This is a genomic window from Neorhizobium sp. DAR64862/K0K3 (assembly GCF_050500185.1).
GTDB lineage: Bacteria > Pseudomonadota > Alphaproteobacteria > Rhizobiales > Rhizobiaceae > Neorhizobium > Neorhizobium soli.
Genome location: NZ_CP191449.1, coordinates 618,812 through 841,669 on the forward strand (window position 1 = coordinate 618,812; position 222,858 = coordinate 841,669).

Consider the following 222,858-nt stretch of genomic DNA (forward strand, 5'->3'; position numbering starts at 1 on the left):
AATGCCCTGCTGTCCTGACGAGCAGCCAGTAAAAACGCCTGATTGCAGCAAGGCATGTCCTTTGGCGTTGATCTGCTCAACCAACTTGCTTTGCAACTTCGGCACCACTTTAAGCTGGGCTGTTCCTGCCGAAGGGAGCAGCTCAATCTTCTTCATACCTGAGGAAGGCCAGCTACGTTCCGCTATGACCGAACCTCCTGCGCGACCTCCTAAGGTCTGATCTCACCTGTTTTTCCTAAATCGGCTTCTGTGTGATCGGAGGCTTTTCAGGTTTGTTGAGCCACGCCGTGCGTAGGCTCAGGTGAGTATGTGATGAATCTGCTTTCTTCTGCCATGCGGCACTTGGCTGCCATCGCCGCCCTATGTGTTCCTGTCGCCACCTATGCTGGCTCCGGGGATTATCAGCTACAGCTCCTCCAAACAGCGGTTGCTCAAGGGCCGGAGGCTGTTGTCGCCGTTCGACTGATGGACAAACGCACGGGCGCTTCTGTCCCCGACGCTGTGATCTTCGCGACACGCCTGGACATGGCACCGGAAGGAATGGAGGCTATGACAACCCGTGTTGAGCCACTTCCTGCGCGGGAGCCTGGCGTTTATCGATTTAAGACAAACCTCTCGATGGAAGGCGGATGGCGACTGAAGCTGGCGATGAAGGTTCAAGGCGAGCTTGAGACCGTCCAGGGCGAACTCGTGCTGCAGGCGACGCCATGAAGGCGGGTACACTGCTTTTCGCCACGACGGCACTCTCAGTAGCCGCCGTAGTGGGCTACACAGCGGGTAGCTTCGGATATGGGAAAGAACATGTCGCCATGGCTTTGTCGGTTGCAGGTCTCTCCACTGTCGAACAACCACCGGCAACCGACAACATCATCTACTACCAGCACCCCGACGGACTGCCGGAGTATTCTGCAGCGCCGAAGCGAACGTCTGATGGGAGACCCTTCCGGGATGTGCGGCAGAGCAAGGATGTTAGCTTCGAGCCTGTCGTGCCTTTGCAGGCACAGTCCGATCCAGAAACGGAACGGAAAGTTCTCTATTACCGCAACCCGATGGGCCTTCCTGACACGTCCCCGATCCCGAAGAAGGACTCCATGGGCATGAATTACCTGCCCGTTTATGAAGGGGATCAGCCCCGGGCGGGCGAGTTGCGGGTTCCACTTGGGAAGCTTCAGCGGATCGGTGTCAGGACGGCCACAGTCCTGACGCAACCTGTTCATCAAAAAATCAGGGTGCCCGGCGTCGTCCAGTTCGACGAGCGACGTATCCAGGTGGTCTCGATGCGGACCGACGCCTTCATCGATGAAGTCGCTAAGGTTACGACGGGCGACACGATCCGGAAGGGCGAAAAGCTATTTTCGTTCTATTCGGGAGATATAGCCCGAGCGGCCGCCGAGTTTGCTGCTTCCTTGCGAGCGGGCGGTGGTGGCGACCTCAACAGCGGCGTTGGTTTGCAGCTGCGTAACCTCGGCCTGCCGGATGAAACCATCCGTGACATCGCCAAAGAAAAGTCAGTCCCCAGGTCGCTGCAGTACGTATCGCCGATTGACGGGGTCGTTCTTGAGCGACTGGCGATACCTGGCATGATGGCTGAAGCTGGAGACACCCTTTTCAGAATGGTCGACAACTCAGTCGTCTGGGTCGTCGCGGATGTTCCCGAATTCGATCTTCCGTCGGTGCGGAAGGGCCAGCCAGTCATGATCAGGTTTAGCAATCTTCCGGGGCAGGAGTATCTTGGGACTGTTGGGCTGATCTACCCTGACCTGCAACCACAGACGAGGACGGCCAGAGTTCGGGTAGAAGTACCTAACCCAAACGGCAGTCTGCTCGCAAATATGTTCGCCGAGGTCGAGATCGAGAGTGGCGATGCTGCTCCGGTCGTTGCCGTCCCGAACTCCGCTATCATTGATACTGGTAGCCGCCGGATGGTCTTCGTCGACAAAGGTGACGGCCGATTTGAGGCGCGGGACGTGGAAATCGGCATACGTGGAGGCGACTTGGTTGAAGTGCGCAATGGTCTCGCGGCTGGAGAGGTAGTCGTCACCTCCGCAAATTTCTTGCTGGATGCCGAGAGCAATCTGACCTCGGCCCTTAGTGCCATTGCTCCACAGGAGCGCACGCCATGATCTCATATGTTATCGCGTGGTCCGCCAGGAACCTGGTCCTGGTCTTCGTCGGCGCAGCCTTGGTCATAGCAGCGGGCGTCTACTCACTCAGGACGCTTCCACTGGATGCAATCCCTGATCTCTCCGATGTCCAAGTGATCGTCTACACGGAATATCCGGGCCAAGCGCCACAGGTGGTTGAGGATCAGGTTACCTATCCTCTCACGACGTCGATGTTGACCGTTCCACGTTCCAAGGTCGTTCGCGGCTTCTCCTTCTTCGGAGTGTCGTTCGTCTACGTCATCTTCGATGACGGAACTGATCCGTATTGGGCTCGCAGCCGCGTACTGGAGTACCTGAATGCAGCCGCCAGCCGTCTACCTGAAGGTGTCACGCCAACTTTAGGCCCCGACGCGACGGGTGTCGGCTGGATATACCAGTACGCCTTGATCGCGAAGGAGCTTTCGTTGGCCGAACTTCGGTCTCTTCAGGATTGGGTTGTCCGCTTTGGCTTGGCGAAGGTAGATGGCGTCTCCGAAGTGGCGAGCGTTGGCGGCTTCGTGAAGCAGTATTCGATTGTCGTCGATCCAATCCGGCTTCGCGCTCAGAACATCACGATCAAGCAAATTGCTGACGCCGTTCGAGCCAGCAACCGTGACGTCGGAGGCCGCACTGTCGAGCTGTCGGAGTTCGAGTTCATGGTGAGAGGGAAGGGGTATTTAAGCGGCATCCCGGACATCGAAAACATTGTCCTCATGTCTGAGCGGGGTGTCCCGCTTCGGCTTCGGGATGTAGCTCGGGTGGAAGCAGTTCCAGACGAGCGACGCGGTATCACCGAACTCAACGGCGACGGTGAGGTAGCCAGCGGCATCGTATTGCAGCGCTTCGGGTCCAACGCCCTGACGGTGATAGATGGGGTGAAGGAGAGTCTTGCAAGCATCAGCAAAACTCTGCCTGAGGGCACTGAGATTGTCCCTGTCTACGACCGGTCACAGCTGATCGAGGCCGCCATCGAAACTCTAAAAGGGACGCTTATTGAAGAGTCCATCGTCGTGGCCTTGGTGACGGTCGCCTTCTTGCTGCATGTCCGAAGCGCACTGGTCGCGATCATCATGTTGCCCATTGGAATCCTGCTGGCCTTCGTAGCCATGCGGTCCCTGACCATCGGCGCAAACATCATGAGCCTCGGCGGAATTGCCATCGCCATCGGCGCGATGATCGATGCTGCTATCGTCATGATAGAAAACGCGCACAAGCATCTTGAACGTGCGCCCCCGGATAAGAGCAGATCAGAAGTCTTGATCGAGGCGGCCACCGAGGTTGGTCCGGCACTATTCTTCAGCCTGCTTATAATCACGGTTTCGTTTCTGCCGATTTTTACACTGGAGTCCCAGGAGGGGCGGCTGTTTGGGCCGCTCGCCTTCACCAAGACGTTCGCGATGGCGGCTGCCGCGCTGCTGTCAGTAACTCTCGTCCCAGCTCTCATGATATTGTTCGTAAGGGGCAAGATCGTACCGGAGCACCGCAACCCGTTGAACCGGTTCCTGATTTGGTCATACCGTCCGATCATCAAGTTGGTCCTGCGGGCGAAGATTCTAACGATCCTCCTCGCTCTAGTGGTGTTGGCAGCGACAGTCTGGCCTGCACGGCAGCTGGGAACCGAGTTCATGCCGAGCATGAACGAAGGCACTCTCATGTACATGCCGACAACATTGCCGGGCCTGTCCGTGACCAAAGCGGCGGAACTGATGCAAACGCAGGACAGGATCATCAAATCCTTCCCGGAGGTGCTTACCGTTTTTGGAAAGGCCGGAAGGGCGTTGACAGCAACCGACCCAGCGCCCATGGAAATGTTCGAAACCATTATCACCCTCAAGCCTGAAGCCGAATGGCGAGAAGGGCTGACGATTGACAGCCTGAAGCAGGAGATGGACGCTGCACTGCAGTTTCCTGGTGTTTCGAATGCATGGACGATGCCTATCCGCGCTCGCATCGACATGCTTTCGACGGGCATCCGAACGCCGGTCGGGGTGAAGGTCTTTGGAACAGACCTCAAGGAGATCGAGCGCGTGGCCCGCGATGTCGAGAAGGTTTTGAAGGCAGTCCCGGGCACATCCAGCGCCTATGCCGAGCGGGTCATTGGTGGCTATTACCTCGACATCGTCCCCGACCGCATTGCGCTTGGTCGCTACGGCCTGTCTGTCGATGATGTGCAGGACGTAGTTGGCATGGCGCTTGGATCGGAAGTCATCACGTCCACGGTGGAAGGCCGTGAGCGATATGGGGTTGCGTTGCGTTATCCGCGAGCCTTCAGGAGCGATCCCCAGGCTATTGCTCGCGACGTCGAGGTGGCAATCCCCGGAGGAGGGTCCGTTCCACTAGGGCAGGTTGCCCATGTCGGGCTCAGCCGGGGCGCAACCAGCATCCGCACCGAAAACGGTCAGCTGGCCGTCTATGTCTTCGTCGACATCGCAGGGCGGGACCTGGGCGGCTACGTGGCAGAAGCACGCGCCGCAGTTGAGAAGAGCGTGAAGATGCCATCCAGCTATTTGGTGGAATGGAGCGGCCAGTTTGAATACCTTGAGCGGGCCAAGGCGCGGCTTTCTGTTGTAGTTCCCCTGACGCTCGCTCTAATCTTCCTGCTTCTATTCCTAAACTTCCGGGCGCTGACAGAGACGTTCATCGTGATGTTGTCGCTGCCATTCGCACTGGTTGGCGGAATCTGGCTCATGTGGTGGCTTGGGTTCAACGCATCCGTTGCTGTGGCGGTCGGCTTCATAGCGCTCGCTGGCGTGGCCGCTGAAACCGGCGTGATCATGCTGATCTATCTCGATCACGCTCTTAAGGAGCGACGGAACCTTTGCAACGCAGAGGGGCGGCAGCTGAATAAGGATGACTTACGGGACGCTATCATGGTCGGCGCTGTTGAGCGGGTGAGGCCGAAGATGATGACCGTTGTAGCCATCATGGTGGGGTTAATCCCGATCCTCTGGAGCACAGGAGCAGGCTCCGAGATTATGCAGCGCATCGCCGTCCCGATGATCGGCGGGATGGTCTCGTCGACGGTCCTGACGCTCGTCGTCATTCCCGCCGTCTATGCACTGGTAAAAGGCTGGGGTCTCCCGGCACTAGGCGCTAAGTTACCACACCACCATTTGGCACCAGATCAAAAAGGAGTTTTCGCATGAACAGGAGACAGTTTATCTGCGCGGCAGCGGCATGCTTTGCGGTTGGCTACGCACCCTCGGCGCATGCATCGCAGCCAACAATGACCGTTTATAAAGACCCGACCTGCGGCTGTTGCGGCGCTTGGGCAAGCGCCATCGGAGAAGCCGACATTGCGGTCGACGTCCAGGAGGTTGAAGACATCAACACGATCAAACGGAAGCACAGAGTACCGAAAACCTTGGAAGGCTGCCACACGGCCGTGATCGGTAGTTACTTTATCGAAGGTCACGTTCCGCTTGAAGCGGTTCAGCAACTTTTGAATGAATCACCTGCCATTGCGGGGCTTGCGGTGGCCGGTATGCCGGTCGGGTCGCTTGGCATGGGTGATAATCCGAAGGTGGCATCCTACGATGTCTGGAGCGTTGGCCAGAGTGGTGACACCGCGATCTACATGAGCGTTCGGCCTAGAAAGAGCTGATGGTAAAGCCGCCTAGCAGAGAATGACGAAGGACCAGGCCGCATTCCTTCTGCTCCCTGCCGCTTGCTGATGTCCAGTGGGATTTCTAGTTCGTCAATCAGCTGCGCCACCCGATCTGATCGGCTTGCGCACCGCTCCCAAGCGCCAGTATTTCGTTCTGCCCAATGAGATGCGTGGTGTCGACATTGAAAGGATATTGCGCCATCTCCTAATCGACCCCATTGTCGCCATTTTGCGAGCTGATCGGGGTCGACATGCTCGTTCTAATTTGCAAGCGATGAACAGTCCTCTTCTCAGACTTCAGATGCTTGAGTTCCAGGTCCATCGTGTACGGTAGCTCGACGCCGTAAGCTCTAGCCCTTTCGACGACCTCTTCGCCGCTGATACCGAGTCGAACGACGACAGTTCGGAGGCTTAAAGCTCCCAGCGACCACCCGTCGATGATTGTTCGCTCATAGTCTGGATGGCCCGGCTGAAACCGCCGGTGGTCACCGGTCCGATACGCGACTACAGCTTTTGAAATGCACGAGGTCGCCTCTTCGTCTGTAAGGTATCCAGGCTCAAAACCTGTCACCGCCACTGGCCAAGGTTCTTCATACCACTACCGTGGCGAGCGGGTGCCGGTCTCATTTCCGCCCAGTTCAAACCGCCAGTAGGTGCCACGAGCACGAAAGTAGAAGTACCTACCATCGACGTTGGCTTCGGCCTGGACTGGGGTCCAACCTGACAGATGGTAAAGCTCGAAGCCCTCTAGGGTCTCAAAGCTGGTTCGGGTTTCCGGCGCGAGGTTTAAACGTTGGAGGTTGGAAGGAGCATCATCTGCCTTGGATCGTATCTCAGCTTTAAGCCTATCCGCGACAACGCCTGCGAAAATTTCATCATTGCCGGGCCGCGCTTTGGAGGCGTCCAGAATGTTCCGGATCGCAAGTAGCCCGCTTGGTCTGCTAGCCGATTAATTTGATGATAATCGTAGATTGCGGCACTAGGATAGGTGACTTTGAACGTGAGGCTGCCGTTTTGCCAGATCGGCTCCATCCGAAGAATGTTTGCGTCTGTTAGGCTCATTCACGCCTCCAGCTCAGATGTCGATAACTAAATTTTGGACGAACCCAGTATGACCTCGCTCGCGCCAGTAGCCGCGCGGGTTGCACAGCACCCGGGTGACCCCTTCGTAATAATCGAGGTGATGATGTACATGTCCATGCACCCAGAGATCGGGCTTGCCTTGATGGATGAGCGCTGTCAGGTCAGACGCGAATGCACCGTTGCTAGGATGTCCTAGAAATTCCGGATGCAGTGATCTGGGCGAAGGTGCATGATGTGATAATACAATGGTCTTTCCATGGAAGGGCTTGGCCAATTCACCTGAAATGAAATCTCGGCTTTCTACATGGCGGGCAATCAGTTCCTTTGCTGTCAGTAAGCCAGGCATTCCGTCATCGAACCGGGCCGAGCGATAGATCGCCTGGAAATCCATCATGTATCTCTTGCAGATGTTGATGGAGAGTGCCTTGCGTTCGCTTAGGGGAAGCTCGTCGACGTCGCTACCGTGTTCGATTTCGAAATCAGTCCACAATGTCGCGCCCACAATGCGAGTGTCGCCGAGGACGACGGTCTCGTTTTCCAGGATCGTGAGATTCTCACTTACGCTTTGTTTTGCGCTCTCTAGTACATGATCAATGGTCGAGCCATAGTAGTCATGATTGCCCAAGCATGTAACCACAGGCATCCAAGGAACGATGTGGCGCTGCAGAAACTCAACGGAAAACTCGACGATCCCAGAGATATCCCCAGCGCAGATGCAAACTTCTGCTTCAGGCACGTCCAGGCGATCAAGTTGAGAAAGCGTGATGCTCGTGGCGTGGATGTCGCTGATAATCCAAGCTTTCACGGTGAAGTCCTTAATCTAAAAGAGGGGCAGCAAGCGAGCGACAGCGCGTCACTGGGACGTCAGCGCAGCTATTAGTGGCCGGGGAGAGGGCGTTATGCAGTCGGATGAATTTCGTGGGTACCGAGTGCGCCAGCGCTTCGTGAGGAGCCCTCGTCTAGGGGTATCAGGAGCTTCTCCAACCGATCACCAGCTAGGCGGCCTTCGAATTTCAGCGCCTTTGCAACTGCAAGAACCACATTTTGGTAAAGTTGCAACGATGTTCTGGCACGTTCGTATTCTGACTAAAGCAGAAAATCGACTTCTCGTTGGAGGTTTGGAAACTGTTCAAAAATGGTCGCATCGGCTGCATCGATGACGTTTTCAGGAAACACATGGAGGGCGCGGCCAAACCCGTACCTCCCAATCATTCTTATTGCCTGGCTCGTTGCACCGGCGAGGTCACTCTCACTTGCCCCGCCGGACACCGTTGACCTGTCGCCTATATGCAATTCTTCCGCGACCATTCCGCCCAATGACATAGCAATTTCATCACGCATGGAAGTCTCGCTTTCCAGCTGATGATTGGGTCTTGCAACCACGACCCGACCGTGTGCGTCGTCAAAGTTGCTATCGGGGAAATTATGACTGATTGCGACCTCAACGAATTCGATTGTGCCGATGCCATACAGCTTCGCTAGCACCGCGTGACCGGCTTCATGAACACAAATGCGCCAGAAATCCTTCTCGTCCAGCAAAGGCTCCGGTGGCAGTTCGCTGATTATGTCCGCCGCTGAAAAGGCACGATACTCCAGTCTAGCCCGCTGTTTGACCATCCGGCTAAACTGTTCAAGGTCGGCTCCGGTTGTGCTTTTAAGCCGACGGGCGGCAATCTGAATAGCGTCCTGGTCGGCCCCAGGAAGATAAAAGGCTAGTATTCTCGCGCGGTCCTTCACATTAGGACGGGCGAGTTTGAAATGTTTTTCGAGCCTGCCCGGCCTCAACAGAGCGGCGTCGACTTTTTCCGGATAGTTGGACGCACCAATGACGATGACGCCTTCGCGCCCCAAAGACCCGTCAATTGCTTCCAGAAGTGCATTCACCACTTCAGTGCAGTAATGGCTGTTGTCTCCTGAGAATTTCCTCCGGTCGCCGACTGAATCGAGTTCGTCGATGAGCAATATTGATGGTGGATTGCTCCGCGCCTGATTGAAATCCGCGTACATCATTCGCAGCAGGTCGCCCAGATGCCCGGCGCTTTGCCACTGAGCGAGAGACGCGGCAACAAGGGGGATGCCAAGAAAAGCTGCCAGCGATACCGCGAACGATGTCTTTCCCGTTCCTGGTGGGCCGTAGACAAGAACACCCTTGTCAACGTCCTGCCATCGCAGGCGACCTTCCCGCCAAGCAATCAGGTCAAGTTGAAGGCGCTGTGCCCACTGACCGGCCTCACCGAATGCTTCGATAGGCAGCGCTTTGCTAGACGCTCCCGCCTTGGCCACAATTTTGCGTAAACGCTGGATGGCAGGTATGGGGGAGCGCCCGTGTCTAAATACTGCATCGACGGATGTTGATGGCTGCTCCCGCAGGAAATCATTGTCTTCCGATGAGATGAGGCCGGTTCCCAAGAGCCGCCCGAGCGCCTTCAAGTCCTTGTCAGTTGATGGCGCGAGATGAAGAATAATATCCGCCGCCACTTCCACCTCGGGATGCAGTTCCGAGCCGCTTTTTGCGAAGATCAGTACCTTAGGATAGCCAAGTTGGACCTGTGCAGTGAAATCCCACTGCCGCTTTTTATTGCGCTCGGTTGGATGGCAGAAAGAGTTGAAGTAGAGGGGCTTCTTGCTTTCCTCACCAAAACAAACCTCCGAGAGGTACTGCATGTCGTCCAAAAGCCATGTCCTCGGAACGACAACGACGACGATGGAACTCGGTCTCGCCACGAACTCTGGATACGTCTTTAAGGCACGGGTAAGCGCACAATAGGCAAGAAAGAGGCGTGGAGCCTTTTCGAGAACGGCACGGCCTGAGTGACGATTCAACGTAAAGGCGGTATTCGTGACTGTCTTCCGGAATTCCTGCGTCGCGCGATAGAGCTTCTCCGCCGCCTCTCGGAGCTTCGTTTTGCGGTCGCGCGGGTTCATTGGCGTGTTCCGGGAATAGGGGTCACCGGATCGACGAGCCGATACCATCGGTTGTGAGAACGTGCTAGCCGCTGCTCCAAGTTCCAAAGCAACAGCCTGGTCGAGATACCAACGTTGCCGTCTTTGATCGTGGGGTGCCGCTGCATCGTGCCCGAGAGCGCCGGGACCGTGCGGCGAGCTACTGCCCAACCCGAGATCGTGGTCTCCACTTCAACGGAAGCAATACCAAAGTCCACGTAAAGCTCTAGGTCGTCGGCGAGCCGTTTGTATGAGGTTATCATCTTCCGGACTGAAAGCGGCGACATTTCGGGCAGAATTTCAGACATCGAAGCCTCGGTGTGTTTGGACGGCGGGAATCCGGTATTCCACTTCACGGACCAATCTGGTGCCTAAATCCGGTACCACCGGTTCATCGTTCGAGCGAGACCAAGGTCTTCATCGAAATAAAACAGCTCGCTGGTGATGCCGGAGCTGTGATTTTGAATAGTAGGGTGGCCAACCATTCTCCCGAACAAGCATGGCACAGCCCTGCGTGTGATGGCCCATTCTTCGATTTTCACGGGAGCTTCTAAAAACGAGATTTGCTTACTCGCAGCGATACGTTCCAGGTCAGACGTCAGCGCCTTTAAGCGACCAATTAAGTGAAGGGGCTCTTCTCCCAACCATTCAAGCGACATCCTGCAGCTCCGATTCGTGTGAATTTCCTTGCTGTAATTCAGCACGCACCGCATTAGGAGTCAACATACTGCATATTAAGTCTCTAAAAAGCATAGCAAGTCGTAATGTTGACATTTTATGGTCTCGGCGGTTTGTCGCAGCTATGGAGCTTGGTGCCGGGACCTTCAGAGCTGCGCGATCTCTGCTTGATTTGAAGCAAGCTGAGGTAGCTGCTCGTGCCGACGTTTCTCGCAGTCTTGTCCTTAGAATGGAGGCTGGGGACGTTAAGAACTCCCTGCATTCTGACATTCCAAAACTAAAGCGCACCGTGCACCCCGACGCTGTTAAGCTGAAGAATTTCTACGAAACGCACGGTATCGAGTTCCTGGAGCCTATGGATCAACGTGGCCCTGGCGTTCGTTGGGATGTGGCGATGGGCGACGGTGTAGTGGACCGTGCTTATTTGCGAGCGGGCAGGGCCCTCGCGGGAATCCGACAATCGGTTTTAGCAGAGAACGCAAAAGTTGGTCAGAGCCTGATCAGCCGGTTCGAAAGCGGGGAGACGAAATCGATACCTACTGCAGCATTTGACGCTATAGTGTCGGGTTTGCGCATGGCCGGTATCGAACTTCTGAAAAGCAGCAAAGGAAAAGCTGGCGTCTGCTTACGTCTAAGCGACAGGTCCTGACGGAGCCATCCGCAGTCGCGGCGTGAGCAAAGCCAGGTTACCGATATTCTGCCACACCCGCTGAACGAATTGCTTTTTTCAGACGCGCTGTGCCTTATTAGGGAAGCATCCTGAGACAGTCAGTGATTGTCCGCGCGATTGATCTGTCGAAGCGGTTGATTTAAAAAATCCTCATCCAGATTTCGCGTAGCTGCGTTAACTGCCCAGCGGGCGAACTTCTCCAGCAGGGCATCGCGAACCGCTTCAAGTTCTAGGACCTTCCGTTCAAGCTCCACAATCCGTTGTTGTGCACCAGACAAAGGCTTGGAAGCTGCCGAACGTCGCGGCTTCTTCTGGTAGGCGGCGTATGCTGCTTTGATCTCGATGTAGTTATTTAGGGCTTGCCTGGTGTAAAGATTGCCGGTTTGAACCGCGATACTGTTGCAGAGGCCGTTCCAGGTCAAACGACCCTTCCATGCGGTCATGATTGAGAGGATTTCGGTAATGCGGACTGCATCAAGCGGAGGTGCCCTGCGTCTTGAGGATCGTTTTTTGAGTACCTTGCGCTTTGCCATCATGAGTTCCCGTAAGGCAAGGCTGACTCACCTAAACCATGAGGCAAGACCAGGTCTGCGTCTCGGGTCAGCCCCTGATCGTGCATCGCTTGCTCAACCGCTGAAAATCGTCCCGATTTTGACAAACGGATGACAGAGCCATCCGGAATTTCCGGGTCGCAGAGCAGGGCGTGCAACTGTTCGAGGCGTCTGATGATCTCGGTGTGAGCTTCGTACCATTCAGCAGCTCCCTCATACTCGTTCGCCATCCCGGCTTCCGCCGCCTTCATGCTCTTGCGGGCATGCTCTAACGCCATCGCCACTCGTTCCAAATGTCTCGGATCATGACCTTTTACGCAAACGTGCTTCGTGCACTGCAGACACTCCATGAACATATTGCAGGGGGAGGATGCGAAGTCATGTTCGCAAAAGCCTAGATCGGTCGCATGGCCGTGGCCGATTATCGATGCTGCTTGCGTGCGGCTGACCGGCGCATTGATGCTAATTTTGCCTGCTCCGTTTGCGGGCAGCTGCTTTTCTCTGATGCGTATAGAGGCGAGGATTTCCCCAGGCGACCGTTGGTCGTAGACGGCGTTTTGGCGAATATCCTTGCGTCCGCTCCAAGCCGCAATTTCGACTTCTGATAACCCACCACGCTGGGCGAGCGTATTGAGGTAGTGGCGGAGCTGATGTGTCCGGATCGTTATCGGATCGTCGCGTGTAGACAAGCCGAGCCGAGAAAAGATGTTCGGATAGGCATGGTGAAAGTTATTTTGGACATTGTTGTAGCCAAGGAGTGAGATCATACAACGCCATCGGCCTTTACCTTCGTCCCCGAACTCGTTGCGCCGAACGACTGTTAAAGACTGACTGACTTTAAGTCCTGTTGCTCTGTCAGCAATCGGGAAGTCGCGCGGGAGTAGCGCGACTATCTCCCGCTCAACATCCTTGAATCGAAGAAGATTAAGTCTTCGACCTTTTGAGTCGTGACCAAAGACTGGAACGATCTTCCGGCTACGCACCCAGTCTCCCGCGCTGTCAGTCGCGGTGTAGCCGATGATCTGCGCGAGGTCGCGGTACGACAGCATCTGACCTCGTAGATGGCTGCAGTCGGGGGGCAGGTACAGCTTGTTTGGATTTGATTCATACCACAACGCAATCTCACGGGCTTCAGTCGTTGCGGCCCTGATTCTTTCGATGGCACGTTGTGCCAAATCGGTCATAACCTCAGGGATCGCCTTTGCGAAGTCATGGTACCCTTTCGAGCCCGCCCAACGGAGCATGTACCCTTCCTCGCCCTCTACAAGAGGCTTTATCTCGCAATCCTCTGGTAGGGCGAAAATTTCGTTCACTCGGCTTGGTGCGCATGCGAGGAGGGCTACGACCGACGACAGGATAATATCGCCCGGCTCTTTCGCGAGAAGGAAGGCTTCTGGTAAAGCGTCGAGCGCCTCCTGAGACGGTAGTGATGCGCCACGTCTTTCATCAGACTTCGCACCAATTCCTCGAACTTGAGTCTTCCACGGGCGGCCGTGTTTCCAGTCTATCGGAGCATGGACAGCAAGCTTCTTGTCACGGAGGAACTTTGCAAGTGGACGTAGCAGAGTACCTATTGTCGAGGCGTAGTTGCCTGATTTCCTGGAACTTGCCATTGCCACAGCATTGTCCAAAATATGGGCATCAATCGTACACAAATCTGCGACCATATTCTTGCCTTCGAAAGCCCGGAGTAGTTCCCGAAAGGCCATAATGGTGTTTTGGGGAGGGCCTGCATTGACATTCGCCGCAGCTTTATACCGAATGTAGGCTCTACACTGACTAGCGAAAGGCTCGGGAAATGGCTCACCCAGAAAACCGTTAGAAGGGCTGAGCTTCGTGAAGTTCAGCAGGATTCTTCCTGAGTGACCTCGACGCTGGAAACGTTCGCTGACGTCCCAGGTTACGGCATCAAACTCCAGCTGGGTACCGAACACTGTAAGTTGGTTTCGGCTGAAGGAGATGAAGTCAATCATGTTCTTGGAGGCAGAGCGATCTGCTTTTGGGATAAAGGGGATCAAGTCATTCACTCAACCATCTCCCGCCCATTCATTCGGCACAGCCTGACAACTTCGGCGCAAGCAACTATTGTATCGTCAAGGGATTGAGCAACGATAGCAGAGCCTTCGACCGCCATTCTTGTGCGGCGTGCGAGAAGGCTTTCCAAAATCTCTTCATGGGGACCATCAGTCCAGGGATGAAATAATCGGCACGTATAACAGGCTAGCGGTTTTCCAAGCCCACAGAAGCCGAACTTGCCACATCCACCGATATCGGTAGGGGCTCCGCCATCGCCAGCGCCGAACACATGCTTCTGAATGCTTTGGTCCTGGCTGTCACTTTTAACGCGGACTGACCCAACGAAGCGCTGAGCCAGAGGCGCAAGTAGGATCGCAACCTTTTTGTCAATGTTCTGGAGGGTTTTCGAACTCACTTCAATGTAGTTGCGAGCAGCTGTCAGAGATGAATGATCAAGCAGTTGGGCAATCTGTTCAAGCGTACGGCCTTCTTGAGCTGCCCGGGTCCCTAACGTCCGACGTGCTCGTCTGGCATTAACGTTGATGACTTTTCCGGTCCTTTCCGATTTAACCTCCAGAGCCTCCATGACGTTAATGATGCGCATTCCGATGGACGCACGTGTTGGAGCCGCAGGTGTACCGCTGTCGGAGTAGAATGTGCTATTTACGTGCTGAGCCGGAAAGAGCGGGGCTTGATCTGGGTCATCCATACCGGAAGCTTCGGCCTGTCTGCGCACGATACGTGCCTGGGCTAGCAAAACGATGCCAATGTCTTCTATAAGTGGCCGATCCGTAAATTGGGAGCGATACGCCGTCCCTCCCTGCTTCGCGCGGGGCACACTCAGTAGATACGTGGTCACGCCATTGTTCTCGCGTATCCTGAGGTCGCACAGCCGAAGACTCGCGATCTGAACTGGGCGAGGTGCTAACGCGGCGCTCAGCAGGCATATGCCGTAGTTGCTAAGGGAGAGCGATCCTGTTGCAAACGCCGCGTGCAGAGCCTTGTGCAGACCATCGAATTCGAGGTTTGTATAGGCTCCCAGTTCAGGGTCTAGCAGGCGAACAGCGAGTCCCCGCTTCGGCGCGTCGGAAGGCATTTCGGTAGCCGTCACGAACGCTGCCTGCGAAACACCAGGAATACCCAATTGAGCCCAAAGCCGAACAATGTAATTCACTGTTGTGGAACGGTAGAGCTGTTTTTGCGCCCGTGAGCCTCGGAAATTCAGCAGGTGCGCTGGCATGATTTCTTTTGAGGAGCTATCATAACCTCCAATATGCAGCAAAAAGTACCTGAGGGTTTGGAAGGTTGTATAGGCTGATATAGGGTTCTCTGATAGTAGAAGAGATGCGGCAAAACGCTTACAGCAGGTAATCAGTTCTGCTGACACATGAAGATCATGGAAGCGGAAATGTTTTCTTCCAGTTGCGGTCACAATGATCCAGTGGTCTAAACGGGGTAAGTAGGAAAAGCCATCAAGTGTGATTGCCTCGTCGGGCAATTCATCTTCGATATTCTCGGTGGCCAGTCTGCCAGACGACGTCTTAAGCAAAGTAGTATCCTCGAAATTATCAACCGCAGCGCCTTACCCTCGCGGCAGGGCGTCACTGGTGGATTCACTGCGTCTCTAGTTCTTCGTCATGCATCATCAGACGTTCTTGCATCTGACGACTGTGCTCGTCTGCTTTCGCCTTCGTCCTCCGTTTTAGATAGTGACCGGGCATAGTAGAGTTCGCAGACCACCCCATTAGCCAAGCCCTTTCCCTCAATTCATCCTCGGGCTTCATCCCAATGAGATCGGCGTAGGCAGAGAAATTCTCGTTCCATTGATGGCGAAGAACATGAGCGCTCGCTTCAGCTAGTTCAGGAAACTTCTTGCGCAAAGTTGCGAACAGTTCAGTCACGGCGCTTCCAGAAAGGGGCTTCCCATCCTTCGCAACAAAGAGATAGCCGTGCTTTCGTGCGGCCTCGATCTTGGAGCGAGCCTTCAAGTAGTCTTCACCTAGCTCCGCTAGGATCGCGTTGAGAGGCGCGAGCCGTTCAAGGGTTTTTGCTGCTGGCTGCCTGCGACGAGGGTCTCGTTTGTCGTCATGTCTACGGCGAATTTCGCAGTAGGACTGTCCTCGATTGAAATCTTTAACCAGAAGGCCGAGCAGTTCACCCTTTCGCATACCTGTGCCCAGGAGCCATTTTACAATTGTCCAATTCCGGAGGCGCACAAATGGGTCGCTCCAAGGATTTTCGAGGCTTGACGGCTCAGCAACGGCTAACAGTCGGGCCTGAGCAGCAGGATCAAGAGTTTGCCTACCATTCGGGCTTACAGAAGGCTCTCTCTGCTTTATTTGATTTAAGACTTCAGCCAAGCGTGCTCCGTAATCGTGCGCACGGGAAAACGCGCTCTCGCCGCCTTCATAGCCGAAGCGGCTGTTTTGTCGCTCACCAAGCCAGCGCAGATAGCTGCGCAGATAATGCAGTCTTATCAGAGTGGTCTGCGAACTTACCGTTCGGACCCGCTTTGCAGCTGGTAAACGCCGAACCAGCGCCGCGCGGTTTGCGCTGTCATCGGTCCGCGCTCGGCGTCTGGATTTCTTGGCAAGTGGCTTCCGTAGGCTTTCGAAGGGCTGGTGAGCATCTGTGACGAGAGCCTCCAGCTCACCTAAGCTAAAGAACACTCCGTCTCTCACACGCTGAACCAAATCTATCCCAGAACGCTCGCAAAAGAGATGCAGCAGCATAGCGCCTCGAAGCGCTTGCTCTACCGTAGATGCGCTCTTGTGGCGGTAGCTCGTGAGCGTCCATACAGTCGCGTCGAAAAATGGAACCCCCATCCCATCAAGGAGCAACGGGCAACGCTCTCCATCGGAGAACACGATGACTTCGATCCTTGGCTGAGTGGGCGTGAGGCTTCTGACCAGCCGCCCAGTCATTTCTGAATCATCTCCTTCTAAAATAACTTGTAAACATAACGAATCATACTGTAGTTTCATCGCATTAAGCCGTCTAGTTTACAAGAAGATGAGTTCCTGTGCCTTAGAACTTGTTGTAGGAAATGCCGGCCGATGCGTTGAGGCCCGTCACCTGCTTGATCTTGGCCCGGATCTCCAGCGCAATCTCGGTGGCGATCTCCATGCCCTTCAGGTTCTCGGTGACGTCGAGATAGGCCTCATCAAGCGACAGCGGTTCGATCAGCGGCGTATATTCCGCAAAGATCTCCCGGATCTGCTGGGATACCGATTTGTAGACCTCGAATCGCGGCGGCACGAAGATCAGGTCCGGACATTTGCGCTTGGCCGTGACGGAGGGCATGGCGGAGTGAACGCCGAAGGCGCGCGCCTCGTAGCTTGCGGCCGCCACCACACCGCGCGCCGCAGATCCGCCGACCGCCAGCGGCTTGCCGCGCAGGTCAGGATTGTCGCGCTGCTCGACGGAGGCATAGAACGCATCCATGTCGACATGGATGATCTTGCGGGTGGATATGGGAACCGGGACATTCATGCTGGCGTGCGGATTTGCTGGAAGATAGAAACAAAAAGAGAACATAGCAGTCTTGCGACAAATATCCAAGCTCTCTGCCCAGCTTCCTGTGCATGAGGGAAACAAGCGGGCTTTGAAGGCGTTTGCTTCTGGTGATCATCAACAGGAGACAGTTTCATGGCTGACGACAGCACGACAACCATTCGAGCGACTTTCGACACCCGTGCGGCCGCAGACCTTGCGGTCGAACATCTGGTTCAGCAGCACGGTATCTCGCGTCCGGATATCTTCATCCAGTCCGTCGGTGCCGACAACACGGTCGGATCCGCGCCGTCGGGTGGCGATGCGTCGCATGATGGCGGAGAGCGCACCGATGGCCCGCTGGAGGGCGAGATCGAGGTTTCTGCCGATATCACTGAGAGCAAGATGGCGGCGGTGCAGAAGAGTTTTGGCGAAGCAGGCGCGATACGGGTCACCGGCCGCTGATTTCAGCGAACCAAGGGGCCGGCTCTCAGCCGGCTCCGTAGGGCGGTGAGCTCAGAGGTTTGCTGCAATCGAATCGGCGACGAGCAGCGCATGTTCCGCAACCTGCGGAAATCCCATCAACTCGCCAAAATGTCCGCGTGCCAGCGGGCCGGCGATGAAGAGCCTTGGTTCGGGCTTGCCATCCGCGTCTATCGCGTTGGACTGCTCGTTGCAGGAAAGACCAAGCCCCGTCGGATCGAGGTGCAGAAAGCCGTGATCGCCGAGTTGCCGCAGCCATTGCTGGCTCTGCAGCACGTTGCCGTGGGCCGGGCCGGTCGTGACCGCGACGGCATCGAACTGGCGGACTTCGACACCATTCTTCCCGCGCCGCTTGATGGTGACATCGATGATGTCTCCGTCGGTGCTGACGTCGACGATGCCTGCGGCGAGGATGTCGAGCCTGCCGGCTGCCGCCTCCGCGTCGAGCACGTCTTCCACCTGCGGCGCAATCCGGAAGCGGTGGACGTCCCAATAGGGACGCAGGTGTCGCACGATCCGGCGGCGTGCCTCGAGCGGCAGATGCTTCCAGATGCCGCCGCCTTGCGAGCGCAACTGGTCGAGAACCGCATGCCAGGTCTGACCCTCCGCCTGCGCTTCCCTGATCGCGGCCCGCACGCGGTACAGGATCTCGGATGCGCTTGTGGCGGGATGGTCGAGAAAGTCGCCGAACGGCTCTTGCGCAAAGGTGGCGTGTCCGCGCGAGCGCAGGCCACGGCGCGAAAGGGCAGTAATGCTGCCGCTATGCCCGCAACGCTTCAACGAGGCGATGACATCCGCGGAGGTCAGCCCGTTGCCGACGACGAGGACCCGATCGTCGGCCCGGATCGGCGCCAATGCGTTCGGCGCTGTCGGGTCCGCGACATAGCGCGGATGCTCGGCCAGTCGTCTCAAGGAGCGTGGGGCAACCGGAGCAGGGTGGGTGGCAGCGATCACCAGGATATCGGCAACCAGCGTCTGCCCGGTGGTATCGGTGACATGCCATTGGTCGTGCCGCTTTTCGACGCCGGTCACCGCGGCGCAGATATGGCGGACGGCTCCGGATGCCAAAAGAGGTTGAAGGTTGGACAGGACATAGTTTCCGAAGATGCCCCGGCGCGGAAACACGTTGCCATCGGCGCGAAATGCCGCCTCATCGTCCGCAACGGAGCCGATCGTTTCCATCCATCTCGAAAAATGCTCGGGATCGCCAGGAAGTATGCTCATTCGCGTTGCCGGGACGTTGATCCGGTGCACCGGGTCCCGCGTATCGTACGCGAGGCCCCTGCCGATTTCGGCACGCGGCTCGAAAATGGTGATGTCGACGGCGTCCGCCTTGTGGCCCGTCGCGAGATGGAAAGCGACCGCTGCCCCGGTCACGCCGCCGCCGATAATGGCGATTGAAGATCGTGTTGGTTCAGGCCGTTCAGACGTCTTCGATGCTGTCACTGTCAGTCACTTCGGTTAGACGCGGCCGCTCTCTTAAATTCGCACGGCACGTCGTTGGATCAAAAATCGATAGGCGCTGCGCTTGCAAAAACGGGCTTTTTCCAAGACATCGGAAACGGAGCACGTTTATCCCTTCGCGCGGCAAAATTTAGTCCAGGGTTCTCGCAGGCAATATTGTTCACGACTCCCTCTGACGCGACATTACACATCAAAGATCGGGAAGGAATGGAGAGCGTGATGATTGGTGGCGGCTTTTCGATATTTGGGATCGATCTGTTCGGATCGACAAGGCAGTTGGCCGGTGACCGAAAAGAAGAAGCCGCGGCATTGCCACGGCTCAAGACGCAGAAGGTCGAGGAGACTGATGCCGATCGACTGACGGATACCGACCAGCAGGACATTTTTCTTTGGAGTACGTCTCTCGCCTACTGAGACATGACGCGGAAGCCGGTCTCAGCCGGGCCTTCGTCATGTCTCAACCGTCCGGATGACGGGAATCGCAAGCATTTTCATCAGTTGGAAGTTCGGGCGCCCGCAGTGGAGCGCCCGAAACCATTAATCGAGAAGTTCGGCAGGCACCTTGCCGCCGTTTTCGGACAGCTTCTTCAGCAGCGCCTTGTGCAGCCACATGTTCATCGTGGCGGAATCGCTCTGGTCGCCGGTGTAGCCGAGTTCGTCGGCCAGTTCCTTGCGCTCCGAAAGGCTCGCGTCCATGCCGAGGGCCTTCATCAGGTCGACGATCGAATGCTTCCAGTCGAGCTTCTGGCCGCTCTTCTTGACGGCTGCGTCGAGGACCGGTGCGATATCGACGGTCTGCATCGTGGCAGAGGTCGAGCCTGGAGTTGCGACTGGCGGTGCGCCTGCAGTCTTCGGAGCAGCCTGGGCTGTTCCGCCGACCGGCGGGGCTGTGGTCGCAGCAGGTTCTGGCGTTGCCATGGACGTCGGTGTCGGCTCGGCGCCTGTTGGCGAAGCCGGTGCTGCTGCTGCAGGATGACCGAAGATGGCGTCCTTGATCTTGCTGAATATGCTCATGGATAGTTCCTCCGTTGGTTTATGCCATACATGGTACGAGATCGCGTCGATGACGGATCACTTTAGTTCTGCGGGACGACGACGCGATCGCCGCGTGAGCCGCGGTCTGAACGGTCCGGTCCGCCACGACCGCTGGAACGGTCACGGCCATCGCGACCACCCCGATCATTGCGGCCGTCGCGGTCGTTGCGGATGTAGCCGGGGCGCTCCGGGCGGTCGCCACGGTTCCAGTCCCGATGCGGGCGATCGTTGTCACGGTCGGGCCGGCGGCCGTCGTGACGGCCGTGGTGGCGATCGCGGTCGCGGTGATGACGGTAACGGTAGTTCGGACCGTCGTAACGGTTGAACCGGTCGTAGCGATCGGACGAACGGTACTCGGTGTAGGTGCCGCCTTCGCTGACGCAGCCCGCCAGCATCAGGCAGGCAAGACCGACAGCGGTCACCGCCTTCAATGCTCTGAATTTCATGTGATTGCCCCTGTTACCATTTTATCGAGTGCTAAACAGGAGAAGGGGCCAAGAAGTTCCTCATATACCTCTTCGGGCGTGCGTGGCGCTGCAACAGTTTTTGATGTCGTAATCTGAGGTGACCTGTCGCGTCTGTCCCTCTAGTATCGCGGCTTCACTCGGTTGGGGCATGCAATGGCAGAATTTCCGCAAAAGGCTAAGGTCGTCATCATCGGGCTCGGTGGCATCGTCGGTGCGTCGATCGCGCATCACCTTGTCGAGCGCGGCTGGGACGACATCGTCGGCATCGACAAGTCTGGGGTCCCGACCGATATCGGGTCGACCGCGCATGCCTCGGACTTCTGCTACACGACCAGCCATGACTACCTGTCGGTCTGGACCACCCAGTATTCGGTGGATTTCTACGAGAAGATGGGGCACTACGCCCGCATCGGCGGTCTCGAAGTCGCGCGCACCGGCGACGATGCCTGGATGGAAGAGATCAAGCGCAAGCTGACCTCTGCCAAGGCCTTCGGCACCCGGGCGCATTACGTCTCGCCGTCCGAGATCAAGGCGATGTTCCCGCTGATCGAGGAAGATCAGGTGCAGGGCGGTCTGTTTGATCCAGATGCCGGTCTCGTCATTCCGCGCTCGCAGACAGTCGCCGGCAAGCTGGTGGACGCCGCCGAAAAAGCCGGAAAGCTCAAGGTATTCGGCAATACGGCGGCGCAGTCTCTGATTATCGAGGGCGGCCGCATCAAGGGCGTCGTCACCCACCGCGGCACGATCATGGCCGACCATGTCGTCGTCTGCGCCGGCATCTGGGGCCGGCTGATTGCCGAGATGGCGGGCGAGGATCTGCCGGTCATGCCGGTCGATCATCCGCTGACCTTCTTCGGGCCCTATAACGAGTTCGAAGGCACCGGCAAGGAAATCGGCTATCCGCTTTTGCGCGACCAGGGCAATTCGGCCTATATGCGCGACACCGGCGATCCGAAGACGACCGAGGGTGGTCAGATCGAGTGGGGTTACTACGAGACCACCCATCCGCGCCTCTGTCATCCCCGCGACATTCTTGAAAAGCACGAAGCGCGGCTGTCGCCGTCGCAGCGCGATCTCGACATGGAACAGATCATCGAGCCGCTGGAAAAGGCGATCGAGCTGACGCCGATCCTCGGCGAACTCGGCTATAACGAAGGGCATTCGTTCAACGGCCTCTTGCAGGTGTCGGCCGGCGGCGGTGCCTCCTGCGGCGAAAGCCAGAAGGTGCGCGGGCTCTGGTACTGCGTTGCCATCTGGGTCAAGGACGGCCCGGCCTATGGCAAGCTGATCGCCGACTGGATGACCGACGGTCGCACCGAGATCGACCACAACTCGATCGATTACGCGCGCTTCTATCCCCATCAGTTGACCGAAGAGTTCATCGAGGGCCGCACCTTCGAGGCTGCCCAGAAGATCTATTTCCCGGCCGTCCACCCGCGCGAACCCTACGCGACGGGCCGTGGCGCAAAGCGCTCGCCGTTCCACGACCGCGAAAAGGAATTGGGCGGTTACTTCATGGAACTCGGCGGCTGGGAGCGTGCCCACGGTTACGCCGCCAACGAGCATCTTCTCGAGAAATACGGCGACCGGGTGCCGAAGCGCGAAAACGAGTGGGACAGCCGCCACTTCTGGCGCGTGTCGAACGCCGAGCATCTGGCGATGAGCGAGGATTGCGGCATCGTCAACCTGTCGCATTTCCACATGGTCGATATCGAGGGGCCCGACCATGTCGAGCTGCTCGAATGGCTGTGTGCGGCCAAGATCGGTGGCGACGGCAATATCGGCAAGGGTATCTACACCCACTTCCTCGACGACGAGGGCATGGTGCGGGCAGATTTCACCGTCTTCCGTCTGGCTGACCGCGGCCGTCTCGTCAACGGCGCCGATGCCGGCCCGCGGGACCTGCTCTACATGAAGCGTGTCGCGCAGGATCGTGGCCTCGACGTCACAATCACCGATGTCTCGGAACAGTTCATCACCATCGGCATCTGGGGCCCGAACGCGCGCGAGACGCTGAAGAAGGTCGTGGCCGACCCCGATGGTCTCAATGTCGAGAACTTCGCCTTTGCCGCGATCAAGCCTATCGAGATCGCCGGCAAGCATGTCACGGCGTTCCGCATCTCCTACGTCGGCGAGCAGGGCTGGGAACTGCATATGAAATACGAGGACGGCGTTGCCGTCTGGGACGCGCTGCGCGCCACCGGCGTGATGGCCTTCGGCGTCGAGACCTATGCCAACTCACGCCGCATGGAAAAGAGCCTGCGCCTGCAGAACGGCGATCTCCTGACCCAGTACAACCTGATTGAGGCAGATCTTGCCCGTCCGAAGGTGAAGGAAGCGGATTTCTGCGGCAAGGCGAAACATCTCGAATACAAGGCCCGCGACCATCAGCCGGCGATGCTCTGCACGCTTGTCATGACCGACAATGTCGATGCGTCCGGCGTCGCCCGCTATCCGGTCGGCTCGCTGCCGGTGATGGATCCTGACACGGGCGAAGTTCTGATCGATGAACTCGGACGCCGTTCCTACACGACCTCGATCGCCTATGGCCCGACGATTGGCAAAAACATCGCGCTCGCCTATCTGCCCTGGTCGCATTGCCAGGTCGGCCGGAAACTGACGGTGGACTATTTCAACGAGGCCTTCCCGGTGGAAGTCGCAGCGGTCGGTTACAAGCCGCTCTACGACCCTGAAAATCTCAAGCCGAGAAGCTGATCGGCTTCGGGTCTGACAAACAAAAAACGCTCCGCGGATGTCCACGGAGCGTTTTTTTTATTAGCTGAGACTGATCTTAGTACTGCGCAGTCGGGGATGAAGAGCCCTGCTGGTTGCCGTTGAGGCCGGTTGCGACGACCGACACGCGGAACTTGCCGTCGAGGTTCTTGTCGAAGATGGCGCCGACGACGATGTCGGCCTCGGCTTCGACTTCGTCACGGATGCGGCTCGCAGCTTCATCGACTTCGAACAGTGTCATGTCGGTACCGCCTGAGATCGAGATGAGCACGCCCTTGGCGCCCTTCATCGAGATGTCGTCGAGCAGCGGATTGGCGATTGCGGCTTCGGCGGCGATCAGCGCGCGGCCATCGCCGGATGCTTCGCCGGTTCCCATCATCGCACGACCCATGCCCTTCATCACCGATTTCACGTCGGCGAAGTCGAGGTTGATCAGGCCTTCCTTGACGATCAGGTCGGTGATGCAGCTGACGCCCGAAAACAGCACGCGGTCTGCGATCATGAAGGCGTCGGCGAAGCTGGTTTTGGCGTCGGCAATGCGAAACAGGTTCTGGTTCGGAATGACGATGACCGTATCGGCGGCTTCACGCAGGGCTTCGATGCCTTCGTTTGCCGTCTTCATGCGGCGATGTCCTTCGAACGAGAAGGGTTTTGTGACGACCGCAACCGTCAGGATGCCGGCAGAGCGTGCTGCGCGTGCAATCGCTGGCGCGGCACCGGTTCCGGTTCCACCACCCATGCCGGCGGTGACGAAACACATGTGCGAGCCGGCGAGATGATCCATGATCTCGTCGATCGATTCTTCGGCGGCCGCGCGGCCGATATCCGGCAGTGAGCCAGCACCGAGACCTTCGGTCACCTGCGCACCCAGTTGGATGCGGCGCGACGCCTTGGATGTCGCCAGAACCTGGGCATCCGTATTGGCGGCGATGAATTCCACGCCGTGGAGATTTTCCGTGATCATGTTGTTGATCGCGTTACCGCCACCGCCTCCGACACCGATCACGGTTATCTGCGGTTTCAATTCGGTCAAGCCGCTCTTAATATCCGTCATCTTCGTCTCCTTCAGCTCCTTCCGGTCGTCCCATACCAGAAGGACGGCGAATCGCCCCGCAGGCTATCTGTCCGCAAGGTCATAGACCAGAGCGCTGTCAGGCCAAAGAGGCAGGAGTAGGGTGAGGGCGATGTCTTCGCGATTTAATGTACAGCATCCCTGAATTGAACGCCTGACAATGGTCGCGACCTATCCAAAATAGACCGTTGCGTAAAGCGGTATGTTATACTATTACACTCGACAACGGCAGAGATCGCGCGGGGATCGCTCTGGACAAGCATCGGTGTGTTCCCTATCAGTTGGGGCGCTACGGTTCTGCAATCGCAGATGAAAAGGGAATGCGGTGAAGCTTTCGGGCCCACTCCGCGACTGCCCTCGCAACTGTAAGCGGCGAGCCAGCCATCGATACCACTGATCATCCGATCGGGAAGGCGATGGAAGGCGTTCGAGCCGCAAGTCAGGAGACCTGCCGTGGCATGGACAACCAACACCGGACGAGGGGTTCCGGCAGGGAGATGATTATGACGCAAGCAATGCGCTCGTGCGCCATTTTGACGTCGAGCCGCGATGCGGCTTCAAGTCGTCCTGCCCTTTTTTCCGATCATTAAAGGACAGGACATGAAATCAGGGCTTATCGCCGCCGTAGTTGCGGCACTTCCCACATTCGCCTTTGCCGCACCGACCAGCTACCCGCTGACGATCGAGAATTGCGGTCGCCCCGTCACGTTCGACAAGGCGCCCGAGAAGATCGTCTCGATCGGTCAGGGCATGACCGAAGTGCTTTATTCGCTCGGGTTGGCCGACAAGGTGGCGGGCACCGCGGTCTGGGTCGGGCCGGTGCTTTCGCACTATGCCGGAGTTGATGCGAAGATCAAACGGCTTGCTGACAACGACCCGAGCTTTGAATCGGTCGTCAGTCTCGAACCGGATCTGGTCGCTGCCGAGTTCGAGTGGCATGTCGGGCCGATGGGGTCCGTCGGCAAGCGCGAGCAGTTTTCCGATCTCGGCATCAACACCTATGTCTCGCCCGCCGATTGCGTCGCCAAGACCAATGTCGATGGCGGGGACGGCGTTCGCAACGAACTGTTCAAGATGGACCTGATCTACCGCGAGATTACCGAGCTCTCGAAGATCTTCGACGTCGAGGACAAGGGCACGGCCCTGATCGCAGACTTGAAACAGCGCGAAGCCGCAGCCGTCGCATCGATCAAGGGCGTTGAGCTAAAGAACCTGCCGATCGTCTTCTGGTATTCCAGCAAGGAAACCAAGGGCGATGCCTTTATCGCCGGCAAGAACAGCGCACCGGCCTACATCCTTCAAACGATCGGCGCCCGCAATGTGGTGACGACGGAAGAAGAATGGCCGCTGGTGGGCTGGGAAACGATTGCTGAGGCCAACCCCTCCGTCATCGTCGTCGCCACCATGGACCGTCGCCGCTATGCCGCGGATGATCCGGCCGTGAAGATCAAGTTCCTCGAAACCGATCCCGTCGTCAGCCAGCTGGACGCTGTGAAAAACAGACGTTTCGTGATGATGGACGCCCAGTCGATGAACCCGACGATCCGCACGATCGAGGGCATCGAGACACTCGCCCGGTGCATCCAGTCCTTCGGCCTTGCGAACTAGGGTGCGGCGGGAGATGATATCTTTCCCTGTTTCCGCCATCGTCGATGAGGCGAATTTGCCCGACCTGCCCAGGCGCCCCAAGTGACGCGATCCCGTATCGGACGTTGGGCGCTAGGTGCCGCAGGCGTGTTCCTGGTGCTCTTAGCGCTCCTCGTCGCCATCGTTGCCGGGGTGGCGATCGGTGAGATGACCATTCCCATGGAGACGACGATTGCGGCGGTGACGAACCGGCTCGGTCTGACCGCCATGGCACTGCCGCGCATCCAGGAAGCGGTGATCTGGGATTATCGCCTGTCACGGTCGCTGGTCGCGGCATTTTGCGGCGCCGGGCTGGCGCTGTCGGGGGCGATCCTGCAGTCGCTCCTGCGGAACTCGCTTGCCGAACCCTATGTTCTCGGCATTTCGGCCGGAGCCTCGACGGGTGCTGTCAGCGTCATGCTGCTTGGGTTTGGGGCGGGCGCAATCTCGCTTTCCGCCGGAGCTTTTGCCGGCGCGCTGATCGCCTTTATCTTCGTGGTGATGCTGTCGAGCGGACGCCAGACGGCGGACCGGACGATTCTGGCCGGCGTTGCCGCCTCGCAATTGTTCAATGCGCTGACCTCCTACATCGTCTCGACGTCTGCCAATGCCGAACAGGCGCGCAGCGTGATGTTCTGGCTGCTCGGCAGCTTGGCAGGAGTCCGCTGGCCGGAGGTGACGCTGGCCGCATCGGTCGTCACCATCGGCCTCATCGTCTGCATCTGGCATGCGCGGGCGCTCGACGCGTTTACCTTCGGCGAGGATGCGGCGCGGTCGCTCGGCATCGCGGTCCGACGGGTCCGCGTGGTGCTGCTGCTCGTCACGGCGCTGATGACAGCGACGATCGTCAGCATGGTGGGTGCGATCGGCTTTGTCGGGCTCGTCATTCCGCATGCGGCCCGGTTTATCGTCGGTCCCGGCCATATCCGGCTTCTGCCTGCCTGTGCGCTGATCGGTGCGTTGTTCATGGTGCTCGCCGATATCGTCTCGCGCATCGTCATCGCACCGCAGATCCTGCCGATCGGGGTGGTGACGGCGCTGGTCGGCGTTCCCTTCTTCTGCGTCATTCTCTATCGGGCAAGGAGGGTCGCATGACATCTGACCCCGTGTCCGCCCCGGTCTTGGCCGCCAGTGCGGTTCGCTGGCTCGCCGGGCGCAAGGTCATCGTCGATGGCGTCACCGTGTCGGTCGATGAGGGCTGGACGCTCGGGCTGATCGGGCCCAATGGTTCCGGCAAGTCGTCACTGATCCGCCTGCTTGCGGGTCTGCGGCCACCCGCCGCCGGCAAGGTCACGCTCGATGGCAAGCCGATGAGCGGTTTCGGACGGCGCGAGCTCGCCCGCCGGGTTTCCGTGGTCGAACAGCATTCGGCAACCGAGGCGAATGTCACCGTCATCGACGTGGTCCGGCTTGGACGCACACCATACCGGTCGGCGCTGTCGCCATGGACGCAAGAGGACGACCGGATCGTGACCGAGGCGCTGGTCCGCGTCGGGCTGGACGACCGCCGCGAGCAGTTCTGGCACACGCTGTCGGGGGGCGAGCGTCAGCGCGTGCAGCTGGCCCGGGCGCTGGCGCAGTCCCCGTCGGTGCTGATCCTCGACGAACCGACCAACCATCTCGATATCCAGCACCAGATCGACATTCTGCGGCTGGTCTCCGAGCTGCCGCTGACCACGGTCGTCGCGATCCACGATCTCAACCTCGCCGCACGGTTCTGCGATGTGATCGCCGTGCTTTCCGAAGGACGACTGGTCGCCTGCGGTTCGCCCACCGACATTCTGACCGAGCAGATGATCGCCGACGTGTTCGGCGTTGAAGCCCATGTCGCGACCTCGCCGCATCACGGCCGGCTGCATATCCAGTTCCTGATGTGAAACGCTCTAGGCGGCGGCGATCTGTAGCAGGTTGCGCAAGAGCATCGCACGCGTGAGCGCGCCAACCGAACCGTGCGGCGGTGTCACCCAGCCTGCGACATCAGCGACATCGGCGGCCACATCCGAGATCATCGAGCCGTCAGTGCCGTAGCTGATGCCGACGCCGACGACGGCGGCACCGGGCTTGACCATGTCTGCGGTGACAAAACCGGGTTGGCCAAGGGCGGCGATGACGATATCGGCGCGCCTGACGTCCTCGGCGATATCCCGAGAGCCGCTATGCAGCAGGGTCACCGTCGCATCGATTCCCCGAGCCGAAAGAAGCATGGCAAGCGGGCGACCGACGAGCTGGCCGCGGCCGATGATGGCGACCCGCCGGCCGGCGAGCGGAACGGCATTGTCCCGCAAAAGCGCAAGGATGGCGGCTGGCGTGCAGGGCAGGAGGCCCGGCTTTCCCGCCAGAAGGAGGCCGAGGTTTTGCGGATGCAGGCCGTCGATATCCTTGGCCGGCGACACGGCGGTCATCACCTTCGTCTCGTCGATGTCAGGCGGCAGCGGCAGTTGCACCATCTGCCCGTAAATGGCGGGGTCCGCATTGACGGCGGCAATCCGTTCGAGCAGGGCTTCGGTGGTCGTATCCGAGGGAAGGCGCAGGTCGATCGCTTCGATACCGACTTCGGCGCAGTCTGCGTGCTTGCGACCGATATAGGTGGCGCTGGCCGGATCGTCTCCCACCAGCACCGTCACCATCTTCGGCGCAATGCCGCGCGCGCGAAGACCGGCAACCTCGGCTGTCATCTCGCGCCGCAGCCGGGCGGCAAGGGCTTCGCCATCCAGCAGTGTTGCGGTCATTCTCTGCAGGGTCGCGCTCATTTCAGACCGATCGAGGGATCGATGAAGCGGTTGGTGACGACCTGATCCGGCTTCACATCCGGATCGGCGCGCTCGTCGAAACGGGGCTTCACCAGTTTCAGCATCTCGGCGACACGGTCCATGTCGAAATCGCCGATCGTCGCGTTGGGGCCGTTGCCGATAATGCCGGTGTCGACCATCGTCTTTGCGGCATAGGCCATCAGTTCCGGCGCGGTCTTCCACCAGCTTGCCGCGTGCCCGGCAGTGTTGAAGTCGACGATCACCTTGTTCGCCTCGGCCGGATCCTTGGCATAGTCGGCGGTTGCCTGCTGCAGAAGCGGGACGAGCTTTGCCAGGCACGGTGCAAGCTCTTCCATTCTCGATGTCGCGACGGACAGCATGCCGGTGTAGTTGCGATAGCCGAGGTCGTTCATGTTGAGGTAGCCGATGGGCTTGCCCCAGTTGTTGCCGTGCTCGAACTTGTAGACTTCGCTGGTGACAAAACCCTGGTTCAGCCATGTGCCGTTGTTGGTGACGAAATTCTCGCCGTCGCCGCGATAGCCCTCGACGAACACGTCTGCGGGAATGCCCTGCTCGACGAGGTAGAGACCGAAGGTGCGCTTGGTGGTCGAGACGTAGATCTTGCCCTTGCCGCTTTCGGCAAAGGTCTTGAGATCGGCGATCGACTTGAAGCCGTCAGGGTAGGTGGCCTTGTCCCACAGGAGAACCGTCGGGGCGATGTCGAGCGGTGCCATGACGCCGACCACGGGGAAGCGCTTAGAGAAGATGAAGGCGTTGTCCAGTTCCTGATAGCCGAGATGCGGTGTGACGCCGGCCTTGGAATTGCCCATGTAGAGCGCCGAATAGGCGGTCTCGCCATCGCCCATGCCAAGCCCGCCGCCACCTTCGAGGATGGTGAGCTCGATGCCGGTCGAGCCGAGCGGGCCGGTATATTGTCCCGACGTCATCTCTCCGCCCGAGCCGATCAGCTGATAGAGGGGACCTTGCTCGGCCTGGGCCAGCCAGTCCTTCTGGATGATGAACGGGCTGGGGCAGACATCGGCGAGCGGCGTCTTGTAGCGGCTCTTGGCGAACTCGCCGGCAGTCGCACTGTTTGCTGTAGACAAAGCCGTTGCGAACGTGGCGATCGCCACGGCGGTGGTCAGTCTGGCAGTCAGCTTTTTTGTCATTTTCGTTCCCCTGATTGCTTTTTTTCTAGGTCATTTCAGCGGCGGTGTCAGCGTTGCCTGTCGCTCGATTCGTGCCAATGCGCAAACAGCCGGTTCCCGAGCCAGTTGAAGGTCAGGTAGACGGTGATCGACAGGGCGGAGGCGACGATCAGTGCGGCATACATCTGCTCGTATTTGAAATCGATCTTGGCGTTCATCAGCAGCTGACCGAGGCCTCCCTTGCCGGACAGGAAGAACAGTTCCGAAACGATCGCGGCGATGACGGCGAGGCTTCCGGAAATCCGCAGGCCTGCAAACAGGGTCGGTGCCGCAGACGGCAGCGCGGCCTTGCGCAGCATCACCCACCAGGAGGCATTCTGCAGCTTGAACAGTTCGAGAATGTTGCGGTCGACGCTTTTGAGGCCGAGCAGCAGCGTCGTTGGAATGGCGAAGAAGGTGAAGAGCGCGACGATCAGCACCTTGGGCAGAAAGCCGAACCCGAGGGCGCTCTGGATCAGCGGAATGATCGCCATGATCGGGATCGACTGCAGCGCCACGAGATAGGGGAAGACGGCCTTTTCCAGCGCATAGACGCGGAACATGACGATGCCGAGCATGATGCCGACGGGAATCGAGACGGCAAGTCCCGCAATCGCGATGGAGATCGTGGTCAGCGCCCGCATCAGCAGCTCAGAGCGGAAGGCTGCAATGCCGAATGCCTGGTTCCACAGGCCTTCCGCACTCGGCATCAGAAACTGGCGATGGGCCGGAAGGTCCGCGCGGATCAGCGCGTAGGCGGCAACGATCAGGATGCCGAGGAGGAGAGGTGGTGCGAAGCTCAAGACGAGGCGGCGACCGACGCTTGGCGCCGGTGCAAGCGGGACGGGGCTGTAGCGTTCGACCTGTGCCTTCAGCGGCGGGGATTTGTAAGCGGCGACAATGGGATCCGACATGGCGCTCAGGCCTCTATGGCATGGCGAAGGGCACGCGATACCGCTCCGCACAGTTTCGAGAATTCCGGCTCGTAACGCAGCTCGGGCTGGCGCGGGAAGGGAAAGCCGATGTCGAACGTATCGATGATGCGGCCGGGCCGGCGCGACATCACCACCACCTTGCTCGACATGTAGACGGCCTCGGGAATGGAGTGCGTGACGAAGATGCCGGTGAAACCTTCGCGGCAATGGAGGTCGATCACCTCGTCGTTCAGCCGTTCGCGGGTGATCTCGTCGAGCGCGCCGAACGGTTCGTCGAACATGAAGACGTTGGGATTGAGCGCGAGCGACCGTGCCAGCGAGGCGCGCATCCGCATGCCGCCGGAAAGCCTGCGCGGATAATGGGCCTCGAAACCGGAAAGGCCGACAAGCTCGATCTTTTCCTTCGCGATTTCGCGGCGTTTGGCGGCCGGGTACCCGCGCAGCTCCATCAGCAGTTCGACATTCCCCTGCACGCGCCGCCATGGCAGCAGGGTCGCATCCTGGAACGTGTAGCCGAGCTGTTGCCGATCGACCCAGACATCGCCGGAACTGTGGCTCGACAGGCCGCTCGCGATCCGCAGCAGCGTCGATTTTCCGCAGCCGGACGGGCCGACGATCGACACGAACTCGCCATGTCCGATGGCAAGGTCGACATCGGAGAGCGCTTCCGTTCCATCCGGGAACGTCATCGAGACCTTTTCGAACACCACGGCATTGCCGCCGGGCAGGGGCGGGTGGGGACGTGCACCAATTTCGGTGGCGGTGACTGTCGGCGATCCCGTCATGACAAATCCCCTTTTCTCATCTCAAAACCGCAGCATGGACGTGCGGACCTGCTCGATGAAGGCCTCCGTGCGCTCATTGGTGACGTTGTTGATATCGTAGAGCGCGTGATATTTCACCTTGACCCGCGGATTGCAGACGACGCGCAGGAAGCGGGTGGCATTGCGGCGTGGCGGGTCGCCGAGAACCATCGCCCGCCAGCGTTTCGAGCCGTAGGTGGTGACGGTTGCGAGCTTGCGGATATTGGTAAGGCCCGGCGAAAGCTGCCCGTCCTGCAGCTTGAACGAGACATCCGGCAGAAACACCCGGTCGAAATAGCCCTTGAGGATCGCTGGCCAGCCGAAATTCCACACGGGATGGCAGAGAACCAGCGCATCGCAGGACATCAGGCGGTCGACATAGGGCGCGACGCGGCTGCGATTGATGGAAAGGTCGTGATAGTCGCGCCGATCCTCCGCCGACAGAACCGGGTCGAACCCTTCGGCATAAAGATCCAGGTCGTCCACCGTATGCCCGGCCTCGAGCAGGCTCGCGACGACCGTATCGTGCAGGCGCGAGGCGAGGCTTTCCTTCAAAGGGTGGGCGTAAATGACATGTACCTTCATCGGTCCATAATTCTCGTTATCGGTTGAAAAGGAAGATGCGGCCGGGAGCGGGGACCCAGTCAGGATGCGTCCAGGCGATCATCTTGCCGGGGTTGAGCAGGCCCTTGGGATCCGTCTGGCGCTTGAATTCGAGCTGGGCCGGATCGGTGCGTTTCATGCCGCCTTCCTCGAGTGTCACCCGATGCGGGTTGAACACCGTGACGCCCAGCCGTGTTTCGAGGATCTCGACCACCTCTTCGAGCCGCTCAGTGCCTTCATAGCGCAGCAGCGGCATGGCGACGGCGGCGACCTTGCCGGAAAACCGTGTGAATTCGAAATGCAGGATCAGCTCATCGCCGAAGGTTTCAGCGATGCGGTCGATCGCGCCGTAGAGATCGTCCTGCGGCAGCATCATCTGCAGGTAGGTGATCGACGGATCGATCTTGATTGCCCGAAGCGTCGTGTGGTTCCAGGCCAGCTCATAAGCTGGCGGCAGGCGCATGCGGTCACCATCGCGGTCGGCGCGGAAGCGGATGGAGGCGCCGGCGGTGTCGTCAACTGCGGTCACCAGCGTATCGAGATCCTGTCTTGCGACCATGACCGCGATCAGCGCCTCGCCGGATTTCAGGAACGATGCGTGCCGGGTGAAATACCGATCGGGGATGGCGCTTTCGAAGGTCGAGAGCATGCGGAGCGTGATCGCGTCGTCTTTACCCAGACGAAAGGCGAGCCGGGTCGCTGCTGCAAAGTCGGGGGCGCCGATCAGCACGTCGACCCAGTCTCCGGCCGGGTCGACCGGGATCTCGATCTCGGTGATGACGCCGTTGACGCCGTAGGCGTGCGCCGCCTTGGCAATGTCGTCGCCGACAAGGTCGAGGACGCGGGGCTCTGCCTCCATCGTTACAAGACGCAGGCGGCGGATGTTGGCGGGATTGCGCAGGCCGCCCCAGCGAATGGCGCCGACGCCGCTCGATCCGCCGGCGATGAAACCGCCGAGCGTCGCGGTTGCCGTGGTCGAAGGGAATAGGCGGATTTCCAGGCCCTTTTCGCGCGCCGCCTGTTCAAGATCCGCCATGACGGCGCCGGCTTGGGCAACGAGATGATCCTCGCTGATGCGAACGACCTCATTCATATGTTTCATATGCATGACAACGCCGCCCTGCAGCGGCATGGACTGGCCGTAGTTGCCGGTGCCGGCGCCTCTCACGGTAACCGGCACGTTGCAGCGGTGGCAGATCGAAAGGATCTCGATCACCTCGGCTTCGCTGCGGGGAGCAACCACCAGATCGCCGCAGACGTCTTGCAACAGATCTTTCAAGACCGGGCTGTACCAGTAAAAGTCGCGGCTTTTCTGCTGCACGGTGCGCGGATTGTCGTCGATGTCGAACCGGGCAAGAGCTGCCCGGCAGGTCGTGATATCTGCACTCACGCGGGCCTCCGTTCGATCCCGGCTGCCTTGGCAGTATCGATCCCCAACGGTTTGCCGTTGCGCATAACCGTGCGGGCGGTGTTGGTGCGGGAGAAAAGGTCGGTCCATCCGGTTGCCTCGAAGATGATCGCATCCGCCGCACCGCCGGCGCGGATCATGCCGGCGCCGTCGAGACCCATGGCGGCCGCCGGTCCTGCATTGCAGGCGGTGGCCCAGCCGGCGGGATCGCCTTCGAGCTGGCCCAGGAATTGCGCCTGGCGCATCACATCCAGCATGTCAAAATCGCCGTAGGGGTAGAATGCGTCCTGCACATTGTCCGACGCGAAGGCGACGTTGACGCCGGCGGCGCGCAGTTCGGTGACCGGGGCAAGGCCGCGCAGACGCGGCGTGCGGCCGGGTTTGCGGTCCTGCAGGAAGCCGTTGGTGAGCGGCAGCGCGACGACATGGATGCCGGCTTCGGCAATGCCGGCGATCAGGGCCTGCGCTTCGGGTTCGTGCTTTTGGGCAAGCGCGCAACAATGTCCGGCGACGATGCGTCCGGCAAACTTGTGCCGCAGGGCCGTTTCGACGACGAGCGAAAGGCCGTCAGCGGACGCGTCCGTCGTTTCGTCCACGTGAAGATCGAGGTCCAGTCCATGTCTTTCGGCTGCAAGAAACAGCCGCTCGATCCGCTCCGGCGTGGCGCTGCCCGGTCCGATAAAGGCGCCAAGCACGCCGCCGCGCTTGGCGATCTGGGCGCAGCGACGATCGAAATCGTCCTGCTCCACCCGAAACAACGCCATCAGGGCGACCGCCTGCAGGGTCAGCCGATGCTTCCAGGCGGACTGGATTTTGCCAAAGGCGATCCAGGCGGGGCTGGCATCCGGTTCCTCAAACGTATCGAGATGGGTGCGCAGCGCGACCGTGCCATGCTGTTCGGCCCTAGTGAGTGCGCGGTCCATACGCTGCACGATATCCTCGACGGTCCGGTTGGGCGCATCGGCCATCGCCAGTTCGACAGCTCCGGCAAGGCCGTTGTCGGAAAACCCGGTTCGCTCTGAAGTGAAAGCCTTGTCGAGATGGACGTGCATGTCGATGAAGCCGGGCAAAGCGAGGCGTCCCTGCGCATCCCACTCGCGCTCGCTTGAGGTGGGCGCATGAAAAAGACCGTCGCGGATCGTCACGTCGAAGGTGACGAGGCCGCTGCGGCTGTCTGCTGCGTGGTGAGGAAGGCCATCGATGAGCGCTGCAGGTGCGCGAAGATTGCGGATGGTGAGCGGAGCGTCGCCGAAGGGCGGTATCACGGCGCTCATATCGGCTGTGTCCCGGTGGCTGCTATGACCGGATACGCCGCGACCTCGTCCAGAAGCTTGGCGTAACGGGTTGCCGCATGGGCAACGATGGCGGCGCCGATCTCAGGCGTTGCGGATGCGGCATCGCCGGCGACTCCTGCCGGGTGCAGATCCTCCGCGACCCAGCCGACGCTGATCGGGCCGAGCAGGCGAAGGACGTCGTTGTTCTCGGCGACGGCTGCCGAGGCCGGCACGAAATTGCGGGCTTCGTTCATGTCGACCAGATCCGGCCGGAAATGCAGCATGGCCGCGGTTTCGACCAGTCCGCCATGGATGCCGTCGCGCTGTTCGAGCGCCGAGACGAGGCCCGGCGGAAAGCCCATCGAGATCCATCCTGCCGACACCACGAACAGCTCCGTTTCCAGCCGCAGGCTTCTCGCGGCGATCTGGAGAACCGGAACGTTGCCGCCATGGGCATTCAGAAACACCAGCTTGCGGAAGCCGGCGCGGGCAACGCTGTGGCCGATCTGGGTGAGGGTTGCCAGAAGCGTTGCGGCATCGAGCGTCAGCGTTCCGGGAAAGGACAGGTGCTCGTCGGATTTCGCGTAGGCTATGGTCGGAAGTATGTAGACGGCTGAATTCTCGACACGCTGTGCCGCCTCGATCGCCATGCGTTCGGCAAGGATGCTGTCGGTCGCAAGCGGGAGGTGCGGGCCGTGCTGCTCCGTTGCGCCGACAGGCAGGACCGCGACAGCGCGACCTTTGTCGATGGCTGCGAAATCGGTGGTCCTGAGGTCTTGCCAAAACTGAAACGACATGGTCTGTTCGCTTATCGAGCAATTGTTCGCTAAATCGTAACGGAAGTCGCCGGTTCGTCAAGGTGAAAAATGTTGCGGTGCGGAAAAGATAGGCAGATCGGGGCTGGCGCTCTGATCTGGAAGGAGCGCCGGTGCTGGATGAAAACGATAAGGAAGTCTCGCTGACCTTCGCCAAGGGGCTGGCCGTCCTGCTTGCCTTCGACGCAAAGGATCGCGCCATCACGATCAGCGAGATTGCCGACAAGGTCCAGCTCAACCGCGCCGTCGCACGGCGGCTGGTGCGGACGCTGGAACAGCTCGGCTATCTCGCCTGCGATCGCGGCCGCTACGAGCTGACCCCGCATGTACTGCGGCTGAGCCAGGGTTTTATCGAGGGTCGGGGCATTCCGCAGATCATCCAGCCGGTGCTGCGCAATGCGGCGCAGGAGGTCGGCGAGTCCGTGTCCTATGCGATGCTGGACGAGACGGATGCCGTCTATGTCGCCCATGCGTTCCTACCGTCGAAGTTCACGCTCAACCGCGTCACGACCGGGACGCGGGTGCCGTTGCTGCCGACGGCTTCGGGGCGGGCGATCCTTGCATTCCTCGATACGGTGCGGCTGGATGCCATCCTCGACAGTGCCGCCTTCTCGGCCCATACCGACCAGACCGAGACCCACCGGGATCGTCTGGAGGAGGCGCTGAAACAGATCCGTGAGCGCGGCTATGCGCTGACCGACAGCGAATATGTCAGCGGCGTCGCGTCGCTGGCGGCGCCCGTGTTTCACCCCGGCATCGGCGAGGTCGTCGGTGCCGTGTCGATCATCTTCGAGCATGGACAGTATGACGAGGCGGCGCTTTCCGAAATGGCTTCACGGCTGAAGGTCTGCGCCGGGCAGATCGGCTCCACACTCTAGGGAAGTCACATGCTTGAGATCGTAACAGGGTTCGAAATTGCAGCCGGGATCAATTCCGAAACACGCCGGCGCATTTCGGCAAGCGGCCGCGCGGTTCGCTGCGTCGTGCTGCTCGATGATGGCAACCCCGGCATGGCCGCCTATGCGCGTCGCCAGAAGGCCAGTGCGCAGGAGGTCGGCATAGACCTGCAGCTCGAAGCTTATCCGTCAGACGTAGTGAGGCTCACGGCTCGACTGGAAGAACTGGCCGCTCGGGACGAAATCGATGCGGTTGCGACGCTTTACCCGTTGCCGGCCGGCATGCATGCCCGCACGGCTGCGCTTCTGATCGGGCCGGACAAGGATGTGGACGGGCTGCACCCCCTCAATGCGGGTGATCTCGCGCTCGGCGCCGTAACACGTCCGCCGGCGACGGCGAAGGCCTGTCTCCTGATGGCGCAGGCGCTGGCCGGTTCGCTCAAAGGGCGTGAGATCGTGCTGGTCGGGGCGTCGCGGATCGTCGGGCGACCACTTGCCAGCATGCTGCTGGACGCCGAGGCGACCGTGACGATCGCGCATGCGGCGACACGGGATCTGGCGGCTCATACGCGACGCGCCGATATCGTCGTCACCGCGGCGGGCGTTGTCGGGTTGATCGGGTCGGAGCATCTTCGCGATGGAGCGATCGTTCTCGATGTCTCGATCAATCGCGGTCCGGGCGGACTTGTCGGCGATGTCGATCTCGACGCGGTTGGGGGTCGCAACGTCACGGTAACGCATGTGCCCGATGGTATCGGACCGGTGACAACGGCCTGCCTGATGCGCAATGTCGCGGATGCAGCGCTCGGATCGTCCTGACGGAAATCAGTAAGTGATATTGCACTGCACCAGGTTTTGCGCTTTTCTACTCATATCCGAACACAAGTTCGATAAACGAACAAAACGGGGAACTCATAATGACCTCTCATCTTCGCAGCTTCGTGCTGAAAACGCTTTCCGCCGCTCTCGTCGTCGCCTCCGTCGGTGCAGCTCAGGCGGCGGACATCCGTCCCGGTGTCACCTTCGCGGGCACGCCGTCCACCGATCCCGCGCGTGCCGCCATGGAGAACCTGGTCTTCGACCTCGCATCCGCCTGGGCGTCCTGCAACGCCGAACTCTTGAAGAATGCTGTCACCGAGGACGTTGCCTTTTCCTATCCGACCAGCAGCATCACCGGCCGTGACAAGATGCTCGCCGACCTCGACACGTTCTGCAAGGCGGCCAAGGATACCAGCATCTACCTTCCGGAAGACGCGTTCTTCATCGATACGACGACCGGCCGCATCGCGGTCGAGCTGCAGTTCCGCACGTTCCAGCGCGGCAACCGTCAGGTCGTCAACGATGTCTGGATCGCCCATGTCAAGGACGGCAAGATTTCGGTGATCAAGGAATATCTCGACGGCCGGGTGAAGGATCTGCAGGCGCTCGGCGTGCTTCAGCTCGAGGAAAGCCCGAAGACGCTGACGCCATGGCCGGCCCGCACCGAACAGTGGAAGGGCTGCTTCCCGATCGTCAAGGCAGCACCGGTCAACACCTGCCCGTAGTCCTCACGTCGTGAAGGCAGCACGCGAGCCTTGGGGTCGCGTGCTGCAGATTTCCAGTTATGCCGAGAGCAGGACGCTCATCTGATAACCGCCTTCGAGTTCCACGACGACGCGTCCGGCGCCTGGCAGCGGCATCGCGCCCGAGAGCGCTCCTGTCGTGACCGCCATGCCTGACGTGAGTGATGTGGCCGGACGGGCGGCGTCATTGGCATAGGCGACCAGCCAGGCGAGCACGTCGCCGACCGGATGGCGTGCCGGACCGTTATAGACCGGGCTGCTGTCGTGGGTGACCTTCAGCGCAAGCCCGCCGACCGTGTCGATCAGCGTCTTCGGGACCTTCGGGCCGAGCGCATAGCCGCCATTGCCGATGCGGTCGGCGAGGTAGAGAGGGAAGGAGACGCTGCCACCTTCCTCGACTGCGGTGACAAGCAGTTCCGAGCCGAGATAGGCATCCGCCACCGCGTCCAGTACTTCCGCCCTTGTATAGGCTTCGGATCTTACCGGCAGATCCGCGCCGAGCTTGACGGCGATCTCGACTTCAAATCGTGTGCCGGGGGAATATGGAAGCTTCGCTTCGCTGGTCGTCTCCACGTAAGGGAACAGCGGCGCGATCACCGGCTGCTTGTCCGTCGACATCGCGACTTTGATCATCTTCGCGCTGGCGCCGATCCTCTGTGCCACGGCGTTCTGTGCCGCCATGCCGGCGCTCAGATCCTGGGGCAGGGCAAAGCTTGCGGACGGCGCCTTGCGGCCTTCCTTGCGCAGCGTGATCAGGCTCTCGGCCAGCGTTTCGGGGTTGAACGCCTGGGTTGAGAGTTCGGCCATGAATGTCTCCGATCGAATGATTTGCGGCTGAGCTTTGTGGGGCTCGTGCCAACGTTTCGCTGTGGTTCAGCGGGGTGGAGATCGTCGCGAACGCAGAGCCGTCCGTCAAGGCTTTGCGGGCAATATCCCGGCCCGACGCGCATGGATCTGTTCAGCAGGCCGACTTAACCTGCTGATATCGTTCGTTGAGAGGACAGGATTCTTGGTCAGTCGACGAGATACTTGTCGTTCTTGGCGCTCGGTATCTTCACCACTGTCAGCGTAGCGTCCGTCAGCGCTTCGAACGCGTTGACCGTGCCGGGCTCAATGACGATCAGGCTGCCTTCGCCCCATTCCCGGTCCAGCATGCGGACACGGCCGGAGACGACGAGTGTGATTTCCCGGGCGATCTTGTGGTAGTGCCGGGCATCGCGATCGCCCGCCTTGTAGCTCTTGACGCCCACTTCGAACGCGTCGGTCTTGACAACGCTCGGATCGAAATCGCCGACGAACCAGCCGCCGATCATGTTGTCGAGATTATAGGACGGTTCGCTCATCTTGCCCTCTCAGATCGACAGTTCGCTCAGCTGGCGGTCCGATTTGATCGGATGATAGTCCTTCGCGTCGATCGGGTAGACGCCGATCTTCTTGTCCTCGAGAACGAGCTCGTTATAGACCGGGCAGACATAGAACATGTCGTTGTGCCGGGCATCCTTGCGGATCGCCGCCTTGGCTGCCTTGACGAAATCGGACCCTTTGCGGAAGTAGTAAAAGCCCGCCGTCGCATTGTCGCTGATCGGGTGCTTTTCGGCCGCTTCGACCACCATCTGGCGCTCGTCGAGCCGGACGAAGGAATAGCGCGGATGCACCGACCGGAAGGTGACGGTGCCGCCATCGAGCTCGCGCCGGCTGAAATCGGCGATGATGGTTTCCATCGGAACGGTCAGGAATTCGTCGCCGTTGAGGATCAGAAGCGGTGTGTCGTTGTCGATGCTGCCGGCGGCAAGCAGGGCGGTGCAGGCAGCACCGTGGGTCTTGTCCTTGACGGCAACGATCTCGGCGGTCGGATCGATCAGCCGGACGACGTCGTCGAGATGATAGCGGCGCAGTTCCTTTTCCTGCATCGCGATGATCACCCGGTGGCCGGTGATCCGCGCGCATTGCTCGAGAAGACGCTGCACCAGCGGCATGCCGTCCACCTCGACCAGCGGGGTCGGGAAGCTGTCTGCGGAAAGGATGCGGGGCTCGCCCGCCATCAGGATCAGGATGTTCATGCGACCACCTGCAGTGCCGGAAGCTCGAACGATGCCTGCAGCTTGTCGATAGACTTGCAGATCGACTGGTAGTTCACCTCGGACACGTCGTTGACAACCATGACATGGGCACCGGAAGCGCGCGCTGCCCGAATTCCGTGGTCGTTGTCCTCGACGATCAGGCATTCTTCAGGCGCAAGGCCAAGGATGCCGATGGCCTTCAGGTAGATTTCCGGGCTGGGTTTGCCGACGCTCACGTCTTCGTTGCTGAGCTGGAATTCCAGGTAGTCCTCAAGGCCGGCCTTCGCCATCATCAGGTTGACGGTGCTGCGGATGGAGTTCGAGGCGACGCCGAGACGGTAGCCTTCGCCACGCAGGCGCGCGAGCGCATATTGCTGGCGAAATACCGGCTTGCATTTTGTGTGGATCAGCTCGGTCGTATAGCGCTGCTTCATCTCGTTGACGAAGCCGTGCAGGGATTCCGGAAGGCCGCGGGTGGAGGTCAGCATCTGCAGCTTGGTGCGGGTCGGCAGGCCGTCGAACGTGGTCAGGTGCTCGTGCAGCGGAATGGTGAAGCCGAACAGTTCCAGCGCGCGGTTGAGCGCTTCGTAATGCCATTCGCGGGCATCGATCAGCACGCCATCCATGTCGAAAATTACAGCCTTAATCATCGTCATCAAACCTCGTGCGCCAGACTTTGCGCTATACGCGCAGCAGTTCCTTGGCTTTCTCGGGAAAATCGGTGCAGATCATCAGCCCTTCGCGATCGCGCAGGCCGGACGAGACCAGCCAGTGCAGGAAAGGTTCGTATTCGTCTTGCCGGCGATGCAGGTCGGGCGCGACCAGCGCGACCAGCTTGCCGTCATCCAGCAGTTTTTCGACCAGCGGCGCTTCGTACCAGCGGCCGGGCAGAAAGTTGTCCAGCCAGACGCCGGTGATGCCGGGTTCGCTGTAAAGCGAAGGGACGCGCTCGTATTCGCTCAGTCGGGTAAACGAGGTTATGCCGCGCTTCACGCCCTGGATCAGGTCCGGAACCGAGCTGTCGAACAGGAAATAGTTGTCGTAGCCTTCGGCGGTCAGCACTTCGGCCAGCATATCATGCAGCCCGTCGGCCTTGATATTAAGTGCAAGCGTCGGAGACCCGTGCTGTCTGGCGAGGCTCAGAAGATAAGCGAAGGAGATTTCGGTACCGTTCGGAATGTCGTGCGAGATGACCAGCCGCGGCTTGCCGCCAACGAGGCAGTCGCGCACATCGGTCTCGGTGCCGTAGCCGAGCGAGAACGACCGGACGAAGGCCTCGACCGTGTTCTTTTCTTCGGGGAATTTCCAGTATCCCCGATGACTGAGGATCTGGATCATGCCGGTTCCTTGATGGACTGAGTCACTCTCAGAGACAGCGGCAGATTGCGGAAGCTCTCAAGATCTTCGGGAACGCCGAGGCCGTGCATGCCCTTGTCGACGGAGCCGATCGAGTAGGCGCCGATCTTCATGCCGTCCTCGATCATGAAATTGTAGACGGGAGCCACGTAGAACTCACCGTTGACGCGGAAGTCGCGCTCGATCATCCGGTCGGCATGGGCGACGAAATCCGACCCCTTGCCGAAATTGTAGATGCCGACGGTGGCATGGTTGGAGATCACCTGTTTTTCGACGACGTTGTCGATAAAGCCGTTGTCGCCGAAGGAGACAAAGCTCCACTTCGGATCGTCCGCCGACATGGTCATGATCAGACCATCGAGACCGTCTGCGGCGGCAAGGTAGGCGTTGATGTCGACATCGACATACTGATCGCAGTTGGCGATCATCATCGGGTTGCCGTTGTCGATGGCGTCGCGCGCCAGAAGCACGGTGCAGGCGGCGCCCTCGGTGACGGTTTCGACCAGATAGATATCGCAACCCGGCGCCCACTGGCGCAGATGCGCGTCGAGACCGTAGTCCCTCAAATGCGATGCCTGGCAGATGAAGATGAAGTGATGCTCGACATAAGGCTTTAGGTTCTCGATCACGAGGCGGATCATCGCGACGTCATGCACGGGCAGAAGTGGTTTTGGAAGCGTGTAGCCGGCTTTTGCAAAGCGGCTTCCATGACCTGCCATCGGCACGACGATATTGAGCATCTGCGGCGGTATCCAAAATAAAAGTTTGCAGTTGAGCTAGTGCCTGAAACCTTAAGGCTTGAAGCTGGTGCCAAGCTGTCAAACAGGTCAATTTCCAGCGTCCGCGCCCGACCGCGGCAAGGTCGAAACGCCTATTCGGCCTGGATTTCGCCGAGCTGCATGCCCATCGACGGCGACGGTGTCGTCAGTCGCGGCCGGTTGAAGATCTTGTAGAGCGGGTTGTCGCATTCCGGATTGGCAAACAGCGTGTTGGAATCGAAGTAGCCGTCTTCGATGAAGCGCAGGTTTGCGTGCATGGTGCGCAGGAAATAGTACATCAGATGCAGGTGAGCGCGGCCCGAAAGCTGGTTCATGATCATGGCATTGTAGAAATGTGAAATCGCGCTCTTGCCGATCACATGCACGGCGTCGCCGACGCGCCAGTGGTCACGCCAGTAGGATTTATATTCCTTGAAGGGAAAGTAGATGCTGTCGCGGCTGATATCGACGTTCCAGTCCGAGATCTTCTTCCTGAACTGCAGGTCGAAGCGGATCACGGCGAGCGCATCGTATTCGTCTTGGGCGAACACGTGCTTGAGGCCTTCCTTGTAGGTCTCGATCTGCGAGCTGCCCTGCGCATCCAGCTTGATCAGCTCGCACGGTCCAAGCTTATCCTGAAGCTCGGCCAGGGCCGGGCTGTCATAGGTGGCGAGGTAGATTTTCGCATCGGGATTGCTTTCACGCACCGGCGCGACAATGTTCTCGATGATCGAGTCGATGTTCTTGCGCGCATCCATCGGCAGGCCGAAACGGTCCTTCTCGATGTAATTGTTGCCCCGGATCAGTACGGAAAGTCTCAACGTTGCCCCCTATGGAAACGATTATCGAAGTCGCTGATCAACGTCTTGCCCCCGCCGATCCTGTCTCTCTGCGATAGTCCCCGTAGCTGGTGCGGAGCAGGTCAGGCCCTCTTTCAGGCCGGAATCGACGCCGCCTGCAGATCGGTCGCGGTCTGTTTCGGCTTGCCGTAGAGCCCGATATTCTCGTCGCCCCAGGCCTTTAACGCGGTCAGGATCGGTTTGATGGTGAGGCCGAGCGGCGAGAGGCTGTATTCCACCTTGGGCGGCACCTGGGCATAGACCTTGCGGGTGATCAACCCGTCGGCCTCCAGCTCGCGCAGCTGGTTGGTCAGCATGCGCTGGGTCACGGCGGGAATCTGGCGGCGGATCTCGTTGAAGCGCAGCGTGCCGTCCAGCAGATGAAACAGGATGACGGACTTCCACTTGCCGTCGATCAGGCCGATCGCCGCTTCGACCGAGCAGCCGGGGCTGCAGTCGAACCTGGTATGGTGGGCCTTGGCCATCACGGTATCCTTTTTGACACTATAGGCTGTTTTTGTGCGTATTGGCTTTGGATGATCATAGCGCCATATGAAGCCTACATCAATTCTGCAAGCAAAGGAGAACGCCATGAAAGCCATAGCCTACAGAACTGCCGGATCGCTTGATCGGGACGACGCGCTTGAAAATGTCGAACTGGACCGGCCAAAGGCGACGGGGCGGGATATTCTCGTTGCGGTGAAAGCGATTTCGGTCAATCCGGTCGATTACAAGATCCGCAAGAACGTCTCGGCTGAAGACGGCCAGTGGAAGGTGCTGGGCTGGGATGTGGCGGGCGAGGTGGTCGAAGTCGGCGATGACGTGTCCGCCTTCAAGCCGGGCGACGAAGTGTTCTATTCGGGTTCGCTGATCCGGCAGGGCGCCAACAGCGAGTTTCATCTGGTCGATGAGCGGATCGTCGGCCACAAGCCGAAGTCGATCTCGAATGCGCAGGCGGCCGCCCTGCCGCTGACGGCGATTACCGCCTGGGAAATGCTGTTCGACCGGCTCGATATCGAAAAGCCGGTTCCGGGTGCAGCCAATGCGATCGTCATCATCGGTGGTGCCGGCGGTGTCGGATCGATCGCCATCCAGCTGGTCCGGGCTCTGACCGACCTCACCGTGATTGCGACGGCGTCACGGCCGGAGACCCAGGCCTGGGTCAAGGAACTGGGCGCCCATCACGTGATCGATCATTCCAAGCCGATCGCCGAACAGGTGAAGGCGCTCGGGATCGGCGCGCCCGGTTTCGTCTTCTCGACGACCGAAACGCCACGTCATACGAAGGAGATCATCGAACTGATCGCGCCGCAGGGTCGGTTCGGGCTGATCGACGATCCGGAAACCTTCGACATCACCGGTTTCAAGCGCAAGGCTCTTTCTGTGCATTGGGAGCTGATGTTCACCCGGTCGATCTATGAAACGGCCGACATGGACGAGCAGGGAGAGCTTCTGAACGAAGTCGCCGCACTGATCGATGCCGGCCGGATCCGCACCACCGTCACCGATGTGATGAGCCCGATCAATGCGGAAAACCTGAAGAAGGCGCATGCCACGCTGGAAAGCGGCAAGGCCCGCGGCAAGATCGTGCTCGAAGGGTTCTGAGGCCTGCGAAACAATGATCCGGGGTCAGCCCCGGATCACCTCTTCCGCTGCCATCGCGGCGGCGAGGAGCATCTCGTCGTCGTGAGCAACCGCCGACAGGAGGAATCCGACCGGCATGCCGGCTTCGCCGGTTCCGCAGGGGATCGACACGCCGCACCAGTCGAGGAAATTGCCGTAGCCGGTATTGCGCAGCGTCCTGCCGTTGGCCGCGAAAAACGCCTCGTCGTCGGCCTTCAATGGCGCAATGGCTGGTGCTACATGGGCGACGGAGGGGAAGGCGACGAGGCGACCGGCGATCAGTGCCTCGGTCTCTGCCGTCATCCGGGCGCGAGCATCGATGATTGCGAGATAGTCGGCGGTCGTGGTCTTTTCGCCAAGTCTGGTGCGGGCAACGACGCGCGGGTCCATTCCGCCAGCATCCGCACCCGCCAGTCGTTCTCGATGGAGCGCAAAGGCTTCCGCCGTCACCATCGGTCCGTATTTCGCCATCAGTTGCGGCAGTTCGTCGAAGGACGGGAAGGCGAGGCGGGTGATGCGGGCACCGCCTGCTGCCAGCCTCTCGATCGCTGCCTCGAACGCCTCGACCACACCCGGCTCGGCGCCGTCGAACACGCCATTGGTGGGGATGACGATATCGAGCGGCTGCGTGGGCTTTCGTGGTGTCAGCGGTGTGCCGAGACCCCGCATTGCCGCGTCGATCCACACGGCGTCCTGTACGGTATTGCAAAGCGGTCCCAGCGAATCGAGGCTTCTCGCCAGCGGGAAGACGCCGTCCATGGCATATCGGCCACGGGTTGCCTTGTAGCCGACGACGCCGTTGAAGGCAGCCGGGATGCGGACCGAGCCGCCCGTGTCGGTCCCCATGGCAACCGGCACGAGGCCAGCGGCCACGGCCACGCCAGCACCTGACGAGGATCCGCCCGGCACGCGGGGCATGTCTGTCGAGCGCGGATTTTCCGGCGTGCCGTAGGTCGGATTGATGCCGATGCCCGAAAATGCGAATTCGCTCATGTTGGTGCGGCCGATCGCGACCATGCCGGCCTGTTTCAGGAGATCGACGACCGCTGCATCCTTGGTCGCCGCCGGATCTTTGGCCATCACGCTCGAGCCTGCCGTGGTCGAAAGGCCTTCGATGTCGAATAAGTCCTTCCAGGCGATCGGGATACCATCGAGAATTCCGAGCGAGCGATTTTCGCGCAGGCGCTTTGACGCAGCTTGGGCTTCGGAAAGCGCACGGTCCCGCAGAAGCGTCACGAACACGGCCTTGTCGGAATAGGATTCAATCGTCGACAGGACCGATTCGGTCACTTCAACCGCATCAACCTTGCCGAGCTGCAAAAGCGTCGAAAGCTCGGCAATCGACATCGATCCGTAAGACTTGGTCACAGTGCTCATCCTTTATCCGTTCACCTGGGATCAGAGGTGTAACGGATTCGTGCGAAAGGAGAAGACATTGCCGCTCCAGCGTCAGGAAGCGTGTTCCGGCTTTCCCTTGCGTTTCGTGGAGGCCAGTTCGTCGAGCTGCTTTTCGCTCATCGACTTCTCCATGCTTTTGGAAGCACCCTTCAGTTCCGATTTCTTGGTCTTGCCGCGCTTTGCGGAAAGCGCGGCGCCTGCTGCCTTTTGCTGCGCACTTGATTTTGCCGGCATGTCGTCCTCCTTCGTTTCCGTTCAAAACTTGGCAAACCGTGTCCCGGTTCCCGACAGCACGGAACCTCTGCAGCGTCTCGGCGGTTTCCCCACCGGCTCGCCACATTGCTGGCCTGACGACGTCAAAGGAGACCATGATGGAAAACGAAAAGCACGAAGACGACAAGGCGCGCGAACCGGTTCGTGACGAATTGAGCGAGCAGATGGAAACGACCAACCCGGCAGCCGTGCGCGAAGCCGCGCGTCGCGGCGAAATCGACCGTTTCATGGTCAAGACCGATCTTGAAGACATCGACCAGCGCGAAGACGGCGACCAGCCGGACGGACGCCCAAGCCCGATGGCCAATGCGGACAACCAGGAAAAGCCGTGAGGCTGAGCCTGACGCTCAGGCGGGAAACAGCGGGAAAACGCGCTGTTCCCGCTACCCACTGACATTCGGAGAAAACCGATGAATGCCGATGTAGAAAAGCGCCATGGGCTCGCCCCCGCACCGACGGCGGCGCGAGAAACGCCGCCCCATCCGCTCCAGGCAATGCCCGATCTCGAGGTCAAGGCGGCGCCGTTTCTGGCCGATGCCGATGCGGAGGCCTTCGTTGCCGTAGCGCTGGAGGATCTGGTCGATTGCCACATCCCGTTTCTTCTGGCCGGCACGTTCGCGCTCAGCGCCTACACCGGCATTACTCGTCAGACCAAGGATCTCGATATATTCTGCAAGGCCGGTGACTACGCCCGGATCCTCTCGCATTTCAAACAGAAGGGATACGAGATCGAGGTCGAGGACGACCGCTGGCTGGGCAAGGTCAAGAAGGGGAAGCACTTCTTCGATGTGATTTTTGCAGCCTCCAACGGCACGATGCCGATCAGCGACAGCTGGTTCGAGAATGCCAGACAGATCGAGATGAACGGCCACAAGGTCCGTATTATCGCCCCGACGGAGCTGATCTGGTCGAAATGCTTCGTCCAGCTTCGCCACCGCTACGATGGCGGCGACATCGTGCATACGATCCTGCGCGCCCAAGACCAGATCGACTGGGAGCGGCTGCTCAACCATATGGAAGTGCATTGGGAAGTGCTGCTGATCCACCTTCTCAACTTCCGCTGGATCTACCCGACCGAGCGCGACAAGGTTCCTGATTGGCTGCTCGACGAGCTTCTCGACCGCTTGAAGGCGCAGCGCGAACTGCCCCTGCCGCAGATGAAGGTCTGCCGTGGCCGCATGTTCAGCCGCATCGATTTCGAGATCGACGTCAAGGAATGGGGTTTTGCCGACGTCGGTGGCGAGGGAGAACTGCGCGCGGGCGTCGACGAAAAAACTTTGGAAGGAGGCCCGGTATGAGCAAGTCTGACAAGGCTGCCGAAAAACAGAAGAGCGATCGCAACAAGCCTGAGGGCCTGCAGCGCATCGCTGCCATGGGCGATCTCCACGTCAAGGAACACGGCTCGGAATCCTACAAGGATCTGTTTGCCGAGATCTCGCAGGAGGCGGACATTCTGGTCCTGACCGGGGACCTGACAGACCTCGGCAAGGTCAAGGAAGCCGAACTGCTGGCCGCCGATCTGCGCTCATGCTCGATCCCGATGGTCGCCGTACTCGGCAACCACGATTATGAATGTGGCTGCGTCGAGGAAGTCACCCACATCCTGAAGGACGCCGGCGTTCACCTTCTCGAAGGTCAGGCAGTCGAAATCAACGGCGTCGGTTTCGCCGGAGCCAAGGGTTTTGCCGGTGGCTTCGGGCGTCACATGCTGGGTTCGTTCGGCGAGCCGGCGATCAAGGCGATGGTGGCCGAAAGCGTCGAGGAAACGATGCGGCTCGAAAACGCGCTGCGTCAGGTTCGCTCCGAACGCGCCATGGTCGTGCTCCACTACGCTCCGATCCGCGAAACGGTGGAAGGCGAACCGGAGGAAATCTTCCCCTTCCTCGGCTCGTCGCGTCTGGCCGAAACGATCGACCGCTTCCCGGTCAAGGCCGTTGTCCACGGCCATGCCCACCGCGGCCGCTACGAAGGCAGGACGCCGGGCGGCGCGCCGGTCTATAACGTTGCTTCGCATATCGAAAAGCCGACAGGTCGGCCTTATGCGCTGCTCTATCTCTGAGCGCTTTCCAGGCTGAAAAACATCAGCCTGCGAAAATCACTGATCGTGAAAGGTTTGCCTGTTCCATGATGGAACTGTCACGCCTTTCACTCGTTTGCCGGTCGCTCTCAACCTGATGAAAGGGACCCCATGTCGGACGTCAATGCCGTCGCCGAACTCCGAAGCTTTCCGAAAACCTGGGGAGCGGAATATGTCGCCGCTGGCGAGGTAAGGTTCCGTCTCTGGGCTCCGGGCCAGGAAACGGTCATGCTCCGTCTCGACGGCAAGGATGCCGAGATGAGCCGCAGCGACGACGGATGGTTCGAGATCCTGGCAACCGGCGTCGAACCAGGCGCGGAATACAACTACGTGCTGGCCGATGGTACCGTTGTCGCCGATCCCGCATCCCGTGCCCAGAAGTCCGAGGTCAACGGCGCTTCGCTTGTCATCGATCCGACCAGTTACGACTGGCAGACAACGGAGTGGACCGGTCGCCCCTGGGAAGAAACCGTCGTTTACGAGATGCATGTCGGCACCTTCACCCCTGACGGCACGTTCCGCGCCGCGATCGAGAAGCTGCCCTATCTCGCCGAACTCGGCATCACCATGGTTGAGATCCTGCCGATTGCGCAGTTCGGCGGCAACCGTGGCTGGGGTTACGACGGCGTCCTTCTTTATGCACCGCATGCCGCTTATGGCTCACCCGATGATGTCAAAGCCTTCGTCGATGCAGCTCACGCGCACGGCATCTCCATCGTGCTTGACCTCGTTCTCAATCATTTCGGCCCGGAGGGCAATTATCTGCCGCTTCTGGCGCCCGACTTCTTCCACAAGGAGCGTCAGACACCGTGGGGTGCGGCCATCGCCTATGACGTCGATGCGACCCGCCGCTACATCGTTGAGGCCGCGCTCTACTGGCTGCATGAATACAATTTCGACGGTCTTCGCTTCGATGCGATCGACCAGATCGAGGATATTTCCGACAGCCACGTGCTGAACGAGATCGCCGAGCGCATCCGCGCCGAGATTACCGACCGGCCGATCCACCTGACGACCGAGGACGCCCGCAACATCATAGACCTGCATCCGCGCGACGAAGACGGCAACGCACCTCTGTTTACCGCGGAGTGGAACGACGACTTTCACAATGCCGTCCATGTTTTCGCGACCGGCGAAACGCACGCCTATTACGAGGATTTCGCCAAGCAGCCGGAAAAGCTCGTCGCCCGGGTTCTGGCCGAAGGGTTTGCCTATCAGGGCGAAGTCTCGCCGCATGCCGGCGAAAAGCGCGGCGTGAAAAGCGCAGGCCAGCCGCCCGTCGCTTTTGTGGATTTCATCCAGAACCACGACCAGGTCGGCAACCGCGCCGAGGGCGAACGTCTGATCGAGCTTGCCGGTGCCGATCGCACCAAGGTCCTTTACGCCTCGCTTCTGTTCTCGCCGCATATTCCGCTTCTATTCATGGGCGAGGAATATGGTGAGACGAATCCGTTCCTCTTCTTCACCGATTTCCACGGCGACCTTGCCAAGGCCGTGCGCGAGGGCCGCGCGAAGGAATTCCAGGGCCATGCCGGCCACGAGGGCGATGTCGTCCCCGATCCGAATGCCAAGACGACCTTCGACGCCTCCAAGCTCGACTGGAAGAAGCACGATAGCCGCGATGGCAAGGAGTGGCTTGCGCTGACGAAGGAACTGCTTTCCCTTCGCCAGCAGCACATCGTGCCGATGCTTGCAACGGCCACCGGCAACTCGGGCAAGGTTCTGAAGACCGGCGAGGGCTTCCTGGCCGTTAGCTGGACTTTCCCGAAAGGAACGTTGTCGATCGCGCTCAACATCGGCGAAAAGGCGCAGCCGCTTCCCGATCTGCCGGGTGAGACGCTCTTTGCCTGGCCGTCCGAAACGCCGGATCTGCCCCAGAACTCTATCATCGTCCGCCTCGCGCCCGCCGGAGACATCAAGTGACCATCCCGACAGCTACCTACCGTATCCAGTTCCGCAACGGCATGACTTTCGATCGCGCGAGCGAGCTCGTGCCTTACATGAAGCGCCTCGGCATCAGCCACCTCTACGCGTCGCCGATCTTCACGGCCACGTCGGAGTCAACCCATGGCTATGACGTGACCGACGCCAACGAGATCGAACCCTCGATCGGTGGTCGCGAAGGCTTCGATCGCATGGTGAAAACGTTGAGAGACGCAGGTCTTGGCCTGATCCTCGATATCGTGCCCAACCACATGGCCGCATCGCTTGAAAACACGTGGTGGCGCGATGTTATTGAAAATGGCCAGAACAGCCGGTTTGCAAAGCATTTCGACATCAACTGGTCGCGCCCGCTGACGCTGCCTTTCCTCGGCGACTCGTTCGAGACCGCACTTTCCAATGGCGATATCTCGGTGAAGCCCGACCCGAAGACCGGCAAGCCGGCTTTCGCCTATTACGACAGCTACTATCCGCTTGCGCCGGAAACCTATCAGGGCCGCGAAACCGAGGTGATCAAACTTACCGACAAGGCATCACTTGTCGAACTGCACGAGCGCCAGCCCTACCGGCTGATGTCGTGGCGGGAAGCGCCGCGCGATCTCTCCTACCGCCGCTTCTTCGAGATCACCGGCCTTGCCGGCGTCCGCGTCGAAGACAGACAGGTATTTGACGACACCCACCGCCTGATCCTCGAACTGGTTCACTCCGGCGCCGTCGACGGTCTGCGCGTGGACCACGTGGACGGTCTCGCCGATCCAAAGGCCTATATCGAGCTTCTGCGCCAGGAAGCCGGTCCCGATTGCTACATCACCGTTGAGAAGATCCTCGGCGAAGGTGAGCACATCCCTGCAGACTGGCCGATCTCAGGCACGACGGGTTACGAGTTCATCGCCTCGCTGTCCGACGCTCTTGTGGACGGTGCAAAGATCGCCGGTCTGCGCAAAGCCTACGACGACGTTGTCGGCAAGCCGGTCGACATGGCGGCCGAACTGCGCGCTGCCAAGCTTCTGATGGCCGACAAGAACTTCGAGGGCGAGTTCACGACGCTGCTGAAACTTGCCGTCGCGATCGCCAACACGGATGGCATCAGCGTGGACGAGAAAACCACGAGGTCTGCACTGCGCGAACTGCTGGTCGCATTCCCGGTCTACCGGACCTACGGGACGGAAACAGGTCTGCCGCCGGAAGGCCACGAGATGCTGAAGAGCGTCGTCGACAAGGTCAAACAGGGACCGAATGCGCCGGATCAGGCAGGCCTCGATCTGATCACCCGCATCCTCGGCAACGACGTCTCCGAGAAGGCCTCTCATGATGCGGCGAATTTCCGCACCCGCTTCCAGCAGCTGACCGGCCCGCTGATGGCAAAGTCCGTCGAGGACACGCTGTTCTTCCGTCAGCATATGGCGCTTGCACTCAACGAAGTCGGCGCCGAACCGCTGCCGCGCGATTTCTCGATCGAGCGTTTCCACCACGACATGGAAACAAGGCTGCAGCGTCAGCCGGATGCGCTGTCTGGGACATCCACGCACGACACCAAGCGCGGCGAAGATGCCCGTGCCCGTCTCTACGTGCTGACCGAGGCGCCGGAACTCTGGTCGGAATGCATTGCCCGCTGGCGCAAGATGAACGAGACGAAGGTTGTCTCGCTGGATGATGGCCCGGCACCGGAGCCTGCGGTCGAATGGATGCTCTATCAGGCGCTCGCAGGCGTCTGGCCGACGATGCTGCAGCCGAAGGACGAGACCGGCCTCAAGGCACTCGAGGAGCGTTTCCTTGCCTATGTCGAGAAGTCGATCAAGGAAGCCAAGCTGCGCACCAACTGGGGCGACAGCAACGAGGCGTACGAGAAAGCTGTGCTCGACTACGCCCGTTACATGCTGTCGCCGAAAAACCAGGAATTCCTGGCGGACTTCTCCTCTGCGCTCCAGCCCTTCATCCGGGCCGGTCTGGTCAACAGCCTGACCCAGACGATCGTCAAGCTGACGGCACCGGGCGTGCCTGACATCTATCAGGGCAGTGAAGCCCTCGATTTCAGCCTTGTCGACCCCGACAACCGTCGCGAACCGGATTTCGCCATGCTGCAGGACCTCCCTGCGGAGAACGACAATCCGGACTCCTCGACAGAGGACGGATGGTTGAGCGGACGGCTGAAACAGCACCTGATCCAGCGTCTGCTGCACCAGCGTCGCGACGCGCCGGACCTGTTCCGCAAGGGCGACTACGTGCCGCTCAAGGCGACCGGAAACCGGGCCGAAAACATCCTGGCCTTCGCCCGCACCGATGGCGATCAAGCCGTGATCGTGATCGTACCGCGGCTGGTCTTCGGCGCGCTCAACGGCGACGTCTATCCGTCACGGGGCGAGCGCTGGGCGGAGACGGAAGTGGAGCTGCCTACACAGCTCGCCAACCGTCGCTACCGCGATCTCTCCACCGGCAAGGACGTCGAGGCCAAGGACAGCATCGCCGTCAACCTCGCCTTTGCCGATCATCCGTTTGCACTGCTGACTGCCGAATAGGCGAGCCCTCATCTAATCACACTGCTCGCCGAAGTGACGGCGGGCAGTAACCCACCCAGGCGGGACGTCACAGATACGAAAAAGGCGCCGGTTCGATCAGAACCGGCGCCTTTTTGTTTCTCCACCTGAACGTGAAGTTCAGTGGAAAAGGGCAATCAAATCAAGCAAATCCAACGAGGTTCAGAACCGCGATTACGATGACGACTGCGCCTACCAACCATACGATGCTATTCATGATAGTGTCTCCTTTTGCTGTTGGGAGGTGAACGGTGAGGCGTAAAAAAGGTTCCTGAAAACGTGATCTCTGCGTCGACAGATGTGAGTCCGCCTCAGGCGCCGGGTGCTGCACTGCCATCGCCCCGTCGCAACCGCTTCAGCTGGTTGACGACGCGCAGGGAATTGTTGGCTCGGAGGGCCGATCCGTCGGAGCTTGTGGACAGGATGCGAAGCATGTCTTCTGCCTCATCCACCGAAATGGTGCCTCTTGCGGCAAGGCCGTCGATCATCAGCAGCATTGCGCCCTCAAGCGCCAGCGACCGCCGCTGCGCTTCCGTCTCAGTCTCTTGCATTTCCGGCATGACAGGCTCCTTGCTTGTCATGTCGAATGGTTGGCGCGGGAAATTGTTCCGGTACTCGCGCGACGAGCGGCGGTCGGAGACCACCCGGTCGCACCAGAATCAGACGTCGTTCGGGCTTCCTTGCAATCTGCCCTCCCGCGCCCGGTAGATATATTGGCTGGCGACAAGCCAGCCTTTCAGCGGTCGCAACGGCAGGATGCAGGTCAGAAGCAGGAAGGGGAGAGAGATGAGAAGATGCACCCAGAACGGCGGCGAAAACACCGTCTCGATCCACACTGCGAGTGCCACCGAGGGCACGCAGGCAAAGCAGATCACGAAGAAGGCCGGACCGTCTGCGGGATCCGCAAAGGCGTAATCAAGCCCGCACGCTTCGCATCGCGGCCTGATCGTCAGAAAGCCCTTGAAGAGATGGCCCTGGCCGCAGCGCGGGCAGCGCCCTCGCACGCCCGTTGCGTAAGGCGAAAGCGGCGCCCAGTTCCCGTCGTCTGCCATGTTGCCTCCCAATCATGCCATGTCGATCTACCCGACACGGAATAAGTGCAACGGCTGCAACCCACAAGAGGCGCGCGTGAGGCGCGTCAATCTGCCTCGCCCGACGAAAGTCGATCGCGGGGCGCCCTCTAGTCGGAGAAAGACTCTGAAATCACGTGCCGATCGATGATGCGCAGGCTGCGGTCCGGCTCGATCACATAGGTCTCGCTCACCCGGTCGCCGAACTGGTCGATGAACTCATGCGGAAACGTGCTGCCGATGGGGGATTTGGTCAGCTTCGAACGCGGCTGGCCGCCATAGGTGATGCTCCCCTTGATCGGGGCAATGTCAGATCCGCCACCACTGGCGCCGGCGGTCGTGCAACTGCTGAGCGCCAGGGCAAGTCCCAGAAGGCCGGCAGAGAAGGCGACGATTTTCATGACATTATCCTCATTGGTTAGCACACGCTGCACCCACCTCTATCCAACTTAGGGTCCAGAGCGCTTTTGGCTAGATTGAACCATTCTGCCTGTGCGCTCATGCCGTCGGCAGCGGGCGAGCGGGAACCGCGGGCGCCATTTCTTCTCGACGCAACGGTGTCAATGGGGCATTCTTGTAAATGGACAACCTCCTGAAAGCTCACAGATCGAGCTCGATTCCAATCAACGATCGAAGGGATGAAACAATGGCGCCACGGACGATACCCGCAGAACTCGATGCTGCCTTAACGGCGTTGCCTCTGAGGACCGGCATCTATGTGCCGGAAGATCTTCTGGAAGACTGGTTTGCGCCAGGGACGGGCATGAGCCCTGTCAGTGCCGAGGCGTTGTCGCAGGCCGAAACCTACGGCCGAAAACTCGAGTGCGAGTTCAAATATTACCCGGAAAGATTGGAAGGCGTGTTCTGGAAATGGGTGCCGGCTCTTTAAGGAGCCTGTTGTCCGCTGATCCGCGCTGCTGCGCAAATCGTGTAGGTTCGGAAATTATCCAATCCGAACCTACATCACTTACAGGCTCGCGTAACGATCGCGCAAAGCCTCGAATTTCACCAGCTGATCCGCCATCAGTTCACGGCCAGCGTCGCGCTTGACGAAAACCTTGAACATGGCGGCGCCCTTCTGGTTCATGAACCAGACCGAGCAGGAACGGCGACCATGGAACGCACGGTTGACGAAGGTGATAGAGGCGCAGTTGTCCTTGCGGATGTGGCCACCGATCGGGCTGTCGCCATGGATGTTGAACCAGCCGTGGCTTTCCGATCCGGCCGGAAGGATGCCGTCGATCTCGGCCACCACGTCCTCCGTGTGAACGAGAAACAGCACGACGCCCCAGGTGGTCAGCTCCGACCAGATTTCGTCGAAGCGTTCCTTGCCGGCAATGACGGCCGACCCCTCCGGCAGGACTGCCAGGATTTCTGCCGCCGTCACACCGGCGCCTGCTGCAATCGATTCAACGACGCCGTCGGGCTTTTCTGAGAGGGCTTTGAGCGCGCGTTCGCGGCGGTCGGGCGCGATCTCCGAGTGGGTGTCCATTGCGGACCTCAGGCTGCGTCGGCGGCGCGGACGCCGTTCTTGTCTTCACTGATGATGACTTCGAAACCTTCAAACTGCGGGCCGGAGAGGTATTCGACCTTGCCGCGGTTCTGGCCGGCATTGGCATGGGCTGCACGGAACTGTTCGGACTTTGTCCAGGCCTGAAAATGCTCAACGGTTTCCCAGATCGTGTGGGAGGCATAGAGCGTGTGATCGTCGGCCTTCGGTCCCTTCAGCATGTGAAACTCGACATAGCCTGGCACTTCGGCAAGCCGGCCCTGGCGGCTTTTCCACATGTCTTCAAACGCTTGCTCGAAGCCCGGCACGACGCGGAAACGGTTCATGGCGATGTACATGGAAACAATCCTCACATAAGTTTCACTTCGCACTCAAGTTATCTCTTGATGCCTGTCTTGAAAACCGGAAAAAACTTGTCTAGTCAACTCAAGTTATAGGGCGGCTGGGGCGGATCGCATCGCAACCGAGTTTGCCCTCTGGTATCACAAGGGCGGGTCTCATGGTTTTCTCTCTCCGGGTTTCCTCAGCAAGCGTTACACGTCTGATCGCGCTTGCCATCGTCACCTCCGCGGTCGCATTCAGCAGCGCTACGGCATCGGAAACGGGCAATCCGGACGCCCGGCGCATCGTTTCGATCGGCGGCACGATCACCGAAATCCTCTACGAACTGGGCGCCGAGGACCGTATTGTAGCGCGAGATTCCACCAGTTCCTATCCTGCCGCCGCAAATTCCAAGCCTGACGTCGGCTATATGAGAGCACTGTCGGCAGAGGGAATTCTAGGCCAGAAACCGGACCTGATCCTGATGGAGGAGGGGTCCGGCCCGCCGCCGGTGCTGGAAATCCTCAAGGCCAGCGAGATCCCTGTCGTGGTGATCCCGACACCGCCGGATGCGGCAAAGATCGGCCAGAAGATCCGCGACGTCGGTGCGGCCGTCGGCCTTGCCGACAAGGCGGGGGTACTTGCCGCAAACACCGAGGACGGACTGAAGGCGCTTGCTGCCGATGTGGTGAAGATTGCCGGCGAAAAGAAGAAGGTGCTGTTCGTTCTCTCCGTCGCCAACGGGCGGCTGATGGCGGGGGGTGCCGATACGGAAGCCGGCGCGATCATCGAGATGGCGGGTGGCGTCAATGCCGCGCCCTCGATCAAGGGCTATAAGCCACTGTCCGACGAGGCGGTGATTGCCGCGGCTCCTGATGTGATCCTCTCCATGTCGCGGGGCGACCATTCGACCACGCCGGATGAGATGTTCGCGCTGCCGTCGATGCAGACGACGCCGGCCGCCGCGTCCAAGTCGCTAATCTCGATGGACGGCCTGCTGCTCTTGGGCTTTGGTCCGCGAACGCCCGAGGCCGGCCGGGCGCTTGCCGAAAAACTCTATCCGGATGCGATGCACTGATGATGAAGGCGCTGGCCATGCCGTTTCGCAACACGGGCGAGGGCGATCGCACGTCGCAGGGCGTGCTGGTCATCGTCCTTCTCGTGGTGCTCCTGATCGCCGCCTGCCTTCTGTCGCTCGGCGTCGGCCCGACAGGCGTCGGCCTTCGCGATCTCTTCGCCTACCTGACCGGCAACGGTGACAGCCTCACCACCCAGGAACGGGTCATCCTCGAAGCCGTCCGCCTGCCGCGCACGGCGCTCGGCCTTCTGGTCGGCGCGGGGCTCGCCGTATCGGGCGCGATGATGCAGGGCCTGTTTCGCAATCCGCTTGCCGATCCCGGCATCGTTGGCGTCACATCCGGTGCAGGCCTTGCGGCGGTCTTGGCGATCGTACTCGGCGGCACGGTGCTTGCCCCGGTCTCGATGCTGCTTGGAAACCAGTTCCTGCCGCTGATGGCGTTTTTCGGCGGCCTGATCAACACCTGGATGCTCTATGTTATCGCCACCCGCGACGGCCGAACCTCGACCACGGCGCTGATCCTTTGCGGCATCGCGATCGGTGCCCTGTCGGGCGCCTTCATGGGGCTTCTGATCGTCATGGCCGATGACCGGCAGTTGCGCGACATCACGTTCTGGAGCCTCGGTTCCCTCGGCGGTGCCACCTACGGGCGGGTGCTGTCGATCCTTCCGTTCATCGTCTTTGTGATGGCGATCATCCCCTTCGTCGCGCGCGGTCTCGATGCGCTTGTGCTTGGCGATGCGGCGGCCTTCCACATGGGCGTGCCGGTGCAGCGGCTGAAGCGGATCGTCATCGTCGCGGTTGCAGCGGCCTGCGGCTCCACGGTCGCCGTCGCCGGCTCGATCGGTTTTGTCGGGATCGTGGTGCCGCATCTGCTGCGGCTTGCGATGGGGCCGTCGCACCGGTTTCTGCTGCCGGGCTCGGCGCTCGGCGGCGGCGCGCTTCTGCTGATCGCCGATGCCGTGGCCCGCACCGTTGCGGCACCCGCGGAACTGCCGATCGGGGTGATCACCGCGCTGTTCGGCGCGCCGGTCTTTCTGTTCCTGCTGATCGGACGCAACGGCATCGGCATGCGGGACCTGCCATGAGGGGCATACGAGGAGGACGGGCATGATCAGGGCAGAAAACGTCACCGTCAGCCGCGCCGGTCGCAAGCTGATCGATCAAGTCAGCCTAACGCTGGAGCCCGGCCGTTTCAGCGTGGTGATTGGCCCGAACGGTGCCGGAAAATCGACGCTGATGAAGGTCCTGTCCGGCGAGATGGTGCCGGATAGCGGGCATGTTTCCTATTACGGTGCCGATGTGGCGGCCTGCAAGCCGGTCGATCTGGCGAGGCGCCGAGCGGTGCTACCGCAGGCGACGCAGCTGGCCTTTCCCTTCTCGGCGCTGGAGATCGCCCGCATGGGTGCGGTTGCCAACGGTTCGCTCAATCCGGGAGAGGAAGCGCGCAAGGCTCTGGCACGGGTGGGCCTGCGCGGTTTCGAAAGCCGGCCCTATCCGTCGATGTCCGGCGGCGAGCAGCAGCGCGTCCAGTTTGCCCGCGCGCTGGCGCAGGTGCCAAGGGCGGTGGTCGACGGCGTGCCGTGCGCGCTGTTTCTCGACGAGCCGACCGCCAGTCTCGATCTGGGCCACCAGATCTCGGTGCTGGAAACCGCCCGCGATTTTGCGGCTGCCGGTGGCATGGTTCTCGCCATCCTGCACGACCTCAACCTCGCTGCGGAATTTGCCGACCATCTGGTGGTTTTGAACCACGGCTGCGTGGTGGCGGAAGGTCCGTGCCATGCCACCGTGAGCGACGAGATGATTGCTTCCGTCTATGGCATCGCCGGTGCCGTCGGTCGCGTGCCGGCAGCGCATGTGCCTTACGTGCTGCCGCAGTCGCGGCATCGCTAGCTCAGGCGTCCGGTCGCGTCAGCATGAAGATGGCCGGGCCGATCATCAGCGCGGCGACCAGTATGGCGAGCCAGGCTGCCGGGTGCGAGCCGAACCAGAAGCCGGTATAGCTGACGGCCATCAGCGAGATCGCCGTGACCTTCGCCCTTCGCGAAATAGCGCCGCGCTCGCGCCAGTTCCTGAGCGGCGGGCCCAGCGTCTCATGGTCCATCAGCCAGGCTTCCAGCTTTGGCGACGAGCGCGCAAAGCAGGCGACGGCCAGCAGCAGGAATGGCGTCGTCGGCAGGATCGGCAGGAAGGCGCCGATCACGCCAAGCCCCACGAACAGCCAGCCGAGACTGAGAAAGATGTAACGCATCAAAGGACCTACGGGAATCTGCTGACAAGGATAGACAAGTTCGCGGCGCCCGTCTTCATGTAAAGAATCAACTGCACGGGGATGCTGTCTGGTGTTCTGCCATGGGGAGCGGGACCCCTGATATGGCCTCTACCCTTCCCATTTGAAACCCTGTCGGTATAGTGCCGCCGATTTCGAAGAAGCAGGAGCGATGATGTCTAAAAAAAAGGTGCTTGTCGTTGGTGGGGCAGGGTATATCGGGTCCCATACGTGCCTCGTGCTGGCGGACCGGGGTTACGAGCCCGTCGTTTTCGACAATCTTTCCAACGGTCATGCGGAATTCGTGCGTTGGGGCGAGCTCGAACAGGGCGATATCCGCGACCGTGCACGGCTCGACGAAGTGCTCGCCAAGCACAAGCCGGACGCCATCCTGCATTTCGCCGCGCTGATCGAAGTGGGCGAATCCGTCAAGAACCCGGTCGGCTTCTACGACAACAATGTCATTGGTGCGCTGACGCTTCTATCGGCCGCGATCGATGCCGGTGTAAAGGCCTTCGTGTTCTCCTCGACCTGCGCAACTTACGGTCTTCCAGACCGTGTGCCGATGGACGAGACGCACAAGCAGGCGCCGATCAACCCTTACGGCCGCACCAAATTCATCATCGAGCAGGCGCTGAAGGACTACGGCACCTACAAGGACCTGAAATCGGTCATGCTGCGCTATTTCAACGCGGCCGGTGCCGATTTCGAAGGCCGGATCGGCGAATGGCATACGCCAGAAACTCATGCGATCCCGCTTGCCATCGAGGCAGCGCTTGGCCGTCGCCAGGGCTTCAAGGTGTTCGGCGACGATTACGACACGCGTGACGGCACCTGCGTGCGCGACTATATCCACGTGCTCGATCTGGCCGACGCGCATGTACGCGCGGTCGACTACCTGCTCGCCGGCGGCGATACGGTTGAGCTCAATCTCGGCACCGGCACCGGCACCACTGTCAAGGAACTGCTGGACGCCATCTCCGATGTGTCGGGCAAGCCCTTCCCAGTCGAATATGTCGGCCGCCGCGAGGGCGATTCCACCTCGCTCGTCGCCAACAACGACAAGGCCAAGGCCGTGCTCGGCTGGGAGCCCCAATATTCCCTGCAAGACATCATCCGCTCAGCCTGGGACTGGCATTCCAAGTCGAACCACATCCTTCGTTAAGGAGCGCTCCGATGGCAAAGATGGTGCATTCGATGATCCGCGTGCTGGACGAAGCGCGCTCGGTCGAGTTCTACGACAAGGCGTTCGGCCTGAAGGTCGCCGATCGCAGGCCGTTCGACGGTTTCACGCTGATCTACCTCTCCAATCTCGAAACCGGTTTCGAACTGGAACTGACGGTCAACGGCAATCGTTCTGAACCCTACAACCTTGGAGACGGTTACGGCCATCTGGCGGTGACGGTCGAGGATGTCGAGGCGGAACACAAGCGCTTCTCCGAACTGGGCCTGACGGTGGGCAAGCTTGCGGACATGCCGCATGAGGGCCGGCCGTTTGCGAAATTCTTCTTCGTCACCGATCCGGATGGCTACAGGACCGAAGTCATCCAGCGCGGCGGACGTTTCACCTAAAGGACACCTGCATGGCGGACGGCGATATCAAGCTCGAGGAAACCTGGAAATTCGCGCTCGAAACCGAGTTCGAAGATCCGTATATGGCCGATCTCAAGAGCTTCCTTGTGTCCGAGAAGAAGGCGGGAAAGCTCATCTTTCCAAAGGGTTCGGAGTATTTCCGCGCACTTGACCTGACGCCGCTCGACGAGGTGAAGGTGGTGATCCTCGGACAGGACCCTTATCACGGCGAAGGCCAGGCGCATGGCCTGTGCTTCTCCGTCCGTCCCGGTGTTCGTATCCCGCCGTCGCTCGTCAACATCTACAAGGAGATGGAAGCGGATCTCGGCATCGCGCCGGCAAAGCACGGTTTTCTCGAGCATTGGGCCGAACAGGGCGTGCTGCTTTTGAACAGCGTGCTGACCGTGGAAGAGGGCAAGGCCGCCGCGCATCAGGGCAAGGGCTGGGAGCGCTTTACCGATGCGGTCATCCGCACCGTCAACGAGGAATGCGACGGCGTCGTCTTCATTCTCTGGGGAGCCTATGCCCAGAAGAAGGCGGCCTTTGTCGACGAGGAACGGCATCTCGTCATCAAGTCCGCCCACCCGTCGCCGCTGTCGGCCCATAACGGGTTTCTCGGCTCGAAGCCGTTTTCCAAGGCGAATGAGTATCTGCAGTCCATCGGCAAGGATCCTGTCGACTGGCAGCTGCCGGAAACCGTCTGAGCGGTGAACGCTTAGGTCACCTCGTCAACGAAAAATGAACAATCCGTTCGGATGTGATCCTCTATCCAATTCGCATCCGATCACCAATTATCACCCCAGACAACGGCTCGCTCCCGAGCCGACAAATTGAAAAGGGGTTTGTCATGATTAACCAGATCAAGGGCCTCCACCACGTCACGTCGATGGCGGCCAGCGCGTCCACAAACAACAAGTTCTTCACCGATACGCTCGGTCTTCGCCGGGTCAAGAAGACTGTGAATTTCGATGCGCCTGACGTCTACCATCTCTATTACGGCGACGAAATCGGCACGCCCGGCTCGGTCATGACCTATTTCCCGTTCCCGCATATCGCCAGGGGCCGCCCCGGCTCAGGCGAAGTGGGCACGACCGTATTCTCTGTGCCGCAGGGCTCGCTTGGCTACTGGACGGATCGTCTGACGAAAGCCGGTGCCGATGGTTTGAAGGCCGACGAAGCCTTTGGCGAAAAGCGCCTGCAGTTTGCAGGTCCAGACGGCGACGGGTTTGCGCTGGTCGAAGTCAAGGATGACGACCGTGCCCAGTGGACCGGCAATGGCGTCGGTGCAGACGAGGCGATCCGCGGCTTTCATTCCGCATCGCTCCGACTGCGCGACGACGGTGCCAATGCCGAGCTCTTGAAGTTCATGGGCTATGAACAGGTTGATGCGAGAGACGGTGTCACCCGCTTCGGCATGCCCGGCGGCAACGGCGCCGACTTCATCGACGTCGAGACAATGCCGAACATTGCGGGCGCCCGTCTCGGGGCAGGCTCCGTGCATCACCTGGCCTTTGCGGTTGAGAACCGTGAAAAGCAGCTCGAAGTCCGCAAGGCGCTGATGGATACGGGTTACCAGGTCACGCCGGTGATCGACCGCGATTACTTCTGGGCCATCTACTTCCGCACCCCCGGCGGCGTTCTGTTCGAGATCGCGACCAATGAACCCGGTTTCGATCGCGACGAGGATACCGCGCATCTGGGCGAGGCCCTGAAGCTGCCGACCCAGCACGAGCATCTGCGCTCGACGCTGGAGGAGCACCTGGAACCGCTGGCCTAAGGAGAGATACGATGAGTTTCGACAGTTATGAGCACCGGGCGCGGCCCGGTGCTCCAGGAGCGCCGATCCTGTTCACCTTCCATGGCACAGGCGGCGACGAGAACCAGTTCTTCGATTTTGCGAGCCGGCTCGTTCCGGGCGCGACGATCGTCTCTCCGCGCGGCGACGTCGCCGAGCATGGGGCTGCGCGCTTTTTCCGCCGCAAGGCGGAAGGGGTCTACGATCTCGACGATCTCGCCCGTGCAACCAAGCGGATGTCGGAGTTCGTGGAGGCCAATCGCGACCGCTACGAATCCTCGACCGTGCTTGGCCTCGGGTTTTCGAACGGCGCCAACATTCTTGCCAATGTGATGATCGAAAGGCCCGGCCTGTTTGAGGCGGGCGTGCTGATGCATCCGCTCATCCCGTTCACGCCGCCTGCGCGCACGACGGGTGAGAAGGCGCATTTGCTGATCACCGCCGGCGAGCGGGACCCGATCTGCCCGGTGCCGCAGACGCAGGCACTTGCCGACTATCTCCGCGCGGCCGGTGACGAGGTGACGCTAGAATGGCATGCCAGCGGCCACGAGATTCGCCCGAACGAGATCGAAGCGATCAAGACGTTTCTGGCGCCCTATGGTGCCCGCGGCGAATAATTGAGATCGCCGGGCCCGCAGATCCGCGGGCCTGGCTTAGCCGTCAGATATGCGGCTCGGAATAGGCCGTGCACTCGCCGACATCCTGCCATGTCGGCTTTCTGCCTGCGCGCTTTGCCTTGCGGTCGGAATGGCCGAGATAGAGATCGAGGCGGCGGTCGTGCAGGCCGGGAACCAGGCTCAGCGGTGAGAAGGGCAGCGGCGAGAACGGATTGGTGCGGTGATAGGCATGCAGTTCGACCCGCATCGTGTGCTTGAAGCTGACCGCGCGCGAATGGAACGCATAGGTATCGGCAACGACAAGCGTATTGGCCGGCACAGTCACCTTCTTCGGCTCGAAATCACCAAGCGTGGTCAGCTCTTCCGGCGTGATGCGGAATGATCCGTCCGCGTGATGGGCGCGGTTGTCCGTACTGGCGATCAGGCTTTGCCGATATTCCCATTCGATCCGCTTTTCCGTCAGCTTGTGGCTGCCCGGCACGAATACGAAGGGACCGTTGTCCGCCTCCACATCATCGAGAAACAGCCAGGCCTTGGAGGTCGAGTGAAACGTGTCCGCGTGCAGTGCGGTCTGCGGATCGGCCTTGGCCAGCGCCGGTTCGGCAATCACCGTCTGGATGAAGTGGATCGGATCGCCGCCGGCACCGCCGACATAGCGCAGGAGGCCGGCGATCGACTGATTGTGGCTGAAGCGAGCCAGATCCGGCAGGCGCTTCAGCGCTGTCGGGCCGATCGGAATCATCCGCGTCACCGCCTGTCCCTGCCGCATCTCGCGTGCCGGCAGAGGCTCGCTCTTGAGGAAATCGCGGATGCGCAGGAAGACGTCCTGCGGCAATGCGTTTTGCCGGATCACGAACCCGTCGCGATCAAACGCGCTGCGTTCCTCCGGTCTGACCTGTGACCCCAGGATGCGGCGACGGTAGTCTGCCATCCGAGCGGCTATCCGCACCCGCTCCCGATGCAGGCCAAGCTCGTTCAGGTGCGGATGGCCGATCAGCGGGTTTTTGCGAAACGACTTGTCGCTGCCAAGAATGCCAAGCGCCAGCCGCGGATAGCGCCACCATTGAATTGTTTGCTGCGCCATCCCCAACCCCGTATCTTCGTCGCTGCGATCATACCATCAGGCATTGAGGCCGCAAGGGATCAGGTCGCCTGCTCTTTGCCCCGTCCCAGGCTCGTTTTCAGGGGAGGGTTGGCTTGCAGCGTCGGCCGTTGAGAGGTCTAGTGCGCCATTGCCATGCTTTGAAGAGAGTAGCATTCCTCGATGAAGACGACATTCAATCCGCCATCCGTCCGTCAGCCGTTCGGCGCCTACAATCACGGTCTGCTCGTGCCGCCAGGAGCCAGTCTGCTGGTCACCTCAGGCCAGCTCGGCATTGGCCTCGACGATGCAATCCCGGCCGATGTTACCGCCCAGGCAGAACTCTGCTTTAAGGCGATTGGCGCGATCCTTGACGAGGCCAAGATGACCTATGCCGACGTCATCCGCATTTCCGGCTTCGTGACGAGGCGCGAGGACTTCCAGGCCTACATGGCGGTGCGCGATCGTTTCACGCTCGACCCAAAGCCAGTCTCGACGCTGATCATCGTCGGCGGATTCACCCGCGCGGAATTTCTGGTCGAGGTCGAGGTGACGGCTGCAAAGGTATTTTAGGGCGGATCTCGCTTTGCCACGATACTATCAGGATAAAATGGTAATAATCTTGTCAGTTGATGCCTTGTTTTCGAAATTTACTGTGCCGATTAAACAAAATTCGAAATAATCAACGACGGGACGCTAGACTATATTGAAACGTTTCTCGCAAAGTGATGATGTCCTTTCAGGGTAAGGGGCTTTCCGGGGGACTTTTCATGCGCCACTACATGGTTGGAGCTGCACTGTTTTCGTGCGCGCTTGTCTTTGCGTCGTCCGCACTGTCCGCCGGCCTGGTCGCCAGCGTCAGCCTGTCGTCCCAGACGATGACGGTGAGCGAAGACGGTGTTGATGTCTACCGCTGGCCGGTATCGACCGCTCGGAAAGGCTACAGCACGCCGCTCGGCAGCTGGAGCGCAAAATGGCTGTCGAGGAGCCACAGGTCGCGCAAGTACGACAACGCGCCGATGCCGTTCGCCGTGTTCTACAATGGCGGCTATGCCGTGCATGCGACGTTCGATACCAAGCGCCTCGGTCGACCAGCCTCCCATGGCTGTATCAGGCTGCATCCGGAAAATGCCGCAACCTTTTTCGCGCTGACGAGCCGGTATGGAACCGCTAACACCCGCATCGTTGTCGGCTATTAGGCCGTGTGCAGCTTAGCCTGCACGGGAACCAAGGTTCAGTATCCGCAACGGCGCAGTTGCGCCTCGTATCTGGCTGCCATGGCGGCAGATTTCTTTGCGGTCTGGCGAACCCCGCCGCCGAACTGGCCGCGCTCATAGCCGCCGTGGCCGGTATAGTAGGCGAGGTAGAGGTTGTAGGTATCGCTGAGGGGGATGTTGTTCCGGATATGGCTCTGGTGGTGATACCAGCCGACAAAGCGGATGGCATCGCCGAAGTCACTGCGGCTGGCGGCCCAGCGACCCGTCGATTTGCGGTAACCGTCCCAGGTTCCGTCCAGCGCCTGTGCGTAGCCATAGGCCGAAGAGATACGGCCCCAGGGAATGATGCCGAGCACATATTTGCGCGGCGGGCGGGCGCGGGCGCGGAAACTCGACTCGACGTAGATCGTCGCCATCAGGATCGGGACCGGCACGCCGTATTCGCGGCTTGCTGCGCGCGCCTGGCGGGCCCAGTTGTTGAAAAGCCCGTCTCTCTGCTCGAAAATCGCGCAGGCATCTCCGATCCGGCTCGGCGCGGAGGCGCAAGCCGTGAGGGACATCATCAGAAGGGCGATGTAAAACGCATTACGCATCGCGCGTTCTTTCAGGCTTGGACTTAAGGCTCGATCTCTGAGGTTTCAGATTGGAATAATGCCACTAAAACTTAACGAAAAGTTTAACGGCCCGGATAGCAGCCAAAACGCTCCACGTGCTCGCCTCGGCGCGATAGTTTGCAATCGTCGACATTGAAGGGGTTGCGGAGACTCGGACTAATCGTCGAGGTATCGCTCGCGGTCCTCGACCGTCGCTTTTTTCGAGAAGGCTGACTGGATCAGCGCTGCGGGCAAAAGCACGATAAACGCGACCACGGTGGCGACACCGTAGGCGAGGGCGGCCAGCGCCCATAGAATGCGGTTGATCATCGGCTTCATCCAGGTTGCCCGATCGGTTGCCTCGGCCCGCACACATAGCACGAAGATCTCTCCAATTCATGAGTATGTTTTCACATACACGAACTGCGCAGAGAAGTTTTATAGCGCAGTAACAGGGGCGTTCGCAGAAGCCCCGATAACGACAGAAAAAGGCCGCTCAATGGAGCGGCCTTGATCATGTCTGCGATACGCCAGAGGGCGATCAGCAAGTTGGATTGGTTTCCATGGTCATCATGGCTCCACCGGCGGTACCAGTGTTGGTGCTGGCGCCCGGATTGGAGTTGTTGCCGGAAGCCACGCCCGGATCCTTCATCGTGCCTGCCTGGCAGTTGGTCGATGGCGTTGTGCCGGATGTGCTGTTGGTCGAGGACGAATCCACGCCCGGCAGCGACGTTGTCGGCGCGGTCTGTTCGACACCGGACATCGGCATCGACTTGCCGGTGCTTCCGGATCCGTCATTGCCGCCCGAACCGGAGCCGCTGGTCTGTGCAAAAGCCGAGGTTGCGAGACCGAGCGAAAGGGCTGCGACGGTGATTAGTTTAATGCTCATGGGAATGTTTCCTTCTTGTTGTCCTCACAGTTACCAAACCGCCCCAGGTGCAGTTGGTTCCAGCTATTGCGCGCCAATTCCTTTTGTGTGCCAGCGCGGGAAAAAAATGGATTTCAATAAAATTGCATCTATTCGTTTAAGCGCACCGCAAACCTGCCTGCGTATGGTCGTCCCATAACGAAACGAGATGGCGACATAGCCATCCGCCAAACAGGGTACGGGCCATGATCAAGAAGCTCATCATTTCCGCGATCGTACTGACCGCGCTGGTTGCAGGCAAGGAAGCCAATGCTGCAGGTCCGGGCTCGTTTGCCCGCTCGCTCTCAGGCGTTTCCGCTCTCCACATGCAGGTCGCCCAGAACCGTACCCATGGCGCTGAAGGCTCCAACACGATTTCCGAATTTACCATCGACCAGGCCCACAAACTGAAGCGCGTCAACGACGCGGTCGACGGCACGCTTGCAGCCGTCGACGGCTATCTCGACACGTTCGCCGGCGACCTTGCTGCCGATCAGGATCTCTGCTTCGATTGCGCCGATCTCAAGCGCGACCATCTCGTTTCCATCGGCTGGGATAGCCGCAACCTGACGATCGGCTACGCTCTCAACGACGAGGGCCGGATCGAACGGGTCCTGGTTGTTGCAACGCCGCGCGGCGACATCGTGCTCTCGCATGGCGGCCTGACGGTCGACAGGACTGCCCAGACGATGACCGAGACCACGAAGGCTAGCGATGCTCTGCCTGCGCCAGCTGCAACTGCCGACCATTACGATATCTAAAGCTCACTGACCCTGCTGGCCGGTGGCGTCGACGTGCCCTGACGCTGCCGGCACTTTTTTCCAGCTTGTAGCCCGCCCGCGTCTATCGCTGTGCGGGCTTTCCCCATTCTGCGATGGCAATGCCGCCAAGCGCCAGAACCAGCGCCACGATGTGGAATGCCTGCAGGTTTTCGCCAAGCACGATCACCGAAAGCAGGGTGCCAAAAACCGGCACCAGATTGATGAACAGGCCGGCCCGGTTGGCACCGATCTCCTCGACGCCGCGGATATAGAGCACCTGCGCGATCAGCGATGCGAAAACGGCGGTGTAGACTGCGATGATCCAGCCGTTGGCGTCCGGCCAGATCATTCGGTCAGCCGAATATTCCCAGGCGGCGGCGGGAATGCTGCCGAGCAGGGCGAACAGCGCCGGGATTGCCATCAGGCTGCGCCAGCTGATGGCCGGACGAAAACGCAGCGCCACCGTATAGACCGCATAGGCGACGATCGCGATCATCATGACCGCATCGCCGAAATTGACGCTGAGCGTGACGATGGTCGACAGGTCGCCATGGGCTGCCGTCAAAAGCCCGCCCATCAGGGTCAGCGCGAAGCCGACGATCTGCAGCCAGGATACTTTCATCCGGAACAGCACGAAATTGAACAGGAAGATCAGCACCGGAATAAGCGTCTGCTCGACGGTGACGTTGATCGCCGTGGTGTAATTGACCGCGGTGTAGAGCGCCGCATTAAAGACGACGTAGCCGACGAGGCCGAGAAAGGCGAGAAGCGGCAGGTTCGACCGGATCACCGGCCAATCGCGGCGAAGATCGGGTATGGAGATCGCGAAAATGATGACGGTCGCAAACGCCCATCGCCAGAAGGTCAGGAGCATCGGGCTGATATGACCGATGGCAAGCTTGCCCGCGACCGCATTGCCGCCCCAGCACAGCGTCGCGACGATCAGGAAGATATAGGCTCTGCGGTACACGATAATCTCCTCCGCGTGCCGTATCGACGGCCCGTCCTTGCCCTATCGTCTTTCGTCGGCGCCGGCCTTGGCCGGAACGCTTGGCGTGGGCCATAGCGTGGGAATTTGCAAATTGTCACGCAAAAACCGTCCAGCATTCACAAACAGGTCGCTTTCCTCGGGCCAAGGCATTATAGATGCGCGCGTTTGCAGGGGCGGGTCCGGCGCGGTTTCGGACGAGCGCCCTTGTGGGAGAGAACTCTATCTGGCGCTCGCAACGCCGCTGTCTCAGAGCAGCGGTGCTGTCGCGGCGCTGTGGCGTGCTTGAAGGGCAGGCCCGAAACGCAGGAAAGCAAAGATGACGAATGTAGTCGTGGTTGGTTCGCAGTGGGGTGACGAGGGCAAGGGCAAGATCGTCGACTGGCTCTCTGAACGGGCGGATATCGTCGTTCGGTTCCAGGGCGGCCACAATGCCGGCCATACGCTCGTCATCGACGGTGTCAGCTACAAGCTGTCGCTGCTGCCCTCCGGTATCGTCCGCGGCAAGCTTTCGGTTATCGGCAACGGCGTCGTCGTCGATCCGCACGCGCTGGTCGCTGAAATCGCAAAGCTCGACGGACAGGGCGTCAAGGTCACCCCGGACGTGCTGCGCATCGCCGACAACGCGACGCTGATCCTGTCGCTGCACCGCGAGCTGGACGGCCTGCGCGAAGATGCGGCATCCAACACCGGCACCAAGATCGGTACCACCCGCCGCGGCATCGGCCCGGCCTATGAAGACAAGGTCGGCCGTCGTGCGATCCGCGTCATGGATCTTGCCGACCTCGATACGCTGTCGGCCAAGGTCGATCGCATCCTCACCCATCACAACGCGCTGCGCCGCGGTCTGGGCGAGCCGGAAGTCAGCCATGAGACGATCATGCAGGAACTGACGTCGGTCGCCGAACAGGTTCTGCCGTTCCGCGAAACCGTCTGGGAACTGCTGGACAAGGAGCGCCGCAAGGGCTCGCGCATCCTGTTTGAAGGCGCGCAGGGCTCGCTGCTCGACATCGACCACGGCACCTATCCGTTCGTGACGTCGTCGAACACGGTTGCCGGCCAGGCTGCTGCCGGTTCCGGCATGGGCCCGGGCTCGCTGGGCTACATCCTCGGCATAACGAAGGCCTACACGACGCGCGTTGGTGAAGGCCCGTTCCCGACCGAACTCCATGACGAAATTGGTCAGTTCCTCGGTGAAAAGGGCCATGAGTTCGGCACCGTCACGGGTCGCAAGCGTCGCTGTGGCTGGTTCGACGCGGCGCTGGTTCGCCAGTCGGTCGCGACCAACGGCATCACCGGGATCGCGCTGACGAAACTCGACGTTCTCGACGGTCTGGAAGAACTGAAGATCTGCGTCGGCTACATGCTCGACGGACAGCGGATCGACCATCTTCCCGCAAGCCAGGCGGCGCAGGCTCGGGTCGAGCCGATCTACGTGACGCTGGAAGGCTGGAAGGAATCCACCGTTGGTGCAAGGTCCTGGGCGGACCTGCCGGCACAGGCGATCAAATACGTTCGTCAGGTTGAGGAATTGATTGGCGCGCCAGTTGCGCTACTTTCCACAAGTCCGGAACGCGACGACACCATACTTGTGACGGACCCGTTTGAAGATTAATGTCAACTATTGATTATCCATTCAGCCGGCTTGAGCCCGGCGACAATGAGAAGTGCTGATGGCAGATTTTGTAGCGGTGATCCGCCGCGCTGTTGATGGTCTGGCGACAAACTCGCCTGAAGCCCGCGCGAAAGTGTATGAAAAAGCGCGTGGTGCCGTTCAACGGCAGCTCGAGAACATGAAGCCGCGGCCGCCGGAAGAAATGCTTCGGCGGCAGATGGACAAGCTCGAAACGGCGATCGTCGAAGTCGAGAGCGAGCACGCGGAGGCGCTGGCGCCGTTCGAGAACGAGGCTGGTTTCGCCGACGACGAATTTGCTGCCGGCCAGCCTGCGCCCGCTGAAGAGACGGTGTTGCCGGCTCCACCGGAGCCCGAGCAGGAACCGGCACCCGCTCCGGGCGAAGAGCCCGAACAGGCAGCATCGCTCGCCGCTACCGAGCCGGCTGGCTATTCGTATGACGAGCCGCCGCGCTATGAGGAACGGCACGAGCCTGTTGCTCCTGTTGCAGCCGAAGAACGCGAACCTGACGTTGCCCATTACGAACCGGCTGTAGAGCCGGAGACGTATGAGGCACGCACGGCCTACGAAGAGCGTCCGCTTTACGAAGAGCCTGCGCCGTCCGAGGAGCAGGACACTGTTCATCAAGGTGGATGGCCGGTCGGTGATGTCGCTGCCGTCAGTGAACGCGATGAGCAGGTCCACAACGAACCTGTGGCCGATGACGGCCGGGCACATTCCGTCGACGCGCCGATCGAGCAGTATCCCGGGACTGTCGACGAGCCTGTTGCAAACGAGCGGGATGATGATCTTCCCTACTCGGCTGCCCGTCAGGACGATGACGTCGCCCACGTCCAGTGGCCACCGCAGACCAGTGCGGAGCCAGCGCGCACGGAACATGCGCCGCTTTTCGAAGAGCCCACCTGGCATGAGCCGGCGCATTCCGAAAACACCGCCGCAGCCGCCTGGGACGACGTTCCGGAACTGGTGCCGGCCGGTCCCGTCGAGCCGGTCCATCAGCACCAGCCGCAGGCCGATCTTCACAGTGGTGATCGCGTCGACGCGCATTTCGACCAGGAAACCCATGTTTCTGCCGATGCAGTTCGCATGCCATCGGTCGCTGAGCTCCCAAGTTTCGGCCAGTCCGGGACGGAGACCGGGCGCAAAGACGACAGCGACGATTTTTTCGCAGGCTACCAGCTTGACGCAAAAGCGGATGAGCAGGCACAAAAGCCTGCCGGCAAGGATCACGAGAAGGATCCCTGGAGCGATCTGGATGACCTGATCGGGTACAGCAAGGGCGCGGCAATTGCCGGCGCCGGCGCTGCCGCCTCGAACCCGAGACAGGCCCAGTCGGATGACAATCTCGAAGACCTGATGCCGACCCCGGCTAAGCCATACCGGGTGACGACGACGCGCAAGCGCAATTACGGTGGCCTCGCACTCGGACTGGTCGGCCTTCTGCTGCTGGGTGGCGCTGGTTATGCCGCCTGGATGAACCGCGACGCGCTGAGCGAGATGGTCGAAGGCTTCATGCCATCTTCCTCGACGGACACGGCGGTCTCGACCGCTGAAACGCCCACGACCTCGCAACCGGCCTCCGGGAACGCAACTACGGCTCCGGCAACAGCGCCGGCCAACCCGACGCCTTCGACGCAGCAGGCAGATGGCCAGCCCGCCGGTCAGACGAGCCCGCCGCCAGCCGCGGACGGTTCGACCGCCAGCCCGAAATTCACCCAGCGTCTGATGCCGGATGGCACAGAGGTGGATGAAGGTCCGGGTTCGGCCGGAAGCCTTGCCCAGAACGCCGAAGGGCAGTCGGTGGCGCAGCTCAACGCCCCGCCGACCACGCCGCCTGCGGCGCCTGGTGCTGCCGCGACGGCTGCAACCGCGCCCGGCGCACCTGCAGCGCCTGCCCCCGACGCCAACCCGGCAGCGACCCCTGCGGTCTCCGGCGAAAAGATGTTCCTCTATGAAGAGCGTCTTGGCCAGACCGCGCCGACCGCGATCGACGGAAGCGTTTCCTGGTCTCTGCAGCGCGAACCGGGTTCCAACGGCGGTCCGCCTCAGGCTGAAGTCCAGGCCCGCATCACCATACCCGGTCGTGGTCTGACCGCGCTTGTGACGTTCAAGCGCAACTCGGATCCGTCGCTGCCCGCGAGCCATCTGATCGAGATCGTCTTTGCCGTCCCGCCGGACTTCGAGGGCGGTGCCATCGACAGCGTCCAGCGCATTGCGATGAAGACATCCGAGCAGGATCGCGGCAACGCCCTGATCGCGGTTCCGGCCAAGATCACCGACGACTTCCACATGATCGCGCTCAACGACTTCCCGGATGCTCGCAACACCAATATGGAGCTGCTGCGCACCCGCAACTGGATCGACATCCCGGTCGCCTATCGCAACGGACGCCGCGCGCTGTTCACGCTCCAGAAGGGGCCTGAGGGCGAGAAGGCGTTCAACGAGGCCATCCGCGAATGGGGCCAGGCCGGCGGCGGCCAGACGGGCCAGTAATCGACCGGTCGCAGGACATAGGTCATACGAGAAGGGTCGCGAAAGCGGCCCTTTTCCATTTCCAGCCTCCCGTTGCGAACTCCCATGGCTCCGGTCAAAGAAAAAGGCCGCAAGATGCGGCCTTCGGTCTGCGAGTGCTGGTGTCTCTCGTTACGCGTCGACGACGCGCAATGCCTGGGCCTGGGCGAGGGCTTCCTTGCGCACCGCATCCTGCACCTTTTCGAAGGCGCGGACCTCGATCTGGCGGACGCGTTCGCGGCTGATGTCGAACTCGGTCGACAGTTCTTCGAGCGTCACCGGGTCTTCCGACAGACGGCGGGCTTCGAAGATGCGGCGTTCGCGTTCGTTCAGCACGGCAAGTGCCTTGCCGAGCATGCGGCGGCGCGTGTCGAGTTCGTCCTGCTGGATCAGAACCGCTTCCTGGCTCTCGTGATCGTCAACCAGCCAATCCTGCCACTGGCCGGCTTCGCCTTCAGCAGCCCGGATCGGGGCGTTGAGGGAAGCGTCGCCGGAGAGGCGGCGGTTCATCGAGATCACTTCTTCCTCGGATACGTTCAGCTTGGTGGCGATCTCGGTCACCTGGTGCGGCTTCAGATCGCCTTCCTCGATCGCCTGGATCTTGCCCTTGAGGCGGCGCAGGTTGAAGAACAGCCGCTTCTGGTTGGCGGTCGTGCCCATCTTGACCAACGACCAGGAGCGCAGGATGTATTCCTGGATCGAGGCCTTGATCCACCACATTGCATAGGTCGCCAGACGGAAGCCGCGTTCCGGGTCGAATTTCTTGACGGCCTGCATCAGACCGACATTGCCTTCCGACACGACTTCGCCGATCGGCAGGCCGTAGCCGCGATAGCCCATGGCGATCTTTGCGACGAGACGCAGGTGGCTCGTCACCATCTTGTGGGCGGCCGCGCGATCACCATGCTCGGCGTAACGCTTCGCGAGCATGTATTCCTGCTGTGGCTCCAGCATCGGGAACTTGCGGATTTCGTCGAGATAGCGATTGAGACCGGCTTCGCCGGCGGTAATCGAAGGCAGATTGTTACGGGCCATGAAGCACCCCTTTCCGATCGTTGTCGGTTCCCGGCAGATTTCATCTGCCCTTACGGCGAACCGATTATGGCGCGGATCGTTCCCGACCCCGCACCAATGCAAGTGTCAGATAAGTGTGGCGGAAGAGCGATTCAAGCGTTCACACCAACGTTATGACATTACAATTGCGTAATGATCGGCTGGACTTCCGGCGACGGTCAGGCCGTCATTGCCGCAGGGCTTCGATCAACTCTTCCAGGTCGTCGGGGATCGGAGCCTCGAATTCCATCACCTCGCCGGTGCGGGGATGTTCGAACACAAGCAGATAGGCGTGCAGCGCTTGGCGCGGGAAGGCGCTGACGACGGTGCGGGCGGGCTCGGGGATCTTGTTGACCTTGGTCTTGAAGCCACCGGCGTAATCGAGGTCGCCGATCAGCGGATGGCCGATATGAGCCATGTGGACTCGGATCTGGTGCGTGCGGCCGGTTTCCAGACGGCATTCGATCAGGGCCGCCAGCGAGGTTGCCTCGGGCGTCTCGTGGAAACGCTCGATCACCTCGTAATGGGTCACCGCCTCGCGCGCGTCCACGGCATTCTCGCGGGTGACGGCGCGCTTGGTGCGGTCGCCACCGGCGCGGCCGAGCGGTGCGTCGATCGTGCCCTTCAAACCTTTCGGGCGGCCCCAGACGACGGCCATATAGGCGCGTTCCAGCGGACCGGAACGGCCATGGTCGGCAAACTGGTCGGCGAGGTGGCGATGCGCCAGATCGTTCTTGGCGGCAACCATCACGCCCGACGTATCCTTGTCGAGCCTGTGGACGATACCTGGCCGCTTGACGCCGCCGATGCCGGAAAGAGTGTCGCCGCAATGGTGGATCAGAGCGTTGACGAGGGTCCCCGTCCAGTTGCCGGCGCCCGGATGCACGACGAGACCCGGCGGTTTGGCGATGACGATCAGGTCCTCGTCCTCATAGAGAACATCAAGCGGAATATCCTCGCCCTTGGGTTCGGGATCCTCCGGTTCCGGCAATGTGATCTCGATTTGATCGCCTGGGGACACCTTTTTCTTTGGCTCCGTGCAGGCCTTGCCGTTCAGAGTGACGACGCCCTGTTCGATCAGAGCCTTGATGCGGTTTCTGGAGAATTCGCCGTCCAGAACCTGCGTCAGCCACGCATCCAGCCGCCCTTCTGCTGCCTCATCGGCAGTCAGGACTTTCCTCGGGGCTTCGGCTTGTTTAAAGGGGTCGTTCATTCCGGTTTCCGTCAATTCGCAATCTTGCACGCATAAGGACAATTCATGCCCCAACCAGAAGTCGAGGAAAAGGAAGAGCCGCTTGATCCGGCAATGGAGAGAATCCGCCGGAAGATGGTGCTTCTGCAGCTCGTTTCGGGCGGGATCCTGTTTGTCTGCTTTATGGCGGTCCTCGCCGCGATTGTCTACAAGATCTCCCAGCGTCCCGCAGACGGCCCCGCAACGGTCGCGACGTCCGGAAGTTTCACCGTCCCGTCCGACCAGCCGCTGAAGGCCACCGCCGCACTGCCGACCGGTTTCCAAATCGACAATGTGTCGATGTCCGGCAGCCAGCTCGTCTTCCTCGGCCAGCTGAACGGCGCCCGCAAGGTGTTCGTGTTCGATATCGTGCTCGGCCGCATCGTCGCCGATGTGACGATCGCCACCGGTCCGTGATGGAGCCTATCCGCATCGAGGATGCGGACGACCCGCGGATCGCCGAATTTCAGGCGGTCCGCGATCGCGACCTGACGGGCAGGGGCGGGCGGTTTATCGCCGAGGGCACTGTCGTGCTGCGCATGCTGGCGCAGGCACACCGGGCCAAGTCCGGCTTCGTCGCGGAGAAGCTTCTGCTTCTGGAAAATCGGGTGTCCGGGCTGGAAGACATCCTTGGCCGTTTCCCTGACGATGTCCCGGTCTATGTCGCATCCTCTGCCGTTCTCGACCGGATTGTCGGCTTCCACCTCCACCGCGGCGTGCTGGCGATCGGTCGCAGGGCTGAGGAGCCGTCGATTGCGGACCTCCTGCAGAACCTGCCGGAAAAGGCATTGGTCGTTGCGGCCTTCGGCATTTCCAACCACGACAATATCGGCTCGATCTTCCGCAATGCGGCCGCTTTCGGCGCCGATGCGGTGCTGCTGGACGCCGCCTGCTGCGATCCGCTCTATCGAAAGTCGCTGCGGGTTTCTGTCGGCTCCGTGCTCTCGGTGCCCTATGCCCGCACCGGGACGATGACGGAGCTTCTGGACGCGCTGATGTCGCGCGACTTCGCGATCTGGGGCTTGTCGCCTGCCGGACACGTCGAAATTCGCGAAGTGTCGCCGCATCCGCAGATGGCGCTGATCACCGGGACCGAGGGCGAGGGGCTTCCAGCGCATATCCTGTCTGCGGTCAAGACCGCGCGCATTGCCCAGATGCCGGGACTGGACAGTCTCAACGCCGCAACCGCGACAGGTATCGCGCTCTACGAGATCGCCATGCGGCAGGGCCGGCTCTAGGAATTTCAGGTGTCGTTCAGGACGACGACTGCTCGTTCAGTTTCGCCATGGCCTTCTTGGCCTTGGCAGCCAGGCTTTCGCGATCGCTGTTGCCGGATTTTCCAGACAGGATCGTGTTGATCGGCGAGGCTTTGCCTTCGCGCGCGGCCGTGAGCGCCACAAGACTTGCAGCGATGGTTGCAAGCTCCTGCCGAAGTGCTGCATCGTTAGCGCCATCGCGACTCTTTAAAAGCCGTTCCGACACTGCGGTCGCCCGGTTGCGGGCATCTTCTGCGAGATCGATCATGGCCGGCGTCATCATCGCAGCTGTCATCATGGTGGGCTCTGGGTCCATGCCCGTCGGGCGGGCGACGGCTAACACACCCTCCTCGAGGAGATGCGCCGCCTGGATGTCTTCGGGACCGGGCGTGTTGATCTTGCCTGAATTCGACTTCGCTTTTGATCCGGCTGGCGCCCCGGTTTTGCGCAGGGCGCGGCTCGCGTCACGACCTTCCGCATTGGCAGTTTTCAGTTTTTCGCGCAGCCGTTCGATTTCCTGCTGACGGCGGTCCAGCGCCTCTGCCCTGTCGGCACCCTCGGCGATCTCCCGGTCCAGCCTTTCCTGCAGCGCTATCCGGCGTTGCTCTTCCAGCTTGACCTTGCTCTCGGCTTCCTTGGCGCGGGTGGTCATGTCGCGAATTTCCGTGCGCAGCGTCTCGCGTTCGTCGCGAAGATTGCCGATCCGGGCCTTGAGCCCTTCCATCTCTGCCGCATGAGACGAGAGGTCGATGCGGAAATTGTCCGTATCGGCAATCAGCCGGGCAACGTGCTGCTGGCGTTCGCCGATCTCGACATCGCGCATCCTGAGGTCGTCGTGGGACTGTTCCAGCGCCACCTTCAGCTCCTGGATATAGCTGTCTTCCTGGCGAAGACGCGAGCGGGTGGCGGCAGCCTCGACATCCAGCGTGTCGGCCTGCATCTTCAGGTCCTGCCGGTCGTCTTCAAGCGTGCGGATGGTCGCGTTCAGGGCCTCGATATCAAGCATCAGGCGGGTGTTTTTCTCGCGCGCCTGGATCAGTTCCTGAAAGGTCCGGGCGTTTTCCGCCGCATAGACGGCACGTGCCATATCACGCTGGGCACGCACTTCCTCAGGGCTGATCGGCAGTGTCGCGCGGATGCGGTTTTCCGTGTAGCGCACGATCCGCCTGTGGATCGCCGGCGAAATCAGGATGGCAAGCAGCGCCGCGCTGAGGAAACCCAGGCCAAACAGGAGTGCGTATTGGATCACGGAAAGCCGTTCTTTGTGTCTGGAGCGGACAGGCTCTTTTTAAGCACGGGCGCCTGCACCCGGCAAGTGGGCTCGCCCGGTGGAGGCGTCTGCCTGCCGCTCAGAAGGGGTTCCAGGTGGCTTCGCGGGTCATCTTCAGATAGCCGACATTAATGCCGAGACGGGCGCCGAGGCCGGTGCGGATCGGCACCAGGATGACGTTGTTGTTGCGCAGCACCGTCATGCCGACGCCGGCGACCACGAAGGCCGAGCCGGAAACGCCGCCGAAGCGCGCGTAGAGGGAATCGACCGTCGGCAGGTCATAGACCAGCATCATGGCGCGGGTGCCCTGGCCACCGTAGTCGATGCCGAGCGACGGTCCCTGCCAGTAGGTGGGATGCTGTCCGGCATTCTTCGTGTAAAGCTGGCCTTCGCCATAGGTCAGGCCGGCGATGAAGGCGCCGGAGCCTTCCTGGCCGAGAATGTAACCGTTGGGCAGGCCGTATTTCGAGAAAGCGTTTTCCACCACCTTGGCGAGACCGCCGCTGGTGGAGCCGAAAAAGCCGTGGCCGGCATCGACAATTTCCTGCATCGAATACTGCGAAGCATTCTGCTGGGCGGATGCCCTTTCGATTGTGACACAGAAAGCGGTTGCCATGACCACGAAAGCGGTGGCAAAGCGAGCGAAGGCGGAAAGGTTCTGGCGGCGCATATTGAAGTCCGTTTGTTAAATCTTCCGTTATCAAGCGTCATGCTTAAGCCGCCTCTATCTTGGCGGCATGACGTTAACAATCGGTTTACCACAAATGGTGTCATTATGGCGGCACCTATACACATTGACCGTCGACAATCCCCGCGCAATGTTGCTGTGGCACATGCGCGAGGGAATATTTTCATCCAGCCGGAGACACGCATGCCTAAAAATCCCAATCTAACCCTCGGCGGTCCGGATCTGGCAGCTCTCCTCTGCAGCCGGGTCTGCCACGATATCATCTCGCCGGTCGGAGCCATCAACAATGGCCTGGAGCTTCTCGATGAGGGAGCCGCCGACGCGGATGCGCTCGACCTGATCCGTACATCGGCCATGAACGCCTCGGTGCGTCTGAAATTCGCGCGGCTTGCTTTCGGCGCCTCCGGCTCTGTTGGTGCATCGATCGATACGGGCGAGGCCGAAAAGGCTGCCAAGGAGTTCGCGGTCGCCGAAAAGAAGACGGAAGTCTCCTGGAACGGCCCGCGCGCCATCATCCCGAAGAACCGGGTCAAGCTGCTCCTCAACCTCTTCACTGTCGCTTACGGCGGCATTCCGCGTGGCGGCTCTCTCGATGTGACACTCGAAAACCCGGAATTCGACGCGAAGTTCATCATCACCATCAAAGGCCGGATGATGCGCGTGCCGGCGAAATTCGTCGAAGTGCTGTCGGGCGCCATGGAAGAGGCGGTCGATGCCCACACGATCCAGCCCTATTACACGGTTCTGCTGGCCGACGAATGCGGCATGGATTTGAAATACGTGGTGTCTGAAGACAAGATCACCTTCATCGCGGAAACCGTCCCTGCCGAAGTGCCGGCCGTTTCCGAAGAGGTCTGAGACCCGATCAAGAGCTCTGACATGTGAAAAGCGCGGGTTGCCTTGAGGCGGCCCGCGCTTTTCGCGCTGCGCCTGACGCGTAACTCTTTCTTAGCTTCATTCGGGTCATGGTGGATGTTGCCCAGGGACGGGCACAGCATCAGGGGAAACACGATGCAGCGAATGATGATTGCAGACAGTTCGGACATCGTGCGCAAAGTGGGCAAGCGCATTCTCTCGGAGATCGGCTTTCTGGTTTCCGAAGCGGGCACTGCGCAGGAAGCACTGACCGGCTGCCGTGCAACCTTGCCGAACTTCCTGATCGTCGATGCAGGCCTCGACGACGCGCTCGGTCTGATCGCCTCTGTCCGGGCAATGGATCGCGGCAAGGACGTCAAGATCTTCTACTGCGTCATCGAGACGGACCTGAAGAAGATGATGGCCGGCAAACGCGCTGGCGCCAGCGATTTTCTCCTCAAACCTTTCGACCGCAAGATCCTGACATCGGTGTTCGGCGGCTTCGCTGTTGCGGCTTGATAGTTTCAGTGTTTGCAGCGTGCGCTGAGTGAAGCCGCGTCTCGGAGGTGTCCTGTGAGCGAAGACAAACTTCTCGTTCTCTACCCCGTACCCAGTCTCATCGCGACGCTACTTCAAAGCGAGAGAGCGAAGGGGAGCCCTCTGACGGAAGACGAGGTCCTCGAAATCACCGACACGTGTGAGGTCATCGCAGTTTCCCGTGATGTTGCTCAGAAAATGGACGAGCAGCGCGGCTATCTCGACATCGATCCTGAGAACTGCTGGGACGAGTGGCAACAAGCTCGAACCGTGTTTATGGAAACTTGATCCGGACACCGCGCTGAATTCGTCAATCCTCAGCGCTTTCACCTCGGCAATCTCAAACGCAAAAACACCCGCTTGCGCGGGTGCTCTTCAATCCGGGATAGGGAAAAGTTTTCAGGCTCAGGCGGTTTCTGCGAGCTCGACATTGTCAGGTTCGCGCAGCACGTAGCCACGGCCCCAGACAGTCTCGATGTAGTTCGCGCCACCGGCCGCATTTGCGAGCTTCTTGCGCAGCTTGCAGATGAAGACGTCGATGATCTTCAGTTCCGGCTCGTCCATACCGCCATAAAGGTGGTTGAGGAACATTTCCTTGGTGAGCGTGGTCCCCTTGCGGAGCGAAAGAAGCTCCAGCATCTGGTATTCCTTGCCCGTCAGGTGCACACGCTGGCCGCCGACTTCGACGGTCTTGGCGTCGAGGTTCACGATCAGTTCGCCGGTGATGATGATCGACTGGGCATGGCCCTTCGAACGTCGAACGATGGCGTGGATGCGTGCAACCAGTTCGTCCTTGTGGAACGGCTTGGTCATGTAGTCGTCTGCGCCGAAACCAAGGCCTCGTACCTTGTCTTCGATGCCCGCCATGCCCGACAGGATCAGGATTGGCGTCTTGACCTTTGACAATCTCAGAGTGCGAAGCACTTCATAACCCGACATGTCGGGGAGATTGAGGTCAAGAAGAATGATATCGTAGTCATACAACTTACCAAGGTCGACGCCTTCTTCGCCAAGGTCGGTCGTATAGCAGTTGAAGCTTTCCGATTTCAGCATCAGCTCGATCGACTGGGCCGTCGCGCTGTCATCTTCGATGAGTAGAACCCGCATAATTTTCCCCTTTACCGCCGCGTAAGGTTACCGATGCCCCCTTACTCGATACGGATCCAGACTGAGCCTGATTTGGAAGCTGCCAGAAACTGGTTAACAAATTATGAGCGGTCCTGGCAAGGTGCATCATTTTGTTAAGCAAAATTAGTAGCAGCCTGTTTTACTTTAAGGATTGGTCATCGCCAGCTTGATTCAGCGGAGGAGGAAACCCCGCTAAGTGATTCAAACGACTCCGACATTGTCGTGACCGAAAACCGGCCTTGGCATTTACCGACCCTTAAATGATCAGGCTTATTGTTAATGATGCCTGTAAATGAAAGGTTAACGCGGCGCCAAATTTGTTAACGCCTCGGAAATTTTTTGAGCCTCGCACTGTATTGAACAGGGGTTTACCGGCCTGGGTCTCGCTATCCACGGAGTATTGCGTATGAAATCGCGTGACAATCTTGTTCGCCTGAAGAATTTTCAGGTTAACGAAAAGCGTCGTCAACTACTGCAGTTGCAGACGATGATGGCCGAATTCGAAAGAATGGCGAAGGAACTGGAGCACCAGATCACCGTCGAGGAGAAAAAATCGGGAATTTCGGACCCGAATCACTTCGCCTATCCGACTTTTGCCAAGGCTGCCCGTCAAAGGGCCGACAATCTGCAAGTCTCGATCCGGGAACTTCGGATCCAGCAGGATGCGGCCGAGCTTGCGCTGGAAGAGGCGGAAGCCGAATTTGCAAAGGCGTCGGCGCTCGAAGAGCGCGACACCGGTATGCGCGCCCGCGCCTGATGCCCGTCGGCTGGTTGCCAGCCGAGCGCATCACACGATAGCGAGAGGACTTTGACGAGGGGACCGCAATCCGGTGCCCCCGTTCTTGTTTTTTCGACTTTTTCCACGGAGCGGCAGGGCAGACGTGTGGCCCAAGCTTTGCTATGGGTGCCCGATGAGAAGGCTCATCTGGTTTTCGCTTTATGCCGTCGCTTGTGTTTTTCTGGCCCTGGGTCTGACCCTGCCGATCATTCGCTTCGACCGGCTGTATTTCTTTCGCGAGACGCCGTCGCTGGTCGAACTCGTTTCTGCTCTATGGGGGCAGGGCGATGTCGCGCTTGCGCTCATCGTCGGACTGTTCTCGATTGTCTTCCCGGTTGCAAAGCATATGGCGCTCGGCGCGCAAGCCTTTCGCGGCAATCGTCAGCCGGGATTTTTTGCGCGCGTGATGCCGCATCTTGCGAAATGGTCGATGATGGATGTGATGCTGGTGGCACTCGTGGTGTTTGCGGCCAAGACGTCCGGCCTCGCGCAGGCAGTAACGCAACCCGGCCTGTGGTTCTATGCGGCCTCGGCGATCATCGCCGGCATATTGCCGCAACTGGCGAGGCGAGAACCGTCCTTGTCCCGGTAAGATTCAAACCAGGGCAAATAAAAAGTGCCGCTGCGGTGAGGCAACGGCACTTCGATTTTACCGATGAACAGTGGTCTGCTGACTTCGCCTAATGGCGGTACTGCTGAATGCGGGTGGTCCGAAGACCGGCCAGGCCGTGGTCGTTGATAGACGCTTGCCAGGACAGGAATTCTTCGACGGTGAGCGTATAACGCTCGCAGGCTTCTTCCAAGCTCAACAGGCCGCCGCGAACCGCGGCGACAACCTCTGCCTTACGACGGATAACCCAGCGGCGCGTATTGGCCGGCGGAAGATCCGCAATCGTAAGCGGGCTGCCATCGGGACCGATGACATATTTAACTCGGGGACGTATCATTTCGGTCATTGGACTCTCTACACAACGCAAGACCACAAACGAGAGCCTACCGGGGCAGTTTTAACATTTGACTAAACGAGACGCGCCATTTGTGGCCAAACCCGCATTGGTCGCAATTCACTTGATTCGAGCCGACAAAAACCTTTTAAAACAAGGCATTGTTAGAGTTGTCTTAAGTGATGAATTTCTTGTTTTATTTCATGGCTGCTCCGGAAGATGACACATTGTGGCCACCGCGCGGGTAAAATGGCCGATCTTTGCAACTGGAATTGCGATAATCGGCCACGTCGATTTTGGTCAGAGCAGGGTCAGCGAGAGCTCCGTCTTGCCGGCACCCAGTGTCACCTGTGCGGTGCCGGAGTGCTGAAGCGTCAGGCTATCGCCTGCGCTCAGCGAAAACACGCCGCTTGCGCCTTGCGACTGCGCGCCACCCGTTATGCCGTTGAGTGTCATCAGTGTCTCCGTACCGTTGCGCAGCAGCACCGCCCCATGCCCAGACGATGTGGTGACGACGAGATTGAGGGTAACGAGGTAGATGCCGGCTGCTGGAACCGTCATCGCGTTGCCGCCGCCGGCTGCCGAAGCGCCAAGTCCGAAACTGCCCTGGTTGAGGGCGTAGGTGGTAAAGCCGCTCTGCTGGCCTGATGTCGGCGTGAATGTGGTGCCGGTGCGATAGGCGCGCGCTGCCGGCTGGTTGGGTCGGCTGACACGACCTGTCGGGCTGATGGCGAGACCCGTGCGCCAGGTGGTGCCGTCGCTGATCTTGATGGAGAATTCGGTGTTTCCGGCAAGCCCCATTTCTGCGAACCCGGTCCAGTTGGACTGGAACAGCAGCGATGCGGTGTCGGTTGCGGCCGCCTTGTTGACCTTGATCTGGTGACCGTTGCCGGCATGGTTGAAGAGGCTTGCAGGAGACGACAGCGACAATCGGTTGGTGGCATCGGCGACAGCGTTTATGCCGAGCAGGCTCAGGGTGCCCTGATCCGGCAGCGGAACATCCCGCCATGCAGCGCCATCAAACACACGCAGGCGAGAAGTTTCCGCAAACCATGCCCGCCATCCCGTCTTCACGGTCAGGAAGGTCCAGGCGCCGTCCTGCCAGGCGGCGATGCTGCCGGTCTTGCCAGTCCATGCCCCGGTCGCGCTCGCACCCACCAGATGGCGATTGCCGTCGGCAGGCGAGGTCGGTGGGGCCGACAGTTCGGAGAGAATTGTCAGATGCACCAGCGCATCCAGAACAAGCAGCGCCTCGTTATGGGTGACGTGTTTCTGCGCCTGCGACGGCAGGATGAAGGGCATGTCGAGAAGGGTGGTCGTATCGGGCATGTCGCGCTCCCAAAGGTTGGCTTGTGTTGGTCGCGTGGATTTTACGGCCGTGCCTGCGCGTAAGGATGTAACCCGTGTTAAGTGACTGAAATACAATAAGTGCCTGCGCCAAAATCGGCGCCCGCAACGTTCGGCGTGGCGGGACGGCAACGGTGTGGGGGCTTGTCTCGCCAAGGCAGGAAACTGGCGTTTCGATGTCCCGATTGCCCTTGTTTCTTCGTCCGCATGTGCGAATGTGGGCGCAACGAGCACGGGAACACGGCATGCGATATTCCGCCTTATCGATCATCAAGCAGGCGCTTTCGGGCAATCGTCGCTGGACGCCGGCATGGCGCGAGCCGGAGCCGAAACCGCATTACGATGTGATCATCGTCGGCGGTGGCGGGCATGGTCTGGCGACGGCCTACTACCTTGCCAAGGAATTCGGCATCACCAATGTCGCTGTGATCGAGAAGGGCTATATCGGGTCGGGCAATGTCGGCCGCAACACCACGATCATCCGGTCCAACTACCTGCTGGAAGGCAATAATCCGTTCTACGAGATGTCCTTGAAGTTGTGGGAAGGGCTGGAGCGGGACTTCAACTACAATGCCATGGTGTCGCAGCGTGGCGTGCTGAATCTTTTCCATTCCGACGGCCAGCGCGATGAATACGCGCGTCGCGGCAATGCGATGCGGCTTCACGGCGTCGATGCGGATCTGCTCGACCGCGAACAGGTGCGAAGGCTCGCGCCCTATCTTAATTTCGACCACGGCCGCTTTCCCGTCATTGGCGGTCTCCTGCAAAAGCGCGGCGGCACGGTGCGTCACGATGCGGTCGCCTGGGGCTACGCACGGGGTGCCGATGCGAGAGGTGTCGATATCATCCAGCATTGCGAGGTGACGGGCATTCGCCGTGGACCGGGCGGCGAAGTCGAGGGCGTCGAGACGACCAAGGGCTTTATCGGCTGCAACCGGCTGGCGCTGGCCGCTGCCGGCAACACGACGACGGTCGGGCGGATGGCGGATCTGGCTTTGCCCATCGAGACGCATGTGCTGCAGGCTTTCGTGTCGGAGGGGCTGAAGCCTGTCATCGACAACGTCATCACCTATGGCGCGGGACATTTCTACATCTCGCAGTCGGACAAGGGCGGTCTCGTGTTCGGTGCCAATATCGACTACTATTCCTCCTATGCTCAGCGCGGCAATCTTGCGACCGTCGAGGAGACGATGCAGGAGGGCGTGTCGCTGATCCCCGGACTTTCGCGCGCCAAGGCGCTGCGGGCCTGGGGTGGCGTGATGGACATGTCGATGGACGGATCACCGATCATCGACCGCACGCCGATCGACAATCTCTATCTCAACGCCGGCTGGTGCTACGGCGGCTTCAAGGCCACGCCGGCCTCGGGCTTCTGCTTCGCGCATCTGATCGCCAAGAACGAAACCCATCACGTCTCGCGCTTCATGCGGCTCGACCGGTTCGAGCGGGGCTATGTGCTCGACGAGGGCGGCAAAGGCCCGCAACCGAACATGCACTGAGCCGTATCCGCACCGAGACGAAGACCCAAGACTGAGCCTGACACAAAGACCGAGATTAAGACATGGCAAGCCTGATTACCTGCCCCCATTGCGGAACGCGGCCGAAGGAAGAGTTTTCGGTGCGCGGCGCCGTGATTGCCCGCCCGTCGGCGTCCGAAAAGGACGAGGCCTGGCACCGCTATGTCTATGTCCGCGACAATCCAAAGGGCCGATATCAGGAATACTGGCATCACGCGGCCGGCTGCCGCCGCTGGCTGGTGGTCGATCGCGACAACCTTACGCATGAGGTCTTCGGTGTGACGGATGCGCAAGCATCTCAGGAGGGGAGCCGATGAGCGCCTATCGTCTTGATGCCGGCGGTCTCGTCAACCGGGCCAATCCCCTGACATTCACGTTCGACGGCAAAAGCTATACCGGGTTCGACGGCGATACGCTCGCCTCGGCGCTGATCGCCAACGACCAGATGCTGATGGGCCGCAGCTTTAAGTATCACCGCCCGCGTGGCCCGGTGACATCAGGTTCCGCCGAGCCCAACGCATTGATGACTGTTGGCAGCGGTGCCCGGTCTGAGCCGAACGTGCGCGCGACGGTGGCCGAGCTTTACAATGGCCTCACCGCCGTCAGTCAGAACCGCTGGCCGTCGCTCGCCTTCGATATGGGCGCGGTCAACGGCCTGCTGTCGCCGTTTCTGGGCGCCGGCTTCTACTACAAGACCTTTATGTGGCCGGCGATGCTCTGGGAAAAGCTCTACGAGCCGCTGATCCGCCGTGCCGCCGGGCTCGGCAAGCTGACAATGGACGCGGATCCGGACCGCTACGAGAAGGCCTGGGCGCATTGCGACCTGCTGGTCGTCGGCGCAGGGCCTGCCGGCCTGATGGCGGCACTTTCTGCCGCCCGCGCCGGTGCGCGTGTGCTGATTGCCGATGAAAGCGCCCGCTTCGGGGGATCGCTGCTATCCGAAAACGTCGTGATCGGCGGGCAGGCGGCGAGCGACTACGCGGCAACTCTGGTCGAGGAGCTCGCGTCGTTTCCGAACGTGACGATGATGCCGCGCACCACCGCGTTCGGCTGGTATGACGACATGGTGTTCGGCGCCGTCGAGCGGGTGCAGAAGCACGTGCAGACGCCGTCGCCGGATCTGCCGGTCGAGTGTGTCTGGCGCATCGTCGCCAAACGGGCGATCCTTGCCTCCGGTGCCGAAGAACGGCCTCTCGTATTCGGCGGCAACGACCGCCCGGGCGTGATGACTGCGAATGCGGCGCGCACCTATCTCAACCGCTATGGCGTCGCTGTCGGCTCCAAGGTGGCCGTGTTTACCAATGGTGGGTCCGGTTATCGCACGGCGGCCGATCTTTCCGCCCGGGGCGTCGAGGTAGCCGCGATCATCGATGCGCGCGCCGCCTCAACCGATCCGGCGCCCTACGGCGTTCGCGTCATCCATGGCGGCGCCGTCGTCGCCACCAAGGGCCGCAACCGCATCGACGCGCTGGTCGCAGAGCGGGCCGGTTTCGAGGAAGAGATCGCCTGCGATGCGCTGGCCATGGCCGGCGGCTGGTCGCCGATCGTGCATCTGATGTGCCAGCGCGGTGCCAAGCCCGTGTGGTCGGACGCGGCGAAGGCGTTTGTGGCGCCGGATGTGGGCGCAAACTTTGTTGCTGCCGGCTCGGCTGCCGGTGCCGACACCATCGCCGCCTGCCTTCGCGACGGGGCATCGAAGGCAGCTGCGTTTTCGACCGAACTCGGCTTTGCCGCCTATGAAGCAAACATTCCCGAGGTGGAAGGCGAATACGATCCTGATTTCGCGCCGCTCTGGTATGTGCCGGGGGCCAAGGACAAGGCCTTTGTCGACTTCCAGAACGACGTGCATGTGGGCGATCTCGGCCTCGCCCAGCGCGAGGGGTTCAGGCACATCGAGCACACCAAGCGCTACACCACGTCAGGCATGGCGACCGACCAGGGCAAGCTCGGCAATGTCGCGACGATCGGCATCGTCGCTGCCATGCGCGGCGTGTCGCCGGCCGAAATCGGCACCACGACCTTCCGGCCGTTCTACACGCCGGTCTCGATGGGCGCGCTCGCCGGCACATCGCGGGCCGAGCACGCGGCGCCGGTCAGGACCTCGCCTTTGCATGGCTGGGCCAAGAAGAATGGCGCGACCTTCGTCGAGAGCGGCCTCTGGTACCGCTCCTCCTGGTTTGCGCGCGACGGAGAAAAAACCTGGCGCGACAGCGTTGACCGCGAAGTGCGCAACGTGCGCGAAAACGCCGGTCTCTGCGATGTCTCGACGCTCGGCAAGATCGAGATCTTCGGCACAGGCGCTGCTGAATTCCTGAACCGGGTTTATTCCAACGCCTTCCTGAAGCTGCCGGTCGGCAAGGCGCGTTACGGCCTGATGCTGCGCGAGGATGGGATGGTCTTCGACGACGGCACGACCAGCCGCCTGTCGGAAAACCACTATGTGATGACCACCACGACGACTTACGCGACAGAAGTGATGGCGCATCTGGAATTTGCAAGCCAGACCTTCTGGCCTCATCTCGACGTGCGCTTCGTGTCCTCCTCCGACCAGTGGGCGCAGATGTCGCTGGCCGGACCGAAGGCGCGGATCATCCTTGCCCGGATCGTGGAAGACGACATTTCCGATGCGGCAATACCGTTTCTCGGTGCGAAGGTCGTCACGCTCAAGGGCGGGCTGAAGGCGCGCCTGTTCCGCATCTCGTTTTCGGGCGAACTCGCCTACGAACTGGCGGTACCCGCAGGCTATGGCGAAGCCGTGGCCGATGCGATCATGCAAGCGGGCCGCGAGGACGGGATCTGTGCCTACGGCGTCGAGGCGCTCAACGTCCTGCGCATCGAAAAAGGCTTTGTCACCCATGCCGAACTGGAAGGCCGCACGACACCCGACGATCTCGGTTACGGAAAGATGATGGCGATGACCAAGCCGGATTTCATCGGCAAGCGCCTCTCGACCCGTTTCGGCCTGACCGCCGCCGATCGCCTCCAACTCGTCGGCCTGAAGCCTGTGGAAACCGACAAGGAGTTCATGGCGGGCGCCCATCTGTTGAAAGATGGCGCGGCCGCGACGCTTGCGGGCGACCAGGGGTTCGTATCATCAGCCTGCTATTCGCCGACGCTCGGACACACGATCGGTCTCGGCCTTCTCAAATCCGGCCGCGAGCGGATCGGCGAGAAGATCACTGTCTGGGATGGACTTCGCGGCACCGAAGTCGCGGCGGAAGTCTGCCTGCCGGTGTTTGTCGATCCGCAAAACACAAAACAGCATCTTTGAGGGCATGACGATGGCTTTGACACTTCTCCACCGCCATGCGCTCGAAGATCACATCCTGGGCTTCGAGACGAGCGCCAACCCCAACCACCTGTCCGTCGCGCGGCGGCCGGTGATCTTTTCGGTGCTTGCCCATGCGGGCCAGGAGCAGGCCGTGGGCCTAGCACTCAAGGCTGCCCCGGATATCGCGCCGCGCTTCTGCGGCCCGGCGGAATGGCTGGCGGTGTCGCTCACCGCAGGCTCAGAGACCGTTGCCGGTCACTTATCCGAAATATCCGGCGCCTCCGTCGTTGATCAGAGCGACGGCAAGGTGCTGATGGCGATTTCGGGACCCAGCGTGCGGCAGATCCTTGCAAAATGCGTCGGCGTCGATCTGCATCCGCAGGCGTTTGCGCAGGGGCATTCCGCAAACATGCAGTTCGGCCACGTCGCAGTGAATTTGGCGCGCACCGGCCCCGATGCCTTCGAGATCATCACGCCCCGGTCGTTCGCCGGCTCGGTCTACGAAGAGCTGATGGAAATGGGCCGCGAATTCGCCCTGACGGCATCGTTTTCGGGCGGGTGACGGTGGTGGGCGGTTGCCCAAACTCCCCTCATCCTCGCCCTTGTGGCGGGGATCCAGCGACACGACGTCTGTCGGGTCAAAGACTCCTTCAGCTCAAGGACTTGAGTTGACTGGATCCCCGCCACAAGGGCGAGGATGAGGGAGGATAGGGTGTCGCTCTCGTCAAATGAGCTTCTTCAAGGTTGTCAGCGGTCTGAGCATCGAAGCGCCTCAGTGCTTCTCGCGAACGAAGCTCCAGAGACCCTTTTCTTCGGATGCTGCCATGACGAGGTCCGGCCGCTTTTCGAGCGCCGGGACGAGACTTGAGAGGCCTTCGACCCGGTTCAGGAGGTCGACGAATTCGGGGGCGAGGTCCTCGGCGAAATCGCGGCAGAAGCCCTGGATCACGCCGAACTCGATTGTCTTGCGCGGTGTCGCATCGCGCATCGTGGTCAATACGCTGCCTACCAGTTCGTCGAAGCTCAGCACGTTTGTCATTGCGCTATTCCCTGTCGGTTGGCGTTCATGAAAGGGCATACGCAAGGATTGAAAAATAAGTTTCACGCTCTTGCTCGAACATGGCGCGAAACGAACAGCGACTATGTCGGAAACGACAAATCCGGGTTCGCAGAACAGCCTATTGGCAATTCTCGGGAGGTTCTAGGCTCACCCCAAACAGGCATCAAGTTAGGGGAACGGGATCCATGAAAAGCCATGCTCGAGTTGTCGTCATCGGTGGCGGTGTCGTCGGATGTTCGGTCCTCTACCATCTGACCAAGCTCGGCTGGAGCGATGTCGTGTTGCTCGAGCGTTCGGAACTCACCTCCGGCTCCACCTGGCATGCAGCAGGGGGCATGCATACGATCAACGGCGATCCGAACGTTGCCAAGCTGCAGAAATACACGGTCGAACTCTACAAGGAGATCGAGGCCTATTCCGGTCAGGACATCGGCCTGCACATGACCTCCGGACTGATGCTGGCGGCGACGCCGGAGCGCTTCGACTGGTTCAAGTCGCTGCTTGCCAAGGGCAAGTATGCAAACGGTGAAGCGCGACTCGTCTCGGTCGAGGAAGCGCATGCGATGATGCCGTTGCTCGACCCGACGCAGTTCGTGGGCGCCGTGTTCGATCCGCACGAGGGCCATCTCGACCCCTACGGCACAACCCATGCCTATGCGAAATCGGCCAAGAAGAACGGCGCCGAGATCTACCTGCACACGAAGGTCGAGGACCTGGTGCAGCTTCCCGACGGAACCTGGCGGGTGATCACGGACAAGGGCGAGATCCGCTGCGAACATGTGGTGAATGCGGCCGGTCTCTGGGCCCGTGAAGTGGGGCGCATGGTCGGGCTGGAACTGCCGGTGCTGGCCATGGAGCACATGTATCTGATCACCGAGGACATGCCCGAGGTCATCGACTTCAACAAGACGTCCGGTCGCGAGCTGATGCACTGCGTCGATTTCGATGGCGAGATCTACATTCGCCAGGAACGCAACGGCATGCTGATGGGCACCTATGAAAAGGACTGCCGGCCCTGGTCGCCGATCGAGACGCCCTGGACGTTCGGCCACGAACTCTTGGCCGAGGACCTGGAGCGCATCACGAACGAGCTGGAAGTGGGCTTCCGGCATTTCCCGGCCTTCAACAATGCCGGCATCAAGACGATCATCAACGGGCCCTTCACCTTTTCGCCTGACGGCAACCCGCTTGTCGGCCCCGTGCGCGGCATGACGAATTTCTGGTCGGCCTGCGCTGTCATGGCCGGGTTCAGCCAGGGCGGCGGCGTAGGGCTGGCGCTCGCCAACTGGATCGTCGAGGGCGATCCCGGTTTCGACGTGTTCGCCATGGATGTCACCCGCTACGGCGATTACGCGTCGCTTGCCTATACCAATGCGAAGGTGCGCGAAAACTATTCCCGCCGCTTCTCGATCCGCTATCCCAACGAGGAACTGCCGGCTGCGCGACCACTGTTGACGACGCCGATCTACGACGCGCTGAAGGCGAGGGGTGCGGTGTTCGGCGCGTCCTATGGGCTCGAAACGCCGCTGTGGTTTGCGCCTGAAGGCGTCGAGGATGCGTTTTCCTGGCGCCGTTCCACCGATTTCGAGCATGTCGGCCGCGAGGCAAAGGCGGTGCGCGACAGCGTCGGGCTGATGGAGACCTCGGGGTTCGCCAAATATTCGATCGGGGGCGAGGGCGCGCATGCCTGGCTCGACCATATTCTTGCGGGCAAGGTTCCAGCCGTCGGCCGTATGGCGCTGTCGCCGATGCTGAACGAGGCCGGCAAGCTGATCGGCGATTTCACGCTCGCCAATCTCGGCGACGACGCGTTCCTGCTGATCGGCTCCGGCATTGCCGAGGACTATCATATGCGCTGGTTCGAGACGCATCTGCCGGACGACGATTCGGTTTCGTTCGATTGCCTCAATCTCGGTCTGGTCGGCCTTTCGATTGCGGGTCCCCGGTCACGCGATGTGCTGCAGAAGCTGACCCATCTCGACCTGTCGGATGAAGCTCTGCCGTTCATGGGCATCGTCGAGATCGATCTCGGCATGGCCCCGGTCATCCTCGGCCGTGTCAGCTATACCGGTGATCTCGGCTTCGAGCTGTGGATGAAGCCGGAATACCAGCGCTATCTGTTCGATCTCATCATGGAGGCCGGTGCGGAGTTCGGGATCACCCTGTTCGGCCTTCGGGCGTTGAATGCGCTGCGTGTCGAAAAATCCTTCGGCAGCTGGTCTCGCGAATACCGGCCGCTTTACGGTCCCGTGGAAGCCGGGCTCGGTCGCTTCATCGCCTATGGCAAGGAGGCCGATTTCATCGGCAAGGCCGCGGCGATCGAGGAAAAGGCGGAGGGCGGCGCGCTGCGTCTCGTCACCTTCGTCGTCGATGCAAAAGATGCGGACGTGCTCGGCGACGAGCCGATCTCGCTTGACGGCCAGGTCTGCGGCTGGGTGACATCGGGCGGTTACGCCCATGCCGCCGGCGTGTCGGTCGCCATGGGCTATGTGCCGAAAGAGGTCTCCCGAACCGAGGAGGGGTGGCAGATCGAGGTGCTCGGCGAGATGCTCATCGCCCGGCTTCAGCCGCATCCGATCTTTGACGCCAACGGGTCGCGCATGCGGTCCTGACCGTCGAAAGCTGAAGAAGCGGATAAGCCAAGACCGAAGCAGACCAGAGGTTATTTCTCTATAGTTTTTGCCATTCGTGTGGAAATCGTGCCGTTTTTTCAACAATGCCAAGCGGATTTGCGTCACGTGCTGCAAAAGCCACTGAAATTATGTCTGCCTCTTTCTTTTGCACTTCACATTTCGATCGAAACCGGTAGGAATCAAAAAAATTGAAGATCCTATCAGGGACATTCAAGCGAAAGATGCGGCCGCCAAGGATCGCATCCGCAGGGGAAAATATATGGAATATTTTATCCAGCAGCTCATAAACGGGCTGACTCTCGGATCCATCTATGGGCTCGTGGCAATCGGCTATACGATGGTTTACGGCATCATCGGCATGATCAACTTTGCCCATGGTGACATCTTCATGCTCGGCGGCTTTGCCGCCCTGATCGTGTTCCTGCTTGCCACATCCTTCTTCGCCGGCATTCCGGTGGCGCTGCTGCTTTTGCTGATGCTGCTCGTCGGCATGCTGATGACAGGCCTTTGGAACTGGACAATCGAGCGGATCGCTTACCGTCCGCTGCGCGGCTCGTTCCGCCTGGCGCCGCTGATCACCGCGATCGGCATGTCGATCTTTCTGTCGAACTTCATCCAGGTGACGCAGGGTCCGCGCAACAAGCCGATCCCGCCGCTGGTCACCGACACCTATCATTTCGGTGCGATCACGGTGTCGCTGAAGCAGATCCTGATCGTCGTGATCACCTCGATCCTGCTGTTTGCGTTCTGGTACATCGTCAACAAGACGCCGCTCGGCCGTGCCCAGCGCGCCACCGAACAGGATCGCAAGATGGCGGCTCTGCTCGGCGTCGACGTCGACAAGACGATCTCGATCACCTTCATCATGGGCGCGGCTCTCGCTGCCGTCGCCGGTGCCATGTACCTGATGTATTACGGTGTCGCCTCGTTCAACGACGGCTTCATTCCGGGTGTGAAGGCATTCACCGCAGCCGTTCTCGGCGGCATCGGCTCGCTGCCGGGCGCTGTTCTCGGCGGGTTGCTGATCGGCCTCATCGAAAGCCTGTGGTCGGCGTATTTCTCGATCGCCTACAAGGATGTCGCGACCTTTGCGATCCTCGCCTTCGTGCTGATCTTCAAGCCGACCGGCATCCTCGGTCGTCCTGAAGTGGAGAAGGTGTAACATGGCGACCGTATCGGAAACCGTTCCCAACAACGTCATGGCCAAGGCGATCAAGGAAGGCATCTTTGCAGGCGTCATCGCCTTCCTGATGTTCCTCCTGTTCGTCGGCATCGAGACCTATCAGGACATCAACAACCAGCTCGTCTGGCGCACCCGCTGGGGCCTGCTTGCGGTGTTCGTGGCAGTCGCTGCCGTCGGTCGCTTCCTGACCGTCGCCTTTATCAAGCCCCATCTCGACCGTCGCAAACTTGCCAAGGCCAAAGCCGGCATTCTCGAGATTTCGGAAGAGAAGAGCTTCTTCCATCGCCACTTCCTCAAGTTCGCGCTGGTCTTCCTGCTCATCTATCCATTCCTGTCGCTGCTGATCGTCGGCAAGCAGGGCTCGCTGAAATATGTCGACAACTTCGGCATCCAGATCCTTATCTACGTGATGCTCGCCTGGGGCCTCAATATCGTCGTCGGTCTCGCCGGTCTGCTCGATCTTGGCTATGTCGCCTTCTATGCGGTCGGCGCCTATTCCTACGCGCTTCTGTCATCGTATTTCGGCTTCTCGTTCTGGCTGCTGCTGCCGATGTCCGGCATTCTCGCCGCGCTCTGGGGCGTCATCCTCGGCTTCCCGGTGTTGAGATTGCGGGGTGACTACCTTGCCATCGTGACGCTCGCCTTCGGGGAAATCATCCGGCTTGTTCTGATCAACTGGACTGATGTCACCAAGGGCACGTTCGGTATCTCGGGCATCGCCAAGGCGTCGTTCTTCGGCATCTGGTCGTTCGATACGGGCTCCCCGAACAATTTCGTCAAGGCCTGGGGACTGTCGGCTTCGTCGGTCTATTACAAGATCTTCCTGTTCTACATCATCCTCGCGCTCTGCATGCTGACGGCCTACGTCACCATTCGCCTGCGTCGCATGCCGATCGGTCGTGCATGGGAAGCGTTGCGCGAAGATGAAATCGCCTGCCGTTCGCTCGGCATCAACACCGTCACCACCAAGCTCACGGCGTTTGCCACGGGCGCGATGTTCGGCGGTTTTGCAGGCTCGTTCTTTGCGACCCGCCAGGGCTTCGTCTCTCCGGAAAGCTTCGTCTTCCTGGAATCTGCGGTCATCCTGGCTATCGTGGTTCTCGGCGGCATGGGTTCTCTGACCGGTATCGCGATCGCCGCTGTCATCATGGTCGGCGGCACCGAGATCCTGCGCGAGATGTCGTTCCTGAAGATCATCTTCGGCCCCGACTTCACCCCGGAACTCTACCGCATGCTGCTGTTCGGGCTGGCGATGATCATCGTCATGCTGTTCAAGCCGCGTGGCTTCGTGGGCTCGCGTGAGCCGACAGCCTTCCTGAAGGAGCGCAAGGCCATCTCCGGCAGCTTCACCAAGGAAGGCCACGGCTGATGGCGACGGATATGACGACTATGACGAAAGACACGATCCTTAGGGTCGAGCATCTGTCGATGCGGTTTGGTGGCCTGATGGCGATCGACGACTTCTCGTTCGAAGCCAAGCGCGGCGAAATCACCGCGCTGATCGGCCCGAACGGCGCCGGCAAGACGACGGTGTTCAACTGCATCACCGGCTTTTACAAGCCGACGATGGGCATGCTGACCCTGCATCGCAGCAACGGCCGGGAGTTCCTTTTGGAACGCCTTCGCGATTTCGAGATCAACAAGGTCGCGGGCGTTGCCCGTACCTTCCAGAACATCCGGCTGTTTTCCGGCCTGACGGTTCTCGAAAACCTGCTGGTCGCGCAGCACAACGTGCTGATGAAGGCTTCGGGTTACACGATCCTCGGCCTCTTGGGTCTGCCGACCTACAAGAACGCTGCCAAGGCCGCGATCGAAAAAGCCGAATACTGGCTGGACAAGGCGGATCTGACAGACCGCGCCGACGACCCGGCCGGCGACCTTTCCTATGGTGCCCAGCGCCGGCTGGAAATCGCCCGCGCCATGTGCACCGGGCCGGAGCTTCTGTGCCTGGACGAGCCCGCCGCCGGCCTCAACCCGAAGGAATCGCTCACGCTCAACGCGCTGTTGCGCGGCATCCGCGACGAAGGCACGTCGCTGCTCCTGATCGAGCACGACATGTCCGTCGTCATGGAGATTTCGGATCACGTCGTGGTTCTGGAATACGGCCAGAAGATTTCCGACGGAACGCCTGATCACGTGAAGAACGACCCGAGGGTGATCGCAGCCTATCTCGGCGTCGAGGATGATGAAGTTGAAGAAATCGAGGAAAAGCTCGACAAGGGCATTATTGAAGAGGGGTCCGTCTGATGGCCGGTGAACCCCTTCTGAAAGTCCAGGGCGTCGAAACCTACTACGGCAACATCCGGGCCCTCGACGGCGTCAATGTCGAAGTCAACAAGGGCGAGATTGTCAGTCTGATCGGCGCCAACGGTGCCGGCAAGTCGACGCTGATGATGACGATCTGCGGCAGCCCGCAGGCCCGCAAGGGTCAGGTCATCTTCGACGGCGAAGACATCACGCAGGTGCCGACGCATCTGATTGCGCGCCGCCGTATTGCCCAGTCGCCGGAAGGCCGCCGCATCTTTCCGCGCATGACCGTGCACGAAAACCTGCAGATGGGCGCCGGTCTCGACAACCTCAAGTATTTCAAAGAGGACGTCGAAAAGATCTTCACCCTGTTTCCGCGCCTCAAGGAACGCCAGGCCCAACGCGGCGGCACGCTGTCGGGCGGCGAGCAGCAGATGCTGTCGATCGGCCGTGCACTGATGGCGCGTCCGAAACTCCTTCTTCTGGACGAGCCGTCGCTCGGCCTCGCACCACTGATCGTCAAGGGCATTTTCGAGGCGATCAAGAAGCTGAACAAGGAAGAGGGGCTCACCGTCTTCCTCGTCGAGCAGAACGCGTTTGCGGCACTCAAACTGTCCGATCGCGCGTATGTGATGGTCAATGGCAAGGTGACGATGTCCGGCTCCGGCAAGGAACTGCTCGCAAATCCCGAAGTCCGCGCCGCCTATCTCGAGGGGGGCCGGCATTGAGCACCATGATCATCATTCCGGCGACCGGGGGACACTGAGATGCAGGGCCTGTTTTTCGAAACCGATACTGGCGTGCGTTATTTCCTGCGCGCACTCGTCATGGTCCTCGGCTTCTGGACGGCGTGGCGCGCCGGCAAGGCGGTCGCAGAAGGCTGGAACGGCTATGGCCATGTCATCGCCTACACGCTGCTGCTGGCCGTCGCGATGCAGTTCATGCATTACGCGCTGTTCCAGGGACCGTTCATCAGCCCGTTCCATTACATCATCGATGTGGTGCTGCTGATGGCGTTTTCCATCTCCGGATTCCGCATTCGCCGCACCCGTCAGATGGTTCAGAACTACTACTGGCTCTATCAGCCTGTCTCCGCTTTCTCATGGAAGAAGAAAGATTGACAGTCGCTCATTTCTGACTTCAGATTGGGTTGGGTCAAATAAGAATACACCAGAGGGTGGAACATTTCTCCGGCGCAATGATGGTGGGTATTGCGTCCGGGTCCCAAAAAACCGCTCACCTAAAAACTGGGAGTAAATCAATGAAGAAGTCTCTTCTTTCCGCCGTCGCGCTGACGGCGATGGTCGCATTCAGCGGCAACGCCTGGGCCGATATCATCATCGGCGTTGGCGGCCCGCTGACCGGCCCGAATGCTGCATTCGGCGCGCAGCTGCAGAAGGGTGCTGAACAGGCTATCGCCGATATCAATGCCGCCGGCGGCATCAACGGCGAAAAGCTGGTCATCGCGCTCGGCGACGACGTTTCCGATCCGAAGCAGGGCATTTCCGTCGCCAACAAGTTCGCGTCCGATGGCGTGAAGTATGTGGTCGGTCACTTCAACTCGGGCGTTTCGATCCCGGCTTCGCAGGAAGTCTATGCCGAAAACGGCATGCTCGAAGTCACCCCTGCAGCAACCAACCCCGTCTTCACCGAGCGCGGTCTGTGGAACACGTTCCGCACCTGCGGCCGTGACGACCAGCAGGGCGGCGTTGCCGGCAAGTATCTTGCAGAGAAGTTCGCCGATGCAAAGATCGCGATCATCGACGACAAGACACCTTACGGCCAGGGTCTCGCTGAAGAAACCATGAAAGCCTACAACGCGGCCGGCAAGAAGCAGGTCATCCGCGAAGGCGTCAACGTCGGCGACAAGGACTTCTCGGCGCTGATTTCCAAGATGAAGGAAGCCGGCGTTTCGATCATCTACTGGGGTGGTCTCCACACGGAAGCCGGCCTGATCATCCGTCAGGCGAAGGATGCTGGCCTCAAGGCAACGCTCGTATCGGGTGACGGTATCGTCTCCAACGAACTGGCCTCGATCGCTGGCGATGCAGTCGAAGGCACGCTGAACACGTTCGGCCCCGATCCGACACTGCGTCCTGAGAACAAGGAACTGGTTGCCAAGTTCAAGGCTGCGGGCTTCAACCCTGAAGCCTACACGCTCTATTCCTACGCAGCCGTTCAGGTCATCGCCGAAGGCATCAAGCTTGCTGGCAGCCCTGACGACGCAGAAGTCGTTGCCAAGGCTCTCAAGGAAAAGGGTCCGTTCAAGACCGTTCTCGGCGACATGGCTTTCGACGCCAAGGGCGACCCGAAGCTCCCAGGCTACGTCATGTACGAGTGGAAGAAGGGTCCGGACGGCAAGTACAGCTACTTCCCGCAGGGCTGAGCCTTCAAGGCTTGAACCATCATTCGACAGGAAGCCCGGCCATTGGCCGGGCTTTTTGCATTGATGCCTGCAGGGTTCAGATATCGAGCTGGAAGTTTCCCGAGCTCAAACCCTGAAAATCCCATCAGAAACTTTCGGGGGTGAAACTGGAAAACCGCACGGCGGGGAGAGGGCCGGCGGTCATCAGTGTGAAATCGAAATTCGACTTTGCTTCCGATCCCAGAACGTATTGACGGTGCACGCGCAGGAAATCGCGCTTGATCCTGTTGTAGCGCTCGGGCGCCATCATCCGCTTGACCCTGATGAAGGCAAGCGTCGCCTGGGGTGCATCTTCATGTCCTGCCAGCGCCACGACGCGGCTCTTGTAGAAATGAATGCTGTCGGTGAGGCACTGAACCTCCAGCCAGAAGATCTGTGGTGCTCGGGCAATGCGGCCGACACAGGCGCGCAATGTCGTAGCGGGCCGCAGCAGCGAGCATTGCAGGATCGCGCCACCGAGCGTCACGAAGCTCACCTTGCGTTCGCTCCGAGCGGGGCCTCGCCTGAACGCATCAGGACTTTCCGCAAGCAGCATGCCGATCACGTGGGTCGCGACAGCCGATCCCATGCTGTGCGACGTGATGAGATATTCGTCCGCATCCTCAGTCAGTGCCTCGCGGACACCCTCCATGCAGCTCGCCAGCCAGGCGTTGACATCGGGCCTGTCGAGATTGGCCATCGCGTCGGCCATCTCCCAGTCGGCGAACAGGTGCAGCGTGTGAAACCGTGCCATGAAGGGGAGGAAGGCGTAGCGGAACAGCGCAAGACCAAGCGGTATGCTCCACAACAGATGCAACATATTGAGCCCGAGCAGCGCGGGCAGGGCAGCGATCACGGCGGTGAGCCCAAGCGCTATCGCCACCAGCAGGAATGGAAACAGGAAAAACAGGCCGAACCGCCATGCGTGCCTGAGATAGCCGGCCATGCCGCCCTGGGTGACGATACGCAAGGCGCTTCGATAACCGTCGAGGATACGGCGCGGCAGCGGCTTGCCGTTCAGGCTGTTGACCAGCGCGCAGTGGTCGAAGATGTAGAACCGGCTTTGCGTGACGCCGTCGGCTGGATCCGAGGCGCTACAGGCGATGTCGAAATACGCAGTCTTTGCGGTCCGCTGCAGATCGCCTGTCTGGAGATCCAGGTTCCATGTCTTAGCGCTCTGGGCCGCCGCGCGCACATAGCGGGCATGGTGCATGCCGGCATCGAGCGGCTCGAAGCCCGGGAAATGCAGGACGACGCGTTTCCTCACCCGTTCCGCCGTCGGGGAGTTATCTGCGTCGTGGGGCGTCTGTGCCGTCAAAGGCGATTGTGTAGTCATGACTGCGGAGTTCCGGATGCGGCTTGTCTAAGCAGTTGAGGGTGCGCGCGGATCTATCCCTTGGCATCGCCGACTGCAAGTGTCTGGCCCCGGTCGGTCCGTTTGCGTCTAGTCCGGCCGGTCGCCTGTGTGCAGGACGTTCGCCGCCATAACCGCTGCCGAGGCGCGGTTTTCGACGCCGAGCTTGATGTAGATCTGCTCGAGATGCTTGTTCACGGTGCGGGCCGACAGACCGAGGATATCACCGATATCCTTGTTCGCCTTGCCCTTGGCGATCCATAAGAGCACTTCCGACTCCCGTTGCGTCAGCGGAAAGTGCTGGCGCAGGATTTCGTCGTCCGGCCGCTTGATGACGGCGGCCGACAGTCGGAACAGGAACTCGTCGGCGCCGATCGCACCAAGAAACGCAAACTGCAGGCTGGTCTGCAGGTTTTCCGACAGCGAGAAGGCGGCGTTTCGGGCAAAGCCTGCCGTATCGCGCTCCGCCATCCAGGCGCCGATGCGGCCCGCGACGATCGCAATTCCGTCATCGCTTTCCGTTGCGGCATTCATCAGCCGCGTTGCTTGCGGCGTCGACCAGCGGATCGAACCGTCGTTTCTGACCGCAAGCAGATGCCGGCCGGCGGCATCGAGCGCGACGCGGGCGCTCTGGGCGGAGCGGGCGTTGGAAAGATGCACCCGTATTCTTGCCCGCAGCTCGTCGATATTGATCGGCTTGCTCAGATAGTCGACGCCGCCGCTGTCGAGCGCGTTGACGACGTGTTCGGTTTCGGTCAGGCCCGTCATGAAGATCACTGGCACTTGAGCTGCCGCATGCGCCTTCAGTCTGCGGCAGGTCTCGAACCCGTCCATGCCGGGCATCACGGCGTCGAGCAGGATCAGATCGGGCGTGATGCGCTCGACGATCGAAAGCGCTGCCTGACCCGACGTGGCGATCAGCACCGAAAAGCCGGATTGCTCCAGCGCTTCGGTCAGGAAGCCGAGCGTGTCGGGACTGTCGTCCACCAGGAGGACGATATCGCGCGGTGTCGTCGCGTCAGCCATCGCTGTTTTCCCGTTCTTCCAGTTCCGCTGTCTCCATGCGTTCCAGGTATTTCATGTAACCGGCCATGTCGAAGGCCTTTACATAGGTTCCGAGCTCTTCCGCGAACGGGCGGTGCGATTGGTCCGTCGCGAGATCCGCGAGCTTGGCTTCGATGCCGCGCACGTAGCCGATTTCGCCGAGGCGCAGGAGATCCTGAAGATGGCCCGTCCCGGGGCTGATGACCGGCTGCTTGACGAGGGCCGAAAGCGCCAGTGCCGGTGCTTCGTCCTCGTAAACCCATTTGAGGGAGAGATGCGAGGCAAGCTTGTCGGCAAGGCGGCGCAGGTTGACGGGCTTGGACAGCGTATCGTCATGCCCTTCGCCACCCGCATCCGCGGTCGTGCCATCGCCGATATTGGCCGAGAGCATGATCATGGGCGCCGTCTGTCCTTCCTCGCGCAACCTCGAAACAAGCTGCCAGCCGCTCATGCCGGGCATGGAGATATCGACGAGAAACAGATCCGGCCGCACACCCTCGATCAGCGTCAGGCATTCTGGTCCGTCGACGGCCGTCAGGATGACGAAATCCATCGGCGCCAGCACTTCGCGCATCAGGTCGCGGTGATCCTGGTTGTCGTCCACCACGACGATGGTGCGGCGCGGCCCGGTATAGGAGACGATCTTGCGCTCGGCCTCCGGCGTCGTATTCGGCCGCTCGATGGCCGAGAGCATGAGGCGCACCTTGAAGGTCGAGCCTTCACCCTTCGTACTGGCAACCGAGATTTCGCCGCCGAGCGTGTTGGTCAGAAGCTGCGTGATCGTCAGGCCGAGCCCAAGTCCCGGCATCGGCCGTATGCTTTCCGCCTCGCCGCGCTGGAACGGCTCGTAGATGCGGCCGAGATCCTTCTCCGCAATGCCACGGCCGGTATCGGTCACGGTGAAGGTGGCCACCTGACTGCGATAGGCGATCTCGAAACGAACAGTTCCCTCGTCGGTGAATTTGACCGCGTTGGAAAGGATGTTGACGAGGATCTGGCGAAGCCGCTTTTCGTCGGTGCGCACATATTGCGGAAGCGTGCGGGCGCGCACGTGTTCGAAGGCGAGACCCTTGGCCTGCGCCTGCAAGCTGAACATCTCGACGATCTGGTCGAGGAAATCCTGGATGTTGATCTCGTTTGAATAGACCTGCAGCCGCCCGGCCTCGATCTTTGAAATGTCGAGCAGCCCGTCGATCAGGCCGGAAAGATGATCGGCGCTGCGCTTGATGACCTTGATCGCCGATTGCCGCGGGGCAGGGATGGTGTCGTCGCGCTCGAGGATCTGGGCATAGCCCAAAACGGCGTTGAGCGGCGTGCGCAACTCGTGGCTCAGGCCAACCACATAGCGGCTCTTGGCGCGGTTGGCGGCTTCGGCGGTTTCCTTGGCATCCTGCAGCGCCGCGTCGGTCTTCTTGTGCGCCGAGATTTCCTTGAGCAGCAGCGTGTTCTGCCGCGAGGATTCCTCCTCGGCCACCATCCGGCTGTCATGCGCCAGAACGTAAAACCAGGAAAAAATGCCGGTGATGATGGCAAACACGAAGAAGACGATCAGGATCGTGCCGTAGATGACATCGGCATTGGCGGGTGCTGCCTGGCCTACCTGATAGGCGATCAGCGACAGGATGGCACCGATTGCCGAGATGGAGATCACCGCCGTCATCCCGTAGCGGCCTAGCCGGGTCGTGAGCTTTGCAATGACGCTTTCGGTGAGGAATGTGCGCGCCACGGTGCCGATCTGTGTGTTCAGCCGCGCATGCGGCTTGCACATGTCGTGGCAGCGGCTGTCGAGCGAACAGCACAGAGAACAGATCGGCGCCACATAGGCCGGGCACCAGGCCATGTCCTCATGCTCGAACGGGTGTTCGCAGATCGAGCAGGTGATCGAGCCCAATGTCTTCCAGCTCTGGCGCGGTTTTCGGGCGAGATAGTATTTGCCCTTGGTGGCAAAGGCGATCGCCGGCGACACCAGGAAGGCCGTCAGTGTCAGATAGGTGGCGAGCGACGCCATCAGCGGGCCGAACAGGCCAAGGTGGGCGGTCAGCGCAATGCCGGTCGCTGTAAACATGGCGCCGAGCCCGACCGGATTGACGTCATAGAGATGGGCGCGCTTGAACTCGATGCCGGGTGGCGACAGACCGAGCGGCTTGTTGATGAACAGATCCGCCGAAATCGTGCAGAGCCAGCTCATCGCGACGATCGAGAAGATGCCGAGCGTTTCCTCCAGCAGCCGGTAGATGCCAAGCTCCATCAGAAGCAGCGCGATGATGACGTTGAACACCAGCCAGACGACGCGGCCGGGATGGCTGTGGGTCAGGCGCGAGAAAAAGTTCGACCAGGCAAGCGACCCCGCATAGGCGTTCATCACGTTGATCTTCAGCTGCGACACGACCACGAAGGCTGCCATCAGCATCAGCGCTGCGGTTTCGTTGGGGATCATGTAGCCGAAGGCGGCGAGGTACATGTGGGCGGGATCGGCCGCGTCCTCGACCGGCACAGCGCTCGAGAGCGTCAGCACTGCGAGGAAGGAGCCCGCGAGAAGTTTTGGCACGCCGACCAGAACCCAGCCGGGTCCAGCCAGAAACACCGCGAACCGGTGGCGCCATTTGCGCTGCCCTTCCGGCGGCAGGAAGCGCAGGAAATCGACCTGCTCACCGATCTGCGGCATCAGCGCCAGAATGACGGCAGACGCTGCCCCAAATTCCACCAGATCAAACGGCGCCGCCCCGCCGACTTCTCCGTTCGAATGGCCGATGCCGGCAAAGGCGCGCCAGAGGTCGAATTTCTGCCAGTCCATGAAAGCGATAAAGACGAAGGGCAGGATGTTGAGGATGATCCAGAACGGCTGGGTCAGAAGCTGGAACCGCGAGATCAGCTGCACGCCGTAGATGACGAGCGGGATCACCACGGCCGCCGAAATGATATAGCCGATCCAGGGCGGTATCCCGAAGGCGAGATCCAGCGCGCCGGTCATGATGGACGCTTCGATCGCAAACAGCATGAAGGTAAAGCTCGCATAGATCAGCGAGGTGATGGTGGAGCCGATATAACCGAACGAGGCGCCGCGGGTGAGGAGATCGATATCGACCCCGTGGCGGATCGCATAGCGGCTGATCGGCAATCCCACGACCAGCATGACGAGAGCGGCCACCAGAATGGCGAAAAACGCGTTGGTCGTGCCGTAGGAGAGCGTAATCGCCCCGCCGATCGCCTCCAGCGCCAGAAACGAGATCGCACCGATCGCCGTCTGCGAAATCCGGCTGGATGAGAAACGGCGCGCGCTCTTTGCGGTAAACCGCAGCGCATAGTCTTCCAGCGTCTGGTTTGCGACCCAGCGATTGTACTCACGGCGAACCGGTATGATGCGTTGGCGTGCTGCCATGCCTAAAAACGATCGCCTTTATCGGGGAGACTGATATTTAGGCAGTTTCGACTTTGGTGCAGGGTTTTGCAAGGGCGGTTTTACCGCCGCTCACACCTCGCTTCGCTTCAGCAGATAATCCAGCCCACCGGCGCGATACCAGCGATAGCCATAGGGCTCGATCACGATGTGATGCTTGCCGTTGTCGTCCGCTGTGCTGTCCGAGTCGTCGGCGATATCGATCAGGTTGCGCCCCGCATCCTCGAGGCCCACGTCGAAGGTGATCTCCACCGGCCGGTCGTGGAAATTGTGGAGGATCACCAGCGCGTTGTCGCGCCAGTCATAGCGCATGGCGAGCACACCGTCATCGCCGGTGTCGAGGCATTCGAATGTGCCCCAGCCGATCTCCGGTGCTTCCTTGCGCATTCGGATCATCCGCTCCGTCCAGTTGAGCATGGAATCGGGATCGCGACGCTGGATGGCGACGTTGACGTGGTCGAAGCCGTAGGGGCCCTCGTGGATGACGGGCAGGATCGGTTTGTCGCTCTTGGTGAAGCCGCCCTGCGGCTCGTTCGACCACTGCATCGGCGTGCGAGCGCAGTTGCGCTCGGGCAGGGAGAGGTCGTCGCCCATGCCGATTTCGTCGCCGTAGCGCAGAACCGGCGTGCCGGGCAGGGAATACATCAGGCTGTAGGCCAGCTTCAACCGGCGCGGATCGCCGCCCAGCATCGGCGCCAGACGACGGCGGATGCCGCGGTCGTAGAGCTGCATGTCCTTGTCCGGACCCATCTTGTCGAACACGGTCTGGCGCTGCTTGTCGGTCAGGCGGCCGAGATCGAGTTCGTCGTGGTTGCGCAGGAAAATGCCCCACTGGCCGGTCGCCGGGCGTTCCTTGGTGTCGTTCATCGCCTTCGCCAGTGGCCGCACGTCGGCGCTGGCCAGCGCATAAAACAGCGACTGGTTGACGTGGAAGTTGAACATCATCTGCATCCGGTCGCCGTCGTCGCCGAAATATTGCAGGTTCTCCTTCGGCACGACATTCGCTTCGGCCAGAATGATGCTGTCACCCTGGCGCCATTGCAGGAATTCGCGGAAGGATCGCAGCATGTCGAACTGCTCCTTCGGCTTTTTGACGTCGGCGCCCTTTTCGGCGATCACGAAGGGCACCGCGTCCATGCGGAAGCCGGAGACGCCGAGCTGCAGCCAGAAGCCAATAATCTTCAGGATTTCTGCCTGCACATGCGGGTTGGCGGTGTTGAGATCCGGCTGGAATTCGTAGAAGCGGTGGAAATAGTACTCGCCGGAGGCCTTGTCGCGCGTCCAGGTCGTCTTCTGGATGCCCGGAAACACCATGCCCTCATCGGCATTGGCCGGTTTCGTCTTCGACCAGACATACCAGTCGCGGTAGCGCGAATTCTTGTCCGCACAGGCTTCCTTAAACCAGGGATGTTCGTCCGACGTGTGGTTGACGACGAGATCGATCAGGACACGGATCCCGCGTTGCTTGGCACTGTGGGTGAACTCGACGAAATCGCCAAGCGTGCCGTAGCGCGGATCGACATTGTAATAGTCGGAGACATCATATCCGTCGTCGCGACCGGGAGACGCCTGGAACGGCATCAGCCAGATCGCGGTCACCCCAAGGCCGGCGAGGTAATCCAGGCGCCGCTGCACCCCTTGAAAATCGCCGACCCCGTCGCCGTTGGAATCCATGAAGGTTTCGACATTGAGGCAATAGAAGACGGCATTTTTGTACCAGAGGTCGTTGATCACGGGATGCTCCACGGCTTCGTTCGATCCGAGGCAATCGCGTCAGCCGCAAAATTGTTCCCGCCCGATTGTGAGTTTGCGATCAAGGCTCGCAAAATGCCCCGTCGGCCCCGTGTAATAACGCTTGCTATTTTACCCGGATCAGAGGCTATGCTTCATCATCAACATGAGGAGATAGGTCATGGCCAAGGGTCAGGTACGCGGCAACAAGGAAACGCGCAAACCCAAGAAGGACAAGGCCGCTCCAGCGGCTGCGCCGACTTTGGGTTCGCAGGTCAAGTCGGCCGAAAGCAACACCAAAAAGAAGTAATCCGCTCCGTCGTCATGCCGCGATCTCCTTGGTCGCCGGCAGACACAGGACGGCTTCAAGACCTCCCATATGCGACCGGGAGAGGCTCAGCTTCCCGCCGTAAGCATTTGCGATGTCGCCGGAAATCGCCAGGCCAAGGCCTGTTCCGGCGCCATCGTTGTCTTCCTCCTGCTGGCCGCGGACACCGCGCTTCAGCATGGAGGCGTAACGCTCCGGCGTGACGCCCGGGCCATCGTCCGCGATACGCAGAAACACCATCCCGCCATCGCCCCTCGATGCCGTCAGCGCGATGCGGTGTCTTGCAAAACGGACAGCGTTGTCGAGAATGTTGCCGATCGCTTCGGCTGCGTCGGCCGGGTCCGCCTGGACCGTGAGCGCCGGATCGATATCGAGCTCCCAGTCGATCCCGCGGTTTTCGGTGACCGGCGAAAGCACGCTCACAAGCTTTCCCGAAATACCGAGAAGCGATGTCGTCGCCATCTGTTCGACGCCCATTCGTGCGGCCTGCAGCTGCCGGTCGGCGCGCTGGCGCACCAGCTCGATCTGCTGCAGGGCTGTTTCGCGACGGGCGCCCGGCAGATCCTCGACGAGATGGGACAGGACGGTCAGTGGCGTTTTCAGGCCGTGTGCAAGATCGCTTGCCCGGGCGCGCGCCCTCTCGACGGCATTTTCCCGCTCCGACAGAAGAAGGTTGATCTCGTTGACGAGCGGCGTGACTTCGCTTGGCCCCTGCGCACCGATGCTCGGCAGGCGACCCGCCCGGATATCGGCTACATCCTGGCGCAGGCGAGAAAGCGGCCTCAGACCGACGAGGCTCTGGAGGAGTGCGGCAAGGAAAAGCAGGGCACCGATGGCAACCAGCATCATGACCAGCGGCCGGTGATAGGTGGCGAGCGCTTCCTCCATGTCGTTCTTGGAGAAGGCGGTGTAGAGGGTGAAGCGCTGCAGGGCTTCGCCTTCGCCGATCGACATGTCCCTGACCGTGATCAGGATCGTGCCACCATCGGGTCCCTCGGTCTGGTAGAAGCCGCAATAGAGATCGGGAGAAAACAACTGCCGCGAAAGTTCCTGGTCCCAAAGCGAGCGGGAGCGCAGCGGAGGTTTCCCGTCTGCGGGCGATATCTGCCAGTAGAGGCCGCCGGCGGGGATCTGGAAGCGTGCATCGGACGGCTCGCTGGCCAGGGAGAGACCGTTCTGCTGAATGGTCAGCCGGGCGCCGAGCGCGTCCGAGACGGCCGTCATCTCCGCGGAATACTGGTCGGCGACATAGTCCTCGAACAGGTGACCGAGCACGAACCAGGCGAGCCACAGGGCCACGCCGATCGATATCAGGGCACCGATTGCCAGACGGAAACGTAAGGAGCGGATCACGGGCGTTTCTCCGGCAGAACGTATCCAAAGCCACGGCGGGTCTCGATCGCGTCGCTGTCGGTTTTCTTGCGCAAGCGGGCAACCATCGCCTCGACGGCGTTCTTGGCGGCGTCGTCGTCGCGGCCCTGAACCTGGCTTGCAAGCTCCGCCGGCGTCAGGACGGCACCCGGACGGTCAATGAACAGGGAAATCATCCGGTATTCCAGAGGGCTCAGATCCAGCTCGCGTCCGTCGAACGTCACGCGGCGGGCCTGCTCGTCCAGCGTGAACCGGTCGGCCGATTTGACGCGGGCCTGAACCTTGCCGGTTCGGCGAAGCAGCGCCTTCAGCCGGGCGAGCAGCTCCTCGCTGCGAAACGGTTTCGGCAGGTAGTCGTCGGCGCCCGCGTCGAAGCCATCGACGCGTTCCATCCACGAACCGCGCGCCGTCAGCACGAGGACGGGCGTTTCGACGCCGCTTGCCCGCCAGCGCTTGAGAATTGAAAGCCCGTCCATCCCCGGCAGGCCGAGATCGAGGATAATGGCTGCATGGTCGCCTGTCTCGCCCCGTTCCCAAATGTCTGGTCCGTTCGACAGAGTTTCGACAAAATAGCCCTCGCGACTGAGCTTCTCGACGACGAGCGCTGCGATCTGGGGGTCGTCTTCGGCAAGCAGGATCTTCATGATATCAACCGCCTCCCAGCAGCGAGCCGCTTCTCGCATCGACTCGCAGGGTGCGGATGGCACCGGTGTTGTCACGCAGTTTCAATTGATAGACGTCGCGCGACGGCGAGCGGCTGAGACGGATGTCAATGATGCGACCATACCTGGTGGCGTCGATCTTTCTCAGCATCGTCTTTAGCGGCATGATCTGACCGCTGCGAACCGCATCGCGGGCCCGATCGGAATCGTTTGGGCCATAGCCGCCCCCCGAAGCGTCATGGCCTCCCGCACCGTCCTTGCCGTGGTCATCACCGCCATCGTCATCACCGCCGTGGTTATCGCCATCATCGCCACCGCCGTCATTGCCCGAGCCGCTACCGCCCGAACCGGAAGATCCGCCGCCATCGCTGCCGCCATCGCCGTCCTTGGCGAATGCGGGCGCAACGGGTGCGACAATCGCCGACCCGAGTGTGGCCGCGAGCAGCGCAGCAAGACAGATACGACGGGTCACGCCCATTGATACTCCGGATAGGACTGTGTGGCAGCGCTTTTAAGCCGCGAAACACTACTCTGCCATGATGGCGATGTTGCTGCAAACGGCCGCACCCCCGCCGGCATCCGGCGGGGGTGCGGACAGTGGTCGGACAAAGCCTATTTGTGGCCGCCGCGCGTGCCGCCCTTGTGGTCGTTCTTGTTGTGGTTTGCAGAGTCATCGCTGCTCTTGCCGCCGCGCTTTCCGCCCTTGTCGTCGTTCTTGTCGTGGGTCGCGGCGTCATCGCTGCTCTTTCCGCCGCGCTTTCCGCCCTTGTCGTCGTTCTTGTCGTGGGTCGCGGCGTCGTCGCTGCTCTTTCCGCCGCGCTTTCCGCCCTTGTCATCGTTCTTGTCATGGGTTGCAGCGTCGTCGCGGCTCTTGCCGCCGCGCTTGCCACCCTTGTCGTCATTGGCATCATGGTTCGGACCATCGTCCGCACCCTGGCGGGCAAAGGCTGCGGATGTGCCGGCAAAGGGAACGGCTGCCTGGACCAGTGGCAGCGAAGCGGTGAGGGCGAGTGCGGCGGCGAAGGTCGTCAGAGCAAGTTTCGTTTTCATGGCATGTTTCCTCTCGTATTTGGTTGACGAGTGCAGAATGCCATCGGGCCCCTGACAGGCCACTGAGTGCCGCTGTCAGCAAACTGTCAGACTGGAGAGGACTTGCCCTCCAACGGGCCGGTTCACCCCTCCCGATACGTCATTCGACGTATACGTTTTTGCGGTGCAGCAGCCGATAGTCCGGTTAAGCAACGGTTAAATCTCCGGTTGCTTGAACGAACAAGAAGAGGGGTTCGACCAATGACATTCAGGGTGAAACTTACCGGCGCGCTGCTTGCCGCTGCCATGTCCGCCACGGCGCTTTCGGGCGCATACGCTGCCGACGATACGATCAAGATCGGCGTCCTGCATTCGCTGTCCGGTACGATGGCGATTTCCGAGACGACGCTGAAAGACGCCATGCTGATGATGGTGGAAGAGCAGAACAAGAAGGGCGGCGTTCTCGGCAAGAAGCTCGAAGCCGTCGTCGTCGATCCGGCCTCCGACTGGCCGCTGTTTGCCGAAAAGGCCCGCCAGCTGATTTCGCAGGACAAGGTTGCAGCCGTCTTCGGTTGCTGGACCTCGTCGTCGCGCAAGTCGGTTCTTCCTGTCTTCGAAGAGCTGAACTCGATCCTGTTCTATCCGGTCCAGTACGAGGGTGAAGAATCCTCGCGCAACATCTTCTACACGGGCGCTGCTCCGAACCAGCAGGCCATTCCGGCGGTCGATTATCTCGCCAAGGAAGAAGGCGTCCAGCGCTGGGTTCTCGCCGGCACCGACTATGTCTATCCGCAGACGACCAACAAGATCCTCAAGGCCTACCTGATGTCGAAGGGCGTCGCCGAGGCCGATATCATGGTCAACTACACGCCGTTCGGTCATTCCGACTGGCAGACCATCGTTTCCGACATCAAGAAGTTCGGCTCTGCCGGCAAGAAGACCGCCGTTGTTTCCACCATCAACGGTGACGCAAACGTGCCGTTCTACAAGGAACTCGGCAACCAGGGCATCAAGGCCGAAGACATTCCGGTCGTCGCCTTCTCGGTCGGCGAAGAAGAGCTTGCCGGTCTGGACACCAAGCCGCTGGTCGGCCATCTCGCCGCCTGGAACTATTTCCAGTCCGTCGATGCCGAGGTCAATGCGTCCTTCATCAAGGAATGGCACGCCTTTACCAAGAACGACAAGCGCGTGACCAACGATCCGATGGAAGCCGCCTATATCGGTTTCCAGGCCTGGGTTAAGGCCGTCGAATCCGCCGGCACCACCGACACGAACGCAGTTCTCGACTCGATCATCGGCGTTTCGGTGCCGAACCTGTCGGGCGGCTATTCCACCGTCATGCCGAACCACCACATCACCAAGCCGGTGCTGATCGGTGAAATCCAGGCCGATGGCCAGTTCGAAATCGTCCAGGAAACACCGGCTGTCGTCGGTGACGAATGGTCGGATTACCTGCCGGACTCCAAGGACCTGATCTCCGATTGGCGCAAGCCGATGTCCTGCGGCAACTTCAACGTTGCAACCGGCAAGTGCGGCGGCAAGGGCGGCAGCTGATACAGTCTCGGCCATAGTTAAGGTTGCCCCTCACCCTAACCCTCTCCCCGCAAGCGGGGCGAGGGGACTTGGGCACGCGAGAGCGTGACCGGGGGGCGGTGAGGGCGTGACGATCATCCTTTTCCCCGCTGGCGGGGAGAAGGTGCCGGCAGGCGGATGAGGGGCGATCGAGCCCTCCGCCCCACGCGGCCATCCGGGGGACAAAGATATGCCTATCCGTTTTTTCACGCTGATTTTTCTGATCTTTTCGTTTGCAGCGCCAGCCTTTTCGCAAGGGGCGGATCCAAAGCCGCTGTTTAACCAGCTCGCCGATGCCGATTTCGGTCAGGCTGAATCGATCGTCGCACAGATCGCCACCAGTGGCGATATCCGCGTTGTGCCGGCGCTTGAGGCTTTTGCCGAGGGTGATCTCTATTTCCGCAAGGCCGACAAGGCCGTCTTCGTGGCCAAACCCGCCGGTTCGCAGCTGGATCTGATCGATCCGGTGACGGCGGAGAGCGCTGGCCAGGTCGCGAAGGGTGCCGTCACCAAGATCCGCGTCAACAATACGCTGCGGCGCGCCATTCGTGCAGCGCTTGGCGGCCTGACGCTGATGAGCCCGGATCGCGGTGTCCGTCTTGCCGCAGCCGATGCGATCCTTTTGTCGCCGAGTGCGGAGGCGCTCGATCTGGTCGAGGCTGCCATTGCCAAGGAAACCGACCGCGACGTCAAGTTCCGCATGGAAGAGGCGCGCGCCGTCTCGGTGCTCTCCTCCGACCGCTCGCTCGACGAAAAGCGCGCCGCCATCCAGACCATGGGAAATCTTGGCGGGCGCAGTGCGCTCGGCATCCTGAGTTCCGTCTCGACAACGATCGATCCGAGCCTGAAAGCCGATCTCGATGCGGCGATCAAAGCCATCCAGAACGAGCAGCAGCTTTGGGATCTGGCCCAGAACGTCTGGTACGGCGTGTCGCTCGGTTCCGTGCTGCTCTTGGCCGCGATCGGTCTTGCCATCACCTTCGGCGTGATGGGCATCATCAACATGGCGCATGGCGAAATGGTCATGCTCGGCGCCTATTCCACCTATATGGTGCAGGAAGTGATCCGCAGCCACGCGCCGGGCCTGTTCGACTGGTCGCTGACGATTGCGCTGCCGGTCGCTTTTCTTGTAACCGGTGCCGTCGGTTTCGTCGTGGAACGCGGTATCATCCGCTTTCTCTACGGCCGGCCGCTGGAAACGCTGCTCGCCACCTGGGGCGTGTCGCTGATCCTGCAGCAGACGATCCGCTCCATCTTCGGTCCCACCAACAAGGAAGTCGGCAACCCGTCGTGGATGTCCGGTTCGTTCCCGCTTGGCGGCATGACGATCACCTGGAACCGCATGTGGATCGTGATCTTCTCGCTGTCGATCTTCTTTGCGCTGCTGGTGGTGATGAAGAAATCCGCCTTCGGCCTCAATATGCGGGCCGTCACCCAGAACCGCCGCATGGCGTCGTCGATGGGCATCCGCACGCCATGGGTCGATGCGCTGACCTTCGCGCTCGGCTCGGGCATTGCCGGTATCGCCGGCGTCGCGCTCAGCCAAATCGACAACGTCTCGCCCAATCTCGGCCAGAGCTACATCATCGACAGTTTCATGGTCGTGGTGTTCGGCGGCGTCGGAAATCTCTGGGGCACGCTGGTCGGGGCACTGTCGCTCGGGGTGCTTAACAAGTTCCTCGAACCCTCGGTTGGCGCCGTTCTCGGCAAGATCCTGGTTCTGGTTCTCATCATCCTCTTCATCCAGAAACGTCCGCGCGGTCTTTTCGCGCTCAAGGGAAGGGCGATCGAAGCATGATTACCGGCTTCATTCTGCGTGCACTCGAAGGCAAGATCGTCGTTGCCATCGCCATCCTGCTCGGCGTCGCCATTCTCGTCCCGGCGCTCAATCTCCTGACCTCGCCAGACAGCGCGTTCCACATCCCGACCTATGCGATGGCGCTGATGGGCAAGTATCTCTGCTACGCGCTTCTGGCGCTGGCACTCGATCTGGTCTGGGGCTATTGCGGCATCCTCTCGCTCGGCCACGGCGCGTTCTTTGCGCTCGGCGGCTATGCGATGGGCATGTATCTGATGCGCCAGATCGGCTCGCGCGGCACCTACGGCAATCCGCTGCTGCCCGATTTCATGGTCTTCCTCAACTGGAAGGAACTGCCGTGGTTCTGGTACGGGTTCGATCACTTCGCCTTTGCGATGCTGATGGTTCTGGTCGTGCCCGGCCTGCTGGCCTTCGTCTTCGGCTGGTTCGCCTTCCGGAGCCGCGTCAACGGCGTCTACCTGTCGATCATCACCCAGGCGATGACCTATGCGCTGCTGCTCGCCTTCTTCCGCAACGACATGGGTTTCGGCGGCAATAACGGCCTGACCGATTTCAAGGAAATCCTCGGCTTCAACGTGCAGGCCGGCGGCACCCGTGCAGCGCTGTTTGCGATGTCGGCGATCATGCTTGCTCTCTGCCTGCTGGTCGCCTCGGCGATCACCCGTTCGAAATTCGGCAAGGTGCTGGTTGGCGTGCGCGATGCGGAAAGCCGGGTCCGCTTCCTCGGCTTCCGGGTGGAAAATATCAAGCTGTTCACCTTCGTCGTTTCGGCCATGTTCGCCGGCATTGCCGGTGCGCTGTTCGTGCCGCAGGTCGGCATCATCAATCCGGGCGAGTTCGCGCCTGCCAACTCGATCGAAGTCGTCGTCTGGACGGCGGTCGGCGGCCGCGGCACGCTGATCGGCCCGATCATCGGCGCCATCCTCGTCAATGCCGGCAAGAGCTATTTCACCGGCGCCTTCCCGGAGATCTGGCTGTTTGCGCTGGGCGGCCTGTTCATTGCCGTCACGCTGTTTCTGCCGCGCGGCATCGTCGGCACCATCCAGCACGGCTTTGATGGCCGCAAGGCGCTGAAGGCGGCGGTCGAGGCGGAAAAGGGCAGGGATGCCGGGGCGGTCCCGGTCGCCCGACAGGTTCAGGCAGCGGAGTGAGACGATGAACACGATTGCCGAAACACGCACGAAAAGCCTGCTCTATCTGGAAGACGTCTCCGTCTCCTTCGACGGGTTCAAGGCGATCAATTCGCTGTCGCTCGTGGTCGAACCGGGAGAGCTTCGCGCGATCATTGGCCCGAACGGTGCCGGCAAGACGACGATGATGGACATCATCACCGGCAAGACGCGTCCCGATACCGGCCGGGTGATCTTCGAGGACACGATCGACCTCACCAAGAAGGACGAAGCCGATATCGCCCAGCTCGGCATCGGCCGCAAATTCCAGAAGCCGACCGTGTTCGAAAGCCACACCGTGTGGGACAATCTCGAACTGGCGCTCAACCGGTCGCGCACTGTATTCGGCACGCTGTTCTACACGCTGTCTGCCGACGACAAGGCGCGCATCGAGGAGATCCTCGAGACGATCCGCATGTCCCACCGCAAAAACGAATATGCCGCCAATCTTTCCCACGGCCAGAAACAGTGGCTTGAGATCGGCATGTTGCTCGCGCAGGAACCGAAGCTGCTTCTGGTCGATGAACCGGTCGCCGGCATGACGGATGCCGAGACATCCGAGACCGCCTTGCTGCTGAAAGAAATCGCCAAGACCCGCTCGGTCGTGGTGGTGGAACACGACATGGGCTTCATCCGCGACCTCGGCGTCAAGGTGACGTGTCTCGCGGAAGGATCGGTGCTGGCCGAAGGGTCGATCGATTTCGTGTCGAACGATCCGAAGGTGATTGAGAATTATCTGGGACGGTGAGGGATTACCCTCCCCTTGAGGGGGAGGGTCGGCGCAAAGCGCCGGGGTGGAGTGATCTTTGGGATCCCGGCGGTCACCCCCACCCGCAGCTTCGCTGCGACCTCCCCCCTCAAGGGGGAGGTGAAGGGGTGCGGCAAGCTTGTCGATCCTCGAACGGCCGACACAAAGAGAAAAGAGACCGACCATGCTGACAGTCGAAAACGTCAATCTCCATTACGGTGCAGCCCAGGCCCTGCGCGGCGTGTCGATCAAGGCCGACATGGGCAAGATCACCTGCGTGCTTGGTCGAAACGGCGTCGGCAAGTCGTCGCTGCTCCGCGCCGTCACCGGGCAGCACCCGGTGTCAGCGGGTACGATCAGCTTTCAGGGCGAGACGTTGAACGGGCTTGCACCCTATCACCGCGCCAGGCACGGCATCGGCTATGTGCCGCAGGGGCGCGAAATCTTCCCGCTGCTCACCGTTCAGGAAAACCTGCAAAGCGGTTACGCACCGCTGGAGCGCAAGGACAAGTTTATCCCGGATGACATCTTCGCGCTGTTCCCGGTGCTCAAATCCATGCTCGGGCGCCGCGGCGGCGATCTGTCCGGCGGCCAGCAGCAGCAGCTGGCGATCGGACGCGCCATGGTCACGCGGCCGAAAATCCTGGTGCTGGACGAGCCGACCGAAGGCATCCAGCCGTCGATCATCAAGGATATCGGCCGGGCTATCCGTTACCTGCGCGACAGTACCGGCATGGCGATCCTGCTGGTCGAACAGTATCTCGACTTCTGCCGGGAGCTGGCAGATCATGTCTATATTATGGATCGTGGCGAGATCGTGCACGAAGGCGCCGCTGAGACACTGGATACGGCAGAAGCAAGGCGACACCTAACTGTTTAGGGGTCAATGTTTGCATGGCTTCTATTCGTTAACGCTGTTTCAAAGCCTGGGCCTGTGTGCTAGATGAACAGCAGATGAACGCATCTTCCGAACATCGTAGATAACCCCCGCACCCCATGATGAGGCGCTGATGGTCTTTGAACGCATTGTTGGTTCTCGTTCCCGCTCCGCCCTTCGCGCTACCGCGACCGGAGCGTTTTTCTTGGCCGCAGGTGCCGCTTTTGCCGGCTGTGGCCAGCCTATGACGCCGGGTCTCCACCCGGTCACCATCGAGACCGACGGTATCGAACGCCAGGCCGTCTACTTCGTGCCGTCCTCCTATACAGGCAAGGACAAACTGCCCGTCGTGTTCGATTTTCACGGCAGCAACTCCAATCCGGTCGGCCAGTTGAAGCGCTCTTCCTGGGACAAGGTTGCCGAAAAGAACGGGTTTATCGCCGTGGCGCTGCAAGGCAGCCTGTCCGGCAAGGCGCCGGGCACCTATGGCTGGAACGTTCCGCATGTGCAGGTGAGCCAGGCTATTCTTCCTAATGGCGCCCAGGGCGGCCAGGACGAGATAGCCTTTATCGAGGATGCCGTCGAAGAGGTGAAGGATGACCTTTGCGTCGATCCGAACCGCATCTTTGCCTCGGGTTATTCCGGTGGCGGCCGCATGCTGTCAGCCTATGTCTGCTCCGGTCAAGACGATTTCGTCGCGGCCGGTTTCGTCAATTCGCTGCGCGCCGGTCGTCCCGTCGAGACCGATGGCAAGTGGGGCCCGGACGCGGCCAACTGCAATCCGGCCAAGCCGATCTCGATCGTGGCCTTTGCGGGCGAAAAAGATGCCCAGAACCCCTATGCCGGCGGCGGCAGCGCCTATTGGCAGTATGGTTTCAAGACCGCGATCAAGCGCTGGACCGATCTCGACGGCTGCAAGGGCAACGGTAACGCAAAGACGGTCGAAGGCGTGACCTACACGATGTACGGCACCTGCACCAACGGCGCCCGCATCGCGACCTACGTCTTCGAAAAGGGCACGCATGACTGGCCGAGGCCTTCGGAAGCCCGGGAAGCGGTGATGGCTGCCGCCAAGGATGGCGTTGCCGGTGTCACCAAGGTTTCGAGCGTCGTGCCGGCCAAGCCTGCCTTCGACGCCAATGTCGACCCGGCTTTCCGCATGTGGGATTTCTTCTCGAAGGCCGACACGACGGATATGGTCGCCACGGCCGCGCCTGCGAAATCCTCCAGCAGTTTGAAGTCTGGCACGACTGTTGCGTCTGACTGCTCGACACAGATCAACATGCAGGACACGACGTGCAGCAGCATTCAGCCGGCGACACCCCGCCGCAGCGGGCAAGGGGTTCGGGACGCCTTGTAACCAAGGCGTTTGCCGGGCGCACACGGCTTGACCAGTTCTTCCAGGAAGGCTGCGCAAAAATACGCCTTCCGGAAACCTTTTCGCCTGAAATGGAGGCGATCCTCATCAACACGTCAGGGGGACTGACGGGCGGCGACGTGATCGATTGGTCCGTCGCCGCATCCGCTTCCACCCGCCTCTCGGTGACCACGCAGGCCAACGAGAAGATCTACAAGGCGGCCGCAGACACGGCCTCCGTCTCCACTCATATCACCGTCGGCGAAAACGCTTCCGTCCACTGGTTGCCGCAGGAAACCATCCTGTTCGACCGTTCGTCGCTGACGCGCAGGCTCGATGTGGATCTCGCCGAAACCGCCGAATTCCTCGCCGTCGAGGCCGTCATTCTCGGTCGCAAGATGATGGGCGAAGCGGTCAATCTCGGCTTCTTCCGGGATCGCTGGCGTGTCCGGCGCGCGGGCTCGCTCATTCATGCGGAAGAAATGCGTTTCGACGGCGATATCGCGCGGCTGGCGGAAGCGGCCGCCGTTCTCTCCGGCCAGGTCGCGTTCGCGACGCTGTTCTATTCCGGACCGCTGGCAGAAGCTCTGTTTCCGAAGCTGAGGGACTGTCTCGGGCCCACGTCCGGCGGGGCGAGCTTCTTCAACGGCAAGATCGTTGCGCGTCTCACGGCACCGACGGGGTTCGAGCTCAGAAAAAGCCTGGTACCGGCAATTTCCGTATTGCGTAACGGCGCGCCAGTGCCGAAAGTCTGGAACATCTGATTTGTCATTGATGACGCCGATTGCGGGAAGCCCATGAACCTCACCCCACGCGAAAAAGACAAGCTTCTGATTTCCATGGCCGCGGTCGTTGCCCGTCGTCGCCTGGAGCGGGGCGTCAAGCTGAACTATCCGGAAGCGATCGCGCTGATCACCGACTATGTGGTGGAAGGTGCGCGCGATGGCCGCTCCGTGGCCGCTTTGATGGAAGAGGGCGCGCATGTCATCACCCGCGACCAGGTGATGGATGGCATCCCTGAAATGATCCACGACGTGCAGGTGGAAGCGACGTTCCCGGACGGGACCAAGCTCGTCACCGTGCACGAACCGATCCGCTGAGGAGTTCGCCATGGCTCTCGAACTGCGCCCCAACTGCGAATGCTGCGACAAGGATCTCCCGCCCGACAGCCGCGAGGCGATGATCTGCACGTTCGAATGCACCTATTGCATCGATTGCGCTACGAGCGTGCTTGCCGGTATCTGCCCGAATTGCAATGGTGAACTGGTGCGTCGTCCGGTGCGCCCGGCTGCTGCACTCGTCAACAATCCGGCCTCGACGGTGCGTGTTCTGAAGGCCGAAGGCTGCCAGCCAAAATTAGCATTGAGCGCCTGAGGAGGTGGACCATGATACCCGGTGAAGTCTTTACCGTTGCAGGCGAGATCGAACTCAATGTCGGCGCCCCGACGATCTCGATCGAGGTTTCCAATACCGGCGACCGGCCGGTGCAGGTGGGCAGCCACTACCATTTCTTCGAGACCAATAACGGACTTGCGTTCGATCGCGACAAGGCGCGCGGCATGCGGCTCGATATCCCCGCCGGCACCGCCGTTCGCTTCGAACCGGGTCAGACCCGGTCGATCACGCTGATCCCGCTGTCCGGCGCCCGCAAGGTCTACGGGTTCCAGCAGAAGATCATGGGTGCCCTATGAAATCGCTGGCGCTTCTGGCCGCCTGTGGCTGCGTGCTCCTGATCGATGCTCCGGCATCCGGCGAGGACAGGCCGGACGTGGACTGCGACAACGCCCAGGTCCAGATGGAACTGACCTACTGCGCCGAGCAGGAATTCATCGCCGCCGACAAGCTTCTCAACACTCAATACAAGAAGACCCGCGACCTCATGCGGGCCCGTGATGCGGATGCCGATCCCTCCACGGCAGGTGCGGAGAAAGCCCTCGTCGCAGCGCAACGCGCCTGGGTCGCCTACCGCGACGCCCAATGCGCCTCCTACGGCTTCCAGGCCCGCGGCGGATCGATGGAACCGATGCTGATCTACGGCTGTCAGGCAGGGCTGACCGCGAAGCGGACGGACGAGCTGAAGGAGCTGACGGAAGAGGGGAACTGAGCCTCTGCTGCTCCAGAAGCGACATTGGTTAGGCAGGAATTTTTGCGGTAAACTAGGCGCTATCGATAGCTCCGGAGCACGATAATGGGCAGGTTCGAAGCCAAAACATCGACGGATGGCGAAGCAACGATCCCGGTCGAGGTGCGTCAGGCGCTCGGCCTGAAGCCGGGCGGCTCGGTGCAGTTCATCGTTGATGACGAGGGCAAGGTCACCGTCGAGGCGAAGAAGAGCGATCTTTCGCATCTGCGCGGCATTTTCGGCAAGCACGAGGGCCCGCCAATGGATATCGAGGAGGCGATCACGGAGACGGTCGCCCGCCGAACGTCTCCCGGTCGCTCGGAGGATGATCCTTGATCGGTCTCGATACCAATATTCTTGCTCGATATTTTCTGGACGATGACCCTCTTTGGTCGCCACAGGTGGCCCAGTTTTTCGACGAAAGTCTTTCCACGAGCCGGCAGGGGTTCATCAATCCCATCACGCTGGTGGAACTCGTCTGGGTACTGCGTCGCAAATCTGGTTACGATCGCGAACGATTGGCCAGCCTTATCGAAGGACTTATCTCGTCCGATCGTCTTGTCATTGGCGAGGCGGATGCGGTTGCCAGAGCGCTTGCGTCGTTCAGGACGGGAACTGCCGGTTTTGCCGATTACTTTATTGCCGAACTCAACACGGCTGCCGGCGCGTCACCAACCGTGACACTCGACCACGCCGCCGCCAAGAACATGCCTTTCATTCTGCTTTCTCAGGAAGTCTGATCCATGCCCTACAAAATGTCCCGCGCGTCCTATGCTTCCATGTTCGGCCCGACCACCGGTGACAAGGTGCGGCTTGCCGATACCGAACTCATCATCGAAGTCGAGAAGGATTTCACCGTCTATGGCGAGGAGGTCAAGTTCGGTGGCGGCAAGGTCATTCGTGACGGCATGGGGCAGAGCCAGGCAACGCGGGCCGAGGGTGCTGTCGATACTGTCATCACCAATGCGCTGATCGTCGATCACTCGGGCATCTACAAGGCGGATGTCGGTCTGAAGGACGGCCGGATCCATGCGATCGGCAAGGCCGGCAATCCGGATACGCAACCGGGCGTGACGATCATCGTCGGACCATCCACCGAGGCGATTGCCGGCGAAGGCAAGATCCTGACCGCCGGCGGCATGGATGCGCATATCCATTTCATCTGCCCGCAGCAGATCGAGGAAGCGCTGATGTCGGGCATCACGACGATGCTTGGTGGCGGGTCGGGACCGGCGCACGGTACGCTTGCCACCACCTGCACCGGCGCCTGGCATATCGAGCGGATGATCGAAAGCTTTGATGCGTTTCCGATGAACCTCGCGCTGGCCGGCAAGGGCAATGCCTCGCTGCCGGCACCGCTCGAGGAGATGATCCTCGCCGGCGCGTCATCGCTGAAGCTGCACGAGGACTGGGGCACGACGCCCGCCGCCATCGACAACTGCCTGACAGTCGCCGACTCTTTCGACGTGCAGGTGATGATCCACACCGATACGCTCAACGAAAGCGGCTTCGTGGAAGACACTATCGGCGCCATCAAGGGCCGCACCATTCATGCCTTCCACACGGAAGGGGCCGGCGGCGGTCACGCGCCTGACATCATCAAGATCTGCGGCAATCCCAACGTCATTCCGTCCTCGACCAATCCGACGCGGCCCTACACGATCAACACGCTGGCCGAACATCTCGATATGCTGATGGTCTGCCACCACCTGTCGCCGTCGATCCCGGAAGACATCGCCTTTGCCGAAAGCCGTATCCGCAAGGAGACGATCGCAGCCGAAGACATCCTGCACGATATCGGCGCCTTCTCGATCATCTCGTCGGACAGCCAGGCGATGGGCCGCGTCGGCGAAGTTGCCATCCGCACCTGGCAGACGGCCGACAAGATGAAACGCCAGCGCGGTCATCTGCCCGACGAAACCGGTGATAACGACAATTTCCGCGTCAAACGCTATATCGCCAAATACACGATCAACCCCGCGGTCGCGCACGGCATCAGCCATGAAATCGGCTCGGTCGAAGTCGGCAAGCGCGCCGATCTGGTACTCTGGAGCCCTGCCTTTTTCGGCGTAAAGCCGGAAATGGTGCTGCTCGGCGGCTCGATTGCGGCAGCACCGATGGGTGATCCAAACGCATCGATCCCGACGCCGCAGCCGATGCACTATCGCCCGATGTTTGCAGCCTATGGCAAGCTGCGCACCAATTCCTCCGTCACCTTCGTCTCCCAGGCGTCGCTCGACGCGGGCATCGTCGGCAGGCTGGGGGTCGCTAAAAAGCTTCTCGCTGTGCGCAATACCCGTGGCGGCATCTCCAAGGCGTCGATGATTCACAATTCGCTGACGCCGCATGTGGAGGTCGATCCGGAAACCTACGAAGTGCGCGCCGATGGAGAGCTCCTGACCTGCAAGCCGGCAACGGTTCTGCCGATGGCACAGCGGTACTTCCTCTTCTGATGCAATACCTTCCCGGACACGGCGCATGAAGAGGCTTGCAAGGCGGTTGCTGCTGGCGATCCCGGCAATCGCTATCCTGATCGTTCTCGCCGTCGCCGTTGGCACATTCGTGCCGCGGCCACTGTTTGCGCCGGATCCCCCGCACGCTTCCGAAAACACGCGCCGGATTCTGGTTCTTTCGAACCCGATCCATACGGATCTCGTCATCCCGCTCGATGCGGAAACGCGGGCGTCCTATTCGTTTCTGGATTCATCAGGCATTCCCGTCGCCGATCCCGCGGCAGAATGGCTGGTGATCGGTTGGGGAGGGCGGTCCTTCTATCTGGAAACGCCGACCTGGGCCGATCTCAAACCCATGCCGGCCTTCCGCGCGCTGACCATCGATTCCTCGGTCGTGCATGTCGATGTCGCCGGCGGCATAGACGACACGCATCCGGCCGTGCAGGCGTTCGATCTCGATGCAGATCAATTCCAAGCCATGTCCGACTTCATTCGTGCCAGTTTTGTGGAGGTGGATAACAAGGTCGTGCCCATCCCCGGCGCAGGCTACGGCGTCTATGACCGCTTCTTTGAAGCGCATGGATCGTTCAACGCGCTTGTCGGCTGCAACACCTGGACCGCGCGGGCGCTGAGGGCCGCGGGACTGCGCACGGGGCTGTGGAATCCACTGCCGCAGTTGCTGGCGCTGTCGCTCCGGATTTTCAATTGACGGCCCATGCTTTTCCCGGCCACGGATTTTGCAGCCGGGAGCGTAACTAGGCCTTGTGCCGAGCATCGCGCTTGGTGATTATGCCGCCTTCAAGGAGACTTTCATGCAGCATATCCATTCCTATCGTCCCGCCGGTGAAATCAGCGATCCGCCGGTGGATGTCGTCACCTTGCCGCATGATCTGCGGCACCTGCGCCGCAAGCTGCTGCATTTGTCGAACGGCGACATGGTGATGCTCGATCTCAAGGAAGCGGTGCTGTTTCACCATGGTGACCGGCTGGTGCTTGAGAACGGGGATACGGTGGAAGTGCAGGCGGCGCCGGAAAAGCTGTTCGAGGTCAAGGCGCGCGATACGCTGCACCTGATCGAGCTTGCCTGGCATCTCGGCAACCGGCACCTGTCGGCGCAGATCGAGGACGGCCGTATCCTCATCCTGCGCGATCACGTCATCCGTTCCATGCTGCAGGGCCTCGGCGCAACCGTCACCGACATTGACGAACCCTTCCAGCCGGCCCGCGGCGCCTATCACGCGCATGGCGGCCATGATCACGGCAGTCACGGTCATCACGCCCATGACTGAACCGGTATGATGCAAGACGTGGGTCTGCAGGGTAAGCTTGGGCAGGGGCTAGATACGCACGCCTTGCTCCGTCTGATGGCATGGCTGTCTCCGGCTTTTCCGATCGGCGGCTTTGCCTGGTCGGGCGGGCTGGAGCGCGCGGTGGCGGATCGGCTGGTGACATCGGCCTCGGATCTCGCATCCTGGCTCGAAACCATCCTGCTTCACGGTTCGCTCTGGAACGATGCGGTTCTGTTTTCGAGCGCTTTCGAGGCTGTCGATCAACCCGACGCGTTGAAGGACCTCTCCGAACTCGGTCTGGCGCTGGTAGGCTCGGCAGAGCGTCATGCGGAAACGTTATCGCTCGGCCAGGCCTTCGTCACGGCGGCCATCGCCTGGCCGCACCCTGTGCTGCAGCTTTTGCCGAAACAGGTGCCCTTTCCGATCGCGGTCGGCGCCATCTCGGCGGCCCATGGCGTGCCGAAGACGAGCGCAATCGCCGCCTATCTGCATGCGGCTGTCTCGCAATCGGTCTCAGCCGGCATCCGCCTTGGTGTGTGCGGTCAGGCCCACGGCGTCGGCATTCTGGCCGGTCTCGAGGCTCTGGTTGGCGAGATTGCGACCAAGGCACAAGGCGCAACGCTCGATGATCTCGGCGGTGCCGCCGTGCAGGCGGAGATCGCCTCGCTTCGCCACGAAACACAGCATTCGCGGCTGTTCCGGTCCTAGCGACCGGGATAAGCTGTTGCAGCAATCGAAAGGAATGTCCTCATGAAATCGGCAAACGGACCGCTTCGCGTCGGGATCGGCGGGCCGGTCGGCTCCGGCAAGACGGCGCTCACCGAAAAGCTCTGCAAGGCGATGCGCGACAAATATTCGGTCGCAGTCGTCACCAACGATATCTACACGAAAGAGGATGCCGAAGCGCTGGTGCGGATGCAGGCGCTGTCGTCGGACCGGATCGTCGGCGTCGAGACGGGCGGATGTCCGCATACGGCGATCCGCGAGGATGCGACGATCAATCTTCAGGCGATCGCCGGTCTCAACGAGCGCATTCCTGATCTCGACATCGTGTTCATCGAATCCGGCGGCGACAATCTGGCGGCGACGTTTTCCCCGGATCTCGCCGATATCACAATCTACGTGATCTCCACCTGCCAGGGCGAGGAAATTCCGCGCAAGGGCGGGCCGGGTATCACCCGCTCCGATCTCCTGATCATCAACAAGAAGGACCTGGCGCCTTACGTCGATGTCGATATCGACGTGATGGACAGGGATGCTTCGCGGATGCGCGAGATGAAGCCGCATGTCTTCACCGACCTCAAGCGCGGCGAGGGCGTCGAGCATGTGGTGCGGTTTCTGGAGACGCAGGGCGGGCTGTGAGATCGCAATGACGAGGTCTGCGGTTTCCTGACCCTTTGAGGCAAGCCATGCTGACGCGAGTGGCCGGCCTGCTCGGGCCGGCCTCCCGGGTTACTTGCTTCGACGGTTCAGATTTCCCGCAGCGCCTGTACGTCCACCACCTGGATGATGCGGCCGCGAACCGTGACACCTGTCTTGCGCAGAGACGAAAAGGCGCGCGACAGGGCTTCGGGAGCCAGTCCCAGCATGCCGGCGAGCAGGCTTTTCTGGAACGGCAGGCGGATCGCTGCCGGTCCACCGTCAACCGGGCAGCGGCTGAGGATGTAGTTTGCCACCCGTTGCGGCGCCGTGAACAGCCGGTCGTTGGCAACACAGTCCATCGTGCTGATCAGATGACGCGACAGGGTCGTCATCACGGCGCGGGAGATACCGGGATCCTCTTCAGCCAGATCCTTGACCGTCTGCAGGTCGAAACGCACCAGCGTGCAGGTCTCTGCGGCCTGGGCGAAAAAGGGATACTTCCGGTCCGCATAAAGCATGCACTCGCCGAACGTATCTCCCGGTGCGGAAATGCGGATATCCGCGTCGCGCCCGTCTCGGCTCAGCCGGTAGAGGCGGACATAGCCATTCAGCACACAGTAAAACGCTTCGGCACGTTGGCCCTCTCGCACGATGAGGTCACGGGCGGACACTGTCTCGACACTCATCGCCGACAGCATCTTGACCAGCGAGTTACCGGTCAGGCCGTGCATGAAAGGCGTTTTCATGAGAACCGCGCGGTCGCGATTGTTGAGTTTGATGTCGCCGTTGCCCATGTCCGTTCTTCTTTTCTGGCGGGGAGCTTCCTAGAATGTAATTATTCTAAATTAACACGTGCTCCGAAGCGCGTTTTGACGTCGATCAAATCGTCCAAGATTCTTTGCGATCGGGATGCGCTTTTGCATTTCCGCACCCTTCGACGTCTCCTGCCCCACCCGGAATCGCTTGCTTGGACCGGTGATTTTACTCCGCAGCCATGGGCGGAAGCCGCAGGACCTTGGCGCCGCCAGAGGCGCTGAGCATATCGTGGTCGATGCCGTTTTCGCGTTCCAGCCGGCGAAGCCGCTCGCCAAGGTCACGGTTCTCCTGGGTCAGTTCCTCGTTGGAAAGGCCGAAATCCTCCTCTTCTTTCTTGCCGACCAGGCGACCGAAGATCCGCCCGAGCAGGCCGGAAAGATCGTCCATGATGAGGAAGAAGGCGGGGACAACGAGGAGCGACAGGACGGTGGAAACGATGATGCCGCCGATCACGGCGATTGCCATCGGGGCGCGGAACGATCCGCCTTCGCCGATACCCATCGCCGAGGGCAACATGCCGGCCGACATGGCGATAGACGTCATGATGATCGGGCGGGCGCGCTTGCGGCCGGCTTCGACCATGGCGTGAACACGCTCCAGTCCGTGGCGTTTCATCTCGATGGCGAAATCCACGAGCAGGATGGCGTTCTTCGTGACAATCCCCATCAGCATCAGGATACCGATCAGAACCGGCATCGACAGCGCGTTCTGGGTGACGATCAGGGCCACCGCCACGCCGCCGATCGCAAGCGGCAGCGAGAACAGGATGGTCAGCGGCTGGATGACGTCCTTGAACAGCAGGATCAGCACGACCAGAACCAGAAGCAGGCCCATCAGCATGGCATTGCCGAAGCTCTGGGTCATTTCCGCCTGCACCTTGGCATCGCCGCTTTCGGCCAGCCGAACGGATGGCGGAAGGTTGGTTTCGTCGACGATGCGTTTGAACTCGGCCGACGACGTATCGAGGGCGGTGCCGAAGGGGACGTCGGAGCCGATCGCCACGACGCGGTTGCGGTCGTTTCGCTTGATCGAACTCGGGCCTTCCGAATAGTCCACGTCGGCAACGCTCGCAAGCGGCACGGTGGCGCCGCTTGAAGTCCGAAGCTTCAACGCCTTGATGGATGCCAGATCGCGCCGCACATCGAGCGAGGTCTGGACACGGATCGGGATCTGCCGGTCATCCAGATTGATCTTGGCGAGATTGGCGTCGATATCGCCGATGGTCGCGACGCGCACCGTTTCGGAGATCTGCTGCGGCGTGATGCCGAGGCGCGCGGCTTCGGCCATACGCGGACGGATCTGCAGTTCCGGCCGGGGCAAGGCACCATCGGAGGAAACATTGGCAAGGATCGGCGAAGCGCGCAGGCGCGATTCCAGGAGCCCGATCGCATCGTTCAGGTCCGCCTCGTTGTCGGAGAGGAAGTTGAACGCCAGTTCGCGCTCGGCACGGTCGTTGACCTTCGAGATACGCACGTCCGGGATATCGCGGATTGCGGCAAAAATGTCCTTTTCCACGTCCCATTGCGGACGGGTACGGCCATGTTCTTCCATTTTCGGCAAAGAAGAGCCGATCAGCGGCAGGCTGCCCAGCCCCTTGTTGACCAGCGTCTTGATCAGCGAATGGTCGATGTTTTCGAGGATGACACGAACGGTCGAACGACGCAGTTCGAGATCGCCCTTGGGCGAGGCGCCACCGAGCACGAAGACGCTTTCGACGCCGTCGATATCGCGAACCGCGTGGTCGATCCTTTCAGATGTCTCGGCGGTCTCCTCCAGCGTCGCATTGGGCGGCAGCTCGACGGAGAGAACGACGCGAGAGGAATCGTCCGGCGGCAGGAAGCTGCCGGGCACCTGGCTCAGCAGCATGAGCGATCCTGCGAGGAAGGCGATGGCGCCGAGAAGCGTCGCATAGCGCCAGTACCATTTGCGGGTCGTGCCGGTGACCAGGCGCGTGTAGGCGCGCATGATCCAGCCGTCATTGTCGTGGTGGTCTTCCATCCCGTCTTCGGCGCGCATCAGATAGGCCGCCATCAGCGGCGTGATCAGGCGCGCGACCGCCAGCGAGAAGAAGACCGAGAAGGCGACGGTGAGACCGAACTGGATGAAATACTGGCCCGGAACGCCCGGCATGAAGGAAACGGGCACGAACACGGCGATGATGGTGAAGCTCGTCGCGATGACCGCGAGGCCGATCTCGTCGGCCGCCTCGAGTGCTGCCTTGTACGGCGTCTTGCCCATCTTGATATGGCGGGCGATGTTTTCGATCTCGACGATCGCGTCATCCACCAGGATGCCGGTCGCAAGCGTCAGCGCCAAGAACGAAACGAGGTTGAGCGAGAACCCCATCAGGTCCATCACCCAGAAGGTGGGGATTGCCGACAGTGGCAGGGCGACGGCTGCGATCAGCGTTGCGCGCCAGTTGCGCAGGAACAGCATGACGACGATGATGGCAAGGATCGAGCCTTCCACCAGCGTGTGAAGGGCCGCTTCGTAATTGCCGTAGGTGAAATAGACCGAGTCGTCGACCATGGCGATCGCAACGTCGGGATGCGCCTTGCGCACGCCGTCGAGGCTTTCCGCGACGGTTTCGGCGACCGAGACTTCGCTCGCACCCTTGGCGCGGAAGACCGCGAAGGTGACGGCCGGCGTGCCGTTGAAGCGCGAGAAGGATTTCTGCTCCTCGTAGGTATCGGTGACGGTGCCGAGCTCCGACAGCCGCACGAAACGGTTGTTGGAAAGGCTGATCGACGTCTCGGCCAGTTGCGCCACATCGCGGGCATCGCCGAGCGTGCGGATCGTCTGTTCGTTGCCCGCCACCTGGCCACGGCCGGAGCCGAGATTGACGTTGGTGCCGCGGATCTGCTGGTTCACGTCGGCTGCCGTGATGCCATAGGCATCGAGCTTGGCGGGATTGAGCGAGACGCGCACTTCGCGATCGGAGCCGCCGTAACGGTCGATACGGCCGATCCCGGCCTGGCCTTCCAGCGCCCGTGTCACCGTATCGTCGACGAACCAGGAGAGTTCTTCGAGCGTCATGTTCGGCGATGAGACGGCGAATGTCTGGATCGCCTGTCCTTCGACATCGACCTTGATGACGATCGGTTCCTCGATGCCGGCCGGCAGGTCGCCGCGGATCTTGTCGATCGCGTCCTTGGTATCCTGCACCGCTTCCGGCGTGGGCTTTTCGATGCGGAACACGACGACCGTCTGCGACTGGCCATCGGTGATGGTGGACTGGACTTCGTCGATGCCGCTGATCGAGGCGACGGCATCCTCGATCTCCTTGGTCACCTGTACTTCCAGTTCGGCAGGCGATGCGCCGGACTGGACGACGGTGACGGAAACGACGGGCACGTCAATATTCGGGAAGCGGGTGATCGGCAGCGCATAGAAGGACTGGATGCCGACGTACAGCAACAGGGCAAAGCCGAGGAGCGGTGCGATCGGGTTGCGGATGGACCAGGCGGAGAAGTTCATCTTCGCGTCCTCAATTCGAAACAGCGGCGGGCGGGGCCCGGTCAGCTTCGGCCTTGTCGGCGCCAGCCTTTGAGCCCGGCAGGACCTGGTTGATCTTGTCGCCGTCGCGCACGAAGGCGCCGGCCTTGGCGACGACCCGGTCGCCCTCGGCAATGCCACTGACGATCTGGATAAAGCCGCCATCCTGGATGCCGGTCTCTATCTTGACCTGCTTGACCGTGTCGCCGTCCACCTTGCGGGTGACCGAGCCCGACGGCGCCGTGGTCACGGCCGAGAGCGGCAGGGCCAGCGCCGTCGTTTCGGTGATGACGATCTCCGCACTGCCATACATGCCCGATCGGGCACCACTTTCGTCATCCACGACGATATGCACGGCGCCGAGGCGGGTGGTCGCATCGACGGAGGGCGAAACGATCCGCACCTTGCCTTCGATCTTGCGTGTGCCGCCGGCAATGGTGATGATCGCCTTCTGGCCGAGCTTGACCTTCTGGATGTCTGTTTCCGAAAGATCGGCCACGAGTTCGATCGCGCCGTCCTTGATGATGGTGAAGAGCGGTTCGCCGGCGCCGGCGGCAATCGCGCCGATCCGCGCATTCTTGGCCGTGACGACGCCATCAACCGGGCTTTTGACGCCGGTGCGGGCAAGGTTGAGGTCGACGTCCTTGATCTGCGCATCGACGACCTTGACGTCGGCCTCACCGACGGAAACGGCCTGTTTCGCCGCGTTCAGCCGTGCTTCGGCGACTTCAACCTGAGCCTGCGTCTGTTCGACCTGGCTCTGGCTGCTGGTGCCGTTTTGTCCGAGTTTTCTGGTGCGGTCGCGCTGGCGGATGGCGTCGGCCAGATTGGCTTCGGCCTCGATCACCTGCGCCTTGTATTGCGCGACGCCGGCCTCGGCTTTGGCCCTGTTTGCCTCAAGCTGGCTTTTTTGCAGAATGAGCGAGTCGTCGTTGAGGGTTGCGAGAACCGCGTCCTGCTTCACCTCGTCGCCGACATCGGCATCGACGCTGCGGATAGAGAGACCGTCGACCAGAGGCTGGATGTAGATTTCCTCGATCGGGCGGATCGTACCGGTCGCGATGACCCGATCGGTCATGGGGCGGGTTTTGGCCTCGGTCACGATGATCGACGGAAGGTTCTTCTGCGGTGCGGTCGGCTGTGCTTGCTGCGCCAATGCCGGAAAGGCGAGGAGCGTGATCAGGGCAGGGGCGAGGGACGCCGCCAACAACGCGAGCTTGGACGAAATGCGAAACATGCGACGACTTCCGATGCACCAGAGGGTCTTTATTTCGCTGTCCGGGATCCGCGCCCCTCCCTGCGCAGTACCTGATGAGGTGGTGACGACCCGAAGCCGCCACAAGTCCGTCATCCGACAAATTCATGTCCCGTGTTTTTACGGCTTCCGTCGCCGCAAATCAATCTGCTCGCGGAAATGCCAAGACCAAGATCAGTGATGGTTACCGCCCCATAAAATATGCCCGGCAGCGCGCCGGGCATACACTGTTTTCGGCAGGTTAGATCGGCTCGATCAGGGCCTGCTTATTTAAGAGCGGCGGTCGTTACATCGGTCGTGTAGCCACCATCCGGCTGCTTGGTGATGATCTTCTGGTCGAGCAGCGCCTTTACCGTGCGCTCGTAGGTCGCCATGTCCAGCTTGCCGTCGCCGATCAGCTTTGCCACTTCGCCCATCATGCGCTTCTGGTGGTTCTCGTCTTGGCCGCCATTGTCCATGACGATCTCTGCTGCTTCTTCCGGGTTCTCGATCGCGTATTTCCAGCCCTTCATCGAAGCGCGCACGAACTTGACCATGTTCTCCTTGAACTTCGGATCGGCCAGCTTTGTGTCGAGAGCGTAGATCCCGTCTTCCAGAAGGTCGTTGCCGAGCTTGGTATAGTTGAAGACGACCAGATCTTCGGCCTTGAAGCCGGCGTCGATCGCCTGCCAGTATTCGTTATAGGTCATGACGGAGATGCAGTCCGCCTGCTTCTGGATCAGCGGCTGGACGTCGAAGCTCTGCTTCAGAACCGTCACGCCATCCGTACCGCCCTCGGTCTTCAAGCCGATCTTGTTCATCCAGGCAAAGAACGGATACTCGTTGCCGAAGAACCAGACGCCGAGCGTCTTGCCCTTGAAATCGGCTTCCGTCTTGACCGGGCCGTCCTTCGGGCAAATCAGCTCGAGACCGGACTTGGCGAAAGGCTGGGCGATGTTGGTCAGCGGTACGCCCTTTTCGCGGGCAACCAGCGCGCCGCCCATCCAGTCGACGATCACGTCGGCGCCGCCGCCGGCGATCACCTGTTCCGGAGCGATATCGGGACCACCCGGCTTGATCGTCACGTCAAGGCCTTCCTCCTCGTAGAAGCCCTTGTCCTTGGCCACGAAATAACCGCCAAACTGGCCCTGGGCGACCCATTTCAGCTGCAGCGTCAGCTTGTCGGCGGCGAATGCATTGGATGCAGCGAGCGAGAACGCCCCCGCCATCAGTGCCATGATCATCTTTTTCATCGTCGTTTCCCTCTTTTGTTGCCGCCCCGTTTTCGGGATGCGGATCGTCAGCGACTAACCCCCACGGTTAGACGGATGCCAGAATGTCGTTGCTCTCTCGGCAAGGGCGACGACGCCATAAAAGAGCGATCCGGCGAGCGCCGCAACCGCGATTTCCGCCCAGACCATGTCGACATTCATGCGGCCGATCTCGGTGGAGATGCGAAAGCCCATGCCGACGATCGGCGTGCCGAAGAATTCCGCAACGATGGCACCGATCAGCGCCAGGGTGGAATTGATCTTCAGCGCATTGAAGATGAACGGCATGGCGGCCGGAAGCCTGAGCTTCATCAGTGTCTGCCGGTAATCCGACGCATAGGAGCGCATCAGGTCGCGCTCCATCGATCCGGAGGCCGAGAGCCCGGCCACCGTGTTCACCAGCATCGGGAAGAAGGTCATGATCGTGACGACGGCCGCCTTCGACTGCCAATCGAAACCGAACCACATGACCATGACCGGCGCGACGCCGATGATCGGGAGCGCCGACATCAGATTGCCGATCGGCATCAGTCCCGCGCGCAGGAAGGCGAAGCGATCGGCAAGGATCGCCACCACGAAGCCCGCGCTGCAGCCGAGGATGTAGCCCGCCAGCACCGCCTTGAAGATCGTCTGCTGCACGTCCGCCCAAAGGATGGACAGCGAGGCGGCAATCCGCAGCCCGATCGAGGAGGGCGGCGGCAGGAGGATGAAGGGCACGCCGAAGCCGCAGGTGAGCGCTTCCCACAGGATCAGCAGCCACGCGCCGAAGATCGCCGGGATCGCAAGACCCAGAAGCCCATCCGCAAACCTGGAACGGGTCCGGATCTCTGACAGGAGGCTGACGCAGCGCCATGCCAGCAGCCAGTTGGCGGCGATCATCAGGAAGAACGCGGTTGCCGCCTTGCCCTCGTTTCCGGAAAGGCCTGAAATCAGGATGCTGGTCGACAGGTGGCAGAAGACGAAGATCGCTGCCGCGAGAAACAGGGGCGGGAGCGGCAGAAACGAAACGACCGCGCCTGCAATCGACAGAGCGAAGATCGCAAATAGTGCCATCGGTGCAAAACGCGCCACCGCATCGGGATCGAGGAGCGGAAGGGTCGCAAGTGCGGCGAGCGACAGCGCCAGGGACAGCCAGCCCTGCCATGACGTGAGGAGGGAGGTTCGCATCAGCGCGCTCATGTCGGCTTTCCTCCCATGTTGCGGTTGACGATCTTTCCGGCGATCCCGACGACTGCGACCAGAAGCGATGCCAGCACCGAGCCCGCAACCAGCGCCGCCCAGATATCGATCGTCTGGCTGTAATAGGCGCCGGCGAGAAGCTTCGAGCCGATGCCGGCGACAGCACCGGTCGGCAGCTCGCCAACGATGGCACCGACCAAGCTTGCGGCAATCGCCACCTTCATCGAGGTAAACAGGAACGGCACCGAGGCGGGGACACGCAGCTTCCAGAAAGTCTGTGCGGCGCTGGCATGATAGGTGCGCATCAGATCGAGCTGGATCAGTTCCGGCGAGCGCAGGCCCTTCACCATACCGACTGCGACGGGGAAGAACGAGAGGTAGGTTGAGATCACTGCCTTGGGCACCAGACCGGAAATCCCGATCGCGCCGAGCGTGACGATCACCATCGGCGCGACGGCAAGGATCGGCACGGTCTGCGACGCGATGATCCACGGCATTAGGCTGCGGTCGAGCGCGCGCACGTGGACGATGCCGACCGCGATCAGGATGCCGAGAAGCGTGCCGAACCCGAAGCCCGCAAGCGTCGAGGAGAGGGTGACCCAGGCGTGATAGACGAGGCTGCGGTTGGAGTTGAGCTTGCGCAGAAACGTGTTCTCGAAAACATTCGACGCCACCTGGTGCGGCGCCGGCAGGATCGGCTTCGGCTGCGACATCGTCTTGCCGAGGAATTCCATCGGCGTCGAGGTCACACTGGCGCGCCGGTCGAGATCGCGCTGGAATGGCGCGTTCATAAAATACGCGCCGACATACCAGATCGCGACGATGACAAGGACGACGGTTGCGACGGGGAGAATGCGGTGACGGAAGAGGGTTTCCTTGTGCATCAGCCCTGCGCCCCCATCGGAACCAGCATCAGAACCATGGCAGCGACCCCGAGCCCGACGCCGGCCAGCTGCTGCGGCGTCAGTTTCTCGCCGAAAACGGCAAAGGCGATGACGTTGATGAGAAGCAGCTGCGCGATCGCCGAAACGGAAATGGCGAGCCCCAGCCCGCCCTCGCGCATCAGCTTCACCATCATCAGGTTGCCGACGCAGTAGAGCACCAGCGATAGCAGGAGAAGGAGGATGTTGCTGGAGGCGATATAGGCGCGTGAGGCGGTCGCTGCGGCAAGAAATGTCGCCATGGCGCCGCACAGCCAGAGCAGGAAGGCAGCGTTCATGGGGAGATCTCCCAATGAACGCCTTTTGCCGCCGGAAGAGACCGAGCCTTCAGCGTGAGAGATGAGTTCAAATCCCTATTCCTCATAGCTGTGCCCTGCGCGTAGACCTTCGCGGACCCGGTGAGCGATCGCCAGGAATTCCGGCGTCTCGCGGATATCCAGCGGGCGTTCCTTCGGCAGGGTCGAGGTGATCACGTCGGTCACCCGCCCGGGTCGCGGCGACATCACCACGATCTTGGTGGAGAGATAGACCGCCTCGGGGATCGAATGGGTGACGAAGCAGATGGTCTTTTGCGTCCGCTCCCAGAGTTTCAGGAGTTGCTCGTTCAGATGGTCGCGGACGATCTCGTCCAGCGCGCCGAAGGGTTCGTCCATCAGAAGGAGATCGGCATCGAAGGCGAGCGCGCGGGCGATCGAGGCGCGCTGCTGCATGCCGCCGGAAAGCTGCCATGGATATTTCTTGCCGAAGCCTGAGAGATTGACGAGATCGAGCGTCCGCTCGATGCGGCTCGCGCGTTCTGCCGTCGAGTAGCCCATGATTTCAAGCGGAAGGCCGATGTTGTGTTCGATCGTCCGCCAGGGATAGAGGGCGGGGGCCTGGAAGACATAGCCATAGGAGCGGCTCTTGCGCGCCTCCTCAGGCGTCATGCCATTGACGAGGATTTCGCCCGAGGTTGCGCGCTCAAGATCCGCGATCACCCGCAAAAACGTCGTCTTGCCGCAGCCGGAAGGGCCGATGAAGGAAACAAAATCGCCCTTCTTCACGTCGAGATCGACATCAGACAGCGCATGAACCGGCCCGTCGCCGGTCTCGAATGTCAGACCGAGCTTTCGCGCAGAGACGACGGAGTAGGTCATGGGCGCACTCCGTCGTAAGCGTGGCTGATCGTTTGAAGGGCCGGGTTTTCTGGTATCATGGAGCTGCACATCCGGCCGTCGGCGCCATGGAGGCTGCCGCGGCTCTGCTGGAGAGGGGGAATTTCAATGGACACGTCATCAAGACCGACCTGCCGTATCGTCAGGCCCGACGCCGCCTATGACGGCAAGCAGGGTCTCACCTATGTTCAGGGCATTTCCGCCGAAACGGTCGGCTCGAAGGGCATCTGCATGCATCTTCTGACCATTCCGCCGGGGGCAAAAGCCAAGGCGCATCTGCACGAAACCCACGAGACCGCGATCTACATGCTCTCCGGCTCCGCCGACACCTGGTACGGCGACCGGCTGGAGAACCACGTCGTGCTGCATGCGGGCGAGCTGATGTACATCCCGGCCGGCGTTCCGCATCTGCCGGCCAACCGGTCGGGCACGCCCTGCACCGCGATCATCGCGCGCACGGATCCCAACGAGCAGGAAAGCGTGGTCCTGCTGCCGGAACTGGACGCGCTGGTGGACTGAGCCACGGGCCTCCGCCTCATCGGGTATCGCTGTCATCAAACCGCTCATACGCCTGATGCCGGGATGCCGGAGCGTTCCACCTTGCGCGGCGCGGTGATCTCCTTCCAGGCCGACAGCGCCTTGCTGACGGCTGGGAACGGCGGGCGGGAAACGAACTTGCCGTCGCCCGGCTTCGTGCGGATCTCGCCATTGGCATAGGCGACATTGCCGCGCGACAGCGTGAAGCGCGGCAGCCCGGTCACATGCTTGCCTTCGAACACGTTGTAATCGATCGCCGATTGCTGGGTTGCGGCGGAGATCGTCTTTGATGCCTTCGGGTCCAGCACCACGATATCCGCGTCGGCTCCAACAAGGATCGCGCCCTTTTTCGGGTAGATGTTCAAGATCTTGGCGATGTTGGTGGAGGTGACCGCCACGAATTCGTTCATGGTGATGCGGCCGGACTCGACGCCGTGGGTCCAGAGCATCGGAAGGCGGTCTTCAAGGCCGCCGGTGCCGTTCGGGATCTTGCGAAAGTCGCCGCGCCCGGTGCGTTTCTGTTCCGTCGTGAAGGCGCAGTGGTCGGTCGCTACCACCTGCAGCGAACCGGACGCCAGGCCCGCCCATAGCGAATCCTGATGGCGCTTGTCGCGGAACGGCGGTGACATCACCCGTCGGGCGGAATGATCCCAGTCCGGATGGGCGTATTCGCTTTCGTCTAGCGTCAGATGCTGGATCAGCGGCTCGCCATAGACCCGCATGCCCGACTGGCGCGCGCGCCTGATCGCCTCATGCGCCTGTTCGCAGGAGGTATGCACCACATAGAGCGGCACGCCGGCGGTATCGGCGATGATGATGGCACGGTTGGTCGCTTCGCCCTCGACGGAAACGGGGCGCGAATAGGCATGCGCCTCGGGCCCGTCATTGCCCGCGTCCATCAGTTTCTGCTGCATGGCCGCGACGATATCGCCGTTTTCCGCATGCACGAGGGGCAGGGCGCCAAGCTCGGCGCAGCGCGAGAACGAGGCGAACATCTCGTCGTCATTGACCATCAGCGCGCCCTTGTAGGCCATGAAGTGCTTGAACGTGTTGATGCCATGGTTGCGCACCACCGCCTTCATCTCGTCGAACACCTGCTCGCCCCACCAGGTGATCGCCATGTGGAAGGAATAGTCGCAATGGGCGCGTGTCGCCTTGTTGTCCCAGCGCTTCAGCGCATCAAGCAGCGACTGACCCGGCTCCGGCAGGCAGAAATCGACCACCATCGTGGTGCCGCCCGAAAGCGCCGCCCGCGTCCCGCTATCGAAATCGTCGGCTGAATAGGTGCCCATGAAGGGCATTTCCAGATGCACATGCGGATCGATCCCGCCCGGCATGACGTAAGCGCCGGACGCATCCAGGACTTCCTCGCCCCGGAGATCCGGCCCGATCTCGACGATACGACCACCCTCGATCTTCACATCCGCCTTGTAGGTGAGGTCGGCTGTCACGACAGTGCCGTTCTTGATGATGGTGGTCATGGCTCGCTCCCTTGTTCTGATGTCTGGGCCTGCAACTGCATCTTGTGCGTCAGCCCGATAATGTGCAGCAACGCGATTTCCAGCCGGTTCAGATCGTCTTCGTCTAATCGGCCGATCCGCTGCCGGATGACCTCCCTGCGCAAAGGTGAGATCTTCTCCGACATGATCTGGGACAGTTCCTGCAAGCCATTGTCGATGGTGGGCACGATGATCGGGCGAAGCCAGGGGGTCTCGATGACATGGGTCGTCATCGGGCATGCCAGGATCGTCGTGAGGATTTCATTGAGGTCGTCGTGCTGGAGGATGACGGCAGGTCTTGGCTTTCCAAGCTCACCGGGGAAAACCGCGATAACGATATCTCCACGCTTGAGCTTCACGGCTTATCCCAATTCGTGGGGCCGACAGCATCGAGCCAGTCCATGACCCCTTCGGCCTTGTCCGCTTCGGCGATCTTCCGGGCCTCTTCCTGTAGCTGCTCGCGGACGGTCTCATTGTCGAGATCCGGCACCCAAACCTCGATCGGCCGGTAGCCCTTGCGGATCAGCTCGGCGCGTTCTTCTTCAGAGACTTCGCGTGGCCTGCCCATGTCATTGCCTCCTGTCACTGATGGCGCGATGCCGCGCTATGGACGAGTTTTCCGGGTCGAGCTCAATGCGATGGCTCGAACCTCGTCGCACGCGCGTTTGCCCGTCGCGCTGACGGCGCGGCGATGCTTGAAAACAAGAATTTCCGGTGCGGGTGACATGCGGCTGGCTCCGCTTTTGTTGCCGGCGTCGAGTGTAGCTCGGATCTCCTCACGCCACAATCTCCGCCGTTTCCAGCACCGCATGCAGCAGCACGTCGCAGCCGGCGGCGGCCCAGTCCTTGGAGATCTCCTCGGCCTCGTTGTGCGAGACGCCGTCGACGCAGGGGCAAAAGATCATCGTCGAGGGTGCCAGTCTGGATGCCCAGCAGGCATCGTGGCCGGCGCCGGAAATGATGTCCAGATGGCTGTAGCCGAGCTTGACCGCGGCATCGCGCACCCGGCCGACCAGAACCGGATCGAAGGTGACAGGATCGAAATGACCGACGGCTTCAACGGCGCAGCCGACACCGAGCGCTTCGCAGATCTCGATTGCGCCCGCCTCGATCTTCGCCCGCATGCGGTCGAGCTTTTCCTGCGTCGCCGTGCGCATGTCGACGGTGAAGGCCACCTTGCCGGGCAGCACGTTTCGGGAATTGGGCGAGAAGAATGCCTGGCCGACGCCGGCGACAGCGCCCGGCTGCTCCGCCATCGCCACGTCCTGCACCAGTTCCAGAATGCGGCCGAACGCGAGCCCCGCATTGCAGCGGCGGTCCATCGGCGTCGAGCCGGTATGCGCTTCCTTGCCGGTCAGCGTGAATTCCAGCCACCACAGGCCCTGGCAATGGGTAACGACGCCGATCTGCTTTTGCTCGGCTTCGAGGATCGGGCCCTGCTCGATATGATATTCGAAATAAGCATGCATCTTGCGGGCGCCGACCTCTTCGTCGCCCAGCCAGCCGATCCGCTTCAGCTCTTCGCCATACGTCTTGCCGTCCGGATCCTTGCGGCTATAGGCGTAGTCGAGCGAATGAACACCGGCAAACACACCGGAAGCGAGCATGGCCGGCGCAAACCGCGCACCTTCCTCGTTCGCCCAGTTGGTGACGACGACAGGATGCTTCGTCTTCACCCCGAGATCGTTCATCGAGCGCACGACTTCGAGCCCCGCCAGCACGCCGAGCACACCGTCATATTTGCCGCCGGTGGGCTGGGTATCGAGGTGGGAGCCGATATAGACCGGCAGCGCATCCGGATCGGTTCCGGCGCGGGTCGCAAACATCGTGCCCATCTTGTCGGTGCCGACTGTCATGCCGGCGTCTTCGCACCAGCGCTTGAACAGGTGGCGGCCTTCGCCGTCCTCGTCGGTCAAGGTCTGGCGGTTGTTGCCGCCGGCAATGCCGGGGCCGATCTTTGCCATCTCCTCCAGCATGTCCCACAGCCGGTCGCCGTTCACACGCATGTTCTCGCCCGGTGCTGCCGCCATCATCTTGTCCTTACCCGTTATGCCTGCAAGAGCCGCGTTCCCGACCCACGTTTGGCCAGATCTGAAACATCGGCATTGCGTTTGTTTTGTCTGTGATCGATAATTTGACCGACTGGTAAAACATACAATTTCCCGACCGCCACTCAAGCCGTAAATCACGAAAAATACTCGCCTATTTTCGCGCCAGATGCCTTGAAAATGGGCCTTGTGACACGAGCCTGGATCAGCGTTTGGGAAGGCAAGGCAGGACACGGATGGCCATTCCACGAGCGGCGAAAACGCAGCGGCGCACCCGCATCCAGGAGGAGAAGGAAGAGGTCATTCTCGAGGCCGCACTTGAGGTGTTTTCGGTCAGCGGTTTCCGCGGCACGACGATCGACCAGATCGCCGAGGCGGCCGGCATGTCGAAGCCGAACCTGCTCTATTATTTCCGCACCAAGGAAGCGATCCATCGCCAGCTGATCGACCGTGTGCTCTCCACCTGGCTGGAGCCGCTCCGCGCTTTCGACGCCACAGGAAATCCGGCATCGGAAATCCGCTCCTACATCCGCCGCAAGCTCGAAATGGCACGGGATTTCCCCCGCGAAAGCCGGCTTTTCGCCAACGAGATCCTGCAGGGCGCTCCGCATATCGAGGACGAACTGAAGGGCCCGCTGAAAGACCTGGTCGATGAAAAGGCCCGCGTCATCCGCGCCTGGTCAAAAGCCGGCAAAATCCGCACCTGCGACCCCTATCACCTGATCTTCTCGATCTGGTCCACCACGCAGCACTACGCCGATTTCGACGTCCAAGTCCGCGCCGTCCTCGGCCGGGACCAGGACGGCGAGGGCCGTTTCGAGGACGCGGCACGGTTTCTGGAGGGGCTGTTTCTGGAGGGGCTGAAGGTTTGAGGGCTTCCTGGAGGGCTTTGCGTCTTAGGCGGCAGCCGATGTTGCATCTCCGGCGGCAGCCGTTTTCGCGAGGCGTCCCTCATACACTCCCTCATTCCTGTGCCTGTCACAGGAATCCAGGCATCCCAAGTCCTTGGGCTAAGGAGAGCCTTCCCGCGCCGCAGACGCGACGCTGCTGGATCCCTGTGACGAGCACAGGGATGAGGGTGGAGAGGGATGAGCCCAGAGACCGGAGAGCTCTAGCCCGGGTGGCAGTGGGGATTGGCGCCTGGCGTACAGAAGAACGATACAAAGAGCCGCAGCGGCGACAGCCGTGCTAACCGTCGTTGCGAGCGGCCCTCCCTCTCTCCCTCATTCCTGTGCTTGTCACAGGAATCCAGTCAGCCCAAGTCCTTGGGCTGAGAAGACCCTTCCGCGCCGCGGACGCGACGCTGCTGGATCCCTGTGACGAGCACAGGGATGAGGATGCGGAGAGGGGTCAGGGTGCGGAGAGGGGTGTGAGGGCGGCCAGGGGGATGAGGGCGGATAGGGGTGAGCCCTGAGGGCGGAGAGGGCCGAACTCGGTTGGTCGTGCGGGGAGAGCCTTACTCTCAGAACCCCCGAAACAAAAAAACGCCGGCGCGAGGCCGGCGTCTTCGTTGTCCTTGGGAGGACGCTTTGTCTTAGGCGGCAGCCGACTTCGCGAGCGGCACTTCCGAAATCGTCTTCAGAACCTGCGAGGCGATCGCGTAGGGGTCGCCCTGGCTGTTCGGACGGCGGTCTTCGAGGTAGCCCTTGTAGCCGTTGTTGACGAAGGAATGCGGCACGCGGATCGATGCGCCACGGTCGGCAACGCCGTAGGAGAACTTGTTCCACGGCGCGGTTTCGTGCTTGCCAGTCAGACGCAGGTGGTTGTCGGGGCCGTAGACGTCGATATGGTCCTGCAGGTTCTTGTCGAACTGCGCCATCAGCGCCTCGAAATACTCCTTGCCGCCCACTTCGCGCATGTACTTGGTCGAGAAGTTGCAGTGCATGCCGGAGCCGTTCCAGTCGGTGTCGCCGAGCGGCTTGCAATGGAACTCGATGTCGATGCCGTACTGTTCCGTCAGACGCAGAAGCAGGTAGCGGGCCATCCAGATCTGGTCGGCGGCGCGCTTGGAGCCCTTACCGAAAATCTGGAATTCCCACTGGCCCTTGGCCACTTCGGCATTGATGCCTTCGTGGTTGATGCCGGCTGCGAGGCACTGGTCGAGATGCTCTTCAACGATTTCGCGGGCAACCGAACCGACGTTCTTGTAGCCGACGCCCGTGTAGTACGGACCCTGCGGAGCGGGGTAGCCCTGTTCCGGGAAGCCGAGCGGACGGCCGTCTTCGTAGAAGAAGTATTCCTGTTCGAAACCGAACCATGCATCTTCGTCATCGAGGATGGTTGCGCGGCTGTTGGACGCGTGCGGGGTAACGCCATCGGGCATCATCACTTCGCACATGACCAGCGCACCGTTGGTGCGGGCCGGATCCGGATAGATGGCGACCGGCTTCAGCACGCAGTCGGACGAACGGCCTTCGGCCTGATTGGTCGACGAACCGTCGAAGCCCCACAGCGGCAGCTGTTCCAGCGTCGGGAAGGTGTCGAATTCCTTGATCTGCGTCTTGCCACGCAGGTTCGGGACGGGGGTGTAACCGTCGAGCCAGATGTACTCGAGCTTAAACTTGGTCATATTTTATCTCTCAGGCCGTGGTGTTCATGGTTGAGCCATCCAGAGACTGCGACGCGAAAGCGCGGCATCCCGGGCATGAGACATAGAACGCACATACCGTGCCAGTTTTTGTCGTCGCCCAAAAATCCCGATAAAAAAGTCGTAGGATTGGCCGGGTTTACATGTCTGCGGGTGACGACTGTAACGCCATCATCCCAGCCCGTTTGAAAATCAATCGATTTTTCGCGTACCCACCGGGGGTCGTGAAACAAGGAATTATGCTTAGCGTCTGAGTTCCGCCGACGAAACTATATCGCCCTGAGCTCGTTTGCTTTCATTCGTGCCTAGCGCCGAACAGGCAAATGATGTAAAATAGTGCAGAAAGCACAAAAAATGTGCATATCTCTGGTTGGTATGCGTTTGAGTGCGCATTGAGGAGGAGGCGATAGGATGGTTATTGGCATCCATCGTGAGACAGCGCAGATCCTGCAATTTCCATTGACGCCACGGATCCGTCTCGAGAACGGCGCCACGGTGCCGGTCGGGACCTACCCGGTCGCGGTGCAGGACCACTGCTGGTATCATGAAGAAGCAGTGAGCAGTGCGCTGGTCGACACCAAGCCGGAACAGGGGCCGAAACCCTGCTGAGCGTTGCGGGCCATCGCCGGATGGCCGATTCGAATTGAAAAATCCCGAGAGCATCGCTGCCCCCGGGATTTTACGGTCTGATTGTCCAGGCTTTTATCAGGCCGCGCGCATCCGGCGTGCCATGCCGCCGAGATCGCTGCCACCTTCCAGCTTGAAGTTGGAGAGAAGCGCCTGAAGCTGGCGGCTTTCGGCTGCAAGCGTCTCGCTTGCAGCGGTCGTTTCTTCCACCATCGCGGCGTTCTTCTGGGTCATCTGGTCCATGTGGTTGACCGAGGAGTTGATCTCGGCCAGCGCCGTCGACTGCTCGCGGGCAGCCGTGGCGATGGATTCCACATGTTCGTTGACCTTGTTGACCAGGCTTTCGATCTCGACAAGTGCTGTACCGGTCGAGCGCACCAGCGAAACGCCGCCTGCGACTTCGGAAGCCGAGGCGCTGATCAGCGTCTTGATTTCCTTTGCCGCATTGGCGGAGCGCTGGGCGAGCTCACGCACTTCCTGAGCGACGACGGCAAAGCCGCGACCGGCTTCGCCAGCACGGGCGGCTTCGACGCCGGCGTTCAGCGCCAACAGGTTGGTCTGGAAGGCAATCTCGTCGATGACGCCGATGATCTGGCTGATCTTCGTCGAGCTGTCTTCAATGCGGCTCATGGCGGTGACGGCGCTGCGAACAATTTCGCCCGACTTTGCCGCACTCTGCTTGGTCTCATAGACCATGTCGCGGGCTTCGGTGGCGCGGGCAGAGGCGGCACGCACCGTCGTGGTGATCTCGTCGAGGGCGGCTGCCGTTTCTTCAAGCGCTGCAGCCTGCTGCTCGGTCCGCTTGGAGAGGTCGTTTGCCGCCGAAGACAGTTCGGCGGAATTGTCGTTGATCGTGCCGGCTGCGCCGCGCACGTTGCTCATGGTGGCGCTCAGCCGGTCCATCGTCGAGTTGACGTTGGTCTGAAGCTCGGCAAATGCACCCTGGAACTGGCCGTTCATGCTCTGGGTCAGGTCGGCATCGGCAAGCGCTGCGATGACGCGGCGAACTTCCGTGACGGCATTGTCGACGCTTTCCACCAGCTGGTTGACGCCCGATGCAAAGCGGTTGAGGTCTTCGTTCTGGTAGTCCTTGCGGATGCGGCCGGAAAAATCGCCGGCGACAGCAGATGCGACAACTTTCGAAATCGACGTCTGCAGGTCGCTGGAACGCTCGTGAAGGGCTGCTTCCTGTGCCTTGAGGTCGGTCATGGCGACAGCGTTGGTATGGAATACCTCGACGGCGCGGGCCATCGCGCCGATTTCGTCGCCGCGGCTTGCGTCGACGCCATCGATGTTCATATCGCCCTTGGCAAGGCGGGTCATGGCTTCGGTCAGCTCGCGGATGGGGCGAACGATGCCACGGCGTGCGACGATCGTGCTGATCGTGGCGCCGATGATGATGAAGGCGAGGGCCGACAGCGCCGAAACCAGCATGGCGGTGGTCGAGGACGCAACGGCTTCTTCGCGGGCCACAGCCAGTTCCTTGCCCGAATAGGTGCTGTAGACCTTGACGGAGTCGGTGACGACCTTCTGACCATCCAGCGCCTTTTTCAGCGCAGCCGAGATGGCGGCGGTGTCGGCTGCATTCTTTTCGGCGGTGTCCACCATGCTGCGGATCGAGACGAAATAGCTGTCGAGGGCGGCTCTCACCGTCTTCAGCTGATCCTGTTCGGCAGCGTCTGCGGTTGCTTCGATCTTCGGCAGGCGGGCCAGCATTTCGCCGGCGCGCTTTTCGGCGTCGATGCGGAAATCCTTGGCTTTGTCCGGCGCCGCGGCCAACTGATAGGTCATGCGGCTAATTGCGATAATGTCGACCCGCAGATCCATCGCTTCACGAGCGACTTCTTCACGCGCGCCGACTGAAATGATTGCCTTTTGCAGCCCATAGAGCCCGCTTCCCGCAACGCCTGCAATAATAAGAGAAGAAAGGCCCATTACGACGGTAACGAGGCCGAGTTTCTTCGAAATAGCCATATCCCGAATTGCCATAGTGCACACCACTTCAACTTGCCCAACAATACATCCCAACCCGCCAATTCTCGGCATGCGCGAGGACGCCCACCTAACCTATTGCCGTAATTGCGCTAATCGCTGGTTAAAATAGCGGGCGAATATTTGTCCGGACTTGGGCGAAAACTGACAGTACACGCCAGGGTCTGAATTTATTCTCGGTTTTGAGCAAATGCTCAGTATAGGGTACGCTAAAACTGCTGTGAATCCCGAGGCTTCGTTGATCGAGCTGTAAGCCCACGTCGGCCTTGCCTATCGATGCCCCGAAAAACCACGGTCTGCTGCCATACGCTACTGAGCAGAAAAACTGCCATTCGGCGCGCGTGTGGGTCGAAAACGACGCGGGCTGTGTCCCTCAATTAATATGAGTGAAAGAGTCGACTTTAATCTTTACTCTCAAATTCAAGTTTCATATGGTGCGCCAACGACGGGGTTTGCCCCGAATTATTCCGGGCCAATACGGAGAGCATCATGGCGAAGAAACAGAAGCGGAAAAACACGAGTGGCGGCAATGCCGCATCCGATGCTGCGGCATCCTCGAACCGCAGCGCTGCCAATGGCGCCTCCGGGATCGGCGGGGAAGTGGTCGACATCCGCAGCTTTCTCTATGTCGGCGGCCGGGACTGCCAGGTGGCCCATCTGCGCGCCATCGCCACCCGCCACGGCGCGGAACTGATCCATCACGACGGTGGGTTGCGCGAGGCGGTTTCCCGCATCGATACGGTGCTTCCCTCGGTTGACTGCGTGTTCTGCCCGATCGACTGTATCAGCCACGATGCGTGTCTGCGGGTAAAGACCGGATGCAAGAAGTTCGGCGTCACCTTCATCCCCTTGCGCAACGGGTCGAAGTCAAGCCTTGAGCGGGCGCTGCAGACCATCAAGGATCGCAATGATGAAAACAGGTTATCCTGATCAGCCTATTCTCGATCGCGAGGGGCGCGATCTCGACGCGATGGCGGTCCTGCACAAGCTCGCCGAACAGAGCGGCGACTGCATGGTGACCGAGCTTTACCGGCTCGCGATGGACCGCTCGCAGGATACGGCTTTGCCGAGATCGATACCTTCGAGCAAAACCCGGACGTTCTAGCGCCGGGCCTCGGCGCGCAAAAACGCTCCGATCGCGATTGCGAGCCAGCCGAGAATCATAAGATTGCCGCCGAGCGGCGCGGCAAACGGAAAAAGTCGGCTTCCGAGATAATGACGCGCCACCAGATCACCCGCAAACACGATCGTCCCAAGGCCCAGAATGAGACCGGCCAGCGTCGCTGTGCGGATCTGCTGATGTCCGAGATAAACAGCGAGCAGCACCGGCGCGTGCGCCAGGCACATCATCGAGGCAGACCCGAGCAAAAGCGTATCGCCGCCATGACTTGCGGCAGCCGCAAGGCCTACGCCGCAGGCGCCCATCAGACCGCTCGCAAAGAGAATGAACGGCCGCAGTTTATCGAGTCTCGCCAAGGCTCTATTCCCTGTTTTGCATGTGATGAGCCAGCCGCTCGATCGGCGGCCAGATGATGTCGCGCAGGGCCGGGCTTGCGATCGTCTCGTCCATGGCGCGGCGGAAGCACAGCAACCATTCGTCGCGCTCCACCGGTCCGATCTCAGCGCCGAAATGGCGCGAGCGAAGGCGAGGGTGCCCGTGTTTTTCCACATAGACGGGCGGGCCGCCGAGATAGCCGGTCAGGTAGTCATAGAACTTCGCTTCACTTCCCGTCAGACTTTGCGGATGAACGGCTCGGCAGCGGGCAGCTTCCGGCAGCGTATCCATCAGGGTGTAGAAGCGCGCCGCAAGGGCCCGAACCGTCGCATCACCCCCGATCGCCTCGTAAAGAGTAATCGTTTCGCCGGATGTGGTCTGCCTGTCCTCGTCTGCCATCACGGTTTCCATGCCTCACCCATCCGGCGTCTTAGACGGATCAAGGGTGGTTGATCGTTCAAGGCTTGGTAGGCCGGAGCAACCGCCAGGGCAAGACCCGGAATAGGGCCTGAGGCGCAGCGCGATGCCGGGCGACTGTCAGGGAGTATCTCTGCATCAATGGTGCCGCCGACGCGGGTTCGGCGGGCACGATGGAGTGCAGCGGCCTTTTTCAGGCGAGCATTCTGACCTTTTCGGTCACGCCTGCATCCGCATTCGACTCATGGGTCGAATTGAGCTTGCGGGCGACGATGTCGTGGTTGAGCCACACGACAGGACCGGTCGGGTTCGAGGTTTCCGCAAAGATCAGCTGTCCGGTTGCCTCAACGACCAGCGTGCTCAGCAGATCGCTGATCAGAACCTTGCTGTCCTTGTGCATCTGCGTGATCTCGGCCGAGGTGCCGATGGTGAGATCGGACTGGCCCTGGCTGTTTGGCATCGGCCAACGCTTGAAATCGTAGAAGGGCTGCATGACTTCGTCTGCCTGAAGATCGATGATCTTCTGCAGCGTGTCTTCAACCGTGTAGCCGTCTGCCAGGCGCTCCTGGCAGGCCTGCCACAGTTCTTCAGCCCAGGCGCCGCCGCCTTCCTTCTTCAATGCGAGAAGGAGAGGGATGAGCGGCAGTTCGATACCGGCAAACACGTCGGAAGAGTTGGTCCGGATTTCCGGGCAGTTGTAGACGGTCGCCTTGATGCCATCGGCCCAAGCCTTGCGCGCTACATCCTCAAGGCGCATCTTGGCATAGCCCTGCGTGTAGTTGGTGTAGGTCTGCCAGCGATATTCGTCGCCGATCAGGATGCCGGTGCCGTGATATCCATAGGCCGTGTAGCGCACCTGGTTGCCCGCTGCTTCGATCCGCGTGCGGATGGCGGTGCTGAGATCGATCAGGTGGTGATAGGTGTTGGCGGAAACCTCGTCGAAGTTTGCAAGGATCAGCTTGCCCATGTCGCTGTCGAGCAGTGTCTGCGAGGACATGTGGCGGGCGCCGCGGCCCTTGTAGATGCGGTTGGCAATGACGAGGAAAGCCTTCGCCTTGGGGATGCCACCCGCCATCGTATGAGCAAAGAAGACATTCTTGCCGGCCGGGATCATGTCTTCGAGGATCGCCATGACTTTCGTCAGCGAATCCCGGAAGCGCTCCACGCCGACTGTGCGGCATGCCTCGATGTGATCCCAGTCCAGTTTGTCGGTCTGCCAGCTTTCGAGCGTCATATCGGCCAGAAGATCGGTCGGGGTCGGCGTGCCGGCCGGTGAGTTGAGATCAAAGCCCGCCATCAGCGGAACGTTGATGATCTTGCCGCCGAGCTGCGTTTCCGCAGCCTGCAGTTCGTCATCGGTCAGCGGACGCAGCGTGTTGTTCTCGTCGCGGCGCCCGACGGTGATGCCGACGATCTTCATGCCCGCACGCTTGGCCTCTTCGATCAGCCCGGTCGCGTAACCGCGCCCGAACAGCTCGCCGAACAGAACAAACACGTCACCTTTGCGAAAGACGACATTTTGGGAAATGCGTTTCAGGGGGATCGGATTTTCCATGGCGCAAACTCTCTCAAAAAGGACCGGAATCGATCCCTCGAATATCTTTGAGACCTAGTGCACCATAAAAACGGGAAATGGGAACTCATTTTGCGTGTCCAAGTATGTCGATTCGTGAACTGGCGCGGTGATCAGGGCGGTTGTTAAGGCCGATCGTCCGCCTAACAGCCGTGCCGAAACCGTGTCGGGACGGCAGCCCGTCCGTCTTCAACGATCATCCGCGCTGTGCATAGCGCAACGCCGGCACGTGCGCGACAAGGCGCGTTGCATCAGATTTTATGAGCTCAATCTTGGAATAATCCTGCTGCGGCAGGGCCTATACGCGCTGCATGCGCTCTTGGAGCGCATCCACGACGGCCTGCAGGAACGCCTTGCGCCGCTCGTCCGTCGTTGCGTCAGCCGTGACCTTGAGCGGCCCGCGGATATTGTTCATGAAACCGGAGTGGTTGAAACTGTCGGCGGCCACGTTGACCTCGACCTCGTCCATGTAATGCGACAGCAGGGGCGCCAAAGCGAGGTTGGTGTCCTTCTGGTACTGGTGGGCCATCACCTGAGCAAGCTTACCCATCTGCACGTACGGACCGAATTCGGCGCTCATCTGTCATCGTCTCCTTCAATTCATGGCCTAGGCGCCTAAGGTAGGGTGAACGCGTCGCAACGCAAATGTCGATCGGGGATATGCCCGCGTTTTCCGAAATGGTCGCGAAAAGTTGAACGAATTGGCGCCGTTGCGTGCCACGGATACCCCAACCTCGTCCGAGGTCATTCAGCCTTTTCCGCCGCGGCGCATCGGCATGCGATCGATCAGGTCGAACATCTCGACGTCGCTGACGACCGTATCGCTTTTCAGCTTCACGCCGCCATCCTTGCCGACAAGGACGACATGAAACGCACCGTCCGCAATATTTGCCTCCGCGCGCAGCCTGCGCGCGTCGATCCGGTCGGCGTCACCATAGATCGTTTCCACGACATCTCCGGAAACCTGCAGCACAACCATGTCGCGCTCCGCCAATTCCGCCTTTTGCGATGTCAGGATGCCGACCTGTCTTGCAATCGATGCATCGCCCTTGTCACCGAAAAGGATGAGGACACGCTTTTTCCATTCGAGGTGTGAAAGGCTGTCCATGGCAAACACCTGCGAGGTTGCGAGCGAGAGGGCGAAGGCGATGAGTGTTCGTTTCATGCGGTCATCTCCAGATCTACCGAAGGAACGCAACAAACGCGTGATGGTTCAGGTGCTTCCTGTCTGTACGCCCTCTCTGGATTCTTGAGCTAGTCGCTCCCATCTTATGATCATCAACTGAAATAGGGAGGTTGCGATGGCAGATACCTCTGCGCACGCACGCGATGGCAACGTCATGGAAATTCTGTCTCCCACCCGGGTCGCCGGCCCGGGCTCGCCCATCTGCGACTGCTGTCGACAGCCAAGATCCGTGGAGGAGTTCGATCAGGATTGCTGCGGGATCTGCATGACCTGTCTCGAGTGTGACGACATGCTGGTGGATGTGGAGCCTGAGGCATCGCCTTGTACGGCGAGAGGGCGTCCGGTGCCGTGAGCGGCCAGATGGTGGCAATGGTGTAGGGCAGGGTGGCCTCGATACGCGCCACAGCGGAACCGCGGTGAACCGGCGAACGCCTGGTCATGACGATGTCGACCAGAGAATGAAAGGAGGGCTGGATCCGTGAAAGAACTTCGGCCAGCGCTCCAGGTGCGTTCAGGAGTTGAAGAGCTGCATAATCGTCTCGCTGCTGCTATTGGCGATCTGCAACGTCTGAACGGCAAGTTGCTGCTGCGTCTGGATTGCGGACAGCCTAGCAGAGGCTTCCTCCATGTCCGTGTCGACAAGGCGGCTTACACCGCTTTCGATATTGTCCATGAGGGTTGAGTTGAAGCTTGTCTGCATGTCGAGACGCTGCTGGAGCGAACCAAGGAACGCGGCGCCGTCGACAACCCTCGATTTCGCGGTTTCGATGTAGCTCAGATAATTGTCGATATTGTCGGGGTTCTCTTCGATGTCGATGTCGAGAAAGTCGAGCGCCGGACGAGGCTCGTTGCTGACGCGGATTTGGCTGAACGTTATGCTTGTTCCGCTTCCCCATTTCCGATCGACTGCGGGATCTGACTTGATGGTGACCTGGGTGGCATCCGTCGCCTCGATGAGCAGGTTTTGCCAATCGGCGTCGAGCAGCGAGTGCAGCAGAGTTTCCATCTCCTCTGCGGTCGCGACCGTACCTTCGGTCTTGTTCAGCAGCGTATTCACATAGGTGCGATCAAAGGAATAGGATTTCTGGGACGCACCATTGACCGCGAAATTGAAGTTGATCTCGATACCGTCTTCGTTCTCGCCGTCATTGTATAGAGTGAAGTCTCGGAACTCGAGGCTTAAGCTCGACCCACGTAAGCCATAGGCAGAATTCTCTTTCAAACCACCGTTGCTAACGCCAGTGCTACTCAGGTTCGAGATGCCGACATAGGATCCGTCACCATTTTTCTGGAGCGTCATGATGCTCATTTTCTTGGGGTCGTGGACGCGATTTTTTGAATCCGGGGGATCGTACATGAAGGAGTCGGCTGAAACCAAGGCGCCGAGTGGATTCAACTGCCTGTTGAGGACGCCTGCGAACTGCGTGTTGGTCGATATGACTCCACCAAGACTGGCATCATAGGCGTCCACGTCAGCCTTGGTGATCGTGATCGTAGTGCTCACTCCTCCAAAGTAGGGCCCGGGAAGCTGGCTTGGGTCCTCCACTTCCTTGTCAAGCAGGAGCGTGAAGCTGATGTTCGAACCGGCCGCGTTGAAATCGAGAGGCGCTTCATCGGGAAAATTGTTCAGAGCGAAGAGGCCGGCACTGCCGGTGGATCGTTCCGGGGTCATCCAATCCATAGACCGTCATCGGTATAGTATACCGTCGAGTCGGAGTAGCTGGAATAGGAGGTCGGATAGCGGATTCCGCCGACCGTATAGGCATCGCGCGCATCGGCTTGAAGCAGGCCGCCACCGGTGGTGTTGAACAGAGAAATCGATGAGAGATCAGATTCCATTTTCTGAACTTATACCCCGGATGCAGTCCGGGTGAAGCCTGACACCACGGACGACTTGTTGATCGTGTTGTCATAGATGTCGGCAATGTCGGTGTTCAGCCAGTTTTCTCCGCTGAAACTCGCGCCGTTGGCGATGGAGACGACCTGCTCTTTCAACTTGTCCAATTCGAGCTGGATCTGCCCCTTGTCGACGCTGGTCTCTTTTGCGGTGACGAGTTTGGCTTTGAACTCATCCAGAACATCGATCACGGCCTCCATGCCCTGATAGGCAGTGTCCACCTTGGCGGTGCCGAGCCCGAGCGCATCGCTGGCGGCTGCTATGGCGTCGGTGTCGGACCGCATCGTCGTCGAAATGGACCAGTACGCGACATTGTCGGCGGCGGTCTGAACCCTTAGGCCCGAACTGACTTGCTGTTGCGTGCGCTCCATGTTCGAATTCAGTGTGCGCAAGGTCTGAAGCGCATTTGTTGCAGCGATGTTGGTCAAAATACTGGTCACGTAGAGCCCCACAAGCATGGGCTAGCGCTTCGAACTGCGCCGCAGATCGATGAAAGACTAGCAATGATCGGATCACGTTTACGGTTAGCCCCCTCAGGGTGCCTGCCATCATGGCAAGACCGTCCCTATGCCGGAGAGGCTAGGGCTGCTCGAGTGTCGTTATTACAATCTTAGATCGAGCACTTCAGGTATCTATGTGCCGCAAACTTGACTAACGTCAAGTTAATGGTTGTAAAGCAAAACGAGATTTTCACCATAGGCTGGTGGTGACCGATTGCTTCTCATGTGGAGGAACTCAAAGAGAAAATGGCGCACCCGACAGGATTCGAACCTGTGACCTTTGGAATCGGAATCCAACACTCTATCCAGCTGAGCTACGGGTGCATGCCGAAAAGCGATGACTCGCTTCGTCCGATGAGACGGTTCTTAACCCAGGATGCTTGCGGCATCAATTGGCAAAATCGGGAAATCGCAGCCTGTGGGCAAGATAGCGGCCGTGGGCGTCCCGCGGGGCTGCGTCGGGTAGAGGGAAAGTGGGAGTGATCCCTTGCAATTTTCGCTGGGGACAGGGATATCGTCGGGGCAGGGCCGTATCTGGCCGCGAGGGGAGCAGGCACGCATGATCGATCCGAACCACCCGTTTTATGGGCCGCTCTGGCGGCGGATCCTCATTCCGGCGATCTGCTTCGGCTGGGCTGTGTTCGAGCTTTATGCCGGTTCGGTCACCTGGGCGGTCATTTCCGGGGGTCTCGGCCTTTATGCGGCCTACAAGCTGTTTCTCGAAAAGCGGCCGGCTGCACCGGTTACGATGGCCGAGCCTGCACAAGACGAGGATGCGCCGGCCGATGATGCGCAGGTGCGCAATGCGCCTGAGCGGCCTGCCGACAGGACGGTCGACAAGACCTGAACCTTAAAATCAGCCGAACATCCGCGCGTGGATTTCCCGCGCCCTGATCGCCTGGTCGATCAGCAGGTTGGCGATCTGCATCCGCGTGGTCGCCGCCGGACGGAACCGCTCGGCCACGCCGTCCGGATGGTTGGTCTTGGCAAACCGTCTTCGCTTGTCGTTGAGCGTGGCTTCCGTGTCGACGTCGACAATAGCAAGTTCGCCGGCAATCTCGTCCGTCGTCAACCGGGTCAGGTGTACAGGTATGGACGGTTCTACCGGTTCGACCGGCTGCGGCTGCGGGGTTTCGGATGTCAAATCACCTGGCGAAGGCGGGGCTTGCGCCTCCATCTCTTGCTGCGTGCCGGCTCCCGGTTCCAGTTCCGAGATGTCGGCGAGGTCTGCGAAATAGGCGTTGGTGTCGCCAGTCGCACCTGTCTCTGGTTCCTCGTCGGTCGTCGAGACGACGAAACCCGTTCCAAGGCCGCGGACGCGGAAATCCGCTGCCGCCTCGACAGGTTGTTCGTCGTCGCGCTCGCGCTTCAGCCGTGTCAGCACCGACTGGAAGATCGATTGTCCCAGCAGCATTTCCGCTCCCTTGCTATCGGCGCAGACAATCATGCCTGGATGGTGCCGGGCTTGCGGGAGAGTCGGTTAAATTTACGTAAACAACGACGGCTGTCTTAAGCAGCCGATCCCGATGTCACGACTGGCTTTGTCCTTGCGTGGTCTGGCTTTGCCCGCCCTGAACCTGGCTCTGTCCACCTTGGCTTTGGCTCTGTCCACCGCTCTGGCTTTGCGAACCCTGGGTCTGTGAGCGTTCAGCTTGAGTCTGGCCCTCATCCTCCACCGTCAGCGACACCTTGAGGTTTTCGCCGAACGTCTCGGAGACCCGGCCGATGCGCATGCCTGAGATCGGGGCTGCGTCGCGGTAGTCGAGGCCGGTGGCGAGCCGCACATAGCGCTCGTCCGGGCAGACGTCGTTGGCCGCATCGAAGCCGACCCAGCCGAGGCCCGGAATATGCGCCTCCGCCCAGGCATGCGTCGCCACCTGTTCGGTCGTGCCCTCCATAAGCAGATAGCCGGAAACGTAGCGGGCGGGGATATCGCGCAACCGTGCGGCGGCCAGGAAGATGTGGGTATGGTCCTGGCAGACGCCGGTCTTTGCGGCAAGCGCCTCTTCGGCGGTGGTCTCCGTCGTCGTGGTGCCCGGCGTATAGGCCACGGTCTCGTGGATCGTTTCCATCAGCGCATGCATGCGGGCAAGTTCGCTGTCGCCGGTCAGGCCTTCTGCCAGCGCCTTTACCAGCGGGCCGGCTGCCGTGCGCGGGGTTTCGCGGAGAAACAGCCAGAGCGGGCAGAACCCCTGATGGGTGCCGAAAACGCCGGCCTTGTCCACGGTTTCCACCTCGCCGGATGCGACGATGCGGATCGTGTTCTCGCCGCCTTCCGACGACACCAGTTCGACGCGGTTGCCGTATTGGTCGGCATAGCCTGCCTCAACCGTGGCGCCGTCCACGCTCACCGTCCAGTTGATGATCTTCTGGGTGGATCCTGCGGTCGGCGTCAGGCGAAGCCGCTGCAGCGAATAGGGCAGCGGTTCGTCATAGGTATATTCCGTCGTATGGGAAATCTTCAGGCGCATTGTTTCAAATCCTCAAGGGACGCCACTCGGCCCGTCCTACTGGTAAAAGCGATAGCCTTGCGAAATCTCGGCGCTCAACTGGTTGTTGCGCGATACGAATTCCTCGAGAAACTCATGCAGGCCGTGATCCATGATCTCGGTGATCGATCCCCGCGTCAGCGTCGCGCGGATCGCGTCGGCCGTGTCGTGGGCCGTGTGCCGCTCTGCGTATTCCCGCTGCAGGTAGCCGAGATTGCTGACGATCTTTTCGTAGCAATAGGCAAGCGAGCGCGGCATCTGAACTTTCAGGATCAGGAAGTCGGCGATATTGCCGGCCTGATAGTCGCCGTCATAGACCCAGCCATAGGAGCGGTGTGCGGAAACCGAGCGCAGGATCGATTCCCACTGGAAATTGTCGAGTGCGCCGCCGACCTGGCTGACGGAGGGCAGAAGCACGTAATACTTCACGTCGAGAATGCGGCTCGTGTTGTCGGCGCGTTCGATAAAGGTGCCGATGCGCGAGAAATTGTAGAGATCGTTGCGCAGCATGGAGCCGTGAAAGGCACCGCGGATGAGGGCGCAGCGGTGCTTGATGACGTCGATCAGTTCCGGCAGTTCGGTGGCCTTGAGGTTGCGCGCAAGCCGTGCCTTGAGATCGAGCCAGGCCTCGTTGGTGGCCTCCCAGGTCTCGCGCGTCAGGGCGGTTCTCACCATGCGGGCATTGTTGCGGCCCGATTCGATACAGGACAGGACGCTCGACGAATTGGCCGTGTCGCGCAGGAGATAATCCACCGCGTCGGCTGCCGTCAGCTTGGCATGCACCTGCTTATAGGCATCGCGCACGCCCGCACTTTCCAGAACGCCGTGCCAGTCCTCGTCGGAGGATCCGGCCCGCGTCAGCGAGACGCGCAGGCCGGCATCGACGAGTCGGGCGATGTTTTCGGCACGCTCGATGTAGCGGAACATCCAGTAGAGGCCGTTTGCAGTTCTTCCCAGCATGTTTTACGCCCTCAATCTTCCAGTACCCATGTGTCCTTGGTGCCGCCGCCCTGGCTGGAATTGACCACCAGTGAACCCTGTTTCAGGGCCACGCGCGTCAATCCGCCGGGAATGATCTTCACCTTGTCGGACACGAGGACATAAGGGCGCAGATCGACGTGGCGGGGGGCAACGCCCTTGTTGACAAAGATCGGCACGGTGGACAGAGCCAGCGTCGGCTGGGCGATGTAGTTGGTTGGTCGCGCCTTCAGCTTTGCGGCAAACTCGGCGCGCTCGGCTTTCGTCGCGGTCGGGCCGACCAGCATGCCGTAGCCGCCCGATCCATGCACTTCCTTGACTACCAGTTCCTCGAGATGCTCGAGCACGTATTTGAGGCTGTCGGCTTCCGAGCAGCGCCAGGTCGGCACGTTTTCCAGAAGCGCCTTGCGGCCGGTATAGAACTCGACGATCTCAGGCATGTAGGAATAGATCGCCTTGTCGTCGCAGATGCCGGTGCCCGGCGCATTGGCGATGGTGATGTTACCGGAGCGGTAGACGTCCATGATGCCAGGAACGCCAAGCGCCGAATCCGGCCGGAATGTCAGCGGATCGAGGTAATCGTCGTCGACGCGGCGGTAGAGCACGTCGATCGCCTCATAGCCGCGCGTCGTGCGCATCTTCACCTTGCCATCGATGACACGAAGGTCCGATCCCTCGACCAGTTCGACGCCCATCTGGTCGGCCAGGAACGAGTGCTCGTAATAGGCGGAATTGTAGATGCCGGGGGTCAGCACCGCGACACGCGGCCGTCCCTTGCAGCCGGGGGGTGCGAGCGAGGCCAGCGACTGGCGCAGCTGGCGCGGATAATCCTCCACGCGCTGCACCTTGTTCAGGGTGAACAGCTCGGGGAACATCTGCATCATCGTTTCGCGGTTCTCCAGCATGTAGGAGACGCCGGACGGGGTTCGGGCATTATCCTCCAGCACGTAGAACTGGTCCTCGCCGGTGCGAACGATATCGGTGCCGACAATGTGCGTATAGACGCCGCCCGGCGGCTTGAAGCCGATCATTTCGGGCAGGAAGGCCACGTTCTTCTCGATCAGCTCGCGCGGAATGCGGCCGGCCTTGATGATTTCCTGCTTGTGGTAGATGTCGTCGAGAAAGGCATTGAGCGCCACGACGCGCTGCTCGATGCCTTGCGCGAGCTTGCGCCATTCGCGGGCGGCAATGATGCGGGGAATGATGTCGAAGGGGATGAGTTTTTCGGAACTGTCGGCATGACCATAGACCGCGAAGGTGATGCCGGTCTTGCGGAAGATGTTTTCGGCATCCTGCGTCTTGCGGATCAGATGCGCCGTATCCTGGCTGGCATACCAATCGTGGTAGGTCTTATAGGGCAGACGCGGCTGGTCGTCCGCGGTTAACATTTCATCAAATGCCAAAGGTATGTTCCCCATTTTTGGTCATAAGAATACAACGGCATTGGCAATGCAAGAACCATGCTCAGTTGCGTATGACAAATATACGACCCGTCCTGATGCGGTGAGATAGGACCTGAACGACGATCAAAAAGGGCAACTGCCGATGGAATTAGCGACGGCTCATCTTCGGTCGTAGAAAGACCGCTCGTCAAAGCAGCAACTGCCTCATCGCTGATCACACCGGAGACCGGATCTTAGTCGCACACCGTCAGATGCGCTGATGGGAACGGTGAGTATTTCTACTTTGACCGCGTCGCCGCCACAGCCTAATCAGACGCCGGATCATTTCCCGCCCACCGGCCTTGTCAAAGCCACTCTCCGGAACCTTCTAATGCTCGACCGCCTGGCTCCGGCCGTTTTTGTTTTCCTGTGGTCGACCGGGTGGATCGTCGCCAAATATGCGTCCGCCCATGCGGACCCCGTCACTTTTCTGGCCGCCCGGCATGCACTGGCGGCCGTCGTCTTCCTTTGTCTCGGGCTTGCTCTGCGGGTCACGTGGCCAAAGACCGGACGCGAGATCGGCCATGCGGTGCTTTCAGGCATTTTTCTGCACGGGCTTTATCTCGCCGGCGTCTGGTATGCGATCGGGCAGGGCGTGCCCTCGGGGTTGTCGGGCATCATTGCCGGGCTGCAGCCGCTGATGACGGCGGCGGTCGCGCCGTTCCTGCTTAGCGAAACGCTCAGCCGCCGGCAGAAGCTCGGCCTCGCGCTCGGCTTTGCCGGTATCTTCATCGCCATCTCGCCGCAGCTTTTTAGAAGCCTGTCGGCCGGCATGACCGGGCTTGGCCTGCCGCTTCTCCTCAATCTCATGGCGATGGGGTCGGTCACCTACGGCACGATCTACCAGAAGCGCTACCTGCAGCAGGGCAACCTCGTTGCCATCGGCACGCTGCAATATGTCGGAGCGTTCATCGTGACGCTGCCGGTCGCCTATCTGATCGAGCCCATGCGCTTCGACTGGACCACCCAGGCACTCGCCGCCATGGCCTGGTCCGTCATCGGCATCTCGCTCGGTGCCGTCGCACTGCTTCTCTACCTCATCCGCCGCGGACAGGTTTCACGCGCAGCCTCGCTGATCTATCTCGTGCCGCCCGTCGTTGCCGTCGAAGCAGCAATCCTGTTTGGCGAACCCCTGACCCTCCCCATGGTCACCGGCACCGCGATCGTGGTTCTCGGCGTGTATCTGGTGAACCGCAAGGCGAAGGCGGGCTGAGGGCCATTTGAGGCTGAACCTCTCTCGCTCCGACCTCCTCTGCGTCAACATGGCGGATGTTGTTCGCAGCCGTTCTCATGTACTGCTCCGCCACGCCCGTTAATGCACTCAAAAGCCTGGATATCAGCGACATGTGGGATTGGTTCCCGATCGTCTTCTTCCCGCTCAAGATCATCGTGCTCGGCACCGGCATGTTCTTCGCCATCAAGTGGCATCGGGATCAGGATAAGAAGAAGTAGGGGGATATGCGGGGGTGGGGGATGAAGCTGGCTTCCGTGCAAGCGGCCTGATTGCTGGCACGTGGGCAATGAGCCTGGGGCAGTTTTGGGCCGATAGTGTTGAAAAATGGCAGACCTTCAGGCCACTTTGTAGATAGCGTGAGTCGCTTGCAGTTATCTCAATGAAAGCGCCATGCCGGAAATCTTCGGTCTAGCGCCCCAGTCATGCTCATCAGCCATTGAAGCAAAACTGCCATAACCAAGCTCGTCGCCGTAGTTCCAGAAGCACAGAATGGGACCATCGTCACTCATCAAAGCCACACCCACCGTGACGTTGTTCTCATCGATGATCTGATCCACTGCTTGGATGTCCGAGGTAAGGAACGGAATGGTGGGACGGTCAGATAGATCGTGGACCTCGATCCTTCCGCATTCCGCCATGTCTACGGGGTCACGGAGAGGCTGATCATCCGTTGCAATGCTCTGGCCGTCGCTCGCACATCGAAACCTAATTGTAGTATCGTCTGAAAACTTGATGCAAACGGAGATTGGATGGGTCCAATCCAAATCCTCCTCAAAGCCAAGCAATTCCGCACTGATCGCCCTTATCTTCATCCCGATATCATACTTGCAAACGCATGTTTTGCAACTTGCAGACGGGCGAGTTGCCCACCTTCTGGGAGTAGCGATAGCCGACCTCGGCAGCTTTGCGCCAATTGCGGTCATTGCTTCGAAAGTCTAACGTCGGCATATGAGCGCCCGACAACAACGCCCGAATATGGATGCGTCTTTGCGGATCATGCGTTCTACGAAGCCTATTGGCCAACCAGGGATTAGTCGGGTGTTTGAGCAAAGAACTCTCGCGCAGCATTTTGAATGATCATCATGCTTTCAAGAATTAATCTGCTGCTGTGCGTTTTTACCATAGCACTGTCGGGAGCATTAGCTCTGTGGCAGCCTTGGGAAACCGCCGACCTGCTGTTCTGGCCAACCTCCGCCCATCGACGTATCGATGACATGGCTGCCATCCTCAGAACGACGAAGGGTCCGGCTCGATGGTGTGTTCCTTCGACGAACGCTGCAAATCTGGCGGTACATTCCCGAGAAGGTCAAGCAGAATTCAGCGCCTGCGTTTCCCATATCGAGCCAGCCAGCGATTTCTACGAGACCCCCAAAGATTACATTCAGCGGTTCTACCGCGCCAAACGCGGCTCCTTAATCTGCGAAGTCAACCTGTCGACGGTGTGGAACGACGATAGGATCGTAGGCTCCGATTGCTACTACGGCTTGTTCCGGGAAAAGGACGATACTGGTGTCGGCATGACTAACGACAAATTCGGCTGATCGTCACTCTACTTATGCTTAGGAAGCCGACGAACGCTGGACCTGTTGAGAACAAAGAGCTTTAGAAATGTTTGGACGGACGCCGACTTTGCCGAACTCGGGCGCCACCAATCTTGTCAACGCTGCAGCAACTAGGACGAGGAAGTAGTTCGTCAAGCGAGAGCGATGCGTAGCTGTTAGGTCAGCTTAGGGCCGAAAGCAGGCGTTGATGCAACGGCCTCGCTTTAAATTTGTTCTGGATGATCTGCGGCGAATTCCCGTATGAAACGTTCCGGATCACGGACATATCGCGCCGCGTTTGAACGCATGACTGCCCGAATGAGTGAAGTCCCATTAGGTCGGACAATTGCGCCGTCTCGCGTTACCAACACGCATGCTGTATCCTGCGCAAGTGAGCAAATTTGCGCCACAAGCGGCATAGAAAGGTTGGCAACGTCCAAACGAAACTGCACCCCTTCAATACCGGGCTCACCAAGGAAGACTTGCACATCGTTTGTCTTCTCATCACCCCATATACGCAAGCTCGGGCTCCACGATGACTTTTCAGGCAGTATGGAACCCATTTGTTCGAACAGAAGCTGTATTGTTGCGGCTGAAAAGTGCGGCTCGATAGCATTAAGCTGCGCTTGCGTCATTCGTACGGCAACCGCCCCATTAATAATTACAGCCGACGACGGCATTAGATCAAACGCGAATTGCCAAATTGCCATCTCAAAATCATTATTCACTGCTCTGGTTTTTGCAACTTCTATCATGACCGCTTTGGGCCGAAAGGCGACCTTGGCAGCTTTGCTCCGTGATGAGACCGTTTTGTTGCAGCAGCTAGGAGGGTGCGTAACAATTTTAATTCCGACCGGCGACTCTGTCGATGCAATAGTTCGAGGAGTAAGCCATCGAAAATGCTAAATACTGATGCTCACCCATGTCTAAAATTATTGCTTACTTTATTCGTATGCGAAGAAATACTTCAAGCAATGCCCAAGCAAACGCCGCTGCTAAAAACATGATGATTCCAACATTGCCTTGCGCGAAACCACCAGGGGAGACAACCGCCTTAAAGCTTTGACCTACGATAAATATTATTGGGAAGATTACAATTGCCCATCTTATTTCTTTATTCCTGATGACAGGATCGTTTTTATCTGAAAACGGGGTGTAAGTATAACGTGCGTGCCTTATTCGAAGAGTGACAACAGCTGCTATACTCGCCAATCCACTAAGGTATATGATATTCGTGTACTGCTTGAAAAACGATAATACCATTATCGCTTCTACCAAAACAATAGTGTAAGTGATCGTGTCTTTAACGCCAGGTATAAGCATGGTTTCTTGTTCCATTAGCAGTGGTAGATCGCGGCGATGATGCGGTCTGATCAGAAACTTTGTCTCCGGTTTGCGACCCATCGTGCTTGTTTGTAGCGGCATTTGCCTTGCCTGCAGCTTGGGTCTTCTCCATACTCGATGGAGAAAGTAAGGAATGCATAAATTCCAGCAACCCCAATGACTGTTTGTGGCCGTCACCGCACCAGCCGACCACATCAATCCGGGACGCCGTTTGGAAACAACGTCCGCACGTCGGAAGAGCGGTACGTTTTGGAACCGCAGTCATCGGCAAAGGCAAGATATTCCGCAAAGAAGTTGGCTCGTAGCCGCAAGAATTCGCGCGTGTTTTTTGTCAAATCGTTCTGTTCGGCAACCGATTTCTCGATCTCGTCAAGTTGCATGTCCAAACTGTCTTTCGGAGCACTCGTTTGACGCTGCTTGTTGACGACACCGTGTGATTCTTCGACAGCTAGCGCCAAGCGCTTGATGCTCAGCTGGAGCCGCTCCTTTTCGACAGCAGCATATCTGATGATGCAGGCTCGCAGCTCTTCCGGGGCGAGAATCGCTGACCGACCGTCGGCAAACTCAGCGGGAACGCCAAACGGAAGCAAATCTCTCGAAATCGAAAAACGGTCCGAGCTCATGTCCGTTGAAAACAGCGCGAAAATCAAAAGCGGGCCAAGCAAGATTTCACCCCGATTGTCTAGGCGGCAGTCATTTGCGGGATACTATTGTACATGAAATCCATTTGAAAGACGCCGTTGCGTCATATCTGCTGGATGAGGTTGAAGTCGATCGGCACCTAAATGCATCCTTCGCTTCGTGGCAGGAAGCTGAGAAGAGACGGCTCGCGCCACCCCCAATACCAATACCCCACAAACAAAACGGCCAGGATTTCTCCCGGCCGTCTGAACTCTCTTAACCGCGTCTCGCGTTAAGCGCGCGTGGTGCGCTTGCGGCCCTGATGGCCGGCGGTGCGCTGGTCGATGGGGGCCTGGCCGCGGTTGTCGTTGCCGAAGCGGACCGGGCCGCGACCGTCGCCCTTGGGGGCTGCGGCCGGCGTGTGCCGGTTTGGCTTGGCTTCGCCGGATGCGGCGGCCGCATTGCCCTGATGGGCCTTGCGCTGGCTGCCGGCTTCATGCGCGCCGTGGCTTGCATGGTCGCGGTTGCCGGAACCGGCTGGCTTGGCTGAGCCACGGTTGTCAGGACGACCGCCAGTCTTTGCGCCCGGGTTGCCGAACTGCTTCTTGACTGGGCGGAAATCCGAGGTCGAGGACAGATCGTTGTCGGGCGCTACGCTTGCCGCTGCCGGCCGTGCAGCCTGTGAACGGGGAGCCTGGCTTCTTGGCGCTTCTGCACCGTCACCAGCGAAGAACGGCTTGCGCGCCGGACGTTCGCGGCGCGGGCCACGGGCCTCGCCGGCAGCACCAGCACCGCGGCCTTCGCCGCCGCCGCCATTGCCACGAGGCTGGCCGCCACGGCCACCCTTGTTGCCGCCGCGGGCATTGGCGCCGCCACCCTTGTTGCCGCCGTTGGCGCGAACCGGACGGTTCATCGTCTCAGGGCGTTCGCCGGTCAGCGTCTTGATCTCGATGCTCATCAGCTTTTCGATGTCGCGCAGCAGCATCGTTTCGTCAGGCGCGCAGAAGGCGATCGCGATGCCTTCGCGGCCGGCGCGGGCCGTGCGGCCGATGCGGTGGATATAGGCTTCCGCAACGTCAGGCAGATCGTAGTTGTAGACGTGGCTGACGGCCGGGATATCGATGCCGCGGGCCGCGACGTCGGTCGCAATCAGCGTCTTGATCTCGCCATCACGGAAACCCTTGAGTGCCCGTTCGCGCTGGCCCTGGCTTTTGTTGCCGTGGATCGAGGCGACCGAGAAACCGATGTTTTCAAAGTGCTTCATCAGCTTTTCAGCGGTGTGCTTGGTACGCATGAAGACGATCGAGCGGCCATCCGGGTTGTCCATCAGCGACTTGCGAAGAAGGTCGGTCTTGTCGCCCTTGCCGGCAACGAAGTGGACGAACTGGTCCACCTTGTCGGCTGCCTTGCCCGCAGGCGTCACTTCCACCTTGACCGGATCGGTCAGGAAGTCGGCGGCCAGATCGGCGATCGCCTTCGGCATGGTGGCCGAAAACAGCATGGTCTGGCGCTTCTTCGGCACCATTTTGGAGATCTTGCGCAGGTCATGCACAAAGCCGAGGTCGAGCATCTGGTCGGCTTCGTCGAGCACGAGGAAGCGAACCGTCGTCAGACCGATCGCACGGCGCGAGATCAGGTCGAGCAGGCGGCCAGGGGTGGCGACGAGGATGTCGGTGCCCTTTTCCAGCTGCAGCTGCTGCTTGTTGATCGAGACACCGCCGACGACGAGATTGATCTTGAGCGGGCGGCCCTTGATGAAGGTCTTCAGGTTGGCGGCGATCTGGTTGACCAGTTCGCGGGTCGGCGCAAGGATCAGCGCGCGGGTGGTGCGGTTGTCGGGGCGGGTCGCGTCGGCCATCAGGCGCTCGATCAGCGGCAGGCCGAAAGCTGCGGTCTTGCCGGTGCCGGTCTGCGCAAGGCCGATCAGGTCGCGGCCTTCGAGGAGAAGCGGAATTGCCTGGGCCTGGATCGGCGTCGGGGTTTCAAAACCAAGCTCGGTGAGCGTGGCGACGATCTGCTTGGACACGCCAAGAGATTCAAAATTCGTCAAGTCGAATACCTTTCGGGGCGCCAAAAGCGGACGCTCCGAAATGGCACCATGCCATCCGGGCTGCTTGTGGCGTCAAGAACCCCGCGTGATTTGGGAACTTGTGTGTTGGAAATTACTTTCCAGCGCTTGAACCCTCATCCCGAGGGCGATCTATCTGTGCGCCTTGTTCCTTCTTCGCGCTGTCAGTATGGACGCGGGGCAGCTCACGCGGCTGCCGGAAGGTGAAAGCTCGCATGCATTTGGTTGATTTGCCGCCGAAAGTCAAGGTTCTTCTGCAAAACGACGCAGGCTGTCCGCTAGCTGCGACCCGGTAGGCACTCACGTCACAGGGGATTTTCTCGAGTCGTCAGCCCTCCGAGCGGCGGCCACACGAACGGCGATCCCCAAGGCAATGGTCGCGCAGAGTGGCGGCCCAAAACGAAAAACGGCGGTGCATCGCACCGCCGTATCGCAAATCTTGATGGACGCCTGGACGCTCTAGTAGCAGACCCGTGCGCGGTAGGCTTCGCCATACTCGTTTTCCACCCATTCATGGTGGCAACGCGGTGGTGGTGGCGGTGCGGCATAATAGGCGCGACGGTAGACGACCGGCGGCGGTGGTGGCGGAGCATATTCGTATTGCGGCTCCACATAGACCGGACGCTGCGATCCTGACACGATCGCGCCGCCGATCAGGCCGCCGGCAATCCCTGCCGCGGCACCCAGCAGCACATCGTCGCCGTGGTGACGGTAGTGATCGCGGGCCTGCGCTGCCGGTGCCGTCGCAGCAAGTGCGCCGGCGACTGAGAGAGCCGCAATGCCAGCAGTAATGGTCTTCTTCATGATCGACATGCCTGGTTCCTTTCCCCGTGGTGTTTCGAGGTACGATCAAAGCGTCGCTCTCAATCACGGCGGATTGATGGAGGTTTTATCGCCGTAGTCTGAACGCCTATTCAGACTACACCGTGGAAAAATTGCTTTTCGAAAGGTGTCGGCAACCCAAGGTCTGCCCGAAGATTGGATTGCGGCGAAAACCCGGCAATTTGCGGGAGGAATTGTGGCTTGATCTATCTGGCAGTTTTGGCGGGCAAGAAAAAGCGCCGGGTCTGAACCCGGCGCCGGAGCTGATCAGCAGTTGTTCGTCGTGGTGCCGGAACCGTCGGTCGAACCGCTGGTTGCCGAAGGTGCGCCACCGACACCCGTCGTGTCGCAGCCGCCTTTGCTCGTGCCGTTTCCGGTCGTCATGCTCTTGGAGTCCGTGCTGCCCGTGGTCGTCCCATCGTTGGCGCTATTGGACGGCGTTTTGGACGGTGTGTTGGACGGCGTCTGGCCGGTTGTGCCGCTGCTCGTTCCGGATGCAGCGCCTGCGCCAGACGCGCCAGACGCGCCGGAACCTGCGGATCCACCGGATGCACCTTGAGCGAATGCCGATGTTGCAAGGCCAAGCGTCAGCGTGGCAATCGTCACAAGTTTCATCATCGAAGAATTTCCTTTGTTCGCTTCACGTCAGGGTTAACCGGCGTCGGCGTTCAAGGTTGCCTGATGCTGCCGATTTAGTGTCATTGCGTTGATCCTCGATGCGTGAGACGCCCCCGGCCGCACTCCATTCGAACTTGCGAAAACGCAAATATTAAACAACCCTGTGTTCCGGGCAACGTGTTGTTAATACTCGCTATGGTGTTATCGGGTCGGTTTCCGAAAAATGGTGGGATCCCGCATGCGCGGGAGTGAGCGGGGCAGGGTGCACACGAAGAGCGAACGCCTGGAAAGCAAGTTTCTGGAGCGGGCCTGCGCCCGCATCGTGGATCTCCCCGAACCCGCCTATATCAAGAACTGCCGGCTCGCATACGTCGCCGTCAACCCCGCCTATGCGGCCATGGTCGGCGCTCGCCCTGAGGAGCTCGTCGGCCAGACAAGCCTCAGCCTCGGCAGCGAAGGCGAAAAGGATGAGCGCAAGGAAAAGGAATGCCGCGCCCTGGTGTTCGGTGCCGAAGAAAAGGCGCTGGCGTTCAACGCCGACGGGATCTTTTCCCACGAGATCCATATCGAACGGTTTCTGACGGAAGACGATCAATCCTACGTCTTCGGCCATTTCCTGCCGGTCGGCGCTGCATCGCGCCCAACGGGTAATGGCGTCCCCGCGCCGCTCGAGACGGCGGCGAAGCCGTTTTCGCTGTTTGAGAACGGTCTTCTCGACGACGCGATCGACATGCTCGAAATGGGCATCGGCATCTACGACCGCGACAATGTGCTCGTTTACTGCAATTCGCAGCTTGTCGACCATTTCGATGCCTGTGGCATCGTCATCAAGCCGGGCATAGCGCTGGAGGACATCATCCACCGCGCCTATGATCAGCGGGAACGTGCGGCAAGCGGCAATGCGTCCGTAACGCTTGCGCCGCGCGAGAAGTGGGTGGAACAGCGTCTCCGTGCCTTCCTCGTTCCCTATCACGAGCGGATCGACAAGCTGCCGGATGGTCGCTGGATGCGCAGTCTCAACAAGCGGCTGGAAAACGGCCTGCTGATCGCCATCCGCCACGACGTCACCGACTTCAAGGACCAGGAGATGCTGCTGCGCAGCCAGGTGGCGGAAACCGGGCTTTTCCGCGCCATCCTGGAAGACCTGCCGGCCCCCGTGTTCGTTCGCAACGAAAAGCACGAGCTGACCTATGCCAACCACGCCTACGAGCAAATGCTGGGCAGCGAACGGGAAAACTATCTCGGCAAGACGGAAGCCCAGATGTTTCCCTGGGCGGCGGAGCGGTTCTGGAACGAAAACGCCCGCGTGCTGGACGGCGAGGCGATCGACAAGTCGGAGGATATGACCTTCCCGGACGGTTCGGTCATTCCGGTTCTTACACGCCTGCGCTCGATCGAGGTCGACGACGGCAGCCGCTATCTGGTCTGCTCGCGCACGGACGTGTCGCTGATCAAGGAAGCGCAGCAAAAGGCGGAAAAGGTCAGCCAGGATCTGCAGACGATCCTGTCGGCCCAGCCGGTCGGCATCGGTATTCTCGATGCGGATCTGGTGTTCGAATACGCCAATCCCGCCTTCTATACATCCTGGGATACGGACAAGCGCTTCGATCTCGCCGGCCGTTCCTACCGGGATTTCATGAAGGTCAATTACGACAACGGTATCTATGCCGGCTCGGACCTGGATTTCGATGCGATCTACAATGCCCGCATCGCCGCACTGACAGCCAGCAACGATCATCCGCCGATCGAGATCCGCACCCATGGCGGTCATTACCTGCTGATCTCCGGCACGCAGCTGACCGATGGCAAGATCCTCATCAGCCATACCGATATCACCGCGATGCGCCAGCGCGATGCGGACATCCGGCAAGCGCAGGAAGCGCTGCAGAAACACGGCGCGCTGATGCGCGACGCAACCAGCGCAATGTCTCAAGGGCTGCTCATCCTGCATGACGGCGCGATTATCTTTTCAAACGATGCGCTTGCCGCCATGCTGGAGATGCCGGCCGACATGCTGTCGATCGGCAAAAGCTGGCGCAACGTCTTTGGCTACTGCGCAAAACGCGGCGATCTTGGCGATGCGCGCACCTCGACCGCGGCGTTGCGCGAATGGGAAGCAAGCGTTGCCTCTGGAGAGCCGGTATTTACCTCGTTCCGCGTCGAGGACCGCCGCTGGATCCAGCTCGAGGCCCGTCCGACCGGGGACGACCACTGGCTTGCGGTCTTCACGGACGTCACCGAGAGCAAGGAACGCGAGGCGGACCTGACGCGCCTGCTCAACCGGGCGGAAGCGGCCGACCGGGCGAAGTCGGAATTCCTCGCCAACATGAGCCACGAGATCCGCACGCCGATGAACGGCGTGCTCGGCATGGCCGAACTGCTCGCCAAGTCCAGCCTCGATACCCGCCAGAAGACCTTCGTCGACATCATCGTCAAATCCGGCAATGCGCTTTTGACGATCATCAACGACATTCTCGATTTTTCCAAGATCGATGCCGGCCAGATGAAGCTGCGCAAGGCGCCGTTCGATCCTGTCGAGGCAATCGAGGACGTGGCGACGCTTCTGTCGTCGGCCGCTGCCGACAAGGATATCGAACTGATCGTCCGGGGCGAGGTTTCGGTGCGCGAAACGGTCCTCGGCGATGCCGGCCGTTTCCGCCAGATCGTTACCAATCTGGTCGGCAATGCCGTCAAATTTACCGAAAAGGGCCATGTCTTCATCGACTTGAAGTCGCGGCCGATCGATGGTGACCAGCTGATGCTGTCGATCCGCATCGAGGATACCGGCCTTGGCATTCCCGAAGAAAAGCTTCGGTCGGTGTTTGAAAAGTTCAGCCAGGTGGATACGTCGTCCACCCGCCGTCATGAAGGCACCGGGCTTGGCCTTGCGATTACGTCCGGTCTGGTCGAGCTGTTCGGCGGTTCGGTCGAGGTCGAGAGCGAGCTTGGCCGCGGTTCGGTCTTTACCGTCAACCTGCCGTTTGCCGTGGTTGCCGAACGCAAGATGGAAGTGACGCTGCCGGTCAGCACCAGCGGTGCCCGGGTGCTCGTGATCGACGACAACGCTGTGAACCGCCGCATCCTCACCGAGCAGCTGAGCATGTGGGGCTTCGAGACCGTTGCCGCTGAAAACGGGGCGGAGGGTCTTGCCTTCCTCCACGAAGCAACCAGGCTCGGCATCGTCATCGATGTGGTCGTGCTGGATTATCACATGCCGGAGATGAACGGGTTCGACTGCGCCAAGGCGATCCGGCGCGACAGGCGCTTCGATTTCACCGGCATCGTCTTCCTGACGTCGATGGACATGGCAAACGACGAGACGATGTTTGCCGAGCTCAATGTTCAGGCGCATCTGATGAAGCCCGCCCGCGCAGCCCTTTTGCGCAGCACGATCATCGACGTCGTCCGCGTCATCCGCACCCGGCGCCGCGCATCCGGGCAGGCGGTGCCGCTCATTGCGTCGTTTACTCCAGCCGTCGACACAGCTGGCTCAAAGCCTGCAGAACCGGTGGCGCAGGAAAACACCGTCGCTCCTGTGATCAAACCAACGCTCGATGTTCTCGTCGCTGAGGACAACGAGGTCAACCAGATCGTCTTTACCCAGATCCTCCAGATGACCGGCTGGCTGTTCCAGATCGTCAAGAACGGGGCGGAAGCGGTCGAGGCCTGGCAGAAGTATGATCCGGCGGTGATCATCATGGACGTGTCGATGCCGGTGATGAACGGTCACCAGGCAACCCGCAAGATCCGCGAACTCGAAAACTCGACCGGCACGCATGTCCCGATCATCGGCGTCACCGCCCATGCGCTGGAAAGCGACCGCGAACTCTGCTTCCAGGTCGGCATGGACGATTATCTGTCGAAGCCGATCAGTCCCGAAGCGCTGGAGAACAAGATCCGCCACTGGCTGGACGGCGCCGTCGTTGTTTCGGCGCTGGACGGCAACTGAGGCCTTGGAGCCTCAGTCCCGGCGTCCGCTCAACATCTCGCGCTTGCCGGCAAAACCAGGCTTGCGTTCCACAGTGAAACCCGCGGCCGCCAGATTGCGGCGGACGAAGCCTGCTGCCGCATAGGTTCCGAACGTGCCGCCGGTGCGGGTTCGGTCAAAAAGCGCCTGCATCAGCTCCGGCGACCACATGTCCGGATTGCGCGACGGCGCAAAGCCATCGAGGAACCACGCGTCGAACTCGTCTCCCGCAGCCGTGACGCCGTCGAGCGCCGGGCCGCAGACAACCGTCAGCGTCGTCTGATCGTCGAGGTCGATGATGATCCGGCCGCTCGGCTCATTCGGCCATGCTTGCGTCAGTGCCTGCCGTTGCGCATCGATTTCCGGCCACTGCGCCAGTGCCCGCCCGATCTCGTCGCGCTGCATTGGATAGAGCTCGAACGATGTGAAATGCAGCCGCGTGCCGGGTTTGCGGAAAAGCGCCCACTGGCGCCAGGTCTCGCAGGCATTGAGGCCGGTGCCGAAACCGAGCTCACCGATGCGGAACGTGTCTTCGGTCGGCGACATCTCGTTCCAGCGCTCCGGCAGGCCGTTTCCGGCCAGAAACACATGGCCGCATTCCAGGCGGCCATCGGTGCGGCAATAAAAGTGGTCGCCAAATTCCGTCGAATACGGCATATCGCCGTCATGCCAGTCGAGCGCCGGGGCTTCAGGCGTGGCGTCGTCTTTTACAATTTCGGGATCGTGATTGCTCATGGAAGATGCGGATAATCCTCGAGGTCCCCGGGGTCAATCGCCAGCGATGCCGCATCTCCCCGGCGATCATGTCGATCTCCTGATCATCGGCGGCGGCATCATGGGCCTCTGGGCTGCGGTCAAGGCGGAACGGCTGGGCATCCGCACACTTCTCGTTGAAGCCGGACGGTTGGGGCAGGGCGCCAGCGGCGGCATTCTGGGCGCGCTGATGTCGCATGTGCCCGACCGCTGGAACGACAAGAAACAGGCGCAGTTCGATGCGCTGGTCGCCCTCGAAGACGAAGTTTCTAGGCTCGAAGGCGAGACCGGGCTGTCCTGCGGTTATCGCCGCTCCGGTCGGCTGATCCCGCTGCCGAAACCGCACTTGCGACCCATCGCCCTACGCCATCAGCAGGAGGCGGAGGTCAACTGGCGGCACGACGGCGATCCGTTCCAATGGCATGTGCTCGATGCGTCCCCCTTCGCAGGTTGGCCGGATCCGGCCTTTACCGAAGCCGGCATCGTGCACGACACGTTTGCCGCCCGCGTTTCCCCCCGCCATCTCATGGCAGCGCTCGCCGCCGTCCTTGGCAACGCCCGGCATGTCAGCGTGATCGAAGGACTGCCGGCGGAGCGGATCGACCCGGTGGCAAACCGCGTCGAATTTGCCGATGGGCGCTCGATCGGTTTTGGCCATTGCATGATTGCGGCCGGTCCGCAGTCGTTTCCGCTGCTTGGTCCCCTGTCTCCATCCATCTCGGTTCCGCTGGGACAGCCGGTGAAGGGGCAGGCGGCGCTGTTGAAGGCCGATATCGATCCGTCGCTGCCGATCCTCTTCCTCAACGGCCTCTATGTCATCGCCCATGACGATGGCCACGTTGCGGTCGGCAGCACCAGCGAGGAGGAATTCGACGCGCCGTTTGCCACCGATGCCAAGCTCGACGATCTCGTGGCCCGCGCCCGCGCGCTCGTGCCGGCAATTTCCGATGCGGAAGTCGTGGAGCGGTGGGCCGGGCTACGGCCAAAGGCGATCGGTCGGGAGCCGATGGTCGGTCCGCATCCCGACCATCCGCGGGTCATTGCGCTGACCGGCGGCTTCAAGGTCAGCTTCGGGCTCGCCCACAGGCTTGCAGATGCTGCGCTCGGTTTCGTCATCGGCCAAGAGCACTCTCTTCCCGAGAGTTTTATACTTTCGGATCATCTTGCGGTTGCTACGCGTTAAACGCGCGTTTCGGCCCTTTCTCGTCTTTAATCTGTCACGCAAATCGCGTAACCCAATTCGTGGGATTGATGAGCATGCGTGAATAAACGAACAGGGGCAGAAAAGGTGACGCATGCGCTACGCACTCTATTTTACGCCACCTGCGCATGATCCGCTGACGCTTGCCGCGGCGCAATGGCTCGGCCGCAGTGCCTATTCCGGCGAGGCGATGGAGCCGCCCGAGATCTGCAACCTTGGTTTGCATGAGATCGCCTATCATACCGCGCTGCCGCGCCGCTGCGGTTTTCACGCCACGCTGAAGGCGCCGTTCCGGCTGGCGCCTGAGATCACCGAACAGATGCTGCTGCGCCACCTGATGCGCTTTGCCGGCGCGCATGATCCGTTCGAACTGCCGCCTCTCGAAGTGGCCCGGCTCGGCAATTATTTCGGGCTTGTGCCGGCGCTTCCCTGCGAGCGAATGCGGTTTCTCGCCTGCGCCGTCGTGCAGGAATTCGATGCGTTTCGGGCGCCGCTCTCGGAAGGCGAACTCGAACGCGCCGATCCCGGCGATCTCTCGACGCCGCAGTTTTCCAATCTCTATCGCTGGGGCAACCCTTACGTGATGGAAGAATACCGTTTTCACATGACGCTGACGGGCCCGATGACACCGGCCGAGATGCCGCGTTTCGAAACGGCCTTGCGCGCCCATTTCAACCCGTATCTGCTGCGTCCATTGGAAATCGCCAACATCGCGCTGTTCGTCGAGAATGAGCCGGGTGCGCCGTTCCATGTCCATTCGCTGCATCCGATGGGGCGCGTTTCCGCCCGCAAGATCGCCTGAGCGATCACGTTCCGTCTCGACATCGGCGGAAAGGCTGGGCTACCTTCCACAAGAGATAATCGAGGTGGACCATGCCCATAACCATGAAAGACTACCCCCGCGATCTCGTCGGCTATGGCCGCCACACGCCCGATCCGAAATGGCCCGGCGGCGCCAATATCGCCGTGCAGTTCGTGATCAACTACGAGGAGGGCGGCGAAAGCTCGATCCTCGACGATGATCCGGCGTCAGAAAACCTGTTGTCAGAGATCGTCGGCGCCGCCGCCTGGCCGGGCCAGCGCAATCTCAACATGGAATCGATCTACGAATACGGTTCGCGCGCCGGTTTCTGGCGGCTGCACCGGCTGTTTACCGAACTCAAGGTCCAGACCACCGTCTACGGCGTGACGCTTGCCATGGCCCGCAATCCCGAAGCTGTCTCAGCCATGAAGGAAGCCGGTTGGGAGATCGCCAGCCACGGTTACCGCTGGCTGGAATACAAGGATTTCGACGAAGCGCGGGAACGCGAACACATCCTTGAGGCGGTGCGCCTGCATACGGAGCTTACCGGCGAGCGTCCTTACGGCATGTATCAGGGCAAGCCATCCGACAACACGCTGAAGCTCGTCATGGAAGAGGGCGGTTTCCTCTATTCGTCCGACAGCTACGCCGACGATCTGCCCTATTGGGTTCCCGGGTTGGATGGCAAGCCGTTCCTGATCATCCCCTATACGCTGGAAACCAACGACATGCGCTTTGCCACGCCGCAGGGTTTCAACACCGGCGATCAGTTCTTCACCTATCTAAAGGATGCGTTCGACACACTTTACCGGGAAGGCGAGGAGGGGGCGGCAAAGATGCTGTCGGTCGGCCTGCATTGCCGCCTCGTCGGGCGCCCAGGCCGCGTGGCGGCGCTGCGCCGGTTCATGGAATACGTGCTCTCCCACGACAAGGTCTGGCTGCCGCAACGCATCGAGATCGCCCGCCACTGGCACGCCCACCACGCGCCGTCAGATGTGTCTGCAACCAGCACGGTGGCTGCACGATGACCGCCCGCAACGATTTCGTCGCGACGTTCGGCGGCGTGTTCGAACATTCGCCCTTTATCGCCGAGCGCGCCTATGACGGCGGCATGATCTTCGTGCCGCTGACCGCCAAGGGCGTGCATGAAGCGATGGTCGCAGTCTTTCGCGCCGCGGACCGGCAGGAGAAGCTCGGCATCCTCAACGCCCATCCGGATCTCGCCGGAAAACTCGCGATCGCCGGCGGATTGACGCAAGAGAGCAAGAACGAACAGGCCGGCGCCGGGCTCGATCGTCTGACCCCTGATGAGCACGCACGCTTCACCGAACTCAACGCCGCCTATGTCGCTAAATTCGGCTTCCCCTTCATCATCGCCGTCAAGGGCCTGACAAGGGACGACATCCTGGCCGCTTTCGAGACCCGCGTCGGCAACGACGCTGATCAGGAATTTGCGACCGCCTGCGCCCAGGTGGAAAGGATCGCGCATCTGCGGTTGCTGGCCCTTTTGCCGGAGACGTGAGGGGGTTGCTTTCTTCGCCGTCGCTTGTGGCCTATATTGGATGGATAACGAGTGGTGGCCACATGAGACCGTCGGAAGCGCTGGAGAAGAACAGGGGAGTGATCCGGGAGATTGTCGCCCGTCGGCAGGTCTTCAACGCGCGCGTCTACGGTTCCGTCCTGCGGGGCGAGGATCATGCCGGAAGCGATCTGGATATTCTGGTCGACCCGTCGCCGGATACATCGCTTTTCACCCTTGGCGGGCTGCAATGGGAGCTCGAAGAAGCACTCGGCGTTCCCGTCGATATCAAGGTGCCCGGAGACTTTCCGCCCAATTTACGCGAGCGGATCGTTTCCGAAGCGCTTGCCATATGACGGGCGGTCGGCTGGAGGTCTACCTAGAGCGGATGTCTGTCGCGGGATCACGCGCTATTACCTATGTCGACGGTGCGGACCGCGTATCATTCGGAGCGGACCAGCGGACGCAGGATGCGGTAATCGCCAACATCGCTGCGATCGGCGAATGCGTGACGAAAATCATGGACAGGTTTCCCGAATTCGCCGCCGCTCACCCGGAGGTGCCGTGGCAGGATATCAGGGCAATGCGCAATCGGGTAGCGCATCAGTATTTCGATATCGACGTCGATACGGTGTGGCGCACGGTGACGATCGATCTTCCCGACCTTCTCGACCAACTCCAATCTCTGCGCAACTTCCATGCCCAAGGCGAATGATTTGACCGACCATGAAACCCTCCGCATCCTCCCGCTCACCAAAGCCGCCTTCGCAGCCTATGGCGATGTGATCGAGGCCGATCCGGCGACGATGCGGCTGATCAACAACGGCACGACGGAGCGCTATCACGGGCTTGCCTCACCAGTTGTGGTCGGGCCGGCCGAGCGGCTGATCTTCAACATTTTTCGCGGCCAGCCGCGGAGTTTTCCCCACGAGGTGGGGATGATGGAGCGGCATCCGTTCGGCAGCCAGAGTTTCATGCCGCTCTCGGGGCGGCCGTTTCTGGTGGGCGTTTCCGACGACGAGGACGGTCGGCCGGGGCGCCCCAAGATCTTTCTGGCGCAGCCGCATCAGGGCGTTAATTATTTCGCCAACACCTGGCATCATCCGCTGATGGCGCTAGGTGAGATCAGCGAGTTTCTCGTCGTCGATCGCGACAACACGGCCGCCAATCTCGAGGAATTCGTCTTCGAAACACCCTATCGCATCACGGAGCCCAGCCTATGACCGGCCTCACCACCCATGTGCTCGATACCGCGAGCGGTGCGCCTGCCTCCGGGCTCGTCGTCGACCTCTACCGCATTGACGGCGACGCCCGCGAAAAATTGATGACGGTCACGACCAATACCGATGGCCGCATCAATGGCGGGCCGATCCTATCCGGCGACACCTTCATTGTCGGAACCTACGAGCTCGTCTTCCATGCCGGCGATTATCTGCGTGCCCGCGGTGTCTCGCTGACCGAGCCGGCATTTCTCGACGTCATCCCGATCCGCTTCGGCATGTCCGATGTCTCGGCCCATTACCATGTGCCGCTGCTGATCTCGCCCTATGGCTATTCCACCTACAGGGGAAGCTGATGCGCTTTGCAGCGATCGCCGATATTCACGGAAACTGCGCCGCACTCCAGGCGGTGCTTGACGATATCGCCAGCCTCGGCATCCGCGACATCGTCAATCTCGGCGATTGTTTCAGCGGCCCGCTGGAGGCGGACCGGACCGGTGACCTGCTGCTGCTTCTCGATGAGGCCGCAGCGCAGACCGTGCGCGGCAACCACGATCGCTACCTCCTGGAAACGCCACCCGACTCCTTGGCGGCCTCGGATCGGCACGCGCACGGGCAGCTGGCATCGCGGCATTTCGAATGGCTGCGCAAACTGCCATTCACCAAGGTCTGGCGCGACGATGTTTACCTCTGCCACGCGACGCCTGAGAACGACAATCTCTACTGGCTCGAAACGGTGTCCTCGGACGGCCACGTGACGCTACGGCCGCAAGCCGAGATCGAAGCGCTGGCCGAAGGCATCGCGCAATCGCTGATCCTTTGCGGCCACAGCCATGTCGCCCGGATCGTGCAGCTTTCGGATGGCCGGCTGATCGTCAATCCCGGCAGCGTCGGCCAGCCCGCCTATGACGACGATGCCCCCGTCTATCACAAGGTCGAAACAGGCCATGCACTGGCGTCCTACGCGGTGATCGAAAAGACCGATAAAGGCTTCGTGCCGACACTGCGCACCGTGGCCTACGACCACATGGCAATGTCCCGGCTTGCCGCGAAAAACGACCGTCCCGACTGGGCAAGCGCATTGGCGACCGGCAGGGTGTGAGGGGCTGCCGGTTCCGGATCGGCATTCCATTCCAGTCTTCATCCACCGCTAAAATTCCGACGGAAACCATTCCGCAAGGCTTCTTCCAGATACTCCCCTGCGACGAGACAGGGGATGATTCGATGGCTCAATCACGCGCAAAACCGGCTGCGAAACGCAAGCGCAGCGCCGGGACCAAACGCTCTTCCTCGCGTTCGGGCGGTTCGCTCTGGCTCTGGGGGGCAGCCCTTGTCGTGGTCGGCGGCTCGATCGCGCTCTACGATCATTCGACTGCCGCGCGCCGGTTCGTGACCGGTCTCACCACCACGAAGCCGGTTCAGACGGCATCACGGCCCACCCAGCGCGACGATCATCCAGTGCCGCCGAAACCGGTCGTCGCCGCTGCGCCCCTGCATCGCCCGGTCACGCCGCGGCCGGCCGCTGCGATAGACCAGAGCCAGACGGCCGCAATCATTCCGCCGGCGCCGATCGGCAAGCCGGGACTGGACGCGGTTGCCGCACAGTCGGCGACTCAGCCGGGGGCGCCGAGAGTGGGCGAGAAGCTCGCCGGCGCCTATGAGGCAAAGTTCTTTCTCTGCGGCACCGCCAAGCAGGACGACTGCGTCGTGTCCGCCGACCGCTTCGTCCTCCATGGTCAGAAGATCCGGCTGGTCGGCGTCGAAGTTCCCAATATCGCCAAGCCCCGCTGCGAGGCCGAGCGGATCAAGGCAAGCGATGCCAAGCTGCGGGTCCGCGCGTTCCTCGATTCCGGTCCGTTCGACCTGATGAGCTGGCGCGGCAACGATGCGGCGGTCGATGGTCACCAGTTGCGCGAAGTCACCCGCAACGGCCGCTCGCTCGCCGATATCCTCGTCAACGAGGGATTGGCGAAACGCCCGGGCGCCGGCAAGTCCGGCTGGTGCTCCTGAGCCTCAGCCGCTTTTCGCCGTGGCCTCCGCCTTACTTCGAAGGCTGGCCGTTGGAGGCAGAGATTCCACCATCGACCGGCAGGTTGACGCCCGTCACAAAGCGCGCATCGTCGCTCGCCAGAAACGCGATCACAGCGGCGACATCGGCCGGCTCGCAGGGACCTTCCAGCGCAAAGCGCGCGTTGAACTCAGCCAGCCGTTCCTGATTGTCCATGATGCTGTCCGTCATGCCGCTGCGCGTCAGGCTCGGGCAGACCGCGTTGACGCGAATGCCGTCCTTGCCGTGATCCAGCGCCATTGCACGTGTGAGATTGACGACACCACCCTTGGCGGCATTGTAGGCCGCCATGCCCCAGTCGCCACCGGTGCCGGAAACAGACGCGACGTTGACGATCGAGCCTCTGGTCGTCTTCAAATGCGGGATTGCCGCCCGGCTGGCAAAGAACACGCCGTCGAGATCGGTCGCCATCACCTTGCGCCAGTCGCTGGTCGAGAGCGATGACACATCGCCCTGCACCGCTACACCTGCATTGTTGACGAGAGTGTCCACGCGACCGAACGTCTTGACCGCGGCCTCGACCAGATCGTTCACTTGGTCCTCGTCCGCCATGTCGCAGGCCTGCACGAGAACGCGGTCCTCGGGGTAGGGCGCGGCAACCGCCTCGAGCTTTTCGGGGGTGCGGCCGGCGATCACGACGAAGGCGCCCTCATCCAGAAACCGTTCTGCGGTCGCCTTGCCGATGCCCGATCCCGCGCCCGTGACGATGACGACTTTTTCGCTGAAGCGCTGCATGAAATTCTCCTTGTAAGCGATGCTGTTAGGGCCATCCTCCAAGGCTTCGAACGGGCAGGAACGGGGCGCGGTTCCACCGGCAGACGCGGCGAATATGCGATTGTTCGCATTTTATTAATATTGTTAGCAAAGACTGACGGACGGGACACATCGAAATCAGATGGCAGGCGTTGAGGGAGCGAACTACATCGGAGGCGAACATGGCTTTGTATCAGCGTACCGTGCTTGTCGTAGAAGATGAGCCCCTAATCCGGCTGCATCTGGCAGACACTTTGGAGGATGCCGGCTATACGGTTCTCGAGGCATCGAACGTGCTCGAGGCGGTGGCCGTCCTAGGGCAGTCCCGAACCGTTGACGCGGTCATTACCGATATCGACATGCCCGGCGCCCTCGACGGTTTCGACCTGATGAAGCTGATCTGCAGCTGCTACCGGGATACCGCCGTAATCGTCACGTCAGGCGGTCATGTCCTGTGCGAAGCCGAGCTTCAACCCGGCTGCGCGTTCATTCCCAAACCCTATGACCTGCCGAAAATGCTCGACATGCTTGCGGCACGGATTGCCCAGGCATCGACCCGGTCGTCCCAGGCCTGGCCCTGCGGCAGACTGTGGGCCTAGGCTCAGAAGAAGAAATCAGAACCTCATATCGGCGATGATGTCGCGGCCGCAGGTTTCGATGTCGCGCTTCCCGCACAAGGCCATCGAGATGTCCATTTCCTTGCGGATGATTTCGAGCGCTGCGGTGACGCCCGGCTTGCCCATTGCGCCGAGGCCATAGAGGAAGGGCCGGCCGATATAGGTGCCCTTGGCTCCGAGCGCCACGGCTTTGAGCACATCCTGACCGGAGCGGATCCCGCCGTCGAAATGCACCTCGATGCGGTCGCCGACGGCATCGACAATCTTCGGCAGCATGCTGATCGAAGAGGGGGCGCCATCCAGCTGGCGGCCGCCGTGGTTGGAGACAATGATCGCATCGGCGCCGGTATCGGCTGCGGCGCGTGCGTCTTCCTCGTCGAGAATGCCCTTGATGATCAGCTTGCCGCCCCACAGATCCTTGATCCAGCGGATATCGTCCCAGGACAGGCGCGGGTCGAACTGTTCGGCGGTCCAGGCACCGAGCGACGACAGGTCCGAAACGTTGCTCGCATGCCCCACGATATTGCCAAAACCGCGACGCTTGGTGCGCAGCATTTCCAGGCACCATTGCGGCCTGGTCGCCAGTTGCAGCGCGCTGTTGAGCGTCCACTTCGGCGGCGCCGACAGGCCGTTTCTGATGTCCTTGTGGCGCTGGCCGAGGATCTGCAGATCGGCGGTGACGACCAGCGCCGAGCAGCCGGCCTGCTTGGCGCGGCCGATCAGCCGTTCGATAAAGCCACGGTCTTTGAGCACATAGAGCTGGAACCAGAATGGCTTGGTGGTGACCGAGCGCACATCCTCGATCGAGCAGATGCTCATGGTGGACAGCGTGAAGGGAACGCCGAATTCTTCGGCCGCCTGCGCCGCCAGCATCTCACCATCGGCATGCTGCATGCCGGTCATTCCGGTTGGCGCGAGTGCCACGGGCATCGCCGCTGCCTGTCCCACCATCGTCGTTGCCAGCGACCGGTTGGTCATGTCGACAAGCACCCGCTGGCGCAGCTTGATCCTGGAAAAGTCTTCCTCGTTGGCACGGTATGTGCCTTCGGTCCAGGCACCGCTATCGGCATAATCGAAGAACATCTTGGGCACACGACGGCGAGCCATGGTCTTCAGATCGGCAATGGTCAGCGGCTTGGACATGCGCAAAACTTCCTCCTCGATGGTTGTCCGACAACTACCATATCCGGGCGACCTTGCCAGCGGAAACGTCGGTTTGGGGGAGCAGTTTTCTCAACCGCACCGCAGGTGCCGCGCCGCAACGGAAAACGGGCGGCCATGGCCGCCCGTCGTAGTTTACTCAATCTGTGGCCGGGTTTTGTGGCTGGGCCTCAGAATTCTTCCCAAGACTGGGCCTGCGCCGCGGCCGATGACGAACCGCCGCCGAAGGCTGAAGCGATGCGGTTGCCGAGTGCTCGTGCCGGCGATGGTGTCTGGCGCGAGGCCGGCGATACGGCCATCGGAGCCGACGGAGCATGGCCGCGACGACCGTTCGATGCGGACCGGTTTTCGGCCTGGCCGAGGTTGAAGCGTGACAGGAGGTCGTTCAGCGAGGCTGCTTCCTTGGCAAGCGAGTGGCTGGCCGCAGTCGATTCTTCCACCATGGCGGCGTTCTGCTGGGTGCCCTGGTCCATCGTGTTGACCGCCGTGTTGATCTCCTGCAGCCCGACCGCCTGTTCGCGCGCGGAGTCGACGATCGCGTTGACGTGGCGGTTGATCTCCTGAACTTCGGCGACGATGACTTCCAGCGCCTTGCCGGTCTCGCCGACCAGGTGGACGCCGGAGCGGACATGCTCGCTTGATGCGGTGATCAGTTCCTTGATCTCCTTGGCGGCCTTGGCAGAGCGCTGTGCGAGTTCGCGGACTTCCTGTGCGACGACGGCGAAACCCTTGCCCGCTTCACCGGCGCGCGCGGCTTCGACACCGGCGTTCAGGGCCAAAAGGTTGGTCTGGAAGGCGATTTCGTCGATGACGCCGATGATGCTGGAGATCTCGCCCGAGGACTTTTCGATCCCCTGCATGGCGGTGACCGCATCGCGCACGACTGCGCCGGAACGCTCGGCGCCGGCACGGGCCTTGGTGACGAGGTTGCCGACTTCTTCGGCGCGCTTGCTGGAATCCTTCACCGTGGTGGTGATCTGCTCCAAGGCGGCTGCGGTTTCTTCGACCGATGCAGCCTGCTGTTCGGTGCGCTTGGACAGATCGTCGGCGGCCGCACGGATCTCATTGGCGCCGCCGTCGATGCCGCGGGCATTGTTGCCGACGGCCTGCAGGGTTTCCTGAAGGTTGGCAACCGAATCGTTGAAGTTGTTGCGCAGTGCATCAAGATGCGCGACGAACGGCGTGTCGAGGCGGTAGGCGACATCACCCTGCGCAAGCTTTGCCAGTCCGCCGGCAAGCTGGTCCACCGCGAACTGGGTGTCAGCGGCGTCCTTTGCCTTTTGCGCGTCGCGTTCGATGCGTTCGCGATCGGACAGGCTCCGGTTGGCATCGGCTTCGCGTTCGAGGCGGATGCGCTCCAGCGCGTTGTCGCGGAACACGGCAACGGCTGCCGCCATGGCGCCAAGCTCGTCGCGGCGATCCTGACCTTCGATCGGTGCCTCTGTTTCACCCCGTGCCAATGACGCCATGCGTTCGCGCAGGTTGGCAATCGGCTTGGTGATGCCCTTGGCGGAGACGAGGAGCGCTCCGACGATACCGGCCGAAAACACGACTGCGAGAACGAGCAGTGCGTTGAAGATCGTCGAGTTCGTTTCGTCGGTGATCGCGTTGCTCTTGGTATTCACATCTGCGCTCAACCGCTCGAGGAATGCCGCGAGGTCCTTCGCCAGCGGCAGAACCTGCTGATCGACCTTCACAAGAGCTGCCTTGGCGATTTCGTCCTGGTCGTTTTCACCGAGGGCAACAGCCTCGTCAGTCAGCGTGAGGACTGCCTTGACGCGGGTCACGAGCGGGTCGAGGTCTGCCGCTCTGGTTGGCACGAGTGTACGGATATGCTCGAGACGCACCATCAGGTTGGTTTTGCTTTCCTTGTAGAAAGCAGTGGCAGCCGTCATCCCCTCGCTGCCCCTGGGATAGGCAAGGGTCTGGTAGGCGGCATAGCCCGTCGCCGCAAGATTGCGGTTGGCGCGGGCCATTTCCACAGCCGCAACGGTGTCTGTCGAAATAAAATCGGAGTAGCTGGTATCGGCAGCCTTGTAGCGGCTTGCAACGAAGCTTGTAGCGCCCAGGCCAACGACGCAGAGCGGGATAAGGACAGACAGTATTTTGGTGCGAATACTCGCATTTTTCAAAAACGACATAGAACCCCTCGTGGAGTAGCGGAGAAGCCTCCATTCCATCAGCGTTGCTGGCGCCAGCCGGGATCGCTGGAGCGCATGCAAACTGATCGATTGGTCAGGCAAACTTGTGTGGCATGACAGCTGCGCTCTGCCTTCATGGCTGCCAGGGGATATTCTGTCGCAGACAGGCGTAATAAGTTATAGTTTAAATATAATTAAGCGCTGATATTACAGTGAAAATGCATCACGACTGGATTCTAGACTTGGTGTTTCGTTCGCCGGTGGCGCCCGGAGGGATGGGGTATCCTGTCCCGACAGCCAGGCTACGTCGAGACGTCAGGCCTCCACGGCACCAGTCTGCACTTCATCGCCGCCCAGCCCCGTCTTCATCGCCTTGCCCGCAACATAGGTTTCCACCACCGCGCGGTCGTCGCCCATGGTCTGCAGCAGGAACAGCTCTTCGGGCAGGGTCTTCACCGTTTCCATCCGAAGCCGCATTGCGGGTGTCGATCCGGCGTCGAGGATGACGAGGTCGGCCATCGATCCGATGTCGAGCGTGCCGATGTCGGCCTCCATGCCCAGCGCCTCCGCATTGCCGCGGGTCATCAGGTAGTAGCTTTCGAGCGGATTGAGACGTTCGCCCAGCAGTTGCTGAATCTTGTAGGCCTCGTCCATGGTCTTCAGCATCGAATAGCTGGAACCGCCGCCGATATCGGTCGCGACGGAAACACGGACGGGCTTTTCGCGCCTCCTCAAGGCTTTCAGCGGAAACAGGCCGGAACCGAGGAAGAGGTTGGATGTCGGGCAATGCACGGCGATGCTGCCGGCTTCCGACAGCGCATCTGCCTCGCGCTCGGACAGATGGATGGCGTGGCCAAGCAGCGTCTTTTTCCCCAGCAGGCCGTAGCGGGCATAGATGTCGGTATAGTCCGTCGCTTCCGGATAGAGCTCGGCAGTATACTTGATTTCGTCGTGGTTTTCCGAGAGGTGCGTCTGGATGAACAGGTCGGGGAATTCCTGCGCCAACGCTTCCGCCGCCTTCATCTGGCCCGGCGTCGAGGTGATGGCAAAGCGCGGCGTGATGGCGACGTGGTTGCGGCCCTTTCCGTGCCATTCGGCAATCACGGCTCTGGTTTCGTCATAGCCCATCTCGGCGGTATCGAGCAGGCCCTGCGGCGCATTGCGATCCATCATCACCTTGCCGCCGACCATGCACATGTTGCGCTTCATCGCCTCGGCGAAAAACGCGTCGGCGGAAGTCTTGTGGACGGAGCAATAGGCAACCGCCGTCGTCGTGCCGTGGCGCAGGAACTCGTCGTAGAAATGCGTGGCGATGCGCGTCGCGTGATCGCTCTCGACGAAGCGGCATTCCTCGGGGAATGTGTAGGTGTTGAGCCATTCCAGAAGGTTGCCGGCATAGGACGCGATCACCTGCATCTGCGGAAAATGCACATGGGTATCGATCAGGCCCGGCAGAATGAGGTGCGGCCGGTGATCGATCTCTTCGACGTCGGCCGTCGCCTGCGCCTTGACCTGCGCGTAGTCGCCGGTTGCGGTGATCCGGCCGCCGGAGACCAGCAGGGCGCCGTCGTGCTCGTACAGATAGCTGTCGGTGTCGGTCATCGCGAGGGGGGCGCGCTTGAACGACAGGAGGCGGCCGCGGATCAGGGAATCGGTCATCTAAAACTCTATTTCGACGCTATTGCACTTTCATACCACGCAACGAGAAGACGGCGCTCCTCGAGGGTGATGGCGGACACGTTGCCTGGCGGCATGGCGTGGCTCCGGCCGGCCTGGATATAGATCTCGCGGGCGTGGGCGGCAATCTCCGCATCGGTTTCCAGCTTCACCGATTTCGGCGTGAAGGTGATGCCCTCCCAAACCGGTTCCGCCGCATGGCACATCGAACAGCGCCCCTGAACGACATTGCGTGCCGCGACGAAATGGGTGTCGGATGCGAATGTCTGCTGGATCGGCGTCATGGCCGATGCTTTCGATATCTGTGTCTCGCCGGTCAGCACTTTTGGCACCGTCGAAAGCCACATGATGGTGATGAACAGGAGCACTGTCACCAGCCAGGTCCAGGTCGGCTTGCCCTTGCGGGCATGGGTGGTGTTGAACCAGTGGCGGATCGTCACGCCCATCAGGAAGATCAGCGCCGCGATCACCCAGTTGAAATGGGTGGCAAACGCCAGCGGATAATGGTTCGACAGCATGAAGAAGATGACGGGCAGAGTCAGGTAGTTGTTGTGCAGGGAACGCTGCTTGGCAATCGCGCCGTATTTCGGATCGGGCGTGCGCCCGGCGATCAGGTCGGCGACGACGATGCGCTGGTTCGGCATGATGATCATGAAGACGTTGGCAGACATGATCGTGGCGGTGAAGGCGCCGAGATGCAGGAAGGCGGCGCGGCCGGAAAAGATCTGCGTGTAGCCCCAGGCCATCGCGACCAGAACCACATAGAGAATGCCCATCAGCGCCCAGGTGTTCTTACCGACAGGCGATTTGCACAGCTGGTCATAGATGACCCAGCCGATACCGAGTGACGCCAGCGAAAGGCCGATCGCCTGCAGGGATGACAGGTCCATCACCGTGCGGTCGATCAGGAACAGGTCTGCGCCGCCATAATAGACGATGCACAGCATCACGAAGCCGGAGAGCCAGGTGGCGTAGCTTTCCCACTTGAACCAGGTCAGGTGCTCCGGCATCTGCGCCGGCGCCACCAGGTATTTCTGGATGTGATAGAACCCGCCGCCATGCACCTGCCATTCCTCGCCATAGGCGCCGACGGGAAGATGTGCCCGCTTCACCAGCCCAAGATCAAGCGCGATGAAGTAGAAGGACGAGCCGATCCAGGCGATCGCAGTGATGACGTGAAACCAGCGCGCTGCAAAGCTCAGCCATTCCCAGGCGATCGCGTATTCGTACATTCCGTGTGTTCCCGATTCAGTTCCCCTGCAGCGCACTTTGGGGAAAAAATCGCGGAGAGGGAAGAGGGGCGGACGCCACCGTCATTCCGATACAGATCATATGGCAATGAGGGGAGCGGGCGAGGTTGCCGTGCCCGTCCATCCGGACTAGCTTTCGGGCGTATCAGGATCGAGGAGCTACCCATGAGCGAAACCGCAGAACCCCATCATGCCTCGTGCCACTGCGGCGCGGTGCGCTTGCGGGTCAAGTTGTCGGATGGGTTCAACACGATCCGGCGCTGTGACTGCTCGTTTTGCCGCATGCGGGGAGCCGTCGTTGCCTCTGCGCTGCTGAGCGATCTCACTATCCTTGAGGGTGAGGACAGCCTGACGCTCTATCAGTTCAATACGGGGACTGCGAAACACTATTTCTGCAAGACCTGCGGCATCTATACCCATCACCAGCGGCGCTCAAATCCGGAGCAGTTCGGCATCAATGTCGCCTGCATCGAAGGTGTCAGTCCGTTCGATTTCCCCGAAGTGACGGTCATGGACGGCGTCCGTCATCCGGCCGATACGGGTGCCGATCCAAATTCGGGGATTGCAGGTGTCCTCAGATACTCGACATCCTGAGGCTGTCAGACAGCGGCAGTAATCCGTCCCAGGCGTGTTTCCGGATCGAGGCAGACCTGGTTGCGGCCCCGCATCTTGGCGGCATAAAGGGCCAAGTCGGCGCGCCGGTAGAGGTCTGCGGCGCTATCGCCGCTGTCGCCGGACGCGATGCCTGCAGAAAACGTGTAGCGGAAGCTCTGCTGTTCCGCGACGGGCCGCGAGTGACGCACCGCCTCCAGCATCTTGCCGACGATCGTCAGCGCGTTTTCCGGTGATGCATTGGGCAGGATCAGCACGAATTCCTCGCCGCCGACACGGCCGAGTACGTCGGTCTTTCGCACATGGCTGTGCAGTGTCTTGGCAAAGTCCTTCAGCACCGCATCGCCGACCGAATGGCCGAAACGGTCGTTGATATATTTGAAATTGTCGATGTCGAGCACGGCCAGGCATCCGGCCGGCTGCGATGGCGCCCCACCTTGCGAGCGCAACAGATCGTCGATCTTTGCCATCGCGAACCGCCGGCTTGGAATGCCGGTCAGTTCGTCGATCTGGGAGACCCTGATCGCGTCGTCGCGGTCCTGCCGGAGCGTTCTTTCGTCGGGGCGCATCGAGGTGATGTCACTTGCAACGCACAGCATCCAGCCGTTCGGCTGCATGGTTTCCGTCATCCAGAGCCAGCGGCCGTCGTGAAGGTCGGTTTCGTAGGCGCGAAAGCCGGTCTTGCCGCGCCGCGAAAGGGTGGAGCGCAGCCATGTCTCGAAATCCGTCGCCTTGATGACCGTGCCGCGCGCTGACAGGAAATTGCGGCGCATCATCTCCGACCAGAGCGGACTATCGGTCTCGTCGAGGCACCAGGCGTCCCGGAACGCACGATTGGCGAAACGTAGCCTGTCGTCCTGATCGAACACCGCGATCAGGACGCCTGCAACTTCCATCAGCCCGGCCATCTGCCGCAGCGTCGCGTCGTCGTTCAAGGCCATGATGTCCCAGAATGTGAGTCTCTGTCTGCGTATTTCTTAGCTGTTACTTATGAATGATCGGTTAGGCAATTTGTTTCAACCCGCGGTATACGCGGTTGAGCAGCAGCAGTGACCGTGCAGTGGTGACAAATCATTTTTGCGCCCTATCTTAGCGTCAATTGCAATTTTCAGAGTTTCCCTTGCTCATCGCCGATCTCGACGAACACGCCGCCCTTCTCGATCGTCTCGAGGCCCTCGAAGCCTACGACATCATGGATTCTCCGTCTGAACCGGAGTTCGACGGGATCGTCCAGATCGCCACCGCGCTTTGCAAGGCGCCGGTGGCGCTGATCAGTCTTGTCGATGCGGAACGCCAGTGGTTCAAGGCGCGTGTCGGGTTCAGCCCGTCTGAAACGCCGCTCTCCCAGTCGGTCTGCCGCCATGCGCTCGCCAGTTCCGATCTTCTGATCATTCCCGATCTCAAGGACGATCCGCGCACGCGCGACAACACGCTGGTGACCGGCGAGCCATTCATCCGCTTTTACGCAGGCGCACCGCTGATCACGCCCGACAATATCACCATCGGCAGCCTCTGCGTCATCGACAGTGTGCCGCGGCCGCACGGCCTCGACAACGAACAGCGCGAAGGACTGCGCGCGCTTGCAGGCCAGGTGATTGCGCTGTTTGAAGCGCGCCGGCTGTCGCAGCGCAAGGACGATCTGTTTCGCCGTCAGAAGAGCCTGACATCGCATATGCGGGCCGCTGCAAACGAGACGCTGGCTGCCCAGGAGGCTGGCGGCGTCGGCACGTTCGAAGTGGATATCGAGACCGGTCAGGCCAAGACGTCGCCGGCCTTTTGCCGCATCTTCCATCTGCCCGTCGCACCGATCTATCCGTCCTCCCTGTTTGAGGGAATGGTCGTGGAGAGCGACCGGGGCTTGCAGTCGAGCGACCTCGGCCGTCGGGAAGCTACGGATTCGCTCGACGTCGAGTATCGCATCAACACGGATGTCGGAATCCGCTGGATTTCGCGCACCGCCAGTTTCGTTCACGACGAGAGCGGACGGCCGATCAAGATGATCGGTGCGGTGAAGGACGTCACAGTCATCAAGCGGGCGGCTGCCCGCGTCCAGGCTCTGCTCGATCTTGGCGACCGTCTCAATCATCTGACCGACACAGAGTCCATGGCGATGGCGGCGGCCGACCTGATGGCCAAGGCACTGGATGCCACCCGCGCCGGTTTCGGCATCGTCAACCTTGCTGACGAGACGGTGCTGATGCAGCCGGAATGGACGGCGCCCGGTGTCGTGTCTCTTTCCGGCCGGCATCACTTCCGTGATTACGGCTCGTTCATCAACGATCTGAGGCTTGGCAACCCCGTCGTCATCCCCGATGTCACGCAGGACCCGAGAACCCGCGACAATGCGCAGGCACTGCTGGATCTCGATATCCGCGTCCTCGTCAATGTGTCGATCATGGATCAGGGGCGTTTCAATCTGGTCGTGTTCGCCCATCACACACATCCCTATGCGTGGAGCACCGAAGAACTGGCTTTCTTGCGCAGCTTTGGCGATCGCATCCAGGCAGCGATTGCCCGCGTGCATGCCGAGGCCGAACAGATGGTTTTGCAGCGTGAGCTCGGGCACCGTCTGAAAAACACGCTTGCCATGGTGCAGGCCATCGCCTCCCAGACCCTGCGTCCGGTCAAGGAGCGCAACCACGTGGACGCTTTCGAGCGTCGCCTGCATGCGCTGAGCACCGCGCACGAAATCCTTCTCGAGCGTAACTGGAGCAGTGCCCCCGTTTCCAACGTCGTTGAAAAGACGCTCGACCGTCTCTCCGTGCGCGAGCGGATCGACATCGTCGGCGATCCGATCATGCTTGGACCCAAGGGTACGCTGTCGCTGTCGCTCGTGCTGCACGAGCTCGCCACCAACGCGATCAAGTATGGCAGTCTCTCCAACACGACAGGCCGCGTTGCCATCAATTGGCACGTGGAAGGCGAGGGCGATCTTTCGTCGTTCAACTTCAGCTGGCAGGAAAGCGGCGGGCCCCGGGTTGCCGAACCGCAGGCCAATGGGTTTGGATCGAAACTTATTCGTATGGGACTGGCCGGAACAGGCGGCGTTAACGTTCGTTATGAACCATCGGGCTTCGTCGCCCAGATGCACGCGTCTCTCCCTCAGCTCCAGCAGGCAGATATCTGAATGGGATCACTTACCCCGCCTTCAAGGCACGTCGTACTCGTAGTTGAGGACGAACCGCTGCTCTTGATGATGGCGACGGACCTCGTAGAAGAAGCCGGTTTCGAAGCCGTCGAGGCTCGAAGTGCCGATCAGGCAGTCGAAATTCTCCAGGACCGTAAGGATATCCGCATCGTCTTTACCGACATCGATATGCCGGGCAGCATGAACGGAATGCGGCTGGCCGCCATGGTGCGCGACCGCTGGCCGCCGATCGAGATCATCATCGTGTCCGGCCATGTGAAGCTCGGCAAGGACGATATGCCGGCCCGCAGCGTGTTCTACAGCAAGCCCTACGATGCCGCCAAGATCGCCGCTCAGCTGCACCGGATGGTCTCGCACCTCTGAATGCCTGCGTAACTGGCGTTTCTTTAAGAAAAATCTAATACGCAAGTTGTGCGCCGCACTATTTTGTTTAGCGGCACCAGCCGACTCGCGTATTGTAAGCTTTGCAAGTCCTCCGGCGGTGCCGGGTATTGCGTTGAGCGCGTCGCCGGAGATGACATTCATCAACGGAGAACAGGCTTATGCGTAGTGACATGACGCCGAGCAGGCGGTGCCTTCCAACGGGCGCGGTGATTGCGTTTGTATCCGGTGTATCCACGTTGAGCATTCCCACTGCTCAGGGGCGGGCGCACGAGGCCGTGAGCGGCTTCAAGTACGATTCCTACTGCTGCAACGGCAACAATCATACCGGCGACTGCCAGAGGATCCCGACCAGGAATGTCAGGATCACAAGCGGCGGTTACGAAATCATCCTGAAGCCCGGTGACCACCGTCTGGTCACCCGCACCCATGATTTCCAGCTGCCGCAGAGCGCGGCCCGTCGCAGCACCGATTCCGAATATCACATCTGTCTCTATCCGACGGAAGACACGTTGCGTTGTTTCTACGCACCCGACATGGGCTTTTGAACGACCAGCATGATCAGTCTCGGAAACTCGGCATCATGAGGCGCATGAAATCACGGAAGGCGCGGATTTTCTTCGAATGCCGCCGCGTCTCCTGATAGGCGAACCAATAGTCGTTGCCGTCCGAGGCCCTGAGTTCGAACGGCTGGATCAGTCGTCCGAGCGCAACGTCGTCGGCGTAGAATTCGGGCTTCAGAATCGCCACGCCCTGTCCGGCGATCGCGGCCGCCGCCTCGAAAGCCTGTGCCCCGAAACGACTGTTCGGTCGTCCCCCGAGATCCGCATCGGGAATGCCGGCCGCTTCAAGCCACAGCCGCCACCAGACATCGCCCGCGTCGATGATCCGCAACTTCAGGATATCGGCCGGCTCGCGAACGCCGCCGATCGTTTCGGCCAGCACCGGGCTCAGCATCGGCGTAAAATCGCTCTTCATCAGGAAATGCGAGGTCAGTCCCGGCCAGCGGCCGGTGCCGCTGCGGATCGCCACGTCGGCTTCGGTCCGAGTGAAGTCCACCACGGTCTGCGAGGTTTCGAGCCGTACCGCGATGTCGGGGTTCTGCATCTGGAATGTGCCGAGATGAGGGGCGAGCCACCGGTATGCGAATGTCGCGGTCGTGTGGATGACCAGCGTGCTCTCTGACAGTTCCTTCGTTCCCGCCACAGCCTCGTCCATGATGCCGAACGCTTCCGATATTTTTGGTGCCAGCCGCTCGCCTGCCGCCGTCAATGTCACCTGTCGCGGCCGGCGGAGGAAAAGCTGGTCGCCCAAAGTCTCCTCGAGAAGCTTGATCTGATAGCTCACGGCCGTCTGCGTCATGCCCAGCTCTTCGCCGGCCCTGGTGAAACTTAGGTGCCGCGCTGCCGCTTCGAAGACGCGAAGGGCGTTCAGCGGAAAGTTCCTCGACATTTTCATGGATAAGCCCTCTTCATCCATCCAGACGGATGTTCCATTGGAAACGGAGCATTTTTGCGCGCATCTTCCAAGCACAAACATCAAATCAATGATGACTCTACAAGGGAGAAGCGGCCATGTTCAGTGGTTTGCGCGCTGCATTTCTGCGCCTGAAATCAAGCGGGCGGTTCTTGACCTCGATGATCTCGGGCGCCCGCCAGCAGTGCGACGTGGAGAATGTCAGCGAGGACGAACTGCGGGCCTTCGGTCTGCTCGACGAGAGGATCACGCCCAGCACCGTCAAGCGTCGGTTCCGTTCGGAGGCGTGGGCCGAGGTGGATCGCTACCAGCGCTTTCCGTGAGCCGCGTGTCAGACCGAAGAACGCGCCGAGACACTTTCGACCGGATGCCGGGCCGGGACGCGGTGCAACAGTTCGGCGGCGACCAGCGCTGCGATCACCGCCGGGCGCTTGTCCTTGACGCTGCCGTCAGCCAAGACATTGCCGACCGGTAGCGTCAGCCGGGCCATCATTGCCGCACTCGCGTCACGATCCTCCGTCTGCCGCTGCAGCCAGTTCGAAAATGTGGCGCGCTTGGTGGCAGAGCCGATCATGCCGACATAGGCGAGGTTTCCCCGCAAAAGCGCCCGTTCGGCGATGAGGAAGTCCAGCGCATGGTCGTGGGTGAGGATGACAGCCGCGCCACCCGGCGCAATCTCCGCCACATGCGCTTCCGGCATGGCAATCAGCCTTGCGGACACTTCTAGCGGCAGTCCCTCCAGCGCCTCGGCGCGTGTCTCGATGACGGTCACGGCAAAGGGCAGGGGCGCGAGAGCGCGTGCCAGCGCCAGACCCACATGGCCGCAGCCGAACAGGTAGATTTCGGGGCGCGTGTCCTCTTCGAAGCGGATACGGGTTTGCAGATCCGTAGCGACTTCAGGCGTCACGACAGTAAACACGAGTTTCGTGCGACCGCCGCAGCACTGGCCGATCTCAGGCCCCAGCGGAATATCCATCACCGCTGCGCCCGAGCCTGCCAGGATGGCACGCGCATTGTCGATCGCCATATATTCGAACTGGCCGCCGCCGATCGTGCCCCAGATCGCCGTGCTGCTCACCAGCATGAACGTACCTTGCTCACGCGGAGTCGAGCCCTTCGCCTCAGCGATCGCGACGAGGACCGATGCGGGGTTGGCGGCGAGAAACGCGGCAAGCGGCAGGGTCATGGTTGGGGCTCATGCGGCTGCAGCATCGCTCTTCACCCCAAAGCCTTCATCCGCTCGACCGCCATCAGCACCCTTTCCGGCGTCGCGGGCGCATCGAGCCTCGGGCAGGCGGTGTAGTCGGCAACGCTTGCCACCGCCATCGAGATCGCTTCGAGAACCGAGATCGCCAGCATGAACGGCGGTTCGCCGACGGCTTTCGAGCGGCCGACGGTCGGTTCGGCGTTTTCCGACCATTCCGCCAGCTGCACGTTAAAGATCTTCGGCCGGTCTGAGGCGAGCGGGATCTTGTAGGTGGAGGGCGCGTGCGTTCTGAGGCGACCCTTGGCATCCCACCACAGTTCTTCGGTGGTCAGCCACCCCATGCCCTGCACGAAGGCGCCTTCGATCTGGCCGATATCGATCGCTGGATTGAGCGATTTGCCGACATCATGGAGAATGTCGGTGCGATCCATCATGTACTCGCCGGTCAGCGTGTCGATCGAGACTTCCGACACGCAGGCTCCATAGGCGAAATAGTAGAACGGGTGGCCCTTTCCGGCCGCCCGGTCCCAATGGATCTTCGGCGTCTTGTAGAAACCGGCCGCAGAAAGCTGGACCCGGTCGTAATAGGCGGCCTTCACGAATGTATCGAAGGGCACCGTGTCGCCGCCGATGCGGATGCGGTTGGGCAGGAATTCCACCTCCGACTTGTCCACCTTCCACTGCCGGCAGGCGAAATCCACGAGCCGCTCCTTGATCTGCCGGCAGGCATCGTAGGCGGCCATGCCGTTGAGATCGGAGCCGGAAGAGGCAGCCGTCGCGGATGTGTTCGGCACCTTGCCGGTGGTGGTCGCCGTGATCTTCACCCGGTCGATATCCACCTGGAAGGCGTCGGCCACGACCTGCGCCACCTTGGTATAGAGACCTTGGCCCATCTCGGTGCCGCCGTGGTTCAGGTGGATCGAACCGTCGTTATAGACATGCACCAGCGCGCCCGCCTGATTGTAGGCGGTGAGCGTGAACGAGATGCCGAACTTGACCGGCGTCAGCGCGATGCCCTTGCGAATGACGGGGCTTTGCGCGTTGAATTCGAGGATCGCCTGTCGCCGCGCCTGATAGTCGCTCGACTGTTCCAGTTCCTCGACAATGCGGGCGATAACGCAGTCCTCGACATCCTGATGATAGGGGGTCGTGGTGCGGCCGGAGCCGGGCTGTCCGTAGAAATTGAGCTTGCGCACCTCGAGCGGGTCTTTGCCGACCGCATAGGCGATTTCCTCGATCATCCGCTCGGCGCCGAGCATGCCCTGCGGCCCGCCGAACCCGCGAAAGGCGGTGTTGGACACCGTGTGGGTCTTTAGCGGTTGCGAGGTCAGGTGCACATGCGGGTAGAAATAGCTCGAATCCGCATGAAACAGCGCCCGGTCGGTGACGGGACCGGAGAGATCGGCGGAAAAGCCGCAACGCGCCGCGTAGGTCGCATCGACCGCGTGGATGCGGCCGTCCTCGTCGAAGGCGATATCGTAATCGACCCGGAAATCATGGCGCTTTCCGGTCATCGACATGTCTTCGTCGCGGTCCGGCCGGAATTTGACCGCCCGGTTGAGCTTCTTTGCCGCGACGGCCGCAAGGGCTGCGAACTGGTTGCCCTGGGTCTCCTTGCCGCCGAAACCGCCGCCCATGCGTCTGGTGCGGACTTCGATCGCGTGGTTCGGCACGCCCAGCACATGCGCCACCATATGCTGCACCTCGCTCGGATGCTGGGTGGAGGACCAGACGATGACGTCGTCGTCCTCGCCCGGAATGGCAAAGGCGATGTGGCTTTCGAGGTAGAAATGCTCCTGGCCGCCGATTTCCATTGAGGCCTGAACCCGAAGCGGCGGCTTGCCGATCTCGGCCTCCGGCTCGCCACGCTTCAGCGTCATCGGTTCGGTCACGAATGGGGCGCCATTGTCGCGGGCACCTGCAATGTCGCTCCAGTGGGGAAGGTCGCGGTACTCGATCTTCGCCAGCAGTGCTGCACGCCTGGCCTGGTCGCGCGTTTCCGCAAACACCGCAAAGATCGGCTGGCCGTGGAACTGCACGAGATCGGTCGCCAACAGCGGCTCGTCATGGCGTCCGGTCGAGCCGACGTCGTTGGCCCCCGGAATATCGTCTGCCGTCATCACCCAGACGACGCCGGGGGCTGCTTTCACGGCTTCGAGGTCGATCGAGACGATCTGCGCATGGGCACGATCGGCAAGGCCCAGCCCGCCATGCAGCGTGCCCGCGGGTTCTGGAATGTCGTCGATATATTCGGCCTGCCCGGTCACATGCTTGTGCGCCGAATCATGCTTCAGCGACACATGCATCGGGCCGTCGATCACGGGTTTCATCGGAAAGCTTGTGTTGTCCATCATGCTTCCTCCAGCTCGAACCGGTGCAGCTCGCTCGGTGCTCCGGCGGTCTCCAGGAAGAACCGCGTCAGCAGGTTCTTGGCGGTCAGGCTGCGGTATTCAGCGGTCGCCCGCCAGTCGGTCAGGGGCTGGAAATCCGCATCGAACGCGTCGCGCACGGCCGATACCACGCCCCAGCTCCAGGGCTGTCCTATCAGCATATCTTCCACATGGGTCGCCCGTTTCGGGATTGCCGCCATGCCGCCGAAGGCGATGCGGATCTCCTCGACCAGCCCTTCCGCATCGAGCATCAGGTAAAACGCGCCGCACAGCGCCGAAATATCCTCGTCACGACGCTTGGAAATCTTGTAGACGGCGAAATGGCTGTCTTCTGCCGGGCGCGGCACGACGATCTTTTCCACGAACTCGCCGGGCTGCCGGTCCTGCTTGCCATAGGCGATGAAGTAATTCTCGAGCGGCATCGTGCGGCGACCGGAATGGGAACGCAGCGTCAGTTCGGCACCCAGCGCGATCAGGGGCGGCGGTGTGTCGCCGATCGGCGATCCGTTGGCGATATTGCCGCCGATCGTGCCCATGTTGCGCACCTGGCTGCCGCCGATCCGGTCGATCAACCGGCCGATGGCGGGAACCACCGCATCCATCACGCCTTGCGCATCCGCATAACTGACGCCGGCGCCGATGGAGACCCCTCCATCCTCGATGGTGATCGATTTCAACTCGCTGAGGTGGTTGATGAAGATGACAGGATCAAGCAGCCGCAACTGCTTCGTCACCCACAGTCCGACGTCGGTGGCACCGGCCACGACGGTTGCATCAGGGTTTTGGGAAAAGACTTCGGCAAAGGCCTCGACCGAGGCCGGAACGATTGAGCGGGCGCCGTCTTTCTCCACGACGATTGTGTCGGTCGCCGACTGCATGGAGAAAAGCTTGCCCATGATTTCGGTGCGGTCGCGTTCCAGCGGATCAAACAGCGCGCTCGGGCGGCTTTCCGCCACCTGTTCGGCCGCCTTCACGATCGGCTCGTAACCGGTGCAGCGACAGAGATTGCCCTGCAAGGCGCTTTCGATGTCCTGGCGCGACGGCTGTTCGTTGGAAAGCCAGAGCCCATAAAGCGACATCACGAAGCCCGGCGTGCAGAAGCCGCATTGCGAGCCATGACAGTCGACCATCGCCTGCTGCACCGGATGCAGAATGCCATCCTTTGCGGCCAGATGTTCGACCGTGACGATATGGGTTCCGTGCAGCGATCCGAGCAGGCGGATGCAGGCATTGACGCTTTCATAGATCAGGCCGCGTTCGCTCAGCCTCCCCACCAGCACCGTGCAGGCACCACAATCGCCCTCGGCACACCCTTCCTTCGTCCCCGTCAGCCGCCTTCTGAGGCGCAGATAATCGAGAAGCGTTTCCGTGGGGCCGAAATCTCCAAGGCTCAACTCTTCCGTGTTGAGAATGAAGCGGATCGCTGAACTCATCTGTCTCCTTCGTCCGCCGTTCCCGGCTTCTGCTGTCAATTTCATTGGCGCGGATGCCGGGGCATCCGCTCAAAGTCTCTGCCGCGACGCCCCGACGTCTCCGCCGCGACACCCGCCCAACTCTCCTCATTCCTGTGCTCGTCACAGGAATCCAGCAGCGTCGCGTCCGCGACGCGGAAGGGCCATTTCACGCAAAGACTTCGCGTGACTGGATTCCTGTGACGAGCACAGGAATGAGGGTAGCGGGGGTGGGCGTCGTCACCCACATCGCTTGCTTCGCGCAAGTCTACTTCGCAGTGCGGTCGCCGTCGATGGAGATATTTTTGGCGGGGACGCGGGAGGCAACCTTTCCGCCGAGACAGCTGTCCGGATCTCTCCACCGCAGCGACCACCTAGCGTCTCCGTCGCAACACCCGCCCAACTCTCCTCATTCCTGTGCTTGTCACAGGAATCCAGCAGCGTCGCGTCCGCGACGCGGAAGAGCCTTTCCACGCGAAAGACTTCGCGTGACTGGATCCCTGTGACAAGCACAGGGATGAGGGTCGTGGGGAGGACAACGCGCGGCCACGGAGAGCACGCGCAGGGAGACGGAATGAGGGAAGCGGAGACGTGCCGTTTTCTCAGTTGCACTCGCTCCCAATCGCCTCCCACGCCCAAACTACTGCGCCGTCCATCCGCCATCGATGGAGAGGTGCGTCCCCGTGATACTTCTTGCCGCATCGCTCGCGAGGTACAGCGCCGCGGCGGCCACGTCCTCGACCGCGACGAATTCCTTCGTAGCCTGTAGCCGCAGCAGCACTTCGTCTCGCACCTGCGCTTCGCTGATGCCCTTTTCGCGGGCCTGGGCGGGGATCTGTTTTTCGACCAGAGGCGTCAGCACGAAGCCGGGGCAGATGGCGTTGACGGTGATGCCGGATTGCGCAACCTCGAGCGCGACGCTTTTGGTGAGGCCCATGATGCCGTGCTTGGCGGCCACATAGGCGGATTTGAACGGCGAGGCGACGAGGCCGTGGGCGGAGGCGACGTTGATGATGCGGCCCTTGCCTTGCGCTTTCATCAGCGGGATCGCGTGGCGCATCGTGTGGAAGGCGGATGACAGGAGGATGGCGATCAGCTGGTCCCATTTTTCCGGCGGAAAGTCCTCGATCTTTGCCACATGCTGAATGCCGGCATTGTTGACAAGGACGTCGACCGTTCCGAATGTCTTCGCCGTGCTCCGGATCAGATCCTCGATCTCGCCGGGCCTCGTCATGTCGGCCGGGTGGTAGAGGACGGTTGCGGCACCCGCCTCGTCGAGCATCCGGCAGGCGGCCTCGATTGCGTCCTTTTCTCCAAAGCCGTTGATCACAACCGTATCGCCCGCGGCTGCAAAACCCTTTGCGATGCCGAGACCGATGCCGGACGTTGAGCCGGTGACGACGACGGTTCTTGCCATTTTTATAAAACCCTCCCTAGGCCAAAGCGCCCGCGCTTGAGCGGTGCCTCGACCGGAAAGGTACGCTTAAACCTTGCGCCCTGGCAATTGCAAAGGAGATCCGAAAGAAGGGGAACGCCCAAGGGCCAGGCGCCAGCCTTGCCCTTGCAGCAAGCTTCAATTTGCCGGCTTGCCCGCACCGGTTGCGGCATGGGTCGCCTGCGCATGAGGGGCGGATCGCGCCGGGTTGCCGGCCGTGTTTCTGGCGGCCTGGCGCACGCGGTTGCGCCCGCTTTGCTTCGCGTCATAGAGCAGCGTATCGGCCACCCGCAGCATCTGTGCGAAGCTCTCGCCGGCCTCGCCCTGGTAGACGCCGAAGCTTGCGGTGAGACGTCCTTGCGCGAGCGGCGTGACGGTGGTCTTTGCGAGTGCTGCGCGCAACCGCTCGGCGATATCGGCGGCCTCCGTCTCGGTTGTCTTCGGCAAGACGATGCAGAATTCCTCGCCGCCGATCCGCGCCGCGAGATCGTAGGGGCGGACATAATTGGTGGCGATTTCGCCGGCTGCCACCAGAACCTGGTCGCCGACATCGTGTCCGTGACTGTCGTTGATGGTCTTGAACTTGTCGAGGTCGAACAGGATGACCGAGATCGGTTCCGCCTGGCGCTCGGCGCGTGCCAGTTCCTGCGCAACGCGTTCGCTCAGCCAGCGGCGGTTGCCAAGCCCGGTCAAAGGGTCGGTCATCGCCTGGTGGCGCAGCTTCTGCATCAGCGTTTCGACTTCGGCGACCATCGAGGTCACAGCCGTCGCGAGCACGCCGATCTCATCATCGGCTTTGGAAAACATCCGTACCGGCTGGCCTTCGTCGCGATAGGTTTTGACCGCGCGCGTCAGGCTGCGAAGTGGCCGCAGCAGCAGCCAAAGGCCCGAAAGGCAGGCCACGGTGCCGATCAGCGTGGCGCCGAGCAGCAACAGAAGAAGCGTGAGCGGCTGGGTTTCGAAACCGATCGCGAGATAGGCGATCACGGCGATCAAGGGCACGTGGATGGACAAAAAGCAGATCATGAAGATCTTGGCCGTCAGTGATTTCCTGAAAGGCTGCAGCGCCATCGGGGGGGTCGGATTCATCCCGGCTCCTTTTGAAGATACAAGTCCCCTGCGGGGTCCAAAGACCGCATAAAGCTATGGGTGCGTCCAAAAGAGGGCGCTCGCTCAAAAAGGCAAATGCGAAATTTAGCAGTTTCGCCTCTGATCCTGTGGATAACGGTGCGGCACCCGCTCGATTCCAGCCTCCATGGCGGGGAGTTGCGGTTTGACGGCGACGGCGGCATCTGCTCAAACCGTGATCAACGCGCAAATGGTGAGGGAGGGCAGCATGGCGGGTTACATCCTGGCGATCGATCAGGGAACCACGTCGACACGGTCAATCGTGTTTGACGAAACAATGCAGATCGCCGGTGTCGGCCAGACCGAGTTTCCGCAGATCTTTCCGAAATCGGGCTGGGTGGAGCACGATCCGGAAGCGATCTGGGAGAGCGTGCTCGTGACGGTCAAGCAGGCGCTGAAGGCCGCAGGCCTTGAGGCATCGCAGATCGCCGCAATCGGCATCACCAACCAGCGCGAGACCGTCGTCGTGTGGGACCGCGAGACCGGCAAGCCGATCCACAACGCCATCGTCTGGCAGGATCGCCGCACTGCATCCTATTGCGAAAAGCTCAAACGCGAGGGTCTGGAAAAGACATTCTCGAAGCGCACCGGCCTGCTGCTCGACCCGTATTTCTCCGGCACCAAGCTTGCCTGGCTGCTGTCCAACGTGAAGGGTGCGAGGGCGCGCGCCGCAAAGGGCGAACTCTGCTTCGGCACGATCGATACGTTTCTGATCTGGCGGCTGACGGGGGAAAGAGCTTCGTCACCGACGCCACCAATGCCTCGCGCACATTGATCTACAATATCGCCGACAATGCCTGGGACCAGTCGCTGCTTGATATCCTCAAGATCCCGGCCGCCATGCTGCCCGAGGTGAAGGACTGCGCCGACGATTTCGGCGTGACGGAAAAATCCCTGTTCGGCGCCGAGATCCCGATCCTGGGCGTTGCCGGAGACCAGCAGGCGGCGACGATCGGCCAGGCCTGTTTTGAACCCGGCATGATGAAATCCACCTATGGCACCGGTTGTTTCGCCGTTCTCAACACGGGACGCGACATGGTGCCTTCGAAAAACCGGCTGCTCACCACCATCGCCTACCGGCTGGACGGCGAGACGACCTATGCGCTGGAAGGCTCGATCTTTATCGCGGGCGCTGCCGTGCAATGGCTGCGCGACGGAATCGGCGTCATCGACAAGGCGTCGAAATCGGGAGATCTTGCCGCAAAGGCGGATCCGCAGCAGGACGTCTATCTGGTGCCCGCCTTTACCGGCATGGGCGCGCCGCACTGGGATGCGGAGGCGCGCGGCGCCATGTTCGGCCTCACACGAGCGACGGGACCGGCGGAAATTGCCCGCGCGGCACTCGAAGCCGTCTGCTACCAGACCCGCGACCTCCTGGATGCCATGTGCCGCGACTGGAAGACCCGCAGCGGCGACACGGTGCTGAGGGTCGATGGCGGCATGGTTGCCTCCGACTGGACGATGCAGCGCCTCTCCGACCTCCTCGACGCACCGGTCGACCGCCCAAAGATCCTCGAAACCACCGCACTCGGCGCCGCCTGGCTCGCCGGCTCCAAAGCCGGCGTCTGGCCCGACCGCAAGGCATTTGCCAAAAGCTGGGCCATGGAACGCCGGTTCGAGCCGGAGATGGACCCGAAGACACGGGTTGCCAAGATCAAGGGCTGGAAGGACGCGGTAAGGCGGACGTTGACGAAGGGGTGAGGGGGAATTTTGGCCTCAGCCCTCTTGCTTATCTAGCACCAGTCAATTTGTCGCTTGTTGACCGACCGCTCCCAGGTCGGGCTTGTAGCCGGGTTGACTGAATGGAGCCGGCTGTTTCCGCATCGATCGTGCTTTCAACTTGGAACGAACTGCGCCGACCGATGCTGCTCCGAGCATGATTCCCAAAAGTGCGGACGTCTTGATCGAGAGAAACGCGCCGCCGAACAGCGCCGTCGTGGTGATGTAGATCGATGCCATCAGTGGCAGGATCGGCGGCGTCAGGCGGGTCGAACTCAGGACGCCTGAAAAGAGGTAGAGGCAGAGCAACATGCCTGGCAGTGTGGCAGCGTAGACGAGATAGAGGATGCCGCTGTCGCCGAACCGGCTCACGTTCAAGGCGCCCGAGAACAACTCGAAGATGTTGGTACTGGTGACGACATCGAATGTGATGGCGATGCGTCGAGGGGTTTCGGACTCGGCAAGCCGGCCATCACTCATCATGTAGAAGAAAAATGCCGCGACCAGCACGATGGCCGGACCCCAAGCCGACCATGCCATTCTGATATGCGACTGGAGACATGAGAGGCCGAAAAAGAGAATGATCATGGCGGACGGCACACGCGAGTCGGCCAGCAGTGCCAGGACCAGGCAGGCGGCAAATGCGCCCGCGCGTTGCCAGGGGTAGTGCCGGAACCAGACGGCGAAGAACATGCAGGCGACGACTGCGAAATATCCGAGCGACAGAGGTTCCAGAAACGGTCCACCGATCCGGTGATCGGTCAGGAAGCCGAAGAAACTTCCGCCGCCGCGGTTGGCGCCGAGATAAAGCCCCATCTCGTCCGAGCCGCTGGCGAGCTGGTCGGAGACCCAGACGCGGGTGTTGCGGAAGAACGAGAGGGGATTGAACAGCGTGGTATAGAGGCCGACCAGGAACGCATCCAGAAAGCAGATGACACCGACCGCAGCGATGATCAGCTTGAAGGCCTTGAACGGAAATTGCCTGATGACACTTCCGAAGATGATGAAGATCGGGATGACCATCAGGTCGTAGTAATGTTTCGAATTGAGCTCGTTCCAGATCGACGCCAAGAGTGCAAAAACAGCAAGGCAGGCGCAGGCGATCCAGAAGCTCAACGGAAGCTGCGGCCGCCGCAGGACAGCAACAGCAATCGCTGCTGCAGTAATCGCTAATTGAGCGACGGACGCGATAGTCGAATTGACCGGAAACAGTAGGCTGTTGGAGAAAGCAAGGGCCGTATTCAAAAGCGTTGCGGCAAACAAGACTATGCTTGCCGGCCTGTCGGCGTCGTTGTTTTTTCTATAGGTCTGCAATGGCTGCCCCAATCCCGTCAACCGCCTCCGGTTTGTGGAACTGTTCTTAGCAGATTGATGTATTCATCGACAATCTGTCAGGATTTATTTCTTGCGCTTTCGTCTGCCGGCAGTTTGAGCAGTATCTTACGGACAGGTTGCTTATTTATCATCTTGGCACGACGATCCGTTCCGACTGGATCAGCGCAGGCCTCGGTCGCAGTCCGATCGGTGTCCCATAAAAAGACACGTCATACCGGGTAAAATTCGGCAGCGCCATTTTCATGCCGGTATCGCTCGCCTATGGTCGCACCGCAAATTCGAGAAGGTGAAGAATGGTTCGGCTGCTGCGTGTTCTGTCGTTTTTTCTGGTGTCATGCTTGGCGGTCGCTGCCGGCCGGACCGAGGCGCAGGCAGGTTACGCGCATTTCATCTATGATGTGAGCGCGGGCAAGATTCTTGCGTCCGAAAATGGCGACGTGCTCAACCACCCGGCGTCGCTCACCAAGATGATGACGCTTTATCTCACCTTCGAGGCGATCAAGAGCGGCCGGATGACCTGGGACGAGCAGATCGTCATGACGCCGAACGCGGCGTCGAAGATCCCGTTCAAGCTGGGGCTGAAGCCCGGCGAGACGCTGTCCGTGCGCGAGGCGGTGCTTGCCACCGGCATCCGATCCGCCAACGACTCGGCGGCGGCGCTCGGCGATCGTCTTGGCGGTTCGGAAGAACGGTTCGCGACGATGATGACGGCAAAAGCCCGGGCGCTCGGCATGTCGAAGACCGTGTTCCGCAACGCGTCAGGCCTGCCGGATCCGGCCCAGATCACCACCGCCCGCGACATGGCGATCCTGGCTTTGTCGCTGATCCGCGACTATCCGAGCGAGTACCAGCTGTTTTCGATGCGGTCGTTCGTGTTCCGCGGCCGGACCATTCGCGGCCACAACAATCTCATGTACCGCTATCCCGGCATGGACGGGATCAAGACCGGTTTCGTGAACGCGTCCGGCTACAATCTGGCAAGCGCCGTTGTCGTCAACGGCAAGCGCTATATCGGCGTGGTGATGGGCGGCAAGTCCGCCCGCAAGCGCGACGACCAGATGGCGGCGCTGCTCGATCAGTATACCAACCCGATGCGGCCGGCAGGCGGTGCGCTTGTGGCGACGGCGGAGCCGCAAAAGCGTCCCGGCGTCCAGCCTGGGGGCCAGGCGGGAGCTCCGGCGGCGGGCCAGGTCCTCTCCTATGCCGAACAGCCGCGCCGTCAGATTTCGCCCGGCATGGCATCGTCGAGCCAGAGGACTGTCGCTGCCACTGCCGGCGGCAGAACCCAGTCGCGCACCGGTGTCGAACCGCCGGTTCCCTTGCCTTCCGCGCGGGTAGCCGATGCGTCGAGCGCCGCGTCGCAGGTGGATGCCGCGTCGAACGCCGCAGGCTGGAGCATCCAGGTTGCCGCCGCCGGCAGCCGCAGGGCAGCCACCGCGATGCTGGAGCGGGCACTGCCGGTTCTCGCAGGCGGGTTCGGCCCGGCGGCACCAAGCGTCGAGGGTTACAAGGACGGCGCCCGCGAGTATTTTCGCGCACGGTTTGTCGGATTTTCCAGCCGGGAGGTTGCCGCCAGCGCCTGCGCCTCGCTGGAGGCGAAGTCGATGACCTGTTTCGTGGTGCGCTGAGGCCTTACTCGATCGTTTCGCCGGGATAGACGCCCCACAGGTCCGCCTGTCTGACGAAGCCGGCAAGCCGCCGGTTCTGCAATTGCGCGCGGCACCAGCGGCCGTCGCACCTGACGATATCGAGTTTCACCTCGGCTTGCAGTTGCGCCACCGGCCGCCCGTCGGATGCGGGCGCGATGCGCAACGGCACCGTCTCCTTGATCCAGGGGCCGACCACGGCGGTGCGGTTTCCGGAGAGAAGCGCTGCAAACATCCAGCCGCTCGCGCCCTGCTGGTCACGCACGCGCCGCCAGTTTCCGTATTCCTCGATGATCTCAAGCGGCAGGCCGCGGGCGGAATAGACAAAGGATGTCGGGTGATCCAGCGAGGGCCCGACCCGCATATGCGCCGTTCGTGATTTCAGCGACACAAAGCGGGGGATCGGAAACCCGGTCGAGCGGCCTTTCTTCCAGCCGTCGTTGAACGCGGCTTGCGCCTGCGGCACGCTGCCCCCCGTTTCGACCGGTGCCAGGATGGCGATCAGGACCAGGAGAGCGGGCAAGGCTCTTCTGGCGCGCGTTCCGATTTTTCCGTTTGTTTTCATCAACCCGCCATCGTTGCTGCAGCCAGCTAAGGCCGGCTGCGGCATTCAAGTCGGTCGTGGTTAGCAGGGCGTTAATCAACGTCACCAACGGGAACACGATGCACTCACGATGGGGTTATCGGTCGGCGCTCCCGGCCTGCGCCCGGTAGTCCCTGACGAGCCCTTCGTAAGCGTCCATCGGCGGAAATTCCGCAAAACTGTGGGTGGCGCCCGTGTTTGCCCAGGGGAATTTCGTGGACATGAAGGTTTCGATGAAGGGCGCAAACCAGTCGGCATCGTCGAGCATGGTCGGCCGGATGTTGACGAACCCGTCCATCCCTGTCGCCTTCGTGTAGAGCCAGCTCTTGCAGCGCGAGCAGTGGTAGTGATGGACATCGTCGCCATGCATGCCGCCGATGACAGGCTTTCCCGCTGTGACCTCGAAACCATCGGCAGGAATGGCGGCCGAGCAGGAGAAGGCGCTGGCGCTCATCTTCTGGCAACCCTTGCAGTGGCAGGCCATCGTGACCAGCGGCGCTGCGCTGATCCGGAAGCGGATTTCGCCGCAGCGGCAGGACCCATCGAGCGGCAGTTTCGGCATCGGCATCTCCTCAGGTGACCCCGAGGAGATAGCGCATCATGCTGACAATGTCAGGCGGGGCGTTTCGGGATGTCCAGTCCGCGCTGCACGGCGGGACGGGCTAGGCCGCGTTCCAGCCATTCCGGCACATGGACAAGCTCTTCATATCCAACGAGGTCGCCGGCACCGTAAAAGCCGATCAGGTTGCGAACCCATCCGAGCATGGAAATGTCGGCGATCGTGTATTCATCGCCCATCACCCAGTCGCGACCGGCGAGCCGTGTTTCCAGCACTCGGATCAGCCGTGCGCTCTCCTTGGCGTAGCGGTCGCGCGGGCGCTTGTCCTCGAAATCCTTGCCGGCGAATTTGTGGAAGAATCCGAGCTGGCCGAACATCGGACCGAGCCCGCCCATCTGGAACATCACCCACTGGATCGCCTCGTAACGGCCGGCCGGGTCGGCGGGCAGAAACTGTCCCGTCTTTTCGGCAAGATAGATCAGGATCGCACCCGATTCGAACAGCGCCAGAGGCTTGCCGCCGGGACCATCCGGATCGAGGATTGCCGGGATCTTGCCGTTCGGGTTGAGCGACAGGTACTCCGGCTCCCAGGTCTCGTTCGCGCCGATATTGATGAAATGCGGCTCGTAAGCCAGGCCCGTCTCCTCCAGCATGATCGAAACCTTCACGCCATTCGGCGTGGGCGTCGAATAGAGCTGAAGGACTTGAGGGTTTTGGGCGGGCCAGCGGGTGGTGATCGGATAAGCGGAAAGATCGGCCATGGGGGATCCTCGGGTTGAACTATCCAGAACACCCTAGTTCGGTGACTGTCCGTGGAAAAGAGGAAACGTTTCCGTGGCTGTCAGCCCGAATTGTACCACAAAAAAGCCGGGCGTCCTTGCGGACACCCGGCTCCATTCATTCCGTCCAGGCCGCCGCGATTACAAAGCGATGTCCGGGACTTTCTTGACGTCGCCAGCGGGAGTTACCGTTGCGCTGGCGGCGGCTGCTGCGTTGACCGCCGGGGAGGCGATGGCCAGCTGCAGACGGGCTTCCGTGGCGGCCCATGCCTTGGCAAGCATGTCCGGGTTCTCGTTCAGCTTCTGGCCGTAGCTCGGAACGATCGTGTGGACGCGTTCCTGCCATTCCGGTGTCTTCAGCTTTTCGGCGAACACCTTCTTCAGAACATCGAGCATGATCGGGGCTGCGGTCGAGGCGCCCGGCGAAGCGCCGAGAAGGGCTGCGATCGAGCCGTCCTTGGCCGCGACGATCTCGGTGCCGAGCTTCAGCACGCCGCCCTTGACGGGATCGCGCTTGATGATCTGCACGCGCTGGCCGGCCTGCCACAGGCGCCAGTCCTCGGCCTTGGCATTGGGGAAGTAGACCTTGAGCGCTTCGAAGCGGTCGTTGTCGGACATGATCAGCTGGCCGGCGAGATACTGGACGAGCGCGAACTCGTCGGTGCCGACCTTGACCATCGGCCAGATATTGTCGAGCGTGACCGACGCCGGCAGATCGAACAGCGAGCCTTCCTTCAGGTACTTCGTCGAGAAGGTGGCGAAGGGGCCGAACAGGATGTGGCGCTTGCCTTCGAGCACGCGCGTGTCGAGATGCGGCACCGACATCGGCGGAGCGCCGGTCTCGGCCTGGCCATAGGCCTTGGCAAGGTGGCGTTCGACGATCTCAGGCTTGTCGCAGACGAGGAACGAGCCACCGACCGGGAAGCCGGCATAGTCGTCGCCTTCCGGAATGCCGGACATCTGCAGAAGCGGCAATGCGCCGCCGCCGGCACCGATAAAGACGAATTTCGCCCGGACCGTTTCGGATGCGCCGGTGTCACGGTTGGAATAGCTGACCGTCCAGGTGCCGTCGTCGTTCTTCTGCATGTCGTCGACTTCCGACGAGGTGCGCAGGGTGAACGTCTGCTGGGCCTTCAGGTGCGCCACGTACTGGCGGGTGATTTCGCCCCACTCGACGTCGGTGCCGAGCGGGCTCCAGGTGACGGCGAGCTTCTGGTTCGCGTCACGGCCTTCCATCATCAGCGGAACCCATTCGGCGATCTTGGCGTGATTGTTGGAGAATTCCATGCCGGAGAAGAGCGGGCTCGCCTTCAGCGCTTCGAAGCGCTTGGCCAGGAACGCGGTGTTGTCTTCGCCCCAGACAAAGCTCATGTGCGGCGTCGAGTTGATGAACGAGCGCGGATCCTTCAGAACGCCGACATCCACCTGGTGGGCGAGGAACTGACGGGTGACCTGGAACGCTTCGTTGATTTCGATTGCGCGGTTGATCTGGACATTGCCGTTGCTGTCCATCGGCGAATAATTGAGTTCGGCGAGCGCCGAGTGGCCGGTGCCGGCGTTGTTCCAGCCGTTGGAGCTTTCCATCGCGACCTTGTCGAGGCGCTCGATCATTTCGATCGTCCAGGTCGGCTCGAGCTGCGAGATGAGAACGCCGAGCGTTGCGCTCATGATGCCACCGCCGACGAGGAGAACGTCGACCGTCTTTTCGGGAGAGGTGGTTTGCGCCCAGCTCGGAAGCGTCGTCGCGCCAAGTGCAGCAGCGCCGCCCGCAGCGGAGCCGAGAAGCTGGCGACGGCTGACCGCCATGCCGCTTGTGGAGGACGAAATGTTATTGTTCTTGGAAGGCATCGCCACCTCGGAATTGTTGGTGTTTCGCTCCTCCCGCGGCGGTCTCTAAGGGATTTATCATAGACCGACAAGCCCCCGTTGCGGCATTTTGTCGGTAGGACAGCGTGACGCGGCGGCTGTTCTTCAAAAGATGATTGGATTCATCTTGTTTTGATCCGGCGGCGTGGATATAGGGCGCGTGCGCCCATCGTCCTTCAACAGGGAACCACTCTCGTGACAGCGATTAAGTCTCTTCTGGCCGTCTCCGGCCTCTTCGCCGCTCTTGGTCTCGCGACTGCCAATCTCGCCGAGGCGGCAACCCAGTACCCGCTGACGATCGACAATTGTGGCGCTTCCGTCACCTTCCAGAAGGCGCCGGAACGGGCCGTCGGACTTGGCCAGAACAGCGCGGAAATCCTGCTGATGCTCGGGCTCGAGGACAGGATGGTCGGAACCGCTTTCTGGCCGAGCAAGGTCCTGCCGCAACTGGAAGAAGCCAATGCCAAGGTGAAGCTGCTGACTGTCGAATTCCCGACATTCGAGAGCATTCTGGCGCAGAACCCGGATTTTGCCGCCGCCGCGCTGCCGAGCCTGATCGGCCCGACCAGCAAGGTTGCCAAGCGCGAGGATTTCGAGAAAGTCGGCGTCCCCACCTATATCTCGCCCAGCACCTGCCTTTCCACCGAAAAGGTGAAGAACGAATACGGCAGCCGCGACCAGCTCTGGAATATGGACCTGCTCTATAAGGAGATCGCCGAGCTTTCGCAGATCTTCGACGTTTCCGAGCGTGGCGAAGCGGTCATCGCCGATTTCAAGGCGCGTGAGGCAGCCCTTCGTTCGAGCGTTGCCAAGGACGGCAAGACACTCTCCTACCTGTTCTGGTTCTCCAGCCAGTCGCCGACCGCCGATGCCTATCTCGGCGGCAAGAACGCGGCCTCCGGCTTTATCGCCGATCTCTTGGGCGGCAAGAATGCCGTGACGGCGGAAGCCGAATGGCCGACGCTTGGATGGGAAAGCATCATCGCTGCCAATCCCGATGTGATCGTGGTCGCCAATCTCGACCGCAACCGTTGGGAGCTGGACAAGCCGGACGCCAAGATCAAGTTCCTGACCACCGATCCGGCCGTCAGCCAGATCGCGGCCGTCAAGAACAAGGCGATGGTGGTGATGGACGGTCAGGCGATGAACCCGACGATCCGCACGATCTACGGCGCCGAACAGGTGGCCTCGCAGCTCAAGGCGCTTGGTCTCCTGAAGTGAGCGAAACGCAGCGACCGATCCCGCAGCAAAGCCGGCATACGGGCCGGCAGAACGGGCGGCAGCTTGCCGTCCTGTTCGGCCTGCTGCTGGCGTCGCTCGCCGCCATCGGTCTCGTGGTCGGGGTGAGCGTCGGGATCGGCGATCTGCCCATCCCGCTTTCGACGACCTATGCCGCGATCACCAACCGGCTGGGCTGGACGGCGATCGCGCTCAACCGCATCCACGAGACTGTGATCTGGGACTACCGCCTCAGCCGGGCGCTGGTCGCATCCTTCTGCGGTGCGGGTCTTGCGCTGTCTGGCGCCATCATGCAGTCGCTGCTGCGCAATCCGCTGGCCGAGCCCTATGTGCTCGGCATTTCCGCCGGCGCCTCCACCGGGGCGGTGGCAATCGTCATTCTCGGGCTTGGCGCTGGCACGGTGTCGCTTTCGGCCGGTGCCTTTGCCGGCGCCTTTGCGGCGTTCTTTTTCGTAGCGTTGCTGTCGAACGGCGCGCGGGGCGGGGCGGATCGCACCATTCTTGCGGGCGTAGCGGCATCGCAGCTGTTTAACGCGGCAACCTCCTATATCGTTACCACATCCGGCAATGCGCAGCAGGCGCGTGACGTGATGTTCTGGCTGCTCGGCAGTTTCGGCGGCGTGCGCTGGCCGGAATTCATGCTCGTCTCGGTCATCGTCGGCGTGTGCCTGATCGTCTGCCTGTTCTATGCGCGGGTGCTCGACGCGTTTGCCTTCGGAGACGAGGCGGCCGCCTCGCTCGGCGTCAATGTCGGTCGGGCCCGCATCGTGCTGTTTGCGCTGACGGCGATCATGACGGCGACGATCGTCTCGATGGTTGGAACGATCGGCTTTGTCGGTCTCGTCGTGCCGCATGCGGCGCGGTTCATCGTCGGGCCTTTGCATATCCGGCTGCTGCCGGCCTGCGCCATCGTCGGTGCAATCTTCATGGTGCTGGCCGATATCGCCTCGCGGGCGCTGATCCCGCAGCAGGTTCTGCCGATCGGCGTCGTCACGGCTTTGGTCGGCGTGCCGTTCTTCTCCGTCATTCTCTACCGGTTCCAGAAGTCGTCATGAGCATCAGAGCGGAAAATCTCAGCTGGAAGATCGGCCGCAAGACCATTCTCGACGGCGTGTCCTTCGCGGCCGAACCGGCTAAGATGGTTGGGCTGCTCGGGCCGAACGGATCGGGCAAAACCTCGCTTTTGCGCCTGATCGCCGGACTGAAGACACCACATGCGGGCAAAGTGACGCTCGATGGCCGGGATATCGGCACGATCGGGCGCCGCGCGATCGCGCAGAGGGTGGCGTTCGTGGAGCAGCATGCGACGACCAATTCCAGTCTGCGCGTGATCGATGTGGTCAAGCTCGGGCGGTTTCCGCACCGGTCGATGTTTTCGGGCTGGTCGACGGCCGACGACGAGGCGGTGACAGAGGCGTTGGAACGCTCCGGCATGGTGGAAAAGCGAAACGACCGCTGGCAGAGCCTGTCCGGCGGCGAGCGGCAGCGCGTCCATATCGCCAGGGCGCTCGCGCAATCGCCAAAGGAACTGATCCTCGACGAGCCGACCAACCATCTCGATGTCCAGCACCAGATCAGCCTCATGCGGCTGGTCGCCGGTCTGCCGGTCACAAGCGTGATCGCGCTACACGATCTCAACCACGCTGCGATGTTCTGCGACAGCCTGATCATCCTGCAGCAGGGCAGGATCGTCGCGTCAGGGACACCGGAGGAGATCATCACGCAGGAACTTCTGAGGGACGTGTTTTCGGTCGATGCGCGGGTGGAAACCTCGTCGCATCACGGGCGGCCGCATATCCACTATCTGCGATAGAAAATCCTGGATTCACACTTCCCTCGCGACGCATTCGTTGTAGGCTCATGTCCTCAGCACGTTGAACACGCACGGGAGAGAGACGGATGACACACGCCGCTTACGCACTGCAGATCGTCCGCGAGTTCGATGTGCCGGCCGAGAAACTCTACAAGGTCTGGACGACGCCGGAACGGTTCGGCGAGTGGTTCTGTCCGCTGCCCTGGAAGGTGACGCAGGCGCGCGCCGACCTTCGCCCCGGCGGCGAGAGTTTTGTGCTGATGCAGGGGCCGGAAGGCGAAACGGTGCCGAATGCCGGAGTCTATCTGGAAGTGGTGCCGAACAAGAAGATCGTCTTCACCGACGCCTATACCGCCGGGTGGGTGCCCTCGGCCAAGCCGTTCATGACCGGCATTATCGAGTTCGAGGATATCGGCGGCGGGCGCTCGCGCTATACGGCGACTTCCGTTCACTGGTCCGAGGAAGACATGATCGCCCACCGCGACCTGGGCTTCGAGCAGGGCTGGGGCGTGGTCGCGGACCAGATGGCCGAGATTGCGAAGACAATGTAGGTTTCACCGAGTCCTTTCAAGCTGTTGGGCCCTATCGCTCGTGTCCTGAGTCCGCGACCAGCGTGGGCTGACGATGTGAATCCGGTTTAGGATCCAAGTGTCTGAAACCAGATTCCTTTTTGCCACTCCATTCGATCGAACGAACCGTTCGAGAAAATCCGGTTTGCGGGATGTCTGTCCGGTGACTATGTGACTGGCATCAGCAACCGGATATCTTCTGACGATGGAACTCGGCCTTTACACTTTCGGTGATCTCGACCCGACCACGCTCAACAAGGGTGGGGAGGCGGCACGGCGGCTGGCGAACCTTCTCGAAGAGATCGAGCTTGCCGACCAGGTGGGGCTCGACGTGTTCGGGCTCGGCGAACATCACCGGGCCGACTATGTGATATCGTCACCGGCGACGGTGCTTGCGGCGGCGGCCGTGCGCACCAAAAACATCCGGCTGACGAGCGCCGTTACGGTTCTGTCCTCGGAAGATCCGGTGCGGGTGTTTCAGGAGTTTGCGACCGTCGATCTGATTTCCGGCGGCCGGGCCGAGATCATGGCCGGGCGCGGCTCGTTCATCGAATCCTTCCCGCTGTTCGGCTACGACCTTGGCGATTACGACGACCTGTTTTCGGAAAAGCTCGATCTGCTGCTCGCGCTGCGCGACAACGAGATCGTGACCTGGCAGGGCGAAGAGCGGGCGCCGATCAATGGCCGTGGCGTCTATCCGCGGCCGTTGCAGAACCAGATGCCGGTGTGGATCGCGGTTGGCGGCACGCCGCAATCGGTGGCGCGGGCCGGCGCCATGGGCCTGCCGCTTGCGGTCGCCATCATCGGCGGGGAATATCCGCGCTTTGCGCCGTTCTTCAAGCTTTACCGCGAGGCGGCGACGCGGGCCGGGCATGATGCCGCCGCGCTGCCAACCAGCATCGCTGTCCATGGGTTCGTCGCCGATACGACCGATATCGCTGCCCAGCAGTTCTACGGGCCGCAGGCTTCGGTGATGGACCGGATCGGTCGCGAGCGCGGCTGGGGACCGACCAACCGGGCGCATTTCGACCAGGCCCGTGGTCCGATCGGCAATCTCTTTGTCGGCGAGCCGGAGCTGGTGGCGGAAAAGATCATCGCTGCCCACACGGTGTTCGGCATGAGCCGTTTCATGCTGCAGATGGCGATCGGCCTGATGCCGCATGATCAGATCATGCGCGGCATTGAACTCTACGGCACGAAAGTGGCGCCGATCGTCAGAAAAGAGATCGGGAGCCCAAAAAGCATTTGACGGGCCGGGTCGTTGGCGCGAAACCGGCGACCTTACAGAGAGTGGACGTGCGGGACGGATGATCATTTCGAACGAAGACGAGCTTGCAAAGCTCAAGGAGATCGGCAGGCTCTGCGCCCGTGCGGTGGATCTGATGGGCAAGGCGCTCGAGCCCGGGATCACCACCCGCGAACTGGATGCGATCGGCCGCAAGCTTCTGGAAGACAGTGGCGCGCAGTCGGCACCCGAGCATGACTACCAGTTTCCGGGCGCGACCTGCATTTCCGTCAACGAGGAAGTGGCGCACGGAATTCCCGGCGACCGGGCGATTGCGGCTGGCGATCTCGTCAATATCGACGTTTCGGCGCTCAAGGATGGATTTTACGGCGATACCGGCGCGTCATTCTGCGTGCCGCCGGTCAAGCGCGAGGTCGAAAAGCTGTGCCGCGACGGCAAGCGGGCGCTGTGGACCGGGTTGCAGCAGGTGAAGACGGGAAAGCCGATTGCCGGCATCGGCAACGCGATCGGGGCGTTTGCCAAGAAGAACCGCTATACGCTGATCACCAATCTTTCCAGCCACGGCATCGGCCGCTCGCTGCACGAGGAGCCGGGTGAAGTGCCGACATGGCCGGATCCGCAGGAAAGCCGTATCATGGAGGAGGGGCTGGTGTTTACCATCGAGCCGTTCCTGTCTCTCGGCGGCGAATGGGCCGAAGACGGCGACGACAAGAGCGATCCGTGGACGCTCTACAGTGAACCCAAGGCGCCGACCGTGCAGTTCGAGCACACGATCGTGGTGACGCGCAACGGGCCGCTGATCCTGACGCTGGCAGACTAGGCCTAGCCCAGATTTGTCAGCAGACCGGCCGAAGAGTCGGCCGGGTCGATCCGATCAGCTTTTCTTGTGTTTGCTGCAGACGATATCCAGCCTGCGATAGAAAGCGTCGGCGCGCTCCTGATTGAGCTTGTCCATCATCAGGCTGGTCTGGCGACGGGCAGCGCTTTCGAGCAACTGGGCAAACGCCGCGTTGCCGATCTGGTCGGCCTCGCGCAGCTGCGAGATCAAAGGGTCGGACATCACGTCCGAACGGGTAAGATCCTGGTTCATCAATATAAACTCCATCATCCCTACAAAATCGATCCGAACACCTGAAACGGCATTCGAAGGGTACGATGCGTAGATTTCCTAAAATGAACGCCGGCCAGGACATCCGAATCACCGGAGCCCCTGTCGACTTTCGTATAATGCCCGTCATTCGTGTCAGCAAAGCGACAGAAGTCGTGATTTGTGGTGTCGGGAATGGGATTGCAGGTGACCCGAATATGAGGCTGCCCGACCACCCATCAGCCCTCGTCATCGCAGCGATGACAATTTCTGCATTGTGCAGCGCAACCGCCGCTGGGATAAGGCGACATGTTGCAGATCTCTACGCCTCAGCTTCGAACCCCCCTTATGATCGGCGTGTCCGGCGGCGTCGCTATGGCGGCGGCGATGGGGTTCGGGCGGTTCTTCTATACACCGGTGCTGCCGGGGATGATTGCGGGCATTCCGATCTCGGCTGCCGATGCGGGCACGATTGCAGCCGGTAACTTTGCGGGTTATCTGGCCGGTGCCGTGCTTTCGGCCTATGGCTGGGCGTCAGGTCGCGAGCGGCAGGTGGCGCTCGGAGGATTGCTGGCGACTGCAGTTCTTCTGGCGGCCATGGGTCTTTCGACATCGGTCCCGGTGTTTGTGGTGATCCGCTTTCTCGCCGGGCTCGCCAGTGCGTTTTCGATGATCTTTACCTCCGCCGTCGTGCTGCCGCATGCGGTGGGGCGACCGGCAGTGGGCATGCTGCATTACGGCGGCGTCGGCGCCGGCATCGCGCTGTCGTCGGCGCTCGCATTCATAGTCAACACGGTGGCGGGTGATGCGGCGCACGGGTGGCGGATCAACTGGTTTGCGGGTGCGGCGATCGCGCTCCTTGTCTTCCTCCTCGTGTCGCGCGGATTGCCGCGGCCGGCCGGGGAGACGCGGGCGGCTGCCGAGCCCAGGCTCGTCTGGAACCGTCCGCTTGTGCTGATAACGCTGTCCTATGGCCTGTTCGGCTTCGGTTACGTGATAACAGCCACCTTTCTTGTCGCGATCGCCCGGATGGGCAATGCCGGGTCGGTGGTAGAGTTTCTGGCCTGGTTCGTCACGGGATGTGCGGCGGCGGTTTCGCTGTTTGCCTGGCAGCCCTTCGTCAGGCGGCTCGGGCTCGGGGCGGCCTATTGCGCCGCCATCGCGCTGCTGTGGCTCGGCGTGCTCGGCTCTGTGATGCTGCCGGCGGTTTCCGGTGCGCTGTTCGGCGGGTTGCTGCTCGGGGCGACGTTCATGGTCGTTACCGCTTACGGGCTGCAGCTCGGGCGCCAGCTTGCGCCGCAAAGTCCACGCCGCGCCTTTGCCTTCATGACCGCCGCCTTCGGCACAGGGCAGATCGTCGGGCCGCTGGTGGCAGGGTTTATAGCCGAGCGGAGCGGCAGTTTCACCCTGCCGTCGCTGATTGCAGCCGGCGCGCTTGTCGTGTGCGTCGGGCTGGCATTGCCGCTGATCCGGTATGTGCCTCGACGAGACGCCTGAGGGCTGATGCTTACATTTATGTAACAATGGTGGGGAACCATTGCCGCTCCCTTGGAACTGCCTTAGTTTCCGGCCACATCGTCCACCCCGACATCATCCTAGAATCGAACTCAGGAAAGCGCGCGCTCCGTGTTCCACTCCTTCTTTCCCCGACCAAAACTGTTTTTCCTTTCGGCGATCGCATTTGCGTTTGTCGCTGTCCTCGCCTGGTATTTTGTTTTTGCCGGTATCGGCGACAGTCTTGGCTTCGGCGCGCCGGAGGGGGCGGTGGAACCCTACGACCTCACCTTCTTCCTGATGCCGTCCAATGTCTTTTTCTATGCCTATTTTGCAATCTGCATGCTGTTGTTCGGCGCCGCATGGAGTTTCATCGATCGCTACAATCCGTGGATCGGCTGGTCGGTGTGGGGATCCCTGTTGATCGTCGCCGTCACCTATTTCGGCGTGCAGGTGACCGTCGTCATCAACAACTGGCGCCGTCCTTTCGGTGATACGCTGATGAACGCCCTGCAGGGCAAGCCGGGGACGACGGCATGGGACTTCTACAGTCTGATGCTGATCTTCGCGCAGGTGGCTTTCCTCAGCATGGCCGTATCGATCCTCACGGATTTCTTCACCAGCCACTACATCTTTCGCTGGCGCACGGCGATGAACGACTTCTACATGTCGAAATGGGAGCAGTTGCGCCATATCGAAGGCGCATCGCAGCGTGTCCAGGAAGATACGATGCGGTTCTCCGCGACGCTGGAAGGCCTTGGCATCACGCTGATCAATTCCGTGATGACCCTGATCGTCTTCCTGCCGATCCTGTTCGGACTGTCGAGCTACGTGACGGAACTGCCGATTATCGGGCAGATACCGCATGCGCTGTTCTGGTTGGCGATCTTCTGGGCAACCTTTGGTACCGTTCTTCTGGCAACTGTCGGCGTCAAGCTTCCGGGGTTGAATTTCCGCAACCAGCGCGTTGAAGCCGCCTACCGCAAGGAACTTGTTTACGGCGAGGACCATGCCGATCGCGCCCAGCCTGCGACGGTCAGAGAACTCTACGGGAATGTGCGGAAGAACTATTTCCGCATGTACTGGCATTACCTCTATTTCAACGTCGCCCGCTATTTCTACATCCAGGCGGACGGGCTTTTCCTGCTGTTCATGCTGGTTCCAACCATCGTCGCCGGCAAGATTACCTATGGTATCTACCAGCAGATCGCCACGGCCTTCGGGCAGGTGTCGAACTCGTTCCAGTATCTGGTCAATTCCTGGACCACGATCATCGAGCTTCTATCGATCCATAAGCGCCTGAAGGCCTTCGAGGCGGCGATCGATGGCGAGCCGCTGCCGGAGATCGACCGGAATTACCTGGTGCGTGAAGCGGAAGGCGGGGAGATGGCGGCGAACAAGCCGACCTGATCGGCTCGAGGCTTCCAGATATTGGACAGCAGTTTTGGCCGCGCCGGGTGACTAGTCCGGCGCGGTTTCTCGTTCAGGGGAAGGGCAGGCGGCGCAATAAGGGTATTGTGTAGTTCAGGCTTTCCGCCTGCCGGGACCGTTTCCGATGATTTTCGGGGTATAGCCTGCCCGAAAAGCGTCACGGCCATCATCGGAACCGGTTCTTTCGAACCTGTTGGTGATGCCGGTTCGCGAACCCGGTTTCCCGCCCGATGACGCAATCATTATCGCGCGGCCCGACAGCGTGAGGACGGGCGGTTTTCAGAAAGATGATAATCCGTTGGTTTCAAACGGAGATAACGTGCATTAGCGGATTTTTCGGACGCCTTAGGCGACAGCTTTGCGGCGGAAGCGCATCTGGTTCAGCGTCCAGCCGGCAAGGCAGCCGATGGCGGCGCCTGCGGCCTTGACCAGTGCGTCATCCATATGGGCATGGCGCGAGGGCGACAGGAGCTGCAGCATCTCGATGCCACCAGCCCCGATCAAGAGCAGAACTGCGCAAAAAATCCACTGGCGCGGATAGGCGACGACGAAGAGGAAGGCCATCACGGCGAAGGCCGCCGCCCGGTCGACATCGACGGGCAGGAGGTCGTGCGGCCGCAGGTCGATCGGCGAGATCGTCACGAAGACGATTGCGGCGAGCGCCAGCCAGGCCAGGGTTCTGGCCGGATTTGCGAGAAGGCGGTTTGTCATCAGGGTGTCATACCGAATTGTGCTGCATTGCGAAAATCGAATCGTCGCCCGCGGTTAACGGCGTCCAGCAGATGGCTACAGGCCGGACGTTGCCTTGGCCTTGCGACGTTCTGCGATCATGGGGATGGCCTGCTTGTAGCTGACGCAGGCGACATCGTCCCTGTTGCAGACTTCCGAGACCAGCCGTTCCATCGCCCGCCAATAGGCACCGCCGTTCATCTCGACGAAGTGAAAGCCGAGCTGCAGGGGGATGCGGTCGCCTTCATATTCCCGGTCGAAGGCGGCGCGGAATGCGGAATAGGCGCGGTCTTCGAAGGTGGACGACTGGCTGGGATTGTCGATGCCGCCGGAATGGCGGATGAACAGATTGTAGTCCATGGCGATGATCGGTCGCTGCGACGGGCCTTCGGGAATGAGCGGCAGGCCGAAGCGGATCAGCCCGTCCTCCTCTTCCGGCATCATCGGCCCCTTGGTGACAAGGCTTGCATCATAGGTAAAGCCCGCTTTTTTCTCGGCGGCAGTCATGCCGGCGCTGGTGGAGAAATAGGGGGCGCGGAAACCACGGATGTCGTTCGCCACGAAATCCTTCCAGCCGTCGGGTTCGCTGTCGCCAGCACCGACAGCGGTCCAGGCATTGCCGAGCACGCGCGAGAAGGTCGTCATCTCCGCGCTCCAGTCTGCCGCGGACCAGTCCTTGCCGTCGAAGTGGCCGCAGGTGTGGCTGGAAATGTCGTGGCCTTCCTGATGCGCCTGCCAGATGTGGGAGAGCCGTTCTCGCGCTTCGTCTTTCGTCTGAGCAAAGCCGATATTGGAGCGGCCGGGCTTGTGGCCCGGTCCCTGATAGGTCGACCGCTCGGCGCGGGGGATCAGCAGCGTGCAGGACAGGAAGTAGGTGAAGTGGGCGTTGTTGGCCCTCGCAAAATCGCGGCTGCGCTGCCACAGGTGGTTGGGACCGGCGCCATCGAAGGAGACGATCAGCAACTGTTTCGGCCGCTCGTCTGCGCTCAGCGCCGGGGAGGCAAGGCAGAGGCAAAGGGCGATGGAGGAAGAGAGCAAACGCATGGCAACCCGGTACTGTGTCCAAAGGGGAGAATCGAGGCGAATTTCCCTGCGCCCGGATTAAGGCGAAGCTTTGAATTGGGATATGATAGAAGGGACCAAGGCTCCTTGCATCAACAAGCTTGTTTGAGAATTGCGTGAGGGGCCTTACATCCTTAGCAAAATAAGCTATTAGGCGCTCTTTAGATGGATGGGGCCCCAGCAAGGCCGGAGTGATCATGGCGCAGAACGACGACAGCTTTTTCCGTGAGGTCAACGAAGAACTTCGTTCCGACCAGTTGCAGTATGTGTGGAAGCGCTACAGCCGTATCCTGATCGGCGTTGCCGTTCTCGTCGTCCTTGGCACGGCCGGCTGGCGCGGGTACGAATACTGGGAAAACCACGGTTCGTCGCAGTCGGGTGACCGGTTCATCGCGGCGCTTGATCTTGCCTCGAAGGGCAAGAACGACGAAGCGCTGGCAGCGCTGTCTGCGATCGAAAAGGATGGCTCCGGCGCCTATCCGGTTCTCGCCAAGATGCGTGCAGGTTCCGTTCAGGCCGCCAAGGGCGATACCGGGGCAGCCATCTCCACCTTTACCGCGATCGGCGGCGACACTTCAGCGCCGGCCGCGATCCGCGATCTCGCAAAACTGCGTGCCGCATGGCTGCTGATCGACGCCGGCACCTACGATCAGGTGTCTGCACAGGCGCAGGCGATGGCCAACCAGGGCCAGACGCTTGCCAATTCCGCCCGCGAGGCACTCGGTCTTGCCGCCTACAAGGCCGGCAACATGGCGGAAGCCAAGACCTGGTTCCAGCGGATCGCCGAGGATGCCAGTGCGCCGCGCAACGTTGCCAACCGCGCCCAGATCATGCTCGACAACATCGCCGCATCCGGCAAGGCGCCCTGATTTTTCGCCACAGGGCAGCAAGGAACGACTATGAGCTTCACCGTCGCCATCGTAGGACGCCCGAATGTCGGCAAGTCCACGCTCTTCAACCGGCTGGTCGGCAAGAAGCTCGCGCTCGTCGATGACACGCCGGGCGTTACCCGTGACCGCCGCCCGGGCGATGCCAAGCTGATCGACCTCCGGTTCATCATCATCGATACGGCCGGTCTCGAAGAGGTCGGTCCCGATACGCTCGAGGGCCGCATGCGCGCCCAGACCGAGCTCGCGATCGAGGATGCCGACCTGACGCTGTTCGTGGTCGATGCAAAATTCGGTCTGACACCGCTCGACAAGACGTTCGGCGAACTGTTGCGCCGCAGCGGCAAGCCGGTCGTGCTGGTGGCCAACAAATCCGAAGCCAAGGGTTCCGACGGCGGCTTCTACGATGCCTATACGCTGGGTCTCGGCGAGCCGGTGCCGATTTCTGCCGAACACGGCCAGGGCATGATCGATCTGCGCGACGCGATCGTCGAGGCAATCGGCGAAGACCGGGCGTTTCCGGAAGGCGACGACGACGAGGCCGAGACGGATATCGACGTGCGCGACAGCGTGCTGGGCGAAGAGGCCGACGACGAGTTCGAGCCGGCCTATGACGATACCAAGCCGCTGCGGGTAGCCATTATCGGCCGTCCGAATGCCGGCAAGTCGACGCTGATCAACCGCTTCCTCGGCGAGGATCGGCTGCTGACCGGGCCGGAAGCCGGCATCACCCGCGACAGCATTTCCGTCGACTGGGAGTGGCGTGGCCGCACGATCAAGATGTTCGACACGGCCGGCATGCGCAAAAAGGCCCGCGTCCAGGAGAAGCTCGAAAAACTGTCCGTCGCCGACGCGCTGCGGTCGATCCGCTTTGCCGAGACGGTCGTGATCGTTTTCGATGCGACCATTCCGTTTGAAAAGCAGGACCTGCAGCTGGTCGATCTGGTGCTGCGCGAAGGACGCGCCGCCGTGCTCGCCTTCAACAAGTGGGACCTCGTCGAAGAACCGCAGGCGGTGCTGGCCGAGCTGCGCGAAAAGACCGAGCGGCTGCTGCCGCAGGCGCGCGGCATCCGCGCCGTGCCGATTTCCGGCCAGACCGGTTATTCGCTCGACAAGCTGATGCAGAGCATCATCGACACCGACATGGTGTGGAACAAGCGCATCTCGACCGCCAAGCTCAATCGCTGGCTGGAAGGCACGCAGGTTCAGCATCCGCCACCGGCCGTTTCGGGCCGTCGCCTGAAGCTCAAATACATGACGCAGGTCAAGGCCCGCCCGCCGGCCTTCATGATTTCCTGCACGCGTCCCGATGCCCTGCCGGAAAGCTACATCCGCTATCTGACCAACGGCCTGCGCGCCGATTTCCAGATCCCGGGCGTGCCGATCCGCATTCACTTCAAGGCGGGCGAGAACCCGTTCGAAAACCGCCGCAAGAAACGATAAACCTGCTCGATGATCGCGTTTAGTGCAGAGCGTCGATCATCAGCAGCACGAGCGATTTCGCCAAATGGTTGAAATATAAGCCAGAACGTGGGCTGAACGCAGCGACCGCTAAGGCGTTTCGCGCTCTGCTTGCATTCGGTTCGTCTTTATGATCCACTCCTTCTTGTCGACCCGGTGCTGTGGAGGGCGTTGGGCGGCCTTTTGGGAGGTTTTTCATGATCGTACTCGGTCTGCTGACTGCCGTGGGTCTTGGTGCTGGTGGTATCGGCTATTTCATCTGGCGCGGATAGGCATTAGCGGGACGTGCCGGTTCGACATGCAGGCTAGCGCATAGAACCCCGGCCACAGCAGCAATATTCGGTTATCGCGCAGTCAGCGCCTTGACGCCCTGTACCTTGAGCACGTTGCCGAGAAACTGTTTCGAGGCGGCTTCCCAGGTGTAGCGGCGGGCAAGGCGACTTGCGTCCTCGCGCCGACACGTCAGTGCTTCCAGGCAGGCAAGCCGCAGGTCTTCGTTGAGGGCACCGGCGCCTGAGCCCTGTTCGATGATGTCGATCGGACCCATGACCGGATAGGCCGCGACCGGGACGCCGCTTGCCAGCGCCTCGAGAATGGTGTTGCCGAACGTATCGGTTCTGGACGGGAAGACGAACACGTCGGCCTGGGCGTAGGCGCGTGCCAGGTCTTCTCCCGTTTTCATTCCCGTGAAAAGCACATGTGGGTAGCGCCGTTGAAGGTCGGCGCGGGCAGGTCCGTCGCCGATCACCACCTTGGAGCCCGGCAGATCGAGATCGAGAAAGGCGGGCAGGTTTTTCTCCACGGCGACTCGGCCGACGGTCATGAAGATCGGACGAGGCAGGTCGAACGGCTTTGCCTCGAGTGCCACCGGGTGAAACACCGTCTGATCGATGCCGCGGCTCCAGCGCAGAAGATTTTTCACGCCGAGCTTGTGCAGTTCGCGCTCAAGGCTCGCGGTCGCCACCATGCAGCCGTTGCCGGCATTGTGGAACCAGCGGACGAAGCCGTTGAGCAGCCGGATCGGCACCGGAAAGCGGGCGGCCACATATTCCGGAAAACGCGTGTGATAACTGGTGGAGAACGGCATGCCGTTCTTCAGGCACCAGCGGCGGGCCGCAAGTCCGAGCGGGCCTTCCGTGGCGATATGCACGGCGGATGGCTGGGTTCCTTCGATGGTCGCGGCGACGCTGCGGAAGCTTGCGACCGAAAGGCGGATTTCCGGATAGGTCGGGCAGGGGATGCTTGAGAAATCCAGCGGCGTCACCATCGAGACATTGATGCCCATGCATGCCAGTTCGCGGTTGGTATTTTCGATCGAGCGCACGACGCCGTTGACCTGTGGATACCAGGCGTCGGTTACAATGGTAATCCTTGTCATGGTTTGACCCGGCCCCGTTGCCATGCCGGAACCGACTCGCGGCTGCCGACCATGTTTTCCGTTCCTTCATCGGAAAATATTGTAACAGGGCGATGAAGACGCGCTCTCAACGTTTGATTGTCAAAGCCGAACGCTGCTCGCAGCATCCCTCATCAATGGACTTCCGCGGCCGGGATTGGTAGAGCCCCGGCATGCAGTACAGACCAGAAATCGATGGGCTGCGCGCGATCGCCGTCGTTCCCGTCATCCTCTTCCACACCGGTCTCGGGTTAATGCCGGGTGGCTTTGTCGGCGTCGACGTGTTCTTCGTCATCAGCGGCTACCTGATCACCGCGATCATTCTCAACGACCTGGCGAGAGACCGTTTCAGCATCGTCAATTTCTACGAGCGGCGGGTGCGGCGCATCGCGCCGGCGCTGCTTGTGGTGTGCATTGCCTGTCTGCCCTTTGCGGCACTGTGGATGCTGCCATCGGAACTGGACGATTTCGGCAAGGACCTGTTCCACTCGCTGCTGATGGTTTCCAACTTCGAGCTTTGGGACAATACGGGATATTTTTCGCCCAGTACCGAACTGAAGCCGTTGCTGCATACGTGGTCGCTATCGGTGGAAGAGCAGTTCTATCTGGTGTTTCCGGTGCTTCTGTGGATGGTGCGCAAGCAGACGCGGCAGGTGATCTTCCGCATCGTGGCGGTTTTGGCGCTGATCAGCCTGTTTCTGGCATGGCCGGTTTCAAGGGTCGATCCGGTCGCGAATTTCTATCTCCCCTTTACCCGTTTCTGGGAACTTGCCGCAGGCGCGCTTTTGGCGATCGGCGGCATACCGACCCGTTACTCTGAGCGGACCCGATCGGCCCTGGGGCTTGCTGGCCTTATCCTGATCGTCGGCAGTTGCCTGTTCCTGACATCCGAGCTGAAATGGCCGGGACCGGTGACGCTGGCGCCGGTCGTCGGCACGCTTCTGGTGATCGCCTTTGCCGGTCCGGGCAATCTTGCCGGACGGCTGCTTTCGCTTCGGCCGCTGGTGGCGATCGGGCTGATCAGCTACAGCCTCTATCTCTGGCATCAGCCGGTGTTCGCCTTTGCCCGTCTGCGCTCGATGGACATGCTGCCGGGCTGGTCCTACGGGCTGCTGGTGGCGCTCGTGTTTGCGCTGGCAATCGCAAGCTATTTTCTGGTGGAACAGCCGTTCCGGAAGCCGCAGGTCGGCCGTCGCTTGGTGTTTTCCCTCAGCGGGTCCTTAGCGGCGGTGCTGGTGGTGCTCGGCATCGTGACCACCAACGCGCAGGGCTTTCCGGGCCGCGATCCCGTGCTTACAGCCATGGGGGAGCCGAGCCTCGGCATCGGCAAGATCTGCAACGGCGAAGTGCGGCCGGATGTCTGCACGATAGGTCAGGGCCCGGAAATGGCGGTCTGGGGCGATTCGCTGGCGATGCATCTGGTCGACGGGCTGGCGGCGTCCATGCACGATACGCCGTCCGATCAGGGCGAGGGGCTGGTGCAGCTTCACAAGAACAGCTGCGCGTTTCCAACCGGCATCGCGCCCATTCCGCTCAACGATTCCGCGTCATGGCCGCTCGACTGCATTCGTCACAACGAGGCGGTAAAGGCCTATCTTGCAAAGACGCCCTCGCTGCGCACCGTCGTGCTCGGATCGCAGTACCTGACCTATCTCCGATCTGACCGCCGGGTGATGACGGCGCAAGGCCAGGCGATGCGGACGGATTACGGCCGGATGCTTGCCGAGGTCGAGGCGACTGCCGACTGGCTGCGCTCGATCGGTCTGCGGCCGGTGTTCATGGCGCCGCCGCCGCGCGATGGTCGCGATATCGGCCGCTGTGTCGTGCGAAGCGTCATGCTGGATGTCGCAGACACGCCCTGCATGATGGAGCGGGACGAACAGCGCGCCCATGATGCCCTCGTGGAGCGGCTGATGGCGGACGTTTCGAAGCGGTTCCCGGTCGTGTCGCTCGAAAACTATCTCTGCGACGAGAAAAGCTGCCGGGTGGTGGATGGCGGCGTTTCGCTGTTCCTCGACGACGAGCATTTTTCGCATCTGGGGTCGATCCATCTCGGTAAGACGCTCGATCTCTACGACGCGCTGACGGATGCCGCGCAACACGGTTGCGAGGCAGGCGTGAAGGTGGGCGAGCCGAAAGGGATCTGCCAGCTCAAGCCGACACATCCGGTCGCGGTGGTTCAGCCGGGCAGAAGCTCCGGACTGATCAGCGCGCCGTGATGGCCGATGACGGTGGCGGCGACTGCGGCGCCGTAGGCTGCGGCTTCGTGCGGTGCGGCGCCGCTTAAGTACTTCGACAGGAAGCCGGCGTTGAAACTGTCGCCGGCGCTGGTCGTGTCGACCACCTTGCCGGTGGTGACGGCCGGTGCATGACCGGTCACGCCCGACAGGCTGAAGGTTGCGCCTTCTGCGCCGTTCTTGACCACGACATCCGTGACGCCGAGACCATGGTAGCGGGCGATCGTATCGGCCACCGTGGCATCGCCGAAATAGGTCGCTTCATCGTCGAAGCTTGGGAGAACGATGGTGGCGGCTCTTGCGCCATCCTCGATCGTCTTCAGCATGATGTCCCGGCTCACCCACAGGCCCGGGCGAAGGTTCGGATCGAAGACGACCGTCTTGCCGGCGGCCTTGGCGCGGCGCAGTTCCGATAAAAGCGTCTCGACCGCTTCCGGTGCCAGGATGCCGAGCGTGATGCCGGAGAAATAGATGATGTCGGCGGTTTCGATTGCCGAGCGCAGGTGCTCGGCGTCGTCTGCGAGCTTGCGCGCGGCAGCGCTGTCGCGCCAGTAGCTGAAGGTGCGCTCGCCATCCTTGAGGGTGATCAGGTAGAGGCCGGGCGTCTTGCCGGGGATGCGGCGGATGAGGCCGGTGCCGATGCCGGCTTTCTCCATCATCCCAAGCATATCCGACGACATCGGATCTTCGCCGACCGCGGTCAGATAGTCCACCGACCAGTCTTTGGAGAGGCAGGCGCGGGCATACCAGGCCGTGTTGAACGTATCGCCGGCAAAGCCCTTGCGCAGCAGGCCTTCACCCGCCTGCGACAGTTCCACCATGCATTCGCCGATCGAAAGAAGCTTTCCGCCCAATTGTCATCCCTCCCATGGGTTTGACGCTCGAATAAGCTGAAGCGTCCGCCATGACAAGAGCGTGTCGCGCTTCGTTTCCGCGTTGTCTTTTGGTGGCATGGCTCTAGTTTGGGACCAAGGTTGGGATGAGCGATTTTCAAGAAGGAGCATTGTGGAATGGTATTGGAGACCACGAGGGACACCACTCGCGAGGTTGACGGCAACTGGTGGCGCGGTGCGGTGATCTACCAGATCTATCCGCGATCCTTCCAGGATACGACCGGCGACGGACTGGGCGATATCAAGGGGATTACCCAGCGCCTGCCGCATGTGGCTTCGCTCGGCGTCGATGCGATCTGGCTGTCGCCGTTTTTCACCTCGCCGATGGCCGACATGGGCTATGACGTTTCCGATTACTGCAATGTCGACCCGATGTTCGGCACGCTTGCGGATTTCGACGAGATGATGACCGAGGCGCATCGCCTCGGCCTCAAGGTGATCATCGACCAGGTCATTTCGCATACATCCGACCGGCATCCGTGGTTTATCGAAAGCCGTTCCAGCCGCACCAATCCCAAGGCCGACTGGTATGCCTGGGCCGACCCCAAGCCCGACGGCACGGCGCCGACCAACTGGCTGTCGATCTTCGGCGGTCCGGGCTGGGAATGGGACGGCGTGCGCAAGCAGTATTACATGCACAACTTCCTGATCTCGCAGCCGGACCTTAACTTCCACAATCCGGATGTACAGGATGCGATG

221 protein-coding genes, 1 tRNA gene, 5 pseudogenes and 1 riboswitch (2 of these 228 only partly in view) are annotated in these 222,858 nt (G+C 60.9%); of the genes and pseudogenes, 110 read left to right on the forward strand and 117 right to left on the reverse strand.

Annotated elements, in window-relative coordinates; genetic code table 11:
- Nucleotides 1-156: the 5' portion of a hypothetical protein gene (locus ACQY1L_RS03100; RefSeq protein ID WP_430242665.1), read on the reverse strand. Its footprint begins 132 nt before the window's first position; only the first 156 of its 288 coding nucleotides appear in the window; its start codon is at nucleotides 154-156; the stop codon falls past the left edge of the window.
- A 156-nt stretch (nucleotides 157-312) separates the two neighbouring features.
- On the opposite strand from ACQY1L_RS03100, the gene ACQY1L_RS03105 reads away from it, so the two are divergent.
- The 4 genes from ACQY1L_RS03105 to ACQY1L_RS03120 are packed head-to-tail and all read left to right on the forward strand — an operon-like array spanning nucleotide 313 to nucleotide 5,748.
- Nucleotides 313-711, forward strand: a complete 399-nt coding sequence (locus tag ACQY1L_RS03105) for a FixH family protein (protein ID WP_430242669.1) — start codon at nucleotides 313-315, stop codon at nucleotides 709-711.
- Nucleotides 708-2,123 (forward strand): efflux RND transporter periplasmic adaptor subunit, encoded by a 1,416-nt coding sequence (locus ACQY1L_RS03110; protein ID WP_430242672.1) that lies wholly within the window; start codon nucleotides 708-710, stop codon nucleotides 2,121-2,123. The genes ACQY1L_RS03105 and ACQY1L_RS03110 overlap by 4 nt, the downstream gene beginning before the upstream one ends.
- Nucleotides 2,120-5,290 (forward strand): efflux RND transporter permease subunit, encoded by a 3,171-nt coding sequence (locus tag ACQY1L_RS03115; protein WP_430242675.1) that lies wholly within the window; start codon nucleotides 2,120-2,122, stop codon nucleotides 5,288-5,290. Before ACQY1L_RS03110 ends, ACQY1L_RS03115 begins: the two co-directional genes overlap by 4 nt.
- Nucleotides 5,287-5,748, forward strand: coding sequence for a DUF411 domain-containing protein (locus ACQY1L_RS03120; RefSeq protein ID WP_430242678.1), 462 nt, complete (start codon nucleotides 5,287-5,289; stop codon nucleotides 5,746-5,748). Before ACQY1L_RS03115 ends, ACQY1L_RS03120 begins: the two co-directional genes overlap by 4 nt.
- Before the next feature lie 789 nt (nucleotides 5,749-6,537).
- Here the strand turns inward: ACQY1L_RS03120 and ACQY1L_RS03125 are convergent.
- From ACQY1L_RS03125 to ACQY1L_RS03145, 5 genes are all read right to left on the reverse strand, one after another.
- A complete protein-coding gene (locus tag ACQY1L_RS03125) occupies nucleotides 6,538-6,813 on the reverse strand; it encodes a hypothetical protein (protein WP_325262841.1) in 276 nt (91 codons plus the stop codon).
- A gap of 13 nt (nucleotides 6,814-6,826) precedes the next feature.
- The gene (locus ACQY1L_RS03130) at nucleotides 6,827-7,639 is read right to left on the reverse strand and encodes a metallophosphoesterase (RefSeq protein ID WP_325262839.1); all 813 of its coding nucleotides are present in this window, start codon (nucleotides 7,637-7,639) and stop codon (nucleotides 6,827-6,829) included.
- Nucleotides 7,640-7,920: 281 nt separating this feature from the next.
- Nucleotides 7,921-9,759 (reverse strand): AAA family ATPase, encoded by a 1,839-nt coding sequence (locus tag ACQY1L_RS03135; RefSeq protein WP_430261954.1) that lies wholly within the window; start codon nucleotides 9,757-9,759, stop codon nucleotides 7,921-7,923.
- Nucleotides 9,756-10,085 (reverse strand): hypothetical protein, encoded by a 330-nt coding sequence (locus tag ACQY1L_RS03140; RefSeq protein ID WP_325265788.1) that lies wholly within the window; start codon nucleotides 10,083-10,085, stop codon nucleotides 9,756-9,758. Before ACQY1L_RS03140 ends, ACQY1L_RS03135 begins: the two co-directional genes overlap by 4 nt.
- 63 nt (nucleotides 10,086-10,148) lie before the next feature.
- The gene (locus tag ACQY1L_RS03145; protein WP_325265789.1) at nucleotides 10,149-10,436 is read right to left on the reverse strand and encodes a hypothetical protein; all 288 of its coding nucleotides are present in this window, start codon (nucleotides 10,434-10,436) and stop codon (nucleotides 10,149-10,151) included.
- Nucleotides 10,437-10,849: 413 nt separating this feature from the next.
- Here ACQY1L_RS03145 and ACQY1L_RS03150 point away from each other — a divergent pair, with 413 nt between their 5' ends.
- Complete coding sequence (locus ACQY1L_RS03150; RefSeq protein ID WP_430262010.1) at nucleotides 10,850-11,104, forward strand: helix-turn-helix domain-containing protein; 255 nt, start codon at nucleotides 10,850-10,852, stop codon at nucleotides 11,102-11,104.
- Nucleotides 11,105-11,223: 119 nt separating this feature from the next.
- Here ACQY1L_RS03150 and ACQY1L_RS03155 read toward each other — a convergent pair whose 3' ends face one another.
- The 5 genes and pseudogenes from ACQY1L_RS03155 to dinB form a co-directional block, all read right to left on the reverse strand.
- A complete protein-coding gene (locus ACQY1L_RS03155) occupies nucleotides 11,224-11,661 on the reverse strand; it encodes a hypothetical protein (protein ID WP_430261956.1) in 438 nt (145 codons plus the stop codon).
- Nucleotides 11,658-13,703: a hypothetical protein gene (locus ACQY1L_RS03160; RefSeq protein WP_430261958.1), complete on the reverse strand. Its 2,046-nt coding sequence runs from the start codon at nucleotides 13,701-13,703 to the stop codon at nucleotides 11,658-11,660. The genes ACQY1L_RS03155 and ACQY1L_RS03160 overlap by 4 nt, the downstream gene beginning before the upstream one ends.
- Nucleotides 13,700-15,241 carry a site-specific integrase gene (locus ACQY1L_RS03165; RefSeq protein WP_325265793.1) on the reverse strand — a complete coding sequence of 514 codons (1,542 nt, stop codon included), beginning with the start codon at nucleotides 15,239-15,241 and terminating at the stop codon, nucleotides 13,700-13,702. Before ACQY1L_RS03165 ends, ACQY1L_RS03160 begins: the two co-directional genes overlap by 4 nt.
- A gap of 64 nt (nucleotides 15,242-15,305) precedes the next feature.
- Complete coding sequence (locus tag ACQY1L_RS03170; RefSeq protein WP_325265794.1) at nucleotides 15,306-16,676, reverse strand: site-specific integrase; 1,371 nt, start codon at nucleotides 16,674-16,676, stop codon at nucleotides 15,306-15,308.
- Nucleotides 16,677-16,722: 46 nt separating this feature from the next.
- A pseudogene (dinB, locus tag ACQY1L_RS03175) lies at nucleotides 16,723-17,184 on the reverse strand (DNA polymerase IV); the annotation flags it as partial.
- Between the two features lie 156 nt (nucleotides 17,185-17,340).
- Here dinB and ACQY1L_RS03180 point away from each other — a divergent pair.
- A complete protein-coding gene (locus ACQY1L_RS03180; protein ID WP_062455075.1) occupies nucleotides 17,341-17,649 on the forward strand; it encodes a hypothetical protein in 309 nt (102 codons plus the stop codon).
- 51 nt (nucleotides 17,650-17,700) lie between these two features.
- Here ACQY1L_RS03180 and ACQY1L_RS03185 read toward each other — a convergent pair whose 3' ends face one another.
- Nucleotides 17,701-19,113: an FAD/NAD(P)-binding protein gene (locus ACQY1L_RS03185; RefSeq protein ID WP_430242690.1), complete on the reverse strand. Its 1,413-nt coding sequence runs from the start codon at nucleotides 19,111-19,113 to the stop codon at nucleotides 17,701-17,703.
- Between the two features lie 54 nt (nucleotides 19,114-19,167).
- Here ACQY1L_RS03185 and ACQY1L_RS03190 point away from each other — a divergent pair, with 54 nt between their 5' ends.
- The gene (locus ACQY1L_RS03190; protein ID WP_430242693.1) at nucleotides 19,168-19,545 is read left to right on the forward strand and encodes a hypothetical protein; all 378 of its coding nucleotides are present in this window, start codon (nucleotides 19,168-19,170) and stop codon (nucleotides 19,543-19,545) included.
- A gap of 123 nt (nucleotides 19,546-19,668) precedes the next feature.
- On the opposite strand, the gene ACQY1L_RS03195 is transcribed toward ACQY1L_RS03190, so the two are convergent.
- Nucleotides 19,669-20,145 (reverse strand): DUF3597 domain-containing protein, encoded by a 477-nt coding sequence (locus tag ACQY1L_RS03195; protein ID WP_062455081.1) that lies wholly within the window; start codon nucleotides 20,143-20,145, stop codon nucleotides 19,669-19,671.
- Between the two features lie 62 nt (nucleotides 20,146-20,207).
- Nucleotides 20,208-20,612, reverse strand: a complete 405-nt coding sequence (locus ACQY1L_RS03200; RefSeq protein WP_174196285.1) for a hypothetical protein — start codon at nucleotides 20,610-20,612, stop codon at nucleotides 20,208-20,210.
- Between the two features lie 174 nt (nucleotides 20,613-20,786).
- Between ACQY1L_RS03200 and ACQY1L_RS03205 the strand changes: the two genes are divergently transcribed.
- Nucleotides 20,787-23,348: a GcvT family protein gene (locus tag ACQY1L_RS03205; RefSeq protein WP_430242696.1), complete on the forward strand. Its 2,562-nt coding sequence runs from the start codon at nucleotides 20,787-20,789 to the stop codon at nucleotides 23,346-23,348.
- 76 nt (nucleotides 23,349-23,424) lie between these two features.
- Here the strand turns inward: ACQY1L_RS03205 and ftsZ are convergent, their stop codons facing one another.
- Nucleotides 23,425-24,420: a cell division protein FtsZ gene (gene ftsZ / locus ACQY1L_RS03210; protein WP_062455086.1), complete on the reverse strand. Its 996-nt coding sequence runs from the start codon at nucleotides 24,418-24,420 to the stop codon at nucleotides 23,425-23,427.
- Between the two features lie 293 nt (nucleotides 24,421-24,713).
- A riboswitch (cobalamin riboswitch) is annotated at nucleotides 24,714-24,908 on the forward strand.
- A gap of 130 nt (nucleotides 24,909-25,038) precedes the next feature.
- Here ftsZ and ACQY1L_RS03215 point away from each other — a divergent pair.
- The 3 genes from ACQY1L_RS03215 (at nucleotide 25,039) to ACQY1L_RS03225 (ending at nucleotide 27,941) form a co-directional block, all read left to right on the forward strand.
- On the forward strand, nucleotides 25,039-26,046 hold the full coding sequence (locus ACQY1L_RS03215; protein ID WP_430242698.1) for an ABC transporter substrate-binding protein: 1,008 nt from the start codon (nucleotides 25,039-25,041) through the stop codon (nucleotides 26,044-26,046).
- 81 nt (nucleotides 26,047-26,127) lie between these two features.
- Entirely contained in the window at nucleotides 26,128-27,159 is a 1,032-nt protein-coding gene (locus ACQY1L_RS03220) for a FecCD family ABC transporter permease (RefSeq protein ID WP_430242701.1), read from the forward strand.
- A complete protein-coding gene (locus tag ACQY1L_RS03225) occupies nucleotides 27,156-27,941 on the forward strand; it encodes an ABC transporter ATP-binding protein (protein ID WP_430242704.1) in 786 nt (261 codons plus the stop codon). Before ACQY1L_RS03220 ends, ACQY1L_RS03225 begins: the two co-directional genes overlap by 4 nt.
- Nucleotides 27,942-27,947: 6 nt before the next feature.
- On the opposite strand, the gene ACQY1L_RS03230 is transcribed toward ACQY1L_RS03225, so the two are convergent.
- The 8 genes from ACQY1L_RS03230 to ACQY1L_RS03265 are packed head-to-tail and all read right to left on the reverse strand — an operon-like array spanning nucleotide 27,948 to nucleotide 35,821.
- Nucleotides 27,948-28,814 carry a bifunctional 5,10-methylenetetrahydrofolate dehydrogenase/5,10-methenyltetrahydrofolate cyclohydrolase gene (locus ACQY1L_RS03230; RefSeq protein WP_430242707.1) on the reverse strand — a complete coding sequence of 289 codons (867 nt, stop codon included), beginning with the start codon at nucleotides 28,812-28,814 and terminating at the stop codon, nucleotides 27,948-27,950.
- A complete protein-coding gene (locus ACQY1L_RS03235) occupies nucleotides 28,811-29,983 on the reverse strand; it encodes a hypothetical protein (protein WP_430242710.1) in 1,173 nt (390 codons plus the stop codon). Before ACQY1L_RS03235 ends, ACQY1L_RS03230 begins: the two co-directional genes overlap by 4 nt.
- A gap of 47 nt (nucleotides 29,984-30,030) precedes the next feature.
- A complete protein-coding gene (locus ACQY1L_RS03240) occupies nucleotides 30,031-30,915 on the reverse strand; it encodes an ABC transporter permease (RefSeq protein ID WP_430242713.1) in 885 nt (294 codons plus the stop codon).
- Between the two features lie 5 nt (nucleotides 30,916-30,920).
- Complete coding sequence (locus ACQY1L_RS03245; RefSeq protein WP_430242715.1) at nucleotides 30,921-31,721, reverse strand: ABC transporter ATP-binding protein; 801 nt, start codon at nucleotides 31,719-31,721, stop codon at nucleotides 30,921-30,923.
- Nucleotides 31,722-31,742: 21 nt separating this feature from the next.
- Nucleotides 31,743-32,324 carry an NAD(P)H-dependent oxidoreductase gene (locus ACQY1L_RS03250; protein WP_062582563.1) on the reverse strand — a complete coding sequence of 194 codons (582 nt, stop codon included), beginning with the start codon at nucleotides 32,322-32,324 and terminating at the stop codon, nucleotides 31,743-31,745.
- A gap of 16 nt (nucleotides 32,325-32,340) precedes the next feature.
- Nucleotides 32,341-33,732: an FAD-binding oxidoreductase gene (locus tag ACQY1L_RS03255; protein WP_430242718.1), complete on the reverse strand. Its 1,392-nt coding sequence runs from the start codon at nucleotides 33,730-33,732 to the stop codon at nucleotides 32,341-32,343.
- Entirely contained in the window at nucleotides 33,729-35,024 is a 1,296-nt protein-coding gene (locus ACQY1L_RS03260; protein ID WP_430242720.1) for an amidohydrolase family protein, read from the reverse strand. Before ACQY1L_RS03260 ends, ACQY1L_RS03255 begins: the two co-directional genes overlap by 4 nt.
- Nucleotides 35,021-35,821, reverse strand: coding sequence for a creatininase family protein (locus ACQY1L_RS03265; RefSeq protein WP_430242723.1), 801 nt, complete (start codon nucleotides 35,819-35,821; stop codon nucleotides 35,021-35,023). The genes ACQY1L_RS03260 and ACQY1L_RS03265 overlap by 4 nt, the downstream gene beginning before the upstream one ends.
- 131 nt (nucleotides 35,822-35,952) lie before the next feature.
- Here ACQY1L_RS03265 and ACQY1L_RS03270 point away from each other — a divergent pair, with 131 nt between their 5' ends.
- The 3 genes from ACQY1L_RS03270 (at nucleotide 35,953) to ACQY1L_RS03280 (ending at nucleotide 38,279) form a co-directional block, all read left to right on the forward strand.
- Nucleotides 35,953-36,717: an IclR family transcriptional regulator gene (locus ACQY1L_RS03270; RefSeq protein WP_430242726.1), complete on the forward strand. Its 765-nt coding sequence runs from the start codon at nucleotides 35,953-35,955 to the stop codon at nucleotides 36,715-36,717.
- A 9-nt stretch (nucleotides 36,718-36,726) separates the two neighbouring features.
- Nucleotides 36,727-37,554 carry a bifunctional 5,10-methylenetetrahydrofolate dehydrogenase/5,10-methenyltetrahydrofolate cyclohydrolase gene (locus ACQY1L_RS03275; RefSeq protein WP_430242729.1) on the forward strand — a complete coding sequence of 276 codons (828 nt, stop codon included), beginning with the start codon at nucleotides 36,727-36,729 and terminating at the stop codon, nucleotides 37,552-37,554.
- 98 nt (nucleotides 37,555-37,652) lie between these two features.
- Nucleotides 37,653-38,279, forward strand: coding sequence for a nuclear transport factor 2 family protein (locus ACQY1L_RS03280; RefSeq protein WP_430242732.1), 627 nt, complete (start codon nucleotides 37,653-37,655; stop codon nucleotides 38,277-38,279).
- A gap of 57 nt (nucleotides 38,280-38,336) precedes the next feature.
- Here the strand turns inward: ACQY1L_RS03280 and ACQY1L_RS03285 are convergent, their stop codons facing one another.
- The 8 genes from ACQY1L_RS03285 to ACQY1L_RS03320 all read right to left on the reverse strand — a co-directional run bounded on the left by ACQY1L_RS03285 (nucleotide 38,337) and on the right by ACQY1L_RS03320 (nucleotide 43,795).
- On the reverse strand, nucleotides 38,337-39,104 hold the full coding sequence (locus tag ACQY1L_RS03285; protein WP_113109858.1) for a 2-keto-4-pentenoate hydratase: 768 nt from the start codon (nucleotides 39,102-39,104) through the stop codon (nucleotides 38,337-38,339).
- 206 nt (nucleotides 39,105-39,310) lie between these two features.
- Entirely contained in the window at nucleotides 39,311-39,640 is a 330-nt protein-coding gene (locus ACQY1L_RS03290) for a cupin domain-containing protein (protein ID WP_062582577.1), read from the reverse strand.
- Nucleotides 39,641-39,649: 9 nt separating this feature from the next.
- A complete protein-coding gene (locus ACQY1L_RS03295) occupies nucleotides 39,650-40,357 on the reverse strand; it encodes a glycosyltransferase family 2 protein (protein ID WP_430242736.1) in 708 nt (235 codons plus the stop codon).
- Entirely contained in the window at nucleotides 40,354-41,013 is a 660-nt protein-coding gene (locus tag ACQY1L_RS03300; RefSeq protein ID WP_092660049.1) for an HAD family hydrolase, read from the reverse strand. Before ACQY1L_RS03300 ends, ACQY1L_RS03295 begins: the two co-directional genes overlap by 4 nt.
- A gap of 25 nt (nucleotides 41,014-41,038) precedes the next feature.
- Nucleotides 41,039-41,695, reverse strand: a complete 657-nt coding sequence (locus ACQY1L_RS03305; RefSeq protein WP_430242738.1) for a phosphodiesterase — start codon at nucleotides 41,693-41,695, stop codon at nucleotides 41,039-41,041.
- Nucleotides 41,692-42,453: a glycosyltransferase family 2 protein gene (locus tag ACQY1L_RS03310; RefSeq protein WP_430242740.1), complete on the reverse strand. Its 762-nt coding sequence runs from the start codon at nucleotides 42,451-42,453 to the stop codon at nucleotides 41,692-41,694. Before ACQY1L_RS03310 ends, ACQY1L_RS03305 begins: the two co-directional genes overlap by 4 nt.
- Nucleotides 42,454-42,584: 131 nt before the next feature.
- Nucleotides 42,585-43,292, reverse strand: coding sequence for a hypothetical protein (locus ACQY1L_RS03315; RefSeq protein WP_062582585.1), 708 nt, complete (start codon nucleotides 43,290-43,292; stop codon nucleotides 42,585-42,587).
- 113 nt (nucleotides 43,293-43,405) lie between these two features.
- Nucleotides 43,406-43,795: a winged helix-turn-helix transcriptional regulator gene (locus ACQY1L_RS03320; RefSeq protein WP_184653829.1), complete on the reverse strand. Its 390-nt coding sequence runs from the start codon at nucleotides 43,793-43,795 to the stop codon at nucleotides 43,406-43,408.
- A 106-nt stretch (nucleotides 43,796-43,901) separates the two neighbouring features.
- Here ACQY1L_RS03320 and ACQY1L_RS03325 point away from each other — a divergent pair, with 106 nt between their 5' ends.
- Nucleotides 43,902-44,915 carry a zinc-binding alcohol dehydrogenase family protein gene (locus ACQY1L_RS03325; RefSeq protein ID WP_430242743.1) on the forward strand — a complete coding sequence of 338 codons (1,014 nt, stop codon included), beginning with the start codon at nucleotides 43,902-43,904 and terminating at the stop codon, nucleotides 44,913-44,915.
- A 24-nt stretch (nucleotides 44,916-44,939) separates the two neighbouring features.
- Here the strand turns inward: ACQY1L_RS03325 and ACQY1L_RS03330 are convergent, their stop codons facing one another.
- Together ACQY1L_RS03330 and ACQY1L_RS03335 are read right to left on the reverse strand one after the other, a co-directional pair.
- Nucleotides 44,940-46,301 (reverse strand): amidase, encoded by a 1,362-nt coding sequence (locus ACQY1L_RS03330; protein WP_430243799.1) that lies wholly within the window; start codon nucleotides 46,299-46,301, stop codon nucleotides 44,940-44,942.
- Between the two features lie 81 nt (nucleotides 46,302-46,382).
- Nucleotides 46,383-46,565 carry a DUF3008 family protein gene (locus ACQY1L_RS03335; RefSeq protein WP_430242746.1) on the reverse strand — a complete coding sequence of 61 codons (183 nt, stop codon included), beginning with the start codon at nucleotides 46,563-46,565 and terminating at the stop codon, nucleotides 46,383-46,385.
- Nucleotides 46,566-46,699: 134 nt separating this feature from the next.
- On the opposite strand from ACQY1L_RS03335, the gene ACQY1L_RS03340 reads away from it, so the two are divergent.
- The 5 genes from ACQY1L_RS03340 (at nucleotide 46,700) to treY (ending at nucleotide 53,138) form a co-directional block, all read left to right on the forward strand.
- The gene (locus ACQY1L_RS03340) at nucleotides 46,700-46,936 is read left to right on the forward strand and encodes a hypothetical protein (RefSeq protein ID WP_162238003.1); all 237 of its coding nucleotides are present in this window, start codon (nucleotides 46,700-46,702) and stop codon (nucleotides 46,934-46,936) included.
- A 162-nt stretch (nucleotides 46,937-47,098) separates the two neighbouring features.
- Nucleotides 47,099-47,902: a nucleotidyltransferase family protein gene (locus ACQY1L_RS03345; RefSeq protein WP_430243801.1), complete on the forward strand. Its 804-nt coding sequence runs from the start codon at nucleotides 47,099-47,101 to the stop codon at nucleotides 47,900-47,902.
- Nucleotides 47,903-47,976: 74 nt separating this feature from the next.
- The gene (locus tag ACQY1L_RS03350; RefSeq protein WP_430243803.1) at nucleotides 47,977-48,663 is read left to right on the forward strand and encodes a metallophosphoesterase family protein; all 687 of its coding nucleotides are present in this window, start codon (nucleotides 47,977-47,979) and stop codon (nucleotides 48,661-48,663) included.
- 129 nt (nucleotides 48,664-48,792) lie between these two features.
- Nucleotides 48,793-50,604 carry a malto-oligosyltrehalose trehalohydrolase gene (treZ, locus tag ACQY1L_RS03355; RefSeq protein ID WP_430242749.1) on the forward strand — a complete coding sequence of 604 codons (1,812 nt, stop codon included), beginning with the start codon at nucleotides 48,793-48,795 and terminating at the stop codon, nucleotides 50,602-50,604.
- On the forward strand, nucleotides 50,601-53,138 hold the full coding sequence (treY, locus tag ACQY1L_RS03360; RefSeq protein WP_430242751.1) for a malto-oligosyltrehalose synthase: 2,538 nt from the start codon (nucleotides 50,601-50,603) through the stop codon (nucleotides 53,136-53,138). Before treZ ends, treY begins: the two co-directional genes overlap by 4 nt.
- Before the next feature lie 329 nt (nucleotides 53,139-53,467).
- On the opposite strand, the gene ACQY1L_RS03365 is transcribed toward treY, so the two are convergent.
- From ACQY1L_RS03365 to ACQY1L_RS03375, 3 genes are all read right to left on the reverse strand, one after another.
- Entirely contained in the window at nucleotides 53,468-53,716 is a 249-nt protein-coding gene (locus ACQY1L_RS03365; protein ID WP_139283784.1) for a hypothetical protein, read from the reverse strand.
- 99 nt (nucleotides 53,717-53,815) lie between these two features.
- The gene (locus tag ACQY1L_RS03370; protein ID WP_062455132.1) at nucleotides 53,816-54,208 is read right to left on the reverse strand and encodes a DUF983 domain-containing protein; all 393 of its coding nucleotides are present in this window, start codon (nucleotides 54,206-54,208) and stop codon (nucleotides 53,816-53,818) included.
- 128 nt (nucleotides 54,209-54,336) lie between these two features.
- Entirely contained in the window at nucleotides 54,337-54,627 is a 291-nt protein-coding gene (locus ACQY1L_RS03375; RefSeq protein WP_062455134.1) for a hypothetical protein, read from the reverse strand.
- A gap of 245 nt (nucleotides 54,628-54,872) precedes the next feature.
- Between ACQY1L_RS03375 and ACQY1L_RS03380 the strand changes: the two genes are divergently transcribed.
- Nucleotides 54,873-55,115 carry a hypothetical protein gene (locus ACQY1L_RS03380; RefSeq protein WP_062455136.1) on the forward strand — a complete coding sequence of 81 codons (243 nt, stop codon included), beginning with the start codon at nucleotides 54,873-54,875 and terminating at the stop codon, nucleotides 55,113-55,115.
- 78 nt (nucleotides 55,116-55,193) lie between these two features.
- Here ACQY1L_RS03380 and hutX read toward each other — a convergent pair whose 3' ends face one another.
- Both hutX and ACQY1L_RS03390 read right to left on the reverse strand, forming a co-directional pair.
- On the reverse strand, nucleotides 55,194-55,718 hold the full coding sequence (hutX, locus tag ACQY1L_RS03385; RefSeq protein ID WP_430242754.1) for a heme utilization cystosolic carrier protein HutX: 525 nt from the start codon (nucleotides 55,716-55,718) through the stop codon (nucleotides 55,194-55,196).
- Between the two features lie 8 nt (nucleotides 55,719-55,726).
- Entirely contained in the window at nucleotides 55,727-56,074 is a 348-nt protein-coding gene (locus tag ACQY1L_RS03390) for an antibiotic biosynthesis monooxygenase family protein (RefSeq protein ID WP_062582599.1), read from the reverse strand.
- 161 nt (nucleotides 56,075-56,235) lie between these two features.
- On the opposite strand from ACQY1L_RS03390, the gene ACQY1L_RS03395 reads away from it, so the two are divergent.
- The 3 genes from ACQY1L_RS03395 to ACQY1L_RS03405 are packed head-to-tail and all read left to right on the forward strand — an operon-like array spanning nucleotide 56,236 to nucleotide 59,028.
- Nucleotides 56,236-57,135, forward strand: coding sequence for a heme/hemin ABC transporter substrate-binding protein (locus tag ACQY1L_RS03395; RefSeq protein WP_430242756.1), 900 nt, complete (start codon nucleotides 56,236-56,238; stop codon nucleotides 57,133-57,135).
- Complete coding sequence (locus ACQY1L_RS03400; protein ID WP_082476258.1) at nucleotides 57,135-58,223, forward strand: FecCD family ABC transporter permease; 1,089 nt, start codon at nucleotides 57,135-57,137, stop codon at nucleotides 58,221-58,223. Before ACQY1L_RS03395 ends, ACQY1L_RS03400 begins: the two co-directional genes overlap by 1 nt.
- A 22-nt stretch (nucleotides 58,224-58,245) precedes the next feature.
- Nucleotides 58,246-59,028, forward strand: a complete 783-nt coding sequence (locus tag ACQY1L_RS03405; protein ID WP_062582602.1) for a heme ABC transporter ATP-binding protein — start codon at nucleotides 58,246-58,248, stop codon at nucleotides 59,026-59,028.
- Nucleotide 59,029: 1 nt separating this feature from the next.
- Here the strand turns inward: ACQY1L_RS03405 and ACQY1L_RS03410 are convergent, their stop codons facing one another.
- Nucleotides 59,030-59,386: a YbaN family protein gene (locus ACQY1L_RS03410; RefSeq protein ID WP_062582604.1), complete on the reverse strand. Its 357-nt coding sequence runs from the start codon at nucleotides 59,384-59,386 to the stop codon at nucleotides 59,030-59,032.
- A gap of 193 nt (nucleotides 59,387-59,579) precedes the next feature.
- Here ACQY1L_RS03410 and galE point away from each other — a divergent pair, with 193 nt between their 5' ends.
- The 5 genes from galE to ACQY1L_RS03435 all read left to right on the forward strand — a co-directional run bounded on the left by galE (nucleotide 59,580) and on the right by ACQY1L_RS03435 (nucleotide 63,388).
- Nucleotides 59,580-60,569, forward strand: coding sequence for a UDP-glucose 4-epimerase GalE (galE, locus tag ACQY1L_RS03415; protein WP_062583162.1), 990 nt, complete (start codon nucleotides 59,580-59,582; stop codon nucleotides 60,567-60,569).
- A gap of 11 nt (nucleotides 60,570-60,580) precedes the next feature.
- Complete coding sequence (locus tag ACQY1L_RS03420; protein ID WP_113164972.1) at nucleotides 60,581-60,976, forward strand: VOC family protein; 396 nt, start codon at nucleotides 60,581-60,583, stop codon at nucleotides 60,974-60,976.
- 11 nt (nucleotides 60,977-60,987) lie between these two features.
- Nucleotides 60,988-61,680, forward strand: a complete 693-nt coding sequence (gene ung, locus ACQY1L_RS03425) for a uracil-DNA glycosylase (RefSeq protein WP_062455148.1) — start codon at nucleotides 60,988-60,990, stop codon at nucleotides 61,678-61,680.
- A 143-nt stretch (nucleotides 61,681-61,823) separates the two neighbouring features.
- Nucleotides 61,824-62,753: a VOC family protein gene (locus tag ACQY1L_RS03430; protein ID WP_192086141.1), complete on the forward strand. Its 930-nt coding sequence runs from the start codon at nucleotides 61,824-61,826 to the stop codon at nucleotides 62,751-62,753.
- An 11-nt stretch (nucleotides 62,754-62,764) separates the two neighbouring features.
- Nucleotides 62,765-63,388, forward strand: coding sequence for an alpha/beta hydrolase (locus tag ACQY1L_RS03435; RefSeq protein WP_430242761.1), 624 nt, complete (start codon nucleotides 62,765-62,767; stop codon nucleotides 63,386-63,388).
- A 43-nt stretch (nucleotides 63,389-63,431) separates the two neighbouring features.
- Here ACQY1L_RS03435 and ACQY1L_RS03440 read toward each other — a convergent pair whose 3' ends face one another.
- Entirely contained in the window at nucleotides 63,432-64,472 is a 1,041-nt protein-coding gene (locus ACQY1L_RS03440) for a phytanoyl-CoA dioxygenase family protein (RefSeq protein WP_113109870.1), read from the reverse strand.
- Between the two features lie 180 nt (nucleotides 64,473-64,652).
- On the opposite strand from ACQY1L_RS03440, the gene ACQY1L_RS03445 reads away from it, so the two are divergent.
- Nucleotides 64,653-65,042: a RidA family protein gene (locus tag ACQY1L_RS03445; RefSeq protein ID WP_062582616.1), complete on the forward strand. Its 390-nt coding sequence runs from the start codon at nucleotides 64,653-64,655 to the stop codon at nucleotides 65,040-65,042.
- Between the two features lie 209 nt (nucleotides 65,043-65,251).
- A complete protein-coding gene (locus tag ACQY1L_RS03450) occupies nucleotides 65,252-65,668 on the forward strand; it encodes a L,D-transpeptidase (RefSeq protein WP_371816180.1) in 417 nt (138 codons plus the stop codon).
- Between the two features lie 35 nt (nucleotides 65,669-65,703).
- On the opposite strand, the gene ACQY1L_RS03455 is transcribed toward ACQY1L_RS03450, so the two are convergent.
- The 3 genes from ACQY1L_RS03455 to ACQY1L_RS03465 form a co-directional block, all read right to left on the reverse strand.
- The gene (locus ACQY1L_RS03455; RefSeq protein ID WP_062455153.1) at nucleotides 65,704-66,279 is read right to left on the reverse strand and encodes a hypothetical protein; all 576 of its coding nucleotides are present in this window, start codon (nucleotides 66,277-66,279) and stop codon (nucleotides 65,704-65,706) included.
- Nucleotides 66,280-66,456: 177 nt separating this feature from the next.
- Nucleotides 66,457-66,618, reverse strand: a complete 162-nt coding sequence (locus ACQY1L_RS03460) for a hypothetical protein (RefSeq protein WP_162734750.1) — start codon at nucleotides 66,616-66,618, stop codon at nucleotides 66,457-66,459.
- 202 nt (nucleotides 66,619-66,820) lie between these two features.
- Nucleotides 66,821-67,168 (reverse strand): hypothetical protein, encoded by a 348-nt coding sequence (locus ACQY1L_RS03465; RefSeq protein ID WP_092660075.1) that lies wholly within the window; start codon nucleotides 67,166-67,168, stop codon nucleotides 66,821-66,823.
- 224 nt (nucleotides 67,169-67,392) lie between these two features.
- Here ACQY1L_RS03465 and ACQY1L_RS03470 point away from each other — a divergent pair, with 224 nt between their 5' ends.
- Entirely contained in the window at nucleotides 67,393-67,947 is a 555-nt protein-coding gene (locus ACQY1L_RS03470) for a transglutaminase-like cysteine peptidase (protein WP_430242766.1), read from the forward strand.
- Nucleotides 67,948-68,029: 82 nt separating this feature from the next.
- Here ACQY1L_RS03470 and ACQY1L_RS03475 read toward each other — a convergent pair whose 3' ends face one another.
- Nucleotides 68,030-68,917: a DMT family transporter gene (locus tag ACQY1L_RS03475; protein WP_113109872.1), complete on the reverse strand. Its 888-nt coding sequence runs from the start codon at nucleotides 68,915-68,917 to the stop codon at nucleotides 68,030-68,032.
- 337 nt (nucleotides 68,918-69,254) lie between these two features.
- On the opposite strand from ACQY1L_RS03475, the gene ACQY1L_RS03480 reads away from it, so the two are divergent.
- Nucleotides 69,255-70,550 (forward strand): adenylosuccinate synthase, encoded by a 1,296-nt coding sequence (locus tag ACQY1L_RS03480; RefSeq protein WP_062455165.1) that lies wholly within the window; start codon nucleotides 69,255-69,257, stop codon nucleotides 70,548-70,550.
- Between the two features lie 58 nt (nucleotides 70,551-70,608).
- Entirely contained in the window at nucleotides 70,609-73,062 is a 2,454-nt protein-coding gene (locus ACQY1L_RS03485) for a hypothetical protein (RefSeq protein ID WP_430242770.1), read from the forward strand.
- Between the two features lie 150 nt (nucleotides 73,063-73,212).
- Here ACQY1L_RS03485 and rpoH read toward each other — a convergent pair whose 3' ends face one another.
- Together rpoH and ACQY1L_RS03495 are read right to left on the reverse strand one after the other, a co-directional pair.
- Nucleotides 73,213-74,115: an RNA polymerase sigma factor RpoH gene (gene rpoH, locus ACQY1L_RS03490; RefSeq protein WP_062455169.1), complete on the reverse strand. Its 903-nt coding sequence runs from the start codon at nucleotides 74,113-74,115 to the stop codon at nucleotides 73,213-73,215.
- A gap of 205 nt (nucleotides 74,116-74,320) precedes the next feature.
- Nucleotides 74,321-75,346 carry an RluA family pseudouridine synthase gene (locus tag ACQY1L_RS03495; protein WP_430242773.1) on the reverse strand — a complete coding sequence of 342 codons (1,026 nt, stop codon included), beginning with the start codon at nucleotides 75,344-75,346 and terminating at the stop codon, nucleotides 74,321-74,323.
- A gap of 45 nt (nucleotides 75,347-75,391) precedes the next feature.
- On the opposite strand from ACQY1L_RS03495, the gene ACQY1L_RS03500 reads away from it, so the two are divergent.
- Complete coding sequence (locus tag ACQY1L_RS03500; RefSeq protein WP_092660094.1) at nucleotides 75,392-75,781, forward strand: hypothetical protein; 390 nt, start codon at nucleotides 75,392-75,394, stop codon at nucleotides 75,779-75,781.
- Nucleotides 75,781-76,602 carry a TrmH family RNA methyltransferase gene (locus tag ACQY1L_RS03505; protein WP_430243805.1) on the forward strand — a complete coding sequence of 274 codons (822 nt, stop codon included), beginning with the start codon at nucleotides 75,781-75,783 and terminating at the stop codon, nucleotides 76,600-76,602. The genes ACQY1L_RS03500 and ACQY1L_RS03505 overlap by 1 nt, the downstream gene beginning before the upstream one ends.
- A 16-nt stretch (nucleotides 76,603-76,618) precedes the next feature.
- On the opposite strand, the gene ACQY1L_RS03510 is transcribed toward ACQY1L_RS03505, so the two are convergent.
- Together ACQY1L_RS03510 and ACQY1L_RS03515 are read right to left on the reverse strand one after the other, a co-directional pair.
- Nucleotides 76,619-77,869 carry a hypothetical protein gene (locus ACQY1L_RS03510; RefSeq protein ID WP_430242776.1) on the reverse strand — a complete coding sequence of 417 codons (1,251 nt, stop codon included), beginning with the start codon at nucleotides 77,867-77,869 and terminating at the stop codon, nucleotides 76,619-76,621.
- Between the two features lie 100 nt (nucleotides 77,870-77,969).
- Nucleotides 77,970-78,506, reverse strand: coding sequence for a DUF1134 domain-containing protein (locus ACQY1L_RS03515; RefSeq protein WP_062457827.1), 537 nt, complete (start codon nucleotides 78,504-78,506; stop codon nucleotides 77,970-77,972).
- A gap of 255 nt (nucleotides 78,507-78,761) precedes the next feature.
- Between ACQY1L_RS03515 and chpT the strand changes: the two genes are divergently transcribed.
- The 3 genes from chpT to ACQY1L_RS03530 all read left to right on the forward strand — a co-directional run bounded on the left by chpT (nucleotide 78,762) and on the right by ACQY1L_RS03530 (nucleotide 80,258).
- Entirely contained in the window at nucleotides 78,762-79,436 is a 675-nt protein-coding gene (gene chpT, locus ACQY1L_RS03520; protein WP_062455179.1) for a histidine phosphotransferase ChpT, read from the forward strand.
- 153 nt (nucleotides 79,437-79,589) lie between these two features.
- Complete coding sequence (locus tag ACQY1L_RS03525; protein ID WP_062455181.1) at nucleotides 79,590-79,952, forward strand: response regulator; 363 nt, start codon at nucleotides 79,590-79,592, stop codon at nucleotides 79,950-79,952.
- A gap of 54 nt (nucleotides 79,953-80,006) precedes the next feature.
- Nucleotides 80,007-80,258, forward strand: a complete 252-nt coding sequence (locus tag ACQY1L_RS03530) for a hypothetical protein (protein WP_430242780.1) — start codon at nucleotides 80,007-80,009, stop codon at nucleotides 80,256-80,258.
- A 117-nt stretch (nucleotides 80,259-80,375) separates the two neighbouring features.
- Here the strand turns inward: ACQY1L_RS03530 and ctrA are convergent, their stop codons facing one another.
- A complete protein-coding gene (gene ctrA / locus ACQY1L_RS03535; RefSeq protein WP_062455185.1) occupies nucleotides 80,376-81,077 on the reverse strand; it encodes a response regulator transcription factor CtrA in 702 nt (233 codons plus the stop codon).
- 427 nt (nucleotides 81,078-81,504) lie between these two features.
- On the opposite strand from ctrA, the gene ACQY1L_RS03540 reads away from it, so the two are divergent.
- On the forward strand, nucleotides 81,505-81,855 hold the full coding sequence (locus tag ACQY1L_RS03540; RefSeq protein WP_113109878.1) for a flagellar export protein FliJ: 351 nt from the start codon (nucleotides 81,505-81,507) through the stop codon (nucleotides 81,853-81,855).
- 154 nt (nucleotides 81,856-82,009) lie between these two features.
- On the forward strand, nucleotides 82,010-82,468 hold the full coding sequence (locus tag ACQY1L_RS03545) for a paraquat-inducible protein A (RefSeq protein ID WP_430242783.1): 459 nt from the start codon (nucleotides 82,010-82,012) through the stop codon (nucleotides 82,466-82,468).
- Between the two features lie 88 nt (nucleotides 82,469-82,556).
- Here the strand turns inward: ACQY1L_RS03545 and ACQY1L_RS03550 are convergent, their stop codons facing one another.
- Complete coding sequence (locus ACQY1L_RS03550; RefSeq protein ID WP_062455190.1) at nucleotides 82,557-82,832, reverse strand: DUF1153 domain-containing protein; 276 nt, start codon at nucleotides 82,830-82,832, stop codon at nucleotides 82,557-82,559.
- 288 nt (nucleotides 82,833-83,120) lie between these two features.
- Nucleotides 83,121-84,149: a DUF2793 domain-containing protein gene (locus tag ACQY1L_RS03555; protein ID WP_430242786.1), complete on the reverse strand. Its 1,029-nt coding sequence runs from the start codon at nucleotides 84,147-84,149 to the stop codon at nucleotides 83,121-83,123.
- A 263-nt stretch (nucleotides 84,150-84,412) separates the two neighbouring features.
- On the opposite strand from ACQY1L_RS03555, the gene ACQY1L_RS03560 reads away from it, so the two are divergent.
- From ACQY1L_RS03560 to ACQY1L_RS03575, 4 genes are all read left to right on the forward strand, one after another.
- On the forward strand, nucleotides 84,413-85,666 hold the full coding sequence (locus ACQY1L_RS03560; RefSeq protein WP_430242789.1) for a sarcosine oxidase subunit beta family protein: 1,254 nt from the start codon (nucleotides 84,413-84,415) through the stop codon (nucleotides 85,664-85,666).
- Nucleotides 85,667-85,728: 62 nt separating this feature from the next.
- Nucleotides 85,729-86,001, forward strand: a complete 273-nt coding sequence (locus ACQY1L_RS03565; RefSeq protein WP_062582640.1) for a sarcosine oxidase subunit delta — start codon at nucleotides 85,729-85,731, stop codon at nucleotides 85,999-86,001.
- Complete coding sequence (locus tag ACQY1L_RS03570) at nucleotides 85,998-88,955, forward strand: sarcosine oxidase subunit alpha family protein (protein WP_430242792.1); 2,958 nt, start codon at nucleotides 85,998-86,000, stop codon at nucleotides 88,953-88,955. Before ACQY1L_RS03565 ends, ACQY1L_RS03570 begins: the two co-directional genes overlap by 4 nt.
- A 10-nt stretch (nucleotides 88,956-88,965) precedes the next feature.
- Nucleotides 88,966-89,517, forward strand: a complete 552-nt coding sequence (locus ACQY1L_RS03575; RefSeq protein WP_430242795.1) for a sarcosine oxidase subunit gamma — start codon at nucleotides 88,966-88,968, stop codon at nucleotides 89,515-89,517.
- Between the two features lie 210 nt (nucleotides 89,518-89,727).
- On the opposite strand, the gene ACQY1L_RS03580 is transcribed toward ACQY1L_RS03575, so the two are convergent.
- Complete coding sequence (locus ACQY1L_RS03580; protein ID WP_062582644.1) at nucleotides 89,728-89,994, reverse strand: hypothetical protein; 267 nt, start codon at nucleotides 89,992-89,994, stop codon at nucleotides 89,728-89,730.
- Nucleotides 89,995-90,200: 206 nt separating this feature from the next.
- Between ACQY1L_RS03580 and ACQY1L_RS03585 the strand changes: the two genes are divergently transcribed.
- The 7 genes from ACQY1L_RS03585 to ACQY1L_RS03615 all read left to right on the forward strand — a co-directional run bounded on the left by ACQY1L_RS03585 (nucleotide 90,201) and on the right by ACQY1L_RS03615 (nucleotide 98,464).
- Entirely contained in the window at nucleotides 90,201-92,627 is a 2,427-nt protein-coding gene (locus ACQY1L_RS03585) for a GcvT family protein (protein ID WP_430242798.1), read from the forward strand.
- Between the two features lie 280 nt (nucleotides 92,628-92,907).
- Nucleotides 92,908-93,810: a branched-chain amino acid ABC transporter permease gene (locus tag ACQY1L_RS03590; protein ID WP_062455207.1), complete on the forward strand. Its 903-nt coding sequence runs from the start codon at nucleotides 92,908-92,910 to the stop codon at nucleotides 93,808-93,810.
- Nucleotide 93,811: 1 nt separating this feature from the next.
- Nucleotides 93,812-95,200 (forward strand): high-affinity branched-chain amino acid ABC transporter permease LivM, encoded by a 1,389-nt coding sequence (livM, locus tag ACQY1L_RS03595; protein WP_113109884.1) that lies wholly within the window; start codon nucleotides 93,812-93,814, stop codon nucleotides 95,198-95,200.
- Nucleotides 95,200-96,078, forward strand: coding sequence for an ABC transporter ATP-binding protein (locus ACQY1L_RS03600; RefSeq protein ID WP_062455210.1), 879 nt, complete (start codon nucleotides 95,200-95,202; stop codon nucleotides 96,076-96,078). The genes livM and ACQY1L_RS03600 overlap by 1 nt, the downstream gene beginning before the upstream one ends.
- Nucleotides 96,078-96,806: an ABC transporter ATP-binding protein gene (locus tag ACQY1L_RS03605; RefSeq protein ID WP_062455212.1), complete on the forward strand. Its 729-nt coding sequence runs from the start codon at nucleotides 96,078-96,080 to the stop codon at nucleotides 96,804-96,806. Before ACQY1L_RS03600 ends, ACQY1L_RS03605 begins: the two co-directional genes overlap by 1 nt.
- Before the next feature lie 39 nt (nucleotides 96,807-96,845).
- Entirely contained in the window at nucleotides 96,846-97,199 is a 354-nt protein-coding gene (locus tag ACQY1L_RS03610) for a DUF6867 family protein (RefSeq protein WP_062455213.1), read from the forward strand.
- 140 nt (nucleotides 97,200-97,339) lie between these two features.
- Entirely contained in the window at nucleotides 97,340-98,464 is a 1,125-nt protein-coding gene (locus tag ACQY1L_RS03615; protein ID WP_062455215.1) for a branched-chain amino acid ABC transporter substrate-binding protein, read from the forward strand.
- A 124-nt stretch (nucleotides 98,465-98,588) separates the two neighbouring features.
- Here the strand turns inward: ACQY1L_RS03615 and ACQY1L_RS03620 are convergent, their stop codons facing one another.
- The 4 genes from ACQY1L_RS03620 to ACQY1L_RS03635 all read right to left on the reverse strand — a co-directional run bounded on the left by ACQY1L_RS03620 (nucleotide 98,589) and on the right by ACQY1L_RS03635 (nucleotide 106,011).
- Entirely contained in the window at nucleotides 98,589-99,818 is a 1,230-nt protein-coding gene (locus ACQY1L_RS03620) for a hypothetical protein (protein ID WP_430242806.1), read from the reverse strand.
- Between the two features lie 108 nt (nucleotides 99,819-99,926).
- Entirely contained in the window at nucleotides 99,927-100,862 is a 936-nt protein-coding gene (locus ACQY1L_RS03625) for a response regulator transcription factor (protein WP_062455217.1), read from the reverse strand.
- On the reverse strand, nucleotides 100,855-104,259 hold the full coding sequence (locus tag ACQY1L_RS03630; RefSeq protein ID WP_430242809.1) for a hybrid sensor histidine kinase/response regulator: 3,405 nt from the start codon (nucleotides 104,257-104,259) through the stop codon (nucleotides 100,855-100,857). The genes ACQY1L_RS03625 and ACQY1L_RS03630 overlap by 8 nt, the downstream gene beginning before the upstream one ends.
- Nucleotides 104,260-104,349: 90 nt before the next feature.
- Entirely contained in the window at nucleotides 104,350-106,011 is a 1,662-nt protein-coding gene (locus ACQY1L_RS03635; RefSeq protein ID WP_430242812.1) for an alpha-amylase family protein, read from the reverse strand.
- Between the two features lie 178 nt (nucleotides 106,012-106,189).
- On the opposite strand from ACQY1L_RS03635, the gene ACQY1L_RS03640 reads away from it, so the two are divergent.
- Nucleotides 106,190-106,318 carry a hypothetical protein gene (locus tag ACQY1L_RS03640; RefSeq protein WP_256413792.1) on the forward strand — a complete coding sequence of 43 codons (129 nt, stop codon included), beginning with the start codon at nucleotides 106,190-106,192 and terminating at the stop codon, nucleotides 106,316-106,318.
- A gap of 12 nt (nucleotides 106,319-106,330) precedes the next feature.
- Here the strand turns inward: ACQY1L_RS03640 and ACQY1L_RS03645 are convergent, their stop codons facing one another.
- From ACQY1L_RS03645 to ACQY1L_RS03660, 4 genes are all read right to left on the reverse strand, one after another.
- Nucleotides 106,331-107,689: a sensor histidine kinase gene (locus tag ACQY1L_RS03645; protein WP_092660125.1), complete on the reverse strand. Its 1,359-nt coding sequence runs from the start codon at nucleotides 107,687-107,689 to the stop codon at nucleotides 106,331-106,333.
- The gene (locus ACQY1L_RS03650; RefSeq protein WP_062582661.1) at nucleotides 107,686-108,351 is read right to left on the reverse strand and encodes a response regulator transcription factor; all 666 of its coding nucleotides are present in this window, start codon (nucleotides 108,349-108,351) and stop codon (nucleotides 107,686-107,688) included. The genes ACQY1L_RS03645 and ACQY1L_RS03650 overlap by 4 nt, the downstream gene beginning before the upstream one ends.
- A 4-nt stretch (nucleotides 108,352-108,355) precedes the next feature.
- On the reverse strand, nucleotides 108,356-108,847 hold the full coding sequence (locus ACQY1L_RS03655) for a PepSY domain-containing protein (RefSeq protein ID WP_092660127.1): 492 nt from the start codon (nucleotides 108,845-108,847) through the stop codon (nucleotides 108,356-108,358).
- Nucleotides 108,848-108,981: 134 nt separating this feature from the next.
- On the reverse strand, nucleotides 108,982-109,419 hold the full coding sequence (locus ACQY1L_RS03660) for a hypothetical protein (RefSeq protein ID WP_430242817.1): 438 nt from the start codon (nucleotides 109,417-109,419) through the stop codon (nucleotides 108,982-108,984).
- Nucleotides 109,420-109,659: 240 nt separating this feature from the next.
- On the opposite strand from ACQY1L_RS03660, the gene urtA reads away from it, so the two are divergent.
- The 18 genes from urtA (at nucleotide 109,660) to ureG (ending at nucleotide 124,166) form a co-directional block, all read left to right on the forward strand.
- Nucleotides 109,660-110,952 (forward strand): urea ABC transporter substrate-binding protein, encoded by a 1,293-nt coding sequence (urtA, locus tag ACQY1L_RS03665; RefSeq protein ID WP_062455231.1) that lies wholly within the window; start codon nucleotides 109,660-109,662, stop codon nucleotides 110,950-110,952.
- A 208-nt stretch (nucleotides 110,953-111,160) separates the two neighbouring features.
- Nucleotides 111,161-112,768 carry an urea ABC transporter permease subunit UrtB gene (gene urtB, locus ACQY1L_RS03670; protein WP_430242819.1) on the forward strand — a complete coding sequence of 536 codons (1,608 nt, stop codon included), beginning with the start codon at nucleotides 111,161-111,163 and terminating at the stop codon, nucleotides 112,766-112,768.
- Nucleotides 112,765-113,940, forward strand: coding sequence for an urea ABC transporter permease subunit UrtC (gene urtC, locus ACQY1L_RS03675; protein ID WP_430242821.1), 1,176 nt, complete (start codon nucleotides 112,765-112,767; stop codon nucleotides 113,938-113,940). The genes urtB and urtC overlap by 4 nt, the downstream gene beginning before the upstream one ends.
- 4 nt (nucleotides 113,941-113,944) lie before the next feature.
- A complete protein-coding gene (gene urtD / locus ACQY1L_RS03680) occupies nucleotides 113,945-114,706 on the forward strand; it encodes an urea ABC transporter ATP-binding protein UrtD (RefSeq protein ID WP_430242822.1) in 762 nt (253 codons plus the stop codon).
- A 184-nt stretch (nucleotides 114,707-114,890) separates the two neighbouring features.
- Nucleotides 114,891-115,586, forward strand: a complete 696-nt coding sequence (gene urtE, locus ACQY1L_RS03685) for an urea ABC transporter ATP-binding subunit UrtE (protein ID WP_113165714.1) — start codon at nucleotides 114,891-114,893, stop codon at nucleotides 115,584-115,586.
- A gap of 202 nt (nucleotides 115,587-115,788) precedes the next feature.
- Nucleotides 115,789-116,943: an alpha/beta hydrolase family esterase gene (locus ACQY1L_RS03690; RefSeq protein ID WP_430242825.1), complete on the forward strand. Its 1,155-nt coding sequence runs from the start codon at nucleotides 115,789-115,791 to the stop codon at nucleotides 116,941-116,943.
- Nucleotides 116,880-117,704, forward strand: a complete 825-nt coding sequence (locus ACQY1L_RS03695) for an urease accessory protein UreD (RefSeq protein WP_430242828.1) — start codon at nucleotides 116,880-116,882, stop codon at nucleotides 117,702-117,704. The genes ACQY1L_RS03690 and ACQY1L_RS03695 overlap by 64 nt, the downstream gene beginning before the upstream one ends.
- Before the next feature lie 33 nt (nucleotides 117,705-117,737).
- Complete coding sequence (locus ACQY1L_RS03700) at nucleotides 117,738-118,040, forward strand: urease subunit gamma (RefSeq protein ID WP_062455242.1); 303 nt, start codon at nucleotides 117,738-117,740, stop codon at nucleotides 118,038-118,040.
- A gap of 10 nt (nucleotides 118,041-118,050) precedes the next feature.
- Nucleotides 118,051-118,314, forward strand: coding sequence for a DUF1272 domain-containing protein (locus tag ACQY1L_RS03705; RefSeq protein WP_430242830.1), 264 nt, complete (start codon nucleotides 118,051-118,053; stop codon nucleotides 118,312-118,314).
- Between the two features lie 11 nt (nucleotides 118,315-118,325).
- Nucleotides 118,326-118,631: an urease subunit beta gene (locus tag ACQY1L_RS03710; protein ID WP_062455246.1), complete on the forward strand. Its 306-nt coding sequence runs from the start codon at nucleotides 118,326-118,328 to the stop codon at nucleotides 118,629-118,631.
- The gene (locus ACQY1L_RS03715) at nucleotides 118,628-119,044 is read left to right on the forward strand and encodes a lysozyme inhibitor LprI family protein (protein ID WP_174196334.1); all 417 of its coding nucleotides are present in this window, start codon (nucleotides 118,628-118,630) and stop codon (nucleotides 119,042-119,044) included. The genes ACQY1L_RS03710 and ACQY1L_RS03715 overlap by 4 nt, the downstream gene beginning before the upstream one ends.
- A gap of 84 nt (nucleotides 119,045-119,128) precedes the next feature.
- Complete coding sequence (locus ACQY1L_RS03720) at nucleotides 119,129-119,398, forward strand: AbrB/MazE/SpoVT family DNA-binding domain-containing protein (protein ID WP_062582687.1); 270 nt, start codon at nucleotides 119,129-119,131, stop codon at nucleotides 119,396-119,398.
- Nucleotides 119,395-119,802 (forward strand): PIN domain-containing protein, encoded by a 408-nt coding sequence (locus tag ACQY1L_RS03725; RefSeq protein WP_430242834.1) that lies wholly within the window; start codon nucleotides 119,395-119,397, stop codon nucleotides 119,800-119,802. Before ACQY1L_RS03720 ends, ACQY1L_RS03725 begins: the two co-directional genes overlap by 4 nt.
- A gap of 3 nt (nucleotides 119,803-119,805) precedes the next feature.
- Nucleotides 119,806-121,515 (forward strand): urease subunit alpha, encoded by a 1,710-nt coding sequence (gene ureC, locus ACQY1L_RS03730; RefSeq protein ID WP_430242836.1) that lies wholly within the window; start codon nucleotides 119,806-119,808, stop codon nucleotides 121,513-121,515.
- Between the two features lie 25 nt (nucleotides 121,516-121,540).
- On the forward strand, nucleotides 121,541-122,224 hold the full coding sequence (locus ACQY1L_RS03735; RefSeq protein ID WP_430242838.1) for a TIGR02117 family protein: 684 nt from the start codon (nucleotides 121,541-121,543) through the stop codon (nucleotides 122,222-122,224).
- 103 nt (nucleotides 122,225-122,327) lie between these two features.
- Nucleotides 122,328-122,804 (forward strand): urease accessory protein UreE, encoded by a 477-nt coding sequence (gene ureE / locus ACQY1L_RS03740; protein ID WP_062457838.1) that lies wholly within the window; start codon nucleotides 122,328-122,330, stop codon nucleotides 122,802-122,804.
- Between the two features lie 6 nt (nucleotides 122,805-122,810).
- Nucleotides 122,811-123,512, forward strand: a complete 702-nt coding sequence (locus ACQY1L_RS03745; RefSeq protein ID WP_244476123.1) for an urease accessory protein UreF — start codon at nucleotides 122,811-122,813, stop codon at nucleotides 123,510-123,512.
- Between the two features lie 42 nt (nucleotides 123,513-123,554).
- The gene (ureG, locus tag ACQY1L_RS03750; protein WP_062582696.1) at nucleotides 123,555-124,166 is read left to right on the forward strand and encodes an urease accessory protein UreG; all 612 of its coding nucleotides are present in this window, start codon (nucleotides 123,555-123,557) and stop codon (nucleotides 124,164-124,166) included.
- 107 nt (nucleotides 124,167-124,273) lie between these two features.
- On the opposite strand, the gene ACQY1L_RS03755 is transcribed toward ureG, so the two are convergent.
- The 8 genes from ACQY1L_RS03755 to ACQY1L_RS03790 form a co-directional block, all read right to left on the reverse strand.
- Nucleotides 124,274-124,960, reverse strand: coding sequence for a Crp/Fnr family transcriptional regulator (locus ACQY1L_RS03755; protein ID WP_062455259.1), 687 nt, complete (start codon nucleotides 124,958-124,960; stop codon nucleotides 124,274-124,276).
- Between the two features lie 187 nt (nucleotides 124,961-125,147).
- Nucleotides 125,148-128,459, reverse strand: coding sequence for an efflux RND transporter permease subunit (locus ACQY1L_RS03760; protein WP_430242842.1), 3,312 nt, complete (start codon nucleotides 128,457-128,459; stop codon nucleotides 125,148-125,150).
- Nucleotides 128,460-128,469: 10 nt separating this feature from the next.
- Nucleotides 128,470-129,714, reverse strand: a complete 1,245-nt coding sequence (locus ACQY1L_RS03765; RefSeq protein ID WP_430242844.1) for an efflux RND transporter periplasmic adaptor subunit — start codon at nucleotides 129,712-129,714, stop codon at nucleotides 128,470-128,472.
- A 284-nt stretch (nucleotides 129,715-129,998) separates the two neighbouring features.
- Nucleotides 129,999-130,964: an ABC transporter substrate-binding protein gene (locus tag ACQY1L_RS03770; RefSeq protein WP_430242846.1), complete on the reverse strand. Its 966-nt coding sequence runs from the start codon at nucleotides 130,962-130,964 to the stop codon at nucleotides 129,999-130,001.
- 54 nt (nucleotides 130,965-131,018) lie between these two features.
- Complete coding sequence (locus ACQY1L_RS03775) at nucleotides 131,019-132,161, reverse strand: ABC transporter permease (protein WP_430242849.1); 1,143 nt, start codon at nucleotides 132,159-132,161, stop codon at nucleotides 131,019-131,021.
- Nucleotides 132,158-133,045: an ABC transporter permease gene (locus ACQY1L_RS03780; protein WP_430242852.1), complete on the reverse strand. Its 888-nt coding sequence runs from the start codon at nucleotides 133,043-133,045 to the stop codon at nucleotides 132,158-132,160. The genes ACQY1L_RS03775 and ACQY1L_RS03780 overlap by 4 nt, the downstream gene beginning before the upstream one ends.
- Nucleotides 133,045-133,380, reverse strand: coding sequence for a hypothetical protein (locus ACQY1L_RS03785; protein WP_430242854.1), 336 nt, complete (start codon nucleotides 133,378-133,380; stop codon nucleotides 133,045-133,047). The genes ACQY1L_RS03780 and ACQY1L_RS03785 overlap by 1 nt, the downstream gene beginning before the upstream one ends.
- A 75-nt stretch (nucleotides 133,381-133,455) precedes the next feature.
- Entirely contained in the window at nucleotides 133,456-134,238 is a 783-nt protein-coding gene (locus tag ACQY1L_RS03790) for an ABC transporter ATP-binding protein (protein ID WP_430242856.1), read from the reverse strand.
- 126 nt (nucleotides 134,239-134,364) lie between these two features.
- Between ACQY1L_RS03790 and ACQY1L_RS03795 the strand changes: the two genes are divergently transcribed.
- The gene (locus ACQY1L_RS03795; RefSeq protein ID WP_113165702.1) at nucleotides 134,365-134,775 is read left to right on the forward strand and encodes a cupin domain-containing protein; all 411 of its coding nucleotides are present in this window, start codon (nucleotides 134,365-134,367) and stop codon (nucleotides 134,773-134,775) included.
- Nucleotides 134,776-134,819: 44 nt separating this feature from the next.
- On the opposite strand, the gene hydA is transcribed toward ACQY1L_RS03795, so the two are convergent.
- From hydA to ACQY1L_RS03815, 4 genes are all read right to left on the reverse strand, one after another.
- A complete protein-coding gene (gene hydA / locus ACQY1L_RS03800; protein WP_430242858.1) occupies nucleotides 134,820-136,274 on the reverse strand; it encodes a dihydropyrimidinase in 1,455 nt (484 codons plus the stop codon).
- A complete protein-coding gene (locus ACQY1L_RS03805; protein WP_192086177.1) occupies nucleotides 136,271-136,651 on the reverse strand; it encodes a type II toxin-antitoxin system PemK/MazF family toxin in 381 nt (126 codons plus the stop codon). Before ACQY1L_RS03805 ends, hydA begins: the two co-directional genes overlap by 4 nt.
- Nucleotides 136,648-136,860: an antitoxin MazE-like protein gene (locus ACQY1L_RS03810; protein ID WP_184653757.1), complete on the reverse strand. Its 213-nt coding sequence runs from the start codon at nucleotides 136,858-136,860 to the stop codon at nucleotides 136,648-136,650. The genes ACQY1L_RS03805 and ACQY1L_RS03810 overlap by 4 nt, the downstream gene beginning before the upstream one ends.
- Nucleotides 136,861-137,068: 208 nt before the next feature.
- Entirely contained in the window at nucleotides 137,069-138,322 is a 1,254-nt protein-coding gene (locus ACQY1L_RS03815; protein WP_430243808.1) for a Zn-dependent hydrolase, read from the reverse strand.
- A gap of 254 nt (nucleotides 138,323-138,576) precedes the next feature.
- Here ACQY1L_RS03815 and ACQY1L_RS03820 point away from each other — a divergent pair, with 254 nt between their 5' ends.
- A complete protein-coding gene (locus tag ACQY1L_RS03820; RefSeq protein ID WP_092660175.1) occupies nucleotides 138,577-139,212 on the forward strand; it encodes a TetR family transcriptional regulator C-terminal domain-containing protein in 636 nt (211 codons plus the stop codon).
- A gap of 662 nt (nucleotides 139,213-139,874) precedes the next feature.
- Here ACQY1L_RS03820 and ACQY1L_RS03825 read toward each other — a convergent pair.
- Complete coding sequence (locus tag ACQY1L_RS03825) at nucleotides 139,875-140,909, reverse strand: glutamine synthetase beta-grasp domain-containing protein (protein ID WP_113110826.1); 1,035 nt, start codon at nucleotides 140,907-140,909, stop codon at nucleotides 139,875-139,877.
- Between the two features lie 429 nt (nucleotides 140,910-141,338).
- On the opposite strand from ACQY1L_RS03825, the gene ACQY1L_RS03830 reads away from it, so the two are divergent.
- Entirely contained in the window at nucleotides 141,339-141,536 is a 198-nt protein-coding gene (locus tag ACQY1L_RS03830) for a DUF2735 domain-containing protein (protein ID WP_062455286.1), read from the forward strand.
- A 96-nt stretch (nucleotides 141,537-141,632) separates the two neighbouring features.
- On the opposite strand, the gene ACQY1L_RS03835 is transcribed toward ACQY1L_RS03830, so the two are convergent.
- Nucleotides 141,633-143,528, reverse strand: a complete 1,896-nt coding sequence (locus ACQY1L_RS03835; RefSeq protein ID WP_244474102.1) for a methyl-accepting chemotaxis protein — start codon at nucleotides 143,526-143,528, stop codon at nucleotides 141,633-141,635.
- A 624-nt stretch (nucleotides 143,529-144,152) separates the two neighbouring features.
- On the opposite strand from ACQY1L_RS03835, the pseudogene ACQY1L_RS03840 reads away from it, so the two are divergent.
- Nucleotides 144,153-144,476 (forward strand): annotated as a pseudogene (locus ACQY1L_RS03840) (DUF2325 domain-containing protein); the annotation flags it as partial.
- Nucleotides 144,454-144,651 (forward strand): hypothetical protein, encoded by a 198-nt coding sequence (locus ACQY1L_RS03845; RefSeq protein WP_430242865.1) that lies wholly within the window; start codon nucleotides 144,454-144,456, stop codon nucleotides 144,649-144,651. The pseudogene ACQY1L_RS03840 and the gene ACQY1L_RS03845, both read left to right, overlap by 23 nt.
- On the opposite strand, the gene ACQY1L_RS03850 is transcribed toward ACQY1L_RS03845, so the two are convergent.
- From ACQY1L_RS03850 to ACQY1L_RS03890, 9 genes and pseudogenes are all read right to left on the reverse strand, one after another.
- Nucleotides 144,648-144,971 carry a DUF423 domain-containing protein gene (locus tag ACQY1L_RS03850; protein WP_092661042.1) on the reverse strand — a complete coding sequence of 108 codons (324 nt, stop codon included), beginning with the start codon at nucleotides 144,969-144,971 and terminating at the stop codon, nucleotides 144,648-144,650. The genes ACQY1L_RS03845 and ACQY1L_RS03850 overlap by 4 nt on opposite strands.
- A gap of 55 nt (nucleotides 144,972-145,026) precedes the next feature.
- Entirely contained in the window at nucleotides 145,027-145,452 is a 426-nt protein-coding gene (locus ACQY1L_RS03855) for a group II truncated hemoglobin (protein ID WP_244476126.1), read from the reverse strand.
- 199 nt (nucleotides 145,453-145,651) lie between these two features.
- Entirely contained in the window at nucleotides 145,652-147,013 is a 1,362-nt protein-coding gene (locus ACQY1L_RS03860; protein WP_430261960.1) for an enoyl ACP reductase FabMG family protein, read from the reverse strand.
- Between the two features lie 316 nt (nucleotides 147,014-147,329).
- Complete coding sequence (locus tag ACQY1L_RS03865) at nucleotides 147,330-147,611, reverse strand: hypothetical protein (protein WP_062455296.1); 282 nt, start codon at nucleotides 147,609-147,611, stop codon at nucleotides 147,330-147,332.
- Nucleotides 147,612-147,779: 168 nt separating this feature from the next.
- The gene (locus ACQY1L_RS03870) at nucleotides 147,780-148,196 is read right to left on the reverse strand and encodes a DUF4174 domain-containing protein (protein ID WP_062455298.1); all 417 of its coding nucleotides are present in this window, start codon (nucleotides 148,194-148,196) and stop codon (nucleotides 147,780-147,782) included.
- 532 nt (nucleotides 148,197-148,728) lie between these two features.
- Nucleotides 148,729-149,898: a flagellin gene (locus ACQY1L_RS03875; protein ID WP_430242871.1), complete on the reverse strand. Its 1,170-nt coding sequence runs from the start codon at nucleotides 149,896-149,898 to the stop codon at nucleotides 148,729-148,731.
- Entirely contained in the window at nucleotides 149,886-150,056 is a 171-nt protein-coding gene (locus ACQY1L_RS03880) for a hypothetical protein (RefSeq protein ID WP_430242873.1), read from the reverse strand. The genes ACQY1L_RS03875 and ACQY1L_RS03880 overlap by 13 nt, the downstream gene beginning before the upstream one ends.
- A 12-nt stretch (nucleotides 150,057-150,068) precedes the next feature.
- Nucleotides 150,069-150,554: pseudogene (locus ACQY1L_RS03885) on the reverse strand (flagellin); the annotation flags it as partial.
- 307 nt (nucleotides 150,555-150,861) lie between these two features.
- A tRNA-Arg gene (locus ACQY1L_RS03890) sits at nucleotides 150,862-150,938 on the reverse strand.
- Between the two features lie 235 nt (nucleotides 150,939-151,173).
- Between ACQY1L_RS03890 and ACQY1L_RS03895 the strand changes: the two genes are divergently transcribed.
- Nucleotides 151,174-151,461, forward strand: coding sequence for a DUF3329 domain-containing protein (locus ACQY1L_RS03895; RefSeq protein ID WP_430242875.1), 288 nt, complete (start codon nucleotides 151,174-151,176; stop codon nucleotides 151,459-151,461).
- A 9-nt stretch (nucleotides 151,462-151,470) separates the two neighbouring features.
- Here ACQY1L_RS03895 and ACQY1L_RS03900 read toward each other — a convergent pair whose 3' ends face one another.
- From ACQY1L_RS03900 to ACQY1L_RS03915, 4 genes and pseudogenes are all read right to left on the reverse strand, one after another.
- Nucleotides 151,471-152,028 (reverse strand): hypothetical protein, encoded by a 558-nt coding sequence (locus tag ACQY1L_RS03900; protein ID WP_184653710.1) that lies wholly within the window; start codon nucleotides 152,026-152,028, stop codon nucleotides 151,471-151,473.
- A 232-nt stretch (nucleotides 152,029-152,260) separates the two neighbouring features.
- A pseudogene (locus tag ACQY1L_RS03905) lies at nucleotides 152,261-153,085 on the reverse strand (transglutaminase family protein); the annotation flags it as partial.
- Nucleotides 153,086-153,121: 36 nt separating this feature from the next.
- The gene (locus ACQY1L_RS03910; protein ID WP_062455418.1) at nucleotides 153,122-154,063 is read right to left on the reverse strand and encodes an alpha-E domain-containing protein; all 942 of its coding nucleotides are present in this window, start codon (nucleotides 154,061-154,063) and stop codon (nucleotides 153,122-153,124) included.
- 11 nt (nucleotides 154,064-154,074) lie between these two features.
- Nucleotides 154,075-155,484: a circularly permuted type 2 ATP-grasp protein gene (locus ACQY1L_RS03915; protein WP_062582734.1), complete on the reverse strand. Its 1,410-nt coding sequence runs from the start codon at nucleotides 155,482-155,484 to the stop codon at nucleotides 154,075-154,077.
- Nucleotides 155,485-155,854: 370 nt separating this feature from the next.
- On the opposite strand from ACQY1L_RS03915, the gene ACQY1L_RS03920 reads away from it, so the two are divergent.
- A complete protein-coding gene (locus tag ACQY1L_RS03920; protein WP_062582736.1) occupies nucleotides 155,855-156,736 on the forward strand; it encodes a DMT family transporter in 882 nt (293 codons plus the stop codon).
- Nucleotides 156,737-157,128: 392 nt separating this feature from the next.
- Here the strand turns inward: ACQY1L_RS03920 and ACQY1L_RS03925 are convergent, their stop codons facing one another.
- On the reverse strand, nucleotides 157,129-157,569 hold the full coding sequence (locus ACQY1L_RS03925) for a hypothetical protein (RefSeq protein WP_430242880.1): 441 nt from the start codon (nucleotides 157,567-157,569) through the stop codon (nucleotides 157,129-157,131).
- 261 nt (nucleotides 157,570-157,830) lie between these two features.
- On the opposite strand from ACQY1L_RS03925, the gene ACQY1L_RS03930 reads away from it, so the two are divergent.
- Nucleotides 157,831-158,298, forward strand: a complete 468-nt coding sequence (locus ACQY1L_RS03930) for a hypothetical protein (protein ID WP_062582741.1) — start codon at nucleotides 157,831-157,833, stop codon at nucleotides 158,296-158,298.
- 224 nt (nucleotides 158,299-158,522) lie between these two features.
- Here the strand turns inward: ACQY1L_RS03930 and ACQY1L_RS03935 are convergent, their stop codons facing one another.
- The 6 genes from ACQY1L_RS03935 to ACQY1L_RS03960 all read right to left on the reverse strand — a co-directional run bounded on the left by ACQY1L_RS03935 (nucleotide 158,523) and on the right by ACQY1L_RS03960 (nucleotide 163,771).
- The gene (locus ACQY1L_RS03935; protein ID WP_430242883.1) at nucleotides 158,523-159,053 is read right to left on the reverse strand and encodes a hypothetical protein; all 531 of its coding nucleotides are present in this window, start codon (nucleotides 159,051-159,053) and stop codon (nucleotides 158,523-158,525) included.
- A 184-nt stretch (nucleotides 159,054-159,237) separates the two neighbouring features.
- The gene (locus tag ACQY1L_RS03940; protein ID WP_430242886.1) at nucleotides 159,238-159,723 is read right to left on the reverse strand and encodes a hypothetical protein; all 486 of its coding nucleotides are present in this window, start codon (nucleotides 159,721-159,723) and stop codon (nucleotides 159,238-159,240) included.
- Between the two features lie 113 nt (nucleotides 159,724-159,836).
- Nucleotides 159,837-160,307, reverse strand: a complete 471-nt coding sequence (locus tag ACQY1L_RS03945) for a hypothetical protein (RefSeq protein WP_192077413.1) — start codon at nucleotides 160,305-160,307, stop codon at nucleotides 159,837-159,839.
- Between the two features lie 248 nt (nucleotides 160,308-160,555).
- Nucleotides 160,556-162,313, reverse strand: a complete 1,758-nt coding sequence (locus tag ACQY1L_RS03950) for a DEAD/DEAH box helicase (RefSeq protein ID WP_430242890.1) — start codon at nucleotides 162,311-162,313, stop codon at nucleotides 160,556-160,558.
- Between the two features lie 477 nt (nucleotides 162,314-162,790).
- Complete coding sequence (locus ACQY1L_RS03955; RefSeq protein WP_062455439.1) at nucleotides 162,791-163,144, reverse strand: hypothetical protein; 354 nt, start codon at nucleotides 163,142-163,144, stop codon at nucleotides 162,791-162,793.
- A 276-nt stretch (nucleotides 163,145-163,420) separates the two neighbouring features.
- Nucleotides 163,421-163,771, reverse strand: coding sequence for a hypothetical protein (locus ACQY1L_RS03960; RefSeq protein ID WP_113166789.1), 351 nt, complete (start codon nucleotides 163,769-163,771; stop codon nucleotides 163,421-163,423).
- Nucleotides 163,772-164,009: 238 nt separating this feature from the next.
- Here ACQY1L_RS03960 and ACQY1L_RS03965 point away from each other — a divergent pair, with 238 nt between their 5' ends.
- On the forward strand, nucleotides 164,010-167,720 hold the full coding sequence (locus ACQY1L_RS03965) for a response regulator (RefSeq protein WP_430242894.1): 3,711 nt from the start codon (nucleotides 164,010-164,012) through the stop codon (nucleotides 167,718-167,720).
- Between the two features lie 12 nt (nucleotides 167,721-167,732).
- On the opposite strand, the gene mnmD is transcribed toward ACQY1L_RS03965, so the two are convergent.
- On the reverse strand, nucleotides 167,733-168,473 hold the full coding sequence (gene mnmD / locus ACQY1L_RS03970; RefSeq protein ID WP_430242897.1) for a tRNA (5-methylaminomethyl-2-thiouridine)(34)-methyltransferase MnmD: 741 nt from the start codon (nucleotides 168,471-168,473) through the stop codon (nucleotides 167,733-167,735).
- Between mnmD and ACQY1L_RS03975 the strand changes: the two genes are divergently transcribed.
- The 10 genes from ACQY1L_RS03975 to ACQY1L_RS04020 all read left to right on the forward strand — a co-directional run bounded on the left by ACQY1L_RS03975 (nucleotide 168,472) and on the right by ACQY1L_RS04020 (nucleotide 175,243).
- Nucleotides 168,472-169,674 (forward strand): NAD(P)/FAD-dependent oxidoreductase, encoded by a 1,203-nt coding sequence (locus ACQY1L_RS03975; RefSeq protein ID WP_184653681.1) that lies wholly within the window; start codon nucleotides 168,472-168,474, stop codon nucleotides 169,672-169,674. The two genes, mnmD and ACQY1L_RS03975, sit on opposite strands and share 2 nt — an antisense overlap.
- Nucleotides 169,675-169,786: 112 nt before the next feature.
- Nucleotides 169,787-170,494, forward strand: coding sequence for a DUF1045 domain-containing protein (locus ACQY1L_RS03980; RefSeq protein WP_430242900.1), 708 nt, complete (start codon nucleotides 169,787-169,789; stop codon nucleotides 170,492-170,494).
- 71 nt (nucleotides 170,495-170,565) lie between these two features.
- The gene (puuE, locus tag ACQY1L_RS03985) at nucleotides 170,566-171,522 is read left to right on the forward strand and encodes an allantoinase PuuE (protein ID WP_430242903.1); all 957 of its coding nucleotides are present in this window, start codon (nucleotides 170,566-170,568) and stop codon (nucleotides 171,520-171,522) included.
- Complete coding sequence (uraD, locus tag ACQY1L_RS03990) at nucleotides 171,519-172,016, forward strand: 2-oxo-4-hydroxy-4-carboxy-5-ureidoimidazoline decarboxylase (protein WP_430242905.1); 498 nt, start codon at nucleotides 171,519-171,521, stop codon at nucleotides 172,014-172,016. Before puuE ends, uraD begins: the two co-directional genes overlap by 4 nt.
- Nucleotides 172,017-172,078: 62 nt before the next feature.
- On the forward strand, nucleotides 172,079-172,369 hold the full coding sequence (locus tag ACQY1L_RS03995) for a nucleotidyltransferase family protein (protein ID WP_192086197.1): 291 nt from the start codon (nucleotides 172,079-172,081) through the stop codon (nucleotides 172,367-172,369).
- A 32-nt stretch (nucleotides 172,370-172,401) separates the two neighbouring features.
- Nucleotides 172,402-172,728: a HepT-like ribonuclease domain-containing protein gene (locus tag ACQY1L_RS04000; protein ID WP_430242908.1), complete on the forward strand. Its 327-nt coding sequence runs from the start codon at nucleotides 172,402-172,404 to the stop codon at nucleotides 172,726-172,728.
- 1 nt (nucleotide 172,729) lies between these two features.
- Nucleotides 172,730-173,236 (forward strand): ureidoglycolate lyase, encoded by a 507-nt coding sequence (locus ACQY1L_RS04005; protein WP_430242910.1) that lies wholly within the window; start codon nucleotides 172,730-172,732, stop codon nucleotides 173,234-173,236.
- The gene (gene uraH, locus ACQY1L_RS04010) at nucleotides 173,233-173,589 is read left to right on the forward strand and encodes a hydroxyisourate hydrolase (RefSeq protein WP_430261962.1); all 357 of its coding nucleotides are present in this window, start codon (nucleotides 173,233-173,235) and stop codon (nucleotides 173,587-173,589) included. The genes ACQY1L_RS04005 and uraH overlap by 4 nt, the downstream gene beginning before the upstream one ends.
- Nucleotides 173,589-174,335: a metallophosphoesterase family protein gene (locus tag ACQY1L_RS04015; protein ID WP_430242914.1), complete on the forward strand. Its 747-nt coding sequence runs from the start codon at nucleotides 173,589-173,591 to the stop codon at nucleotides 174,333-174,335. Before uraH ends, ACQY1L_RS04015 begins: the two co-directional genes overlap by 1 nt.
- A gap of 122 nt (nucleotides 174,336-174,457) precedes the next feature.
- Nucleotides 174,458-175,243, forward strand: a complete 786-nt coding sequence (locus ACQY1L_RS04020; protein ID WP_430242917.1) for a hypothetical protein — start codon at nucleotides 174,458-174,460, stop codon at nucleotides 175,241-175,243.
- A 31-nt stretch (nucleotides 175,244-175,274) separates the two neighbouring features.
- Here the strand turns inward: ACQY1L_RS04020 and ACQY1L_RS04025 are convergent, their stop codons facing one another.
- Nucleotides 175,275-176,036 carry an SDR family NAD(P)-dependent oxidoreductase gene (locus tag ACQY1L_RS04025; RefSeq protein WP_430242920.1) on the reverse strand — a complete coding sequence of 254 codons (762 nt, stop codon included), beginning with the start codon at nucleotides 176,034-176,036 and terminating at the stop codon, nucleotides 175,275-175,277.
- Nucleotides 176,037-176,236: 200 nt separating this feature from the next.
- On the opposite strand from ACQY1L_RS04025, the gene ACQY1L_RS04030 reads away from it, so the two are divergent.
- The gene (locus ACQY1L_RS04030; RefSeq protein WP_062455479.1) at nucleotides 176,237-176,653 is read left to right on the forward strand and encodes a response regulator; all 417 of its coding nucleotides are present in this window, start codon (nucleotides 176,237-176,239) and stop codon (nucleotides 176,651-176,653) included.
- 15 nt (nucleotides 176,654-176,668) lie between these two features.
- Here ACQY1L_RS04030 and ACQY1L_RS04035 read toward each other — a convergent pair whose 3' ends face one another.
- The 4 genes from ACQY1L_RS04035 to puuD all read right to left on the reverse strand — a co-directional run bounded on the left by ACQY1L_RS04035 (nucleotide 176,669) and on the right by puuD (nucleotide 182,882).
- Nucleotides 176,669-177,814 (reverse strand): alpha-hydroxy acid oxidase, encoded by a 1,146-nt coding sequence (locus tag ACQY1L_RS04035; RefSeq protein ID WP_430242922.1) that lies wholly within the window; start codon nucleotides 177,812-177,814, stop codon nucleotides 176,669-176,671.
- Nucleotides 177,815-178,002: 188 nt separating this feature from the next.
- Nucleotides 178,003-179,973: a methyl-accepting chemotaxis protein gene (locus ACQY1L_RS04040; protein ID WP_430242924.1), complete on the reverse strand. Its 1,971-nt coding sequence runs from the start codon at nucleotides 179,971-179,973 to the stop codon at nucleotides 178,003-178,005.
- Between the two features lie 315 nt (nucleotides 179,974-180,288).
- Nucleotides 180,289-181,632 (reverse strand): guanine deaminase, encoded by a 1,344-nt coding sequence (gene guaD, locus ACQY1L_RS04045; RefSeq protein WP_430242926.1) that lies wholly within the window; start codon nucleotides 181,630-181,632, stop codon nucleotides 180,289-180,291.
- Nucleotides 181,633-181,640: 8 nt separating this feature from the next.
- Nucleotides 181,641-182,882 (reverse strand): urate hydroxylase PuuD, encoded by a 1,242-nt coding sequence (gene puuD / locus ACQY1L_RS04050; RefSeq protein ID WP_430242928.1) that lies wholly within the window; start codon nucleotides 182,880-182,882, stop codon nucleotides 181,641-181,643.
- Nucleotides 182,883-183,065: 183 nt separating this feature from the next.
- Between puuD and ACQY1L_RS04055 the strand changes: the two genes are divergently transcribed.
- On the forward strand, nucleotides 183,066-183,494 hold the full coding sequence (locus tag ACQY1L_RS04055; RefSeq protein ID WP_113166803.1) for a GFA family protein: 429 nt from the start codon (nucleotides 183,066-183,068) through the stop codon (nucleotides 183,492-183,494).
- Nucleotides 183,495-183,499: 5 nt separating this feature from the next.
- Here the strand turns inward: ACQY1L_RS04055 and ACQY1L_RS04060 are convergent, their stop codons facing one another.
- Nucleotides 183,500-184,453 (reverse strand): sensor domain-containing diguanylate cyclase, encoded by a 954-nt coding sequence (locus ACQY1L_RS04060; protein ID WP_082476268.1) that lies wholly within the window; start codon nucleotides 184,451-184,453, stop codon nucleotides 183,500-183,502.
- 179 nt (nucleotides 184,454-184,632) lie between these two features.
- On the opposite strand from ACQY1L_RS04060, the gene ACQY1L_RS04065 reads away from it, so the two are divergent.
- From ACQY1L_RS04065 to ACQY1L_RS04075, 3 genes are all read left to right on the forward strand, one after another.
- Nucleotides 184,633-186,639, forward strand: a complete 2,007-nt coding sequence (locus ACQY1L_RS04065; RefSeq protein WP_430261964.1) for a GAF domain-containing protein — start codon at nucleotides 184,633-184,635, stop codon at nucleotides 186,637-186,639.
- A complete protein-coding gene (locus tag ACQY1L_RS04070; protein ID WP_192086208.1) occupies nucleotides 186,640-187,023 on the forward strand; it encodes a response regulator in 384 nt (127 codons plus the stop codon).
- Nucleotides 187,024-187,280: 257 nt separating this feature from the next.
- Nucleotides 187,281-187,589, forward strand: a complete 309-nt coding sequence (locus ACQY1L_RS04075; RefSeq protein ID WP_180215472.1) for a hypothetical protein — start codon at nucleotides 187,281-187,283, stop codon at nucleotides 187,587-187,589.
- A gap of 13 nt (nucleotides 187,590-187,602) precedes the next feature.
- On the opposite strand, the gene ACQY1L_RS04080 is transcribed toward ACQY1L_RS04075, so the two are convergent.
- A complete protein-coding gene (locus ACQY1L_RS04080) occupies nucleotides 187,603-188,499 on the reverse strand; it encodes a LysR substrate-binding domain-containing protein (protein WP_430261966.1) in 897 nt (298 codons plus the stop codon).
- 116 nt (nucleotides 188,500-188,615) lie between these two features.
- Here ACQY1L_RS04080 and ACQY1L_RS04085 point away from each other — a divergent pair, with 116 nt between their 5' ends.
- The gene (locus ACQY1L_RS04085; RefSeq protein WP_430242936.1) at nucleotides 188,616-188,840 is read left to right on the forward strand and encodes a hypothetical protein; all 225 of its coding nucleotides are present in this window, start codon (nucleotides 188,616-188,618) and stop codon (nucleotides 188,838-188,840) included.
- Between the two features lie 8 nt (nucleotides 188,841-188,848).
- Here the strand turns inward: ACQY1L_RS04085 and xdhC are convergent, their stop codons facing one another.
- The 5 genes from xdhC to ACQY1L_RS04110 all read right to left on the reverse strand — a co-directional run bounded on the left by xdhC (nucleotide 188,849) and on the right by ACQY1L_RS04110 (nucleotide 196,089).
- Entirely contained in the window at nucleotides 188,849-189,703 is an 855-nt protein-coding gene (gene xdhC, locus ACQY1L_RS04090) for a xanthine dehydrogenase accessory protein XdhC (RefSeq protein ID WP_430242938.1), read from the reverse strand.
- 32 nt (nucleotides 189,704-189,735) lie between these two features.
- Complete coding sequence (gene xdhB, locus ACQY1L_RS04095; protein WP_430243810.1) at nucleotides 189,736-192,075, reverse strand: xanthine dehydrogenase molybdopterin binding subunit; 2,340 nt, start codon at nucleotides 192,073-192,075, stop codon at nucleotides 189,736-189,738.
- On the reverse strand, nucleotides 192,075-193,547 hold the full coding sequence (xdhA, locus tag ACQY1L_RS04100) for a xanthine dehydrogenase small subunit (protein ID WP_430242940.1): 1,473 nt from the start codon (nucleotides 193,545-193,547) through the stop codon (nucleotides 192,075-192,077). The genes xdhB and xdhA overlap by 1 nt, the downstream gene beginning before the upstream one ends.
- A 658-nt stretch (nucleotides 193,548-194,205) precedes the next feature.
- Nucleotides 194,206-194,982: a 3-hydroxybutyrate dehydrogenase gene (locus ACQY1L_RS04105; RefSeq protein ID WP_062455520.1), complete on the reverse strand. Its 777-nt coding sequence runs from the start codon at nucleotides 194,980-194,982 to the stop codon at nucleotides 194,206-194,208.
- A 156-nt stretch (nucleotides 194,983-195,138) separates the two neighbouring features.
- Nucleotides 195,139-196,089 carry a GGDEF domain-containing protein gene (locus ACQY1L_RS04110; RefSeq protein ID WP_430242942.1) on the reverse strand — a complete coding sequence of 317 codons (951 nt, stop codon included), beginning with the start codon at nucleotides 196,087-196,089 and terminating at the stop codon, nucleotides 195,139-195,141.
- Between the two features lie 247 nt (nucleotides 196,090-196,336).
- Between ACQY1L_RS04110 and glpK the strand changes: the two are divergent.
- Nucleotides 196,337-197,829, forward strand: a pseudogene (gene glpK / locus ACQY1L_RS04115) (glycerol kinase GlpK).
- Nucleotides 197,830-197,871: 42 nt separating this feature from the next.
- On the opposite strand, the gene ACQY1L_RS04120 reads toward glpK, so the two are convergent.
- A complete protein-coding gene (locus ACQY1L_RS04120) occupies nucleotides 197,872-198,963 on the reverse strand; it encodes a hypothetical protein (RefSeq protein WP_430242944.1) in 1,092 nt (363 codons plus the stop codon).
- Nucleotides 198,964-199,475: 512 nt separating this feature from the next.
- Here ACQY1L_RS04120 and ACQY1L_RS04125 point away from each other — a divergent pair.
- Nucleotides 199,476-200,810: a D-alanyl-D-alanine carboxypeptidase gene (locus ACQY1L_RS04125; RefSeq protein ID WP_430242946.1), complete on the forward strand. Its 1,335-nt coding sequence runs from the start codon at nucleotides 199,476-199,478 to the stop codon at nucleotides 200,808-200,810.
- 4 nt (nucleotides 200,811-200,814) lie between these two features.
- Here ACQY1L_RS04125 and ACQY1L_RS04130 read toward each other — a convergent pair whose 3' ends face one another.
- The 4 genes from ACQY1L_RS04130 to mqo form a co-directional block, all read right to left on the reverse strand.
- Nucleotides 200,815-201,351, reverse strand: coding sequence for an SH3 domain-containing protein (locus tag ACQY1L_RS04130; protein WP_192086214.1), 537 nt, complete (start codon nucleotides 201,349-201,351; stop codon nucleotides 200,815-200,817).
- A gap of 157 nt (nucleotides 201,352-201,508) precedes the next feature.
- The gene (locus tag ACQY1L_RS04135; protein WP_430242948.1) at nucleotides 201,509-201,979 is read right to left on the reverse strand and encodes a GFA family protein; all 471 of its coding nucleotides are present in this window, start codon (nucleotides 201,977-201,979) and stop codon (nucleotides 201,509-201,511) included.
- A gap of 44 nt (nucleotides 201,980-202,023) precedes the next feature.
- Nucleotides 202,024-202,731, reverse strand: a complete 708-nt coding sequence (locus ACQY1L_RS04140) for a glutathione S-transferase N-terminal domain-containing protein (protein ID WP_430242950.1) — start codon at nucleotides 202,729-202,731, stop codon at nucleotides 202,024-202,026.
- A gap of 159 nt (nucleotides 202,732-202,890) precedes the next feature.
- On the reverse strand, nucleotides 202,891-204,555 hold the full coding sequence (mqo, locus tag ACQY1L_RS04145) for a malate dehydrogenase (quinone) (RefSeq protein WP_430243812.1): 1,665 nt from the start codon (nucleotides 204,553-204,555) through the stop codon (nucleotides 202,891-202,893).
- 255 nt (nucleotides 204,556-204,810) lie between these two features.
- Between mqo and ACQY1L_RS04150 the strand changes: the two genes are divergently transcribed.
- The 6 genes from ACQY1L_RS04150 (at nucleotide 204,811) to map (ending at nucleotide 210,302) form a co-directional block, all read left to right on the forward strand.
- Nucleotides 204,811-205,836 carry an ABC transporter substrate-binding protein gene (locus ACQY1L_RS04150; protein WP_430242952.1) on the forward strand — a complete coding sequence of 342 codons (1,026 nt, stop codon included), beginning with the start codon at nucleotides 204,811-204,813 and terminating at the stop codon, nucleotides 205,834-205,836.
- A gap of 71 nt (nucleotides 205,837-205,907) precedes the next feature.
- Nucleotides 205,908-206,909 (forward strand): FecCD family ABC transporter permease, encoded by a 1,002-nt coding sequence (locus tag ACQY1L_RS04155; protein ID WP_245341664.1) that lies wholly within the window; start codon nucleotides 205,908-205,910, stop codon nucleotides 206,907-206,909.
- Nucleotides 206,906-207,667, forward strand: coding sequence for an ABC transporter ATP-binding protein (locus tag ACQY1L_RS04160; protein ID WP_430242954.1), 762 nt, complete (start codon nucleotides 206,906-206,908; stop codon nucleotides 207,665-207,667). The genes ACQY1L_RS04155 and ACQY1L_RS04160 overlap by 4 nt, the downstream gene beginning before the upstream one ends.
- 86 nt (nucleotides 207,668-207,753) lie before the next feature.
- Complete coding sequence (locus ACQY1L_RS04165; protein WP_174196383.1) at nucleotides 207,754-208,218, forward strand: SRPBCC family protein; 465 nt, start codon at nucleotides 207,754-207,756, stop codon at nucleotides 208,216-208,218.
- A gap of 223 nt (nucleotides 208,219-208,441) precedes the next feature.
- Complete coding sequence (locus ACQY1L_RS04170; RefSeq protein ID WP_430242957.1) at nucleotides 208,442-209,485, forward strand: LLM class flavin-dependent oxidoreductase; 1,044 nt, start codon at nucleotides 208,442-208,444, stop codon at nucleotides 209,483-209,485.
- Nucleotides 209,486-209,543: 58 nt separating this feature from the next.
- Nucleotides 209,544-210,302: a type I methionyl aminopeptidase gene (map, locus tag ACQY1L_RS04175; protein WP_113167190.1), complete on the forward strand. Its 759-nt coding sequence runs from the start codon at nucleotides 209,544-209,546 to the stop codon at nucleotides 210,300-210,302.
- Between the two features lie 54 nt (nucleotides 210,303-210,356).
- Here map and ACQY1L_RS04180 read toward each other — a convergent pair whose 3' ends face one another.
- Nucleotides 210,357-210,572, reverse strand: coding sequence for a hypothetical protein (locus ACQY1L_RS04180; RefSeq protein WP_062455558.1), 216 nt, complete (start codon nucleotides 210,570-210,572; stop codon nucleotides 210,357-210,359).
- A 306-nt stretch (nucleotides 210,573-210,878) separates the two neighbouring features.
- Between ACQY1L_RS04180 and ACQY1L_RS04185 the strand changes: the two genes are divergently transcribed.
- Nucleotides 210,879-212,066 (forward strand): YbfB/YjiJ family MFS transporter, encoded by a 1,188-nt coding sequence (locus tag ACQY1L_RS04185; protein ID WP_430242960.1) that lies wholly within the window; start codon nucleotides 210,879-210,881, stop codon nucleotides 212,064-212,066.
- A 129-nt stretch (nucleotides 212,067-212,195) separates the two neighbouring features.
- Nucleotides 212,196-213,473, forward strand: coding sequence for a peptide antibiotic transporter SbmA (gene sbmA, locus ACQY1L_RS04190; protein ID WP_062455562.1), 1,278 nt, complete (start codon nucleotides 212,196-212,198; stop codon nucleotides 213,471-213,473).
- A gap of 366 nt (nucleotides 213,474-213,839) precedes the next feature.
- On the opposite strand, the gene ACQY1L_RS04195 is transcribed toward sbmA, so the two are convergent.
- Together ACQY1L_RS04195 and ACQY1L_RS04200 are read right to left on the reverse strand one after the other, a co-directional pair.
- Nucleotides 213,840-214,205 carry a VanZ family protein gene (locus ACQY1L_RS04195; protein WP_062455565.1) on the reverse strand — a complete coding sequence of 122 codons (366 nt, stop codon included), beginning with the start codon at nucleotides 214,203-214,205 and terminating at the stop codon, nucleotides 213,840-213,842.
- Between the two features lie 75 nt (nucleotides 214,206-214,280).
- Nucleotides 214,281-215,267 carry a polysaccharide deacetylase gene (locus ACQY1L_RS04200; RefSeq protein WP_430242962.1) on the reverse strand — a complete coding sequence of 329 codons (987 nt, stop codon included), beginning with the start codon at nucleotides 215,265-215,267 and terminating at the stop codon, nucleotides 214,281-214,283.
- A gap of 215 nt (nucleotides 215,268-215,482) precedes the next feature.
- On the opposite strand from ACQY1L_RS04200, the gene ACQY1L_RS04205 reads away from it, so the two are divergent.
- Complete coding sequence (locus ACQY1L_RS04205) at nucleotides 215,483-216,154, forward strand: tetratricopeptide repeat protein (protein WP_062455572.1); 672 nt, start codon at nucleotides 215,483-215,485, stop codon at nucleotides 216,152-216,154.
- A 30-nt stretch (nucleotides 216,155-216,184) separates the two neighbouring features.
- The gene (der, locus tag ACQY1L_RS04210; protein WP_062455575.1) at nucleotides 216,185-217,615 is read left to right on the forward strand and encodes a ribosome biogenesis GTPase Der; all 1,431 of its coding nucleotides are present in this window, start codon (nucleotides 216,185-216,187) and stop codon (nucleotides 217,613-217,615) included.
- 361 nt (nucleotides 217,616-217,976) lie between these two features.
- Here der and ACQY1L_RS04215 read toward each other — a convergent pair whose 3' ends face one another.
- Nucleotides 217,977-219,011, reverse strand: coding sequence for a glycosyltransferase family 4 protein (locus ACQY1L_RS04215; protein WP_082476315.1), 1,035 nt, complete (start codon nucleotides 219,009-219,011; stop codon nucleotides 217,977-217,979).
- Nucleotides 219,012-219,202: 191 nt separating this feature from the next.
- On the opposite strand from ACQY1L_RS04215, the gene ACQY1L_RS04220 reads away from it, so the two are divergent.
- Nucleotides 219,203-221,248: an acyltransferase family protein gene (locus ACQY1L_RS04220; protein WP_184653621.1), complete on the forward strand. Its 2,046-nt coding sequence runs from the start codon at nucleotides 219,203-219,205 to the stop codon at nucleotides 221,246-221,248.
- On the opposite strand, the gene ACQY1L_RS04225 is transcribed toward ACQY1L_RS04220, so the two are convergent.
- Entirely contained in the window at nucleotides 221,209-222,120 is a 912-nt protein-coding gene (locus tag ACQY1L_RS04225; RefSeq protein ID WP_430242965.1) for a sugar kinase, read from the reverse strand. The genes ACQY1L_RS04220 and ACQY1L_RS04225 overlap by 40 nt on opposite strands.
- Nucleotides 222,121-222,276: 156 nt before the next feature.
- On the opposite strand from ACQY1L_RS04225, the gene ACQY1L_RS04230 reads away from it, so the two are divergent.
- A protein-coding gene (locus ACQY1L_RS04230; protein ID WP_430242967.1) for an alpha-glucosidase family protein crosses the window boundary here: on the forward strand, nucleotides 222,277-222,858 show its 5' portion. The gene runs 1,080 nt beyond the window's last position; only the first 582 of its 1,662 coding nucleotides appear in the window; it begins with the start codon at nucleotides 222,277-222,279; its stop codon lies beyond the right edge, outside the window.

Coding starts and splice junctions, on each gene's coding strand:
- ACQY1L_RS03105 (WP_430242669.1), top strand. CDS start 313: ATGAATCTGCTTTCTTCTGCCATGCGGCACTTGGCTGCCATCGCCGCC.
- ACQY1L_RS03110 (WP_430242672.1), top strand. CDS start 708: ATGAAGGCGGGTACACTGCTTTTCGCCACGACGGCACTCTCAGTAGCC.
- ACQY1L_RS03115 (WP_430242675.1), top strand. CDS start 2,120: ATGATCTCATATGTTATCGCGTGGTCCGCCAGGAACCTGGTCCTGGTC.
- ACQY1L_RS03120 (WP_430242678.1), top strand. CDS start 5,287: ATGAACAGGAGACAGTTTATCTGCGCGGCAGCGGCATGCTTTGCGGTT.
- ACQY1L_RS03125 (WP_325262841.1), bottom strand. CDS start 6,813: ATGAGCCTAACAGACGCAAACATTCTTCGGATGGAGCCGATCTGGCAA.
- ACQY1L_RS03135 (WP_430261954.1), bottom strand. CDS start 9,759: ATGAACCCGCGCGACCGCAAAACGAAGCTCCGAGAGGCGGCGGAGAAG.
- ACQY1L_RS03140 (WP_325265788.1), bottom strand. CDS start 10,085: ATGTCTGAAATTCTGCCCGAAATGTCGCCGCTTTCAGTCCGGAAGATG.
- ACQY1L_RS03145 (WP_325265789.1), bottom strand. CDS start 10,436: ATGTCGCTTGAATGGTTGGGAGAAGAGCCCCTTCACTTAATTGGTCGC.
- ACQY1L_RS03150 (WP_430262010.1), top strand. CDS start 10,850: ATGGGCGACGGTGTAGTGGACCGTGCTTATTTGCGAGCGGGCAGGGCC.
- ACQY1L_RS03155 (WP_430261956.1), bottom strand. CDS start 11,661: ATGATGGCAAAGCGCAAGGTACTCAAAAAACGATCCTCAAGACGCAGG.
- ACQY1L_RS03170 (WP_325265794.1), bottom strand. CDS start 16,676: ATGAAACTACAGTATGATTCGTTATGTTTACAAGTTATTTTAGAAGGA.
- ACQY1L_RS03180 (WP_062455075.1), top strand. CDS start 17,341: ATGGCTGACGACAGCACGACAACCATTCGAGCGACTTTCGACACCCGT.
- ACQY1L_RS03195 (WP_062455081.1), bottom strand. CDS start 20,145: ATGAGCATATTCAGCAAGATCAAGGACGCCATCTTCGGTCATCCTGCA.
- ACQY1L_RS03200 (WP_174196285.1), bottom strand. CDS start 20,612: ATGAAATTCAGAGCATTGAAGGCGGTGACCGCTGTCGGTCTTGCCTGC.
- ACQY1L_RS03205 (WP_430242696.1), top strand. CDS start 20,787: ATGGCAGAATTTCCGCAAAAGGCTAAGGTCGTCATCATCGGGCTCGGT.
- ftsZ (WP_062455086.1), bottom strand. CDS start 24,420: ATGACGGATATTAAGAGCGGCTTGACCGAATTGAAACCGCAGATAACC.
- ACQY1L_RS03215 (WP_430242698.1), top strand. CDS start 25,039: ATGAAATCAGGGCTTATCGCCGCCGTAGTTGCGGCACTTCCCACATTC.
- ACQY1L_RS03225 (WP_430242704.1), top strand. CDS start 27,156: ATGACATCTGACCCCGTGTCCGCCCCGGTCTTGGCCGCCAGTGCGGTT.
- ACQY1L_RS03230 (WP_430242707.1), bottom strand. CDS start 28,814: ATGAGCGCGACCCTGCAGAGAATGACCGCAACACTGCTGGATGGCGAA.
- ACQY1L_RS03235 (WP_430242710.1), bottom strand. CDS start 29,983: ATGACAAAAAAGCTGACTGCCAGACTGACCACCGCCGTGGCGATCGCC.
- ACQY1L_RS03240 (WP_430242713.1), bottom strand. CDS start 30,915: ATGTCGGATCCCATTGTCGCCGCTTACAAATCCCCGCCGCTGAAGGCA.
- ACQY1L_RS03245 (WP_430242715.1), bottom strand. CDS start 31,721: ATGACGGGATCGCCGACAGTCACCGCCACCGAAATTGGTGCACGTCCC.
- ACQY1L_RS03250 (WP_062582563.1), bottom strand. CDS start 32,324: ATGAAGGTACATGTCATTTACGCCCACCCTTTGAAGGAAAGCCTCGCC.
- ACQY1L_RS03260 (WP_430242720.1), bottom strand. CDS start 35,024: ATGAGCGCCGTGATACCGCCCTTCGGCGACGCTCCGCTCACCATCCGC.
- ACQY1L_RS03265 (WP_430242723.1), bottom strand. CDS start 35,821: ATGTCGTTTCAGTTTTGGCAAGACCTCAGGACCACCGATTTCGCAGCC.
- ACQY1L_RS03275 (WP_430242729.1), top strand. CDS start 36,727: ATGCTTGAGATCGTAACAGGGTTCGAAATTGCAGCCGGGATCAATTCC.
- ACQY1L_RS03280 (WP_430242732.1), top strand. CDS start 37,653: ATGACCTCTCATCTTCGCAGCTTCGTGCTGAAAACGCTTTCCGCCGCT.
- ACQY1L_RS03285 (WP_113109858.1), bottom strand. CDS start 39,104: ATGGCCGAACTCTCAACCCAGGCGTTCAACCCCGAAACGCTGGCCGAG.
- ACQY1L_RS03290 (WP_062582577.1), bottom strand. CDS start 39,640: ATGAGCGAACCGTCCTATAATCTCGACAACATGATCGGCGGCTGGTTC.
- ACQY1L_RS03295 (WP_430242736.1), bottom strand. CDS start 40,357: ATGAACATCCTGATCCTGATGGCGGGCGAGCCCCGCATCCTTTCCGCA.
- ACQY1L_RS03300 (WP_092660049.1), bottom strand. CDS start 41,013: ATGACGATGATTAAGGCTGTAATTTTCGACATGGATGGCGTGCTGATC.
- ACQY1L_RS03305 (WP_430242738.1), bottom strand. CDS start 41,695: ATGATCCAGATCCTCAGTCATCGGGGATACTGGAAATTCCCCGAAGAA.
- ACQY1L_RS03310 (WP_430242740.1), bottom strand. CDS start 42,453: ATGCTCAATATCGTCGTGCCGATGGCAGGTCATGGAAGCCGCTTTGCA.
- ACQY1L_RS03320 (WP_184653829.1), bottom strand. CDS start 43,795: ATGGCCAAGGCCCACCATACCAGGTTCGACTGCAGCCCCGGCTGCTCG.
- ACQY1L_RS03325 (WP_430242743.1), top strand. CDS start 43,902: ATGAAAGCCATAGCCTACAGAACTGCCGGATCGCTTGATCGGGACGAC.
- ACQY1L_RS03335 (WP_430242746.1), bottom strand. CDS start 46,565: ATGCCGGCAAAATCAAGTGCGCAGCAAAAGGCAGCAGGCGCCGCGCTT.
- ACQY1L_RS03340 (WP_162238003.1), top strand. CDS start 46,700: ATGATGGAAAACGAAAAGCACGAAGACGACAAGGCGCGCGAACCGGTT.
- ACQY1L_RS03345 (WP_430243801.1), top strand. CDS start 47,099: ATGCCCGATCTCGAGGTCAAGGCGGCGCCGTTTCTGGCCGATGCCGAT.
- ACQY1L_RS03350 (WP_430243803.1), top strand. CDS start 47,977: ATGGGCGATCTCCACGTCAAGGAACACGGCTCGGAATCCTACAAGGAT.
- treZ (WP_430242749.1), top strand. CDS start 48,793: ATGTCGGACGTCAATGCCGTCGCCGAACTCCGAAGCTTTCCGAAAACC.
- ACQY1L_RS03365 (WP_139283784.1), bottom strand. CDS start 53,716: ATGCCGGAAATGCAAGAGACTGAGACGGAAGCGCAGCGGCGGTCGCTG.
- ACQY1L_RS03370 (WP_062455132.1), bottom strand. CDS start 54,208: ATGGCAGACGACGGGAACTGGGCGCCGCTTTCGCCTTACGCAACGGGC.
- ACQY1L_RS03375 (WP_062455134.1), bottom strand. CDS start 54,627: ATGAAAATCGTCGCCTTCTCTGCCGGCCTTCTGGGACTTGCCCTGGCG.
- ACQY1L_RS03380 (WP_062455136.1), top strand. CDS start 54,873: ATGGCGCCACGGACGATACCCGCAGAACTCGATGCTGCCTTAACGGCG.
- hutX (WP_430242754.1), bottom strand. CDS start 55,718: ATGGACACCCACTCGGAGATCGCGCCCGACCGCCGCGAACGCGCGCTC.
- ACQY1L_RS03390 (WP_062582599.1), bottom strand. CDS start 56,074: ATGTACATCGCCATGAACCGTTTCCGCGTCGTGCCGGGCTTCGAGCAA.
- ACQY1L_RS03395 (WP_430242756.1), top strand. CDS start 56,236: ATGGTTTTCTCTCTCCGGGTTTCCTCAGCAAGCGTTACACGTCTGATC.
- ACQY1L_RS03400 (WP_082476258.1), top strand. CDS start 57,135: ATGATGAAGGCGCTGGCCATGCCGTTTCGCAACACGGGCGAGGGCGAT.
- ACQY1L_RS03405 (WP_062582602.1), top strand. CDS start 58,246: ATGATCAGGGCAGAAAACGTCACCGTCAGCCGCGCCGGTCGCAAGCTG.
- ACQY1L_RS03410 (WP_062582604.1), bottom strand. CDS start 59,386: ATGCGTTACATCTTTCTCAGTCTCGGCTGGCTGTTCGTGGGGCTTGGC.
- galE (WP_062583162.1), top strand. CDS start 59,580: ATGTCTAAAAAAAAGGTGCTTGTCGTTGGTGGGGCAGGGTATATCGGG.
- ACQY1L_RS03420 (WP_113164972.1), top strand. CDS start 60,581: ATGGCAAAGATGGTGCATTCGATGATCCGCGTGCTGGACGAAGCGCGC.
- ung (WP_062455148.1), top strand. CDS start 60,988: ATGGCGGACGGCGATATCAAGCTCGAGGAAACCTGGAAATTCGCGCTC.
- ACQY1L_RS03430 (WP_192086141.1), top strand. CDS start 61,824: ATGATTAACCAGATCAAGGGCCTCCACCACGTCACGTCGATGGCGGCC.
- ACQY1L_RS03435 (WP_430242761.1), top strand. CDS start 62,765: ATGAGTTTCGACAGTTATGAGCACCGGGCGCGGCCCGGTGCTCCAGGA.
- ACQY1L_RS03440 (WP_113109870.1), bottom strand. CDS start 64,472: ATGGCGCAGCAAACAATTCAATGGTGGCGCTATCCGCGGCTGGCGCTT.
- ACQY1L_RS03445 (WP_062582616.1), top strand. CDS start 64,653: ATGAAGACGACATTCAATCCGCCATCCGTCCGTCAGCCGTTCGGCGCC.
- ACQY1L_RS03450 (WP_371816180.1), top strand. CDS start 65,252: ATGGTTGGAGCTGCACTGTTTTCGTGCGCGCTTGTCTTTGCGTCGTCC.
- ACQY1L_RS03455 (WP_062455153.1), bottom strand. CDS start 66,279: ATGCGTAATGCGTTTTACATCGCCCTTCTGATGATGTCCCTCACGGCT.
- ACQY1L_RS03460 (WP_162734750.1), bottom strand. CDS start 66,618: ATGAAGCCGATGATCAACCGCATTCTATGGGCGCTGGCCGCCCTCGCC.
- ACQY1L_RS03465 (WP_092660075.1), bottom strand. CDS start 67,168: ATGAGCATTAAACTAATCACCGTCGCAGCCCTTTCGCTCGGTCTCGCA.
- ACQY1L_RS03470 (WP_430242766.1), top strand. CDS start 67,393: ATGATCAAGAAGCTCATCATTTCCGCGATCGTACTGACCGCGCTGGTT.
- ACQY1L_RS03480 (WP_062455165.1), top strand. CDS start 69,255: ATGACGAATGTAGTCGTGGTTGGTTCGCAGTGGGGTGACGAGGGCAAG.
- ACQY1L_RS03485 (WP_430242770.1), top strand. CDS start 70,609: ATGGCAGATTTTGTAGCGGTGATCCGCCGCGCTGTTGATGGTCTGGCG.
- rpoH (WP_062455169.1), bottom strand. CDS start 74,115: ATGGCCCGTAACAATCTGCCTTCGATTACCGCCGGCGAAGCCGGTCTC.
- ACQY1L_RS03495 (WP_430242773.1), bottom strand. CDS start 75,346: ATGAACGACCCCTTTAAACAAGCCGAAGCCCCGAGGAAAGTCCTGACT.
- ACQY1L_RS03500 (WP_092660094.1), top strand. CDS start 75,392: ATGCCCCAACCAGAAGTCGAGGAAAAGGAAGAGCCGCTTGATCCGGCA.
- ACQY1L_RS03505 (WP_430243805.1), top strand. CDS start 75,781: ATGGAGCCTATCCGCATCGAGGATGCGGACGACCCGCGGATCGCCGAA.
- ACQY1L_RS03515 (WP_062457827.1), bottom strand. CDS start 78,506: ATGGCAACCGCTTTCTGTGTCACAATCGAAAGGGCATCCGCCCAGCAG.
- chpT (WP_062455179.1), top strand. CDS start 78,762: ATGCCTAAAAATCCCAATCTAACCCTCGGCGGTCCGGATCTGGCAGCT.
- ACQY1L_RS03525 (WP_062455181.1), top strand. CDS start 79,590: ATGCAGCGAATGATGATTGCAGACAGTTCGGACATCGTGCGCAAAGTG.
- ctrA (WP_062455185.1), bottom strand. CDS start 81,077: ATGCGGGTTCTACTCATCGAAGATGACAGCGCGACGGCCCAGTCGATC.
- ACQY1L_RS03540 (WP_113109878.1), top strand. CDS start 81,505: ATGAAATCGCGTGACAATCTTGTTCGCCTGAAGAATTTTCAGGTTAAC.
- ACQY1L_RS03545 (WP_430242783.1), top strand. CDS start 82,010: ATGAGAAGGCTCATCTGGTTTTCGCTTTATGCCGTCGCTTGTGTTTTT.
- ACQY1L_RS03550 (WP_062455190.1), bottom strand. CDS start 82,832: ATGACCGAAATGATACGTCCCCGAGTTAAATATGTCATCGGTCCCGAT.
- ACQY1L_RS03555 (WP_430242786.1), bottom strand. CDS start 84,149: ATGCCCGATACGACCACCCTTCTCGACATGCCCTTCATCCTGCCGTCG.
- ACQY1L_RS03560 (WP_430242789.1), top strand. CDS start 84,413: ATGCGATATTCCGCCTTATCGATCATCAAGCAGGCGCTTTCGGGCAAT.
- ACQY1L_RS03565 (WP_062582640.1), top strand. CDS start 85,729: ATGGCAAGCCTGATTACCTGCCCCCATTGCGGAACGCGGCCGAAGGAA.
- ACQY1L_RS03570 (WP_430242792.1), top strand. CDS start 85,998: ATGAGCGCCTATCGTCTTGATGCCGGCGGTCTCGTCAACCGGGCCAAT.
- ACQY1L_RS03575 (WP_430242795.1), top strand. CDS start 88,966: ATGGCTTTGACACTTCTCCACCGCCATGCGCTCGAAGATCACATCCTG.
- ACQY1L_RS03580 (WP_062582644.1), bottom strand. CDS start 89,994: ATGACAAACGTGCTGAGCTTCGACGAACTGGTAGGCAGCGTATTGACC.
- ACQY1L_RS03585 (WP_430242798.1), top strand. CDS start 90,201: ATGAAAAGCCATGCTCGAGTTGTCGTCATCGGTGGCGGTGTCGTCGGA.
- ACQY1L_RS03590 (WP_062455207.1), top strand. CDS start 92,908: ATGGAATATTTTATCCAGCAGCTCATAAACGGGCTGACTCTCGGATCC.
- livM (WP_113109884.1), top strand. CDS start 93,812: ATGGCGACCGTATCGGAAACCGTTCCCAACAACGTCATGGCCAAGGCG.
- ACQY1L_RS03600 (WP_062455210.1), top strand. CDS start 95,200: ATGGCGACGGATATGACGACTATGACGAAAGACACGATCCTTAGGGTC.
- ACQY1L_RS03605 (WP_062455212.1), top strand. CDS start 96,078: ATGGCCGGTGAACCCCTTCTGAAAGTCCAGGGCGTCGAAACCTACTAC.
- ACQY1L_RS03610 (WP_062455213.1), top strand. CDS start 96,846: ATGCAGGGCCTGTTTTTCGAAACCGATACTGGCGTGCGTTATTTCCTG.
- ACQY1L_RS03615 (WP_062455215.1), top strand. CDS start 97,340: ATGAAGAAGTCTCTTCTTTCCGCCGTCGCGCTGACGGCGATGGTCGCA.
- ACQY1L_RS03620 (WP_430242806.1), bottom strand. CDS start 99,818: ATGACTACACAATCGCCTTTGACGGCACAGACGCCCCACGACGCAGAT.
- ACQY1L_RS03625 (WP_062455217.1), bottom strand. CDS start 100,862: ATGGCTGACGCGACGACACCGCGCGATATCGTCCTCCTGGTGGACGAC.
- ACQY1L_RS03630 (WP_430242809.1), bottom strand. CDS start 104,259: ATGGCAGCACGCCAACGCATCATACCGGTTCGCCGTGAGTACAATCGC.
- ACQY1L_RS03640 (WP_256413792.1), top strand. CDS start 106,190: ATGGCCAAGGGTCAGGTACGCGGCAACAAGGAAACGCGCAAACCCAAG.
- ACQY1L_RS03650 (WP_062582661.1), bottom strand. CDS start 108,351: ATGAAGATCCTGCTTGCCGAAGACGACCCCCAGATCGCAGCGCTCGTC.
- ACQY1L_RS03655 (WP_092660127.1), bottom strand. CDS start 108,847: ATGGGCGTGACCCGTCGTATCTGTCTTGCTGCGCTGCTCGCGGCCACA.
- ACQY1L_RS03660 (WP_430242817.1), bottom strand. CDS start 109,419: ATGAAAACGAAACTTGCTCTGACGACCTTCGCCGCCGCACTCGCCCTC.
- urtA (WP_062455231.1), top strand. CDS start 109,660: ATGACATTCAGGGTGAAACTTACCGGCGCGCTGCTTGCCGCTGCCATG.
- urtB (WP_430242819.1), top strand. CDS start 111,161: ATGCCTATCCGTTTTTTCACGCTGATTTTTCTGATCTTTTCGTTTGCA.
- urtC (WP_430242821.1), top strand. CDS start 112,765: ATGATTACCGGCTTCATTCTGCGTGCACTCGAAGGCAAGATCGTCGTT.
- urtD (WP_430242822.1), top strand. CDS start 113,945: ATGAACACGATTGCCGAAACACGCACGAAAAGCCTGCTCTATCTGGAA.
- urtE (WP_113165714.1), top strand. CDS start 114,891: ATGCTGACAGTCGAAAACGTCAATCTCCATTACGGTGCAGCCCAGGCC.
- ACQY1L_RS03700 (WP_062455242.1), top strand. CDS start 117,738: ATGAACCTCACCCCACGCGAAAAAGACAAGCTTCTGATTTCCATGGCC.
- ACQY1L_RS03705 (WP_430242830.1), top strand. CDS start 118,051: ATGGCTCTCGAACTGCGCCCCAACTGCGAATGCTGCGACAAGGATCTC.
- ACQY1L_RS03710 (WP_062455246.1), top strand. CDS start 118,326: ATGATACCCGGTGAAGTCTTTACCGTTGCAGGCGAGATCGAACTCAAT.
- ACQY1L_RS03715 (WP_174196334.1), top strand. CDS start 118,628: ATGAAATCGCTGGCGCTTCTGGCCGCCTGTGGCTGCGTGCTCCTGATC.
- ACQY1L_RS03720 (WP_062582687.1), top strand. CDS start 119,129: ATGGGCAGGTTCGAAGCCAAAACATCGACGGATGGCGAAGCAACGATC.
- ureC (WP_430242836.1), top strand. CDS start 119,806: ATGCCCTACAAAATGTCCCGCGCGTCCTATGCTTCCATGTTCGGCCCG.
- ACQY1L_RS03735 (WP_430242838.1), top strand. CDS start 121,541: ATGAAGAGGCTTGCAAGGCGGTTGCTGCTGGCGATCCCGGCAATCGCT.
- ureE (WP_062457838.1), top strand. CDS start 122,328: ATGCAGCATATCCATTCCTATCGTCCCGCCGGTGAAATCAGCGATCCG.
- ACQY1L_RS03745 (WP_244476123.1), top strand. CDS start 122,811: ATGATGCAAGACGTGGGTCTGCAGGGTAAGCTTGGGCAGGGGCTAGAT.
- ureG (WP_062582696.1), top strand. CDS start 123,555: ATGAAATCGGCAAACGGACCGCTTCGCGTCGGGATCGGCGGGCCGGTC.
- ACQY1L_RS03755 (WP_062455259.1), bottom strand. CDS start 124,960: ATGGGCAACGGCGACATCAAACTCAACAATCGCGACCGCGCGGTTCTC.
- ACQY1L_RS03760 (WP_430242842.1), bottom strand. CDS start 128,459: ATGAACTTCTCCGCCTGGTCCATCCGCAACCCGATCGCACCGCTCCTC.
- ACQY1L_RS03765 (WP_430242844.1), bottom strand. CDS start 129,714: ATGTTTCGCATTTCGTCCAAGCTCGCGTTGTTGGCGGCGTCCCTCGCC.
- ACQY1L_RS03770 (WP_430242846.1), bottom strand. CDS start 130,964: ATGAAAAAGATGATCATGGCACTGATGGCGGGGGCGTTCTCGCTCGCT.
- ACQY1L_RS03775 (WP_430242849.1), bottom strand. CDS start 132,161: ATGAGCGCGCTGATGCGAACCTCCCTCCTCACGTCATGGCAGGGCTGG.
- ACQY1L_RS03780 (WP_430242852.1), bottom strand. CDS start 133,045: ATGCACAAGGAAACCCTCTTCCGTCACCGCATTCTCCCCGTCGCAACC.
- ACQY1L_RS03785 (WP_430242854.1), bottom strand. CDS start 133,380: ATGAACGCTGCCTTCCTGCTCTGGCTGTGCGGCGCCATGGCGACATTT.
- ACQY1L_RS03790 (WP_430242856.1), bottom strand. CDS start 134,238: ATGACCTACTCCGTCGTCTCTGCGCGAAAGCTCGGTCTGACATTCGAG.
- ACQY1L_RS03795 (WP_113165702.1), top strand. CDS start 134,365: ATGGACACGTCATCAAGACCGACCTGCCGTATCGTCAGGCCCGACGCC.
- hydA (WP_430242858.1), bottom strand. CDS start 136,274: ATGACCACCATCATCAAGAACGGCACTGTCGTGACAGCCGACCTCACC.
- ACQY1L_RS03810 (WP_184653757.1), bottom strand. CDS start 136,860: ATGGGCAGGCCACGCGAAGTCTCTGAAGAAGAACGCGCCGAGCTGATC.
- ACQY1L_RS03815 (WP_430243808.1), bottom strand. CDS start 138,322: ATGGCGGCAGCACCGGGCGAGAACATGCGTGTGAACGGCGACCGGCTG.
- ACQY1L_RS03820 (WP_092660175.1), top strand. CDS start 138,577: ATGGCCATTCCACGAGCGGCGAAAACGCAGCGGCGCACCCGCATCCAG.
- ACQY1L_RS03825 (WP_113110826.1), bottom strand. CDS start 140,909: ATGACCAAGTTTAAGCTCGAGTACATCTGGCTCGACGGTTACACCCCC.
- ACQY1L_RS03830 (WP_062455286.1), top strand. CDS start 141,339: ATGGTTATTGGCATCCATCGTGAGACAGCGCAGATCCTGCAATTTCCA.
- ACQY1L_RS03835 (WP_244474102.1), bottom strand. CDS start 143,528: ATGGCTATTTCGAAGAAACTCGGCCTCGTTACCGTCGTAATGGGCCTT.
- ACQY1L_RS03845 (WP_430242865.1), top strand. CDS start 144,454: ATGATGAAAACAGGTTATCCTGATCAGCCTATTCTCGATCGCGAGGGG.
- ACQY1L_RS03850 (WP_092661042.1), bottom strand. CDS start 144,971: ATGGGCGCCTGCGGCGTAGGCCTTGCGGCTGCCGCAAGTCATGGCGGC.
- ACQY1L_RS03855 (WP_244476126.1), bottom strand. CDS start 145,452: ATGGAAACCGTGATGGCAGACGAGGACAGGCAGACCACATCCGGCGAA.
- ACQY1L_RS03860 (WP_430261960.1), bottom strand. CDS start 147,013: ATGGAAAATCCGATCCCCCTGAAACGCATTTCCCAAAATGTCGTCTTT.
- ACQY1L_RS03865 (WP_062455296.1), bottom strand. CDS start 147,611: ATGAGCGCCGAATTCGGTCCGTACGTGCAGATGGGTAAGCTTGCTCAG.
- ACQY1L_RS03870 (WP_062455298.1), bottom strand. CDS start 148,196: ATGAAACGAACACTCATCGCCTTCGCCCTCTCGCTCGCAACCTCGCAG.
- ACQY1L_RS03875 (WP_430242871.1), bottom strand. CDS start 149,898: ATGGATTGGATGACCCCGGAACGATCCACCGGCAGTGCCGGCCTCTTC.
- ACQY1L_RS03880 (WP_430242873.1), bottom strand. CDS start 150,056: ATGGAATCTGATCTCTCATCGATTTCTCTGTTCAACACCACCGGTGGC.
- ACQY1L_RS03895 (WP_430242875.1), top strand. CDS start 151,174: ATGATCGATCCGAACCACCCGTTTTATGGGCCGCTCTGGCGGCGGATC.
- ACQY1L_RS03900 (WP_184653710.1), bottom strand. CDS start 152,028: ATGCTGCTGGGACAATCGATCTTCCAGTCGGTGCTGACACGGCTGAAG.
- ACQY1L_RS03910 (WP_062455418.1), bottom strand. CDS start 154,063: ATGCTGGGAAGAACTGCAAACGGCCTCTACTGGATGTTCCGCTACATC.
- ACQY1L_RS03920 (WP_062582736.1), top strand. CDS start 155,855: ATGCTCGACCGCCTGGCTCCGGCCGTTTTTGTTTTCCTGTGGTCGACC.
- ACQY1L_RS03925 (WP_430242880.1), bottom strand. CDS start 157,569: ATGAAGATAAGGGCGATCAGTGCGGAATTGCTTGGCTTTGAGGAGGAT.
- ACQY1L_RS03930 (WP_062582741.1), top strand. CDS start 157,831: ATGATCATCATGCTTTCAAGAATTAATCTGCTGCTGTGCGTTTTTACC.
- ACQY1L_RS03935 (WP_430242883.1), bottom strand. CDS start 159,053: ATGATAGAAGTTGCAAAAACCAGAGCAGTGAATAATGATTTTGAGATG.
- ACQY1L_RS03940 (WP_430242886.1), bottom strand. CDS start 159,723: ATGCCGCTACAAACAAGCACGATGGGTCGCAAACCGGAGACAAAGTTT.
- ACQY1L_RS03955 (WP_062455439.1), bottom strand. CDS start 163,144: ATGTCGATCATGAAGAAGACCATTACTGCTGGCATTGCGGCTCTCTCA.
- ACQY1L_RS03960 (WP_113166789.1), bottom strand. CDS start 163,771: ATGATGAAACTTGTGACGATTGCCACGCTGACGCTTGGCCTTGCAACA.
- ACQY1L_RS03965 (WP_430242894.1), top strand. CDS start 164,010: ATGCGCGGGAGTGAGCGGGGCAGGGTGCACACGAAGAGCGAACGCCTG.
- ACQY1L_RS03975 (WP_184653681.1), top strand. CDS start 168,472: ATGGAAGATGCGGATAATCCTCGAGGTCCCCGGGGTCAATCGCCAGCG.
- mnmD (WP_430242897.1), bottom strand. CDS start 168,473: ATGAGCAATCACGATCCCGAAATTGTAAAAGACGACGCCACGCCTGAA.
- ACQY1L_RS03980 (WP_430242900.1), top strand. CDS start 169,787: ATGCGCTACGCACTCTATTTTACGCCACCTGCGCATGATCCGCTGACG.
- puuE (WP_430242903.1), top strand. CDS start 170,566: ATGCCCATAACCATGAAAGACTACCCCCGCGATCTCGTCGGCTATGGC.
- uraD (WP_430242905.1), top strand. CDS start 171,519: ATGACCGCCCGCAACGATTTCGTCGCGACGTTCGGCGGCGTGTTCGAA.
- ACQY1L_RS03995 (WP_192086197.1), top strand. CDS start 172,079: ATGAGACCGTCGGAAGCGCTGGAGAAGAACAGGGGAGTGATCCGGGAG.
- ACQY1L_RS04000 (WP_430242908.1), top strand. CDS start 172,402: ATGTCTGTCGCGGGATCACGCGCTATTACCTATGTCGACGGTGCGGAC.
- uraH (WP_430261962.1), top strand. CDS start 173,233: ATGACCGGCCTCACCACCCATGTGCTCGATACCGCGAGCGGTGCGCCT.
- ACQY1L_RS04015 (WP_430242914.1), top strand. CDS start 173,589: ATGCGCTTTGCAGCGATCGCCGATATTCACGGAAACTGCGCCGCACTC.
- ACQY1L_RS04020 (WP_430242917.1), top strand. CDS start 174,458: ATGGCTCAATCACGCGCAAAACCGGCTGCGAAACGCAAGCGCAGCGCC.
- ACQY1L_RS04025 (WP_430242920.1), bottom strand. CDS start 176,036: ATGCAGCGCTTCAGCGAAAAAGTCGTCATCGTCACGGGCGCGGGATCG.
- ACQY1L_RS04030 (WP_062455479.1), top strand. CDS start 176,237: ATGGCTTTGTATCAGCGTACCGTGCTTGTCGTAGAAGATGAGCCCCTA.
- ACQY1L_RS04035 (WP_430242922.1), bottom strand. CDS start 177,814: ATGTCCAAGCCGCTGACCATTGCCGATCTGAAGACCATGGCTCGCCGT.
- ACQY1L_RS04040 (WP_430242924.1), bottom strand. CDS start 179,973: ATGTCGTTTTTGAAAAATGCGAGTATTCGCACCAAAATACTGTCTGTC.
- guaD (WP_430242926.1), bottom strand. CDS start 181,632: ATGACCGATTCCCTGATCCGCGGCCGCCTCCTGTCGTTCAAGCGCGCC.
- puuD (WP_430242928.1), bottom strand. CDS start 182,882: ATGTACGAATACGCGATCGCCTGGGAATGGCTGAGCTTTGCAGCGCGC.
- ACQY1L_RS04055 (WP_113166803.1), top strand. CDS start 183,066: ATGAGCGAAACCGCAGAACCCCATCATGCCTCGTGCCACTGCGGCGCG.
- ACQY1L_RS04060 (WP_082476268.1), bottom strand. CDS start 184,453: ATGGCCTTGAACGACGACGCGACGCTGCGGCAGATGGCCGGGCTGATG.
- ACQY1L_RS04070 (WP_192086208.1), top strand. CDS start 186,640: ATGGGATCACTTACCCCGCCTTCAAGGCACGTCGTACTCGTAGTTGAG.
- ACQY1L_RS04080 (WP_430261966.1), bottom strand. CDS start 188,499: ATGAAAATGTCGAGGAACTTTCCGCTGAACGCCCTTCGCGTCTTCGAA.
- ACQY1L_RS04085 (WP_430242936.1), top strand. CDS start 188,616: ATGTTCAGTGGTTTGCGCGCTGCATTTCTGCGCCTGAAATCAAGCGGG.
- xdhC (WP_430242938.1), bottom strand. CDS start 189,703: ATGACCCTGCCGCTTGCCGCGTTTCTCGCCGCCAACCCCGCATCGGTC.
- xdhB (WP_430243810.1), bottom strand. CDS start 192,075: ATGGACAACACAAGCTTTCCGATGAAACCCGTGATCGACGGCCCGATG.
- xdhA (WP_430242940.1), bottom strand. CDS start 193,547: ATGAGTTCAGCGATCCGCTTCATTCTCAACACGGAAGAGTTGAGCCTT.
- ACQY1L_RS04105 (WP_062455520.1), bottom strand. CDS start 194,982: ATGGCAAGAACCGTCGTCGTCACCGGCTCAACGTCCGGCATCGGTCTC.
- ACQY1L_RS04110 (WP_430242942.1), bottom strand. CDS start 196,089: ATGAATCCGACCCCCCCGATGGCGCTGCAGCCTTTCAGGAAATCACTG.
- ACQY1L_RS04125 (WP_430242946.1), top strand. CDS start 199,476: ATGGTTCGGCTGCTGCGTGTTCTGTCGTTTTTTCTGGTGTCATGCTTG.
- ACQY1L_RS04135 (WP_430242948.1), bottom strand. CDS start 201,979: ATGCCGATGCCGAAACTGCCGCTCGATGGGTCCTGCCGCTGCGGCGAA.
- ACQY1L_RS04140 (WP_430242950.1), bottom strand. CDS start 202,731: ATGGCCGATCTTTCCGCTTATCCGATCACCACCCGCTGGCCCGCCCAA.
- mqo (WP_430243812.1), bottom strand. CDS start 204,555: ATGGCGGTCAGCCGTCGCCAGCTTCTCGGCTCCGCTGCGGGCGGCGCT.
- ACQY1L_RS04160 (WP_430242954.1), top strand. CDS start 206,906: ATGAGCATCAGAGCGGAAAATCTCAGCTGGAAGATCGGCCGCAAGACC.
- ACQY1L_RS04165 (WP_174196383.1), top strand. CDS start 207,754: ATGACACACGCCGCTTACGCACTGCAGATCGTCCGCGAGTTCGATGTG.
- ACQY1L_RS04170 (WP_430242957.1), top strand. CDS start 208,442: ATGGAACTCGGCCTTTACACTTTCGGTGATCTCGACCCGACCACGCTC.
- map (WP_113167190.1), top strand. CDS start 209,544: ATGATCATTTCGAACGAAGACGAGCTTGCAAAGCTCAAGGAGATCGGC.
- ACQY1L_RS04180 (WP_062455558.1), bottom strand. CDS start 210,572: ATGAACCAGGATCTTACCCGTTCGGACGTGATGTCCGACCCTTTGATC.
- ACQY1L_RS04185 (WP_430242960.1), top strand. CDS start 210,879: ATGTTGCAGATCTCTACGCCTCAGCTTCGAACCCCCCTTATGATCGGC.
- ACQY1L_RS04195 (WP_062455565.1), bottom strand. CDS start 214,205: ATGACAAACCGCCTTCTCGCAAATCCGGCCAGAACCCTGGCCTGGCTG.
- ACQY1L_RS04200 (WP_430242962.1), bottom strand. CDS start 215,267: ATGCGTTTGCTCTCTTCCTCCATCGCCCTTTGCCTCTGCCTTGCCTCC.
- ACQY1L_RS04205 (WP_062455572.1), top strand. CDS start 215,483: ATGGCGCAGAACGACGACAGCTTTTTCCGTGAGGTCAACGAAGAACTT.
- der (WP_062455575.1), top strand. CDS start 216,185: ATGAGCTTCACCGTCGCCATCGTAGGACGCCCGAATGTCGGCAAGTCC.
- ACQY1L_RS04215 (WP_082476315.1), bottom strand. CDS start 219,011: ATGACAAGGATTACCATTGTAACCGACGCCTGGTATCCACAGGTCAAC.
- ACQY1L_RS04220 (WP_184653621.1), top strand. CDS start 219,203: ATGCAGTACAGACCAGAAATCGATGGGCTGCGCGCGATCGCCGTCGTT.